The sequence below is a fragment of the Litorimonas sp. WD9-15 genome (assembly GCF_050271975.1).
Taxonomy (GTDB): Bacteria; Pseudomonadota; Alphaproteobacteria; order Caulobacterales; family Maricaulaceae; genus Litorimonas.
The window spans coordinates 1,375,672-1,601,747 of the sequence record NZ_CP189850.1 but is presented as its reverse complement, the minus strand read 5'-3'; the positions used below and the strand labels follow the sequence as shown (position 1 = coordinate 1,601,747).

The 226,076-nt window shown below is 53.3% G+C and carries 226 protein-coding genes, 5 tRNA genes and 1 riboswitch (2 of these 232 only partly in view); of the genes, 101 read left to right on the top strand and 130 right to left on the bottom strand.

The window, feature by feature from the left end; all coding sequences use genetic code 11:
- The 3 genes from ACP9M6_RS07390 to ACP9M6_RS07380 all read right to left on the bottom strand — a co-directional run.
- Window positions 1-441, bottom strand: the 5' portion of a protein-coding gene (locus tag ACP9M6_RS07390; protein WP_427449852.1) for a DUF3450 domain-containing protein. The gene continues 321 nt to the left of window position 1, outside the view; only the first 441 of its 762 coding nucleotides appear in the window; its start codon is at window positions 439-441; the stop codon falls past the left edge of the window.
- Window positions 442-525: 84 nt separating this feature from the next.
- Window positions 526-1,332 (bottom strand): DUF3450 family protein, encoded by an 807-nt coding sequence (locus ACP9M6_RS07385; protein ID WP_427449850.1) that lies wholly within the window; start codon window positions 1,330-1,332, stop codon window positions 526-528.
- Between the two features lie 285 nt (window positions 1,333-1,617).
- Window positions 1,618-1,691: transfer RNA gene (locus ACP9M6_RS07380), tRNA-Gln, on the bottom strand.
- Between the two features lie 262 nt (window positions 1,692-1,953).
- On the opposite strand from ACP9M6_RS07380, the gene sppA reads away from it, so the two are divergent.
- Window positions 1,954-3,714 carry a signal peptide peptidase SppA gene (sppA, locus tag ACP9M6_RS07375; protein ID WP_427449848.1) on the top strand — a complete coding sequence of 587 codons (1,761 nt, stop codon included), beginning with the start codon at window positions 1,954-1,956 and terminating at the stop codon, window positions 3,712-3,714.
- 727 nt (window positions 3,715-4,441) lie between these two features.
- Here sppA and ACP9M6_RS07370 read toward each other — a convergent pair.
- Complete coding sequence (locus tag ACP9M6_RS07370; RefSeq protein WP_427449846.1) at window positions 4,442-7,594, bottom strand: TonB-dependent receptor domain-containing protein; 3,153 nt, start codon at window positions 7,592-7,594, stop codon at window positions 4,442-4,444.
- 313 nt (window positions 7,595-7,907) lie between these two features.
- Here ACP9M6_RS07370 and ACP9M6_RS07365 point away from each other — a divergent pair, with 313 nt between their 5' ends.
- From ACP9M6_RS07365 to ACP9M6_RS07355, 3 genes are read left to right on the top strand one after another with little or no spacing between them, the layout of a single operon-like run.
- Complete coding sequence (locus ACP9M6_RS07365) at window positions 7,908-8,486, top strand: hypothetical protein (protein WP_427449844.1); 579 nt, start codon at window positions 7,908-7,910, stop codon at window positions 8,484-8,486.
- 27 nt (window positions 8,487-8,513) lie between these two features.
- The gene (locus ACP9M6_RS07360; RefSeq protein WP_427449842.1) at window positions 8,514-9,404 is read left to right on the top strand and encodes a hypothetical protein; all 891 of its coding nucleotides are present in this window, start codon (window positions 8,514-8,516) and stop codon (window positions 9,402-9,404) included.
- A complete protein-coding gene (locus ACP9M6_RS07355; protein ID WP_427449841.1) occupies window positions 9,404-10,312 on the top strand; it encodes an MBL fold metallo-hydrolase in 909 nt (302 codons plus the stop codon). The genes ACP9M6_RS07360 and ACP9M6_RS07355 overlap by 1 nt, the downstream gene beginning before the upstream one ends.
- Before the next feature lie 9 nt (window positions 10,313-10,321).
- On the opposite strand, the gene ACP9M6_RS07350 is transcribed toward ACP9M6_RS07355, so the two are convergent.
- Together ACP9M6_RS07350 and pdxH are read right to left on the bottom strand one after the other, a co-directional pair.
- Entirely contained in the window at window positions 10,322-11,203 is an 882-nt protein-coding gene (locus ACP9M6_RS07350) for a DUF1499 domain-containing protein (RefSeq protein WP_427449839.1), read from the bottom strand.
- 30 nt (window positions 11,204-11,233) lie between these two features.
- Window positions 11,234-11,893, bottom strand: coding sequence for a pyridoxamine 5'-phosphate oxidase (gene pdxH / locus ACP9M6_RS07345; protein WP_427449837.1), 660 nt, complete (start codon window positions 11,891-11,893; stop codon window positions 11,234-11,236).
- Between the two features lie 128 nt (window positions 11,894-12,021).
- Between pdxH and ACP9M6_RS07340 the strand changes: the two genes are divergently transcribed.
- Together ACP9M6_RS07340 and ACP9M6_RS07335 are read left to right on the top strand one after the other, a co-directional pair.
- Window positions 12,022-12,237 carry a DnaJ domain-containing protein gene (locus ACP9M6_RS07340; protein WP_427449836.1) on the top strand — a complete coding sequence of 72 codons (216 nt, stop codon included), beginning with the start codon at window positions 12,022-12,024 and terminating at the stop codon, window positions 12,235-12,237.
- Window positions 12,238-12,282: 45 nt separating this feature from the next.
- Complete coding sequence (locus tag ACP9M6_RS07335; RefSeq protein WP_427449834.1) at window positions 12,283-13,299, top strand: adenosine deaminase; 1,017 nt, start codon at window positions 12,283-12,285, stop codon at window positions 13,297-13,299.
- A gap of 41 nt (window positions 13,300-13,340) precedes the next feature.
- Here the strand turns inward: ACP9M6_RS07335 and ACP9M6_RS07330 are convergent, their stop codons facing one another.
- From ACP9M6_RS07330 to ACP9M6_RS07300, 7 genes are all read right to left on the bottom strand, one after another.
- Complete coding sequence (locus tag ACP9M6_RS07330) at window positions 13,341-13,904, bottom strand: hypothetical protein (protein WP_427449832.1); 564 nt, start codon at window positions 13,902-13,904, stop codon at window positions 13,341-13,343.
- 109 nt (window positions 13,905-14,013) lie between these two features.
- On the bottom strand, window positions 14,014-14,655 hold the full coding sequence (locus ACP9M6_RS07325; protein ID WP_427449831.1) for a TetR/AcrR family transcriptional regulator: 642 nt from the start codon (window positions 14,653-14,655) through the stop codon (window positions 14,014-14,016).
- Window positions 14,656-15,114, bottom strand: coding sequence for a phasin-related domain-containing protein (locus ACP9M6_RS07320; RefSeq protein ID WP_427449830.1), 459 nt, complete (start codon window positions 15,112-15,114; stop codon window positions 14,656-14,658).
- A 3-nt stretch (window positions 15,115-15,117) separates the two neighbouring features.
- Window positions 15,118-16,059, bottom strand: a complete 942-nt coding sequence (locus tag ACP9M6_RS07315; RefSeq protein ID WP_427449829.1) for an alpha/beta fold hydrolase — start codon at window positions 16,057-16,059, stop codon at window positions 15,118-15,120.
- A 162-nt stretch (window positions 16,060-16,221) separates the two neighbouring features.
- Complete coding sequence (locus ACP9M6_RS07310) at window positions 16,222-17,901, bottom strand: alpha/beta fold hydrolase (RefSeq protein ID WP_427449827.1); 1,680 nt, start codon at window positions 17,899-17,901, stop codon at window positions 16,222-16,224.
- A 213-nt stretch (window positions 17,902-18,114) separates the two neighbouring features.
- On the bottom strand, window positions 18,115-18,600 hold the full coding sequence (locus ACP9M6_RS07305; protein ID WP_427449826.1) for a hypothetical protein: 486 nt from the start codon (window positions 18,598-18,600) through the stop codon (window positions 18,115-18,117).
- Window positions 18,601-18,701: 101 nt separating this feature from the next.
- On the bottom strand, window positions 18,702-18,980 hold the full coding sequence (locus ACP9M6_RS07300) for a metal-sensitive transcriptional regulator (protein ID WP_427449824.1): 279 nt from the start codon (window positions 18,978-18,980) through the stop codon (window positions 18,702-18,704).
- Between the two features lie 53 nt (window positions 18,981-19,033).
- Here ACP9M6_RS07300 and ACP9M6_RS07295 point away from each other — a divergent pair, with 53 nt between their 5' ends.
- From ACP9M6_RS07295 to ACP9M6_RS07270, 6 genes are all read left to right on the top strand, one after another.
- Complete coding sequence (locus ACP9M6_RS07295) at window positions 19,034-19,675, top strand: hypothetical protein (RefSeq protein ID WP_427449822.1); 642 nt, start codon at window positions 19,034-19,036, stop codon at window positions 19,673-19,675.
- An 11-nt stretch (window positions 19,676-19,686) separates the two neighbouring features.
- On the top strand, window positions 19,687-20,139 hold the full coding sequence (locus tag ACP9M6_RS07290) for a heavy-metal-associated domain-containing protein (protein ID WP_427449821.1): 453 nt from the start codon (window positions 19,687-19,689) through the stop codon (window positions 20,137-20,139).
- 5 nt (window positions 20,140-20,144) lie between these two features.
- Window positions 20,145-20,531 carry a hypothetical protein gene (locus ACP9M6_RS07285; protein WP_427449820.1) on the top strand — a complete coding sequence of 129 codons (387 nt, stop codon included), beginning with the start codon at window positions 20,145-20,147 and terminating at the stop codon, window positions 20,529-20,531.
- 329 nt (window positions 20,532-20,860) lie between these two features.
- Window positions 20,861-21,937 (top strand): site-specific DNA-methyltransferase, encoded by a 1,077-nt coding sequence (locus ACP9M6_RS07280; RefSeq protein WP_427454764.1) that lies wholly within the window; start codon window positions 20,861-20,863, stop codon window positions 21,935-21,937.
- Between the two features lie 105 nt (window positions 21,938-22,042).
- Window positions 22,043-22,384: a DUF2853 family protein gene (locus ACP9M6_RS07275; protein WP_427449818.1), complete on the top strand. Its 342-nt coding sequence runs from the start codon at window positions 22,043-22,045 to the stop codon at window positions 22,382-22,384.
- 85 nt (window positions 22,385-22,469) lie between these two features.
- Window positions 22,470-22,592, top strand: a complete 123-nt coding sequence (locus ACP9M6_RS07270; protein WP_427449816.1) for a hypothetical protein — start codon at window positions 22,470-22,472, stop codon at window positions 22,590-22,592.
- Between the two features lie 141 nt (window positions 22,593-22,733).
- Here ACP9M6_RS07270 and mutY read toward each other — a convergent pair whose 3' ends face one another.
- On the bottom strand, window positions 22,734-23,753 hold the full coding sequence (gene mutY / locus ACP9M6_RS07265) for an A/G-specific adenine glycosylase (protein WP_427449814.1): 1,020 nt from the start codon (window positions 23,751-23,753) through the stop codon (window positions 22,734-22,736).
- Between mutY and ACP9M6_RS07260 the strand changes: the two genes are divergently transcribed.
- From ACP9M6_RS07260 to ACP9M6_RS07210, 11 genes are all read left to right on the top strand, one after another.
- The gene (locus ACP9M6_RS07260; RefSeq protein ID WP_427449812.1) at window positions 23,752-24,369 is read left to right on the top strand and encodes a DUF721 domain-containing protein; all 618 of its coding nucleotides are present in this window, start codon (window positions 23,752-23,754) and stop codon (window positions 24,367-24,369) included. The two genes, mutY and ACP9M6_RS07260, sit on opposite strands and share 2 nt — an antisense overlap.
- Window positions 24,366-25,106, top strand: coding sequence for a thioredoxin domain-containing protein (locus ACP9M6_RS07255; RefSeq protein ID WP_427449810.1), 741 nt, complete (start codon window positions 24,366-24,368; stop codon window positions 25,104-25,106). The genes ACP9M6_RS07260 and ACP9M6_RS07255 overlap by 4 nt, the downstream gene beginning before the upstream one ends.
- Window positions 25,107-25,190: 84 nt before the next feature.
- A complete protein-coding gene (locus ACP9M6_RS07250) occupies window positions 25,191-25,877 on the top strand; it encodes a DsbA family protein (RefSeq protein WP_427449808.1) in 687 nt (228 codons plus the stop codon).
- Between the two features lie 3 nt (window positions 25,878-25,880).
- Window positions 25,881-29,333, top strand: a complete 3,453-nt coding sequence (gene smc / locus ACP9M6_RS07245; protein WP_427449807.1) for a chromosome segregation protein SMC — start codon at window positions 25,881-25,883, stop codon at window positions 29,331-29,333.
- 267 nt (window positions 29,334-29,600) lie between these two features.
- The gene (locus ACP9M6_RS07240) at window positions 29,601-30,206 is read left to right on the top strand and encodes a hypothetical protein (RefSeq protein ID WP_427449805.1); all 606 of its coding nucleotides are present in this window, start codon (window positions 29,601-29,603) and stop codon (window positions 30,204-30,206) included.
- Window positions 30,207-30,362, top strand: a complete 156-nt coding sequence (locus ACP9M6_RS07235) for a hypothetical protein (protein WP_427449803.1) — start codon at window positions 30,207-30,209, stop codon at window positions 30,360-30,362.
- 299 nt (window positions 30,363-30,661) lie between these two features.
- On the top strand, window positions 30,662-30,880 hold the full coding sequence (locus ACP9M6_RS07230; RefSeq protein ID WP_427449801.1) for an AtpZ/AtpI family protein: 219 nt from the start codon (window positions 30,662-30,664) through the stop codon (window positions 30,878-30,880).
- Between the two features lie 25 nt (window positions 30,881-30,905).
- Window positions 30,906-31,640, top strand: a complete 735-nt coding sequence (locus ACP9M6_RS07225; RefSeq protein ID WP_427454763.1) for a F0F1 ATP synthase subunit A — start codon at window positions 30,906-30,908, stop codon at window positions 31,638-31,640.
- Between the two features lie 32 nt (window positions 31,641-31,672).
- Complete coding sequence (locus ACP9M6_RS07220; protein ID WP_427449799.1) at window positions 31,673-31,897, top strand: F0F1 ATP synthase subunit C; 225 nt, start codon at window positions 31,673-31,675, stop codon at window positions 31,895-31,897.
- A 24-nt stretch (window positions 31,898-31,921) separates the two neighbouring features.
- Entirely contained in the window at window positions 31,922-32,452 is a 531-nt protein-coding gene (locus tag ACP9M6_RS07215; RefSeq protein WP_427449797.1) for a F0F1 ATP synthase subunit B', read from the top strand.
- A gap of 141 nt (window positions 32,453-32,593) precedes the next feature.
- The gene (locus ACP9M6_RS07210; RefSeq protein WP_427449795.1) at window positions 32,594-32,995 is read left to right on the top strand and encodes a F0F1 ATP synthase subunit B; all 402 of its coding nucleotides are present in this window, start codon (window positions 32,594-32,596) and stop codon (window positions 32,993-32,995) included.
- A gap of 240 nt (window positions 32,996-33,235) precedes the next feature.
- Here ACP9M6_RS07210 and ACP9M6_RS07205 read toward each other — a convergent pair whose 3' ends face one another.
- From ACP9M6_RS07205 to gcvT, 7 genes are all read right to left on the bottom strand, one after another.
- Complete coding sequence (locus tag ACP9M6_RS07205) at window positions 33,236-33,751, bottom strand: hypothetical protein (protein WP_427449793.1); 516 nt, start codon at window positions 33,749-33,751, stop codon at window positions 33,236-33,238.
- A gap of 216 nt (window positions 33,752-33,967) precedes the next feature.
- Entirely contained in the window at window positions 33,968-35,533 is a 1,566-nt protein-coding gene (gcvPB, locus tag ACP9M6_RS07200; protein WP_427449791.1) for an aminomethyl-transferring glycine dehydrogenase subunit GcvPB, read from the bottom strand.
- Between the two features lie 295 nt (window positions 35,534-35,828).
- Complete coding sequence (gene gcvPA, locus ACP9M6_RS07195) at window positions 35,829-37,175, bottom strand: aminomethyl-transferring glycine dehydrogenase subunit GcvPA (RefSeq protein WP_427449789.1); 1,347 nt, start codon at window positions 37,173-37,175, stop codon at window positions 35,829-35,831.
- Window positions 37,176-37,394 carry a hypothetical protein gene (locus ACP9M6_RS07190; RefSeq protein WP_427449787.1) on the bottom strand — a complete coding sequence of 73 codons (219 nt, stop codon included), beginning with the start codon at window positions 37,392-37,394 and terminating at the stop codon, window positions 37,176-37,178.
- Window positions 37,395-37,402: 8 nt separating this feature from the next.
- Window positions 37,403-37,585 carry a hypothetical protein gene (locus ACP9M6_RS07185; RefSeq protein WP_427449786.1) on the bottom strand — a complete coding sequence of 61 codons (183 nt, stop codon included), beginning with the start codon at window positions 37,583-37,585 and terminating at the stop codon, window positions 37,403-37,405.
- A 3-nt stretch (window positions 37,586-37,588) separates the two neighbouring features.
- Window positions 37,589-37,960, bottom strand: coding sequence for a glycine cleavage system protein GcvH (gcvH, locus tag ACP9M6_RS07180; protein WP_427449784.1), 372 nt, complete (start codon window positions 37,958-37,960; stop codon window positions 37,589-37,591).
- Window positions 37,961-37,963: 3 nt separating this feature from the next.
- Window positions 37,964-39,118, bottom strand: a complete 1,155-nt coding sequence (gene gcvT, locus ACP9M6_RS07175) for a glycine cleavage system aminomethyltransferase GcvT (protein ID WP_427449783.1) — start codon at window positions 39,116-39,118, stop codon at window positions 37,964-37,966.
- Window positions 39,119-39,264: 146 nt separating this feature from the next.
- Window positions 39,265-39,356: riboswitch (glycine riboswitch) on the bottom strand.
- A 112-nt stretch (window positions 39,357-39,468) separates the two neighbouring features.
- Here gcvT and ACP9M6_RS07170 point away from each other — a divergent pair.
- Entirely contained in the window at window positions 39,469-39,762 is a 294-nt protein-coding gene (locus tag ACP9M6_RS07170; protein ID WP_427449782.1) for a hypothetical protein, read from the top strand.
- Window positions 39,763-39,836: 74 nt separating this feature from the next.
- On the opposite strand, the gene argS is transcribed toward ACP9M6_RS07170, so the two are convergent.
- Both argS and ACP9M6_RS07160 read right to left on the bottom strand, forming a co-directional pair.
- Complete coding sequence (gene argS / locus ACP9M6_RS07165) at window positions 39,837-41,609, bottom strand: arginine--tRNA ligase (protein WP_427454762.1); 1,773 nt, start codon at window positions 41,607-41,609, stop codon at window positions 39,837-39,839.
- 6 nt (window positions 41,610-41,615) lie between these two features.
- Complete coding sequence (locus tag ACP9M6_RS07160; RefSeq protein ID WP_427449781.1) at window positions 41,616-42,203, bottom strand: hypothetical protein; 588 nt, start codon at window positions 42,201-42,203, stop codon at window positions 41,616-41,618.
- Between the two features lie 129 nt (window positions 42,204-42,332).
- Here ACP9M6_RS07160 and ispH point away from each other — a divergent pair, with 129 nt between their 5' ends.
- Genes ispH through purU form a run of 4 tightly spaced genes read left to right on the top strand, consistent with a single transcriptional unit; the run spans window position 42,333 to window position 45,704 of the window.
- The gene (gene ispH / locus ACP9M6_RS07155) at window positions 42,333-43,316 is read left to right on the top strand and encodes a 4-hydroxy-3-methylbut-2-enyl diphosphate reductase (protein ID WP_427454733.1); all 984 of its coding nucleotides are present in this window, start codon (window positions 42,333-42,335) and stop codon (window positions 43,314-43,316) included.
- Entirely contained in the window at window positions 43,316-43,813 is a 498-nt protein-coding gene (rnhA, locus tag ACP9M6_RS07150; protein WP_427454732.1) for a ribonuclease HI, read from the top strand. The genes ispH and rnhA overlap by 1 nt, the downstream gene beginning before the upstream one ends.
- A 2-nt stretch (window positions 43,814-43,815) precedes the next feature.
- Entirely contained in the window at window positions 43,816-44,856 is a 1,041-nt protein-coding gene (locus ACP9M6_RS07145) for a YncE family protein (protein WP_427454731.1), read from the top strand.
- Between the two features lie 17 nt (window positions 44,857-44,873).
- Window positions 44,874-45,704 (top strand): formyltetrahydrofolate deformylase, encoded by an 831-nt coding sequence (purU, locus tag ACP9M6_RS07140; RefSeq protein WP_427454730.1) that lies wholly within the window; start codon window positions 44,874-44,876, stop codon window positions 45,702-45,704.
- 53 nt (window positions 45,705-45,757) lie between these two features.
- On the opposite strand, the gene ACP9M6_RS07135 is transcribed toward purU, so the two are convergent.
- Genes ACP9M6_RS07135 through ACP9M6_RS07120 form a run of 4 tightly spaced genes read right to left on the bottom strand, consistent with a single transcriptional unit; the run spans window position 45,758 to window position 48,230 of the window.
- Window positions 45,758-46,297 (bottom strand): hypothetical protein, encoded by a 540-nt coding sequence (locus tag ACP9M6_RS07135; RefSeq protein WP_427454729.1) that lies wholly within the window; start codon window positions 46,295-46,297, stop codon window positions 45,758-45,760.
- Window positions 46,298-46,777 (bottom strand): NfeD family protein, encoded by a 480-nt coding sequence (locus tag ACP9M6_RS07130; protein WP_427454728.1) that lies wholly within the window; start codon window positions 46,775-46,777, stop codon window positions 46,298-46,300. It lies immediately after the preceding gene.
- Window positions 46,778-46,788: 11 nt separating this feature from the next.
- Window positions 46,789-47,703 (bottom strand): SPFH domain-containing protein, encoded by a 915-nt coding sequence (locus ACP9M6_RS07125; RefSeq protein ID WP_427454727.1) that lies wholly within the window; start codon window positions 47,701-47,703, stop codon window positions 46,789-46,791.
- A 47-nt stretch (window positions 47,704-47,750) separates the two neighbouring features.
- Entirely contained in the window at window positions 47,751-48,230 is a 480-nt protein-coding gene (locus ACP9M6_RS07120) for a peroxiredoxin (protein WP_427454726.1), read from the bottom strand.
- 156 nt (window positions 48,231-48,386) lie between these two features.
- On the opposite strand from ACP9M6_RS07120, the gene ACP9M6_RS07115 reads away from it, so the two are divergent.
- Window positions 48,387-48,965, top strand: a complete 579-nt coding sequence (locus tag ACP9M6_RS07115) for a YqgE/AlgH family protein (protein ID WP_427454725.1) — start codon at window positions 48,387-48,389, stop codon at window positions 48,963-48,965.
- A 10-nt stretch (window positions 48,966-48,975) separates the two neighbouring features.
- Here ACP9M6_RS07115 and ACP9M6_RS07110 read toward each other — a convergent pair whose 3' ends face one another.
- The 9 genes from ACP9M6_RS07110 to coxB all read right to left on the bottom strand — a co-directional run bounded on the left by ACP9M6_RS07110 (window position 48,976) and on the right by coxB (window position 56,272).
- Window positions 48,976-49,515, bottom strand: a complete 540-nt coding sequence (locus ACP9M6_RS07110) for a GNAT family N-acetyltransferase (RefSeq protein WP_427454724.1) — start codon at window positions 49,513-49,515, stop codon at window positions 48,976-48,978.
- Window positions 49,516-49,538: 23 nt separating this feature from the next.
- Entirely contained in the window at window positions 49,539-50,276 is a 738-nt protein-coding gene (locus ACP9M6_RS07105) for an SURF1 family protein (RefSeq protein ID WP_427454723.1), read from the bottom strand.
- Window positions 50,273-50,662 carry a DUF983 domain-containing protein gene (locus tag ACP9M6_RS07100; RefSeq protein ID WP_427454722.1) on the bottom strand — a complete coding sequence of 130 codons (390 nt, stop codon included), beginning with the start codon at window positions 50,660-50,662 and terminating at the stop codon, window positions 50,273-50,275. The genes ACP9M6_RS07105 and ACP9M6_RS07100 overlap by 4 nt, the downstream gene beginning before the upstream one ends.
- A 13-nt stretch (window positions 50,663-50,675) precedes the next feature.
- Complete coding sequence (locus ACP9M6_RS07095; protein ID WP_427454721.1) at window positions 50,676-51,638, bottom strand: cytochrome c oxidase subunit 3; 963 nt, start codon at window positions 51,636-51,638, stop codon at window positions 50,676-50,678.
- A gap of 99 nt (window positions 51,639-51,737) precedes the next feature.
- On the bottom strand, window positions 51,738-52,310 hold the full coding sequence (locus ACP9M6_RS07090; protein WP_427454720.1) for a cytochrome c oxidase assembly protein: 573 nt from the start codon (window positions 52,308-52,310) through the stop codon (window positions 51,738-51,740).
- Window positions 52,300-52,464, bottom strand: coding sequence for a hypothetical protein (locus ACP9M6_RS07085; RefSeq protein WP_427454719.1), 165 nt, complete (start codon window positions 52,462-52,464; stop codon window positions 52,300-52,302). The genes ACP9M6_RS07090 and ACP9M6_RS07085 overlap by 11 nt, the downstream gene beginning before the upstream one ends.
- Window positions 52,464-53,459, bottom strand: a complete 996-nt coding sequence (cyoE, locus tag ACP9M6_RS07080; protein ID WP_427454718.1) for a heme o synthase — start codon at window positions 53,457-53,459, stop codon at window positions 52,464-52,466. Before cyoE ends, ACP9M6_RS07085 begins: the two co-directional genes overlap by 1 nt.
- A gap of 274 nt (window positions 53,460-53,733) precedes the next feature.
- Window positions 53,734-55,371: a cytochrome c oxidase subunit I gene (ctaD, locus tag ACP9M6_RS07075; RefSeq protein WP_427454717.1), complete on the bottom strand. Its 1,638-nt coding sequence runs from the start codon at window positions 55,369-55,371 to the stop codon at window positions 53,734-53,736.
- Between the two features lie 22 nt (window positions 55,372-55,393).
- Entirely contained in the window at window positions 55,394-56,272 is an 879-nt protein-coding gene (gene coxB, locus ACP9M6_RS07070) for a cytochrome c oxidase subunit II (RefSeq protein WP_427454716.1), read from the bottom strand.
- Between the two features lie 219 nt (window positions 56,273-56,491).
- Here coxB and ACP9M6_RS07065 point away from each other — a divergent pair, with 219 nt between their 5' ends.
- The 3 genes from ACP9M6_RS07065 (at window position 56,492) to ACP9M6_RS07055 (ending at window position 59,089) form a co-directional block, all read left to right on the top strand.
- The gene (locus tag ACP9M6_RS07065; RefSeq protein WP_427454715.1) at window positions 56,492-57,907 is read left to right on the top strand and encodes a TldD/PmbA family protein; all 1,416 of its coding nucleotides are present in this window, start codon (window positions 56,492-56,494) and stop codon (window positions 57,905-57,907) included.
- 55 nt (window positions 57,908-57,962) lie between these two features.
- Entirely contained in the window at window positions 57,963-58,277 is a 315-nt protein-coding gene (locus ACP9M6_RS07060) for a hypothetical protein (protein WP_427454714.1), read from the top strand.
- 134 nt (window positions 58,278-58,411) lie between these two features.
- Window positions 58,412-59,089: a DUF937 domain-containing protein gene (locus ACP9M6_RS07055; RefSeq protein ID WP_427454713.1), complete on the top strand. Its 678-nt coding sequence runs from the start codon at window positions 58,412-58,414 to the stop codon at window positions 59,087-59,089.
- 94 nt (window positions 59,090-59,183) lie between these two features.
- On the opposite strand, the gene ACP9M6_RS07050 is transcribed toward ACP9M6_RS07055, so the two are convergent.
- The gene (locus ACP9M6_RS07050) at window positions 59,184-61,238 is read right to left on the bottom strand and encodes a peptide MFS transporter (protein ID WP_427454712.1); all 2,055 of its coding nucleotides are present in this window, start codon (window positions 61,236-61,238) and stop codon (window positions 59,184-59,186) included.
- A 315-nt stretch (window positions 61,239-61,553) separates the two neighbouring features.
- On the opposite strand from ACP9M6_RS07050, the gene ACP9M6_RS07045 reads away from it, so the two are divergent.
- Window positions 61,554-63,560, top strand: coding sequence for a TonB-dependent receptor plug domain-containing protein (locus ACP9M6_RS07045; protein WP_427454711.1), 2,007 nt, complete (start codon window positions 61,554-61,556; stop codon window positions 63,558-63,560).
- On the opposite strand, the gene ACP9M6_RS07040 is transcribed toward ACP9M6_RS07045, so the two are convergent.
- Window positions 63,561-64,925 (bottom strand): glutamate--cysteine ligase, encoded by a 1,365-nt coding sequence (locus tag ACP9M6_RS07040; protein ID WP_427454710.1) that lies wholly within the window; start codon window positions 64,923-64,925, stop codon window positions 63,561-63,563. It abuts the gene before it with no gap.
- Window positions 64,926-65,055: 130 nt separating this feature from the next.
- Here ACP9M6_RS07040 and rlmN point away from each other — a divergent pair, with 130 nt between their 5' ends.
- From rlmN to ACP9M6_RS07015, 5 genes are all read left to right on the top strand, one after another.
- The gene (rlmN, locus tag ACP9M6_RS07035) at window positions 65,056-66,219 is read left to right on the top strand and encodes a 23S rRNA (adenine(2503)-C(2))-methyltransferase RlmN (protein WP_427454709.1); all 1,164 of its coding nucleotides are present in this window, start codon (window positions 65,056-65,058) and stop codon (window positions 66,217-66,219) included.
- A 1,152-nt stretch (window positions 66,220-67,371) separates the two neighbouring features.
- A complete protein-coding gene (locus ACP9M6_RS07030) occupies window positions 67,372-67,788 on the top strand; it encodes a DUF350 domain-containing protein (protein ID WP_427454708.1) in 417 nt (138 codons plus the stop codon).
- 12 nt (window positions 67,789-67,800) lie between these two features.
- Window positions 67,801-68,619, top strand: a complete 819-nt coding sequence (locus tag ACP9M6_RS07025; protein WP_427454707.1) for a S1 family peptidase — start codon at window positions 67,801-67,803, stop codon at window positions 68,617-68,619.
- Complete coding sequence (locus ACP9M6_RS07020) at window positions 68,604-69,353, top strand: extensin family protein (RefSeq protein ID WP_427454706.1); 750 nt, start codon at window positions 68,604-68,606, stop codon at window positions 69,351-69,353. Before ACP9M6_RS07025 ends, ACP9M6_RS07020 begins: the two co-directional genes overlap by 16 nt.
- 31 nt (window positions 69,354-69,384) lie before the next feature.
- On the top strand, window positions 69,385-69,933 hold the full coding sequence (locus ACP9M6_RS07015; RefSeq protein WP_427454705.1) for a TerB family tellurite resistance protein: 549 nt from the start codon (window positions 69,385-69,387) through the stop codon (window positions 69,931-69,933).
- Here ACP9M6_RS07015 and ACP9M6_RS07010 read toward each other — a convergent pair.
- The gene (locus ACP9M6_RS07010) at window positions 69,908-70,861 is read right to left on the bottom strand and encodes a cation diffusion facilitator family transporter (protein WP_427454704.1); all 954 of its coding nucleotides are present in this window, start codon (window positions 70,859-70,861) and stop codon (window positions 69,908-69,910) included. The two genes, ACP9M6_RS07015 and ACP9M6_RS07010, sit on opposite strands and share 26 nt — an antisense overlap.
- Before the next feature lie 98 nt (window positions 70,862-70,959).
- Here ACP9M6_RS07010 and ACP9M6_RS07005 point away from each other — a divergent pair, with 98 nt between their 5' ends.
- From ACP9M6_RS07005 to ACP9M6_RS06990, 4 genes are all read left to right on the top strand, one after another.
- The gene (locus ACP9M6_RS07005; RefSeq protein WP_427454703.1) at window positions 70,960-72,090 is read left to right on the top strand and encodes a GNAT family N-acetyltransferase; all 1,131 of its coding nucleotides are present in this window, start codon (window positions 70,960-70,962) and stop codon (window positions 72,088-72,090) included.
- Between the two features lie 166 nt (window positions 72,091-72,256).
- Window positions 72,257-74,797, top strand: coding sequence for a TonB-dependent receptor (locus ACP9M6_RS07000; RefSeq protein WP_427454702.1), 2,541 nt, complete (start codon window positions 72,257-72,259; stop codon window positions 74,795-74,797).
- Window positions 74,798-74,888: 91 nt separating this feature from the next.
- Window positions 74,889-76,343 (top strand): coniferyl aldehyde dehydrogenase, encoded by a 1,455-nt coding sequence (locus tag ACP9M6_RS06995; protein ID WP_427454701.1) that lies wholly within the window; start codon window positions 74,889-74,891, stop codon window positions 76,341-76,343.
- On the top strand, window positions 76,340-77,974 hold the full coding sequence (locus ACP9M6_RS06990) for a GMC family oxidoreductase (RefSeq protein WP_427454761.1): 1,635 nt from the start codon (window positions 76,340-76,342) through the stop codon (window positions 77,972-77,974). The genes ACP9M6_RS06995 and ACP9M6_RS06990 overlap by 4 nt, the downstream gene beginning before the upstream one ends.
- On the opposite strand, the gene ACP9M6_RS06985 is transcribed toward ACP9M6_RS06990, so the two are convergent.
- The 12 genes from ACP9M6_RS06985 to ACP9M6_RS06930 form a co-directional block, all read right to left on the bottom strand.
- Entirely contained in the window at window positions 77,975-78,667 is a 693-nt protein-coding gene (locus ACP9M6_RS06985; protein WP_427454700.1) for a DUF1648 domain-containing protein, read from the bottom strand.
- Window positions 78,642-78,944 (bottom strand): autorepressor SdpR family transcription factor, encoded by a 303-nt coding sequence (locus ACP9M6_RS06980; RefSeq protein WP_427454699.1) that lies wholly within the window; start codon window positions 78,942-78,944, stop codon window positions 78,642-78,644. The genes ACP9M6_RS06985 and ACP9M6_RS06980 overlap by 26 nt, the downstream gene beginning before the upstream one ends.
- A gap of 47 nt (window positions 78,945-78,991) precedes the next feature.
- Complete coding sequence (locus ACP9M6_RS06975) at window positions 78,992-80,365, bottom strand: hypothetical protein (protein WP_427454698.1); 1,374 nt, start codon at window positions 80,363-80,365, stop codon at window positions 78,992-78,994.
- 4 nt (window positions 80,366-80,369) lie between these two features.
- Window positions 80,370-80,993 carry an ATP-binding cassette domain-containing protein gene (locus ACP9M6_RS06970; RefSeq protein ID WP_427454697.1) on the bottom strand — a complete coding sequence of 208 codons (624 nt, stop codon included), beginning with the start codon at window positions 80,991-80,993 and terminating at the stop codon, window positions 80,370-80,372.
- Window positions 80,977-81,513: a S41 family peptidase gene (locus ACP9M6_RS06965; protein WP_427454696.1), complete on the bottom strand. Its 537-nt coding sequence runs from the start codon at window positions 81,511-81,513 to the stop codon at window positions 80,977-80,979. The genes ACP9M6_RS06970 and ACP9M6_RS06965 overlap by 17 nt, the downstream gene beginning before the upstream one ends.
- Complete coding sequence (locus ACP9M6_RS06960; RefSeq protein ID WP_427454695.1) at window positions 81,510-82,457, bottom strand: hypothetical protein; 948 nt, start codon at window positions 82,455-82,457, stop codon at window positions 81,510-81,512. The genes ACP9M6_RS06965 and ACP9M6_RS06960 overlap by 4 nt, the downstream gene beginning before the upstream one ends.
- A 78-nt stretch (window positions 82,458-82,535) precedes the next feature.
- Window positions 82,536-83,669, bottom strand: coding sequence for a helix-turn-helix transcriptional regulator (locus ACP9M6_RS06955; protein ID WP_427454694.1), 1,134 nt, complete (start codon window positions 83,667-83,669; stop codon window positions 82,536-82,538).
- 75 nt (window positions 83,670-83,744) lie between these two features.
- Window positions 83,745-85,817 (bottom strand): M13 family metallopeptidase, encoded by a 2,073-nt coding sequence (locus ACP9M6_RS06950; RefSeq protein WP_427454693.1) that lies wholly within the window; start codon window positions 85,815-85,817, stop codon window positions 83,745-83,747.
- A gap of 50 nt (window positions 85,818-85,867) precedes the next feature.
- Entirely contained in the window at window positions 85,868-89,101 is a 3,234-nt protein-coding gene (locus tag ACP9M6_RS06945; protein ID WP_427454692.1) for an efflux RND transporter permease subunit, read from the bottom strand.
- A gap of 113 nt (window positions 89,102-89,214) precedes the next feature.
- A complete protein-coding gene (locus tag ACP9M6_RS06940; protein ID WP_427454691.1) occupies window positions 89,215-89,505 on the bottom strand; it encodes a hypothetical protein in 291 nt (96 codons plus the stop codon).
- 91 nt (window positions 89,506-89,596) lie between these two features.
- Entirely contained in the window at window positions 89,597-90,994 is a 1,398-nt protein-coding gene (locus ACP9M6_RS06935) for an efflux RND transporter periplasmic adaptor subunit (RefSeq protein WP_427454690.1), read from the bottom strand.
- Window positions 90,991-92,427: an efflux transporter outer membrane subunit gene (locus tag ACP9M6_RS06930; RefSeq protein WP_427454689.1), complete on the bottom strand. Its 1,437-nt coding sequence runs from the start codon at window positions 92,425-92,427 to the stop codon at window positions 90,991-90,993. The genes ACP9M6_RS06935 and ACP9M6_RS06930 overlap by 4 nt, the downstream gene beginning before the upstream one ends.
- A 316-nt stretch (window positions 92,428-92,743) precedes the next feature.
- Here ACP9M6_RS06930 and ACP9M6_RS06925 point away from each other — a divergent pair, with 316 nt between their 5' ends.
- The 4 genes from ACP9M6_RS06925 to ACP9M6_RS06910 all read left to right on the top strand — a co-directional run bounded on the left by ACP9M6_RS06925 (window position 92,744) and on the right by ACP9M6_RS06910 (window position 97,614).
- Entirely contained in the window at window positions 92,744-94,162 is a 1,419-nt protein-coding gene (locus ACP9M6_RS06925; RefSeq protein WP_427454688.1) for a histidine kinase dimerization/phospho-acceptor domain-containing protein, read from the top strand.
- Window positions 94,159-94,848, top strand: coding sequence for a phosphate regulon transcriptional regulator PhoB (gene phoB, locus ACP9M6_RS06920; protein ID WP_427454687.1), 690 nt, complete (start codon window positions 94,159-94,161; stop codon window positions 94,846-94,848). The genes ACP9M6_RS06925 and phoB overlap by 4 nt, the downstream gene beginning before the upstream one ends.
- A 93-nt stretch (window positions 94,849-94,941) precedes the next feature.
- Window positions 94,942-96,654, top strand: a complete 1,713-nt coding sequence (locus tag ACP9M6_RS06915) for a SulP family inorganic anion transporter (protein ID WP_427454686.1) — start codon at window positions 94,942-94,944, stop codon at window positions 96,652-96,654.
- 78 nt (window positions 96,655-96,732) lie between these two features.
- Entirely contained in the window at window positions 96,733-97,614 is an 882-nt protein-coding gene (locus ACP9M6_RS06910; protein WP_427454685.1) for a dienelactone hydrolase family protein, read from the top strand.
- A 369-nt stretch (window positions 97,615-97,983) separates the two neighbouring features.
- On the opposite strand, the gene ACP9M6_RS06905 is transcribed toward ACP9M6_RS06910, so the two are convergent.
- From ACP9M6_RS06905 to mnmA, 5 genes are all read right to left on the bottom strand, one after another.
- A complete protein-coding gene (locus ACP9M6_RS06905) occupies window positions 97,984-99,174 on the bottom strand; it encodes a thiolase family protein (protein ID WP_427454684.1) in 1,191 nt (396 codons plus the stop codon).
- Complete coding sequence (locus ACP9M6_RS06900) at window positions 99,171-99,356, bottom strand: hypothetical protein (protein ID WP_427454683.1); 186 nt, start codon at window positions 99,354-99,356, stop codon at window positions 99,171-99,173. The genes ACP9M6_RS06905 and ACP9M6_RS06900 overlap by 4 nt, the downstream gene beginning before the upstream one ends.
- Before the next feature lie 63 nt (window positions 99,357-99,419).
- The gene (locus ACP9M6_RS06895; protein WP_427454682.1) at window positions 99,420-99,605 is read right to left on the bottom strand and encodes a hypothetical protein; all 186 of its coding nucleotides are present in this window, start codon (window positions 99,603-99,605) and stop codon (window positions 99,420-99,422) included.
- Between the two features lie 69 nt (window positions 99,606-99,674).
- Window positions 99,675-99,875, bottom strand: a complete 201-nt coding sequence (locus ACP9M6_RS06890) for a dodecin family protein (protein ID WP_427454681.1) — start codon at window positions 99,873-99,875, stop codon at window positions 99,675-99,677.
- 79 nt (window positions 99,876-99,954) lie between these two features.
- A complete protein-coding gene (gene mnmA, locus ACP9M6_RS06885; RefSeq protein ID WP_427454680.1) occupies window positions 99,955-101,109 on the bottom strand; it encodes a tRNA 2-thiouridine(34) synthase MnmA in 1,155 nt (384 codons plus the stop codon).
- A 302-nt stretch (window positions 101,110-101,411) separates the two neighbouring features.
- Between mnmA and ACP9M6_RS06880 the strand changes: the two genes are divergently transcribed.
- Complete coding sequence (locus ACP9M6_RS06880) at window positions 101,412-101,684, top strand: DUF1153 domain-containing protein (RefSeq protein ID WP_427454679.1); 273 nt, start codon at window positions 101,412-101,414, stop codon at window positions 101,682-101,684.
- A gap of 53 nt (window positions 101,685-101,737) precedes the next feature.
- Here ACP9M6_RS06880 and arsH read toward each other — a convergent pair whose 3' ends face one another.
- From arsH to aceB, 4 genes are all read right to left on the bottom strand, one after another.
- Window positions 101,738-102,478 carry an arsenical resistance protein ArsH gene (gene arsH, locus ACP9M6_RS06875; protein WP_427454678.1) on the bottom strand — a complete coding sequence of 247 codons (741 nt, stop codon included), beginning with the start codon at window positions 102,476-102,478 and terminating at the stop codon, window positions 101,738-101,740.
- Entirely contained in the window at window positions 102,456-102,878 is a 423-nt protein-coding gene (locus ACP9M6_RS06870; RefSeq protein WP_427454677.1) for an arsenate reductase family protein, read from the bottom strand. Before ACP9M6_RS06870 ends, arsH begins: the two co-directional genes overlap by 23 nt.
- Before the next feature lie 177 nt (window positions 102,879-103,055).
- Window positions 103,056-104,642, bottom strand: a complete 1,587-nt coding sequence (locus ACP9M6_RS06865) for an isocitrate lyase (RefSeq protein ID WP_427454676.1) — start codon at window positions 104,640-104,642, stop codon at window positions 103,056-103,058.
- Between the two features lies 1 nt (window position 104,643).
- Window positions 104,644-106,275: a malate synthase A gene (aceB, locus tag ACP9M6_RS06860; RefSeq protein ID WP_427454675.1), complete on the bottom strand. Its 1,632-nt coding sequence runs from the start codon at window positions 106,273-106,275 to the stop codon at window positions 104,644-104,646.
- A 137-nt stretch (window positions 106,276-106,412) separates the two neighbouring features.
- Here aceB and ACP9M6_RS06855 point away from each other — a divergent pair, with 137 nt between their 5' ends.
- Window positions 106,413-107,798, top strand: coding sequence for a short-chain fatty acyl-CoA regulator family protein (locus ACP9M6_RS06855; RefSeq protein ID WP_427454674.1), 1,386 nt, complete (start codon window positions 106,413-106,415; stop codon window positions 107,796-107,798).
- On the opposite strand, the gene ACP9M6_RS06850 is transcribed toward ACP9M6_RS06855, so the two are convergent.
- Together ACP9M6_RS06850 and ACP9M6_RS06845 are read right to left on the bottom strand one after the other, a co-directional pair.
- Window positions 107,795-108,553 carry a DUF2182 domain-containing protein gene (locus ACP9M6_RS06850; protein ID WP_427454673.1) on the bottom strand — a complete coding sequence of 253 codons (759 nt, stop codon included), beginning with the start codon at window positions 108,551-108,553 and terminating at the stop codon, window positions 107,795-107,797. The two genes, ACP9M6_RS06855 and ACP9M6_RS06850, sit on opposite strands and share 4 nt — an antisense overlap.
- A complete protein-coding gene (locus ACP9M6_RS06845; protein WP_427454672.1) occupies window positions 108,540-110,021 on the bottom strand; it encodes a tyrosinase family protein in 1,482 nt (493 codons plus the stop codon). The genes ACP9M6_RS06850 and ACP9M6_RS06845 overlap by 14 nt, the downstream gene beginning before the upstream one ends.
- 152 nt (window positions 110,022-110,173) lie before the next feature.
- On the opposite strand from ACP9M6_RS06845, the gene ACP9M6_RS06840 reads away from it, so the two are divergent.
- The 5 genes from ACP9M6_RS06840 to ACP9M6_RS06820 all read left to right on the top strand — a co-directional run bounded on the left by ACP9M6_RS06840 (window position 110,174) and on the right by ACP9M6_RS06820 (window position 113,622).
- A complete protein-coding gene (locus tag ACP9M6_RS06840) occupies window positions 110,174-111,172 on the top strand; it encodes an SDR family oxidoreductase (protein ID WP_427454671.1) in 999 nt (332 codons plus the stop codon).
- Between the two features lie 130 nt (window positions 111,173-111,302).
- Window positions 111,303-112,010 (top strand): MinD/ParA family ATP-binding protein, encoded by a 708-nt coding sequence (locus ACP9M6_RS06835; RefSeq protein ID WP_427454670.1) that lies wholly within the window; start codon window positions 111,303-111,305, stop codon window positions 112,008-112,010.
- A gap of 76 nt (window positions 112,011-112,086) precedes the next feature.
- On the top strand, window positions 112,087-112,746 hold the full coding sequence (locus tag ACP9M6_RS06830; RefSeq protein ID WP_427454669.1) for a hypothetical protein: 660 nt from the start codon (window positions 112,087-112,089) through the stop codon (window positions 112,744-112,746).
- Window positions 112,700-113,308 (top strand): sigma-70 family RNA polymerase sigma factor, encoded by a 609-nt coding sequence (locus tag ACP9M6_RS06825; protein ID WP_427454668.1) that lies wholly within the window; start codon window positions 112,700-112,702, stop codon window positions 113,306-113,308. The genes ACP9M6_RS06830 and ACP9M6_RS06825 overlap by 47 nt, the downstream gene beginning before the upstream one ends.
- A complete protein-coding gene (locus tag ACP9M6_RS06820) occupies window positions 113,305-113,622 on the top strand; it encodes a hypothetical protein (RefSeq protein WP_427454667.1) in 318 nt (105 codons plus the stop codon). The genes ACP9M6_RS06825 and ACP9M6_RS06820 overlap by 4 nt, the downstream gene beginning before the upstream one ends.
- On the opposite strand, the gene ACP9M6_RS06815 is transcribed toward ACP9M6_RS06820, so the two are convergent.
- The gene (locus ACP9M6_RS06815; RefSeq protein ID WP_427454666.1) at window positions 113,619-113,747 is read right to left on the bottom strand and encodes a hypothetical protein; all 129 of its coding nucleotides are present in this window, start codon (window positions 113,745-113,747) and stop codon (window positions 113,619-113,621) included. The two genes, ACP9M6_RS06820 and ACP9M6_RS06815, sit on opposite strands and share 4 nt — an antisense overlap.
- Before the next feature lie 53 nt (window positions 113,748-113,800).
- Here ACP9M6_RS06815 and ACP9M6_RS06810 point away from each other — a divergent pair, with 53 nt between their 5' ends.
- Complete coding sequence (locus ACP9M6_RS06810) at window positions 113,801-115,069, top strand: cation:proton antiporter (protein WP_427454665.1); 1,269 nt, start codon at window positions 113,801-113,803, stop codon at window positions 115,067-115,069.
- A 35-nt stretch (window positions 115,070-115,104) separates the two neighbouring features.
- Here the strand turns inward: ACP9M6_RS06810 and ACP9M6_RS06805 are convergent, their stop codons facing one another.
- The gene (locus tag ACP9M6_RS06805) at window positions 115,105-115,479 is read right to left on the bottom strand and encodes a flagellar export protein FliJ (protein WP_427454664.1); all 375 of its coding nucleotides are present in this window, start codon (window positions 115,477-115,479) and stop codon (window positions 115,105-115,107) included.
- 336 nt (window positions 115,480-115,815) lie between these two features.
- Here ACP9M6_RS06805 and ctrA point away from each other — a divergent pair, with 336 nt between their 5' ends.
- The 4 genes from ctrA (at window position 115,816) to ACP9M6_RS06785 (ending at window position 119,882) form a co-directional block, all read left to right on the top strand.
- Window positions 115,816-116,511 carry a response regulator transcription factor CtrA gene (gene ctrA / locus ACP9M6_RS06800; RefSeq protein WP_427454663.1) on the top strand — a complete coding sequence of 232 codons (696 nt, stop codon included), beginning with the start codon at window positions 115,816-115,818 and terminating at the stop codon, window positions 116,509-116,511.
- Between the two features lie 732 nt (window positions 116,512-117,243).
- Window positions 117,244-117,645, top strand: a complete 402-nt coding sequence (locus ACP9M6_RS06795) for a hypothetical protein (RefSeq protein ID WP_427454662.1) — start codon at window positions 117,244-117,246, stop codon at window positions 117,643-117,645.
- Window positions 117,646-117,666: 21 nt separating this feature from the next.
- The gene (locus tag ACP9M6_RS06790) at window positions 117,667-118,845 is read left to right on the top strand and encodes a hypothetical protein (protein ID WP_427454661.1); all 1,179 of its coding nucleotides are present in this window, start codon (window positions 117,667-117,669) and stop codon (window positions 118,843-118,845) included.
- Window positions 118,846-118,952: 107 nt separating this feature from the next.
- On the top strand, window positions 118,953-119,882 hold the full coding sequence (locus tag ACP9M6_RS06785) for a tyrosine recombinase XerC (RefSeq protein WP_427454660.1): 930 nt from the start codon (window positions 118,953-118,955) through the stop codon (window positions 119,880-119,882).
- Between the two features lie 50 nt (window positions 119,883-119,932).
- On the opposite strand, the gene ACP9M6_RS06780 is transcribed toward ACP9M6_RS06785, so the two are convergent.
- On the bottom strand, window positions 119,933-120,430 hold the full coding sequence (locus tag ACP9M6_RS06780) for a DUF2141 domain-containing protein (RefSeq protein WP_427454659.1): 498 nt from the start codon (window positions 120,428-120,430) through the stop codon (window positions 119,933-119,935).
- 120 nt (window positions 120,431-120,550) lie between these two features.
- On the opposite strand from ACP9M6_RS06780, the gene ACP9M6_RS06775 reads away from it, so the two are divergent.
- The 4 genes from ACP9M6_RS06775 (at window position 120,551) to ACP9M6_RS06760 (ending at window position 123,304) form a co-directional block, all read left to right on the top strand.
- Complete coding sequence (locus ACP9M6_RS06775) at window positions 120,551-121,171, top strand: DUF7010 family protein (protein ID WP_427454658.1); 621 nt, start codon at window positions 120,551-120,553, stop codon at window positions 121,169-121,171.
- 1 nt (window position 121,172) lies between these two features.
- Window positions 121,173-121,781, top strand: a complete 609-nt coding sequence (locus ACP9M6_RS06770; protein ID WP_427454657.1) for a hypothetical protein — start codon at window positions 121,173-121,175, stop codon at window positions 121,779-121,781.
- 1 nt (window position 121,782) lies between these two features.
- The gene (locus tag ACP9M6_RS06765; RefSeq protein ID WP_427454656.1) at window positions 121,783-122,097 is read left to right on the top strand and encodes a winged helix-turn-helix domain-containing protein; all 315 of its coding nucleotides are present in this window, start codon (window positions 121,783-121,785) and stop codon (window positions 122,095-122,097) included.
- A gap of 100 nt (window positions 122,098-122,197) precedes the next feature.
- On the top strand, window positions 122,198-123,304 hold the full coding sequence (locus tag ACP9M6_RS06760) for an NADH:flavin oxidoreductase (protein WP_427454655.1): 1,107 nt from the start codon (window positions 122,198-122,200) through the stop codon (window positions 123,302-123,304).
- 123 nt (window positions 123,305-123,427) lie between these two features.
- Here ACP9M6_RS06760 and ACP9M6_RS06755 read toward each other — a convergent pair whose 3' ends face one another.
- The 10 genes from ACP9M6_RS06755 to ACP9M6_RS06710 form a co-directional block, all read right to left on the bottom strand.
- Window positions 123,428-125,608, bottom strand: a complete 2,181-nt coding sequence (locus tag ACP9M6_RS06755; RefSeq protein ID WP_427454654.1) for a M3 family metallopeptidase — start codon at window positions 125,606-125,608, stop codon at window positions 123,428-123,430.
- A 134-nt stretch (window positions 125,609-125,742) separates the two neighbouring features.
- The gene (gene lpdA, locus ACP9M6_RS06750; protein WP_427454653.1) at window positions 125,743-127,128 is read right to left on the bottom strand and encodes a dihydrolipoyl dehydrogenase; all 1,386 of its coding nucleotides are present in this window, start codon (window positions 127,126-127,128) and stop codon (window positions 125,743-125,745) included.
- Window positions 127,129-127,200: 72 nt separating this feature from the next.
- Window positions 127,201-127,641, bottom strand: coding sequence for a hypothetical protein (locus ACP9M6_RS06745; RefSeq protein WP_427454652.1), 441 nt, complete (start codon window positions 127,639-127,641; stop codon window positions 127,201-127,203).
- A 47-nt stretch (window positions 127,642-127,688) separates the two neighbouring features.
- Entirely contained in the window at window positions 127,689-128,165 is a 477-nt protein-coding gene (locus tag ACP9M6_RS06740) for a hypothetical protein (RefSeq protein ID WP_427454651.1), read from the bottom strand.
- A 103-nt stretch (window positions 128,166-128,268) separates the two neighbouring features.
- Window positions 128,269-129,828, bottom strand: a complete 1,560-nt coding sequence (gene odhB / locus ACP9M6_RS06735) for a 2-oxoglutarate dehydrogenase complex dihydrolipoyllysine-residue succinyltransferase (protein WP_427454650.1) — start codon at window positions 129,826-129,828, stop codon at window positions 128,269-128,271.
- Window positions 129,829-129,838: 10 nt separating this feature from the next.
- On the bottom strand, window positions 129,839-132,799 hold the full coding sequence (locus ACP9M6_RS06730) for a 2-oxoglutarate dehydrogenase E1 component (protein ID WP_427454649.1): 2,961 nt from the start codon (window positions 132,797-132,799) through the stop codon (window positions 129,839-129,841).
- 194 nt (window positions 132,800-132,993) lie between these two features.
- Window positions 132,994-133,878 (bottom strand): succinate--CoA ligase subunit alpha, encoded by an 885-nt coding sequence (sucD, locus tag ACP9M6_RS06725; RefSeq protein ID WP_427454648.1) that lies wholly within the window; start codon window positions 133,876-133,878, stop codon window positions 132,994-132,996.
- A gap of 1 nt (window position 133,879) precedes the next feature.
- On the bottom strand, window positions 133,880-134,422 hold the full coding sequence (locus ACP9M6_RS06720; protein WP_427454647.1) for a hypothetical protein: 543 nt from the start codon (window positions 134,420-134,422) through the stop codon (window positions 133,880-133,882).
- 5 nt (window positions 134,423-134,427) lie between these two features.
- Complete coding sequence (sucC, locus tag ACP9M6_RS06715; protein WP_427454646.1) at window positions 134,428-135,621, bottom strand: ADP-forming succinate--CoA ligase subunit beta; 1,194 nt, start codon at window positions 135,619-135,621, stop codon at window positions 134,428-134,430.
- Between the two features lie 107 nt (window positions 135,622-135,728).
- Window positions 135,729-136,121, bottom strand: coding sequence for a DUF2306 domain-containing protein (locus ACP9M6_RS06710; protein ID WP_427454645.1), 393 nt, complete (start codon window positions 136,119-136,121; stop codon window positions 135,729-135,731).
- Window positions 136,122-136,273: 152 nt separating this feature from the next.
- Here ACP9M6_RS06710 and ACP9M6_RS06705 point away from each other — a divergent pair, with 152 nt between their 5' ends.
- Entirely contained in the window at window positions 136,274-136,990 is a 717-nt protein-coding gene (locus ACP9M6_RS06705; protein ID WP_427454644.1) for a LytTR family DNA-binding domain-containing protein, read from the top strand.
- Between the two features lie 66 nt (window positions 136,991-137,056).
- On the opposite strand, the gene ACP9M6_RS06700 is transcribed toward ACP9M6_RS06705, so the two are convergent.
- The gene (locus ACP9M6_RS06700; protein WP_427454643.1) at window positions 137,057-137,431 is read right to left on the bottom strand and encodes a DUF2141 domain-containing protein; all 375 of its coding nucleotides are present in this window, start codon (window positions 137,429-137,431) and stop codon (window positions 137,057-137,059) included.
- Between the two features lie 289 nt (window positions 137,432-137,720).
- Here ACP9M6_RS06700 and ACP9M6_RS06695 point away from each other — a divergent pair.
- A tRNA-Ser gene (locus tag ACP9M6_RS06695) sits at window positions 137,721-137,807 on the top strand.
- 8 nt (window positions 137,808-137,815) lie between these two features.
- On the opposite strand, the gene ACP9M6_RS06690 is transcribed toward ACP9M6_RS06695, so the two are convergent.
- The 5 genes from ACP9M6_RS06690 to ACP9M6_RS06670 all read right to left on the bottom strand — a co-directional run bounded on the left by ACP9M6_RS06690 (window position 137,816) and on the right by ACP9M6_RS06670 (window position 141,518).
- Window positions 137,816-138,439 carry a calcium-binding protein gene (locus ACP9M6_RS06690; protein ID WP_427454642.1) on the bottom strand — a complete coding sequence of 208 codons (624 nt, stop codon included), beginning with the start codon at window positions 138,437-138,439 and terminating at the stop codon, window positions 137,816-137,818.
- Between the two features lie 83 nt (window positions 138,440-138,522).
- Window positions 138,523-138,798: a hypothetical protein gene (locus tag ACP9M6_RS06685; protein WP_427454641.1), complete on the bottom strand. Its 276-nt coding sequence runs from the start codon at window positions 138,796-138,798 to the stop codon at window positions 138,523-138,525.
- A 125-nt stretch (window positions 138,799-138,923) separates the two neighbouring features.
- Window positions 138,924-139,000 (bottom strand) — tRNA-Met (locus ACP9M6_RS06680).
- Window positions 139,001-139,026: 26 nt separating this feature from the next.
- Entirely contained in the window at window positions 139,027-139,995 is a 969-nt protein-coding gene (gene mdh / locus ACP9M6_RS06675; RefSeq protein WP_427454640.1) for a malate dehydrogenase, read from the bottom strand.
- A gap of 122 nt (window positions 139,996-140,117) precedes the next feature.
- Window positions 140,118-141,518, bottom strand: coding sequence for a metallophosphoesterase (locus tag ACP9M6_RS06670; RefSeq protein ID WP_427454639.1), 1,401 nt, complete (start codon window positions 141,516-141,518; stop codon window positions 140,118-140,120).
- A gap of 133 nt (window positions 141,519-141,651) precedes the next feature.
- Between ACP9M6_RS06670 and aroC the strand changes: the two genes are divergently transcribed.
- From aroC to ACP9M6_RS06645, 5 genes are all read left to right on the top strand, one after another.
- Window positions 141,652-142,725, top strand: a complete 1,074-nt coding sequence (gene aroC / locus ACP9M6_RS06665; protein WP_427454638.1) for a chorismate synthase — start codon at window positions 141,652-141,654, stop codon at window positions 142,723-142,725.
- 55 nt (window positions 142,726-142,780) lie between these two features.
- The gene (locus ACP9M6_RS06660) at window positions 142,781-143,872 is read left to right on the top strand and encodes an alpha/beta hydrolase (protein WP_427454637.1); all 1,092 of its coding nucleotides are present in this window, start codon (window positions 142,781-142,783) and stop codon (window positions 143,870-143,872) included.
- Between the two features lie 124 nt (window positions 143,873-143,996).
- Window positions 143,997-144,716, top strand: coding sequence for a hypothetical protein (locus ACP9M6_RS06655; RefSeq protein WP_427454636.1), 720 nt, complete (start codon window positions 143,997-143,999; stop codon window positions 144,714-144,716).
- A 306-nt stretch (window positions 144,717-145,022) separates the two neighbouring features.
- Window positions 145,023-146,537, top strand: coding sequence for a YMGG-like glycine zipper-containing protein (locus ACP9M6_RS06650; protein ID WP_427454635.1), 1,515 nt, complete (start codon window positions 145,023-145,025; stop codon window positions 146,535-146,537).
- 258 nt (window positions 146,538-146,795) lie between these two features.
- Window positions 146,796-147,455, top strand: a complete 660-nt coding sequence (locus tag ACP9M6_RS06645; RefSeq protein WP_427454634.1) for a glycine zipper 2TM domain-containing protein — start codon at window positions 146,796-146,798, stop codon at window positions 147,453-147,455.
- Window positions 147,456-147,487: 32 nt separating this feature from the next.
- Here the strand turns inward: ACP9M6_RS06645 and ACP9M6_RS06640 are convergent, their stop codons facing one another.
- Genes ACP9M6_RS06640 through lepB form a run of 6 tightly spaced genes read right to left on the bottom strand, consistent with a single transcriptional unit; the run spans window position 147,488 to window position 152,737 of the window.
- Window positions 147,488-148,210: a TlyA family RNA methyltransferase gene (locus tag ACP9M6_RS06640; RefSeq protein WP_427454633.1), complete on the bottom strand. Its 723-nt coding sequence runs from the start codon at window positions 148,208-148,210 to the stop codon at window positions 147,488-147,490.
- Window positions 148,211-148,258: 48 nt separating this feature from the next.
- Complete coding sequence (gene dxs, locus ACP9M6_RS06635) at window positions 148,259-150,184, bottom strand: 1-deoxy-D-xylulose-5-phosphate synthase (RefSeq protein WP_427454632.1); 1,926 nt, start codon at window positions 150,182-150,184, stop codon at window positions 148,259-148,261.
- A 25-nt stretch (window positions 150,185-150,209) separates the two neighbouring features.
- Window positions 150,210-151,121, bottom strand: a complete 912-nt coding sequence (locus tag ACP9M6_RS06630) for a polyprenyl synthetase family protein (protein WP_427454631.1) — start codon at window positions 151,119-151,121, stop codon at window positions 150,210-150,212.
- Window positions 151,121-151,351 (bottom strand): exodeoxyribonuclease VII small subunit, encoded by a 231-nt coding sequence (locus ACP9M6_RS06625; protein ID WP_427454630.1) that lies wholly within the window; start codon window positions 151,349-151,351, stop codon window positions 151,121-151,123. The genes ACP9M6_RS06630 and ACP9M6_RS06625 overlap by 1 nt, the downstream gene beginning before the upstream one ends.
- Window positions 151,348-151,920 carry a histidine phosphatase family protein gene (locus ACP9M6_RS06620; protein WP_427454629.1) on the bottom strand — a complete coding sequence of 191 codons (573 nt, stop codon included), beginning with the start codon at window positions 151,918-151,920 and terminating at the stop codon, window positions 151,348-151,350. The genes ACP9M6_RS06625 and ACP9M6_RS06620 overlap by 4 nt, the downstream gene beginning before the upstream one ends.
- A gap of 31 nt (window positions 151,921-151,951) precedes the next feature.
- The gene (gene lepB / locus ACP9M6_RS06615) at window positions 151,952-152,737 is read right to left on the bottom strand and encodes a signal peptidase I (protein WP_427454628.1); all 786 of its coding nucleotides are present in this window, start codon (window positions 152,735-152,737) and stop codon (window positions 151,952-151,954) included.
- A gap of 85 nt (window positions 152,738-152,822) precedes the next feature.
- Here lepB and ACP9M6_RS06610 point away from each other — a divergent pair, with 85 nt between their 5' ends.
- From ACP9M6_RS06610 to ACP9M6_RS06590, 5 genes are all read left to right on the top strand, one after another.
- Window positions 152,823-153,428 carry a YceI family protein gene (locus ACP9M6_RS06610; RefSeq protein WP_427454627.1) on the top strand — a complete coding sequence of 202 codons (606 nt, stop codon included), beginning with the start codon at window positions 152,823-152,825 and terminating at the stop codon, window positions 153,426-153,428.
- A complete protein-coding gene (locus ACP9M6_RS06605) occupies window positions 153,425-154,009 on the top strand; it encodes an L-threonylcarbamoyladenylate synthase (protein ID WP_427454626.1) in 585 nt (194 codons plus the stop codon). The genes ACP9M6_RS06610 and ACP9M6_RS06605 overlap by 4 nt, the downstream gene beginning before the upstream one ends.
- On the top strand, window positions 154,006-155,394 hold the full coding sequence (locus ACP9M6_RS06600; protein WP_427454625.1) for an FAD-binding oxidoreductase: 1,389 nt from the start codon (window positions 154,006-154,008) through the stop codon (window positions 155,392-155,394). Before ACP9M6_RS06605 ends, ACP9M6_RS06600 begins: the two co-directional genes overlap by 4 nt.
- A gap of 114 nt (window positions 155,395-155,508) precedes the next feature.
- Window positions 155,509-156,294: a peroxide stress protein YaaA gene (yaaA, locus tag ACP9M6_RS06595; protein WP_427454624.1), complete on the top strand. Its 786-nt coding sequence runs from the start codon at window positions 155,509-155,511 to the stop codon at window positions 156,292-156,294.
- A 19-nt stretch (window positions 156,295-156,313) separates the two neighbouring features.
- Window positions 156,314-157,393 (top strand): YihY/virulence factor BrkB family protein, encoded by a 1,080-nt coding sequence (locus ACP9M6_RS06590; protein ID WP_427454623.1) that lies wholly within the window; start codon window positions 156,314-156,316, stop codon window positions 157,391-157,393.
- Here ACP9M6_RS06590 and ACP9M6_RS06585 read toward each other — a convergent pair.
- Complete coding sequence (locus ACP9M6_RS06585) at window positions 157,390-158,094, bottom strand: SOS response-associated peptidase (RefSeq protein WP_427454622.1); 705 nt, start codon at window positions 158,092-158,094, stop codon at window positions 157,390-157,392. The genes ACP9M6_RS06590 and ACP9M6_RS06585 overlap by 4 nt on opposite strands.
- A gap of 41 nt (window positions 158,095-158,135) precedes the next feature.
- On the opposite strand from ACP9M6_RS06585, the gene ACP9M6_RS06580 reads away from it, so the two are divergent.
- From ACP9M6_RS06580 to ACP9M6_RS06570, 3 genes are read left to right on the top strand one after another with little or no spacing between them, the layout of a single operon-like run.
- Window positions 158,136-158,555, top strand: a complete 420-nt coding sequence (locus ACP9M6_RS06580; RefSeq protein ID WP_427454621.1) for an NUDIX hydrolase — start codon at window positions 158,136-158,138, stop codon at window positions 158,553-158,555.
- A gap of 9 nt (window positions 158,556-158,564) precedes the next feature.
- Window positions 158,565-159,032 carry a TIGR02301 family protein gene (locus ACP9M6_RS06575; protein WP_427454620.1) on the top strand — a complete coding sequence of 156 codons (468 nt, stop codon included), beginning with the start codon at window positions 158,565-158,567 and terminating at the stop codon, window positions 159,030-159,032.
- Window positions 159,033-159,449 carry an META domain-containing protein gene (locus ACP9M6_RS06570; protein ID WP_427454619.1) on the top strand — a complete coding sequence of 139 codons (417 nt, stop codon included), beginning with the start codon at window positions 159,033-159,035 and terminating at the stop codon, window positions 159,447-159,449. It begins immediately after the preceding gene.
- A gap of 17 nt (window positions 159,450-159,466) precedes the next feature.
- Here the strand turns inward: ACP9M6_RS06570 and ACP9M6_RS06565 are convergent, their stop codons facing one another.
- Window positions 159,467-160,180, bottom strand: a complete 714-nt coding sequence (locus ACP9M6_RS06565) for an MJ0042-type zinc finger domain-containing protein (protein WP_427454618.1) — start codon at window positions 160,178-160,180, stop codon at window positions 159,467-159,469.
- A gap of 62 nt (window positions 160,181-160,242) precedes the next feature.
- Here ACP9M6_RS06565 and ACP9M6_RS06560 point away from each other — a divergent pair, with 62 nt between their 5' ends.
- Genes ACP9M6_RS06560 through ACP9M6_RS06550 form a run of 3 tightly spaced genes read left to right on the top strand, consistent with a single transcriptional unit; the run spans window position 160,243 to window position 162,475 of the window.
- Entirely contained in the window at window positions 160,243-160,926 is a 684-nt protein-coding gene (locus ACP9M6_RS06560) for a cell division ATP-binding protein FtsE (protein WP_427454617.1), read from the top strand.
- Entirely contained in the window at window positions 160,923-161,819 is an 897-nt protein-coding gene (locus ACP9M6_RS06555; RefSeq protein WP_427454616.1) for a cell division protein FtsX, read from the top strand. The genes ACP9M6_RS06560 and ACP9M6_RS06555 overlap by 4 nt, the downstream gene beginning before the upstream one ends.
- A 17-nt stretch (window positions 161,820-161,836) precedes the next feature.
- Window positions 161,837-162,475 carry a YdcF family protein gene (locus ACP9M6_RS06550; protein ID WP_427454615.1) on the top strand — a complete coding sequence of 213 codons (639 nt, stop codon included), beginning with the start codon at window positions 161,837-161,839 and terminating at the stop codon, window positions 162,473-162,475.
- Here ACP9M6_RS06550 and ACP9M6_RS06545 read toward each other — a convergent pair.
- The 6 genes from ACP9M6_RS06545 to ACP9M6_RS06520 all read right to left on the bottom strand — a co-directional run bounded on the left by ACP9M6_RS06545 (window position 162,472) and on the right by ACP9M6_RS06520 (window position 167,881).
- Complete coding sequence (locus ACP9M6_RS06545; protein ID WP_427454614.1) at window positions 162,472-163,350, bottom strand: prephenate/arogenate dehydrogenase family protein; 879 nt, start codon at window positions 163,348-163,350, stop codon at window positions 162,472-162,474. The two genes, ACP9M6_RS06550 and ACP9M6_RS06545, sit on opposite strands and share 4 nt — an antisense overlap.
- A gap of 1 nt (window position 163,351) precedes the next feature.
- Window positions 163,352-164,101 carry a chorismate mutase gene (locus tag ACP9M6_RS06540; protein ID WP_427454613.1) on the bottom strand — a complete coding sequence of 250 codons (750 nt, stop codon included), beginning with the start codon at window positions 164,099-164,101 and terminating at the stop codon, window positions 163,352-163,354.
- A gap of 4 nt (window positions 164,102-164,105) precedes the next feature.
- Complete coding sequence (locus tag ACP9M6_RS06535; RefSeq protein WP_427454612.1) at window positions 164,106-164,837, bottom strand: class I SAM-dependent methyltransferase; 732 nt, start codon at window positions 164,835-164,837, stop codon at window positions 164,106-164,108.
- Window positions 164,838-164,865: 28 nt separating this feature from the next.
- Window positions 164,866-166,536 carry an EAL domain-containing protein gene (locus ACP9M6_RS06530; protein ID WP_427454611.1) on the bottom strand — a complete coding sequence of 557 codons (1,671 nt, stop codon included), beginning with the start codon at window positions 166,534-166,536 and terminating at the stop codon, window positions 164,866-164,868.
- Window positions 166,537-166,583: 47 nt separating this feature from the next.
- On the bottom strand, window positions 166,584-167,021 hold the full coding sequence (locus tag ACP9M6_RS06525) for a hypothetical protein (protein WP_427454610.1): 438 nt from the start codon (window positions 167,019-167,021) through the stop codon (window positions 166,584-166,586).
- Window positions 167,022-167,137: 116 nt separating this feature from the next.
- On the bottom strand, window positions 167,138-167,881 hold the full coding sequence (locus ACP9M6_RS06520; RefSeq protein WP_427454609.1) for a glycosyltransferase family 2 protein: 744 nt from the start codon (window positions 167,879-167,881) through the stop codon (window positions 167,138-167,140).
- 82 nt (window positions 167,882-167,963) lie between these two features.
- Here ACP9M6_RS06520 and ACP9M6_RS06515 point away from each other — a divergent pair, with 82 nt between their 5' ends.
- Window positions 167,964-169,628 carry an ArnT family glycosyltransferase gene (locus tag ACP9M6_RS06515; protein ID WP_427454608.1) on the top strand — a complete coding sequence of 555 codons (1,665 nt, stop codon included), beginning with the start codon at window positions 167,964-167,966 and terminating at the stop codon, window positions 169,626-169,628.
- Here ACP9M6_RS06515 and ACP9M6_RS06510 read toward each other — a convergent pair.
- The 6 genes from ACP9M6_RS06510 to ACP9M6_RS06485 form a co-directional block, all read right to left on the bottom strand.
- On the bottom strand, window positions 169,597-170,559 hold the full coding sequence (locus ACP9M6_RS06510) for a glycosyltransferase family 2 protein (protein WP_427454607.1): 963 nt from the start codon (window positions 170,557-170,559) through the stop codon (window positions 169,597-169,599). The two genes, ACP9M6_RS06515 and ACP9M6_RS06510, sit on opposite strands and share 32 nt — an antisense overlap.
- Window positions 170,560-170,666: 107 nt before the next feature.
- Entirely contained in the window at window positions 170,667-171,911 is a 1,245-nt protein-coding gene (locus ACP9M6_RS06505) for an O-antigen ligase family protein (RefSeq protein ID WP_427454606.1), read from the bottom strand.
- Window positions 171,912-171,920: 9 nt separating this feature from the next.
- Complete coding sequence (gene thrS / locus ACP9M6_RS06500; protein ID WP_427454604.1) at window positions 171,921-173,849, bottom strand: threonine--tRNA ligase; 1,929 nt, start codon at window positions 173,847-173,849, stop codon at window positions 171,921-171,923.
- A 3-nt stretch (window positions 173,850-173,852) separates the two neighbouring features.
- On the bottom strand, window positions 173,853-174,158 hold the full coding sequence (gene yidD, locus ACP9M6_RS06495) for a membrane protein insertion efficiency factor YidD (protein ID WP_427454602.1): 306 nt from the start codon (window positions 174,156-174,158) through the stop codon (window positions 173,853-173,855).
- Window positions 174,155-175,231: a zinc ribbon domain-containing protein gene (locus tag ACP9M6_RS06490; protein ID WP_427454600.1), complete on the bottom strand. Its 1,077-nt coding sequence runs from the start codon at window positions 175,229-175,231 to the stop codon at window positions 174,155-174,157. The genes yidD and ACP9M6_RS06490 overlap by 4 nt, the downstream gene beginning before the upstream one ends.
- 44 nt (window positions 175,232-175,275) lie before the next feature.
- A complete protein-coding gene (locus ACP9M6_RS06485) occupies window positions 175,276-175,701 on the bottom strand; it encodes an iron-sulfur cluster assembly scaffold protein (protein WP_427454599.1) in 426 nt (141 codons plus the stop codon).
- 796 nt (window positions 175,702-176,497) lie between these two features.
- On the opposite strand from ACP9M6_RS06485, the gene uvrB reads away from it, so the two are divergent.
- The gene (gene uvrB / locus ACP9M6_RS06480; protein WP_427454597.1) at window positions 176,498-178,663 is read left to right on the top strand and encodes an excinuclease ABC subunit UvrB; all 2,166 of its coding nucleotides are present in this window, start codon (window positions 176,498-176,500) and stop codon (window positions 178,661-178,663) included.
- On the opposite strand, the gene ACP9M6_RS06475 is transcribed toward uvrB, so the two are convergent.
- Window positions 178,664-180,505, bottom strand: a complete 1,842-nt coding sequence (locus tag ACP9M6_RS06475) for an acyltransferase family protein (RefSeq protein ID WP_427454595.1) — start codon at window positions 180,503-180,505, stop codon at window positions 178,664-178,666.
- A 172-nt stretch (window positions 180,506-180,677) separates the two neighbouring features.
- Here ACP9M6_RS06475 and ACP9M6_RS06470 point away from each other — a divergent pair, with 172 nt between their 5' ends.
- Genes ACP9M6_RS06470 through ACP9M6_RS06460 form a run of 3 tightly spaced genes read left to right on the top strand, consistent with a single transcriptional unit; the run spans window position 180,678 to window position 182,974 of the window.
- Window positions 180,678-181,505: a mechanosensitive ion channel family protein gene (locus ACP9M6_RS06470; RefSeq protein WP_427454593.1), complete on the top strand. Its 828-nt coding sequence runs from the start codon at window positions 180,678-180,680 to the stop codon at window positions 181,503-181,505.
- A 12-nt stretch (window positions 181,506-181,517) separates the two neighbouring features.
- The gene (locus tag ACP9M6_RS06465; RefSeq protein ID WP_427454591.1) at window positions 181,518-182,384 is read left to right on the top strand and encodes a mechanosensitive ion channel family protein; all 867 of its coding nucleotides are present in this window, start codon (window positions 181,518-181,520) and stop codon (window positions 182,382-182,384) included.
- 59 nt (window positions 182,385-182,443) lie between these two features.
- Window positions 182,444-182,974, top strand: a complete 531-nt coding sequence (locus ACP9M6_RS06460) for a rhodanese-like domain-containing protein (RefSeq protein ID WP_427454589.1) — start codon at window positions 182,444-182,446, stop codon at window positions 182,972-182,974.
- A gap of 60 nt (window positions 182,975-183,034) precedes the next feature.
- On the opposite strand, the gene ACP9M6_RS06455 is transcribed toward ACP9M6_RS06460, so the two are convergent.
- From ACP9M6_RS06455 to ACP9M6_RS06440, 4 genes are all read right to left on the bottom strand, one after another.
- Complete coding sequence (locus ACP9M6_RS06455; protein WP_427454587.1) at window positions 183,035-183,607, bottom strand: fasciclin domain-containing protein; 573 nt, start codon at window positions 183,605-183,607, stop codon at window positions 183,035-183,037.
- Between the two features lie 167 nt (window positions 183,608-183,774).
- On the bottom strand, window positions 183,775-185,358 hold the full coding sequence (locus ACP9M6_RS06450) for an ABC-F family ATP-binding cassette domain-containing protein (protein WP_427454585.1): 1,584 nt from the start codon (window positions 185,356-185,358) through the stop codon (window positions 183,775-183,777).
- 75 nt (window positions 185,359-185,433) lie between these two features.
- Window positions 185,434-186,084 (bottom strand): GTP cyclohydrolase II, encoded by a 651-nt coding sequence (locus tag ACP9M6_RS06445; protein WP_427454583.1) that lies wholly within the window; start codon window positions 186,082-186,084, stop codon window positions 185,434-185,436.
- 182 nt (window positions 186,085-186,266) lie between these two features.
- The gene (locus ACP9M6_RS06440) at window positions 186,267-187,994 is read right to left on the bottom strand and encodes a glycosyl hydrolase family 28-related protein (RefSeq protein ID WP_427454581.1); all 1,728 of its coding nucleotides are present in this window, start codon (window positions 187,992-187,994) and stop codon (window positions 186,267-186,269) included.
- A 136-nt stretch (window positions 187,995-188,130) separates the two neighbouring features.
- On the opposite strand from ACP9M6_RS06440, the gene ACP9M6_RS06435 reads away from it, so the two are divergent.
- Both ACP9M6_RS06435 and ACP9M6_RS06430 read left to right on the top strand, forming a co-directional pair.
- Window positions 188,131-188,973 carry a 2-keto-4-pentenoate hydratase gene (locus tag ACP9M6_RS06435; RefSeq protein WP_427454579.1) on the top strand — a complete coding sequence of 281 codons (843 nt, stop codon included), beginning with the start codon at window positions 188,131-188,133 and terminating at the stop codon, window positions 188,971-188,973.
- A 73-nt stretch (window positions 188,974-189,046) separates the two neighbouring features.
- Window positions 189,047-190,150, top strand: coding sequence for a LacI family DNA-binding transcriptional regulator (locus ACP9M6_RS06430; protein ID WP_427454577.1), 1,104 nt, complete (start codon window positions 189,047-189,049; stop codon window positions 190,148-190,150).
- Between the two features lie 47 nt (window positions 190,151-190,197).
- On the opposite strand, the gene ACP9M6_RS06425 is transcribed toward ACP9M6_RS06430, so the two are convergent.
- Window positions 190,198-190,833 carry an RpiB/LacA/LacB family sugar-phosphate isomerase gene (locus ACP9M6_RS06425; RefSeq protein ID WP_427454575.1) on the bottom strand — a complete coding sequence of 212 codons (636 nt, stop codon included), beginning with the start codon at window positions 190,831-190,833 and terminating at the stop codon, window positions 190,198-190,200.
- A gap of 197 nt (window positions 190,834-191,030) precedes the next feature.
- On the opposite strand from ACP9M6_RS06425, the gene kduD reads away from it, so the two are divergent.
- Window positions 191,031-191,789, top strand: coding sequence for a 2-dehydro-3-deoxy-D-gluconate 5-dehydrogenase KduD (kduD, locus tag ACP9M6_RS06420; protein WP_427454573.1), 759 nt, complete (start codon window positions 191,031-191,033; stop codon window positions 191,787-191,789).
- 33 nt (window positions 191,790-191,822) lie between these two features.
- Here kduD and ACP9M6_RS06415 read toward each other — a convergent pair whose 3' ends face one another.
- The 5 genes from ACP9M6_RS06415 to glpK all read right to left on the bottom strand — a co-directional run bounded on the left by ACP9M6_RS06415 (window position 191,823) and on the right by glpK (window position 196,259).
- Window positions 191,823-193,103 (bottom strand): TRAP transporter large permease, encoded by a 1,281-nt coding sequence (locus tag ACP9M6_RS06415; RefSeq protein WP_427454571.1) that lies wholly within the window; start codon window positions 193,101-193,103, stop codon window positions 191,823-191,825.
- Window positions 193,094-193,579, bottom strand: a complete 486-nt coding sequence (locus tag ACP9M6_RS06410; RefSeq protein ID WP_427454569.1) for a TRAP transporter small permease — start codon at window positions 193,577-193,579, stop codon at window positions 193,094-193,096. Before ACP9M6_RS06410 ends, ACP9M6_RS06415 begins: the two co-directional genes overlap by 10 nt.
- Window positions 193,576-194,592 (bottom strand): TRAP transporter substrate-binding protein, encoded by a 1,017-nt coding sequence (locus ACP9M6_RS06405; protein ID WP_427454567.1) that lies wholly within the window; start codon window positions 194,590-194,592, stop codon window positions 193,576-193,578. Before ACP9M6_RS06405 ends, ACP9M6_RS06410 begins: the two co-directional genes overlap by 4 nt.
- Window positions 194,593-194,698: 106 nt before the next feature.
- Window positions 194,699-194,775 (bottom strand) — tRNA-Ile (locus ACP9M6_RS06400).
- 23 nt (window positions 194,776-194,798) lie between these two features.
- A complete protein-coding gene (glpK, locus tag ACP9M6_RS06395) occupies window positions 194,799-196,259 on the bottom strand; it encodes a glycerol kinase GlpK (protein WP_427454565.1) in 1,461 nt (486 codons plus the stop codon).
- An 87-nt stretch (window positions 196,260-196,346) separates the two neighbouring features.
- Here glpK and glpD point away from each other — a divergent pair, with 87 nt between their 5' ends.
- Window positions 196,347-197,834 (top strand): glycerol-3-phosphate dehydrogenase, encoded by a 1,488-nt coding sequence (gene glpD / locus ACP9M6_RS06390; protein WP_427454563.1) that lies wholly within the window; start codon window positions 196,347-196,349, stop codon window positions 197,832-197,834.
- A 3-nt stretch (window positions 197,835-197,837) separates the two neighbouring features.
- The gene (locus tag ACP9M6_RS06385; RefSeq protein ID WP_427454561.1) at window positions 197,838-198,602 is read left to right on the top strand and encodes a sterol desaturase family protein; all 765 of its coding nucleotides are present in this window, start codon (window positions 197,838-197,840) and stop codon (window positions 198,600-198,602) included.
- Here ACP9M6_RS06385 and ACP9M6_RS06380 read toward each other — a convergent pair.
- Window positions 198,599-199,084: a winged helix-turn-helix transcriptional regulator gene (locus ACP9M6_RS06380; RefSeq protein WP_427454559.1), complete on the bottom strand. Its 486-nt coding sequence runs from the start codon at window positions 199,082-199,084 to the stop codon at window positions 198,599-198,601. The two genes, ACP9M6_RS06385 and ACP9M6_RS06380, sit on opposite strands and share 4 nt — an antisense overlap.
- A gap of 41 nt (window positions 199,085-199,125) precedes the next feature.
- Complete coding sequence (locus ACP9M6_RS06375; RefSeq protein WP_427454557.1) at window positions 199,126-200,634, bottom strand: acyl-CoA carboxylase subunit beta; 1,509 nt, start codon at window positions 200,632-200,634, stop codon at window positions 199,126-199,128.
- A gap of 81 nt (window positions 200,635-200,715) precedes the next feature.
- Between ACP9M6_RS06375 and ACP9M6_RS06370 the strand changes: the two genes are divergently transcribed.
- Window positions 200,716-201,432, top strand: coding sequence for an SIMPL domain-containing protein (locus tag ACP9M6_RS06370; protein ID WP_427454555.1), 717 nt, complete (start codon window positions 200,716-200,718; stop codon window positions 201,430-201,432).
- 1 nt (window position 201,433) lies between these two features.
- On the opposite strand, the gene ACP9M6_RS06365 is transcribed toward ACP9M6_RS06370, so the two are convergent.
- The 3 genes from ACP9M6_RS06365 to ACP9M6_RS06355 form a co-directional block, all read right to left on the bottom strand.
- Entirely contained in the window at window positions 201,434-202,099 is a 666-nt protein-coding gene (locus ACP9M6_RS06365) for a DUF2161 domain-containing phosphodiesterase (RefSeq protein WP_427454553.1), read from the bottom strand.
- Between the two features lie 60 nt (window positions 202,100-202,159).
- Window positions 202,160-202,522 (bottom strand): aspartate 1-decarboxylase, encoded by a 363-nt coding sequence (gene panD / locus ACP9M6_RS06360; RefSeq protein ID WP_427454551.1) that lies wholly within the window; start codon window positions 202,520-202,522, stop codon window positions 202,160-202,162.
- 109 nt (window positions 202,523-202,631) lie between these two features.
- A complete protein-coding gene (locus tag ACP9M6_RS06355; protein WP_427454549.1) occupies window positions 202,632-202,850 on the bottom strand; it encodes a zinc-finger domain-containing protein in 219 nt (72 codons plus the stop codon).
- Window positions 202,851-202,940: 90 nt separating this feature from the next.
- Between ACP9M6_RS06355 and ACP9M6_RS06350 the strand changes: the two genes are divergently transcribed.
- The 4 genes from ACP9M6_RS06350 to ACP9M6_RS06335 are packed head-to-tail and all read left to right on the top strand — an operon-like array spanning window position 202,941 to window position 207,096.
- Complete coding sequence (locus ACP9M6_RS06350) at window positions 202,941-203,894, top strand: ABC transporter ATP-binding protein (RefSeq protein WP_427454547.1); 954 nt, start codon at window positions 202,941-202,943, stop codon at window positions 203,892-203,894.
- A 41-nt stretch (window positions 203,895-203,935) separates the two neighbouring features.
- A complete protein-coding gene (locus ACP9M6_RS06345; RefSeq protein WP_427454545.1) occupies window positions 203,936-204,667 on the top strand; it encodes a hypothetical protein in 732 nt (243 codons plus the stop codon).
- The gene (locus ACP9M6_RS06340; protein WP_427454543.1) at window positions 204,664-205,653 is read left to right on the top strand and encodes a Gfo/Idh/MocA family protein; all 990 of its coding nucleotides are present in this window, start codon (window positions 204,664-204,666) and stop codon (window positions 205,651-205,653) included. Before ACP9M6_RS06345 ends, ACP9M6_RS06340 begins: the two co-directional genes overlap by 4 nt.
- Window positions 205,654-205,701: 48 nt before the next feature.
- Entirely contained in the window at window positions 205,702-207,096 is a 1,395-nt protein-coding gene (locus tag ACP9M6_RS06335) for an MATE family efflux transporter (protein ID WP_427454541.1), read from the top strand.
- Here the strand turns inward: ACP9M6_RS06335 and ACP9M6_RS06330 are convergent.
- A complete protein-coding gene (locus ACP9M6_RS06330; protein ID WP_427454539.1) occupies window positions 207,041-207,412 on the bottom strand; it encodes a DUF1491 family protein in 372 nt (123 codons plus the stop codon). The genes ACP9M6_RS06335 and ACP9M6_RS06330 overlap by 56 nt on opposite strands.
- A gap of 107 nt (window positions 207,413-207,519) precedes the next feature.
- On the opposite strand from ACP9M6_RS06330, the gene ACP9M6_RS06325 reads away from it, so the two are divergent.
- Window positions 207,520-210,207 (top strand): cellulose biosynthesis cyclic di-GMP-binding regulatory protein BcsB, encoded by a 2,688-nt coding sequence (locus ACP9M6_RS06325; RefSeq protein WP_427454537.1) that lies wholly within the window; start codon window positions 207,520-207,522, stop codon window positions 210,205-210,207.
- Window positions 210,208-210,294: 87 nt separating this feature from the next.
- Here the strand turns inward: ACP9M6_RS06325 and ACP9M6_RS06320 are convergent, their stop codons facing one another.
- Window positions 210,295-211,902, bottom strand: a complete 1,608-nt coding sequence (locus ACP9M6_RS06320) for a sensor histidine kinase (protein WP_427454535.1) — start codon at window positions 211,900-211,902, stop codon at window positions 210,295-210,297.
- 167 nt (window positions 211,903-212,069) lie between these two features.
- Between ACP9M6_RS06320 and ACP9M6_RS06315 the strand changes: the two genes are divergently transcribed.
- Window positions 212,070-212,474 (top strand): SufE family protein, encoded by a 405-nt coding sequence (locus ACP9M6_RS06315; protein ID WP_427454533.1) that lies wholly within the window; start codon window positions 212,070-212,072, stop codon window positions 212,472-212,474.
- Here the strand turns inward: ACP9M6_RS06315 and ACP9M6_RS06310 are convergent.
- The 6 genes from ACP9M6_RS06310 to hpf all read right to left on the bottom strand — a co-directional run bounded on the left by ACP9M6_RS06310 (window position 212,471) and on the right by hpf (window position 219,117).
- Window positions 212,471-213,319 (bottom strand): hypothetical protein, encoded by an 849-nt coding sequence (locus ACP9M6_RS06310; protein ID WP_427454531.1) that lies wholly within the window; start codon window positions 213,317-213,319, stop codon window positions 212,471-212,473. The genes ACP9M6_RS06315 and ACP9M6_RS06310 overlap by 4 nt on opposite strands.
- Window positions 213,320-213,377: 58 nt before the next feature.
- On the bottom strand, window positions 213,378-213,938 hold the full coding sequence (locus ACP9M6_RS06305; RefSeq protein WP_427454529.1) for an HNH endonuclease: 561 nt from the start codon (window positions 213,936-213,938) through the stop codon (window positions 213,378-213,380).
- Window positions 213,939-214,137: 199 nt separating this feature from the next.
- A complete protein-coding gene (locus ACP9M6_RS06300) occupies window positions 214,138-215,535 on the bottom strand; it encodes a Ppx/GppA family phosphatase (RefSeq protein ID WP_427454527.1) in 1,398 nt (465 codons plus the stop codon).
- Between the two features lie 120 nt (window positions 215,536-215,655).
- Window positions 215,656-217,821, bottom strand: a complete 2,166-nt coding sequence (locus ACP9M6_RS06295) for an RNA degradosome polyphosphate kinase (RefSeq protein ID WP_427454525.1) — start codon at window positions 217,819-217,821, stop codon at window positions 215,656-215,658.
- Between the two features lie 93 nt (window positions 217,822-217,914).
- Complete coding sequence (locus tag ACP9M6_RS06290; protein WP_427454523.1) at window positions 217,915-218,382, bottom strand: PTS sugar transporter subunit IIA; 468 nt, start codon at window positions 218,380-218,382, stop codon at window positions 217,915-217,917.
- A 159-nt stretch (window positions 218,383-218,541) separates the two neighbouring features.
- Window positions 218,542-219,117 (bottom strand): ribosome hibernation-promoting factor, HPF/YfiA family, encoded by a 576-nt coding sequence (gene hpf / locus ACP9M6_RS06285; protein ID WP_427454521.1) that lies wholly within the window; start codon window positions 219,115-219,117, stop codon window positions 218,542-218,544.
- Between the two features lie 89 nt (window positions 219,118-219,206).
- Between hpf and ACP9M6_RS06280 the strand changes: the two genes are divergently transcribed.
- Window positions 219,207-220,049 carry a hypothetical protein gene (locus tag ACP9M6_RS06280; protein ID WP_427454519.1) on the top strand — a complete coding sequence of 281 codons (843 nt, stop codon included), beginning with the start codon at window positions 219,207-219,209 and terminating at the stop codon, window positions 220,047-220,049.
- Between the two features lie 5 nt (window positions 220,050-220,054).
- On the opposite strand, the gene ACP9M6_RS06275 is transcribed toward ACP9M6_RS06280, so the two are convergent.
- From ACP9M6_RS06275 to metG, 3 genes are read right to left on the bottom strand one after another with little or no spacing between them, the layout of a single operon-like run.
- Window positions 220,055-220,543, bottom strand: a complete 489-nt coding sequence (locus ACP9M6_RS06275) for a DUF805 domain-containing protein (protein WP_427454517.1) — start codon at window positions 220,541-220,543, stop codon at window positions 220,055-220,057.
- Window positions 220,543-220,983: a DUF805 domain-containing protein gene (locus ACP9M6_RS06270; RefSeq protein WP_427454515.1), complete on the bottom strand. Its 441-nt coding sequence runs from the start codon at window positions 220,981-220,983 to the stop codon at window positions 220,543-220,545. Before ACP9M6_RS06270 ends, ACP9M6_RS06275 begins: the two co-directional genes overlap by 1 nt.
- A gap of 17 nt (window positions 220,984-221,000) precedes the next feature.
- On the bottom strand, window positions 221,001-222,722 hold the full coding sequence (metG, locus tag ACP9M6_RS06265) for a methionine--tRNA ligase (protein ID WP_427454513.1): 1,722 nt from the start codon (window positions 222,720-222,722) through the stop codon (window positions 221,001-221,003).
- Window positions 222,723-222,863: 141 nt separating this feature from the next.
- On the opposite strand from metG, the gene ACP9M6_RS06260 reads away from it, so the two are divergent.
- Window positions 222,864-222,939: transfer RNA gene (locus tag ACP9M6_RS06260), tRNA-Thr, on the top strand.
- A gap of 134 nt (window positions 222,940-223,073) precedes the next feature.
- Window positions 223,074-224,450, top strand: coding sequence for a DUF6538 domain-containing protein (locus ACP9M6_RS06255; RefSeq protein ID WP_427454511.1), 1,377 nt, complete (start codon window positions 223,074-223,076; stop codon window positions 224,448-224,450).
- A 10-nt stretch (window positions 224,451-224,460) separates the two neighbouring features.
- Here the strand turns inward: ACP9M6_RS06255 and ACP9M6_RS06250 are convergent, their stop codons facing one another.
- Together ACP9M6_RS06250 and ACP9M6_RS06245 are read right to left on the bottom strand one after the other, a co-directional pair.
- Window positions 224,461-224,676 carry a hypothetical protein gene (locus ACP9M6_RS06250; RefSeq protein ID WP_427454510.1) on the bottom strand — a complete coding sequence of 72 codons (216 nt, stop codon included), beginning with the start codon at window positions 224,674-224,676 and terminating at the stop codon, window positions 224,461-224,463.
- Window positions 224,677-224,803: 127 nt separating this feature from the next.
- Entirely contained in the window at window positions 224,804-225,316 is a 513-nt protein-coding gene (locus tag ACP9M6_RS06245; RefSeq protein ID WP_427454509.1) for a hypothetical protein, read from the bottom strand.
- A gap of 427 nt (window positions 225,317-225,743) precedes the next feature.
- Here ACP9M6_RS06245 and ACP9M6_RS06240 point away from each other — a divergent pair, with 427 nt between their 5' ends.
- A protein-coding gene (locus ACP9M6_RS06240; protein WP_427454508.1) for a DUF3363 domain-containing protein crosses the window boundary here: on the top strand, window positions 225,744-226,076 show its 5' end (the start). 1,926 nt of this gene lie beyond the right edge of the window; the window shows 333 of its 2,259 coding nt (coding positions 1-333); its start codon is at window positions 225,744-225,746; its stop codon lies off the right edge, out of view.

The window sequence follows — 226,076 nt, the reverse complement described above, 5'->3', positions numbered from 1 at the left end:
ATTACCCAAAACAGCCTTCACATTTTCGATGCGCGCCAGACGCTCACCGATATTGAAAGGAAGATCATCTTTAATGCTGTCTTCCAAAGCTGCCGCCATTTTCAGCATCATCGGGCTCATACCCTGTTTGATCTGCTCAACAGTACCAAGCTGATTATTCAATGATGTGATCTCGGACTCTTGTGACGCCTTGAAAATTTCCTGCTGCGCCACGAATAATTCGATATTATCCTTCTGCTGCAAGACTGCACGATATTCGCGAATAGCCGTATCCGCCTGATCATCGAGCTGTTCGACGCGTTGCTGCGAAGCAGCGGCGGCGGCCGTAGAGGATTTCGCGACACTCAGTGCGGTATCGAGCTGAGCGTAAGCCGGCGTGGCGAGCATCCCCGCCGCAATTCCGGCCAGCATCAGGCGCTTGGCGATTGAAGATTTTAACATGGTTTCCTTCCAGGTCTGCTTTTGTTTTGCGAAAATGCCCGACATCACTTCAAAGCGTGAGGACAATCCCGAATTTTTACACCGCTATTGCGCGGCCTGAACTCTAATAGGTGCCGTCACGACACCCGGGGCACTTTCACCACGCGCAATACGCACCGCACGACGTGTATTAATGATGTCACCGGAACTCAGTTTGTCCCACTCACTGCTTTCTTGGTTCCAGCGAAAGCCTTCACGGCTATCTAGATCCAGATAGATAAAAGACATGCGTCCGAAATGGACATAATTGCCGTCTTTAATTTCGCTCTGGATGTCATCTATGGTCGCCCCAGCTTCCAATTTTTTCCGGCTATCGGTTGAAAGGTTACAAGTGGCAGAGGCAACATCCTCGCGGCAAGCCGCCAGACGACGACCAGGCGTGAGAGGGTGATCCCCTGTATATGCGGAAACTGAATTTCCGTAATTCACCTCAATATCCATGACGGCCATCGCACGACGATAAAGATCAGATGGGCGAACATCCTCGTCATTCACCATGCCCAGAAGCTGGCCAAGGCGGGCATAACGCTCTTCGCGCCTAAAAGGCAGATCTTGCTCAATCTGTTTTTCAATCTCATTGGCCATTTTCACGGCAATACCGCGAACAGCTTCAGCCGTTTGAGGCACCTGCTCAATCTGAGCTTCAAGCCGAGCGATTTTGTCTTGCTGGCTTTGCAGCATGACCTGCCGCTGGGCTGTCTCAATTTGTTTATTTGCGATCCGATCCAAGAGAACGGCGTAGGAGTTTGCGGCAGCGTCTGCATCTTGTGCGGTCGCCATCGGCACGGACACCAATTGCGCACCCGCCAATAAACCAGCACAAAGTGCTATATGGGCGATTTTAAATCTCACCACTCAGGTCCTCCGGTTTTCGACGTGCACTTGATGGCACATCCTTTTTTTTGCCCGCTTACACGGACGCTTTTTATTAATCAATCATTACGACGACGTCAGTGCAAGGGGGTTGACGCGTCTTTTTATTATTTAATTGCATTCTTGCGCAGTCTTAGCCGTCATAATTGTTATAACGTTACACAACTAAAGAAGTTTGTCCAGAGCCGGAGCCATTTAGAAGTCAGTTTTCGGAAGTCATCGCCCCGATCTCTTTTCAAATCAAAGAGTTAGAAAAGGTGTACGTGGTTGGGGCGGCTGGATTCGAACCAACGATCACGGGATCAAAACCCGATGCCTTACCGCTTGGCTACGCCCCAATATCGTACAGACCATCTGGCGTGAGCGGCCTCATAATGCGGGCTTGCCGTTATAGCAACAGCATTTGATGCAAAATATCAGGCCTACCCCAAACTTTGTGTCACACCTTTCATTTATAGCCCACATAACGCGTCGTTCCGCCGCAGATTCAGTCCCAGATAGACTGTCATTCCGTCAAAACGCCCCCTTCCCTCCTTCAGCTTTATCGTTTAACAACAAATAATAATCGAATTTCAATCCGATAATACGGGACACCTTATAATGCGCCAATTTTTTATCACGATGGTCGGAACGATTGCCGGCATTTTTGGATTCTTTATCGTTCTCATCGGCCTTTTCATCATATTTGGAATCATCGGCGCATTGGGCTCAATTGGCGAAAAGGAGCCGCAGAAGATATTGAATCTCGATCTACGCGCCCCGATGACTGACCACAATTCTGGAACGGACTTATTTGGCAGCAGTCCTGGCTCAATCGTTGATACCGTTTTTGCGCTGAATCGCGCGAAAACGGATGATTCGGTCAAAGGCCTTTTCATTCGTGCAGAGAGTGGCGGCATGGCCCCCGCCAGTGCGGAGGAACTGCGTCTTGCCCTGCTTGATTTTAAAGAATCAGGGAAATTTATCATTGCCCATGCGCAGGGATTCGAGAGCACATCCCTCATCACTTATCAGGCCGTCTCAGCAGCAGATGAAATCTGGATGCAGGATACAACGGGTTTCGCAGTTTCAGGACTCCATTCAGAAACTGAATTTTACGGCGGCGTTATGGAAAAGACGGGCGCCAATCCGGAATTCTTTCAATTCCACGAATATAAGAATGCCGTGAACAGTTATACACAGGAAGATTTCACAGACGCGCATCGTGAGTCGACGACAAGCTTTCTGACGTCAATTTTTGACAATGCCGTCGCCCAGATCGCAACGGATCGGGAGATGAGTGTTGAGGCCATAACATCTGTCCTCCAGACCGCACCACATAGCGCGGAAGACGCACTCGCCGCCGGAATGGTGGATGAACTCGGTCACATAGAGACAGCCCGGGAATATGCCCGCAAGAAATCCGGAAATGATAAGATCAAATTTGTAAACGTGTCGGATTACGGTCCAGGCGTCGATGTAAGTGGCGATATGATCGCCTTTATTGGCGGACAGGGTGCAATTTTACCCGGTCAATCCTCTGGCGGATCACTCTTTTCTCCAACCCCAACATTTGGAGGCGATACAGTCGCCAGTGGCTTTGATGCCGCCTTAAAAGATAAGCGCGTCAAAGCTATCGTTTTCCGAGTGAGCTCAGGCGGAGGCAGCCCGGCCGCATCTGATCAAATTCTTGCTGCCGCAGATCGCGCGAAAGAGGCCGGTAAACCCGTCATTATTTCCATGGGACAATATGCGGCCTCGGGCGGCTACTATGTCTCCGCCCATGCAGACCATATCGTCGCAATGCCTCAGACCATTACAGGTTCAATCGGGGTGTATGGCGGCAAGGTTGCGTTCGAAGATACATTTGCAAAAGTCGGCTATAATGTTGAAGGTATCACAGTTGGCGGTGAATATGCAGGCGCCTATTCCGTTGATACCGCCTTCTCAGACATGCAATCGGAAGCCTATCGTGGTCAATTACAAGATATTTATGACGATTTCACACAACGTGTCTCAAATGGGCGCGATATCCCGCTAGAGCGCGTGCAGGAGATCGCCAAAGGCCGCGTCTGGACGGGTGCACAAGCCCAAGAGATTGGACTCGTCGATGAACTGGGCGGCATCATGACGGCGCTAAACGCGGCGAAACGTTTAGCAAATCTGGACGAGGATGCTGATATTCGGATTAAAGTCTTCCCGCGTCAGAAAACATTTGAGGAACAGCTGGAAGACCTCTTCAAAGGCAGTGCGCAAGTCACGCAAGATATACAAACGCTGCGCGAAATCACCGCCCTCCCCGAAGTCCAAGCCGCAATCCGCGCGCGCAACAAAGCGCGCATGGGCCAGGAGATGACAGCGGATATTCCGGAGATTAAGTAACTCGTATCAGCGCCTTTAGGCTTACAGGAACTAAGGCCACAATAAAACATCACACCGGAGAGGCGGGTCACTTGCCTCTCATTCATTTCACGCAAGTTACATTGAATTATCCAAACTCGGTCTGTCGCATTTGGAACAGTTTCTTCTAATTCGATACGTGAAAGACAGTTTGCGCGTGGCCTTTTTCAAACTCGCACTCCAGCTGATGAAAACCACGCTCAGGCCAATGTGCATGGATGCCCCCAGCATGCTTGGCTGAGCATGTGTTCAAAAGTTCTTCAAGCACGCACACCCATTGACGAATAGCAGCATTGACCTCAGCAAAAGACCTGAGGGACAGTAAATTTGTTCAAGAGGATCAAGGTCTTGTTCGGCTTTAATAGCGTCTACAAAACCGGCCCATCGGCGCGCGACGGAGGAACCCGTCCGGGCAGTTCAAGTAAGTTCTATGGAAATGTAGTCGTTCTACACGGGTCTCATCAACCTGCCCTCTGATCTACAATCTCCTAAACGGCCATGCCTTGAGCGCCGTTAGCGGCGCTATGAAAAGCAAAATTTAAAGTCCTACACCGGGTTGTGAAGCGGGCCATAGCGCGTGTTTTATTTACTACTACGACGCCAAAACCGATCTTAGACCCTGCCCAAAATCGGTAACTATATCCTAGACGTCGCGCATAAAAAAAGCCCCGCCAAAGCGGGGCTTTAGAAATTCAAAACTCAAACTGACTTAGAAAGTCTTCGTTACGTTCGCGAAGTAAGTCCGGCCACCGATATCGTAACCAATACCGCCGAGGTTGCCCAAGTCGTTATTTGTTGTCAGAGGCGGAGCCGTATCAAACAGGTTGTTCACACCTACACGGACAACATAAGAGTCACGTGAGAATGCAAAAGACGCTGTGTGGTTCCAGTAGCTTTCGAGATCATCAAGCTGACGACAAGCCTCATCCGGTCCACCGGATGCACGACCTTCTGCACGCGAACAGTTCGAGAAGAATGTCGTGACGACCTCATTGCGGTTCTCTTCGACATTATCTTCGATCTGGCTGTCAATGAAACGAGATTGGAAGAGGAATGAGAAATCACGCCAGTTCAAAGTGTTCGTCAGAGTCAGACGCCACTCAGGGTTACCATACTCGTTAAGCTGATCATTTAGGTCGGTTCCATCAACGGTAAATTGCTCAATCGTCTGCGTTAGAGATTGCGTTGCACGACCGATCAAACGGTAATCAAACGCGTCATCAACACCCGGAAGCTCAAAATCAAATCCGAATTCTGCGTTATAATCGATACCTTCGACGACTTGATCACCCAAGTTCTGGTTCAGCGCGGAAACGAATGAAATTTCACCTGTTGTGTCATCACTTGGATCCAAAGGATCACGAACGAGGAACTCACATGTAGGATCAGTCAAACCGGGTGAATTATAGCATCGGTTTACAATCGTAGCAGCTGTAAGAGAGTTAACTTCATCTTCAATCGTGATTTCGAAGTAATTTACAGCCAATTTGAAATCAAAGTCATCAAACCAAGGCTGATCAATTGTCGCACCAATAGAGAGAGCAGACGACGTTTCGGGATCCAATTCTGGGTTTGAACCACTAGCAACACGTGTTGGCGCACCAAAGAAGACCGGGTTCGTACCGCCAAGGCCACGAATACCCAAATTGAATGGGTTTGTCGCAGGAATGCCGAACGGTCCACCACCATTCAAACAGTTATCAAGAACGATTTGAGAGCGGTTTTCCAAAGTCGGGTCATAATTTCGTGTGTCCGGCGTATTTGGATCATTATCGAAATCCGTGAATGGAACCGTAATGCCAGGCGTCCGACAAGGGTCATTCGGGTTTGCGAAACCAGTCACACTCCCGCCGAATTGCTCGCCCAAGTTTGGCGCACGGAAAGATGTTCCGTAAGTTGCAGCAAAGCTTAGCCAATCAGTCGGAGAATACTGACCTTTGACGCTGTAAGTTTCAGCAGAACCAAAGTTTGACTCATCCGTATAACGACCTGCCAAGTTTAATGTCAGCTCTTCGATGCCCGGCTTGTCTTTGATAAGCGGAATTTCGAGCTCACCAAAAAACTCTGTCAGGTCACGTGTGCCGTTTGAGCCCGGATCGTTGAAGAAACCCTGAAAATCTCCCGCGAGAGATGTTCTGGTCTCAATTTGATCTTCGCGATATTCGCCACCAAAACCAGCAATAACTGTTCCGCCGAATGGAATTTCGAACAAGTCACCAGACATATATCCGGAAATAGTAGACTGCTTGACAATTGTATCTGTTAGGCGATTCGGGAAGAGATAAGCATTATCTTCCTCGTTATCAAAACGGCCTGTAAAGATGAATGTTGGATCCAAAAAGTTGAGTGGGCGACATTCGACTGTCTGCCCAACACCCGGTATAGACCGTGGATCACAAACGGCTTCGCCTGTCGCTTCATCAATACGTGTATTTGCCAGAGTCTGCTCCAAACGTGGGAAGAATGGCACACCGGAAACACTGTCTTGACCACTGGAACGTGAATAGCTCCAATATGCATCATACCCCCAGTTCTTCAGACCAATATTCTCAAGGAATGGAAGATCCCCTTTCAGTCCACCAATGACGCGGGTTTGCGCAACATTTGTGTCGTTCTGGAAACGGTTATTGAAGAAAAGCGTAGGCTGTGCACCAGAGCCAGCGAACGGGCTAAAGACGTATTCATCAAGCAAAGGAATACTGCCTTGACCGGATGTATCCGTCCGCGTTTCACGGCTGGCATATGACGCTTCAAAGTAAGCGGTCATACCACCGTAAAGGCCGGTGTCATACTCACCGATTGTGTAAAGTGATGTCCGCTGGAAATCAGGCGCAAATGCTGCATTCAATTCTTCAGGGAAAAGAAGAAGACGTTGACCGTTAACATCGTCGGGCTGAATCAGAGTCCCCGTAATGCCAATAGGAACAAAGTTTTCTGGAATTCCATCTTCATTCGCACCTTCTTGATATGCGAGGAAACCAAATGGTGAGCCACTGACCGCGCCGGCACCGAATGAACCCGTACACAGATCCGGATTGTAAACTGTACCACTGGCACCAAGCGTAACAGCACTCCGGCACCCACCGCCATAGGGAGAGTAGAAATCTGACAATGCACTTTCGGCATATCCAGCCTGACGACTATGCTCAATCGCAAGTGTCAAGAAGCCTTTATCGTTCGAAACACCGGTTGTTGCAGAGAACACTTCCTGATGTCCGGCATTTCCAGGGAGTTCAGGGACAGTCGCGAAAGCATCAAGCTGAAGACCTTCGAACTCTCTTCTAAGTTCATAGTTAACAACACCCGCAACCGCATCGGAACCATAAACGGCTGACGCACCGTCAAGGAGAACGTCAACGCGCTCAATCAAGGAGCCGGGGATCAAGTTGAGGTCAGGCGCGGATGGTGCACCGCGAACACCCGCAGGTGCAAGACGACGACCATTCACAAGAACAAGTGTACGGCCTGGGTTCAGTCCGCGCAATGAAGCCGTCGCGGAACCCGGACCGCTTTCAGAAAGGTTACCAGCTGATGTGGACAAACCGGTCGTAATTTGCTGACCCTGAACAACGGTTGTTTGACCGAGAAGATCAGAAGCATCGACGAGGCCAAGGTCACGGGCAAATTCGCCATCAATAACCTGAAGCGGTGAGGCTGACGTGAACTCGCTCCGACGCAGACGCGAACCCGTGACAACCATAAGGTCATCATCAGCTTCCAAAGCCGTATCTTCGGCCTGCTCAATTTCAATGACATCATCATCTAGTATTGGATCCGCGTCTTGTGCATTTGCTGCAAATGCAGCGCCGAATAATACGGTAGATAGAATTGAACTTTGTAGTAGTTTTGATTTCTCTCGCATGTTCATTGTTAAACCCTTCCTAGAACATCGTGGCTTTTTTGCCTCGTTGGTGCTGTTAGATGTCATAAATTTAATGCATTCAAGGGCAACCTGACGAAATTGTTAGAAAAAAAACAGTGTTCGTGAGTTTTTTGGGCTCTTTGTTGCAAATTTACCACTTTTGAACGAAATGATAGCAACAGCACGGATATCCTCTGGTCTTGACCCGTCGCGGTCACGAGAATTTTCATTGTAAAACCTTCCCACAGTGACTTAAGCATGACGTTGGACACAAACGCCGCCGGCACCGCCTTAAATCTGTGGGGAACCGAATATGTATAGACTTAAAAGTAAATCCAACCGTATCCTGACTTTATCGGCCTGCGTAACCGCACTCTCCTTCATGTTCACCTCAACGGCGACGGCGCAAATGGCGGGCATTGAGGCCTGTCAAGCCACACCAGATCCCGCACAGAGATTACAGTGTTATGACGCACTCTTCCCCACATCATCCATTTCAAATCCGCCAAAAGTGGAAAGTGTCGAAAGCCCGGCCTCCAAAATAGAGCAAGCTGAGAAAAACTTCGGAGATAAAACCGCTCAGAAAAAGGATGATCTGGTAAGGCCCGTCATCATCGCTCAGAAAGACGAAAAAGTTGCGAAAGTTAAAGTCCCGGAGATCACCTCAATCTCGCAACAGGTTTCAAGAATTGATACATTTGGGTATAAAAAATTACGGGTTTACCTCAAGAACGGACAAGTCTGGGAGCAGGTCGGCTCGGTGACACGCAGACCCCCTAAAGTTTCAGACAAGCGCCCGCTTATCGCAGAAATCAAAACGGGGGCTTTGGGGAGTTACTCTCTTCAATTTGATGGCAAAGGCCGTGAAATAAAAGTCAAGCGCGTCCGTTAGGATTTGAGAAAACCATAGCGCATTCTCATGTCCGTATTTTCAGATTTTGATTGGTCCTGGCGCGGCGTGCGGGTGCGCGAAACGGGGGCGGAGATTCGTTTTTCGCGCGGCCTGATCTTGGATGTGTGGCGTGGGGGGCTTTATATCATTGCTGAAGCTTTGCGTCCAAAAGCGGCGCGCTTATCCGGTCTTAGCTTTGCGCAAATCAAGCCCCGCCCCTGGTATCTGATCTGGGGCGCTCTACGTCAGGGCGGATTGCGGCATGAGGCGGAAGGCTCTGTTGTCCTTCATTTCTCAGACCAGACAGTCACAGATCAGCTGAGTTTGGATGACAGCCTGCATATTAATGGCGCCTGCACGGATATTTCCAAATCACATGTCGCCAAAACCTTTGAAGCCATTTTTGGCTATGACCTTGCAACCGACCCCGAAACGGCGAGCGGACCCTATCTCGAAAAAGGAGAAGAGAACGGCGTGCATGATGCGACGATTGAGACGCGGCCAAAACCTGCCGCTGCCGGACGCGTCTATCAACGCCTCATCGACAACCGGACGCAGGGCGGGACGGTCCTCGATTATCGTTGCCCGACCGTGTTTGGGGAAATCCCCCTGGTCTTTTTAAAGGAGCGCCCCATCGACCAGCGCTTTGCGAACCTGAACACGCGGGTGCGGATTACAACAGCGGACACCTGTTTCAGTAATGAAGAAATTGAACAAATTAGTACGTTTTGCGCCGCTATGGGCCTCGACTGGGGTGGATTGGATATTCTGCGTGATGCTGCGGATGGACGTCTTTATATCGTGGATGTAAACAAGACGGATATGGGCCCGCCGTTGGCCCTGCCCCTCAAAGAAAAGTTATCTGCCGTTAAAACACTTGGCCTTGCCCTGCGGGACGGGGTAGAGAGTCGCCTATAATGGGAATCCCTTTCGTCAGAACCTTTGATTTCGACTATGGCGTGGCCACACAGGTCAGCCCAATGGTCCAACGTGTGATTGCCGATAATCCCGGGCCGTTCACCTATACGGGGACTGGCGTTTATATTATCGGAAACAAAAATGTTTGCGTGATTGACCCGGGGCCTGAGACCGAAAACCACAAGGCCGCGTTGAAAAAAGCCCTCGCAGGCCGAACCGTCACGCATGTTCTCGTCACGCATCACCATATCGACCACAGCCCCATGGCCAAACCGCTGGCAAGCGAGTATGGCTGCCAAGTTTACGGCTTTGGCGTCCAGCCCAAGCCCCCACAGGGCGGCGAAGTGCGGCTAGAAGCCGGCGATGACTTGTCTTTCAAACCCGATGTCGAAATCCGTGATGGCCACGTGATTGAGGGTGACGGCTGGACGATGGAAGCGCTGCACACGCCCGGCCATACATCCAATCATCTCTGCTATGCCCTGCAAGAGGAAAACACGCTTTTCTCGGGCGATCATATTATGGGCTGGTCAACCTCCGTCGTCTCACCACCGGACGGACATATGGGTGACTATCTAAATAGTCTGAATGAAGTTCTGATCCGTGACTTTGACGTCATCCGCCCCACGCATGGGCCGGAAATTACAGATGTTCGCCCTTTCGTGCAGGCCTATATTGACCACCGTTCAAAGCGGGAGGCCCAGATTTTGGCAGCATTGGAAGCGGGGCTCGAAACCATAGGTGATATTGTCGCGAAACTCTATGTCGATGTCGATAAACGCCTGCACCCGGCGGCGGCGCATAGTGTGTTGTCGCATATGATTCACTTGCGCGAAACAGGTCGCGTCTTGGCGGATGGACATGATGGTCTGCGCCAGACTTACACGCTGACGCCCGTCACGCGCTAGGTTACAGACTTAACCTGTCTGACCCATACGCTCTAAAAACTCACCGACGCGTTCAGCGTTTTTACCGAGATCAGACCCACCGATGCGGGACAATGAGCGGACATCGACAACAGTCCCGCCGCCCTTTGCATCGCGAAGACGGATGGTCACGTCGTCCTGAAAACCGTACCAGAATGTCGTATCCGTCGCATCAATGCGTCCCGTCGCGGGATCTTGTTCCTTGATCTTCCAACCCATGGCTTTCGCCGTCGCTAAGGCTTCGCCGAAGACCACATCCTTGGAGGAATCGATTACAAGTGGACGAATATCGGGAAAGGCTTTTGTCTGCATAGCGGAGACGAGGCCTTCGCCGGTCTTCTCTTTCTGCGCGTTGAATTTCGGCGCTTTTTTGCCGATATAATCCGCCGTGTTAACACCTTTAACTTTGGCGCGTTCCGCCATGACGACCGAACCAAAGACAGGCGGGTCCTGCGTGTCCGTGGTGACATCATGAATGAAGGGCAGTTTCACATAGACTGCTTTTTCCGTCGCCTTTAACTTCCCGATCGCGACAAGTGGGATGAGAACAGCCAATATGCCGACGATCAGACCTTTGCGAGGTTTGACGATAAAAGCGAGCACGACGCTGATGAGGCCAAACGCTCCGCAAATTAAAACCACCAATGGCCCAATTTTCTGGTTAAGCATACCAAAGGCTACACCCAGATCGAATAAACCAAGTTTATATCCGACGGCGGCGATGATGAAAATGAGCGGCGAAAGGATGAGCAGCGCCAGCGTGATCCGGTTCACCCAGCGCCGCAATTTCCGTCGCTTGTCACCGCTATGTTTGGGATGAATCGCTATATCGTCGGAATGATCATTTGCGGGGGGCGGTGTCAGGTCAGCCATGGGAGGTCCTATGCTCAGCGTGAGGGTGTCTTAAGGGTAAAGACGGGTGCGGGTCCAGCCACCATCCGTCGCGCGTGAAAAAACAATTCTGTCATGCAGACGGAACGCGCCGTCCTGCCAGAACTCAATCGCGTCAGGCACAACACGCCAGCCATACCAATGGGGCGGGCGCGGGACCTCTCTGCCCTCATATTCGGCTTCGACCGCTTGAACCGCATCCACGATCTCCTCGCGGGAGCCGACGGGGCGGGATTGGTCTGACGCCCACGCCCCGATGCGGGAGCCGCGCGCGCGTTCCGCGAAATAGGCATCAGACTCCGCATCAGAGACTTTCTCAACACGGCCGCGCACGCGCACTTGCCGCTTCCAGCTCTTCCAGTGAAAGCAGAGCGCCGCCTGCCCGGCGGCCTGCAACTGCTCGCCCTTGGCGCTCTCACTATTTGTGTAAAAAACAAATCCTGCCTCGCTGAGCCCCTTGAGCAACAGGATGCGCACATCCGGCACCCCTTGCGCATCGACGGTGGCGACACTCATCGCATTGGAGTCATTGAGCTCTGTCTCGCCCGCTTTTCCGAGCCATTTCTCAAACAGGCTTATCGGTTCATCCGCCTCCAGCCAGCCCATTTTTCGCGGGCCATTATCCAGATATTCGTCCCGGGTCGGTGTGGGGGGGATGACGGTGTCAGACATAGACTTCTTTTCAATTTGGCGCGGAAAATGGAAAATTAACCATAGCTCTTTGGACGGTGTTAAGAGTCTATCTGCTTCATAAGAGAAAATTAAGCACGAATATTAGCATCGTGATAAGGGATAGAAAAATGACGCGCCAGAACGCCCTCCTCACTCTCGGTCTTTCCATGTCTGCCCGCGAAGCCGATATCCGCTCCGCATGGCGCAAAAAGGCCAAGTTCTTCCACCCCGACAGCCCCTACGGCAATGTCACGGCATTCCTGCAGGCAAAATCCGCGTTTGAAACGCTCATCCCGCCTGCGCCGCAAGCGATCCGCGTCCGAGCGGGTGCGCGCGCGTTTTAGGACATAAGCTCTTTTTAAAAGAGTTCGATTTGCTATGACGGAAAGATGTCAAATCTGAATTCTTTTATCCAATCCCTGCCCAAGGCGGAACTTCACCTCCACATTGAAGGCAGCCTTGAGCCGGAACAGATGTTTGAGATGGCGCAGCGTAACGGCGTCACCCTACCCTATGCGGATGTGGCGGAAATCCGCGCCGCCTATGATTTCAATAACCTTCAAGAGTTTTTAGATCTCTATTATGCAGGCATGTCGGTTTTACAGACTAAGCAGGATTTCTTTGACCTCACCTATGCCTATCTCAAACGTGTTCATGCGGATAATTGCCGCCATGTAGAGATTTTCTTCGACCCACAAGGGCACACGGAACGCGGCATTGCCTTTGCGGATGTGATCGAGGGCATTCTGGACGGGTTAGATCAAGGCGAAGCAGATTTCGGGATATCCTCGCATCTCATCCTGTCCTTCCTTCGGCATCTATCGGAGGAGGATGCTTTTGCGACGCTGGCCGAAGCCGAACCCTATTATGATCGAATCCTCGGTGTGGGCTTAGACTCGTCAGAGATGGGACATCCGCCGTCCAAATTCGCGCGTGTCTTTGCGAAGTCGCGGGAACTCGGCTTGAAACTTTTCGCCCATGCAGGCGAGGAAGGCCCGCCTGAATATGTCTATGAAGCGCTCGATATTCTCGACATTGACCGCATTGATCACGGCAACCGATCACTGGAAGATGACGTGCTGGTTCAACGTTTGGTCGAGGAAGAAATGTACCTCACGGTCTGCCCGCTCTCGAACCTTAAACTCTGCGTGGTCGATGATTTGAAAAATCATCCGCTGAAAGTGATGCTTGATGCGGGTATCAAGGCGACCGTGAATTCGGATGATCCGTCCTATTTCGGCGGCTATCTGAATGATAATTACATCCGCACGGCAGACGCGCTGAACCTGTCGAAAGACGACATTGTGACACTCGTGCGAAACGGATTTGAGGGGGCTTATCTGAGCCCTGAGCGGAAGGAGCTTCTGTTAAGTGAACTCTCTAAAAACATAAGCGCCTCCAACTGACATAGCGTCAATTGGAGGACCAGTATTCAATAGTTTAAAGCCTAGCGACGTTGCTGTCTGGGCTCTGGCCTTTTGCGGATATCCCGGCGGTCAAACCTTGTGTCTTTTGTGTCATCAGCGACGCCATTACAATCCGCATCGAGGGCTCCGTCCTCTGTCACACAGGCTGGCCCTTCATCTGGTTTTCTTTGAGACTCGCCTTGAACATCGCCGATCTTCGGGCTGTCGGCTTTCACGCCCAGCACAACATTCTCTGTCAAGCGGTCTTCACCGCCATCAACCATGGCTTTGTCTTGGCTTTCGCCCTTGATCGGTCCCAATTTCAAACCCGTCGCCTCTTGCGCTAAGGAAAGGTCTTGGAAGTTAGCTTTGCCCGCTCCGCTGCCCGGCGCTGCGATTGATACATTCTCTGTCAGACGATCTTCGCCGCCGGACCCCATCATTTTATCCTGAGATTCACCCGCGATCGGTTGAATCTTTTTCGTCACAGGTAGAGTTGACTGATCCGTTTCTGTCGTAACCGGCTGCACTTTATCTTGTGAAAAAGCATTGGAAGACAAAGCAAATGAAATTGCGGCCGTCGCGGCGAGTGTCTTATAAATCATGATAGTCCCCTCATTATTGATATGAGAACGATACAGATCCGGCTCTGTCTGTCTGTAACGCATATGAGGGGGTGAACGCATACGGCACGCCGCGACGACAAGCAGGAGTTTAATCGATTTTTCCGTTAGCAAATTCGCTTAGGAGTTCGGCATAGCCCTCGCCGTGATGCCAATAGGGCGTGATCTGGATGAGGGTCATGAAGACGCCTTGGTCGATCAGGCGTTTTTCCGGCGCCGTGCCATATCGCAAATCGTGATATTGGAGCCAGAATGTAAAATGCTGCGCGAGGCGGCCCGCCAACGCGCCCTTCTCTCCCTCGTCAAATTCCAAATGCCCGCTATCGTCTAGCGTCGAGAGCAGCGAAAAAGCGGTGCGTTCTTTAAGGGCAAGGATACGGGAAAACGGGCCGCGCAATTCGGGGATACGCTGTAACAATTCCCCTTGATTGCGGTAGAAAAAGCGGAAATCGAAGATTTCCTCAAAGATAATATAGAGATAGACCCAATTATCCGCGATCGCGAGCGGGTCCTTGAGCGGGGCCGTCAGGACCTGCCGAATTTCGGCATCGAAATCCTCGAACAGGGCAACGATAATCTCGTCCTTGCCCTTATAATGGTAATAGAGATTGCCCGGGGAAATTCCCATGACGGAGGCGATATCAACAGCTGAAACCTGCGCTTCGCCCTCATTGTTGAAGAGTTCGAGCGCGGTGGCGAGGATTTTATCCTTGGTTTTGGAGCGTGTCGCCAATCAGCTTTTCTTTTTTGGAGCAGCTTTGGTCTTCTGAGTCGTCATTTTCTTCTTCGGCGCTGCCCGTTTCGCGACCTTCTTCTCCGGCGCGTCGAGTTTCGCGAGTATCGCGTCCAGTTTCGCTTCCATCGCATCGACCCGCTTCGCAAGTTTGTCGGTTCCGCTCTCACCCATACCGGAGAGGCGGGCGCGCATTTTCGCGATACGGTCATCAATTTCGAAATCAGGTTTAATATCCTCGACGGCGGATTTGCCCTTGCCGAGTAATTCTTTGGATTTATATTTTCCGACCGTTTCCAACATCTCGCCCTTTTGCACGAGATCATCAAACACCTCGGACGACTTCCCGGTCAAGCTGTCCACCGCCCCTTTGGCTTCGGTAAAAGCCCGACCATAGGCGCCAATGCCGGCGAGCCAGATTTTGCGGACCATATCTTTGTCATCAGAGCTTTTTGCCATGTTTTAACTCGCAAATCTGGATTGATAGTTGATGAAGCTTTCCTCGACGGAAGGTAGTTTGACAGCGTCTTTATGCGGGATATCGACTTCAAATTCGCCGAAGAAGTTCCGGATGATTTCAATCGTCTCTTCGCGGCGGGTCAGAAGGAACAGGTGGCCCGCACCTTTTATCACGCGGAGCTTTGAGCGCGGTAACATCAGATTCAAAAACTTGCCATTCGCGACGGGAACAATGTGATCCTTATCGCCCATAATCACGAGAGACTTCGCCTTGATCCGGCGGATAAACGGCAGGGTCGAATAGCCCATCATCGCCATCAACTGATAGAGATAGCCCTTCACGGAAGGCGGCATCATGTTGATCGAAAACTCACCCGCATTACCGGCCGCATCACCGTAAAGCGTCTCGAAATTCTTCTTCAGGAAATCACGGTCGATATAGCGTTTCGGCGAGGCCATCTTGGACAGCGCTTTCGGATTGCCCGGTATCATCGTGACACCCGTTGTCGTCGCGCAGAGGACGAGGCGTCGAGTCATGTCTTTACACTGCCACGCAAATTGCTGCGCGGGTCCGCCGCCCCAACTCACGCCGAGCACGTCGACCATCTCGTAACCGTTTTCCTGCAGGATTTGCCGCGCGGCTTTCGCGACCCACCACGGACGATAAGGCACCGTTGGATCAGGTGACCCGCCAATACCCGGCATATCAAAGGTGATGATATCGCGGCCCGTAAAGGTATCGGCAAAAGCCTGTGCAATTTCGAGATTTGCGCCAATTCCGTTGAAAAAGAGCAGCGGCGTGCGCTTACCCTGCCCCTTATCGACACCGGACCAGATCGCGGTACGGAGTTTCTGGTTCCCGACTTTTGAGAAGAAAATTTTTGGGATTGAGTGGTTTTCAATCGGTTCTTCATGGCCGTCAATGGCCGTGAGCGTATGTGGCATAATGCGTCTTTCCCCCGGAATGTCCGGATGGCCGGGGGAATATCTGCGTATTCATACCCAACCCGCACCCGATTCAGCCCGGGTGCGACAATCTGTTTAAGTCTCTATGCGTCGGGGGAAACCCTTTCGCAAAGGTAAATACAGTGAAATTATCAGCTATACTTACGTGAAAACATATTCGCCTGGCGCCTGTGATAGCGGAGGAAATGCCTTGTTCCCCAGCGATTTCGGGGCAGGTTTTCTCTCACCCGACCGAATGGCGAGCCATTCATTCCACCGCAGCCACCAACTCTCATTCACGCTTTCCGCCGCCTCGAGCCATTTTGTGGCGCGTGGAGGATGGTTAGAATTCGTGAAATATTGCGCTTTTGGATTACCCGGCGGGTTGAGCAGCGACTGCAAATGGCCGGAATTGGAGAGGACAAAATCGATCTCTCCACCGAAGAGGCGGATATTGCGATAGCATGCCATCCACGGCGTGATGTGATCGGTAATCCCCGCAACCATAAATCCGTCCTGCGTGACGGCTTCCAGATCGACAATGTGGTCCATGAAGACGACGTTCTTATCCTTGCGGAAGCGACGGTCCTGGAAAATATCGAGATAATCCGAGTGCAGCTGCGCCGGCAGGTTCGTCGTGTCATTATTCCAATAGAGCACGTCGAAGGGCGGCGGGTCCTGCCCCAGCAGGTAGTTGTTGACGACATAATTCCAGATCAGATCATTCGGGCGCATCCAGGCAAAGGCGCGGCCGAGCTCCTCGCCCGCCAGAATGCCTTTCTTGCGGGAATGTTTCCGCGCCTGTTCAATACCGGCATCCGTGACGAAGAGACCGACATCGCTGTCGACTTTCTTCCCGTCCAGCACGGAGACCATCAGCGTGTAGCAATTAATCCGGTTATCGCCGCGTGCCGCCAGTTCTGATAAAAACAGCGCCAGCGTGATGCCGCCGGAACAGGCCCCGGTCACATTAATGCGCGGGCTCTTCGTGATCTTGCGCACGGCGTCAGAGGCCTCGAACAGGGCCTCGACATATTGCTCCAAACCCCAATGGGCGTGCTGGCGCGTTGGGTTCCGCCAAGAGACGGCAAAGGCCTGATAGCCCATTTTCGTCAGGAAACGGATCATGGATTTATCGGGGGCCAGATCGGTCGCGTAGAATTTATTGATCTGCGGCGGAATGATCATCAAAGGCGTTTTATAAACGCTATCGGTCTGCGGTTTGTACTGAATGACCTCCAGCATTTCGTTCTGAAACACAACAGCTCCGGGAGAGACAGCCAAGTTCTCGCCGACCTTGAACGGACGTCCGTCCACCTGGCTCGGCATGCCGCCATTTTTCGTCAGGTCATTATAGGCATTCTGCAACCCCTTTACGAGGCTCTGCCCCTTGGTGTGGACCAGCATTTTCATCGCCGTCGGATTTCCGAGCAGCGTATTGGTCGGCGCCATGGCATCGACAATGAGGTCTGTCACAAATTTCGCCCGCGCCTGATCCGCCGGATGCATGCGGGAGTCTGAAATCCAGCCGTTCAATTCCTGCTGCATGGCGAGCCAGGATTGCATCGCGCGTTTATAGAGCGGGTTTTTCTGCCAGCTTTCATCCTTGAACCGACGGTCGCGTTTTTCCGGGGCCAGATCGGAGGTGCCGCGCGCAATATCGACCATCTCGGAGGCATATTTTACCAGATGTTTGGCGAAGGGCTTGGGCTGTTTGGCCGCATATCCCGCCATCAGGCCGAAACTCTTGATAATCTCGGACCGTCTGAACCCGACCAATCCGTTGACTGCGGTCGTGGTTTCAGCCGCTTTCACACCAATTTTTTCCGACTTGTCCGGCATAGACGCCACTCCCTCATTTATTTTTTCAAATGGAGTAAGATACAGATGGCACCGTGTCGAGTCGGATACCGTTCGGTCAAAACAAACGGCGCCTACTCGCAAGGAGCAGACGCCGAAGGCAATCCGGGACGATCTCAGGTCAAATCAAACGGGGAGAACGATAGACCTGTAAGGGAGGAGAGAGTGGACCCTCCCGGACAGTATTCAATTCACTTAAGCGGCTTTTTTGTCCGTTTTCATGATGTCTTTGTTGATGCCTGTTGTCTTGGCAGGCTTCGCGGCCTTTTTGGACAGCGCGGAGATTTTCTTGTTCAACGCTTTGACTTCAGCTTCCAGCTCTTCAACGCGGTCATTGGCGCCGAATGGCAGGCTTGTCGGGACGATGGATTTCACTTTGGACGTGGTTGTCTCAAAGGTTTCAACCGCACGCTTTTGCGCTGTCTTGGCTGTGTCGAGAGCAAGCTCTTCAACTTTTTCACCGCGGGCAACGAGGTCTTCAAAAAGGCCGTCAGTTGTCTTGTTGTAAAGACCTTTGACTTGCTCGGCACGCAGACGTGCACGCTCGGCGGCAACACCGTAGAGACCGAGATAGGCCAATGTACCCTTACGCAGAGCGGATGTTGTTTTCGCTTCAGTCTTTTTCGCGACCTTGGCTGTTTTCTTCGTGACTTTTTTCGCAGTTTTCTTGGCAGTGGACATGATGATATTCCTTAGTTTCAGTGGGGCGGGATAACCCCGCTTTGTTCGATGATTGGAAAATAGGGAATGGAATTAGAAAGCGCGTCCTAATTTGCTGCGTCTCATGATTTTTTCAGAAGAAGTGAGACCAGTTCGGCGACTTTGCGCTCCCGATCATCCTGATTGTCACTGGCAATGGCAACCGCGAGGCAGTGATCGGCATGATCTGACAGCAATTCACCCTCGACTTTTTTCAACGCGGCCTGCACGGCTTTGACCTGCGTCAGCACATCAATACAGTAACGATCTTCTTCAATCATTCGGCTGAGGCCCCGCACTTGCCCCTCGATCCGTGCAAGCCGTTGGCTGATGCCCGCACGTCGGGATGTCCTGTCTGTCATTTCACGATACCAATCCTTGCACATTCATTGGAAAGACTATACCCCCCAAGGGTATGTTAAAGCCAGCCCTTATCACAGCCACAAGTCTGGCCTTTGCGAGTAATGCCTTTGCCCGTCCGGTCTCCTATGCGGGCGGTTGGACGCTTATAGAGGAAACAGACCGACAATCCACATCCGCCCTTATCCATTACTCGCCTTCGGCCAAATATTCCTTGGGCCTCAAAACGGAATGGGACCGCCGCGAGGACATCCTTTTCACCGGTGTTCAGGGCACATGGCTGGCCAAACGCTGGTTTGGTGAGGATCATCAGGCCAATCTCTATTTTTGGGGTGCGGCGGGATTGGCGCAAGACATTGATGATAATACGGGCGGGGATCAAGCGGGCGGACAGATCGGCGTGATGGCGGATTGGGAGACACGACGCCTTTTCGTGTCCTACCGCGCCGCAGCGCGCGATTTCGGCGACCTCGACAAATCGGTCATGCAAGCCGCGCGGGTCGGATTCGCGCCTTATGCGGGCGATACGGGCGACCTTCACACCTGGTTCATGCTGGAAGTGGATAACCGCCCGGATGATAAAGAACCCATCGGCGTCACACCCCTCGTCCGTTTCTTCTACGGCTCGGCCCTGTTCGAAGCGGGCTGGAGCGTCACGGACGACCAACCGCTACTGAATTTTCAATATCGCTTCTAAAGGAGACAAACATGTTTCGTATTATTCTCATCACCGCGGCTCTGGCCATATCGACGCCCGCTTTCGCGCAGGACCATTCCGGCCACGGCTCGGACTATAAAGGCGATCATGCCGGACATGATCATAAGGTCGAGGATCACTCAGGTCATGATATGTCGATGACGGAAGGCAGCCTCAGGCTCGCGGATCAAGCTGAACTCACGGCAGCGATTGCGGCAGGCGGTGAACCCATTGTGGCAAAAGTCCTCGGCGCGGTTTGTGATTTCTGCGCCAAGGCGATGAACAAGACCTTCGGCAAACGCGATGATGTCGCCGCCGTCTATGTCGACCTTGATGCAAAAACGCTGAACCTCGTCTTGAAGCCGGGCGCGACCATGACGGATGAAGCCCTGCGCAAAGCCGTCAAGAAATCCGGCTATAAGGTCGATTCCATTGCGCGCGGTGCGGCCACGATTTCGGGCTAGTCCGAATGTCGGAACCGATCACACGCCGCGCCCTGTTTGCGCCGACGCTCTCGCTCTTTGCGAGTACGTCGACGCTGCTCTGTTGCGCCTTGCCCGCCCTGTTGGTGACAATCGGCGCCGGTGCGGTGATGGCGGGGATCAGTTCCAATATTCCGGGCTATGTCTGGCTGACGGAGCAGAAAGTGCCGCTCTTCATCCTGTCCGGCGTTCTGCTGGCCCTCGCCTTATTTTTTCGGTGGCGGTCCCGCAACGCGCCCTGCCCGATTGATCCGGCGGCGGCGAAAGCCTGCACCCGATTGCGTCGCGTGAGCGGCATCATCCTCTGGTCATCCGTTCTCATTTATATCGTCGGCGGATTTTTCGCTTTCTTTGCAGCGGACCTGCTCCTTTAAGTTTGATTCGCGAGACTATTCAGGATCCTGCCGTTCTCCGGGCTCGGAGGGCGGCTTTTTTATGTTTGGCTTAACACTTCCTAACAAAATCGACCTCTGCGTTAAGCATCCCTAACGAGGTGTTAAAACCTATGGTTAATCAAGGGTTTAAAATCAGAACTTAAAAGGTTTGGTAACCATATCGGGCGAGGGATTCATTATTGATTCACCATAAACCAAGAAGCGACACCTCCCCCGTGACAACAAACGCCAAAAACAGATTCAAGGTCATCACCAACCCGAACCCGCCAAAGCGCAATGATCCGGAGCGCGATGTCGCGATTTCCGAAATGCCGCTCAACCAGATCGTCCAAGGCGATTGCGTGGCGAATATGAACAACCTCCCCGCCGAGAGTGTGGACCTGATCTTTGCCGATCCACCCTATAATCTACAGTTGGGCGGGGACCTCTCCCGTCCTGACAACTCCCACGTTGCGGGCGTCACCGAGGCCTGGGACCAATATGACACGATGGATGCCTATGACCTGTTCACCCATGAGTGGATGAGCGCGGCGCGGCGTATTCTCAAGCCCAATGGCGCGATCTGGGTGATGGGCAGCTATCATAACATCTTCCGCGTCGGCACGATCCTGCAGGACCAGCAATTCTGGGTGTTGAACGACATCATCTGGCGCAAAACGAACCCGATGCCCAATTTCCGCGGTACGCGTTTCACCAATGCGCATGAGACGCTCATCTGGGCGAGTAAGTCCGAGGACGCCAAGCCGACCTTCCATTATGACGCGATGAAAATGCTGAATGAAGGCGTGCAGATGCGCTCCGACTGGACGCTGCCGATTTGCACGGGTGGCGAGCGGTTGAAGAAAAGCGACGGCAAGAAAGCGCATCCGACGCAGAAGCCGGAATCCCTCCTCCACCGCGTGATCCTTGCGACGACCAATCCGGGTGACGTGATTGTGGACCCCTTCTTCGGCACGGGCACAACGGGCGCGGTTGCCAAAAAATTGGGCCGGAACTTCATCGGGTTCGAACGCGAGGAAGAATATATCATTCATGCCAGCCGCCGTATTGCGAAAGTCAAAGAGGGGCAAACGGTCGCCGTCACAAAATCCAAACGGTCCGAGCCAAAAGTGCCCTTTGGCAATCTGGTTGAGCGCGGCCTCGTCAAGATCGGCACGAAGGTTTTCTCCAAGAACGGTATTCTGAAAGCGACCGTCCGCGCAGATGGCAGTCTCGAATCCGGAAATCAATCAGGCTCGATCCACAAGCTCGGCGCGCTGCTAACCAATGCCCCGTCCTGCAACGGCTGGACCTTCTGGCACCTGCAAGGGCCAAACGGATTAGAACCCATCGACACAATCCGCAGCGAAGTCCGCGCCGAAATGGCGGAAGCGGCGCAAGCTTAAACAAGACTTAACCCGCGTTCAGCTTGCGTTTAAGTTGGATTAACCATATCAAATATACAGGCCCGAGCAGCCGCTCGGGTTCTTCAGTTTTATGGGGAGACCACAATGAGTAAACGTGACGATCTAATCGCGAAATATGCCGACGATATTAAGACAAAAATCGGTGAAACACCAAATATGGACCTGCTGACGAAAGTCACAATTGGGTGCGGGCCATCTATCTATAATAAGGACGCGTCCACAGTTTCCGGCTCCGACCAATCCGAACTCGACACTGTAAAGAAGAACTTTCTCATTAAAAAGCTCGGTTTATCAGAGAGCCAAGACCTTGACGGTGCAATCGCAGCCGTGATGGAGAAATACGGCAAGTCCAACCGCAGTAAATACCGCGCGGTTGTCTATTACCTGCTGACAAAGCATTTCGGCAAAGAGAGCCATTACGGCTAGTCTTTCGGAACCCTCCCGAGGGTTCAGACATTGAAGTAGGTGCGGGCCTTACGGTCGCGCACCTTTTTTATTGAGGAGACGTAAAATGGACAAGCAAACGAAAGATATGAAACAATCGCTAGAGGAAGCGGATAAAAAGGGTTTGAGCCCGGAAGTTAAGAATTCGATTGATGCCAGATTAGGCGTACAGCCGTCTGAAGAAGAGTAGTTTGAGACTAAAACGATGTCATCCCGCATAAGCCTATAAAACGCATATGCGGGACCTGACGACTGTAAACGCTGGCCATTTCAGGTTACGATAGGTCCCGCATCTGCGCTTCGCTCCGTCCGAGATGATAGCTAGTTTAATTTAGCTGGATTTAGTTTTTAAAGCAGCCTCAACCACCTTCCGAAACACAGTCGGAAATCCCGATATATCGGCGGTCCACTCGCCCTCTTCCATCACGTCCACCTCCCCCACAAACACCTCCAACCGCAATTCGAAATGGGTAAAGACGTGTTTGACGTCGCCCACCTTCTCCCAGTTCCGTTTCATCGGCGCGGCTGAATGATCAATCGGCTTTTCGCCCCATGCACTCGTCGGAACGCCCAACATCCCGCCGAGCAAGCCGCCATCCGGACGGCGTTCGACCAGCACCTTATCCGCATGACGCAAAATATAGGCATAGCCGTGGCGGATGGGTGTTTTGACCTTTTTGATTTTCTTCGGATATTCGGTTTCGACGCCCTTCGCATGGGCGACACACCACTTCTCCCACGGGCACAGCAGACAAGTCGGGCTTTTCGGCGTGCAGATCGTCGCACCCAGATCCATCAGCGCCTGTCCGTAATCGCCTGGGCGGTCCGCGCGCACCAATGTGCCTGCCAATTCCCGCAAACCCTTGCGGCCTTTCGGAAGTGGCGGCTCATATATAAAGACGCGGCTGATAACGCGCTCCACATTACCATCGACAATATTGGTCGCTTCCTCCGCACAGATCGCGGCAATCGTCGCTGCCGTGTAAGGCCCGATTCCCGGGAGTGTCAGCAACGTCGTCTCATCCGTTGGGAAAGTACCGCTATGTTCATCCCGCACCACGCCCGCACATTTATGCAGATTTCGCGCCCGCGCATAATATCCCAACCCCGCCCACATAGACAGCACCACATCCCGATCCGCATCGGCCAAATCGGTCACAGTCGGAAAAGCCGCGAGGAATTTCCGCCAATAGGGCGTCGCGTGTGGCAGGGTCGTTTGCTGGCTCATGACCTCGGACAGCCAGATTGCATAGGGGTCCGGCACCACGCCCCGCGCACGGTCTTCGGGCCTGACGCGCCAAGGCAATGTCCGCCCCTGTTCGTCATACCAGCGCAAGAGCGCGCGTCTCATGTCAGGAATGTCATGCATAAATCCGATGTGTCCGCTTTACGGTTCCACCGCAATAGGCGACAGTGCGGCGATGACGGATGATCGCCATAATAAGCAGGTATTGGGGCGTTGGGTCGAGACCCAGCGCGGTCGCCCACAATTCCGCCCCCCACCCAGTGCGGGCATGGCGGTGACGAAGATCATGCGCCCGCTGGCCAGAAAACATGGCGGCGGTAGTTCAGCCCTCGCACTGGAGAAAATCTGGCCCGAGATCATGGGCCCGCGCTGGAGCAAGATCTCATCCCCCGTGCGCTTTCTCGGCGGACGGCAGGGACGCACACTCATTATATCAGCACCCGGTCCGGCGGCGGCGCTCATCCTCGCGCAATCGGGTCCCATCCTACAACGCCTCGACGCGCATTTAGGTCAGGGTCATGTTGCGCGAATTAAGGTTGTCCAAGGTCGAATGACTCGGCCCGCAGCAACACAGCCTAAACGCGGCCTACCACCGCGCAAGGCAAGCGAACTGCAAGAGAGCCTATCGGAGATCGAAAATCCCCGTTTAAAGGCAGCACTGGAAAAAATGGGCCGCAGCGTCCTGATCCGGAATGAAAAATCAGTGAGTGAGAAGCAATGAAAACGAAATTCCTGATAACAGCGCTCCTCGCGGGTCTGATGCCAACACTCGTAACTGCGCAAGAGCAGACTCTGACAGAGGCGGAAAACAGCGCCAATATTCCAGCCCGCATTTCGGAAACGGTTTATGCCGAAGCTCCGGACGATCACGTGCTCGGCAGCGAAGACGCCGTTCAAACGATGATCGTCTATGCCTCTGTCACCTGCCCACATTGCGGCGGCTGGTTCACGGAGGAATGGCCGAAGGTCAAAACGGAGCTGGTTGAGGCAGGAACGATGCGCTTTGTTTTGCGGGAATTGCGGACAGGCGCAGGGAATGCGGCAGAGGTTGGGTTTACAATTGCGGCCTGTGCGCCCTCAGCTCAGTATTTTGAAATGATTGAGTTCCAGATGGAAAATCAGGCTTTTATTGCAAAAGAAGTCGCCGAAAAGCGTGGCGACAAGGTCTTTTACGCCCTCGCCGCGCGGGCGGGCATGGACAATAATGAAGCTGTCACAGCCTGTATGACCAACCCTGATATCAAAGCGCATATGGATGAAAACGAGGTGCGGGCGACGCTAGCCAAAATCGAAGGTGTCCCTGCCTTCTTCATCAATGGCGATCCCTATTTCGGACCGCAGGATGCGGAGAGTCTCATCGCACTCGTCAAAGATATGGAGGAAAAAGGTATCACGGCCATTCCCGAAGAATTGACGATCGCCCCACCACGTGACCATACGGGACATAATCACGACTAATCCATCATTGACCCATCCACAGCGAATTCCCGCGCTATGAGGTCGCAGACTTGCTAAACACGGATAAATCCCAAGGATAACGCTATGACAGTTTTTGATTCGCTTTCGAGACGATTGGTTCTCACCCTCGCGGCCTCGGCCCTCGCTTTATCTGCTTGTAGTGGTGGCGGCGAGACCTCCTCTGCAGCCACAGGCACGGATGGAGAGTTCACTGTTGAGGGCGATTACGTGCTCGGTAATGCGGATGCGCCGATCACCCTTGTCGAATATGCCTCAGTCGCCTGTCCCGGATGTGCAGCTTGGCATGAAGGCGTTTATCCCGACGTGAAGGCCAAATATATCGACACCGGCAAAATCAAATATGTCTTCCGTCCATTCCCCGCCTCCACACCGGAAATGGCGACGACGGGTCACAAACTGGCTTATTGCGCGCCGCGTGATAAATTCTTCAAAAATATCGGCCTGCAATTCAAAGAGCAGCGCAAGCTGTTCAATGCACTGCAGAGCGGTAATGGCCGTCAGGCCTATGTCTCCCTCGCCAAAGCGTCCGGCCTCAGCGAAGAGGAATTCATGGCCTGCCTGACGGACCCTGAAATTACGGCCCGTTATGACCGCGATACGCAGCTCGGGGTCGATCAAGGCGTGCGCTCTACCCCGACCATTTTCGTCAATGGCCAGAAGACACCAAATAACAGTCTCGAAGCGATTGAAGCGATTGCGCTGCCAATCCTCGGTGAACCTATTCCAACGCCTGAATCCGACGCCGAATAAGTCATGGGATCGCTCGTCTTCAATTCTATTAAGCTGACGGGCTTTAAATCTTTCGTCGAACCGACGGAGTTCCTGATTGAACCCGGGCTGACAGGGATTGTCGGCCCGAATGGCTGCGGTAAATCCAACCTTCTGGAAGCGATCCGCTGGGTCATGGGGGCAAACTCTGCCAAAGCCATGCGCGGCGCGGCGATGGAAGACGTAATATTTAACGGTACGAAAACGAGGCCTGGTAGAAATCAGGCTCATGTCACCCTGAACGTCGACAATACGGCCCGCATTGCGCCGCCCGCTTTTAACGACTCGGATGATCTGGAGATCATGCGGATTATCGAGAAGTCCAAAGGCTCCAAATATAAGATCAACGGCAAAACCGTTCGCGCTAAAGACGTGCAGCTTCTTTTCGCCGACGCGTCAACGGGTGCAAACTCCCCCGCTCTCGTACGGCAGGGCCAGATTTCGGAATTGATCGCGGCCAAGCCGTCCAATCGCCGCCGTATCCTTGAAGAAGCCGCTGGTATTTCCGGTCTTCATTCCCGCCGTCACGAGGCAGAATTGCGCCTGCGCGCGGCGGAAAATAATCTCGACCGTCTGGAAGATATTGTCGGTCAGATTGAAAGCCAGCTTCTCTCCCTTCGCCGTCAATCACGGCAGGCCTCGCGGTACAAACGACTCGCGGGAGAGATCCACGAATATAAAGCGCTGCTCTGGCTCAAACGCTGGCAGGCGGCCCTTGACACTTTGGAAGCCGCGCAGACGGATTTGCGGGCACGGGAGAATACTGTCGCAGAGACGCAACTCCGCGCATCTGAAAATATGCGTCGCGCGGATGAACTGTCCGCGTTGCTCGAACCCAAACGCGAAGAACAACTCATCGCTGCAGCCCTCCTCGCGCGTTTGAACGCCGCTAAAGAAGCGCTGGAGCAGGATGAAAACGCAGCGAAATCCGAGATTCGGAAGTTGGAAGCCCAACTTGCCGACATAACATCCGATCTCGAGCATGAGCAGGAAGTCGTGAATGATGCGGCCACCGCCGAAGACCGCCTCGCGGCGGAACATGCGGAACTCTCCGCGCTGAAAGATATTTCCGCCGCGCTGGATTCTGCCGCAGATGCCGCCGCCGAGGCCCTGAAAGCACGCAATACGCTGGACGCGGACTTCAACGAATTGACTCGCAAGACGGCGGATCAGGCCGCGCGGAAGGATGCGGCTGAGCGTGAACTGACACAGGCGCAGCAAAGACGCTCACGTGTGCGGATTGAATTGGAACAGACTCAGGACAAATTGGACGGGCTGGACACGGAGAGTTTTGGAAATTCAAACCTGTTCTCCTCTTCCGCCAAAGAGGCGATGGAGGCGTTGGAAACCGCCCGCGCGAAAGAACAAGACCTTCAAGCGCAACGGACCAAGGCCGAGACGGCAGACCGTGACGCCCGCGACTATCTCTCGACCCTGCGTCAGGCAACGCAGAAATTGACCGCTGAAAAATCCGCATTGGAAAATGTGCTGCGCCGCTCTGCCTCCGCCGATTGGACACCCGCCCTCGACAGCGTTCAAGCCAAGGCCGGATATGAGCAGGCGCTCGCCGCCGTGTTGGGTGAAGATCTGGAAGCAGCTGTCGGCGGCTCCGCCGGATTACGCTGGGACGGGGCGGATGTGCCGACGCAGGATTTACCGGCCGGTGTCGAACTAATCACGGATTACATCACCGCGCCGCAGGAACTCCGCGCGCGTCTGTCTCAAATCGGTGTAGCTGCGATTGAGGATATTCACGCGAAAGCCAAAGAGCTGAAACCCGGCCAACGCCTCGTCAGCCCGCGCGGCGATGTTGTGCGATGGGACGGTTTCACAATTGCCGCAGGCGTCGAAACCTCTGCCGCGATTAAGTTGAAACAACAGAACCGCATCGCGGAATTGGAAGCGGAAATCGCGGAGGCCGAGGCTGGCGTGAGCGACGCCAATGCCGCATTCGAAGCCGCCCGCGAAGCCCGCCAAATGGCCGAATCCGCCGCGCGGGATGCTCGTAAAGCGCTGCCCGACTTGGAACGTGCCGACCGCGCGGCCCAAGCCGCGATGGCGCAATATGAAACTGATATTGCCCGCGCCTCCGCGCAGAAGACAGGTCTGGAAGATCGTGTCGAACGGCTGACCATCGAGCTGACCGAGATTGAAAAACAGGTTGTCGCGGCGGAGGCCAATTTATCGGAGCATTCCGGCGGGGAAGACCTCTCTGAACAACGCGAAATCCTGTCTGAGAAACTCTCAACAGCCCGCGATGTCGCAGACGAAGCCAGCGCCCAATATCGCAGCCTAAAAAACGAATCCGAGGCCCGCGCTGCACGGCTGCAAGCCGTCGAAGCGGAACGGGCAAACTGGGCGAGACGCTCGGAAAATGCCGCCAAACGCGTGGCGACATTGGAAAATCGTCGTGCAGCGGTGGATATGTCGCTCCACGCCGCAACAGACGGACCCGATCAGTTTGCCGAGCGCCGGACCACCCTCTTCGCAGAACTCGCCGCCGCCGAATCGCGTCGGACTGCTGCCGCAGATGCGCTCTCTCAATCCGAGACGGAAACCGCCGATGCGGTGCAAGCCGCGCGTCAGGCCGAGACCGATGCAGGCGCCGCCCGTGAAGCCCGCGCCGGGTCCGAAGCCCGCCTGAACGCCGCGCAGGAACGGATTGGCGAGACCAAGGCCCGCGTGAATGAGACTCTAAATTGCGAGCCCTCCGAGTTAAAATCCCATTTGGGTGAACTCTCCGCTGATTCCGGTCTGTCGGAAAATGATATTGAACGGAAACTCGAGCGCCTGAATACGGAACGCGAGAAAATGGGCGGCGTGAACCTGCGCGCGGATGAAGAAGCCGTGGAGCAGGAAGAACGCCTCGCCGCGATGATCGAGGAACGCGAAGACTTGATCAAAGCCATTGCACGTCTGCGCGAAGGGATTGACGAGTTGAACACTGAGGGTCGCCAACGCCTGCTCGCCGCATTCGATATGGTCAATGGTCACTTTGGCCGTCTATTTCAGACGCTCTTTGGCGGTGGTGAAGCGGCATTGGCCCTCACAGAATCAGATGATCCACTGGAAGCCGGACTAGAAGTCATGGCCCGCCCGCCTGGGAAATCGCTGAAAGCCATGTCGCTGCTCTCCGGCGGGGAACAGGCGATGACGGCAACGGCCCTGATTTTTGCGGTTTTTCTGTCCAACCCCGCGCCCGTCTGTGTGTTGGACGAGGTGGACGCACCGCTGGATGATGCCAATGTCGCGCGGTATTGTGATCTTCTGGATGACATGAAGAAGAACACGAATACGAAATTTATCGCGATCACCCATAATCCCGTCACGATGAGCCGGATGGACCGTTTGTTTGGCGTGACCATGGCGGAACAAGGTGTGAGCCAGTTGCTGTCAATTGAACTGGCGAAGGCAGAAGCTTTGGTCGCGGCTGAGTAAAGCGATGATGTCACACCGTCGCAGTCCATAGGACTGCCCGGTGCCCATGCCGTGATATTTGCGTCTCCAACTTACATTTAATCAAGCCGATAATTTTGCGGTATGGGCACGGGGCGACCCGAGGGTCGCGACGGTGTGACAACTGATTTGTGATTTGTCCCGACACGAAATTCCTCCTGTCCCGACACACAATTCCTCGCGAACACCCTCTCGTTTTGCGACTTCCCTCTCGCGGGCTATAGCAGGTCCTGCGAATCAGGGATGAATATGAAACCGCCCAAAAAATCAGAAACTCTGGAAATCCGTCTGTCCCATCCGGACAAGACGGCGCTGCAGATCAAAGCCTCCCGTGAAGGTCGCACGGTCAGTGATGTCGTACGCGGTTTGATTTCAGTCTATATCGCAGAACCGGATACCCGCTCCACTTCAACCAAATTGACGGAGCTTCTCATGACACTCAAATCCAAACCGAAATCAGCCCTGGCCACAGCCGCCGCCTGTGTGGCGCTCCCTTTTGCGATTGTGCCATTCGCAGCGGCGGAGCCTATCGCGCTGAAACTCGACGGCGAATATATCGAACCTGTCGTAGAGAATGGAACGGAAGGCACACGAACTCGTCGTTTCGATACAGAAATCCACGTGGAAACGGGGGATTCATATGAATTTATTGTGGGCGGCTCCGACCCTTTTTCACTGACTCTCTCAGTCACAGAAGTCGGTGATGAACTACTCATTGATATGAAAATCTATGGCGGAGAAGATTTCATCGGTCATCCAAAAGTCAAAACCCAAATCAATACCCCCGTTCGCATTGAAATCGGGCATGATGACGGGCAAACCTTCACCATGAACGCTCTGCCCACACGACAATAAATGCCATCATCCCCCGACACATCCCGCACGAAACGCATCATCGCCCTGATCCTCGGCCTCGTATTCATGGGGGCGCTGGTCTATTTCATGGCGCAGCCGCGGCCCGTTCCGGACGCGAAACAGGCGAGTTTTCCGGCCCCGTTGTCGCAGGCCTGAAAAAACCTGCGGAATAACGCGACAGAAAGTGATTTTCCGTTTCTATTCAAAAGCTTGCGCCCACACCCCCTTATGTTGACTTCCCCTAACCCCTTCGTTAGGTAGGGGCCGCTTTCAGAGGGTTGTCCTTTGGGGGCAAAGACGTTGCCATGACAAACCGAGAAACGCCTGATCGACCTTCGACATCGCCAGACCTCACTGATTTGCGCAGGCGCTTAGACGCCGCCCAAACGAAGCACGAGGCTCCACCGGCGAGGACAAGACAAGATGACGGGCGAATTCTTGGACAAGCATGGCGAATGAGCACCGAATTAGTGGTGTCCGTTATGGTCGGTTTGGGACTCGGATATGGGTTCGATCGTCTTGTGGGCAGCACACCTTGGGGGCTTCTCGTTGGATTAGGTCTGGGCTTTGCGGCCGGGATCAAAACAGTTTTAATATCAGCCGATAAAATGGCTGAGCAAAGTGCGGGTATCCCCAAAGGGGACGACATGCCCGATGACATTGAAGACGAATAGGAGCGGGTAAGTGGCTACCGACCCGATGCAACAGTTCGAGATTAAGGAAAAGGCTAGCCTTTTCGAGATCGCGGGACAGACAATCAGCTTCAGCAATTCTGCGCTGTGGATGATTGTGTCCGGCATATTGATTGTCGGATTTTTCGCACTGACCCTGCGTGGCAAGCTCATTCCGGGCCGCTTACAGTCTATGGGCGAACTGTCCTATCAGTTCATTTCCGACATGATCCGGGACACGACTGGACAGGAAGCGATGAAATTCCTGCCTTTCATCTTTACCCTCTTCTTCTTCATTCTTGCCGCCAACCTGATCGGCATGAACCCTTACGCCTTTACAACGACATCCCATCTGGCCGTGACATTTACCCTCGCCATCATGACGATTAGCATCGTGATCATCGCGGGAATTTGGAAAAACGGTCTGTCCTGGTTCAAGATTTTTGCGCCCTCCGGCTTGCCTCTCATCATGTATATTTTGATTATTCCGATTGAGGTCATTTCCTTTATAGCCCGCCCCGTAACCTTGGCCGTTCGTTTGTTCGCCAATATGGTGGCCGGACACGTCATGTTGAAACTCTTTGCTATTTTCGCGGCCTATCTGGTCGCGAAGGGCGGTGTTTTTATTGGTGCTGCGATCTTGCCAATTGTCGGCGTCATGGGCATTGCGGCGCTGGAGTTTCTCGTCGCGGCTCTGCAAGCTTTCGTGTTTGCGATCCTGACCTGTATTTATCTTAACGACGTTTACCACGTTCATCATTAATCTGACTAATTCCATCCTTAGGAGAATTTAAAATGGAAGCAGAAGCAGCACGTTACATTGGTGCCGGAATTGCCGGTCTCGCCCTTCTGGGTGCGGGTCTTGGTATTGGTTCGATCTTCTCGAGCTATCTTTCAGGTGCCTTGCGCAACCCATCCGCAGCTGACGGCCAGCGCACAAACCTTCTTCTCGGTTTTGCTCTTTGCGAAGCAACAGGCCTGTTTGGCTTCGTTCTCGCGATGATCATCCTGTTCGTCTAAATCACGACCTACGGGAGCGTCATTATGGCAGCCGATACGCCAAAGACTGATACCTATGGTGAAGCCGCCGCATCGGGCGGCCTCCCGCAATTTGATTTCACTACATGGGCAAGCCAGATTTTCTGGCTTCTCCTTGTTTTTGGTGTGCTGTATTTCATCCTGTCGACATTTATTCTGCCGCGTATCGGACAGAATATTGCGGATAGAACGGATAGAATTAGCGACGACTTGGACCAGGCTGCCAATTTCCAAGCTCAAGCCGAAGAAACCGAAAAGTCCTACACAAAAATTCTCGCAGATGCCCGCGCAAAATCGATGAATGTTTCTGAAGCGACACGCAATGCCGTCGAAGAGGATATCGCAAAAGAAATCGAGGCTGCAGAAGCGGTCGCGGAGCGAGAGGCCGTTGTGGCGGAAGCTCGCATTCGAAAATCTCGCGATGCAGCCTTGGAAAGCGTTGAGACGGTTGCGGTTGAAGCGGCGGGCGACGTCCTCGAAGCCTTGACAGGCAAGACGTTCACGGCCGCGAAAATTCGCGCGTCCCTGAAAACGTAACAGGTATTACAGATGTACACGTCCAATTTTATAATTGCAGCATCCGCGGGCACACCTTTTTATCAAGACTCAAAATTTTGGGTCGCAATTCCCGTTATTCTCTTCCTTCTCTTTGTCGCTTATAAAGGCGCATTTCGCGCAATGGGCAAAGCGCTCGATGACCGCGCGGAAAAAATTCGGGCGGAACTTGATGAAGCCCGTCGCTTACGCGAAGAGGCTCAAACGCTCCTCGCCTCTTACCAGCGGAAGCAAAAAGAAGCCGAGACTCAGGCTGAAGCAATTGTGAAACAGGCGCGTGTCGACGCAGAAAACATGGCATCTCAAGCCCGTAAAGATCTGGCGGAAAGCCTAGAGCGCCGCATGGCTCAGGCAGAGGCCAAAATCGCCAATGCCGAGATCAAGGCCATGAGTGAAGTCAAAGCAAAAGCCGCTGATCTAGCCATGAATACAGCCGAAAAATTACTCCGCACGGAACTCTCTGCGGCGGATAAGTCAAAGCTTATTGCGGACGGGATTAAGCAGATGGGATCTGCCCTCGGTTAGGCCTATAGTCACCAGATTAAAGCGAATGAGCCGTCCTCTGTGACGGCTTTTTTGTTGGCCGCACCACGTTCAAATTTATATATATGTCACACCGACGCGACGTAGTCGCCCGGTGCCTATACCGTGGTGTGAGCGGTATGATCAAAAATCAAATTTTGACGCATATGCTAACGGCATGGGTACCGGGCGGCCCTACGGCCCGCGACGGTATGACATTTGGTTTACCGTTAGCTCACTCCGCTATCTCAGCTGCATCACAGGCTGTTCAGCAGCAGGAAGCTCAACGACAACATCAAGCAAACTCGCAGAATGTAATTCCAAACCAAAATAACCTGCAACAGTCAGAAACCCTATCGCAGCCATTGGAACCGCGCCCTCTTCCCCAGAGACGACAAGTTTTTCATAAATCACCATCAGACCTGCCCATAAACCTGTGAGGATCAGAATCGCGCAATAAACATCAAACGCCTGATGTAAGGGAATCCACAGCGCGACAATCGCCAGAGCCTTATAAACGCCCGCGCCCACAACACCGAAAACGGTATAGGCAATCCAGCCCAGAAGGAATAACACAGCGGCGAAAATCGCCTGGGTTACGAGAGCAATCTCCTGCTCTGGAAAGAAAAAGGTGCCCGCGAGAAACGCCAGACCTACGAAGAGTAAAACCCCGTGTGGGACTTTCTTTTTGAGAAGCGTAGTTACGCCTGCTGCCCCGAGGATCAAGACTGCGAAAAGGGGATAGGTGAAGAATTCCATAGCCTCCCATAGGATAGAAGGATTTGAAAAGGTTTCTTGGACAAGGTTAAGGCGAACTGAAATTTCAATTGGGTGTCACACCGACGCAACCTTCAGGTCGCCCGGTGCCTATGCCGTGGTATTAGCGGTATGATCGGAAATCGAATTTTCACGCGAATTTGACGGCATGGGTACCGGGCGGCCAAGTAGGCCGCGACGGTATGACCTTTCAAAAAACTACTCCGCCGCCTCAGCCACATCACTCGGTGGCGTCCAGCGTAAAACCGGCTTCCTTGCAGCTTGCGTTTCGTCCAAGCGGCGCATCGGTGCGTAGATGGGAGCTTGTTTAAAGCTCTCCACATCACCGGATTTCGCACGTTCGGCGAGGCTGCGCATGGATCGGATGAAGCGGTCGAGTTCGCCTTTGGACTCACTCTCCGTCGGTTCGATCAACATCGCGCCATGCACGACAAGCGGGAAATACATCGTCATCGGGTGGTAGCCCTCGTCAATCATGGCCTTTGCAAAATCAAGCGTATCGACGCCTGTATCTTTCAGGAAACGATCATCGAAGAGCGCTTCATGCATACAGCCGCCCTCAAAGGCGGGGGTCATAACATCTGACAGTGAGGCTTGAACATAATTCGCATTCAAAACCGCGTCTTCCGTCGCCTGTTTCAAACCGTCGGAACCGTGGCTCATCATATAGGACAGGGCACGCGTATACATGCCCATATTGCCGTGGAAGGCGCACATGCGGCCAAAGCTCTTGTCATCTGGATGTTCGACGAGATCGAACCCGTCTTCTGTTTTTACGACATAAGGCACAGGGGCGTGATCCTTCAGCGCATCAGACAGCACTGTCGGGCCGGAGCCGGGACCGCCGCCGCCATGCGGAGTGGAGAAGGTCTTGTGCAGGTTGATATGCATCGCATCGACGCCGAGGTCCCCCGGACGGACCCGCCCGACCAGCGCGTTGAAATTCGCGCCATCGCAATAAAAATAACCGCCTGCTTTGTGAATCAACGCGGCGATTTCGATAATGTCACTCTCGAACAATCCGCATGTATTCGGATTGGTCAGCATGATCCCCGCAATATCAGAATCTTTACCCAGACCGTCGAGCTTTGCACGTAAGGCGTCCATATCGACCCGTCCGCCTGCATTGCTGGGCAAGCCGTCAACGGTGAAACCGCATTGCACGGCGGTCGCGGGATTCGTGCCATGGGCCGCATCCGGGACGAGGACGCGGCGTTTATGCGACGCACCGTCATGATCGAGTCGCGCGCGAATGGCCATCATCCCGCAAAGCTCGCCATGCGCACCCGCTTTTGGCGTCAGGGCAACGGCTGGCATATTGCAGAGCGTCATCAGCCAGTGCGAGAGCACGGACATAACTTCCAACGCGCCCTGCGCCGTTTGTACGGGTTGCAACGGATGCACATCGGCAAAGCCGGGCATGCGCGCGACCTTTTCATTCAAACGCGGATTATGTTTCATCGTGCAAGACCCGAGCGGATAAACGCCGAGATCGATCGCGTAATTCTTTTGCGACAGGCGCACATAATGGCGCATCGTTTCTGGTTCACTCAGGCCCGGCAGGCCTATCGCACCCTTACGGGCATAGGCGCCGAGGCGCGATTTTGTTCCCTTTGGTTCGGGCAGGTCCACACCTGTGCGACGGGGCGTGCCCGTCTCAAACAGGAGTGCCGTGGCTTGATTCAGGGCTTGCGAGCCGGAGACGGTTTCACGCGAATTCGTATTTGCCGCTACGGGCGTGGTTGGGCGGCCTTGATTATTCATGGCAACAACTCCGTGCTAAATTCGTTGATTTTCCTACAATGGTAAACCCAAGTCATCTCAATCTCATTTATGTGAGGTTCACTGATTAACTTCGATATATCCGCAAAGAAGTTCTCGCCAAGTTTCGAGGTTGTATCTAGGAGGCCTCTCAAATGAATCGGCTCAGGAAACATTAAACCTTCAAACCCAAGCTGAAAGAGAGACTTGTTTATATCGAAAATAGCAGAGTACGGCTTGTAAAGGTTGTATCGACTTAGGTTGGTCTCTTCCAAAAAACGGGAAAGCTCATCAAACCTCACGACAACACCTCCTTCAAAGCAGCTTCAAACGCCGCAATATCCTCATCGGAACTCGTCTCCGTTGCACAGACTAGAAGCAAATTCTCATCCGCATCCGGCGACAGACGGCTGAGCGGGACACCCGCGATGACGCCTTTTTCGACCATGGCATCGACGACATCCGCAGCAGGTTTATTCAGGCGGACGGTGAATTCGTTGAAGAACGTGTCGTTTAGGACTTCCGCGCCCTCAATCTCCTCAATGACGTCGGCGAGGTCGCAAGCTTTCTCGTGGTTCAGCGTAGCCAAGCGCTGTATCCCCGCATCGCCCAGCAGGCTCATATGAATGGTGAAAGCGAGGCAGCAGAGCCCGCTATTCGTACAAATATTCGAGGTCGCTTTTTCACGGCGTATATGTTGTTCGCGCGTGGAGAGCGTCAGGACATAGCCCCGGTCACCATTCGCATCGACGGTTTCCCCGCAAACGCGGCCCGGCATTTGCCGCACGAGTTTCTGGCGGCAGGCGAAGAGACCGACATGCGGCCCACCAAAGGCCAGACCGACGCCCAGTCCCTGCCCTTCACCCACGACAATATCCGCGCCCTGTTCACCCGGCGGCGTAATCGCGGCGAGGGCGACAGGTTCAGTAAAGACCGCAATCAGCAGCGCTTTATGCGCATGGGCCTTCTCCGCAATCGGGCGAAGATCGACGATCTCGCCAAACACGTTAGGTGACTGCACGACGACGCAACAGGTATCGTCATCAATATGGTCGATGACGTGATCATCGCGCCCCATCCGCGTATCGCGCTCATTGATCGTGATATTGAGCGTCGAGGCCAGCGTCTGTGTCGCCGCCGCGTAATGGGGGTGAAGACCCGGTGCCAATACGGCTTTGGATTTCTTTCCCCGCGCGACGCGGTGCGCCATGACGACGGCTTCGGCGCAGGCGGTGGACCCGTCATACATGGACGCGTTCGCGACCTCCATGCCCGTCAAAAGCGCGACTTGCGTCTGAAATTCGAACAAGGTTTGCAGCGTGCCTTGACTGATCTCCGGCTGGTACGGCGTATAGGCCGTCAGGAATTCAGACCGTTGGATCAGGTGATCGACGGTTGCCGGAATATGATGTTTATAGGCCCCTGCCCCACAGAAAAACGGAACAGACGACGCAGGCGTCGATTTATTGGACAGCCGTTGAAAGAACTGCTCAACCGCCTGTTCGGATTGATGCGTCGGCAGATCGATGAGACCTTTCAGGCGCGCGGCCTCCGGCACATTGTGGAACAAATCATCCACATTCTCGACGCCGATCACGTCCAACATTTGCGTGCGATCATTCGCATTCAGGGGAAGGTAACGCATTTAATTATCTTTCCGTTTTAAATTCATCACGAGGACGATGACACCAACGAGGAGGCAGAAAATGCCGACCACGAGAATGAAAGCGTCCTTATTCGGGTCCGGGTTTTTTGACCATGAGACAATATGCCAGAGGCCCAGCGCAGAGATTGCAATACCCCAGATTCTGAGAATGAGCGGATTGCGGCGCATCGCTAAAACCCAATTCCGTTGAGAAGACATTCACGCATTTAAATGTTCTCTTCACTATCATCACGTGCAACCTTTTTCCGGTTCACAATGACGAAAGCCACAAAGCCGACTATCAGCGCAAAGATGAAGCCATCGAAAACCAACCAAGCAAACCCGCCCGCAATGACGGCCGCCATGGCCGCTTTATCGCTACTATCGGTTTGGTCTTCGTTCAGCATCATGGACTAAAGGTCAGCGCAATAGGCTTTGTATTTTGCCTCATCCATCAGGGTTGATAACTCATCCGCATCAGCGATTTTGATTTTTAGGAACCACCCTTCCCCATCCGGCGAAGCATTGACCGTTTCCGGCGCGTCTTCAAGCGCGGCGTTGACCTCAACCACTTCTCCGCCGACGGGCGTGTAGACTTCTGAGGCAGCCTTGACGGATTCGACCACGGCGGCTTCATCGCCCTTGTCAAATTCTGTGCCGACATCCGGCAGTTCAACAAAGACAACATCGCCGAGGGCTTTTGCGGCATAGGCCGAGATTCCGACCGCTCCCGTGTCACCGTCAACGCGGATCCATTCGTGATCTTCTGTGAAATAAGTGCTCATGGGTCAGGCTCCTCGGTAATAATTATGCGGGGCGAAAGGTAATTTGACGATGGTCGCCGGGCGGGCTTTGCCGCGCACGATGAGTTGGACGGGCGTTCCGGCTTTTGTAAATTTGCGGGCGACATAGCCCATCGCGACGGGACCACCCGCAGTTGGGCCAAAGCCACCGGACGTGACCACCCCAATCGTGTTGCCGGCCATATCCTGGACTTCGGTATGTTCGCGGGCGGGGGCGCGGCCTTCGGGTTTGATCCCGACGAGGCGTTTTGTGGATTTATCGGCGAGATCAGAGGCGACACGCTTTGCGCCGAAATATCCGGCATCCTCGCTGCGGCGGTGTTTTTGGATGGACCAAATTAAACCTGCCTCAATCGGGGAAACGGTTGTGTCGATATCATGTCCATAGAGGCAAAGCCCGGCTTCCATACGCAAACTGTCGCGCGCGCCGAGGCCGATCATTTCGACATCAACATGGGCAAGTAGCGCCTTGGTCAAACGCACCACATCGTCATGTTTGACGGAAATTTCATAGCCATCCTCGCCCGTATAACCGGAGCGGGACACATGCGCCCAGATGGGTGTGTCCAACGGGCCTTTCAGTTCCAGATCCGTATGGATCATGAAGACGAGGTCTGCGACGGCTGGATTAAACTGTTTCAAAACCTCGGCGGCCATTGGCCCCTGTAATGCGATGAGGGAGAGCGTGTCGTCCTTGACCATCATATGAACACCATCCGGAAGATGCGCTTCCAAATGCGCATAATCGCCGATCTTACAGCCCGCATTCACGACGAGATAAAGCGCGTGCTCGTAACCCGGCATGGCGAGGCGAGAGATCATCAGATCATCCAGAATGCCGCCATCTTCATTTAGGAACTGAGAGTAACGTTGCTGTCCCGGCTCCAAAGATTGAATGTCGGCAGGCACTAATTTTTCGAGCGCTTTGGCCGCTGTCGCGAAGCGCTTATCCTCCGCCATGATAAAGACCTGCCCCATATGGGAGACGTCGAATAATCCGGCCTTTTCGCGCGTGTGGAGATGTTCCTGCAAGACGCCCATCGGATATTGGACCGGCATGTCATAACCTGCGAACGGCACCATTTTCGCGTCGAGCGCGACGTGCATCTCGTGTAATGCAGTTGTTTTTAGGTCAGTCATAGGCACATCACGGCATTTCGCCGTCTCCGTGGCCACCTGCTGTCTCCTCGGGCCTGAGAGATTGACCCGAGCCCTTCAACATGAAGTGCGGGGGCTTACTCCGTCGGCGGGGCCGTTTCACCAACCGGCCCGCTTTCCAGCGTTTTGACTGCCATACGGTCCGTTGACCTGAGCGTTTGCCGGGGCGGTTGCGCCTTCGGTGGTCACATTATTCGCGACTCTCTCCCATATGGCAGGAAGTGAAATTCTGATGCGTCGAATTCAGAAAAGAGTCAATCTCGTTGCGTGATACAGAGCCTTAAGACCTGTGTGTTATTTGCGTGCCTGAAATTTAGACAGAAAGTGCATCCATGTCAGGCAAGTCCAAAGAAGAAATCGCGTTCGAACTCGTCTCCAAGCTGAAAGGTGTTGGGGTCTGGGGCGAGAATAATATGCAGTCCATTCTGGATATGTATGCCGAATGTTTGGAGGCCACGTCGGGGCAGCGTCAATTGCCGGGACGCAAACCCGTCGCACAAGCACAACCCGCCGCACGCTCGCAAGCCGCTCCTGCGCCGCAAGCACCGGTTCCACCGCAACAACCCGCCGTTCGGGAACAACAGCGCATGGTACAGCAAGCCTATCAACAGCCGATTCAGCGTTAAAAATTATGGATGAAAGACGGACGGCACTGCCGTCCAGTTCCTCGCCATTTGATCCACAGGATCAAATGTCTGCGTTACATCCGGTCAGGCGCTTCGATGCCGAGTAGGTCCAGCCCGTGCTCCAACTGCGCCAATGTCGCTTTGGCAAGGCCGAGGCGGGAGGCTTTCACCTCCGCTGGCACATCATCCGCTAAAATCGGACAACCCGCGTAGAAGCGGGAGAAGCTTTGTGCGACACGGTAAATATGTTCACACAGCATATGCGGCGCATATTTCTCGGCCGATAATGCAATCGCTTTGGCATAGGCATCCAGCGCCAGAACGAGGTCTGTTTCCGCCTCGGCTTCAACTTGAATTTCACCGGATGAAACGCCCATGTCCTCGGCCTTCCGTAGGATCGATTTTATACGGACGACGGCATATAGGAGATACGGCCCTGTCTTGCCTTCAAAGGCCGTAAACCGTTCCGGATCGAAAATGTAATTCGTCATACGCTGGTTTTGGAGATCAGCAAATTTTAGGGCCGCCAAACCAATTTTACGGGCAATTTCTTCGCGTTCTGCCGGATCAAAATCCGCGCCGATGCCTGACGCCTCTAGACGCTCACGGGCGGCGGTATTCATAACCTCCAGCAGGTCTTCGAGGCGTAATACGCCCCCTGCCCGCGTCTTGAACGGCTTCCCGTCCTTCCCGTTCATCGTACCGAAACCCGCATGGAAAAGTTGGTCCCGCGCATACCACTCCGCTTTCACGGCGGCACGGAAGACTTGTTCGAAATGCAGAGCTTGGCGTTGGTCGACGACATAGACGATGAGGTCGGGATTAATCTCGGCCTTACGGTCCACCAGCGTGGCGAGGTCGGTCGTATGGTAAAGCACGGCGCCGGAACTGGCGAGGAGCATGACGGGCGGTGTCTTGTCTTTTTCGCCTTCAGCCACGCGAATGATCAACGCGCCGTCATCTTCCTCCGTGATCCCCTTGGCTTTCAAGCCACCGATCATATCGGGGATCAGCGGGTCGACACAGGCTTCGCCCTTCCAGAGATCGAATTCGACCCCCAGATTGCCGTAGCCAATTTTCAGGGCGGCGACGGACACGTCGATAAAGTGATCCAGCAGGGCGCGGTAACCGCGCCGGCCCGCCTGTAACTGCGCCGTCGCAACACGGGACTCTTCCATGCGGTCAGCATCACTTTTCGCTTTATTCGATGCCTGCGGGTAAAGCCGTGCGAGGTCGTCCATCGTCACGGGCGGCTCGGCGGGATAATCGCCCGTAAAATCCTCGTCGAAATAGGGGAGATCAGGCTGTTCCAGTGTCAGTTCGGAAATCAGGTGGCCCATTTGCAGGCCCCAATCGCCCATATGGACGTCGCCAATCACAGTGTGTCCCTGCGCGCGGAGAATACGCTTGATCGCTTCGCCAATCACTGCAGAGCGCAAATGGCCCACATGCATAGGTTTTGCGACATTCGCCCCGCCATAATCGACGACAATCGTTTTCGTTTTATCTGCCGTCAGGCCTGAGGCGGGATTGGCGAGGAGATCATTTGCACGGGTTGTCAGCAGGTCAGCTGCCGGTGAGATATTGATAAATCCCGGTCCGGCAATCTCCAACTTTCCAAAAGCAGGGTCAGTCTCCAAAATCGCAACCGCTTTCACCGCGATCTCACGCGGATTGACTTTTTCACCGCGTTTTTTGGCAATACCTGCCGCGGCGAGTGCGCCATTACATTGATAGGGCGCGTCGCCGCGATCTGATTCCTGCACACCGGCGATCGCCGCCGGAAAACCGAGCGATTCGAAGGCGGCCCGCGCAGCGGCGTCCAGCGTCGACTGAATACTCATGATAGAGTCCTAGTTTTGACCGGCGGAGACGCGGAACCGCTTACCGTCATTATTAAACGCGCGTTGTTCCGGCGTGACAACAAAGCCGACGACAATCTCGAAGTTCTCTCCTGATGTCGTGTCATTCGCGCGGGGGATGATAATCCGGTCAATTTCCTCGGTGACAGTCACGCGGTCCACTCCGGCGGGGAAGGTCACATTTAACGGGAAAACCTGCTTTTCGATCACGTCGATATTCTTACGCGTGACGGCCACGAAATATTCATATGTATGGCTGGATTCTGTCGCGGCCGGACCGCGCCCCAACGCGAAATCAATCGTCAGATCGCCATTGATGGGTCGATCCGCGAAATAACGACAAAGGGAGCGCACGGCATTAATCTCGCCCGTAAAGCCGACATTGTTGAAATTTTCTTTGCCGTCACCGCGGATTTCAACCAAACGGGACGCATCAAAGAGGGCAAAGGCGCGTGGACACGGGCCAGGGTTACGTTCAGCGGCTTCACCGATTTGTAGGACCTCCTGCGTCGAGCGACACCCTGCCAGCGCCAGAATGGCCATTGCAGCGGCTCCAAAAAATGTAGTTCTCATCGACATGGAAAAGTCCCGAAATAGTCTTTGTCTTGCGTGACCACCGCCCTATCGTAGGGGCGCAGCCAATGCTATAGCTGTTGCCATAATCAAATCTACGCGCGCCTTCAATGCGTGGATTATGAAGGAGTCCTCATGTCCGTCACACTCGACGTCAAAAAAGACCATATATCAGACCGGAAGAGCAAGACCGTCCTGCTCGCTGCGCCCCGTGGGTTTTGCGCAGGCGTGGACCGCGCGATACAGATTGTGGAACGCTCGATCGAGAAATTCGGCGCGCCCGTCTATGTCCGGCATGAAATCGTGCATAACCGCCACGTCGTGGACCGCTTAACAGGTCTTGGCGCAGTCTTTGTTGAAGAACTGGATGAGTGTCCGGATGACCGCCCAGTCGTCTTCTCAGCGCATGGCGTTCCCAAATCGGTCCCGAAAGCAGCACAGGCCCGCGAGTTAACGTTCCTCGACGCAACCTGCCCGCTCGTATCCAAGGTCCATGTGGAGGCGGAACGCCACGCCAAAGAAGGCTTGCATATCCTGCTGATCGGGCATGAGGGACATCCGGAAGTCATCGGCACGATGGGACAGTTACCCGCGGGTCAGATGTCCCTGATTGAAACGGAGGAAGATGCGCGGACATTCGAGCCCGTCAATGGTCAGAAACTCTCACTCGTGACGCAGACTACGCTGTCCGTGGATGACACGGCCGACATAATAGAAATTCTGAAAGCCCGTTTCCCCGACATCGCCCTGCCCTATAAAGAAGACATTTGCTACGCGACGACCAATCGTCAGGCCGCCGTCAAAGCGATTGCGGAACGGTGTGACCTACTCCTAGTGATCGGGTCCAAAACCTCGTCCAATTCAAAACGCCTCGTCGAAGTCGGCGCGAAGGCCGGATCGGATGAGGCCGTCCTTATCTCCTCTTCTGACGCGATAGATTGGGACGCTATCGACAAGGCGGATGTCATCGGATTATCGGCAGGGGCGTCTGCGCCGGAATATCTGACTGACGGCGTCCTCGCTGCCCTGCGCTCACGCTATGATGTGAGCTGTCAGGAAGTCGAAGTGACCAAGGAAAAAGTCATCTTCCGCCTGCCCCGTCTGCTTCTGGACAAATAATGCCGCGCAAAAAGAAGAGTGAGACGAAGAGCCTGGAAGCGGGCGCGCTGGAGGGGGCACTCGTCATTTATACGGACGGGGCCTGTTCCGGGAACCCCGGACCGGGCGGTTGGGGCGTCGTCATGTATCACGGTAAGCGTAAGAAAGAGATGAGCGGCGGCGAGCGCGAAACCACCAATAACCGCATGGAAATGATGGCGACGATCAAAGCGCTGGAAGCCATAAAGCCCGGTTTCTCCGGCCCCGTCATCCTGTTCACCGACTCGACCTATGTCCTGAAAGGAATCACGGAATGGATCCATGGCTGGAAAAAACGCGGATGGAAAAAATCCGACAAAAAGCCCGTCGTAAATAAAGACCTCTGGCAAAGGCTCGACGAACTAAACTCCGCCCGCGATGTCCGCTGGGAATGGGTCAAGGGCCATAGCGGCGATGCGGGCAATGAACGCGCGGATGAACTGGCGACGAGTGCGGTGCCGGGGAAGACAAAGGCTTAAATATGTGGAAATTCACTCTATCGCTCGTGACCGGACTGATTATCGCAACCTCTTCCGCCTTGGCCTGTTCGCCGCCGCCCCCGCATCCGGAGATGCTCCTGGTCGGCAATAAAGGCGAAAATACTGTCAGCTTTATCGAGCTTGATGTCGGCCTCGAAATCGACAGACAGTCTGTCAGCGCAAATGCCCCGCACGAAATTGCAGTCACGCCCGGAGGCCGATTTGCGGCCGTCGTCAATTACGGCGATGCGGTCATAGATGTCTTCGACGTTCCGTTTCGCTACATCACTGCAACAATTGACCTGGGCGAGAACACCCGCCCGCATGGACTGGTCGCGCTTTCCAATGGAGGCTTCATAGCGACAACAGAAGGTGGGAAGTCGATTGTCATTCTTTCCCCAAATCATGATTTCTCGAAATTCGGCCCCGGTACCTGTCCAACCTATGATTGGACGGTCGAGTCGATTTCGACAGGGCAGGACGGAACACATATGGTGGCACTCAACCCTGACGAGGACATCGCCTATACCGCCAATATGCAATCGGCCTCCATCAGTAGGATAGATTTAAAGACAAAAGCCGTGACCTCCGCCCCTGCCGGAAAGGAGGTCGAAGGCGTTGCTGTCACACGTGACGGCTCAGAAGTCTGGGCATCGGTCAGAGGCGAGGATAAGGTCATTATTTTCGACGCCGTGACATTGGAACAACTCGCGGAAATTCCTGTCGGTGCATTTCCCCTCCGCATCATCGCCTCACCTGACGGCACAAAAATGGTGACCTCCAATCTCATGGACGGCACGGTCAGTGTGATTGATGTCGGAAGCCGTAAAGTTGAAAGAACCATAAAAGTGAGCGGGACAAGAGAAGCAGCACAAGTCACCCTCTTATTCTCTGATGACGGGACTCGTCTCTATGTTGCGGAAACCGGAACCAACAAAATTGCCGAAATCGACTTTTCGACGGGGCGAGTTATCCGCCGTCTTCAAAGTGGAAAACAAGGAGACGGCTTAGCTATTGTACCTGCTTTGTCTATTAACCCATGACCCAAACCAACTACATCATGACCACTCAGTCCGAGGACCGGACGGGGATTGTTGCCGCTCTTACGACCTGCCTCGCGCGGCATGACGGGTTCATCAATGCGCTCTCGCAATTCGGTACGCCCAGTAGCGAGCGGTTCTTTTCCCGCATTGATTTTTCGATGGAGGCCGGCACTTTGGACGCGTTCAAGGCCGACTTACAATCCAACATCGACCATTTCGATTTAAATGTCGCGATTATTCCAAAGGACCGTCCGACAAAAACGCTCATCCTTGTTTCTAAATTCGATCACTGTCTGGCCGATCTACTCTATCGACGGCGAAGCGGCGGGCTGAATGTTGATATTGTTGGTGTCGTCTCGAACCATGAAGACGCCCGTCATCTGTCGGAACGGAATGGGGCGACCTATCACCATGTCCCCGTTACAAAGACGAACAAACCTGAAGCTGAGAACCGGCTACGCCGTATTATTGAAGACACAGGCGCAGAGCTCATCATCCTCGCCCGCTATATGCAGATTTTATCAGATGATTTCTGTTCAGAATTTGCGGGACGGATTATCAATATCCACCACTCTTTCCTGCCGAGCTTCAAGGGCGCAAAGCCTTATCACAAAGCCTATGCAAGAGGCGTAAAACTGATAGGCGCAACCGCGCATTATGTAACGGCGGATCTAGACGAAGGCCCCATTATCGAACAATCGGTGCAGCGCGTCGATCATACAATGACGCCGGAAGACCTCGTCCGTCTGGGCCGCGACGTCGAAGCGCTCGCCCTCGCCCGAGCGGTGAAAGCCCACACGGAACACCGTGCATTTATCAACGGAGTCAAAACGGTGGTGTTGCCCTAGAGGAAGCGATTTCAATTGAAATCCCTCCCCCGCTTTGCGGTGAAGGAAACATGCTAACGCCCTGCATTCGCACCGACGATTTTCGTCATATAGATGTTCGCGGCAAAGCCGACATAGATGCAGAGCTCGTCAATCACGCGTTCCGGTATCCGGCGCGAGCGCATGCGGACGTCGAAATTATAATCCGATTGACGGTATTTCTTTGTCGGGCGAAGCTCCATGACGGGATAATTATTATGCTCCACGAGGAACCAGAAATCACTAATGCCTTTGGGCTTGATCTTGAACTCGTCCCGCCCTCCATCGACACGGGTCAGGCCGAGTTTACAGCGACCACGCCAATCATATTTCAGCAGGCCGAAATCGTAATCATCCTTCTCCAACTCAAACTCAACGGGGCCGGAGGAGGCATTTGTTTTCTGCGGTTCAATTTCGACATCCACACCGTGAACATGGGCTCTTGCGGCGGAGAACGCCGCATTGCCTTTTGGGCTTCGGATTTTCGACGCATAGGCGAGCCCGCCAATGGTTACGCCGTCCCGAATGAGTTCGAAGGAAAGACGTTGTCCGAAACTTTGAATCGCGAGTGACATCTAGGCCTCAACAGCCGCTTCGACGATGAGGGTTGCCCCCGTCACCGCCGTTATGATCAGGCGATCCCCAGACTTTGGGTCAGCCCCTTCAGACGCCGCTTTCCACTGCGTATCCCCGACAGTGACACGGCCATGGCCATTTTCAAAGTCGGTGAACGCGACAACGCGACGGCCCAGCATTGTCCGGCCCGGATCGTTCAAATCGGAAGGCTCGCCGGACTTCATCAACGGACGGACATAATAATGCCCGATGACCAACAACGCGAGTGAGATCGCGAAAAAGGCAAGGAATTGCATTTCCCAGGACAGCGGCAAGAAGAAGACCCAGATCGCAATTACTATCGCTGCGACAGCGGGCCAGAGGATATAGGTCGAACCCGTGATGAGTTCGATCCCGACCAGTGTAATGCCGAGGAGACCCCAGCGCGTGGCGTTCATGGATTCCAAGAACGCCAGCATCATGTTGGTTTCAGGTTCCATACAGGGGCTCCCTATTTCTTCTTATTACCGTCCAGCAGAGCCGTCACCCCGCCAACTGTTGCGGCTAGGCCGGAGAGTTCCGCCGGAACAATAATCGTCTTCTGGTTCGGGCTTTTCGCCAACTCACCAAAGGCTTTCACATATTCCTGCGCGACGAAGTAATTGATCGCATTCACGTCACCACGGCCAATCGCTGTGCTGACCATTTCGGTCGCTTTGGCTTCGGCCTGAGCTTCACGTTCGCGACCTTCTGCGTCGAGATATGCGGCTTCTTTGCGGCCTTCGGCCTCACGGATGGCGGCCTCTTTCTCGCCCTCGGCTTTCAAAATGGAGGACTGTTTATGGCCCTCCGCGATGAGGATATCGGAGCGTTTCTCACGCTCGGCTTTCATCTGCTTGTTCATCGCCTGCGTGATGTCATGTGGCGGGGAGAGATCCTTAATCTCGATCCGCGTGACTTTTGTGCCCCAACCATCGGTGGCATTATCAATAACACCCAGAAGCTGCGCATTGATCTGGTCACGCTTTGACAGGACCTCGTCGAGGTCCATTGAGCCGACCACCGTCCGAACATTTGTCAGGCAGAGATTCTGGATTGCATTTTCGAGATTAGAGACTTCATAGGTCGCCATACGGGCATCAATAACCTGGATAAAGACGACGGCATCGGCGGTGACCATGACGTTATCTTTCGTGATCACTTCTTGGCTTGGGATGTCAATGACGCGTTCGCGCATGTCCATCTTATTCGAAATCCGCTGATAGAACGGAATAACAAAGGCCAGTCCGGGCTTAAGCGTTTTCGTGTAGCGTCCAAAATTTTCGAGAGTCCATTCAGACCCTTGCGGTACAATTCGTACAGTTTTGACAATGATGAAAATCACCAAGGCCACGAGTAAAATCGGAATATAGGATGCAATATCCATATGAATGTCCCCTTTCGACAGTTTCCTTAATGCGCCCCTGACTTATTTTATATTTCAGACAGCATGTGCTCGGCTGAGCTGACTTTGAACTCGCCCGGTCCCTCGACGAAGAGACGCTCGACTGTGCCGTTATCGACAACCATGGCGTAACGTTGCGAGCGTTGGCCCATGCCGAAGCCCGAGCCGTCCATCTCTAAGCCAAGCGCTTTGGCAAATTCGCCGTTACCATCCGCCAGCATCGCAACATCCGCGCTACCCGCTTGCTTGCCCCAGGCATCCATAACGAACACATCATTGACGGAGACGCACGCGACTTCATCAATGCCGCGCGCTTTCAACATGGCGGATTTTTCCACAAAGCCCGGCAGATGTTTAGCGGAACAGGTCGGCGTAAACGCGCCCGGCACGGCGAAGAGTGCGACGCGTTTGCCCTTGAACACGTCATCCGTGTTCACAGGCTGCGGCCCATCTGCGGTCATGGTCATGAATGTAGCACTTGGCAGCTTTGCGCCTTCTTGAATGGACATAGGAACCCTCTCTATGGAAATTATAATTTATCGTCTTTCGATAAAGATAGGGAGAGTCTGGCAGACGCGCAAGATGCCGCATCCGGTTTTCGCCAAATTTCGTTAATGTGATGTGACGTGATTGGAACCTAACACATGACGGCTCATTAAAGAGATATGACATCCGAACAGACAGATTTTCAAAGCTTTCAAGGCCAACTCCTCCTCGCGACGCCGGATATGGGCGATCCGCGGTTTCGATTTACGGTGATATATGTCGTCAGCCACGATCAACGCGGTGCGATGGGCATCATCATAAATAAGGGAAAGTCCGGATTACACATCTCGGATATGCTCGACCAAATCGGGATTGAAGGTGATGTAAAAGTCGCGGACACGCCCGTCCTGAATGGGGGGCCGGTGGATATTGATCGCGGCTTTGTCCTGCACAGTGCGGATTATTTCAAAAAGGATACATCCCTCAAAATTTCTGACACACTCTCCCTCACCTCGACCAAGGATGTGCTGGAAGCTCTCGTCTCTGACGAAGCGCCAGAACGTGCCATGCTCGCCGTCGGTTATGCCGGATGGGGTCGCGGGCAGTTGGAAAAAGAAATCATGGATAATGCTTGGCTCGTTATTGAGGCGGATGAAGACCTGATCTTCTCGAACGACCTAGACGGAAAATGGGCGAGTGCATTGGGCGAAATGGGGATTGACCCGAGTGCTCTTAGCCATGGCGGCGGACGGGCTTAGTTCCCGCTCACTAGTCTCCACTCAGGCGCGCGTAAATATCGTGATCACGCCACGCGCCATCGATTTTCAACATGCCGCGCGCGACGCCTTCAAATGTAAATCCCGCAGCCTGTAGGACTTTGATCGACGCCGCATTATCCGTTTGCACGGCAGCTTCCACGCGGTGGAGACCCAGCCCTTCAAAACAGAACGTCGTGGACGCCGTGACGGCAGCCCGCGCAAATCCCCTCCCCGTAAATCGTTCGCCGATCCAGTAACCCAGCTTCGCCGATTGCGCCGTACCCCGATCAATATGGGTGATGTTACAGGCACCGACCAATGTGCCTTCGCGGAAGATATTGAACGGATAGGCACGGTCCTGTTGCACGAGTTTTTTCAGACGTGACAGACGCGCGCGATAGGCGGGGCGATGTAGCCCTGCCGTTGAGACATCTGGCTCCCACGGGCGGAGATAATCTGTGCTCTCGCGCCGTAAGGCGGCCCAATCCTCAAAATCCGCCCAACGTGGATGCCGGAGTTCTATTGCGCCGCCTGCGGACTGCGCCTTCAAAACGGTATGAATACCCCGCGCGCCTACCAAGACAGTCGGCCCGCGCGTTTGTGAATGAGCCCGTAGAAAATTACGAGGAGGAGCGCGAAGGAAAACCAAGTCAGCATATAATCGCGGTGATTATTGCGGATGGTTGGGCGACGGACGGGAAGCGCGGAAGCCGCCGCTTGACCACGATCAGCGGTATCAAAAGGCAGCGTCTGTTCAATGTCGATATAATGGGACAAGCGCGTGTCTTCATCACCCCAGTCCCCCGTCTGATTAAATTTAAACCAGCGATTGGTTGTCCGGTTGGGTTTGGATTTCAGCCAACCTTCAACCGTTCCCATCGGATGATCCTCACGGACATATCCCACGTGAATATCAGCGACGAGTGTGGCCGGACTGACAGCCGTGCCGTCAGGTTTTGCATCATCTAAGACTGTCTCGAATCGTCCGAAGATATTGGAATATTGCTGGAACAGGTCCCAGTAAATGCCGCCCTGCTGCGTGCGGTAAACCGCGTAAATTGGCTCACCCGCAACGGGTGAGGACTGAAAGGCAATCCGTCGAAAGTCCACGGGTTCATCCGCGGCGATTGCGCGATCTAGATCTTCCAATGATGTGAGTGGGGGCGCGGTGACAGAGGCCTCAACCTCGGCCAGCAAGTCCGTTTTCCAGTTCAAGCGCTGATATTGCCAGACGCCGAGCGAGATCAGGATGACGAGCATAATGGCGACGATACCCGTCAGCCACGGCATGGGTTTGAATTTTATACTCACTGTTTGAAATCCTCCAGGCGGACTTCACGGGCTTTTCTCTGCCACGCAATATTGAACATGACACCGCGCATCAGGCGCAAGAGCCAGAGACTCGCAAGAATAATGATTGTGCCCCAGAGTAGCATCGTGACGACCATGGGCGGGTCGAGGAGCATGTGAAAGGCCAGCGCCATGGGCACGATAAAGATGCCGACAATGAAGATGACGAATATCGCGGGACCGTCCCCCGCATCTTCATCGCGAAAATCCGCACTACAGGCCGCGCAACTGTCTTGAAAACTGAGGAGGGCTTTGAAGAGCCGCCCTTCCCCGCATTCGGGGCAGCGGCCGCTGAGGCCGGTTTGGACCGGCGGCAATCGCCGCCGACCCCGTCTAGGTGTGATCATCGGGTCGACTGGATTACATACCCACGGCGAAGATGATGTAAACGAAGGCGAACAGGAAGAGCCAGACAACATCAACAAAGTGCCAGTACCAAGCGGCAGCTTCCAGACCAAAATGTTTCTCAGGACGCAGGCCACCTTTGACCAAACGAAGATACATGATCGCGAGGAAGATTGTCCCGATCAAAACGTGCAGACCATGGAAACCCGTCGCCATGAAGAAGGCAGAGCCAAAGGCGTCAGTCGAAATCCAAGGGTGACCTTCTGTACGCTCGTGGAAGAGTTCGAGATATTCGTAGCCTTGAACGAATGTGAAGAGAATGCCGAGAAGAACAGTTAAGCCTAGCCCCCATTTCGCGCCACGGCGGTCACCGTGAATGAGTGCGTGATGCGCCCAAGTGACAGTTGTACCAGAGAGCAACAAAATGACTGTGTTCATCAATGGGAGGTTCCACGGATCAACACCCTTGATGCCCGGTGCCATGCTGGTCGCGTATTCATCCGCATTTTCGAGTACGTCCGGGTTCCAGGCCGCCCGCATCTTGTGGAACAGGCCGAGTTCAAAGAACATCCAGAACCAGCCGACAAAGAACATCGCTTCCTGCATGATAAACATGATCATGCCGTAGCGCAGACCAATATCGACGACGGGTGTGTGATCGCCTGCCTTGGATTCGGCGGCGACATCTTTCCACCAGCCATACATCACGTAAGCCGCAAAGAGCGTCCCGATGACGAGGAGTATCCAACCGCCATCTGCGCCGACTTTATCTCCGGCTGCACGGTAGCTGTCCTGCAGGCTGTCGAGGCCTTTGGAGAAGAAGAATTCCAGCATGGGCGATTCGCCCGTGCGTGGGACCAATCCGGCAAAGAAGACAACCATGCCCACGCCCCAAACGAGCGCTGCGATACCCGATAGGAACGGCCACGGTGATGGTGGAATAAGGTGATAGTCGTGTTCGACGGCGTGTCCGGCCATGAGAAATCTCGTCTTGTTATACGCGCGGCAAAGACCGCATTGTCATATTACCGCTGGCTATAGCGAGGCGACTGCTTCGCCGCAACAACTCACAACGGATTAGTTCGTTACTTCCGCACGTTTGGACGGCCCAACATTCGCTGGCATAGTCCCCTCTTCCGTCGGGAAGAATGTGTAGCTCAGCGTTATGTCTTTGACGTCGCTCAGGCGGTCATCTTCATCCAATTGTGGATCAACGAAAAAGATGACGGGCAGCGGCAGGCTTTCGCCCGGCTGGATCGTTTGCTCTTCGAAGCAGAAACAATCGGTTTTGACGAAAAACGGCGCGGCCTTAATCGGCATCACATTGAAATTCGCAACGCCTGTAACCGGATATTTCGATGTATTCGTGACGGTATAATAGGCGAGACCGGACGCGCCAAGTTGCACATCCATTGAGCGTTGTTCGGCCTTAAACTCCCACGGCAAATCCTGCGCGACATTGGAGTCGAAATAAACAGTGACTTCGCGGTCCAGCACTTCGGAGAGATTGTCTTCCGCAATTTTTGGCGTGCCGCCATATCCGGTGACTTTGCAGAACGTGTCATAGAGCGGGTCGGACGCAAATCCGAGGCCGAGCATGGCGACGCCCACACCCGTGAGAATCATCAATGTCTTATTGTTAGACGGCATTCGGCAACTCACCTCGTGAAACCATTGTGACAAAAACGAGTATGACAAATAGCAGAAGACCCGCCGCCAAAGCGATGTTACGTTTTGTCCTAGCCTTCACTTCCGCTTCAGTCGGTTCAGCGAATTTGGTCGGCTTGTCGCGGTATTCTTTCATCAGATAGCTCCGGTGAGAAGATGATCGGCACCGATCAGGGCGAACATCGCAAAGAGGTAGATAATTGAGTAGGCAAAGAGGTTGCGCGCGTCGCGGTCGCCCTTTTGCACTTCGTAGAGGCTTTCGGGTTGGACCTCGTCTTTCTCGCCCGCGCGAGACCGCCAAACTTTAAAGGCCAGCGCGAGGAAACCCGCATTGAGGATCGCGGCACCAAAGGCATAAATTGATCCGCCAAGCCCTGTGACGACAGGTGCTGCGCAGGTGGCGGCAAGGACGATCGAATAGCCGAAAATCTGGTTCCGCGTGGATTTCGGTCCCGCCACATTCGGCATCATCGGAATCCCGACACGACCATAATCGCTTAGCTTATAAAGCGCGAGCGCCCAGAAATGCGGGGGCGTCCAGATAAAGATTATCAGGAAGAGTATGGTGCTGTCGATCGTGACGGAACCCGTCACAGAGGCATATCCAATCATGGGCGGGAGCGCACCGGGTGCCCCGCCAATGACGATGTTCTGCGGCGTGCGGCGCTTCAGCCACATCGTATAAATGATAACATAAAAGAAGATCGTGAAGGCCAGTAAACCTGCGGCAACATAGTTGGTCGCAAGGCCCAACATCCAGACGGACACGACAGAGAGGAAAAGGCCAAATGTCAGCGCCGTGCGCGGTGCCATAATCCCGCGCGGCAGGGGCCGCTTTTTTGTCCGTGTCATCTGCGCATCGATATCGGCATCATACCACATATTCAACGCACCGGATGCCCCCGCGCCGACAGCGATACAGACGATGGCCATGACGGCATTATAGATCGGAAGTGAACCCGGGGCCACGAGCAGACCAATGACAGCCGTGAAGACGACGAGGCTCATGACACGCGGCTTCATCAATTGGAAAAAATCACGCGGCCCCGCAAGGGACAGCCCCGCACCCGTGAGGTCATCTGACGCCAATCCAACGGGCGCGTCGGGAATGATATGTGTGTCTGACCTCATCGCGGTGCATATCGGCTAAATGGACGGGAGTCACAAGAGCGGATGAAGATTTGCCGCAGTTCAAATATGAGCGGTCACACCGTCGCAATCAAAAGGATTGCCCGGTGCCCATGCCGTGACATCTCGAATCAATCCTGACTTCGCATTTAACGTAAATCTCACGGCATGGGCACCGAGCGTCCCTTCGGGCCGCGACGGTGTGACATCCAATGTCATTCAAAAAAAAAGCCGCTCCAAATGGAACGGCTTCATAAATTTCATATCCAACGCGAGACTAATGCTCTGCATTATCCTCAATACGCGGGAGCGTGTTGAATTGGTGATAAGGTGGTGGGCTGGACAATGTCCATTCCAGTGTTGTGGCACCTTCGCCCCAGTAATTGTCACCCACACGGCGACGGACGATGAACGCCTCAATTAACATCGCGAAGAAGAAGGCGACACCGGCGAGTGTGATCCACGCACCCATGGAGGACACAGAGTTCCAGATCGCAAACTCTTCCGGGTAGTCGACATAGCGACGTGGCATTCCGTTCAAGCCGAGGAAATGCTGCGGGAAGAAGATCACGTTCACGCCGATAAAGAAGAGCCAGAAATGGGCGGCGGCGAGGAACTTGTTATACATCACGCCAAACATTTTACCGAACCAGTAATAGAAGCCCGCAAAGATACCGAAGACGGCACCCATGGACAGCACGTAATGGAAATGGGCCACGACGTAATATGTATCGTGGAGGTAAGCATCCACACCCGCATTGGCGAGCATCACACCTGTCACGCCGCCCACGACGAAGAGGAAGATAAAGGCCAGTGCCCACTGCATCGGAATCGTGAAGCGGATAGACCCGCCCCACATGGTCGCGAGCCATGAGAAGATTTTCACACCAGTCGGCACCGCAATCACGAGCGTCGCCGCGAGGAAGTAGGCCTTCAGGTTCACATCCATACCAACCGTATACATGTGATGCGCCCAGACAACGAAGCCAACAACACCAATTGCGACCATCGCATAGGCCATGCCGAGATAACCGAAGATCGGCTTTTTCGAGAAGGTCGACACAATGTGCGAGACGATACCGAAAGCCGGCAGGATCATGATGTAAACTTCTGGATGGCCGAAGAACCAGAACAGATGCTGGAACATTTGCGGGTCACCACCACGGGCCGGATCAAAGAACCCCGTACCGCCGGCAATCCGGTCAGTGAAGAGCATGAAGAGCGCCGCTGCGAGAACCGGCAGAGCTAGCAAAAGCAGGAATGCCGTCACGAGAACAGCCCAAGCAAATAATGGCATTTTATGCATCGTCATGCCGGGGGCACGCATGTTCAGAATGGTCGTGATGAAGTTAATCGCACCAAAGATGGACGAGAAACCCGCCGCCAAGAGACCAATAATGATAAAGTCAAAGGCCGGGCCGGGATGCCCGGTGGTACTCAAGGGGGGATACATCACCCAACTGCCCCCGAATCCATTCCCGTTGGCATTGCCGGGCACCACAAAACTGATGAGAAGGCAGATAAGCGCCGTTGGCAGAAGCCAGAAAGACAGGTTATTCATACGTGGGAAGGCCATATCCGGCGCACCGACCATGATCGGGACAAACCAGTTACCAAAACCCCCAATCAGCGCGGGCATGACCATGAAGAAGATCATGATGAGACCATGCATGGAGACATAGACCAGATATTGATGCTCGTTCGTGAAGAACTGAATGCCCGGCTCTGCCAGCTCCATCCGCATCATAAAGGACAGGAACCCGCCGATCAGGCCGGAGATGATACCGAAGATCAGGTAGAGCGTCCCGATATCTTTATGGTTGGTTGAATAGAACCAACGCGCAAAGAATCCGGGCTTACCGTCATCATCATAGCCACCTTCTGCGGGGACTTCACTTTCGGGAATAGCAACCATGTCGTGTTCTTCCTTCTAAATTCTATTTTGGTGCCGCGGCGGTTTGAACGCCGGTCATATTATTGTTTTCAGCCACTGACCCGTCGAAAGAGCCGCCATTTGCGATCCAGGCCGCATAGGCTTCTTTGGAGACGACTTCGACTTCGATTGGCATGTAGTAATGTTTGATGCCGCAGATCTCGGAACACTGACCGTAATAGGTACCTTCTTCGTAAACCTCGAACCATGTTTCGTTGATAATTCCGGGCACGGCATCCATTTTGATACCGAAGCTTGGCACGGTCCAGCTATGCATATTATTGACGGATGTCACGAGGACCTTGACCTTCGTGTTCACCGGCACGACCAGCGCCGCATCCGTCGCGAAGAGGTAAGGCTTACCCGCATCCGTTGATTGCGTCTTGTCCAATGGGTTTGACACAAAACTGTCGACATCTTCGTGGTCCGGATAGGAATATTCCCAGTTCCACGTGTTACCAACGGCTTTGACTGTAACTTCAGTTTCCGGAATACGGTCTTGGAAATAAAGCAACTGCATTGACGGCACAGCAATCACGAGGAGAATGAGAACCGGTACGATAGTCCAGACAACCTCGATCAATGTATTATGTGACGTCTTGGAGGGAACCGGGTTCGCTTTCTCACGATAGCGGATCATGATGTAAGCCATCAGACCGAGAACGAATGCCACGATACCCGCGATGATATAAGTCACGAGATTATAAACTGTTGTAAGGTCTTCCATGACAGGCGTCGCCGCCTCTTGCAGGTAAAACCCACCCCTGACGGCCATACCTTCACCGCGTTCACCGCTCAGGCCGACAAAGGCGAGGATGACATAGCTGGCAACGGCCAGAACGAGCGCCACAACAAGGGCGAGAATTGTATTCTTAGAACGCATGGGTCCCTCTTGGAATTTACCGACCGGATCGACCTGATTCAGGCGGTGTCTCATTCATATATGCGGCAGATGCAAAAAAGTCCCGAAGGGAGTCCAGCGCCAATTGTCGCATTTCAGACGGTGTCTATAACGGCAGACCCGTTAGATAAAGCCTTATAACGGTGAATCCTCACGGGAATTTCATGTTTCCTTTTGCGAAAATGGCGTCACAACCCCCTCATGACTGATTTTGTATTTGATGATAGCGATCTTGATGCCGGAACGGCGCAGACCTTGCTCGACAGGGCCCTGCACGGCGCGGATGACGGGGAGCTGTTTATTGAACGCTCCGCGAGTGAGTCGCTGACCTTTGATGATGGACGGCTAAAGACCGCGAGTTTCGATACGTCGCGTGGCTTTGGCCTACGCTGCGTCGCGGGCGAGACCTCCGGCTTCGCGCAATCGACCGAACTGTCTCCGGGTGCGCTGTCCCGCGCCGCAGATGCCGTCTCCCTTGCCAAACAGGGCCATAACGGCTCACCGTCCTTGCCCCCGCGTCGGACGAATACGACACTCTATCCCGATATAGACCCCGTTGCCGCGCCCGGATTTGGCGTGAAGGTCGAACTGTTACAGGAAATCGACGCCTATTGCCGTGCGCTCGACCCGCAAGTCGTGCAGGTCACGGCCAGTATGAGCGCCAATCGCCGCGCCGTCTCCATCCTGCGCGCGGGCGGCGAGCGGTATAATGACATCCGTCCCCTCGTCCGGTTGAACATTATGATTACGGCGGAAAAAGATGGTCGTCGCGAAACAGGCTTTGCTGGTGCCGGCGGGCGCGAATCCTATGATGGATATATCGACCCTGAATTCTGGAAACCTCTCGCGAAAGAAGCCTTACGCAGCGCGAAGGTCAATCTCGAAGCTGTCCCCGCCCCTGCCGGACAAATGGATGTCGTGCTTGGCCCAGGCTGGCCGGGCGTCCTCCTTCACGAAGCCATGGGCCACGGATTGGAGGGCGACTTCATCCGCAAAGGAACCTCGGCTTTCGCAGGAATGTTGGGCGAACGCGTCGCCTCCCCCGGCGTGACGGTCGTCGATGACGGCTCCCTCGCCGGACGGCGCGGATCGCTAACGATAGATGATGAGGGCACACCGACTGGGCAGACGACCCTGATCGAGGACGGCATCCTCGTCGGGTTTATGCAGGATCGCCAAAACGCGCGCCTGATGGACGTCGAACCGACGGGCAATGGCCGCCGCGAGAGCTTCGCCCATTCCATCATGCCGCGCATGACCAATACATTTATGCTGGGCGGAGACCGCGATCCCGGCGAAATGCTGGCGGAACTCGATGATGGTATCTACGCCACGAATTTCGGCGGCGGACAAGTCGACATTACGAACGGCAAGTTTGTCTTTCAATGTACCGAAGCTTACCGCGTCAGAAATGGAAAAGTCGGTGAACCGTTAAAAGGCGTCACACTGATCGGAGACGGCCCGACAGTCCTCACCCAGATCCGCCATATCGGGAATGATATGGAACTCGACCCCGGCATCGGCGTCTGCGGCAAAGCCGGACAGGGCGTCCCCGTAGGTGTTGGACAGCCAAGTCTTTATGTTGAGAATCTCACAGTTGGCGGGAGTGCGGTTTAAGCGTTCAACATACCTTCGCTGGTGGCAAATTCGTCCCACAGATTTCGGGCTGATATTGCTCCCGATTCTCATTGAACGCGCACTTGTTTTCCCCCTCTGGATATTAGCAACGACGCATTCCGATTTTGAACAAAAGCCGATGTCCTTTACGCTGGATGCGACTTATGCGGGATGGCACGCGCCAACAACGCTGAAACAGATTATCTCTCTGGCTTGGGTTCTTTTGCTCGTCGCTATTTTAACAGCCAGTCTTGAACGCCCTTATTCATGGACGAAAACAATCCTCGTTTTTGGTGGTCTGACATTACTTATGTGGTTCATGACAGCAAATACTCTAGCACTTTATGAGCCCTATTTGGCCGTTCTCTGAGATTTTGGTCTTGTTTAATTGGGGTGACTTTATGAACCCCACCTAAACCCGTTTCTTAACTTCAATAAAACTTACTCGCCCTCGCCTCATCTTTCCTACATAGTGGAAGTAAACCTAACCGAAGGAGTATGGCGATGGGTATGAACTTGATGGATATGATTATGAGCTCTGCGGGCGGACAAGCGCCGCAACAGCTGGGTCAACAATTTGGACTGGATGCGAGCCAGAGTCAGAATGCGCTGGCCGCTCTCCTGCCTGCGATCTCTTCCGGCATGAAACAAAATGCGTCGACACCGCAAGGCTTGGCCGGTCTGTTGAACGCCGTTCAGAGCGGCAATCACAGTCAATATCTCGACAATCCGGCGCAGCTTGCCAGCGAGTCCGCCGTCAATGAAGGCAATGGTATCCTCGGACATCTTTTCGGGTCCAAAGAAGTCAGCCGCGCCGTGGCGGGCCGCGCGTCGGAGCAGTCCGGCGTCTCGCCCGACATTCTCAAGAAGATGTTGCCCATGGTGGCCATGATGGCGATGGGCAGCCTCGGCAAACAATCCGGCAGCACAAGCCCGGGCGCAGGCTTTAAAGGCGCCCTCGCCCAAATGGCCGTGCAACAACTGATGGGTGGCGGACAAGCCAAGAGCGGCCTCGGCGGTATGTTGAGCGGAATACTCGGCGGCGGCGCAAAGCGTCAGCAACAGCAACAGCAAGCGGCACAAGCCCACCAAGGCGGCCTCGGCATGCTCGGCAAAATGCTCGATGCTGACGGTGACGGCAATTCGATGGATGATATCCTCGGCATGATGATGAACCGCTAGGTCGCGGAGCAATAGCGGGGCGAAACTCCCGCAACACGCCAAATAAAAAGCCCGCTCAACTGAGCGGGCTTTTTATTTCGGAAATAGGCATGACTTACACTTTACCCTCAAGCGTATCCTCAACCATTACAACGTCAGCATCGTCTTCTTCCATCCAGCGACGGATAATCGGCGCGATGAGAAGCATTACAAACCCAATTCCCATGCCGATATAGCCGATTGAAGAAAAGACTTGGATATAGTTTTTCTTCGCACCCGCGACGTCCACAATTTGTCCCCCGACCGTTTCGGCGCCAGCGGCAGCTGCGATTACGCCCGAGAGCGCATTGCCCAAACCGGAGTAAACAAACCAGGCCGCCATGAAGAGACCGACCATCCGCGCTGGAGCTAGCTTGGTCATCGCGGACAAACCCACAGGCGAGAGCATGAGTTCGGCCATAGTATGCACCCAGTAGATTGCGAAGATAAAGAATACGGGCGTTAGGGCCGCTGGACCAACCGAACTCATACCCGCAACAAGAACCAGGTAACCAAGGCCGGCACCAAATACGCCGAGGGCGAATTTCACGGGCGTAGAAGGTTCCCATTTTCGCTTGGCCAGCCCCACCCACATCATCGCGATAAAAGGAGCAAAGATAAATATAAAGCCTGCATTCAGCGATTGAAAAACAGGAGTCGGCACATCCCACCCGAAGATGGTCGTATCAACCAAACGACTCGTCACAAGCGTCAAAGATGAACCCGCCTGTTCAAACAAAGACCAGAACGGTATTTGTGCCACAGCAAAATAAAGCGCTGCCCACATGCGTTTTCGCGCCTTACCCTGCAACTGCGTGAAGGACATTACGATGAAACCGATAAAGACAAGCACACCAAAAGTTGCAGCAATCGGACCAATGACTTCCGCATGCTTCAGAAGCCCCATACAAAGCACAACAATACCGACGGCAGAAAGATAACACGCCCATTCTATATTAACCGGGCCAAAGGCTTTCTCTTTCAGTTTTGCAACAGAAGGCGGATTCGCAACACCGTCCAGCCACTTTTGGCCAAAATGGAAAACGAGCAAGCCAAGCAGCATACCAACACCCGCAAGACCGAAACCCCACGCCCAACCATAGAGGATACCTAAAATGCCGCACGTCCACGTCGCGAGGAAACTACCCAAATTAATGCCCATGTAAAAAAGCGTGAAGCCACCGTCACGGCGCGGATCGCCTTTAGGATATAAGTCACCAACAATCGTTGAAATATTCGGCTTAAGAAAGCCAACTCCGGCAATAATAAGCGCCAACGAGAAGAACAGAATGTTCACATAGAGCGCCTGTTTCTCAATTGAGGTTGAATAATTACCATCAGCGGCGGTCGCTATGACATTCGATAAATCAGGCACTTTATCCGTCGTAGCAGTCGCCAGAACGAGAATGTCAGTTTCAGACTTTTCTGTAAGCGTTCGACCATCAGCCAGTGTCAAAACAGGCTCTTTATCCGCGTTCGCTGTTTCTGATGTTACCTCGAAACGGGTTCCGTTCAAAACAAGCGTCGTTGAATTTTCAGCGCCAGCGCATCCAAGACCCACTAGACCGCAGATATTTTGAACAAGACCGCGTCTCTGACGCTCAATGATATAATCACCCTGGCCGTCATCGCCGATTGGCGAATAGCGGTCATCTTCCATCTGAGCGAATTGCGTGCTATCAAAAACAAGACGACGGGTTTCGCCTTCATAGTCGAGGAATAACTGCCGACGGTCATCGCGGCCAACATCCTCAATCACATAGTCCCCGCCATTGAAGCTCAGCGTCTCTTCCGAACCGGAACCCTCAAACGCCATACCGAAATGGCCCGCGACGAGTAAGATAGCGCCGAAAGTCACGGCCTTTCTTTGCCCAAGATATTTATCCGATAACACCCCGCCGATCATCGACATGATGTAAACTAGAGCGATGTAACCACCATAGATGAAGTTGGCTTCACCATCTGTGAACAGGAAATGTTGCACGAGATAGAGCAGGAGTAATCCACGCATACCGTAATAGGAATATCGCTCCCACATTTCGGTCAGGAAGCAGATAACGAGGCCGCGCGGATGACCGAAAAATTGTTTTTCTCCCGGCGGCGGGCCTGTTACGACTGATGGTTCTGCCATTAAAATCCCCTTTAAAGGCTTTGTTTCGAATGCTGCAAAGGTCTCTCCCCGAGACCCGTTTAACAGCTTTAACCTTCGCTTTGGCACAGCGCCGCCTGCGGTGCAACGCGTCTGCACCTGTTGTTAAGCCTGATGACAGTTCTGCTCACTTATAAGACTTGAGACTCTACCTCTGCTGGCGTAGTGCGGTGCGAATAAGTGATGGGACACTTAACTATATTTTCGAAGGGGTTCGGCTTGACTCGATTATTCAATAGTGGCGTTTCAGCACTAGCTCTGTCTTTGTTAGCGACCGTCGGTACTTTCTCATTGCCCATGACGGCTTCCGCTCAGACGGCTCCGGGGACGGCAGCAGATGACGGTGCGACACCGACAGAAGTCTACAGCCCCGAATATTTTGAGCAGTTCTCACCGCAAACCGCGTCCGATATGGTTGCACAGATCCCCGGCTTTGAAATTCGCGGCAGCTCTGACGGTGAACGCGGGTTTGGGCAGGCCAGCCTCAACATTCTTATCAATGGCCGTCGCCCTTCGTCCAAGTCCTCCGGCGCGAATGAAATCCTGTCCCGCATCCCGGCTAGCAATGTTGAACGGATTGAGATTGTCAAAGGCGAGAGCCTCGATATTCCCGGCCTATCCGGACAAGTGGCCAATATCATTGCGAAGTCGGGTGAGCTGTCGGGGAGTTGGAATGCCGCAGCCCGATTTGAAGAAGGCAGCCAACCGCAATTGGGCGATATCGGGCTGAATTTCTCTGCCAAACGCGGAAATATTCAGGCCGTTGGCAGTGTCGGACATTCCCAATTCATCTTCAGCGAAAACGGAAACGAGCAATTTTTCGACGGTGAAGGCCTTCAAACTCAGGACCGCACGGAACGTCTCTCTTTTGATACGCAAAATCCCTTTGCCAATCTTAATCTGACGCTGAACCGCGACAACGGCCATATTGCGAATTTGAATCTCTCGGCGAGGAAACAGAACCGAAACACACTCGTCCAAGAACAATTCGTCAATCTGATCAATCCGGCCGGAACAGGCGCTTCCGTTGCCGCCGTCACGCAGGATCAAATCAATTATGAAATCGGCGGGGATTACGATCTCGGTCTAGACCTGTTAGGAAATAGCGGACGTCTGAAATTAATCGCGCTCCATCGTAGTGAGGATGCCGATTTTATCAGCTCTTTCCTGTTTGATGATACAGCGCCGGGTCAAGCGCTCCAACTCTTTGATCAGAACAATGTCTCCAAGGAATATATTGGTCGCGGAGAATATACATGGAAATCCTCGCAAGGACATGATTGGGCTTTCTCCGTTGAAGGCGCGATCAACACATTCGACTCCGTTTCAGACTTTTCCCTGAATGACGCCCTTCTCGTCGAGGATGATGTACGTGTTGAGGAAGACCGCTTTCAAACGAACCTTTCACGCAGTTGGGCTGTCAATCCACGCACAACTCTACAAACCTCACTCGGCGCGGAATATTCCGTCATTGATGTTGTCAGCGAGGACGGCGACTCGGGTAAGTTTTTCCGTCCCAAAGGCTTCATCACCGCCTCGCACAAACTCGACTCCGCCTGGACCTTACGCGGCCAAGTCGAGCGCAGTGTGAGCCAACTCGATTTCGGTGATTTCATTTCCACGGTCAGCCTGGCCGAAGAAACAGAAACACAGGGCGGCAATGTTAAGCCGGAACAGAAATGGGAGTTTGAAGCCGAACTGATCAAACAAGCCCCCAAAGGTCTCTCCGGACGCTTCAAACTCTTTTACGACATCGTGGAAGACCCAATTGAGCAGGTCTTATTTGAGGGCGGCGCGCAAGGTCCGTCCAATCTGGACTCCAATGGTGCGGTTTATGGCGCAGAGGCGAACCTGACCTGGGTCTTGGATGATGCCGTGAAGGGTCTGCGCCTGACGGGGGAATTCTTTCTCTCGGAATCTGAAATTGATGACCCCATTACCGGGACGAGCCGCAATATTTCCAACTGGCCGCTTTGGGAATATGATCTCGGTTTCCGCTATGACATTCCCGACTCTCCCTTCGCGATTGAGGGCGAAGTGGAGCAATCTGACAGTGCCAAATCTTTCCGCATTGACGAAACGGTGGAAAATAATTTCCTCGATCCAGAAGTCGAGCTGGCCTTCATTCACAAGGACCTGTTCGGGATGCAATTCACGGTTCGCGTTCAGAATATCGCGGATTTCAGGCTGCAACGCGAACGATTACGGTTTACGCCAACTCGTACGGGCACCCAATTTGAACGTCAGATTACGGAACGCCAGCGTGGTCAGCGTATCTCTTTCGAGCTTACAGATACGTTCTAATTAATAAATGCACTCGGAATAGGCGCGCATCACATCACCCGCCCATTCGCGGTTGAATTTCGTGATGAGGCGATCCGCATTGGATTGGCCCGCCGCGACCATGGCATCCAGGTCCTGCAGGAACACGGTTTCATTCTCGCCATGCGCATTCATTTTGGCGCGAGCATTCAGCCCGCTACGGGAAATCTCGAGTACCTGTTTCGCCAACTCATTGACGGTCGTATCGCGGAATTTGGTTTGCAGACCGGATGTCGGCACTTGTTCCCGCAGTGTCTGACGCTCTTCCGTCGTCCAATCCTTAACGAGGTCCCACGCCGCATCCAAAGCTGAGCCGTCATAAAGCAGCCCCGTCCAGAAAGCCGGCATCGCGCAGAGCTCGTCCCAATGGCCCGTATCACACCCGCGCATCTCCAAGAATTTCTTGAGGCGGACTTCCGGGAAAATCGTGGAGAGATGGTCTTCGAAATCACTCATGGTCGCGACTTCGCCCGGACGGACATCCAGCGTCCCGTCCAGGAATTTGCGGAAATCCTTGCCCGACGCATCCAGATATTGCCCGTCGCGATAGACGAAATACATCGGCACTTTCAGGGCGTAATCGACATATTGCTCAAAGCCGAAGCCCTCATCAAAGACAAAAGGCAACATACCTGTTCGGTCGGCGTCGGTATCCATCCAGATACGCGAGCGGAAGGACTTATAGCCATTCAGCTTACCGTCGGTAAAAGGTGAATTCGCAAAGAGCGCCGTCCCAATCGGTTGCAGCGCCAGTGAGACCCGGAATTTCTTGACCATATCGGCCTCTGAGCCGAAATCCAGATTGGCTTGAACGGTGCAGGTCCGGAACATCATCTCGCGCCCCATTGTCCCGACCTTCTGCATATAGTCGCGCATGATTTTATAGCGACCCTTGGGCATGACGGGGACATCTTCCAGTTTTGTGTCCGGCCGGAAACCGAGTGACAGGAACCCGGCCCCGATTTCATCGGCGACTTCGCGGACTTCGCGCAGGTGGCGCGAGACCTCCGCGCAGGTTTGGTGGATATGTTCCAGCGGCGCACCGGACAGCTCCAACTGTCCACCCGGCTCCAAAGACACAGACGCGCCGTCGCGTTTTAACGCAATGAGATTGCCGTCTTCTTCAACAGGCTGCCAGTCGTATCGCTGCAAACCTTCCAGCATGGCCTTAATCGAACAGGGCCCGTCATAGGGCAGCGGCAGCTTCTTGGCGTTACAAAAGCCAATCTTCTCATGCTCTGTGCCGACTCGCCATTCATCCTTCGGTTTAGACCCGGAGGCGAGATAATCAACCATCTGCGCCTTTGACGTGATGGGTTGAGCATTGGGAGCGGAAGGACCTGACATAGGCCGCGTTTAATCGCGACAGGCTGACGCGGCAAGTTGGAAAACTCTAATCCCAATCAACGAATTTGTGAGTTGCGCAGCCTGAACTCGCGACTTTGCGGTTTCACTCGCGCGTGATAGAGGCCGCGCCATGTCCAGCACGACCCTCATTGATAACGCCCCCGCCCCCGCACCAGTTGATCCACGCGTTGCGTTGGTTGGGCTTGGCCGCAAGGAAATCGCGGCGGAGTTAGAGCGCATTGGCATTGAACCGAAAAAAGTCCGGATGCGGACGAAGCAGATTTTCCACTGGATCTATAATTACGGCGTCACTTCATTTGACCAGATGACAAATGTCGGCAAACCCTTACGGGCGAAACTGGAAGCCGGGTTCACCTTGGACCGACCGGAGATTGTCGAACGGCTCATCTCCGTCGACGGCACGCGTAAATATCTCATCCGCATGTCGCCGGGTGTCGAGGTCGAGAGCGTCTTTATTCCCGATGTGTCCAAAACCGGTGCGCTCTGCGTGTCCAGCCAGGTCGGCTGCACCCTCACCTGCACCTTCTGCCATACGGGGACGCAACGACTCGTGCGTAATCTGACGGCGCGTGAAATCGTGTTGCAAGTCATCATTGCGCGGGACGACCTCGGCGAATGGCCGACGACGCAGGAGAACCGCAAGCTGACTAATATCGTCTTTATGGGCATGGGCGAGCCACTTTATAATACTGAGAAGGTCGGTGATGCGCTGGACACGATTTGCGATCCCGAAGGCCTCGGCATTGGTCGCCGACGGATTACGGTCAGCACCTCCGGCGTTGTCCCGGAAATTGGCCCGATGGGCGAACGCACCTCCGCTCAACTCGCCATCTCGCTCCACGCGGCCAATGATGAACTCCGCAGTCAGATCATGCCGATCAATAAGAAATATCCGCTGAAAGAGCTGATGCAGGCCTGTCGTGATTATCCGGGCCTGTCCAATTCCCGCCGGATTACCTTCGAATATGTCATGCTGAAAGGGATTAATGATCAACCCTGGCATGCCAAACAACTCATCAAATTACTGCGAGGCATTCCCGCCAAAGTGAACCTGATCCCGTTCAACCCGTGGCCCGGCACGGACTACGAATGTTCCGACATGGAAACGATCAAGACCTTCTCCGACATGGTAAACGCCGCAGGTTATGCCAGCCCCATCCGCAAAACCCGCGGACAGGATATTTTCGCGGCCTGTGGGCAATTGAAGAGCGACAGCGAGAAGAAACGCGCGAGTGTATTGCGCAAAGAGGCGAAAGCAGCGGCGGCGGGGTAAGCGTTTTATTTTCGGCTTTGGATAGTTCCGGAATTATGCAGGTCAGAGACAATAACATTTGTTATCCCGCACGCAACGCAGTGGAGATGCGGGACCTAACGACTGCTCTCTCAAACCTGAGGTCTGCAAACGACAGGCCCCGCATCACGTGTGGGGTGACAGTTGGTTTTTGGGGGCACTGAAAAGATAATCCTCGGTAATGGCGATTTTGAAAGCGTGGATTGAGAAAATAAAATTCCAACAATCTCGCCTGTCCTCGGCGCAGGCCGGGGCCTCCTTAGGTGATTGTAATGTCTGCTCAAATTAGCGTCCTCTGAATTATGATGGAGACCCCGGCCTGCGCCGGGGACAGGCTCATAAACGGGGATTGAGATTTATTTCAAAAACTGCGTCCACACCCCTTTCGACCTGTGCAATCTTTAAGGTGTCTTCTTTCACAGGGCGGTCAGGTGCACATTGACCAGTGCAATTCTGTTTGATGAGGTGTCGAAAATTTGGTGAAGCTTACCCATTTTTCGACGCTTTTATTAAAAAAACAGAAATGCACGGACCGGAAAGAAGCGGTGCTTGTCATTGGAGCGAAGGGTGTAATGTCCCGGTTGCTTGGGTGGCCTAACGAGAGCTGATCGTTCCCCGACTGAATGGTTCGGCCGTTAGTGCAAAAAGGCGCCGCCGCGTGGGCCCGTTGGGGTTCGAAAACTTAGCTTATAATCTGGTTTGCGACCAGAACCCAGACGACCACGCGGACATCCCGTTTTATTCGAGAGTAAACGAAGCGAAACGGAAACAAGATAAGAGATACAGGAACCAAATGGTTCTGAGGCAGGCGAATCTATCGTCCAGTGTTCCCGATTAGCCGCGGTCTATTCCGCAGAGTGAATGCGCATGGGTGCCGGGCGGTTGTTTGCAAGCAAACAACATGGCCCGGGAACACTGAGCTCTTGAATGAATATAAACGACAGGCCCCACATAACGTGCGGGGTGACATATGTGTTTCGCCTCACTGCAAGCCTATACGGCAGGGTCAGTTCCATCTCCCAACCGCACAAAAAACTTGCACCGCCCGCACAAATTCTGAAAGACAGGCTTCGGAGATTTTCGTTGGTGGGGGACGGAAATCATGGGCACAACGACAGATTTATGGACCCCGCAATGCAGCCAGCATTTGAGAGCCTCGCCGCAGGCTTCCCTTATCTAATTTTCTATCTCGTGATGGTGGCCGTCATCTATGTGGCCGGTATCTTTGCCTATGTCTGGCTAACGCCGCATAAGGAGATTGAGCTGGTCCAGGACGGCAATATGGCAGCGGCCATTCATTTCTCAGCACTAATCATCAGCCTCGCCCTGCCCATTGCGGCCTGCCTCATTAATAAGTTCTCTCTCTATGATGTCGGAATATGGGCGTTGTTTTCGGTCATTCTTCAACTCTTCCTCTTTCGCATAACCGACTTCATTATTTTCCGCGGCATGCCTGAACGGATTGAACGGGACGAGACCGGACCGACCATGGTCTTGGCCGCCTTTAAACTGGCCGGCTCCCTCATCCTCGCCTTTGCGATTGCAGGTTAAACCCGCGCGCCGATGGCCTATCGCGCGAAAAAGAAACGGCGGTTTCCTGACTGGATTGTCTATGGTCTGGCGCTAGCCATTTTTATTTGGACCGCTTACGGCGTCGAGGAAGATGTCATCATTCCGGAACCGCCGACATCGCCCGAATTGGGCCCACTCCTGCCCAGTGAATCGCCTTTAGACGAAATCATTCTGGTCGACGCTGCACCGGCTCAATCCGGCACGGGAACCGCCTTTGCGATTAATGAGGAAGGGTTATGGCTCACGGCCCGCCATGTTGTTGATAGTTGTGAAACGGTGGGACTGCGCGTCGGGTTGGGGCGATTTATTCCTGTTGAATACCAAGTCATTCAAAACTCTGACCTTGCCGTCCTACAATCCAAATGGACGCGACGCGCTCTGCCTGCGGATTTGGACTCGGCGCGCCAAATCGGCGAGATCGGATATTTCTTCGGCTACCCGCAGGGGGAACCGGGCGAAGTCGTCGGGTCCCTCATCGCGCGCAACCGGATGAAAGTCCGGGGACGTTACACGAATGATGAAGCCATTTTGGCCTGGTCAGAACTGGGCCGGTCGCGCGGATTATTTGGCTCGCTGGGCGGAATGTCCGGTGCGCCCGTCTTGGATAAAGACGGCGAAATTATTGGAGTCGTCTCCGCCGAGGCGCCACGTCGAGGCCGCATCTATTCCGTCGCGCCGCGATATTTGCGCGGCATTATCACGGAGCCCGGCGACGGCGTGGAACCCCTCTCGCTGGAGACTTACGGGCAATCCGCGGACCGTCTCCGGCGTGACCGTCGTGTGGCAAAGGTCATATGTCTCGTCGATTAAAACGCAGTCGGGGCGAACGGATTTGGAGGTGGTTCATCACGCTTCTTTTTCTGGGATTACTCGGCTGCCTGTTTTGGGCGACGAATAAATATGTTCCGGGTCAGCACCTGCCGTGGAAATCGCTCGACACCTCGCGCCCCATCGGCTGGTCGACAAAACAACAACTCCTGCGCATGAGCCTCTCGCCTTCGAAAACCTGCATGGACCTTGCTCGCGATACGGTCGGATATGAAACAATCCCCGCCGACCCGAAAAGGCCGACCACAGGTGCGGGTGCTGATATTTGCGGCTGGGATGTCGCACGGGTTGTCTACGGAACCGAAGATGTGGATTTCGCGCCGGGTGAGAGCAACATGCAATGCCCGCTCTCGGTCGCCGTTTTCCTCTGGCAGCGGGAGGTGAACGATTTGGCGCAAAAACACTTCGACCAACCCCTGGCGAAAATCCACCATATGGGGACTTATTCCTGTCGGCGGCAACGCGGGAACGGGTCGGGAAAGTGGTCCGAACATGCTTTTGCCAATGCCTGGGATGTCGGTGCCTTTGAACTGGAAGACGGCACGCTCATCCGTGTCTTGACCGGCTGGAACGGTGACCGAAAGCAGGCCAATTTTTTGCGCGAGGCCCGTAAAGCGGCCTGCGAATTATTCCGCGTGACGCTCTCACCCGATTACAATGCCTCCCATGCAGATCATTTCCACCTGGACATGGGACCGAGTTCGGCCTGTCGATAGAATTTTAAGACAAAAGGTTTAAACATCAGATATGCATATTTTAGCTATCCTTCTCGGCATTATCGGCACGGGCCTGTTTTGGGCCATGCGCCTGTCGGCCAATCGTAAGAATATTGGCGATGCGGCCAATACGATTCACGGTGCGGCGGTTCATGCCAAAAACCTCCCGCGTCAGAGACGGTTCAAAAAAGCGCATAATCGTAAGGGATTTGACCTCGTCGAATTTCCGACAGAGGCCGCAACTGTCCTCATGATTATGATGGCACGCTCAGGCGATACACGCCGGATGGAACCAAAGGAGCGCGAGTTGATGGAGACTTTATTGCGCACAAATATGCAATTGTCAGAAGATGATGCGGACGGGATGATCCGTCAGATGGACAGCCTGACCCATGATATCGTCCTACCCGAAAGTGCCATTCAACCGATGACGAGAATTCTACTGGACGCAGTGAGTAAAGATGACGCGAGTGACTTGGCGGACATGTTGGCACAAATCGCGGGCGCTGATGGGGATGGTCCGAATGTTGAACAGGTCGAGTTTTTGAGGCGGTTCAAGGAACCGTTTGATTTGAACTAGGGCGTTTTGTCAGGTCGAGCGTGGCGTCCTGAATATTAAATTGTTCGGAAAGTCTGTTTCGAATCGCGTGTTTTATATCTTCTATTGAACTGTCGGAATCGACTGTCGCAGACATCGTTACAACGACACAATCATTCGTCATCGACCATATCCGCAGTCGGGAAACTTCATGGAGGCCCCGAATATTTGATGATAAATCTGTTTCGATCTGCTCTGAATTATCAGGCGCACCCTGCAACAGAATATGAGCCGAGGCTTTGATGAGCCCCCAAGCTGACCGGAGAATGAGGAGTGCAACGAGGACAGAAAGGATGGGATCCGCCACAACCCAACCCGTCATCAGAATAATCACCGCCGCCGCAATCGCAGCAACTGAGCCCAGAAGATCACCCAAAACATGAAGTACGGCTCCGCGAATATTTAAATTCTCTTGATCCGCCCCCATCAGGATTTTGAAGACGATGAGGTTCACCATGAGGCCCGCAATCGCAACATAGAGCATCGGTCCCGCGAGAATGTTGCCCGGTGAAAGGAAGCGATGAAATGCTTCCCAGACGATCCATATCGCCACCGCGAAAAGCGTGAGACCATTGATGAAAGCTACCAAAATGGAGACACGATCATAGCCATAGGGAAAACGTGAATTGGCAGGCTTTCGGGCGATCTGGAACGCCGCCCAGGCCATCGCGAGGGCTGCGAAATCCGTCATCATGTGCGCCGCATCCGCGAGCAAGGCCAGAGAACCGGAGATCAGTCCGCCTGCGACCTCCGCAATCATGAATAGGCCCGTCAGGACGGCGGCAAGACCAACCCGTTTGCGGTTCTGTTCCGTCACTTTTGGTGCATGAGTATGGCCATGACCATGCCCGTTACACCCCTCATTAGGGTGATGCGCGTCCCCGTGATGTGAATGTGCGTGACCAGCCATAATCCGCTATCGGGCGTGAGGACCGAACCGTCAAGACTGTCAGATTTTATCCTCAGAGGCTTAAGAGGGTTTTAGCCAATTTCATTTAGAGAAGGCCTGTGAAACGAACCCGTCGACATATTCTTCAGCGCGTCACAGAGATGACGCAAGCGGATTGGGATGCCTGGGCCGCGATGCGGGCGGCCAACCCGTCTCTCATTTCGCCCTATTTTCATTCGGACTATACGCGCCTTCTGTCAGACTTACGCCCCGATGTGCGTATCGTCAGTGTCTATAATGAGGCTGGCGAACCGATTGCGTTCCTTCCTATTCAAGGTCAGCGCTTCGCCCGTCCCGTTGGCGCGCCAATGAGCGATTATCATGGGTTAATCACGCCTGACCCGAACCTTACCTATAAACAGGCTTTGGCAGGAACAGGCATTGGTGCGCTTCATTTTAGCCATGCCGTTGACCCCGCCAAGCTAGGCCCGACACAAATCCTCTCCCGCGAGGAAACCGCCGCTCTTGAAATCAAGACAACGGCTGAGGATTGGCGCGCGACGAAAGACGGGTCCTATCGCCGACATCTAAAATCAAATCGTCGACGCGTACGCAAGGCGACAGAGGAAATCGGCGAGCCCCGTGTCGAACTCTTCAGCCGGAACATTGATGTTTACCAAACGCTTCTCGACTGGAAGCGGGCAAAATTCTCACAGACAGGAAAATATGACGTCCTTTCGGCCGATTGGACGCAGAGCCTGATCCGCGATCTCTGGGAGCGGGGACGGAATGCGGCTTTGCGCTGTGACATGCACGCGCTCTATTTCGGGGACCGTCTCGCCGCGATAGATCTGGGTCTATCGGATGGTCATACTTTCCATAGCTGGATGGTCGCTTATGATGATGCCCTGTCGGAATACGGACCCGGAATTCAGCTCATGGAGGGTTTAATCGAGGCGACGCCGGAAACGGGCTATGGCCGGATTGATCTAGGTGCGGGACTAGAGGGCTATAAACGACATTACGCCACACAGTCTAAGACCGTGATCGCCGGATTTGTGCCGATTGAGGGCGCAGCCGGCCGATTGTCACGCGTTTATGCGGCGACAGAACGTTGGGGCGAGACAGCCCTACGCGATGCCCCTGGAAAGCTGCGTCGTCGTTACAGCCAAATCGCAGCCTGCGAAGACGGCGTGGCAGGACGCACACGCCACATGTTGGCGGCTTTTAAGCTGGCTATCCGGCATTAACACGTCTGAGCAAGGCCTGACCTCCCTGTCACAAAATTGAAAAAAATTCGCTCTCCCCCTTGATTGTTCAAGGAAAATAGCAAAACGTGGCTCTAACCGAAATCAAAATTCGGACTCCATGATCGGGAAAACCCGACTTGGGAACACATCGCTCGGGGAGAGTAACATGAAAAAAGCAACAGGCGCGGCTCTCGCGCTCCTGACCACATCCGCCTTGGTGTCAGCTCCGGCGGCCATGGCACAAGACGACACGTCGTTCTCGGAAGATATCGTCATTTCGTCGGCCACACGCCGACCGCAAGATTTGCAGGACGTCCCGATTGCGGTGACGGTCCTCTCACCGGAAACACTGGAAGATAACGGCGTCGTCAATATCCAGAACCTCGCCATTGTCGCACCAAGTTTCGCAGCGTCCCAAGCCCAGACAGCGTCCGGTACAGTCGTGCTGCGTATTCGCGGCGTTGGTACCACCTCCAACAATATCGGCTTTGAATCCGCTGTCGGTGTCTTCATCGACGGGGCCTACCAATCCCGCCCGGGTATCGCGCTGGGCGAATTTGTCGATGTCGAAAATGTCGAAGTTCTTCGCGGCCCACAAGGCACGCTCTTTGGACGTAACACCTCTGCCGGTGCGTTGAAGATTGAGAATAAGCGACCTGACCTGTCTGAAGTCGGCGGATTCGTGAACGCGACCTATGGCAGTTTCGAGCATACGAGCCTGCAGGGTGCAGTGAATATTCCTGTTGTGGAAGATAAGGTTGCTGTCCGCTTGACCGGAGCAACGCGCAATCGCCGTGGCTATGTCCGCCTGTTTGATCGAGACGGCAATAAGCTCGGTAATTCCAATGAGCTTGATCAACTCTTGCTTCGCGGCCAAGTTGGTTGGGAAGCAGATAGTGGTTTCAAGGGTCGTCTGCTCGTCGATTATTCCGAAAGCGATGCCGCGGTTGGTGCCGCATTGGAAGTCCAGCAATCCCCTGTTGAGACAGCCGGACTCTTTCCGCTTGTGGGCCTCGGTGCACGTGGCGGCATGGTCGGACCGGATGTTGCCGTCAGTGCGAATGACGATGACCTCGCGCAGGATGCTGTCGATAACCTGATTGCAGGTGCAAGTTTTGTCCCGAACCCCAGCAGTGACCAGCTCGGCTTTATCGCGGAGTTGGAGTATCCGATCACGGATAATGCCGACATTATCTATATCGGTTCGCTTCGGAATTATAACGCAACCGAAGAATATGATTCAGACTTTTCCGGTCTTGATGTTTTCGATGTTGTGAATGATAGCCCGGTTGAAATCGATACAATGACGCATGAACTGCGCGTTCAGGGCGATGCGATGGATGGCCGTCTCGATTGGCTTGTCGGGGCCTACTACTCCGAAGAAGAAATTGATCAGCAAGTCAATTTCCGATTGGGAGAAGATTACGGCGAGCTCGTTGGCGCACTCTTCTTTGGTCCAACGGCAGGGGCTTTGGGGGCTAACCCGCTGACTGTCTTCACAGGCGTTGATCCAGCAGGCACGTCTATCTCACAGCTCTATAATCAGGACAGCAAAAGTTTCTCCGTCTTCACCAATAATACATTCGCCGTAACGGACGCGCTCTCCCTAACATTGGGCTTGCGATATTCCGACGAGAGCAAAGATGGCAGTTTTGCACAGGCGAACGTTAATAACGACATCTGCCCGGCGACACTTGGCGCTCTGGGCACGGGCGCTGTTCCGGCGGCTCTCTCGACGAATGTCTTTGGTCTGGGTTGCTTGGCCTTCCTCGCACCGGCTGATTTGCCAGCGGCCGCGGTCTTCCCGCTGCCCCGCACATTTGATGATGAGTTCAAAGATGAAGAGCTGATTTACACAGCCAAAGTCGGTTATGAATTCACACCGTCCATTTCGACTTATGCCAGCTTTACGCATGGCTATAAATCCGGTGGCTTCAACCTCGACTCCACGGCTGCGTCCGGTGGTGCGGATCCAAGGTTCGACTCGGAAGAAGTCGATTCCTACGAAATCGGTCTGAAATCGCGTCTGTTTGATAACCGCATGACATTGAATGTCGCGGCCTTCATGCAGGACTTCACGGACTTCCAGGTTCTGGAATTCACGGGTGCGCAGTTTACGACCTTCAACGTACCAAAAGCCAATTCAGACGGTATTGAGATCGAAACGGTCATCAATCCGGTTGATGGTTTGACACTGAATGGTGGTCTGACCCTTCTGGATGCCAGCTATCCGGATGATTGCGCAGGCGACAACCCCGTCCCCAACACAGCGACGCTCTGTGGTAACCCTCTCACAAACGCTCCGGAAACGGTCGGCATTTTGGGGGCCAGTTATGAAGGCAGCATAACGGACAAGATTGACTTCTTCGTCAATGCCCAGCTTCGCCATGAAAGCTCTCGCCGGACATCAACACAGGCGCAAACTGTGCCAAGTGCGGACGCGATTGCAGCGGCGGGCAGCCTTGACGCGGCTGTTGCCGCAGCTGGTGATGTCCCGTTCGATATCCAACCCAGCAATACGAAGATTAATGCGCGTCTCGGTTTCACGGATGCGGATGATCTCTACGCGTTGGAATTCTGGGCGACGAACCTGACCAATGAAGTCACACGCGGTGTGACATTCAACACCGTCTTCCGCTCAGGATCGCGTTCGGCCTTTATCCAAGAGCCGCGCATGTATGGTGTGACTGTGCGCCGGAACTTCTAAAGGTTCCTGCATAACAGCTTAACAAAGGCGCGGGTTACGGCCCGCGCTTTTTTCGTTATAAGTGATAAAAATAATATCAGGGGAGACTAAAATGGTCCGCATTAATCCAGACAAACCCGGCGCATCGGAAACGACGAAACCGTCTGAGCTCAACACAGTTCTGGCGGCGCAGCGCAAAGCGTTTAACGCCCAGCCAAATCCCGATTGGACATCGCGCAAGGCAAAATTGGAAACACTGCGCGATCTCATCCTCGGGCATGAGGCCGAGTTCGCCGCCGCCATAAGCGCGGATTTCGGAAATCGCGCTGTGGAAGAAACCATCATCGCGGAAATTCTCGTCATAAAAGGCGGTATTTCTCATGCCCTGAAGCACACACCCAAATGGATGAAGTCGCGCAAAGCCCCCGTCGCGCTGCAATATAAACCCGCAAAGAATGTTATCATCCCGCAGCCGCTCGGCGTGATCGGGATTATCAGCCCTTGGAATTATCCGCTCCAACTCGCAATCATGCCGCTCATCGGTGCACTCGGCGCGGGCAATCGCGCGATGATAAAGCCCAGCGAATATACACCGCGTATGAGCCAGCTCTTGAAAGAGGTTCTGGCCAAGGGATTCACCGATGACGAAGTTTTCGTCGCAACGGGCGGTGTCGATGTCGCCTCTGCCTTCTCTTCCCTAAAATTTGACCATCTCGTCTTTACCGGTTCCACCAGTGTCGGACGTATCGTCGGCAAAGCCGCTGGCGAAAACCTCGTTCCCGTCACATTGGAACTCGGCGGAAAATCTCCGACGATTATTGATGACAGCGCAAACATGGATATTGCCATTGGCCGTATTGCGAATGGTAAACTGCTGAATGCGGGACAGACGTGTGTCGCGCCGGATTACGTCCTGATGCCGCAAGCCAATATCAATGCTTTCTCCGAAGCACTTATCAAAAAAGCGGAGGAGTTTTATCCGACCGTTGCAGGGAATGATGATTACACGTCAATCATCGCGGACGCCCATTATGCGCGGTTGCAGGACCTTCTGGAAGATGCGGAAAATAAAGGTGCAAAAATCCAAACGGCAGGCGATGATGATAAGCAACAACTCGCCAAAGAACGACGCGTTCCCCTCACCGTTGTGACCGACACGACACCTGATATGAAAATTATGCAGGAAGAAATCTTCGGCCCCCTCCTCCCCGTTGTCGCCTCTGAAACGCTCGATGATGCGCTGGAAACGGTTCAGCAAGGTGAACGTCCATTGGCCCTATATTGGTTCGGTGAGGACAAAGCGAAACGCGATAAAGTCCTAAGCCAGTCAATTTCCGGCGGTGTGTCCATCAACGAGACCGCTTGGCATGTTGTACAGGAAGACATTCCCTTTGGCGGCGTCGGTCCGTCCGGCATGGGCGCTTATCACGGCGAACACGGGTTCAAATCCTTCTCTCATATGAAGGGCGTTTTCATCCAATCCAAATTCAGCCAAGGCAAAAACCTCTTCCCGCCCTATACGGAGAAGACCCATAAAATGCTGGGATTGATGAAGAAGTTCCTCTGATGAAGACTGAATTTGATTTTATTATCGTCGGCGCAGGCAGTGCAGGCTGCACGCTCGCCAATCGCCTGACCGAAGACGCCGATGTCACGGTCTGCCTGATCGAGGCAGGCCCGACACACAAACATTGGAGTGTGTCGACGCCGGGGGTCAGCCTCGTGAATATGGTCACAAAGAAACGCAATTGGGGTTTTGAGACCGTCCCGCAAGAAGGCCTTGGCGGTCGTCGCGGCTATCAACCGCGCGGGAAAGTCCTCGGCGGATCATCCGGCACAAATGCGATGATTTATATTCGCGGACACAAAGCGGATTATGATAATTGGGCCGCACTCGGCAATGCGGGTTGGTCCTATGACGACGTCCTCCCCTATTTTAAAAAGGCCGAGGACCGGGACCGTGGCGCGGATGAATTCCACGCGACAGGAGGTCCGCTTCGCGTTGAGCGGCGCGAAAACTCACCCATCAATGAGAACTTCCTGATCGCTTGCGACGAATTACAAATACCCGCCAATGATGATTTCAACAGCGCGACACAATTAGGTCACGGCTATTACGACGTCACACAGAAGAACGGCGTCCGTTGGTCCACAGCAAAAGCCTATCTCGAAGCGGCAGAAGGTCGTCCGAACTTACATGTTATGACGGAGGTTTTGGCTGAAAAGATATTGGTGAAAAATGGTCGCGCCATAGGTGTGCGATTGCAGCAAAAAAAAGAGACCCTTGAACTCACGGCAAAGCGGGACGTCATCGTCTCTGCGGGCGCTTTTGGATCCCCTCATCTGCTGCTACTTTCCGGCATTGGGGCAGAAGATAAATTGACCCCGCATGGGATTGCGCAAGTCCATGACCTACCCGGTGTTGGCGAAAACCTTCACGACCACATCGATTGGATCGCCGCCTATAAGGGCAAGCGGAAAGGCATGCATAAAGAGACAGTTGGATTTTCCATTCCGGGATCTTTCAACATGGTCAAAGAGTTTTTTAATTATAAGAAACACGGCAAAGGTCTGCTGTCTTCCAACCTCGCGGAAAGTGGGGCGTTTCTCTATATTGATCGAGAAGAGCCCTCTCCCGACATACAGCTTCACTTCGTGATTGCCATTGTGGATGACCACGGGCGAAAGCTGCATTGGGGTCACGGATTTTCTACGCATGTCTGTCTCCTGCGCCCGAAGAGCCGGGGCACAGTCACGCTAAATTCCAATGATCCAACGGACGCTCCGGCCATTGATCCGGCCTTCCTGACCCATCCCGATGATGTCGAGAAGCTCTACCAAGCCTCACGCCTCACACAGCAAATCATGCGGTCCCCCGCAATGGATGAGATACGCGGAGAGCCACTTTACGGAACGGAAGCTGAGAGTGAAGCCGACCTCCGTGCGGATATTATCGCCCGCGCGGACACGGTTTATCATCCCGTCGGGACTTGCAAAATGGGGGTGGACGTCATGGCCGTTGTGGATGCCCGCTTGCGGGTTCACGGGCTGGAAGGCCTGCGCGTCATCGACGCTTCCATCATGCCGCAAGTCATTTCCGGTAATACAAACGCCCCTACTATCATGATTGCCGAAAAGGCGGCGGACATGATTAAAGAAGACTGGGCGTCACAGGCAAGTTTGGAAGCCGCCGAGTAATTAGTCGATCTTATCTTCCGCACCTTTCCAAACTTGATAACTGTAAAGCGCGCCATAGGCGGTAACACCTAGGAGGAGCGTCACGACGATTGCGACTCCCCAAAGCGCAGGGAGCGTGAAAGCCGCAACAAGGCTGAATATGCCCGCAATGGCATATAGGCCACCCATCCGGCGGTGTGTTCGCGTCCAACTCGTCACAGATTTCAAGGTCCAAGCCGTATTGAACCCAAACATCCCGCCCGCATTAGGCTGAATTTTCGGAAAGTAGTTCCCCATTATGAGCATTAATCCCGCAAGGGCGGCGGTGACCACCCTAAAGATGGGATCAATCGTGAGGACGCCTTTGGACGCCTCTACCAAAGTAAAGGCAACACCCGCGAGAATGACACACATGAAGACAGCAACGCCAATCCAGATGGCCACATAAGCCTTGGCGGATTTTTCCAAGCCTGAATCTTCCGGCATCAACTTTGGAAGGGCTGCGAGTAGGCCAAAGGTGAAAACAGAGGTCAGAATGAAAATGATAAAAATTATAATGAGGTCACTTCGTGTTCCATATCCATCGGGTTCGCCTTTGGCATTGAAGTGAATCGGGAAGGACTCACCTGCGGGTAATTGATAATAGGCGAAAAGGCTAATCGCGATCATTACGATGATCGCGAGAACACTAACCTTTAGTCCGGTACGTAACATCTTCGCTCTCCCTACATTGTACATTTGCAAGGTCGAGCAAGGCGCTGGCGGCATCCTCAATCACGCTCGTATTAATGGAATAAATCAAGGAGTTCCCGCGCCTCTCAGAGGAGACGAGATCCGCCTCTTTCAGGACTGACAGATGACGGCTCAAGGTCGGCCAACTGATATCGAATTGATCCGCGAGATCACCTGCCGACCGGGATGTATGGCGCAGCAATTCCAAGAGTTGGCGACGTGTGGGATGGCTCAGGGCTTTGAAAATTCCATTTCGCATATTCGCTAATTAGCGAAAACACGAAATAGAATCAAGCGCATAAAATCTTATATATTTAAATACCCGTACCAGAGAATGAGGGCGATCAACCGCCCCGTTACCGCAGACCGGGTCAAATATCCGAGGGCCGTCAATAACAGAGGCAAGCCTAGGCCGATGGCAACGATGTCCAACATCTGATCTGTCGCTCCGCTCGCGGTGATATTCACGAGCGATGGCAGGCACAGGGCCGTTGACAGGACGACCATTGCGACAAGGCGGACAAAAACGGCAGAACTTCCCAGCGGTGTCAGCGCGGAGAGTTTCGACATCTCCATGCCCCGCCAACGCGCGGCCTGTTGGCTAAACGGAAAGGTGAGAAGCAGCGCTAGCGCTGGGCCGACCATGCCACGGAAAGGCAGTACAACTCCAGCGGCCGCGACAATGAGAAGGACCGGGATCATGATTCTGGGTCGCAGGACCAACTGGATCTCAGAGAGGAAGAGTGAAATCAGCGACCCGTTTGCAGAAGCAAGAGGCACAGGCTCTTTCGAAAAGGAAGGGGGCCCTGTCGTGACGATCTCCGGACGCAGCGCTTTAAACTTATGCGGCGCATAGATTTGCGCAAATAGTGCAACAAGCACCCCCACACTGACCAACCAAAACAGGCGGGAAAAGAGGTAGTCCCCCGACATCACGCCGGACCAAGCATCGAGTGATAAGACGTCACCGGAAGAAGCCGGACCAAAAATAACGAGCGACTCAATCCGCTCAGTCGTGGTTCCGGCCAAAGGCGCGGCGAACCCGAAGACATCAAGAATGGGCGGCGCGGATCCTGTCGCAAAAAACGCCGAAGATAGAAGGAGAAGAGCCAGCCACACAAAAAAGAACAGGACGTCACCGCCTGCCCCGCGCAATCCTCTGCGAGTTGAGAAAATCGTACGCAATCCCGCAATAACAGCGAGCGCGGGAGCCGCAATCAGGCATAGGCAGAGCAATGTCACAATGGGTCTGACATCTGAAAGCGGTAATCGGAAAAGCGAGATCACGACACCCGCTAACCCCAGGACGAGCATGAGGACCCACAAGGACACAGTATCAGCAATCCAATGGCCCAACATTTGCGCTGTCCGTCGAGCGGGCGTTAGGTCGTCTGCCTGCCAAGGCTGACGTCGGGTTGGGCCAGCGCGCAGAAAAATATAAGCCAACGGCGTGAGAATAACCGCCATAATCACGCCGAGCTGCAATCCAATTGTCGCGGGATCCAGCGCCAGATAGGCCGAATTAATCGACATAATCGAATAGTCGCCGCCCTGTTCCGGCAACATGAACCGCGCCGCAATTGGAGCCGCGAGCGCCAAAATCCAAATGGCTGGACTACGCAAGTGCCGAGACAGCTGAATGCGTGTGTAGGTCGCAAGACTTTCGAAAAAGAGGGTCACGGGCCTAATCCGCTTGCGCCATTGGAATATTGAGCGTCGCGAAGCTACGCCCCGATAGGCTTTCAGCCAGATGGGTTGTCATCAAAACAATCGCGTCCTTTTCAAAAATGAGATCATTCACGTGACCGGCCGTCTGCGGGTCGAGTTCGGCCGTAGGTTCATCGAGGATCAAAATGTCTGGCGCGCCGAGAAAAGCCTGCGCCAAACCGAGGCGGCGGCGCATGCCACCGGAATAGGTCCGAATCCGACCATCAGCATCCCGTCCCAGTCCGAGACGATCAAGCAAGGCTCGACCTTGTGATTTAGCCTCGCGCAAGCCGATCTTCTTCAGCGCAGCCATGTGCAGAAGGAAGTCCATCCCAGTAATATCTTCCGGGAAGTCAATCCTCTGCGGTGCATAACCCAGCCCGGCCCGAAAGGCTCGAGGCGTCCGTGAGAGGACTTCACCGCACCAACGCACTTCGCCCTGTGAAGGCCGTTCCGCGCTAGCGCAGAGGCGGAGCAAGGTTGTCTTCCCCACTCCGCTCGGTCCCGTAATCACGCTAACGCCGGACTCAAACCGATGCGTCAGGTCAGACAGCACCTGCTTCTTTCCGTAACGTTGCCCGATATTATTGAGATCCAGCATCCATTTCCCCGATTATCTTCAGCGCTGCGTCCATTGCGGGATCTTTACCCGCCCGGACCGATGTGACTGTTGTCGGAGCCAGAATGTACGGCGTCAAGCCTTCACCCTTTGGCAGATCGCCAACGTTGTTTTCAAATCGAATAACCGGCAAGCGGAGTCTGATCCCGGACTCCGGTAATTTCAGGAAGAAGATTGTTCCTGCCGTTGGCCCCAGTGGATTTCCGTCCGTTTTCTCGCCGATCAAAGTTACCGGACGGGCGGCTTGAACAGAGGCCATAAAGTTTGTTGCGCCGGAAGAATTAGATTGACTGGTCAGCATGATAAGCTCGCCGTGAAATCCGAACTTTGCCGGTTTTATGGTTTTAATGTCATCACTGAATATGGACCGCAGTGAATATTCGCCGGACTCCGTTTTCTTAAACTCCAGAGAATTTGGATTAATGGCCCGCTTTTCCCATGTCGTGATGTAATCCGTATAGGCATCATGATCGAGTGTTTTAAATATCGCGGCACGTTTCATCTTCCGCTTTTCAGGAATGAAACGGGCATAGAGAGCCTGAGAAGCATCCGTTGACCCCCTCCGTTTTCGCGTAAATCCAAAATGAGTTTGTTACGCCCTTCTGCCGCCATCATTTTAAAAATAGGATCATAGAGTGTGTGCGGATCGACGGGATTACGGTAATTGACAAAGCTGGAAATTGAGAGATAGCCCGCATGATCACCAATTCGATTATACGTTACAGCATCTTTCAGTTCTGACGCTCCGAGCTTGATCGCGATAGCTTTCCAATCGTCAAAATTTACACGGTTCAAGTTCATTGCTTTGCGCTCTCCGGACTTTGTTTCAATATCCAACATCGCAATGGGTGAAGGGTTAAATAAGAGCGCGCCTAAATGGTCGACAGCCCCGCCCATATTCTCAAGAGACGCCTTCATGCCCGTATCTTTTGTATGGTCATTATATCCATCTACCGGAATGTAAGGGTGCAGGGTTTCTCGCAGTTCCGCGATGGTGCGCCCGTTAATGGACAGGATCTCATCGCCTTTATTCAACCCACTTTCGGGTGGTGCATCCAGTACAATTGCGCGGCCCTCGACAATATCCCACCGTAATGGAAGATAGACAGGTTCCGTCTTTCGCAACTTTTTCAAACTCGAAGGCAGTTCGGCTTTCGTATGATCGCATCGGATTTTTGTTAGCGTTTCAGACAGTTCCAGATAGAAGTCTCTAACATCAGTTCCGTCAGAGGCTTTCGCGTCCGTAATTAAGGCCGCCCAAGACGCATCAATCTCTGCCGCGGGTGTAAATCGATCATACCCAGGATGAATGTCCTGAAAGGCGGATTGCGCGAGCGCCACGTCGCGCTCAACCTGCTCCGCCGTCAAAACCTGCGCGGAGGCGGACAAAACGGACACGGATAAAACTGTCGAAGACAGAATGAGGGATTTAATCAGGCTTTGCATTTTAGAACTCCATTATGGTTATGGAGCCTTCATGGCGGGTCTATCCAGGCCTATCGCCCCATTACGGAAAATGAGACTTCATTTCCTGAAAATGGGACTTTTACGGGTTCTGAGACTTTCGGAATTGGGAGGGGTGAGGCCCGCGATCTCTCGAAAGACACAATTAAATGTGGCCTTGGAATTAAATCCACTGTCGAGCGCGATTGATAGAATGGGCTGTTCTGTTTGCCGCATTAGACGTTTGGCATATTCAACCCGCAATCCATTTACGTAGCGGTTAAAACTCTGGCCTAGACCACTATTTACTGCGCGAGAGACGTAGCTTTCATTCGACCCCAGCCGGCTCGCAACATCGCGAATAGACAGGCGTGACTCCAAGAACCATTCTTGGTCTCTCAGCTTCTTATCAATCATCTCAGCCAGTCCGATTTGAGTGTCCTGTACGTCGAGAGTGGGTGGATTGATAGCTTGTGCCATTTTTGGAAATGGAGCTGTCAAACGCCAGGCGGCATCCAAACCGAGCCAAGCCATAAGCCCTATCAGTAAAAGTTGAACCGGAAAGGCCTGATAATAATTCTGCTCTGCTATCAAGAACATGATTTCCAATGCGCCGAATAGTATAACTGCAATCACTAGCCCAACAATCAAATTGCGTAACCAGACCGGGTCATAATCGCGGGCCGCGGATTGCGTTTGATCCAGATATTCGAGATAGGATCGACGCATTCGCCATATCATAAATATCGCCCACAACAGCATTGCGACAGCCAGCGCACTTTCGATCGGCATAATATACGGACTATGCACTGCCCTTGTGAATTCCCATTTGGCCTCATGATCGAAGAGTCCGGGTAAAATAAAAGCGCCGCAATAATAAAGCGTCTGCAATATGCCGGGCAAGAGTAGCCATTTACGCCAACCCAGCGGTCCACCACGCATTAATCGATCTGCGTGAAGATAGAGAAGCGGACCAACCCAAAGCTCCGTATCGAAGAGGGGAAAGAAGGTCAGCCACGGCCAAATATCATATCCGTTGGCAAATCCGATGATTTGCGGACCCATGGAACATCCAGCCAAAATCAGGACGATCCCAAGATAGAAAGAAGACGCACGTTCCGTCCGCCGTAACCACAGAATGATGCCGCAAACCAGAACAACTGCGACGGCCATAGCCATCATGGCGGACCGCCAATTCATGACCAAACCGTCCATCTACCGTCCCCTCAAATAAAAGACCCGCCGCGACGGCATCGCGACGGGCCTGAATGTCCAGTGATAGTCGAAAGACTACCAGATTTTGACGCGATCTTCCGGCGCCAAATACATCTCGTGCTCCGGCGTGACATTAAACGCATCATACCAAGGTTGGACGTTACGCACGATACCGTTCGCGCGGAATTCACCCGGACTATGTGGGCCGTTCTTTATCTGCTGGGATAGCGCTTCATCACGCCATTTAATCGCCCAGACCTGCGCCCACGCCATGAAGAAACGTTGATCGCCTGTGAAGCCGCCAATTTCGGGGGCTTCTTTGCCATTCAATGATTTTTTATAGGCATTATAAGCCATGGTCACGCCGGTCAGGTCGCCGATATTTTCACCGAGACCCAGACGTCCATTAAGGAATTCACCCGGTAGTGGTTCAAATTCAGAATATTGATCCGCCAAAGCGCCTGCGCGGGCTTCATAGGCTTCCGCATCCGCTTCAGTCCACCAGTCACGCTGGATGCCGTCACCATCAGACTTGCGTCCTTGATCGTCAAACCCATGACCCATTTCGTGACCAATCACGGCACCAATGCCGCCATAATTCACTGCCGGGTCTGCGGCAGGGTCAAAGAAGGGCGCATCCAAAATCGCGGCCGGGAAAACGATCTCATTCAAGATCGAATTGTAATAGGCGTTGACGGTCTGCGGTGTCATACCCCACTCATCACGATCAATCGGACCGCCGATTTGCGAGAGTTGGTCCTGCCATTCCCAGACACGGGCGGATTGTATCGTGCCGATCAGATCATCCGCATTAACTTCCAAACCTTCATAAGTTTCCCATTTATCGGGATAGCCAATTTTTGGATTAAATTTCGCAAGCTTATATTGCGCCTCTTCCTTGGTATCTTCTCCCATCCATTCGAGGCCATCGATACCTTCTTTGAAGGCGGCGCGCAGGTTTTCGACGAGCGTATCCATCTTGACCTTAGAGTCTTCCGGGAAATGTTTCTCGACATAAACTTTACCGACGACTTCACCGAGCGTTCCATTTACGGCAGAGACGGCGCGTTTCCAGCGCGGGCGTTGCTCTTCCTGGCCACGGAGCGTTTTACCGTAAAATTCAAATGTCGCGTCATCAATCCGCGCAGGCAAAAAGGCGGAATGCTCATTGAGGAGACTGACAATGAGATAATCTTTCAAAACACCGACAGGTGTTTCCGCAAAGACTTTCGCCGCGTTTTCAACCGCGGACTTTTCGCGGACGATAACTTCTGCCTGATCACCGAGTCCCAACTCTTCGAACATGACATCAAACATCATACCCGGTGCGAGTTCATTCAATTCAGCACGAGTCATCTTGTTGTAAGTCAGATCACGGTCCCGGCGTTTGACGGGCTCCCAATGTCCTTCCGCAACAGCCGTTTCAAACTTCATGACTTGCTTCGCGCGGGCCTGATTGTTTTTCACATTCGCTTCCGCCAGCATGGCCGCCATATAGTCAACATATGCATCGCGAATACCGCGGGCTTTTTCACCTTTTTCGAAATAGGCATTCCGGTTAGGCAGTCCGAGGCCGGACTGCGTCAGGTAGGTAATATATTCGTCGTTCTGTTTGGCATCGATATAGACATATGGTCCGACAGGTGCGGATAATCCGAGGGCGGGATCCGACATGAGGCGTACGATGTCTTCATGCGTCTTTGCAGATTTAATGCGACGGATATCCTCCATGACAGGGCTCAGGTCATTCGCTTCAATCGTCTCTGTATTCAGATAGGCATTATAGAAATCACCGATGCGTTTTTCATCAGCGCTTGGCGTTTCCGATGTTGCCGCATCTTCGATGATGGTACGGACACGGGCTTCGGCCTGATCTGCAAGGAGACTGAAGGAACCATAGCGTGATCGATCAGCCGGAATTTCTTTGGTGTCCAACCAGGACCCGTTGACATAGCGGAAGAAGTCATCTCCCGGATCAACGGATGTATCCATATGATCTGTTGCAATTCCGAATGTACCCAGGATCGGCTTGGCATCGGACTGCGTCATCTTTGTCGCGCTCTGGTCCGTCTGCGTGCCTTCACCACAGGCGGATAAAGTCAAAGCGAGTGCCGCAAGACTGACGCCTGCGAAATATTTGAAAGTCATGTTAATCCTCAATTATGTTTGATGAATAGGTAAACGGCTTCAGGAGTTCATTACTCTGCCGGTACAAATGCAGAGCCAGATTTCGGTCCTTGATTGTCTAGCTCGGGTATTAAATCATCGGCTATATCCATACCCTCGAGCGCCAAGACCATGTCCGGATCATAATTAGAACCGAGAGGTGGTTGTTTCTCACCCGTCCAGAGTCCTTTGAAAAAGCGGCGAATATCGATACCGATACCAAACATGGCCGGAACCAACATCAGGGTTAGGAAGAAATCAAATAGAACACCAAAGGCCAAAGCCACCACCATCGGCTTCAAAAACTCCGCCTGTGTCGATGTTTCAAACAGGATCGGCGTGATGCCGACAAAGGTCGTGACGGAGGTCAGAAGGATGGGCCGGAACCGCGCCACACAAGCATCCAACATGGATTGGTAAGCGCCAACACCTTTATCCCGCAGTCGGTTAACGTAATCAATCAGAACCAAGTTATCATTAACCGCCACGCCTGAAGCCGCGAAGAAGCCAAAGACCGACATGATCCCGAAAGGCACCCCCGTAATCAGATTACCAAAAATCATCCCGATAAACGCAAAGGGGATCGCGATCATGATAAGCAGAGGCTGGCTGTAAGATTTAAACGCAATCGCCAGCAAACCGTACATCATGAACAAAATTGCAATACCAGAGATCATCATCTCTCTGACGAAAGTGGTTTGAACCTCGTCATCGCCGACCTCGACTTTTTCGACATTGGGATGACGCACACGCCATTGAGGGAAGAAATTATCATCCAGATCAGATTTGATCTCACCAATCGCCTGTTGTTCGCCGCGCACGCGTCCACCCGTATAGGCAACCTGTTTGCGGTCCCGCCGCTGGATGCGCGACACGCCTTCAGCGAATTCGATATCAGCGACGGAGTAAAGAGGCACTTCAACGCCGTTTGCGTTTCTAATGCGAAGATCATTGAGACTGTCAACGCTCTCACGGGCTTCCAGCGGATAACGCACCATGACGCGAACATCTTCACCATTTCGTGGAAGACGTTGAACCTCTTGACCATAAAAGGCCTGACGCACCTGACGCGTTACATCTTGCAACGTTATTCCCAATGTCTCAGCACCCGGCTTCATCACAAAACGAATTTCCGACGCAGAGCTTTCGAGATTATCCCAAGTCCCGACAACACCGTCAAATTGATCCACTTCATTCTTGATATCAAGAATTGCGGCTCGCAGGTCATCTTCACTGCTGGAGGCTACAGCGAAAAATAATCCGCCGCCGCCGCCAAAGTTACCTTCTGTAAACCCGTAATTTACACGATAGGAGTCTGAAATCGGCCCCACAAACTCTTCCAACTTATCTGCAATCTCACGCGTGGAAGCATTGTTGCGTTCAGCCGCATCAATAAGACCCAGATAGCCCTCAACTGAACGACCTTCCGTCAGTGTTCCCGGCTTATCAATGATCTTGTCCTCAACACCAAACAGTTCCGGCGCTGACTCGTTGAGTTGCTCTATGCCGTCTTCCAATTGCTGCCTTACCTGTTCAAGCCGTTCGAATGTCGTGCCTTCAGGGAACCGTGCGCTAAACTGGATCATATCCCCTTCAACTTCTGGCAGGAAAGCGGAGGGTGCCACACCCGCCTGCAAGAGCATAACAGCCATGACCATCAAACCCGCAAAAACCGAAAGTGTGACATAGCGAAACCGAATGAGCGCCGCGACAACCGGACGGAAGACCTTTCGGGCGAAAGAGTTCAAACTCTCGGCCAGCCTGTGCTGAAACTTCATAATGCCGCGTACATTCGCAGGGTCCACCGGCTTGAGCTTCCGCAAATGAGCGGGAAGAATGAAGAACGCTTCGATCAGTGAAAAGACAAGCACAGCGATGACGACAAAGCTAATCTGTTCAAACAGAGCGCGCATCGGACCCGTCAATAACATCATCGGAACGAACATCATGATCGTTGTGATCACGGCAAAGTAAACAGGTTTGACAACCATGCCCGCCCCGGCAATCGCGCCTTTCTCACCGTAAATGCCATTCTCGACATGGAAGTGAGTACTTTCGCCCACAACAATGGCATCATCCACAACAATACCGATGACGAGAAGGAAGGCGAAGAGTGAAATCATATTGAGTGTCACGCCAATTGCGGGGGCAACGGCTATGGCGCCAGCGAAGGCCGCCGCGATACCAATCGTAACCCAAATCGCCACTTTCGGACGTAAAAATAGCATGAGTATGATAAGAACTAATACCATACCAGACAGCGCATTGCCCGAAATCAAGTCCATTCGACTGTCGAAAACTGTCGATCCATCATACCAGATGCCGAAGTCAAGAGCAGGCGGAAGCGTTTCATTAATCTCGGTTTCGAATTTTCGAATAGCTTCACCGGCGCTGGTAATGTCCATTGTGTCCGTTGCTAAGACACGGAAGATTGCGGCAGGCTGCCCCCGAAAAGAGGCCGCAAACTTATTATCGTCAAAACCGTCAATAACATTGGAGATATCTCCTACGCGTACAGTGCCACCATCCGCCGTTTGACGGATAATAATATCTTCAAATTCAGCTTTTGTATCCGCCAAATTTCTGGCGCGAAGTTGAAGATTGCCACCGGTCGTCTCAACCGTTCCTGCGGAGAGATTGACTGATGTCCCCGAAATGGCCTGACTGACTTGTGAGAAAGTCAAATTATAACGCCGGAGCGCATCTTCTGAAATTTCGATTGTGACTTGTTCCGGCTGTTTCGAAATTTGTTCTGTCAGCTGAAGACCCGTAAGCTGAGTAAGCTTAAGACGGAGATCAGTACCCGCTCTCTGCAATGTCAGCCGGTCTGTTTGCCCGTAGAGTGCGAGAAACATGATCTGATCCCGCGCTTCCCATCTAAAAATCTGAGGTCGAAATGCATCCGGTGGAAGATTTTGTATGGCATCCACGCGTGCCTTGACCAAATCGATCATTTTTTCATAGTCGATGCCGAGTTTTGTACGAACATTGACGCTTGCCGACCCTTCCTGCGCCGTGGCCTCAATATAGTCTATACCATCCAACCCATCTACAGCCTCCTCAATCCGTGTCACGAGCTGCTCATTGACGTCTCTTGGAGATGCACCTGGCCAACTCACGCTGATCGTCATGCCGTTGACAGTTGTCGTCGGGAATGTTTCGCGTTCCAGATTTAAATAACCAAAGACACCCCCGATAAACATTGCCATCATTAAAAGATTGGCCGCAACGGGGTTTTTAACAAACCAAGCGATTAAATTTTTCATCTTAATTTACCAAAATACAACAAACGCTCAGAGCGCAAAAAAAGTGCCGCTAATCTGCGGCACAGAGGTTAGTCAGTCAGAACTCAAAGAGTTATATTCAGAATATAACCCCACTAGAACCACTTGCAGGATTCACCTGTAAACCATCGGCACATCTTATCGATAAACCCGTCACCAGGATTCTCTTCAGTTTCTGGCTCTTCATCAACTTTATTAATCACAGAGAGATTTTTTATAACAGAGAGATAGGAGACCGAGGCCAAGGAGTCAGAAAAGTTTAATTGCGGAGCGATTTTTACGAAAGATACGCTATTGGTTTCAAGGCTTTGCGCGGAGGCACTGTTATACATAACAGTTGACACCAAGGCGAAACTAGTTGCAACAAGCAATGTTTTCAAAGACATATCTATTCTCCATGTTGTAGATAGAAATACGCTAACGCTGTTCTGAAAAAAGTCAAGATTTTCAAAACTTAACAAATAATCACCTTCTGCATCAGTCCCCTGATTTATTTGATGAAGACACATCATTTTCAGATGTTTCGCTATCATCTTGATTTGAACCAGTCTCGGATTTCTTACTTCGCCGATCCGCTTTTTCGTCGCTCATTTCACCATCCTTACCTTCAACACTCTTTTGCCAATCTGGCTTTGGAGGATCGACCAAGACAGTCTCAGGATTATTCGCATCCAGAACCTTGAGAGTCATTTCGACGCGCGATCTCTCCATGGGTGAAAGAACAACTAATTCTCCACTGGAGACACCTTCAGTCAGAACAGCCCGTTCCGAGGTCGCATCCAGAACAACAACCGAGCGGATTTCAGCTTTTCCTTTATCATCGACAACATAGACTTCGTCCTGCGGTCGTAAACCGTCCCGAGGAATGACAATCACATTTTCAAACTTCTTCCCCGCAATATCGGCATCTACAAACAGACCCGGTGCGAGAGGCACGCCCGTCTTAGAAACACCATCACCATAAGGATCATTTACCTCGGCAATCGCGAAAAGAGACCGTGTTTGCGTGTCATATGCCGCATCGGTTCTCATAATTCGGCCTTCCCAGACACGCTGGGCCCCCGCAACGCGCGCCGTTAAGGTCACAGGCACGGCCTCTGCGCGACTCTTGGCCACGTAAGCTAAAGGCAAGTCTATCTTGGAAAGCTGGTCATCAGATAAGGGCAACCTAACTTCTACAATATTTGTTGAGAAAATACTGGCCAATCGCGTGCCGGGCGCCACAAATTGGCCTATATCGGATGATTTTGTTCTCACACGACCGGAAAACGGCGCGCGAACCTCTGTTCGAGATAAATTCAACTTGGCCGCTTCCAATTCCGCCTGAGCAGCTTGTAAAGATGCGCGAGCTTGCGCTTGTTGCGGTTCACGCAGAGCCAAGGGACTTGGTTCATCAGTGCGCCCTAGCTCTATAAAGTCCTGACGGGCAATTTCACCTTCTGCCTTTTCACGTACGAGCACTTGTTGAGCTTGCGCCACATTCGCCTCTGCACGAATGACTCCCACTTGAAAATCAGCATCCTGAATGCGGACGAGCACCTCGCCCTTTCGGAAGAGACCGCCTTCAATAAAGTTCGGACTGACATAAACAATCTTACCGCCGACTTCCGGCACGAGATCAATCTCAATCTGTGGACGCACCTCGCCTTGCGTTTTCACGCGAAGCTGAACATCATCTTGTCTGGCATAATCTGCAATGACAGCCAGCGTATTAAAATTACGCTTACGCTCTTCCGGCTCCGCATTCAGCTTAACAACGACAATAGCCGCAACCACAAATGCGACAAAAATTAAAATTGGAATGAAAATGACGAGCAGCTTTCGAAGCCACCCGCCTTTTTTCTCAGGAATACTGTAATCCTGTATATTACTCATAACTTAGCCTGACTTTCCGTAAGCAACGCTGGTTGAGCTTCGGGTGGTATATCTCCGTAAACACCACCACCCAATGCAACATGCAATCTAACGCGATTTTGTAATCTCTCCGCTCTCGCAGAAATAAGTTGACCTTCCGCATTCAAAGAACGCGACTGTGAGTCTAACAATTGGAGGATTGTTGCAAGCCCTTCTACGTAACGCACTTCCAAGCGCTCCTCCGCCTTTAGCGCCTCATCGAGACTGACACGCAAGGCCGCCTCACGCTCCGCTAAGCGACCTTCTGCATCAAGTGCGTTCTCAACTTCTTGATAGGCCTGCAAGACGGTTTCGAGATAGGTCTGGACCTGGACTTCCAGATTAGCTTCCTGCAATTTAATATTTGCTTTAATCCGCCCTCCTTGGAAAATCGGAGCCGTTAACTGACCGACAACGCGAGAAATAATATCTTGGAAATCCGTGAGGTCACCAAAATTTAAGCCCTGTTCAGTTAAACTCCCATTTATGTTGAGCGACGGATAAAGCGACTTACGGGCAACATCGACGGAATATCCGCCTGCAGCGATACGCTGCTCCACTGCGAGAATATCTGGCCTGCGATTTAGGACATAATCAGGCGCACCAGCTCCACTCAAGACCGGAAGTGCAGGCAAATTGGACGGAACAGAAAGCGATGCACTCGGATAACGGCCGACCAAGACTTCGAGGGCCCGCATTTGAAATTTAAAATTTTGTAAACGGGTCGCTTGAAGCGCCTGTGCATTTGCGAGAGCAGAACGCGCAAGACGCACATCAGAAGACCCTGACAAGCCACTTCCAAAACGCCTTTCCGTCAACCGTAGCGCCCGCTCTTGCGTTTTAATTTCGCGTGCGGATAAATTAATTAGGCGTTCAGCCTCAATGACATCAAACCATGTTTGAGAAATGCGACCCGCGATGGACAGGCGCACAGCCGCGAGGTCAGACGCACTCGCACCCGCCGTCTCGACATTGGCATCAATACCATCCCGAATACGACCGAATAAATCTGCCTCCCAACCCGCATTCAACGTCCCGCTATAGACGGTTGCATTGTTGTTCTGGACAAAAATTTCTTCCCCATTCACTGTGCGAGGCGGGCTTTCATTCAAGGTCGTTGTTTTAGTGGCGACACCTGAAAATGAAAGCGTTGGATAAAGATCCGCGCGACTGACCCGTAACCGGGCCAAGGAGGCGTCGAACTGGGCCAAAGCCCGTCTGGCACTGGGATTATTTTCTACACCCTCCGCCACTAGAGAGGAAAGCTGTGCGTCGTCAAATGTCGCAACCCAATCCGTTGCCGGAAGGTCTTCAGGCGCAACACCCACCCAACTGTCTTGAACAGGCGCAACCTCCTCGACAGCTACAACCGTCGCATCAGGCCCTAAGCCTTGCAAAGTCGAACATCCGGTCAACACAAGACTGAGGAGAGATGCTCCGCAAATAAGCTTTAAACGAGACTGGGTATGAGATGGCACTTTCATAAACTCCCGATACGCCCATTTTAGCGAAAGTCAATTAGGAATTATTGAAAAACGATAATATTTTAACTTAAAAACGCGTAATTTGAGATTTTGCTGAATTTGAGTGCAGTTTTGTCATACCCAGATTTCTGACAACACCCCAATGACTTACGCAAGCTTTGAAAATTGAATTCCCCTTGCCATTTCGCGACTCTTTCAGATAGGGCGTGGCGAGCTTACACAGCTGAAGGTAGACGATACTGAATCGATGTCACAACCATCAACAGAAACGCGCAAAGGCCTGGATGGCCTCGTCATGGCCTGTTTGATCGCAGCATCCGTGTTAGTGATTGCGATATTAGCATCCGCTCCCCTCTCTGCAACGCTAGCCGTATTAGCCGTTACGCTGACGCTCTTATTTTTATACTTACGCGCGCCCCTCATCACGAAAGACAGTCCCGCCCCCAACCTGTCCGGTCTGGATGTGGCCGCCATTCGCGAAAAGGCTTTTCTGTCTCTCGTCGACAGTTTCCCGCGGGCCGTTGCAGTAATCGATCGTAACGGCGACGTTCTCCATGCGAATGAGGCGGCTAAAACGCTCCTATCCCCTGACATGGTCAATCGTCCCGCGGCCGCCTATCTGAGGAGTTCAGAATTACGCCCGCGTTTAGAACAGGCCTTTGCAGGTGAGGTCGTTCCGGCGTTAAAAGTTCACGTCATGGCCCCCACAGAACGCATTGTGGATGTTGATTTCTCCGCGCCCGTCGCAACGCAACTCGAAAAAACAAGAGGCGACATTATCTTCGCCGTTATAGCAGACAGAACGGAGGCCAGCCTCGCCCGGGAAAAACAGGCAGATTTTCTGGCCAATGCCTCGCATGAGTTAAAGACGCCCATCGCATCACTCAAAGGCTATATTGAAACCTTACGAGGTCATGCCAAAGATGACCCGAAAGCGCGCGAGATGTTTCTTGGGATTATGCAAAATCAGGCCGACCGAATGGAACGCCTTGTCACAGACCTACTGTCCCTGCGAAAGATTGAGAGCAGCGAACATATTGCGCCGTCAGAACAGGCAAATCTCCGCGGGGCCCTGGAAACGGTCCATGATATCCTGAAACCCTTGGCGTCCGAGCGCGATGTTTCACTAACTGTGTCATTTCCCGAACAAGAGGAGGCGATGATTTCCGGCAAGACGGATGAATGTGTTCAGCTTTTCCTGAATCTCATGGAAAATGCGATAAAACTCGCACCTGCAAAGTCGACAGTGACTGTGACCCTTGATTATTTAACAGAATGGAAGGGCGAAGCCTTTCCAGTTGCTGTCAAACAAGGCGCAGCTTTGCGCCGGATCGTCAACATTGCCCCTTTTGATAGTGCCGCTTGGCGGATTATTATCTCGGACTCTGGTCCCGGATTTTCACGTGCCCACCTGCCGCGGATTGGCGAGAGATTTTACCGCGTGGCCGGCGACCTTCCTGCGCAGGAAAAAGGTACAGGCCTTGGACTCGCGATTGTCAAACATGTCGTGATGCGACATCGCGCAGGATTATTTGTTCAATCCGCACATAAAGATGATCCAATTTATTTTGGACGTGAGGCGGGGACCACGATAAAGGAATCCGGCACGGCGTTCAGTGTCGTCTTCGCAGCATCAACACCCTTAAATAGAGAGACAAGCACATGACTCCATTTGTTCTCATCGTTGAAGACGAAACCTCCATTGCGACTTTGTTGGAATATAATCTGAAACGTGAGGGGTTTGAAACTGGCCTTGCGCAAGACGGTGATATGGCGCTTCTCATGGCGGAAGAACGCGTGCCGGATCTTATCCTACTTGACTGGATGTTACCCAAGCTCTCCGGCGTGGAAGTTGCCCGTCGTCTCCGCCGAAAAGACGCGACGAAAGATGTCCCCATTATTATGCTCTCTGCGCGTGGTGAAGAGGATGACCGTGTGACCGGGCTTGATATTGGCGCGGATGATTATCTCGTGAAACCCTTTTCCATGCCGGAACTCTTCGCCCGCATCCGCGCGTTACTTCGCCGGACGCAAGCCAATGTTTTGTCTGACGCCGTTGTTGTCGGAGACCTGGAAATTGATACTAAGGCCCATAGAGTGGCCCGCGCGGGTGAGGACATTCATCTCGGACCGACTGAGTTTCGTCTTTTGGAACATTTCATGCGCCGCCCCGGGCAGGTTTTCTCCCGCGAACAACTGTTGGATGCCGTATGGGGGCATGACGTTTATGTCGAAGTACGAACCGTCGATGTTCACATCGGGCGCCTTCGTAAGGCCCTAAAGATGAAGGATCGAAAAGATCCTATTCGGACCGTTCGCTCCGCCGGATATGCTTTACGCGTTGAGAGTTGACAGTAGCCCGTCCTTGCCCTTTCTCTGATAGGCGATTAAGGCGCGGCGAAACGTGCCGTCCCCGTGTCGGCGTAGAGACTTTCGGTACCCGCTATGATCCGCTCCACATTGTCCAACTTCGCCGATGCGATTGCCATTCCGGCCCGCAAACGGTCCGGCCCGCTCAAATTCACGCCTAACCGGATCAAGGTCGAAGTCCTCGCCGGATTAACGGTGGCCCTCGCCCTCGTACCCGAAGCTGTCGCCTTTGCCTTTGTCGCGGGTGTCGAGCCGCTCGTTGGTCTCTATGCCGCCTTTATCGTCGGCCTCATCACGGCTGTGATGGGCGGACGCCCGGGTATGATTTCCGGCGCAACCGGCGCCCTCGCCGTCGTCATGGTCGCGCTCGTCGCGGATCATGGACCGGAATATCTGTTCGCAACGGTTATCCTTATGGGTATTTTGCAGATCGGCGCGGGTGTATTTAAACTGGGCAAATTTATACGTCTCGTCCCGCATCCGGTGATGTTGGGCTTCGTCAACGGCCTCGCTATCGTGATTTTCATGGCACAGTTGAGCCAATTCCAGTCCGAGCCGCCCGTCCGTATTCCGGGTGAGCATTACGGGCCATTCCACATTTTGACGGGCACATGGTTGGCAGGCCCGCAAATGTTCCTGATGCTGGGGCTCGTCGCCCTCACAATGTTCCTGATCTGGGTCACCCCCAAGATCACAAATGCCGTGCCGGCACCGCTGGTCGGGATTGGTATCGTTGCAGCCATTGTTATTGGGTTCAATATTGATGTCCAAACCGTTGGCGACCTTGCCTCGATCAAAGGCGGTCTTCCAAGCTTCCATATTCCGTTCACGACATCGGCCGAGCCCGTTTTTGGCAACTTCGCTTGGACAGGGAGTGAGTCTGGCCTTGCACCGCTTGCGCCTCTGAATTGGGAAACCTTTGAAATCATCTTCCCCTATGCGCTTATCCTTGCCGCGATTGGTCTGATCGAGAGTTTGCTGACCCTCAATCTCGTTGGCGAAATTAAGGAAGAGCGCGGCGGCGCATCGCAGGAATGTGTAGCGCAAGGCGTGGCGAATACGGTCACAGGCGTCTTTGGCGGCATGGGCGGTTGCGCCATGATCGGCCAGTCTATGATCAATATTAAGTCCGGCGCACGCACGCGATTATCCGGTATCACGGCAGCCCTCTGCTTGCTCGCGTTCATCCTTTTCGGATCCGGCATCATCGAACGCATTCCCTTGGCTGCACTTGTCGGAGTCATGTTCATGGTCGTGATCGGCACCTTTGCGTGGCAATCTTTCACCATCATGCGCCGCATCCCGTGGATTGATGCGATTGTCATCGTTATCGTCACACTTGTAACTGTCTGGCATGACCTCGCCGTCGCCGTCGTTGTCGGCGTGATTATCAGCGCCCTAGCCTATGCTTGGAACGCCGCCCGCCGGATTGATGCGGATACCGAAATGGAAGGTGAAGCGAAGGTTTATAAAATCGAAGGCCCGCTCTTTTTCGGCTCTATTGAAGGGTTTAACGAACTCTTCGATGTGAAAAACGACCCTGACGCCGTCATCATTGATTTCGCCGATAGTCGTGTAGTGGACCAATCCGCACTACAAGCGATTGAAGGCCTCGCCGCGCGCTACACGCAGGCGGGCAAGTCCATTAGCCTCCGCCATCTGACCCGCGATTGTCACAAGCTCCTCAACCGTGCCGGACAATTAATTGTCGATAGTGATGACGACCCTGAATATGAAATCGCAACAGATTACAGCGTGGTGACGGGGGCCTTTGGCGGCGGGCATTAGTCACGCCATAGTCATCGCGAAGGACTTGCCGCCTTCCGCTCAAGCGCATAGCGTCCTCTTAGATATTGGGAGAGACCTATGTGCGATGATATTACCGAACTCGAGAACCAAGGCTTTTACGAAAAACGACTGACACGCCGCGATTTCAGTCTCTTGGCGGGCGGGGCTGCAATCTCACTTGCCTTTGCAGGTTGCGCACCGGGCGAAAAGGCCGCGGGTATTACTGAATCCGACGTTATGATTGACACGCCCGATGGGACGGCGGACGCCTATTTCGCGCATCCGACGACGGGCGCCCATGCCGCCGTTTTGATCTGGCCGGACATTGTTGGCCTGCGCCCGGCATTTAAAATGATGGCGAAACGATTAGCGGGTGATGGATATGCAGCCCTCGTCGTTAATCCTTATTACCGTCAAGTCAGAGCGCCTTTGGTCGAGGTCGGTCAGACCTTCCGCGATCCCGCCGTGCGTGAGAAAATTGTGCCCTATGCCCGCGCATTATCCCAAGACACAAACCGTACGGATGCGAGAGCGTTTATTGACTGGCTTGACGCGCAGCCATCCGTCGATACTTCGCGGCAAATCGGGACAACCGGTTATTGTATGGGCGGTCCCATGACGATGATCACAGCGGCCACGGTGCCTGACCGCGTAGGAGCCGGTGCATCGTTCCACGGCGGAGGTTTGGCCACAGATAAACCCAACAGCCCTCACCTGCTCATCCCGGACATGAGCGCGGACTACCTCATCGCCATCGCGGCGAATGACGATGAACGCGATCCGGAAAATAAGACGATACTGAAAGAGGCGTTTGCCGCAACAGATAATTCCGCCGAGATCGAAGTCTATGAAGGCACCCAACATGGATGGTGCCCACCGGACAGCGCGGTCTATGATGAGGCTGCGGCAGATAAGGCCTGGGCGCGAAAGCTGGCTTTGTTTGAGACGGCTTTGAAGTAGATTTTAGGTTGCAAAAAATGGTAGCGAACACTTTCGTTGAGCCCATAAAATCTATTATAAAAGGACAAATGCGGTTCAGGATAAAAAAGCGACGTCCAAAATAGAAAATTTATATAAGACGCCACCAATAACGAAAACAGTCCAGTATACAAAGTTTGCCCACACCAAGATTATCATGAACAAAGACTTTGATTTTCTAGCCATTATATAAATCAGTACAATCGTTACAAACCCTGTCAATACGGACCAAATGGAAGAGATGTGACTTTGCAATGTGAACATAAACGCAATCAGGAATATAAATACGGCTATATTCCAAGGTAAGATTTTACTTAAATCATCCCAAAATGACGCTTCCTTTTTCACAAGTCAGTCCCGCCGCAAACAAACCGCTGTCGCTTCGCCGCCGCCAATACAAAGACTTGCAACGCCAGTCTTCGCGTCACGCTTTTCCATCTCCGCAATTAGCGTTGCCATTATCCGTGCACCTGAGGCACCGATGGGATGGCCGAGAACGCAACCGCCGCCATTCACATTCACGATGTCATGGTCGAGGCCGAGCTCCTGCATGGCAATCATGGGGACGACGGCGAAGGCTTCGTTGATTTCCCAAAGATCAACATCTGCCGCATCCCACTGCGCGCGTTTTAGTGCTTTTTTGATCGCGTGGACGGGGGCCGTTGTAAAATAGGCAGGTTCATGCGCGTGCGCGGCGTGAGAGACGATTTCGGCGAGGACTTTATGTCCGCCCTCTTCCGCTTGCGACTTGCGCATCAAAACCAGCGCGGCCGCACCGTCATTAATAGAGCTGGCATTGGCGGCGGTAACGGTGCCTTCTTTGTTAAAGACAGGACGCAGGGTTGGGATTTTCTCCGGGCGGGCATTGGATGGCCCCTCGTCTTTCTCGACAACCGTATCGCCCTTGCGACCCTTCACCGTCACAGAGGTCAACTCGCGATCAAATTTACCCTCTGTTTCGGCGGCTTGCGCGCGGCGGACGGACTCAATGGCGTAGGCATCCTGTTGCTCGCGCGTAAACTGATATTCACCCGCAATCATATCGGCAAAGACGCCCATAGCGCCGCCCGCATAGGCATCCGTCAAACCATCATGCATCATGGAATCGACAACCTGCTGGTTACCCATGCGCATGCCGCCCCGCGCTTTTGGAAGGAGGTATGGCGCGTTCGTCATGCTCTCCATACCGCCCGCCACGGCAATATTAACAGAGCCTGCTTTGATGGCATCATGCGCCATTATTGCGGCCTGCATGCCGGAACCGCACATCTTATTCACGGTTGTCGCTTCCGCTGACATTGGCAAGTCAGCGCCCAAAGCTGCTTGACGCGCAGGCGCTTGGCCTTGTCCGGCGGGCAAGACGCAGCCCATTAGGACTTGGTCAATGTTGTCGCCGTCAACCTTTGCCTCAACCATGGCCGCCTTGATGGCGGCAGAACCCAATTCAGGTGCGGTCATAGAAGAGAACGCGCCTTGGAACGCGCCCATCGGCGTGCGGGCGAGGCCGACAATAACAACGGCGTCAGGATTGGATGTGGTCATGAGGAGTCTTTCGTATCGCTATTGGGCATTTCTTTATCACGCGCGGCCTGTTCGGCATCGAGTTGCGCAATTTTTCTTTGAACACGGTCGAGTTTGGCGTTGCGGGCCTTCCCGTTATCCATGACTTTGTAAATGCCCGCAATGAGCAGGCCGACGCCAAAAATTACGATGAACATCAGCATTTGCGAGCGTTACCATGCAGACCCGCATCTGCAAAGCCGCCAAAATAGTTCGACTTTAGAATATCAATCTGTCTTGGACTTAGCCGCTTCCGCTTCTGCCCGACGTTTCGCCGCCAAGACCGCGCGTTTGCGTTCAACTTCTGCTTTCTTCTGTTTTGTCAGCGACTGCGAACCGCTGGATTTTATAAATAAAAACACAAAGATTATGGCAAGAACGCCGACGATAATAAAGGTTGTTGTATCATTCATGGTTGGCTCCATAAAAAAGGACTGCCCTTTTTACGTGGCAGTCCCAAAATCGTTTTCAAGTGATGAGGCTTAGTCGACTTGGAATGTGATCTTCACATTCACGCGATATTTCGCAATTTTGTCATCATCAATTTGTGTCGACATCTCGTTGATATAGGCGGATTTGATATTCTTAACAGTTTTTGCTGTACGCGTGACGGCGTTCTGTACAGCGTCTTCAAATGATTTCGTACTATCGCTCAGCACTTCGATTGTTTTCATAACGGCCATGATAAATTCCTTTCTTTATAATGGAATGGAAAGGTAGGGCAGTCGCGCTGACAAGACCAGTGAAGGTCTTGTAATCCAATTACCTCGTCTTGGTAATCCAGCCTCCGCCAAGTGTTCGCGCCGCATCATTGCGGTCTTCATAAAAAACGCAGGCCTGTCCCGGCGACAGTCCAATATCCGGTTCATCCAGCACAACTGTCATTTCATTACCGATAAGCTTTAGGTGCGCAGGTGTAGGCGGACGCGTGGAGCGGACCTTCACGCGGATAGCCTGTCCGTCCAGATGCGCGCCAAACACGCCCTCACCCAGCCAGTTGATCTCTTCCAGCCACAGCGTATCGCGTTCCAGCGCGGAGCGCGGCCCGACGACGACCTGTCCCTTATCAGCCTCAATCCCGACGACAAATAAGGGCTCCGTCCCAGTATCATCCCCAAGGCCAAGACCGCGCCGCTGACCAATCGTGTAATACATGACGCCGCGATGCCGGCCCAGCACACGCCCATCCATGTGCACAATGTCTCCGGGCTGCGCGGCATGAGGTCTGATCTTCTCAATCACGTCCGTATATTTTCCGGTCGGCACAAAGCAGATATCCTGACTGTCCGGCTTGGCGGCGACATTCAGACCCATCTCTACGGCCATCTCCCGCGTCTCGGACTTATCCAGATGTCCCAGCGGGAAGCGCAGGAAATCAAGCTGTTCCGGCGTCGTCGTGAACAAGAAATAGGACTGGTCCTTGCCCCCATCATGCGCACGGTGGAGTTCCGGCCCATTCGGACCCTCGACCCGTTTGATATAATGTCCCGTCGCCATGCAGTCGGCGCCGAGGTCTCGCGCGACCTGCAGGAGGTCCACAAATTTCACCGTCTGGTTACAGCGTACGCAGGGAATGGGTGTTGAACCCTTGAGATACGTGTCAGCAAAGTCTTCAATGACTTTTTCACGGAAATTACTCTCGTAATCGAGAACGTAATGCGGGAACCCCATTTCCTCTGCAACACGCTTGGCATCATAGATGTCCTGACCCGCGCAGCAGGCTTTCGCTTTCTTGATCGCTGCGCCGTGATCGTAGAGTTGGAGTGTGACGCCGATAACGTCATAGCCCTCTTTCGCGAGCATGGCTGCGCAAACGGAGGAATCCACGCCGCCACTCATCGCGACAACAACACGTGTTTCGGCCTCAGATTTCGTAAATCCGAGCGAATTTTTCTGTTTTATTTGCGTTTCGGCCATGGATTCTAAATTTTTTTCAACAAATCTTCGAAAAGTTCAGGGGCCATATAGGGGCGAGTCTGTTTCAAGTCGAGACAGGCACTGTGTGTGGGCCGCGACAAAAGACTCAATAGAATCAATTCGGTGGCGAGTCGTGTAAACCATTATTAACGATAAACCTGATTCCGTTAACCTTCGTAAACGATTGTTTCTTAACGATTTTTGAGGACCTCCTTAAGTTTTCTTTAGGTGTTCACCCCTACGAATGAAGTCAACGAGAAACAGGTTCGCAGTGGGGCGGATCACAAAACAGGCACAAGAGAATGCAAGACCGCAAGATCAAACGCGAAAACGTCGTCATCGGCCCCGAAGGTACGCCCCTCACATTGGCTGACCTCCCCAAACCCAATACAGTTCGGTGGGTCATCCGCCGTAAAGCTGAAGTCGTCGCCGCCGTACGGGGTGGATTACTGACACTGGATGGCGCGCTGGAACGTTACGGCCTTTCGGCTGAAGAGTTTATGGCTTGGCAACGTAGTATCGAAAGCCACGGCATTGCCGGACTTCGCACAACGCGCGTGCAACAATACCGCTAAGATTTATCTCACCGCCTAAGCGATGTGGGGGGCCGTTCCGAGAGGAGCGGCTTTTATTTTGCCTGATTGACGCGTCTAGATAATTGTTCACGGGTTTCGACACGCTCGCTATAGCGGTCCACCAGATAGGCGGCGCGGTCGCGTGTCAGTAGTGTAAACTTTGTCAATTCCTCCATCACATCCACCATGCGGTTATAGTAAGGCGACGGTTTCATCCGTCCCGCTTCATCGAATTCATTCCACGCTTTGGCGACAGAGGACTGGTTCGGAATCGTAATCAGGCGCATCCAACGGCCCAGTATTCTCAATTGATTGACCGTATTAAAACTCTGCGATCCACCACAAATTTGCATGACAGCTAATGTCTTTCCCTGTGTAGGCCGCACGCCTCCAATAGGCGCGAGGGGTATCCAGTCGATTTGAGATTTCATGATCCCCGTCATGGCGCCGTGACGTTCGGGTGAACACCAGACCATACCCTCCGACCACATGACAGCCTCCCGCAATTCCACGACCTTCGGATGATCCACACCATGTTCATTCGCACGGTCATCATCGGGGAGCGGCAATCCGCTCGGGTCGAAAACCCGGGTCTCGCAGCCTAGCTTTTGCAGAATACGCGCCGCCTCCTCATTCATCAGACGGGAAAAGGACCGCTCTCTTAGGGAGCCGTGTAGAAGGAGAATACGCGGTTTATGATCTGACAGGCTTGGCGTCAGTAAAGCCGCCCGATTGATAACCTTTAGACTGCCCTCATCCAGCGCAGGACAATCATCCGACATGTCGCGTGCCATCTGGATTTATGATGCAGCCGCCATCTTCCTTATAGAATGGTCCGTCTGGTAATGTCTCCAAGAGGTCGAGAACAGCCTCACTTGGGCGGCAGAGGCGGACGCCTTTCGGGCAGCAGACGATTGGGCGGTTCACGAGGACGGGATGTTCCAACATGGCGGAGAGCAATGTTTCGTCATCAATTCCGTCTTGCAAAAGGCCCAATTCTTTCGCTGGGGATTTTGTTTCTCGCAAAGCCTTACGCGGGGTCAGGTCCGCGGCGGCGAAGAGTGCGAGGAGCTGTGGTCGTGTCCAGCCTTCGCTCAGGTAATCAATCACTACATGAGGCTCCCCGCTGGCCTCTATGAGGGCGAGAACATTGCGCGACGTGCCGCAGGCCGGATTGTGATGAATAACGATCATGAGGCCTCATACTCAGGTTGAAGCATCTCTGTCTACAGCGCATGAAAAAGCCGCCCTCAGATGAGGACGGCTTAGGGCTAGAACCCCAGTCACCAAACATTGCGCAGTCTTGGGCTACGTCAACAGTTTGACCTCCGCGTCATCTACGCGACGTCGGCAAACTAGCACCTCATCGCCTCAGGCAACGTCGGCAAATTGATTCATCGTATTATGCTCGCCACCGGCTTTTAGGGCGCGGTCACCGCCCGTCATTTCCTTGAACGTATCGCCGAGGTCCGAGCCAACCTCGTGCTGATGACGGACGGCAGACACGTTGCGACGGATTTCCTCGCGTTGGATTTCCTTAACGTAAGCCAACATTTTCTGCTCGCCGAAATAGCCTTCGGACAGGTCGTTCATCACTTTGGCCGTGCCGTGGAATGTCGGCAGGGTTATGAGATTATGGAAGACCCCCGCTTCACGCGCGATGTCGGTCTGGAACGCTTGTAGACGACGGTCGGCCTCAATCCCCAGCGCGTCTTCATCATAGGCGGCAGACATCAAACGGGCTTCGTCATAATCCTCGGCCTTGATGCGACCCTCCGCAATCCAGTCTTCCCGCACCTGTTTGCGCAGGTTGAGCGTCCAGTTAAAGGACGGCGAGTTATTATAAGTCAGCTTGGCGTGAGGCGCTTTCTCTTTAATCCGGTTCACCATATTGGCGATTTGCGCCACATTGGGTGTGGCCGTCTCAATCCAGAGTAGGTCAGCCCCACCCTCGTTCAATGACGCGATGCAGTCCTCGACAACACGGTCTTCGCCCGTCTCCGCGCGGAATTTGTAAAGACCGTTCGGCAGACGTTTCGGCTTAACAAGTTGACCGTTCAATTGAATGGCAATCTCGCCTTCAGAGAGCTGACGTAGTTCAGACACAGGTTCCGTTTCCAACCATTTCGTATATTCCGCCGCTTGGTCGCCCGCTTCGCGGCTGACCGGGATTTTCTGTGTCAGGCCCGCGCCGAGCGAGTCTGTCCGCGCAACAATCACACCGTCATGGACGCCGAGTTCTTCAAACGCCATGCGCACAGCGCGGAGTTTTTCGATGAAGTCTTCGCGCGGGACGGTGACCTTACCGTCCTGATGGCCGCACTGTTTGGCGTCCGAGACCTGATTTTCGATCTGGATGCAGCACGCACCCGCCTTGATCATCTCTTTGGCGAGGAGATAGGTCGCGTGGACGTTACCAAAACCTGCATCAATGTCCGCGATGATCGGGCGGACATAGGTTTCGAACCTGTCGATTTTAGCGATGACGGCTGCACGGTTATCCGTCGTTTTCAGCTCATTAAACAGATCGTTGAGATCGACTTCGTCCGCTTGACGGAGTGATGTGTAGATCTCTTGGATCAAATCCACGACCGATGTTTTCTCATGCATGGACTGATCCGGCAGATGACCGAAACGGTTGCGCAGACCTGCGACCATCCAGCCGGAGAGGTAGACATAGGCGCGGTCCAGCGTGCCCTTCTGACGTTTGATCGCACGCATCATCTGTTGCGCGTGAAAGCCGGACCAGCAGCCCAGCGACTGGGTGAATTGCGACGTATCCGCATCGTAGGCTGCCATATCGCGGCGCATGACGGTCGCCATAGCTTTAGCGATATCGAGATGGGTCTCAAACGTATTTTGTGTCTTCAGTTGCGCCAGCGCATCAAGATCAATCCCGGCAGGCGCCCCATTCGGGTAGCGGGTTTGAAGCTCATTTAGGGTTTGGCTGTATGTCATTTTATTTCTCCAGAATGTCGTAGGCAGGCAGGGTGAGGAAAGTTGGCAGTTCGGTCGCGGTCGCGGTTTCGTCGAAGATGTCAGAAGCTTCAGGGAAGCGCCCCGCCGCAAAAGCCACAGCACCGATTTCATCACGAATGGCATTGCGCTCTTCGATCAACAGACGCTGATAGAGACGGTCGGACATCGTTTCCTTGAACCCACCTTCCATTTCGACAGACGCGCCGTGACGGAGCCATTGCCAGATCTGCGTGCGGGAGATTTCGGCCGTGGCCGCATCTTCCATGAGGTTATGGATTGGCACAGCCCCACGCCCGCAGAGCCATGCCGCAATATAGCGAATGCCGACATTAATATTTAATCGCACGCCCGCTTCCGTAATCGTCCCCGTATGCGGGGCGAGCATGGCGGCGTCAGATATATTCCGGTTCTGGCGCTTCTTATGAATCTGGTGCTTGGCCGGCATGGCTGCGTTGAAAACATCCATCGCGACAGGGACGAGCGCGGGATGCGCAACCCATGTGCCGTCATGGCCCAGACGGGCTTCGCGAAGCTTGTCCTGACGCACTTTCTCAAACGCGGCATCATTGGCGGCCTCGTCATTTTTGACGGGGATTTGCGCGGCCATACCACCCATCGCATGGGCGCGGCGACGATGACAGGTTTGCACCAGCCGTTCTGCGTAAGCCGAGAGAAATCCTCGATCCATGCCAACCTGTGCCCGTTCCGGCAGAAGGTATTCCGGATGCGCACGGAGCGTTTTGATGTAGCTGAATATATAATCCCAGCGTCCGCAATTCAGACCCGTAATATGGTTCTTCAAGACGTAGAGAATTTCCTCCATCTGAAAGGCCGCGGGTAGTGTCTCAATCAGAACCGTCGACTTGATAGTGCCATTCGGAATATCCAGCACGGCCTGCGCGTAATTAAACACATCATTCCAGAGACGCGCTTCGCGGTAGTCCTCAATCTTGGGGAGGTAGAAGAATGGCCCCTCTCCGCTCGCGGCCAATTTCTTCCCATTATGGAAAATATGCAGGCCGAAATCACAAAGGCTGGCGCTCATCGGATTTCCGTCAACCGTGATGTGACGCTCTTCCAGATGCCATCCGCGCGGACGGACGAGCATTGTCGCCGTCTCCTCATTCAGCGCGTAGCTTTTCTTTTCCGTCTGGAGGAAGAGTTGGTCGCGGGCATAATCGAACATATTCTGCTGACCCGACATCATATTATCAAAGGTCGGCGAAGACGCATCCTCGAAATCCGCCATAAACATTTTCGCGCCGGAGTTTAGCGCATTGATCATCATCTTGCGGTCAACAGGACCGGTGATCTCAACACGACGGTCTTGGAGAGCTTTCGGACAAGGCGCGACTTCCCAATTGGAATTGCGGATGTGCTGCGTTTCCAGCGGTTGGGCCGGTAACTCGCCATCATCATAACGGGCCTGATTGAGCTCGCGGTTCTGCAACAGGATTTTCCGTTGCGGACCAAAGCGGCGCTCGAGATCGGCGAGGAAGAGCAGCGCGTCGGGCGTCAGGACTTCAGCATAAGCCCCCGCATTCGGGTGAGAGACTTTCGCCAGCACACGGTGGCGGGGAATATTTGTTTCTGGTTTCGTATGAGCATTCATGATGATAGCTCCTTTCTTGAGCCTCTCATGCTAACAAACATAACTGGCAGTCCAGAGCTAAGCACTGCGCAGCGGGTCAGCCTGTCACAAACAATCTTTACTAGACATATATTTTGTAAATTGTGTAAAGATACTGCATGTCAGACAAACTTCTCATTGGCCCGAAACTCCGCCGTTTCCGTAATTCCCTCGGCCTCACACAGGCGCGGATGGCGGAAGACCTCGGGATCAGTGCCTCCTATCTGAACCTCATTGAGCGCAATCAACGCGCCATGAGCGCGAAGGTTTTGCTGAAAATGGCGGGTGTTTATGATTTCGATATAAGCGCCTTTTCCGACGCAGGAGACGCGCAACTCGTCGCCAGTACATATGAGGCTCTGCGTGCCCCCCGGTTCAGAGACATGCCCGTGTCCAAGAACGAAGTCGAAGATGTCGTCGGGATTAGCCCGAATATCGCGCGGGCTTTTCAGAGCGTTTTAAAAACGCAAGGTACGATGACGACTCCGACCGACGATAGTTCCCCTCGCGCCGTCGATATCGTGCGGGACTTCATTCAATCAAATTCTAATTATTTCCCCGAAATTGATGAGACGGCCGAAGCCCTGTGTGAAGAGCTTGGGCTACGTCGCAGTGAACCCCGCACGGCCCTGACAGAGCGTCTGAAATCCCGCCACGACACGGCCGTTCAGATTGTGCCGACCAATGTCATGCCGGATATGTTGCGCTGGTTTGATCGCCACAATCAACGGATCCATCTGTCCGAACTCATGAGTCAGAGCAGTCGGCGCTTCCAACTCGCCGTGCAAATCGGATTACTGGAACAGCGCGAAATGTTCGATGCGCATCTGGATCGCGCCAAGATTACGGGCCGTGAAGCGCGGGGTCTCGCCCGCACATCCCTCGCCAATTATTTTGCCGCCGCGCTGCTCATGCCCTATGCAAAGTTCCTCCGCGAGGCGGAAGCAACCCGCTATGATGTGGAACTCCTCTCCCACCGTTTCGGGACAAGTTTTGAACAGGCCGCCCATCGCCTGACGACATTAAATAAACCGGATGCGCGGGGTATCCCGTTCTTCTTCCTGCGCATCGACATTGCGGGGAATGTATCAAAACGTTTCTCGGCCGGGAAATTTGCATTCGCGAGCCAAGGCGGAGCGTGCCCGATCTGGAATATTCATGAAAGTTTTACCGACCCCGGACGGCTGCACACTCAAATGGTGCAATTACCTGACGGCGCAACTTATTTTTCCATCGCGAAAGCCGTGAAACGCGCGGGCGAAATGCACGGTGCGCCCGCGCAACGCCTTGCCATCGCGCTAGGCTGCGATGTCTCCTATGCGCCCCGCCTCTGTTATTCCAAAGACTTCAATCTCGACGAGCCCACCCCTGCGCCGATTGGAATTAATTGCTATCTCTGCGAAAGACAGCATTGCCGCCAACGCGCGCATCCGCCCCTCGCAAAATCCCTCATGTTCGATGAACGCGCGCGCGGCATGAGTCTCTATCGTTGGGTTCCGGATTAACGCCCTAATTGCGGGGTCGAGCGAAACGGCCAAGCACTAGCAAAGGCCTCGAAGACAGGTGGCCATTGCCAGGCGGGCACGCGCGGGATCGACATGCGATCTGCAAAAATCACGACTGTCACAATCACCATCGCGGTCACGTGGAAGTCCGGCACAAGAAACGGAACAATCATCCAAGGCCAGCAGGTCAGGTGACAATAGACCCCAATACGCAGACCAAACTTTGCGCTGCCCCATAAGGGACGCAATCCGCCAAATCCGATCAGGGCCGGTTTATGACATCGGTTTCGTGCCAACTGCGCAAGGGGTGAACCACTCCAAACCAGCGCGAGAAGAATTGATAGCCCTAAAGCCGCATATCTGGCCCCACTCTCCGATGGAAAACCGAGTGTTAGACCCAGCGCGAGAGGGAGACTGTAAATACCGGACAAAACCCAGATAGAGAGATAGCCTAGAACAAACCCCGTAAGCGCGAGGGGCACAGCTGACCTCCGCACCAATTGTCGAACATGATCCATTTCCCGCGCGATGAGCGGCAGCATCATTGCCCCGACCATCAGAGCCCAAGCGATGAAGACTGATACGGGCGACAGGACCGCGACTTGCAATCGCAATATCTGCCATAGCAAAGCGGGATCAACTTTGCCGCACAGACCGACCATCGTCATTTGTGAGGGCGCCAGCGCGATGAGGCTAAACAAAACCGCACTGATACCTGTTAGGAGCGGGAAGTACCCCCGTTTAGTCCGAAACATAGACGCTAAGACGGTCGACCGTAATTTCACCCGCTTCGTGGTCTGTATTATGAAGGCGGACCTTCAATTGAGACGCCCCTTTCGACAGGTCATAGCCCGCCGCCCGGAGGAGTTTTGTGATCTCAATACTCTCCGTCATACCGCCGCCGGCATGCGGGCCGTTTTCATCAGACGCTTTTGCCAAACCAAACAGGGCGAGAGATTCTGTTCCGAGCTTCACATCCTGCCCGTCTTTCTCACCGAGGATATCAACGGAGAGAACGCCGCTTGGTCTCGACCCTTTGATGCCTTCTGCATTTAAATAAACGCGGTGCGGCGCTTGGCGGCTAACAGACTTTTCCAAGACCATATTCTTCATGGCCGTTTCACGTCCGCCAATATCCAAGCGTATGACGGACTCAACAGGTGTGGCCGACACGCGGAAAATGCCGGTATTCGCACCAAGGAGATCGACGGAGGGTTTACGTTTTGTATCTTCGGTCATAGCAGCCATCGTCTTATTCATCCGGGTCGGAGAGATGCCCGTCCCGTCGGTTAGATTATCATAGGTTGGGGCTAAGTCCCCACCCGGCAAGGTCTGTTCCGGTGTAAAAACGCTCAATACGCCTGCTGCGTCTGGCATCATGAATTGCCGTATATTCGGTCCGTTCATCCAAGCCGATCCGGTTTCCTGAACATTCTCATCAGAGGTCAGCCATGCCGCCCAGAGTCTGTCTACATTACAATGATGCATCCAAAAAATCGGGTCTAACCCTGCAAATTCCGGATCATACATCCAGCCATTTACACTGCCGGGTCCGCCGACCATCACATGAACATAGTTGTGGGGATTGGCCTCTACAGCCCCCGTTGCACTCGCGAAATGCGCAAAATCTGTTTGACCGCCACCATATGCCTTCGTCGCAGAATCGGAGGTGAACGTATGAAAATCCTCTTGCGCATCGAGCGTAATATCATTGTGAATCCAACTTTGCGGCCCCAATCTTGTCGCGGGCCCGCGTAATGCCTGTGAAAGCGCATTCGGCGTGCCGTCGGGTAAGTTTTCTTCCAAAAACATCGTCGGAATATCGCGCGATGTTTCCAAATCGGCATTTAGATAATTCCAATAGGGCAGCGCCCAATCGGACGGACCTCCATTCTTGACGATCCAATCCCCCAGAATAGTCTCGAAAGACCAGACATAGCCGCGATGCCACGGAAGGAAATACCAACCGGCATGCTGACATTGATCAAACATCTTCGCGTATTCGCTAGGCTCAGGCGGGTCGCCCGCACCGTCAACTATACCCTGTGCTTTCCAGCCCGATAGATTGCAGCCATGAATGGCCCCCAAATAATACCAACTTGTTCGGTCCGCGAATTTTCGCTCCCGTAATGCCGCAACGGCTTTCGCATACCATAGCAAAGTCTTAGGCCAATCGCCCTCCTCTGCCACTAATTTAGCAATATCTTGTCTGATTCCAGCCATGAGCGCCCTCCATGTTTAGCTAGTAGAATCCCCAATAGCACGGATGAGTCGAACGCGCATTTAAATAATTAAGATTGCCGGACCGTCACTTTTCCTGCGAACGAAAGCCGTGATACAGCCGTAACTACTGCAATCATCGCAAGGAGTTTCCCATGTCTGACCTCGACCGCCGTCAACTTCTCACCGCAACCGCCGCATTGGGCGTTGCAAGTTTTGACGCCACGCGCGTCTGGGCGCAGGATGCCTCAAAAGTAGCCCCGGACCTGACGGGACAATCCATTCTCATCACGGGCACATCCTCCGGTTTTGGCCGCTTGAGCGCGGAGCATTTTGCCCGCCTCGGCGCAACTGTCTTTGCCTCCATGCGGAACGTCCCGCGTGATGAGGCTCGTGAATTGGAAGCTTTGGCTGATAAGGACGGCTTGGACATTACCGTTGTCGAAATCGACGTCTTATCCGACAAACAAGTTAAACGCGGCGTTCAGAAAGTCCTGAACGCCACAGGTGGTACGCTGGATGTTCTCGTCAATAATGCGGGCATCGGCATTACAGGCCCCATCGAGTTGCAGGATATGGAGGCCACACAACTTGCCTTCGATACAAATGTCTTCGGCCCACAGCGCATGACCCGTGCCGTTCTGCCCGCCATGCGGAAACAGGGGTCCGGCCATATCGTCAATATCTCCTCCCAACTTGGGCGCGTGATCCTGCCGACTGCGGGGAATTATTCGCCAACGAAATTCGCGCTGGAAGCCGCCAGCGAGCAATATGCCTATGAGCTCGCCCCGCAAGGCATTGGCGTGACGATCATCCAACCCGGCGGCTATCCCACCGATATTTGGAAGAACCGCAATCGTTATAATACGATGCTAAAAACCCGTTCACCGAAGAGTCGACTTGAGGCCTATCCGCAAGCCGTTGCCCGCATGGGACAAGAAGACGGCAGTGGGCGTTCCGCTGACCCGATGGATATTCCGCATGCAATTGCTGACGTTCTCTCCGAGCCGATGGACCAGCGCCCGCTCCGCGTTGCCGTGCATCCCGGCAACAAACCGCAGGTCAAAATCAATGAGGTGAGTGCCCAGACTCAAATTGCCATGCTCGGCGGGCGGAACCCCACCGTTAAAGCCGTGAACCTGCGCGGAACTTAACGCCGCGTTACCGCATCTCTTAACTCGTATTTACCACGCCTCTTGGCAAAGCCTTAGCGCGTTTGCCTTATGCACATCATCATAGAGGGCAAAAGCCCCAGATGGTTTTGGTGAATGCGAAAGGGTGCTCATGGCGTCCCCAACTCAAAAACGTGTGCAAACAAAGTCGGGCGGCTATGAACCCGCCTGTCGTCTAATTAGCCTGCTGTCTGCGAGTGGAGACGCACAGACTGTGCGTCGACTGGCAATCCAATTGGGTCGCAAAGCCGCAAGCTCTGGCGAGACAGTTTTAATCCTCGACGCGGTGAATGGACAGCTTTTACAGCAGGCTGGCATCGTTCACGCACGGACACTTACAGATGTTGCACAGGGCAAAGCCCAATTGCGCGACGCCTTATATGTCACGTCGAATGAACATTTCACGGCTGGCGCGGTTGGGACACAATCACTCGAAGACGCGCTGGGATTATTGGCAGCTCTCTCCCTCTCTTACGACTGGGTCTTTGTTGTGCCGGAAGCGGGATGCACGCCCGCCCATGTCCGCTTGGCCGCGGCGTCTGATGTTGCCCTCATGTCTTATGACACGCAGAGCGATGGATTTATGCGCGCCTTCTGGATGTTGGATGCCGTGCGTGCCCGCGCTCCGAAATTTGATCCGCTCACGCTTTCCGTCGGCGAAAAATGCGATGCCGTTGAAACCGCGCTCATGCTGTCCGACACTGTCCGCGAACATTTGGGTGCCCCGCCACCCTATGCGGGTCATTCGGATGACCTGCATATTGAGACGCGACTTCTGACACAAATGCGGGATTGTGCGGACCGTGCTGCAGTCGCGTAAAATAATTTCATAAATCCGCGAAGGATTTTGCGAGTTCATCCGTGTGTTGTTGTAGAGACCACAATGGAGACCTCTTATGAAACGCATTTTACTCGCAACAGCGATCCTTGGTGTATCGGCAACCGCCCTCATGGCGGCCGGTCCGAAAGCTGACCTGAACGCTGATGGTCAAGTCACATTGGCCGAATTTACATCTATCGCCTCTCAGAACTTCACGCTGGCCGACGTCAATGGCGACGAGCTTCTGTCCAAGGACGAACTCAAAGGCCTGCATGAGGCCCGCCGCGACGCCCGAGAAGACGCACGCTTTGATCGCGCTGATTTGAATGGCGACGGCGCCATTACCCGCGATGAGGTTGACGCCGCCAAAGACGCCAAGCGCGAAAAGCGGACTGAGCGTCGCGATGAGAAAAAGGCCGAGATGCTCGAACGCTATGACACAAATGTTGATGGCGAGCTGAGTGAAGCCGAACGGGAAGTCGCAAAAGCCGAGCGTAAAGCAGAGCGCGATGCGCGCAAATCCGAGCGTGGTGAAAAGCGCGAAGATCGTAAACGCGACGGCAAACGCGCCAAGCGCCCAACCCCAGATGCCGATGGTGACGGTTTCGTCAGCCGCGCAGAGCATATGGCGGTCACGGAGCAACTCTTTGCCCGCATGGATGCTAATGGTGACGGCGTCCTGACCCAAGGTGAAGGCGGAAAGCGCAAGGGCCGTAAGGGCAAGCGCAGAGGATAATTCTCTGTCCCCTGACCAAGATATCGACCTCCTGCCCGGATTACGGGCGGGAGAGCCTTCCGCATTAAAGGCCCTGATGGATCGCCATCTCGACCGGATTCACGGTCTGGCCTGGCATATGTCCGGTGACCGGGCCTTGGCCGAAGATGTCTCCCAAGAGACGTTCCTTCGGTTCTGGCAAACGGCCCCGAGTTGGGACGCGAGCGGTAACGCGACTATTCTGACGTGGTTACGCCGTGTTGCGACCCGGATTTGTATTGACGAGAAACGGCGGAAGCGCCCGATTTACACCGATGAAGTTCCGGAGCAGATTGACCTGACGCCGCGTCCCGATCTGGAATTGGTTCGCAGCGATACGGCCAATGCCGTGCAGAGCGCCATGATGCGCTTGCCTGAACGCCAACGGGCAGCACTGGTCTTGTCCTTTTATCAGCAGGTCAGCCAAGCGGAAGGATCTGCGGCAATGGGCGTGAGTGAAAAGGCCTATGAGAGCTTGCTCTCTCGGGCGAAAGTGAAATTGAAATCCGAATTGATGACTGGCAAGGAAAGTCTCGCATTATGACCGATCTTGAAAACATGCTTGCAGAGAACAAAGCGCCCGCGCCGCGCGGCAGCCTATCTGATTCTATTTTATCAGCGGCGCAAACTATGACGCCCGCCAATGACGCGCCGTCCCGTCGATCTAGGTGGGCGGTTGGGAGTATCGCCACCATGGCGATTGCGGCTTTCCTAGTCATCCAACCGTTTAACCAGGCACCTGTTGAGACGGAGGCTGAGTTAGTTGCCGCTGCGGAATGGGAAGATTTGGCGCAGACTGTCGGATTCTCAGATCTTTATGCCTGGGTCGAAGAGACACCGACTGAGGAAGATAGCTAGGTCAGCAATACCAGCGCCGCAATGATTCCGAAAAAAATCGCGATGATGACGACTTTGCTAATCCAACCGTGTTTTCCGGGTTTTTGATCCTGATCAGACGTGCGGGCGGCGTGATTATCAACCATTTGGAACTCCTCTCGTTCTAGCTTGTTACGTTCATAACGCATAAGGGGGCGATATGGACGCAATAATTCTCGAAAATAAAACGGCGTTTTACTATTCGCTGATCGGCTTGTCGCTGCTGGTTATGTCGATCCGGCCTGCGTTAAAGAATAAGCGTTTCATTAATGTTCCCATTCTCTACATCCTCGTCGGCGTTCTCATGGCCGGGATTGGCCTGCCGCTGATCACGCCCTCCAGTGGCGAGCTGGCCGTACTGGTCATAGAGCGCGTTTCTGAGATTATCGTCATTATCAGCCTTGCCGGCGCAGGCCTTGCCATTGATGTCGGCACAAATTGGCGACGCTGGATTCCTAGTTGGTGCCTTATCGGGATCGCGATGCCGTTGACCATTGCCGCGATTTTTCTGCTCGGCTGGCAGGTCGCAGGCCTTGGCATCGCGGCGTCTGTCTTGCTTGGCGCAGCCCTCGCCCCGACCGATCCTGTTCTCGCCCGTGCCGTGCAGGTCGGCGGTCCCGGCAAGAAGCAGGACGGCGCGCGTGTTGCCCTGACATCAGAAGCCGGATTGAATGACGGTCTCGCCTTCCCCTTTGTTTGGCTCGCAATAGGATTGGCGGGGGTTGCCAGTGTCAGCGATTTCGACTGGACGCAATGGGTGCTCTATGACGCCATTTACCGGACCGTTGCAGGGATACTGGTCGGCATAGCCTGCGGTTGGCTCATTACGAAAGTCCTGTTCGGCCCATTGGGCGACGCCACGAATGAACGCGGCAATCCGGTGATAGTCCTCCTCTCCGCGACCTTCATCGCCTACGGCTTTGCAGAATTCGTCCACGGCTACGGCTTCCTCTCCGTATTCGTCGCTGCAAGAGCGGGTTTGGTTTTTGCGCAAAATACGAGCGCTGAGCCCTATGAGCACATGGCGCATAATTCCGCCGATCAGATTGAAGCGGTTCTGATGGCGATACTTCTGCTCTGGTTTGGCGCCTATATCGGCGCGGAGCTTTGGTCACAGTGGACGTGGACAGACCTTATCATCACCCTCGCCATTATCTTTATCGTCCGTCCGGTTATTGCGTTTCTTTCCATGATCCGAACCTGCGGGACATGGCATGACCGTTTGAAGGTCAGTTTCTTCGGTATTCGCGGTATGGGGTCGATTTTCTACATCGCCTATGCGCAGAGCCATGCGGAAATTGAGGGCATAGACGCCGTTTGGCGGATTGCCGGATTGACGATCCTGATTTCGATCCTCGTTCACGGCACGCTCGCCGATCACTTTATGGAATTGGGCGAGACGTCCGCGAACGAAAAAACGGCCTCCTGAGAGACCGTTCCTTCAATCAAATCTATCAGCGAGACTTACCCCGCCTTACGCGCCATCGCTTTTTCCGCCTTAGCCGCCATGCGACGCGCCTTGATCCGCTCAAAGCTATCCAGCGCATCGAGCGCGACTTTTAGCTCTCCGGCAAGACGTCCGCTCTGCTCGCCAATATCCCCGAGCGACCGACGCAGATTTTCCTTCCGTGCAATCACGGACTGGGCATAGCTGCCATAGGCGACATAGCCGTCTTTTTGCGCATTCGCTTCGACCGAATCCTCCGGGACACTGTCATTCAGCTTGCGGATCTGGCGTTCCAGATCCTCGCGTGTGGCTTCCAAAACCGCGACACGTTTCTGTAGATCTTCGATCTTGAACCGTGTCTTCGCGATATTGCGTTCGCTAGAATGCGCCATATGTCTCTCCACCAAAGGGTATCACCTAATACCGTTCCGTTTACTCAAGGGTCCGTCCGACTTTGTCGTGTCCGGCCCCTCACCACTTCGAAAACCCTCTTAGACCAACAGGTTTACATTTGCGTGAAAGAGCGTGGTAAATTGATTATGAAGCCGCCACACACCAAACGTTAACGGTCGTTTCGGACCCGAATCTGAAAAACGGCACTGAAGAAAGCTAACAAACCTGTTAACGTCGTTAACACTTGATTTACGTCCTTCGCCTACGCCAGTGGTTCTATTAACTATATCCGGGCAATTCCACCCGGGACTCGATTCGCCTGGGAGGGGATTGATATGCGGGTTCTTCTAATTGAAGACGACATGGCTACGGCACAAGGCATCGAACTGATGCTGAAAACCGAAGGCTTCAATGTCTATACAACTGACCTCGGCGAAGAGGGTGTCGATCTCGGCAAGCTTTATGACTATGACATTATCCTACTCGACCTGAACCTGCCCGATATGCCGGGCTTTGACGTTTTGAAGACCCTCCGTATGGCCAAGGTCAATACGCCGATCTTCATCCTGTCCGGTACATCCGATATTGACAGCAAAGTCCGCGGCCTCGGCACGGGTGCCGATGACTTCATGACCAAGCCTTTCCACAAAGACGAGCTCGTCGCGCGGATCCACGCCGTTGTCCGTCGCTCCAAAGGCCACAGCCAGTCCATCATCACGACGGGCGAGATTAAAGTGAACCTCGACGCGAAGACTGTCGAAGTTGGTGATCACCGCGTTCACCTGACCGGCAAAGAATACCAGATGCTCGAGCTACTCTCCCTGCGCAAGGGCACGACCCTGACCAAGGAAATGTTCCTCAACCACCTTTACGGCGGCATGGACGAGCCGGAACTGAAAATCATCGACGTGTTCATCTGTAAGCTGCGCAAGAAACTCGCCGCTGCCACAGCCGGTGAACATCACATCGAGACCGTCTGGGGCCGGGGCTATGTCCTCCGCGATCCGGCGAAAGAAAAAATGAGCGCCTAACGCGCGACAAGATATTCGACTATGCCTCCCACATAGTCGGGAAAAAATAACCCTGCTCTCGTAGCGGGGTTTTTTGTTGGATGAATGACTCCCCCTTCCCTATTTTGTCATCCTCGGACTTGATCCGGAGATCCATCCCTCGCCGCAAAATAGGCCCTCACATCAAGTCCGAAGGTGACGTAAATTAGAAACAGACAAGCGCCCTCCCCCACTGCCCATCACCTCGTCAAAAGGGGGTCAGCAATTTGCGATAATCCTGTAAAATAGGACAGCCCGCGTGGTGATACCCGCGATGGATACCAAAATTAGTTTTTGTTTTACGCGAATATCGGCTTTGATATGGGTGTAAGGCACATCAAAACGTTCCACGCGGCGGTGCGTTTCCAACGGCGGCCTTACTTGACTGCCCTCGTTCCAGAGAGTCAGGCGCTCGCGGCTGGGCCCCTCCGTCTCCGCGCTACCGAAAACATCTAGGCACACCGTCTCTCGGCACAGCAGATGAGCTCCTACCTGTCCCATGTCCGAAAGAACGAGTTTGAATATAGGGGTGAATGCGAAAGTGGGGATTATGTTTTTTGGGATCGGGTTAAGGGGTTGAAAGATTTGGGGAATTGGCGTGGGGTTTTGTTGGATGGAGTTTTACTCAGCTTTGGGGGCAAATGAGCATGCCTACTTATATATGGGACTAGAACAAACGCTTGATTTCTACGTTAATTACCAGAGTATCAGTAAATGACTTTGAATGGATTAATAACAATAATATCTATATCAATTGCTGCTTACGCAATCATGCCTGAAGCTTCTCGGCTAAGATTGAAAATGAAGCTGAGGCATCCAGTTGTTTTCACACTCATTGCGTTGTCATTCGTATTGTATCTTCAGTACTTTGATTATTTAGGCCTCGCATATTCTGAATTCATGCCCGAAAAATTCAGAGAAATTTTTACACTTTCCGAAGGGTTGAAAAGTGCTCAAGAGCTTTCGTTCCTAGTAGTGTTATTCTGGATGTTAGGAATGGCTGCATTCGTTTCAAGAAAAAAAGTTTCTATTAAAGATATCCCTCAATTCAGCAGACTTATATCCGACCTGATTAATGCGGGGAAATTTCAAGAGGCTTGTTCTCTTCTCTCGTAACAGAAAAGTGTATTTGAAAAATTGGCAAAAGGCGACCACCTTCCCTATGCAATACATAGGCGGCTCTCAAGGTTCACCTCTTGGGATTACTTGATAGGCCGAGGCGATGCTTCACATATTACGCCGAATCTGGTGCAACGAAAACTATTCCCTCATCTAGCAAAAATTTTCCCTTCAGGCGACACGCAAGTCAGCGCTGTCAATCATATTCTCGCTGATATTCATAATTCTTCTGGAATGATAGAAACGTTGACGACATCAGATATTTCTCTGGGCTTATCTCTAATGAAAATAGATACTTACGGAAGTAGAGAATTTATACAAGAATTTCTCCGCGAACTATTTTCTAGCCGAAATGAATCATTTTTCCGTGAACTAAGAGATGGAAATGCGGAATATACTGGTCACAATTATGACGTTGAAAGAACACCTATATTAGCAGCATTATTTAACGACGCTCAGTTCGCTGAGGAACAGAGCCTTTGGCAGCCTATTGGAGATTATGTTTTAGAAACAATTCTTGGGCAAACAGATTCTTCCTACGATAGTTTTCTGAGTTCCCCTTGTGTTGACGATCAACCAATAATTAGAGACGACATAACATACTATGGTCTGCTTTACTTCAATCATATGGTTTATGCTGCTGCGCATGCAGATGTTTCATATCATATGTGGTTGTTTTATCTTAGATCTTTCACCGAACATTTAGTAGAGGGTTACGATACTTCCGGTTCTAAAGTCGATACGAATGCTGAGCATCCCGTCAATGCGTCATATCTAATTTGGCAGACGTTAAGCATGCTATCTGACTGGACTACATTGAGAGGTAAAGTTTCACGCAGCCTTAATCATCAATTTGTTGAAAAGCCAGATAGCACATATGAAAATTCTAATATTCCTAAGTCTGCTGCGATTTGCTTGGCTGATTGCTATGAAACTATCGTTACTTCCAATCAAGTGAACGAAAATTTCAAGGTGTACTGTACTGAAATTGTAATGCGCGTACTGAGTCAATGTGAAGAAGGTTTCTTCCGTAGAGCATTCGTTTGCTGTCTATTAGGTGAGAACGGTTACGGAGATAAATCTCAATTTCTCAGGGAGCTGAATTATTTACTTGCGGAAATAGACCATGTCATACGGTTCAGGATAGAGGACTTAACTGAGGCATTGGAACGAAAATTAGGGTTACTAGCGCCGTAATTAGCGATTGAAATTACGGGTTTCTATGTTTGGTATGGGTATAACCCCGACTTCATTTCACGACCATTCAAAACCTAATCTTAACCCCACTCCCCCACCCTACGCCCATGCCAGCCCTGCAAAAAATTCCTGCCCCCGAAGTCCTCGCCCTCTTCCTCGACCACCTCTCAGGTGAACGGCGCTTGGCTGAAAAAACGGTTCAGGCTTATCAGCGCGATATTTCCGCCTTTCTGGGCTTCCTGACAAACTATCTGGAAACACCCCTGACCCTGCCGGAGATTGTTGGAGTAGAGGCGCGGGGGTTTCGGGCTTATTTGGCGCATCGCCGTCGGGGGGAGACGGTGCTGTCTCCGGCCTCTGTGCAGCGCCACCTCTCCGCCATTCGGACGTTTTACCGTTATATTGAGCGGCGCTGGGATGCGAGCAATGCCGCCCTGCCCCTCATCAAGGGGCCGCGTGTGAAACGTCCGCTGCCCAAGGCAGTAAGCGCGTCCGAGGCGCTGAAACTCATTCAGGAGCCCTTGGACAGTCCGGGCGAGCCTTGGGTGGCGGCGCGGAACCAGGCCGTGCTGTCGCTCTGTTACGGGGCGGGATTACGGATTTCCGAAGCGCTGTCCCTGACGGGGCGGGATGTCCCGCTGGCGCGGCAACTCATGCTGACGGGTAAGGGCGGCAAGACGCGATTGGTCCCGATCCTGCCTGTGATTGGCGAAGCGGTTTCGGAATATGTACGGCACTGCCCCTATACCATGTCGCCCGATGCGCCGATTTTTCGCGGCGCGCGAGGCGGTGTCTTGCGGCCGGAAATTATTCAGGGCGAGGTTCGACGGTTGCGCGGGGCGTTGGGCCTGCCGGAAAGCGCCACGCCCCATGCCCTGCGCCATAGTTTTGCGACCCACCTCCTCGCGGGGGGTGGGGATTTGCGGACAATTCAGAAATTGCTCGGCCATGAGAGCCTCTCCACGACGCAGCGCTACACGGATGTCGATGCGGCGCGGCTGATGGATATTCACGCGGGCGCGCATCCGCGGGCCTAATGAAAAACCCCGACCGAGGCCGGGGTTCTGTTTCATAGATAGACGATCGATTATGAGGGATTAATCATCTCGACGGTTAAGTCAGTGCCCATATTCGGGACGGTGAATTTGACATCGTCAAAGGTCGGCATGTCATCCGTCGGCGCATTGCCCGACGCGCCGTAACTGTCCAACACGACGGTATAATCCTCGCTCATGGAGAAACGCGCATCCCCGTCCCGGTCATGCCAGACGGACACGGCGTAATCCCCCGGCCCGTCCACATAGAATGTCGCAGACATCGCGCCGGTCTTGGCCGTCGGCGCAATACCGCCCCCGCCGCGCAGTGAGCGGAACTCCTCCCGCGTTTGAATGGACACATAGACCGGATCATTCCCGGCCGCCGCCGGGTCAATATTCGTGACAGTCACCGTCACGGGAATATTGCCGGGCCGGATTTTCCACTCACTCTCTGATTCGACAGCGGCACTCGCGGTGGCACCCGCGAGCATCAAGGTAAGTCCTAAGCCCAGGGCGGTCACACTCTTTTTGGTTTTCGATACAAACATTTCGTCTCCTTTTCAGTTTAGTTTGCAATTCAAACTTGACGCAAATAAGTTTGTATGTCAAACCTATTTTCATCGGAAAGCTCGAAAGTGCCATTTCGGGTGAATTTGAAGGAGACGAAAATGACATCACTTGCGACGACAACCCCGCCCGATATGGAGACATTGAAAGCGCAACTCACCGAACACAGGCTCGCACAATATATCCGCCTGTCAGGCGGCGCACCTATCCCCATTGCGGGCGCTATATACTGGGCGGCACTAGCTTGGGTCGGGACGTTTAGCGATCTTCAGGGCTGGGCAGCGATTGCCTTCCCGCTGTCGGGCGCGATCTTCCCCCTCGCCCTGATTTTTGCGAAAATTCTAAAATGTAATTTCATGAAAGATAAATCGGCTATCGGAGATGTATTGCTACCAACCCTGATCAGTATGCTCCTCTTCTGGCCGATGCTGTTCATGGCGGGGAAAAGCGCTTCACCGGAATTAATTGTTCCCATCCTCGCGATTGGCATGTCCCTGCACTGGCCCGTCATCGGATGGGGGTATGCCAGAACAACACTCTACACGGCCCATGCCGTTATTCGCGCAGTGGTCGTGACCTATATCTGGTTTACATTTCCGGAACATATGCTCACGCTGCTGCCGCTCTCTGTGGCACTCATCTATATTGCCACCGTCATCGCCATCTATGTCGATGTTGCGCGGCTAAAATCCAAACCCTCATTCACTTTGAAAAGAGTCTAACATGACAAATAGAGACATTCTCTCAGACCTCGAACATGCCAGTCGCATCGCAAGGGACGGGGCGGAAACGCCACTTGTCGGCGGGCCAATAGGCCTGATGTGGGGTATTTTGCTGACCACAACATTCGCGGTACATTACCTCATTCTGGAACGCATTCTCGCCGTCCCAGAATGGTCCTTTGCCATCCTCTGGATCAGCTTCGCCGTCCTCGGTGGGATTGGCAGCATGGTCCTAGGCCGCAAAGTCGAAACACGCGCGGGCGCGTCCTCGCTGCTCAACCGGACGGAAAAACATCTCTGGGTCATGTTCACAGCGGCGCTGGGGTCCATCGCGGTAGGTGTCCTGCTCAACCAACTGCTAAATGAAGGGAGTTACGAGCTTTGGACATTCGTCCTTATTGTTGGGTTTGCAGGACAAGGTTTGGTCTATGGCGTGACAGCAAAATTGACGAGTCATGGCTGGCTGCATTTTGCCTCGCTGGGTGGCTGTATCATGGCCGCCGTCACGATGAGCTTTTATGGCGATACGACCATCTATCTCATCGCGGCCATTGGCACAGTCATCACCGTCATCATTCCGTCCCTGCTCTCCATGAAAGCGGCAGGGTAACATGACCATCGAGCCAGAAAGCCCCGATATCGATATTGGCGCGATTGATGACGTCATCCATGGTCGCCTGCGCCTCGGCGTTATGGCCTATCTCTCCGCCGTGAACCCCGCCAGTTTTCCGGAGCTCATTGATAAGACGGGCGCGACGAATGGAAATCTCTCGACCCATCTGACAAAGCTGGAATCGGCCGGATATGTCCGGCAGGAGAAAGGCTATAACGGCAAACGTCCGCAGACACTCGTCCACCTGACCAAGGAGGGCCGCGTGGCTTGGATAGACTATCTGGACGCTATGAAATCTCTGTTGGGCGGTTAATCATAATTTTGACTGGCCACGCCTTTCATCCGGCGGCATCAATACCATCTAGTCAATAGCGGCGGATTACTCCGCCGTTTCGTTATTAATGGAACACTTGATGTCAGACACACTCTTTACCCCCTTCTCCGTTCGCGGGCTCACTATACCCAACCGTATCGTGATGGCCCCGATGACCCGCGGATTTTCACCGGAAGGTGTTCCCGGAGACAATGTCGCCGCCTATTACAAACGCCGCGCGGAAAATCATGTCGGACTCATCGTGACCGAAGGCACGGTCATTGACCGCGAAGGGTCGAGCAATGACGCCAATTATCCAAAATTTTACGGCGATGCCTCGCTAGCCGGCTGGCAGCAGGTCGTCAAAGACGTGCACAGCACGGGCGGGAAAGTCGCGCCGCAACTCTGGCATGTCGGCATGATGCGCAAACCCGGCACGGGGCATAATCCGGACGCCAACTCCGACAGCCCGTCCGGCCTGACCCATACGGGTAGCCAAGTCCTCCCTGCCCCGTCCGATGAAGAGGTCGCGGATATGGTCAATAGCTATGCCCGCTCCGCAGGACATGCCAAAGAGCTTGGCTTTGACGCGATCGAAATTCACGGCGCACACGGTTATCTGATCGATCAATTTTTCTGGGGTGTGATGAACCAGCGCGAAGATAAATATGGTGGTGGATTGGAAGAGCGTGCCACATTCGCCGCCGAAATCATCCGCGAATGCCGCAAAGCGGTCGGTGAGGAGATGCCAATCATCTTCCGCTTCTCCCAATGGAAGCAGCAGGATTACTCAGCGCGTCTAGCCGATACGCCGCAGAAACTAGAGAGCTTCCTGAACGTCTTCGCAGATGCGGGTGTTGATGTTCTCCATTGTTCGCAGCGTCGTTTCTGGGAAACCGAATTTCCAGAGCAAGAGAAGGACGCCAATCTTAACCTTGCGGGCTGGGCGAAGAAACTGACCGGCCTTCCGACGATTACGGTCGGGTCCGTCGGCTTGAACGGCGATTTCTTTGAAGCGTTCCAAGGCAAGGGCGCGGAAGCGGCCTCACTGGACGAACTCTTCGAGCGCATGGAAAAGGGCGAATTCGACATGGTCGCTGTGGGACGTGCCCTCTTGCAGGACCCGGAATGGGCTACAAAAGTCAAAGGCGGTCGTTTTGACGAATTGGAAAATTACAGCGCCGATGCCTTGGCGACTCTTTATTAGACAAAGAACGCATAAAAAAGGCGGTCCGGAGACCGCCTTTTTTTTTAAATCAATATATTCGAGATTAAGTCCTTAAACCCTCACCCTCGCGACGTGGCACTCGCGCCACTTGCAGGCATGGATCTATTCAGGAACCGGGAAGCCGCGTTTCTGAAGGATATATTTAACTTCCGGATCACGGCCACGGAATTCGCGGTAAGCCGCCTTGCGGTCAGTTTCATTTGCCGTTGACATGATGATCGACCGGAACCGTTCTGCGGTTTCCTTATCCCAAGGGCTGCCAGCTTCCTCAAAGGCTGCCCACGTATCGGCATCCATCGTTTCTGACCAGAGATAGCTGTAATAGCCAGCCGAATAGGCATCTGACGCGAAGAGATGATTAAATTGCGGTAGGCGGTGACGCATCACAATTTCTTCCGGCATGCCGATTTCCTTCAAGGTTTCACGCTCAAATTTGTCGGGATCGGTGACCGGTGTGGTCCGGTTGTGCAGCTTCATATCGACAATCGCACTAGCCAGATATTCAACCGTCGCAAATCCCTCATTAAAGGTCTTCGACTTGTTGATTTTATCGACCAATGACTGCGGCATCGGCTCTCCGGTCTCCGCATGTTTCGCGTAATTATCGAGCACATAGCGGGTCAACAGCCAGTTCTCATTCACCTGGCTGGGATATTCAACAAAGTCACGCGGCGTACCGCCAAGGCCCGGATATTTAATATCGTAATTTAAATAATGCAGCGCATGACCGAACTCGTGAAAGAGAGTCGTCGCATCATCAAGACTGATCAGCGTCGGTTCGCCTTCACCGCCTTTGACAAAGTTATTATTATTCGACGCCAGCACATAACGGTTTTTCCCGCCCAATTCATACTGACTGCGATAAGTCGTCATCCATGCGCCTGAGCGTTTGCCTTCGCGGGCATAGTTGTCGAGATAGAAGAGACCGACGAGCCGGTCTCCCCGTTTCACTTCAAATGTCCGCACTTCAGGATCAAATACGGGAACGCTGCCCGTGTTTTCCGTAAAGCTCATTCCATAAAGTTTGCCCGCGGCATCAAACATGGCGTCGACCATATTATCGAGCTTGAAATAGGGTTTGATCTCGGCGGCATCGAGATCATATTTCGCCTTACGCACTTTCTCTGCATAGAAGCGGTAATCCCAAGGCTGGATGGTGATGCCCGCGCCTTCTGCATCCGCCACGGCCTGCATATCCGCGACTTCTTCCTCTACCCGCGCGACCGCTGCGGGCCAGACCTGCATCATCAAGTCCATCGCCACTTCAGGCTCCTTCGCCATCGTATCCGCCATGCGGTAATGGGCATGGGTCTTGAAACCCAGCAACTCAGCACGCTCGGCCCGAATTTCCAGGATTTTCGCGATCGTCGCATTGGTATCATTCGCGTCCCCATTATCGCCGCGATTAATATAGGCGTTATAGACTTGCTCACGCAGGTCACGACGGGTCGAATTCTGTAGGAATGGCTGCATGACGGAGCGCGTATTCTTCAGCGCCCAACCATCTTTACCTTGAGCTTCTGCGGCCGCCTTGATGGAGGCTATGAAACTGTCCGGCAATCCAGCCAGATCGGCTTCATCAGTGAGGTAAATATAGGTTTCCTCATCGGCAAGAACCTTGTTCGAAAACGTATTAAACTGTTTCGACAAATCGGTGTTGAGCGCGATGAGTTTTTCCTTGTCGTCGCCCTCCAGCAAAGCACCATTACGAACCAATTCTTCGTAATTACGTTCGACCAGACGCAATTGCTGCGCGTCAAGACCGGCATTGACGCGATTGTCGTAAACGGCCTTTGTTTTCTCCAGCAGTTTCGGATCAAGGGTCAGCTCGTTAAAAAAGGCGGAGACTTTTGGCAGCCATTCGCCTTGAATCTCGCGCACCTCTTCATTCGAAAGATTGCTGGAATGAACGCCCCATATGGAGAAAAGCTCATTCGCTTGGTTACCGGCCAATTCCATCGGTTCTGTGAAGTTTTCAAATGTGGGGGCTGCCGGATTATCACGGATCGCATTCACTTCAGCTTTTACACTGTCCATCACCGCCTGAAATGCTTCAGGAAAGTCGGAAACCTTCACTTCGTCCCAGGGCGGGACACCGTCATATGGACCGACCCATTCTTGTAAAACGGTATTTCCTGTCACATTCGCCGGTGTCTCTGTTTCCGTCTGAGCAGTCATGTCTTTTTTCTCCGCGGGGGATTGTTGAGCTGCATCGCAGGCGACCAGCGCGAGTGTCGCGGTCGCGCCAAGTAGGATGTTACGAATGGAACTGTTGAATCGCATTGAATATTTCTCCAAAAATTAGCCCCGCCCTGAGCCTGACGTATATGTTTGCTTGAACGCGGATGGCTTACAGTATCCATCCCGATATTCAAAATTAACGCGAAATCTATCCTTAGGATAAACTTCCAGCGTCATCACATCTGCATAGCCCAGCCTTCGACGTCCATCGCTGCCTGACGGACGGCTTCCGAGACAGTTGGATGGGCATGGCAGGTCCGGGCGAGGTCTTCACTGCTGGCGCGGAATTCCATCGCCACGCAGACTTCATGGATGAGGTCACCTGCGAGTGGGCCGATAATGTGAGCCCCGAGAATTTCGTCCGTTTCCGCATGGGCGAGGACTTTGGCAAAGCCTTCACCTTCATGATTACAGCGCGCGCGGGAATTGGCCGTGAAAGGAAATTTACCCTTTTTATAGGGAATGCCCGCTTCCTTTAGCTCTTCCTCTGTCTTGCCGACGGAAGCAATTTCCGGGTGGGTGTAGACGACATCCGGAATCGCGTCGAAATTCACGTGACCCGATTGTCCGGCGATCGTTTCAGCGACCGCAACGCCTTCTTCCTCGGCTTTATGCGCCAACATTGGACCGTCAATGACGTCACCCAATGCCCAGATTCCGTCGACAGAGGTTTTCCAATGATCCTGTGGAATTTTACCGCGCTTATCCGTTTCAATCCCGACATTTTCCAGACCCAAATTGTCCGTGAAGGCGCGACGTCCGATACAGACGAGGACGACATCTGCGTCTAGGTCTTTTGGTTTTCCGCCATCGGCGGCTTCGGTTTTAACGGTCAGGCCTTTTTTGCCTTTATCGACGCCCATCACTTTACGGGATAGCTCAAACTTCATGCCCTGTTTTTTGAACATACGCAGCGCGCCTTTTTGCACTTCCTTGTCGGAATTCACCATGATGGACGGCATATATTCGACGACGGTCACTTCCGCGCCGAGGCGACGCCAGACAGAGCCGAGCTCCAACCCAATCACGCCGCCGCCAATGACGACGAGCTTTCCGGGGACCGCTTGTAGGTCGAGTGCGCCCGTGGAGGAAACAATCGTTTTCTCATCCACGTCAACACCGGGTAATTGCGCGACCTCGGAACCTGTTGCGATGACAATATTCTTGGTGGAGTAGGTTTTTCCATCAACCTCGACCTCGGTCTTGGATTTGATTTTACCAAAACCGTGAATGTGTTCGACATTATTCTTTTTAAACAGATATTCGATGCCTTGTGTCAGGCCGCCAACGATTTTGTTCTTGCTCTCAATCATGGCGGGGATGTCGGCTTCAACGGTCGCTTTCAGACCCATGGCCGGGAAATCTTTCTGCGCCGTTTCCATGAGAGCCGTCGCGTGGAGCAGTGCCTTGGACGGGATACACCCGACATTGAGGCAGGTCCCGCCCAGCGTCTTGCGTGTTTCCACGCAGGCGACTTTTAGGCCGAGTTGTCCGCAGCGAATAGCGCAATTATAGCCGCCGGGGCCGCCGCCGATGATGATGACGTCATATTGGTCTGCCATGAGAATGTCCTGTCAGGCGTGATTGAATGTGCCAGACAGATAGGCGCACCCTTTGAGAGGGTCAACAGCGCCCTAGCGCAAAATACCCTTGGCGCGCTGGCGTCGCGAATACCATATTTCGAAGAGACCCAGTATCACGACGAAGAGAGGCATAATCCAGAAAGTCGGGCCATAGGCCTCTCTCAATGTAGCAGACGTAAAGCTTGGAATAAATCCGATGATGGCCGACACCCATGAGAACATAAAAATACTTACGCTAAGCCTTCTTCTCAGAAGGAAAAGGATGGACGCCAGAAGCCCACTCCAGACCGCCAGTGCATAGGCGGACACAGCCCAGACCGGAAAAATGTCGCGAACCGCAGCGACATCCGGACCAAAAGCGTCCGCATAGGCGGCATCCGTCATGGTCATTTCGAGGACGTACATCGAGCACCCGATAATATTCCAAAGTACAAATAGAGGCGCCAAAACCCAAAACAGAACGGGTGGTTTCACGGATGGATTATCTGACATGTTTCTCCCCTTTTTTCGGAGAGATTACGCCAAATTGTCGCAGATGTCTATTCCGGGGAAAGTTGCCCCTCTTGAAAGGCCGAGTGGGACGCCCAAAACAAGAAAATACAGACAATCACCATGCCGATATTCACACCGGACATCATACCGCCCATCGTCTCATATCCGTGACGCAAAATTGAATCCAACATCGTCAAGAGCGTTCCGAACAGAGCAATCATAAACCACGTGTAAGCGCTCTGTTTACGCAGCAGCAGATAGACAGCGCCACACAGCACGCCAATCGCTGTCATGGCCTTGGCGAACATAACCCAAGCGGGTGTCGCAATAACATAAGCCAATTGCTCCGCCGTATATTGCTTAGCCATCGTTTCAGGGTCAGCCATTAATGATAGGGCGAACATAATAAGGCAGAGCAAACCCCACGTCACAGCGAAAGCCGCCATAACACCGAGCATACGGTCATCTGCTGATCTTTTTACCACAGGGCGCTTGGGCTCCATGGCTACACTTATATCGGACATGCTCTCTCCACACGCGAATTTTCAAAACATGGAGTAGTCCAAAAAGATTAGGCCCGGTTTGAGAACCAGGCCTAATAAAGCGTTAAAATTTTAAGTGCACGACCTAGAGGTCCAGCAACATCCGTTCCGGATCTTCCAGGCACTCTTTGACTCGGACGAGGAAGGTTACAGCCTCTTTGCCGTCAACGATGCGGTGATCGTAAGACAGCGCAAGATACATCATCGGGCGGATGACGATTTCATCATTCACGACAACCGGACGTTTCTCGATCTTGTGCATGCCCAGAATACCGGATTGCGGCGGATTCAGGATGGGTGAAGACATGAGCGAGCCATAGACGCCGCCATTGGAAATGGTGAACGTACCACCCATCATATCATCCATAGACAATTGACCATCGCGGGCTTTCGCGCCGAGGGCACCGATACCGCTCTCAATCCCGCCAAGGGAGAGTTCGTCACAATCGCGTAGGACTGGGACGACGAGGCCCTTCTCCGTGCCGACGGCAATACTGATATCGTAGTAATTCTTGTAGATGATATCCGTACCATCGATTTCGGCATTGACGCTCGGCACGTCTTTCAACGCCTGAACGCAGGCCTTCACAAAGAAAGACATGAAGCCGAGTTTGACGCCGTGGCGCTTTAGGAACAGCTCTTTATACTGGCTGCGCATTTCCATGATAGCCGTCATATCGGCTTCATTATAGGTTGTCAGCATGGCCGCCGTGTTCTGCGCGTCCTTAAGACGACGCGCGATGGTCTGGCGAATACGGGTCATGCGCACGCGGTCTTCACGCGGGCCTGTTTCGCGCGGAGCTTTCGGCGCAGCGGGTTTCGCAGCAGGTGCGGACGGTGCAGATTTAGCCGCAGGTGGATTGGCCTTGGCCGCGAGGGCATCGGCTTTCGTGATCCGACCATCTTTGCCGGTTCCAGCGATCAGGGAAGCGTCCAGCCCATTTTCACGAATGATTTTCGCCGCAGCGGGCATGACTTTCGCATCATCCGGAATGGAGCCAATATTCGTTGACGGAACATCAACAATGCCGCCGCCTTCGTCCCCTGCAGCAGGTCCAGCAACGTCGCCGGACGGTGCAGTAGAATCGCTCTCTCCGAGTTTGCAAAGCGTTTCGCCAACAAGGGCAACATCGCCTTCAGCTTTCAGAATTTCCGTTATCACACCGGAACGCGGCGCGACGAGTTCCTGCGCGGCTTTATCCGTTTCCAACTCGACAATCGCTTGGTCTTTCTCGACGGCATCTCCGACGGCAACCATCCAGCTTGCAACGGTGACTTCGGACACACTTTCACCGACATTCGGGACATCGATATTTAGCGCCGGACCGGAGCCCGTCGATTTTTTCGATGCTGGGGCTTCTGTTTGCGCCTTAACTTCGGCATCGCCCTTATCAGCGGCTTTTGTTCCGGAACCTGAGCCCAAGCGTGCGATTAGTTTTCCGACTTCGGCATTTTCACCTTCGGCTACCAGAATTTCTTCCAACACACCATCTTCGGGGGCGACAAGTTCCTGCGCAGCTTTATCTGTTTCCAGCTCGACCAGCGGCTCATCTTTTTTAACTGTCTCGCCCACGGCTTTGAACCACTGGGCAATGGTGACTTCGCTGACGCTCTCGCCTACGTTTGGAATTGTGATATCTGTCATGGTTCAGACCTTACTTCGCAAATGCGCCATCAAGGATGGCTTGCTGTTCTTTCTTATGTTTCACACTAATGCCCGTCGCTGTCGAGGCGGCAGCGGCACGTCCGATGTAGCGGGGACGCGTATTTTTCGCGCCAATCGCGATGAGACTTTCCTCAAGGAACGGTTCGATAAAGCTCCACGCGCCCATATTTTTGGGTTCTTCCTGACACCAGACCATATCCGCGTTCTTAAACCGGCTCAGTTCCAGTTGGATGGCGTCATCGGGATAGGGATAGAATTGCTCGACCCGCAGGAGATAGATGTCATTGCGGCCATTCTTCTCACGCTCTTCGAACAAGTCGTAATAGACCTTACCCGAGCAGAGAATGACGCGTTTGATCTTACTATCCGCCGCGAGTTTAATCTGGCTGACCTCCGGATTATAATGCGCGTCATCCCAGAGCAGACGATGGAACTCACTGCCTGGTCCCATTTCCTCGAAAGTCGAGACGCAAAGCTTATTCCGCAGCAATGACTTCGGGCTCATATTGATGAGCGGTTTCCGGAATTTCCGTTTTACCTGACGGCGCAGCGCATGGAAATAATTGGCAGGTGTAGAAATATTCGTCACCTGCATATTATCTTCGGCACATTGCTGGAGGTAGCGTTCGAGACGCGCCGAACTATGTTCCGGTCCCTGCCCCTCATAACCATGCGGCAGCAGCATCACGAGACCCGACATGCGCAGCCATTTTTGCTCTGCCGAGCTGATAAATTGATCGACCATGACCTGCGCGCCATTGGCGAAATCACCAAATTGCGCTTCCCAAATTGTCAGGGCTTCGGGTGCAGCGGTTGAGAACCCATATTCAAAGCCAAGCACGGCTTCCTCGGACAAATGAGAGTTCAGGACCTGATAATATTCCTGGTCCGGGTCGAGATTATTCAGCGGCGCATATTTTTCTTCGGTTTTTTGATCGATGAAATTGGATTGACGTTGCGAGAATGTCCCACGTTCAGAATCCTGACCCGACAGACGTACGGGATGACCTTCCGTAATCAGCGTTCCGAAGGCGAGATGTTCAGCCAAGCCCCAGTCAATGTCGCGACCGGATTCAATTCTCTCCGCGCGGGCCTTGATAATACGCTTGAGTGTGCGGTGCATGTTTAGCGAGTTCGGCACCGTCACGATGGACGTGCCGATTTCTTTCAGCTTTGAAATCTCTACAGCTGTATCGCCGCCGCGTTTTCCGTCTTTCGCCGTTGGCAGTGACATACCCTGCCAGACACCTTGCAACCAATCCGGTTGCTTCGTCTCATAAGATTTAGCCTCTTCAAAATCCGCATCCAACTTGGCGTAGAAATCATCGATTTTCTTCTGCGCTTCGGCTTCGGTCAGGTCGCCCTGCGCAATGAGGCGTTCCGCATAAATCTGGCGCGTAGACGGACGGCCATTGATCGCTTGGTACATGAGTGGTTGCGTGAAAGACGGATCATCACCCTCATTATGGCCGTAGCGACGGTAGCAGACGATATCGAGCACGACGTCTTTTCCGAATTTCTGGCGATATTCCGTCGCGACGCGCGCCGCGAAGACAACCGCTTCGGGGTCGTCGCCATTCACGTGAAAGACGGGCGCTTCGACCATAAAGGCCACGTCCGAACAATATTGACCGGAGCGATATTCATCCGGCGTCGTCGTAAAGCCGATCTGGTTATTGACAACAACATGGATCGTGCCGCCCGTGCGGTAGCCGACGAGCTGGCTCATCTGGAAACTTTCCATGACGACGCCCTGGCCGGCAAAAGCGCTATCCCCATGCAGGATGACCGCCATGACTTCTTCGGGTTTATGCGTGCGATATGTGCCGGAGGCCATTTGCTGTTTCGCGCGGGTTTTCCCCATCACGACGGGGGCGACGACTTCCAAATGGGACGGGTTCGGCGCGAGGGAGAGATGGACTTTATTGCCGTCAAATTCGCGGTCATCGGACACGCCGAGATGGTATTTTACGTCACCAGAACCAAAATCTTCCGCGCCCGCTGCAACACCGCCTAGAAATTCGTAAAAAATCGCAGAGTAAGGCTTCTGCATAACAGACGCCATGACATTGAGACGCCCGCGATGGGGCATGCCGAAATTGATGTCTTTCAGCCCAAGTTGACCGCCGCGTTTGATAATCTGCTCCAGCGCAGGCAGCAGACTTTCCGCTCCGTCAATGCCAAACCGTTTCGTGCCGGGATAGCGCTTGTGAATGAGTTGCTCAAAGGTCTCGCCCTCGATCAGCTTTTGCAGAATCGCAAGACGGCCTTCCTTGGAGAAGCTGATCTCTTTTTCAGGACCTTCCAGACGTTCCTGAATCCAGCTTTTCTCTTCCGGATCAGACACCTGCATGAACTGTACGCCGAGCGTTTCGCAATAGGTGCGTTTCAAAATTTCGAGGATCGTGTTTAGCGTCGCATATTCGAGACCCAAGACACCGTCGATGAAAATATCGCGGTCCATATCGTCCGGGCCAAAACCGTAACTCGCCGGGTCCAGTTCAGGATGAAGCCCCGGCTTTTGCAGACCCAGCGGATCCAGATTGGCAATCAAATGCCCCCGCGCACGGTAAGCCCTAATGAGCATGATGGCATGGAGGGAGTCCTCTGCTGCGCGCTTTATGGCATCATCGGATAGATCAGGGTTTGCCGCCTTCACTTTGGCCTGCGCCGCAGCAGGACTGTCGCCCCAATCCCCAGTCAGCGCGGCCGTCAGGTCCGGCGATGGGTCAGACGCATGTGCATCGCGCTTCCAAACCGGACCATCGGCATTCTTTTTCGCAATTGTGCGATCTTCGCCGAGAGAGGCAAAGTACTTCCGAAAAGATGGGTCCACACTGGACGGATTGGCGGCATATTTCGCCTGCATCTGTTCCAGATAGGCGGCATTTCCACCATCGAGAAAGAGTGTGTCGAGGAAATCTTGGTTCCGTTCAGAACGGTCGGTCATGCAGTGTCGCCTTGGGCTGTGCGTCTAAAATCCTTCATCGCCTCTAGCAGTGTGAAAACAAGCTGTCACCGATGGATGTGAGGTAGATGTAGAAAATACGGGCGAACGGCCAAAAGGTGCCGAAACAAAGTTAAATTGGTACAAAAAAGCCGCTTCAAATGAAGCGGCTTTGTATCTCTTATCCTACAGGCGCCCTACCCGTTCAACAGGTCCATCATCGTCACGCCGAGTTTGGCGGGAGATTGACTGACACGGATGCCCGCTTTTTCCATCGCCGCGATTTTATCTTCAGCGCCGCCTTTGCCGCCGGAAACAATCGCGCCCGCATGGCCCATGGTCCGACCCGGAGGCGCCGTGCGGCCTGCGATGAAACCGACCATCGGCTTGGAAATGCCTTTCTTGGCCATATGCGCAATATATTCCGCGGCTTCTTCTTCAGCGGAGCCACCGATTTCGCCGATCATGATAATCTGTTTTGTCTCATCATCGTGGAGGAAGAGCTCCAAACAATCGATGAAGTTCGTGCCGTTAATCGGGTCGCCGCCAATGCCGATGGCCGTGGTCTGGCCGAGGCCGACCTGCGTGGTCTGGAACACAGCTTCATAAGTCAGCGTGCCGGAGCGCGAAACCACACCACATGTGCCCTTGGAGAAAATCTTACCCGGCATGATGCCGATTTTGCACTCATCCGGGGTTAAAACGCCGGGGCAGTTTGGTCCGATGAGGCGGGACTTGGACCCTTGCAAGGCGCGTTTCACGGGGATCATGTCGGAGACGGGAATCCCCTCCGTAATCGCGATGATGAGTTCCATCTCGGCGTCAATCGCCTCGAGGATGGAGTCTGCCGCGAAGGGTGGCGGCACATAGATAACCGTCGCCGTCGCGCCTGTTGCATGTTTAGCTTCCGCCACAGTGTCATAGTTCGGGAGACCGATATGCGTCGTGCCGCCTTTACCCGGCGTCACACCCGCAACCATTTTGGTCCCGTATTCAAGGCCCTGCTCCGTATGGAACGTGCCCGTTTTGCCGGTCATGCCTTGTGTGATGACCTTGGTGTCTTTGTTGATGAGGACTGACATTCTACTTTTCCTTTGCCGCTAAGGGCGTATTTTTTGTATAAACAAAATAACTTATTTCAGGGGAACGAATTTCACGCATCACATAGACGGCATCATCTAGATTCAACATATAACGCGTCTCAATTTCGTTCTTCGCAATCTGTTCAGACACCGCCTCTTTTGCCAAATCAAAGTCTTGGCGATAGCCGTCAACATCGTCGTCAATTGCCATAATACCGCAATGCACAACTTTAGCATTACCAAGCTTACCGCTGGCCGTTACACCGAACCAACCATAGCCTTCGGGATAGGTGATATCCCAGGCTTTCACTTTTTTGACATTCGTTAGAAAATCATCAGGCGTTACGGCGTCTTTGATATCGCGATCCGCTTTGATAAATCCATCTGCCTCGAATTTAGCATTCAAGGCATTCAGGTCAGCGGAGCTATCACAAATCCTTAGAAAATCTTCAGTAATTTGAAAATCAGCTTCAGCAGCAAGCACAGCCGATGGAAAAAGAAGTATAATCACAAGACATGTGTGCTGAGTGAAAGAACGTAGCATCAAGACTACCCCTTCACCGCTGCAACGATTTTCTGCGCCGCGTCGTCCAGGTCATCCGCCGCAATGACGTTCAGACCTGAATTTCGGATAATTTCTTTACCCGCTTCGACATTCGTGCCTTCAAGGCGGACGACGAGGGGAACTTCGAGGCCAACTTCCTTGACCGCATCGACGGCGCCTTGGGCGATGATGTCACATTTCATGATGCCGCCGAAGATGTTGATGAGGATGCCTTCGACTTTGTCGTCTGACGTCAGGATTTTAAACGCCGCGACGATGTTCTCTTTCGTTGCACCGCCGCCCACATCGAGGAAGTTAGCAGGCTCTGCGCCGTAGAGCTTGATGATGTCCATTGTGGACATGGCCAAACCCGCACCGTTGACCATACAGCCAATGTTTCCGTCGAGGGCGACATAGGAGAGGTCGAATTTTTTAGCTTCGGTCTCTTTGCTGTCTTCCTCTGTGATGTCGCGCAGCTCTTGGATGTCTTTATGACGATAGAGTGCATTTTCATCGAAGCTAATTTTAGCATCGAGGCAGTGAAGACGCTGATCTTCGGTGACGATGAGCGGGTTAATTTCCAACATCGCCATGTCCTTCGCGAGGAAGCCTTCATAGAGGATCTTGCCGAGTTTTCCGGCCTGTTTCGCGAGGTCGCCTTTCAGCTCCAGCGCTTTGGACAATTTACGCCCGTGATGCGGCATGAAGCCCGTCGCGGGGTCGATGTCGAAATTAATCACTTTTTCCGGTGTGTCATGTGCGACGGCTTCGATATCCATACCGCCTTCGGTCGAGACGATGAAGGACACGCGGGATGTCTCGCGGTTGATAATGATGGAGAGATAGAGCTCGCGGTCAATGTCGGAGCCGTGTTCAATATAAAGACGGTTGACCTGTTTGCCGTGCTCGTCCGTTTGTTCAGTCACAAGATATTCGCCGAGCATTTCGCCCGCGTTTTTCACAACATCGTCGACAGAGAACGCGAGACGCACGCCGCCTTTGGCATCAGCCGGTGCACCGATAAATTTACCTTTACCGCGGCCGCCCGCATGGATTTGGGATTTGACGACCCAGAGCGGTCCGCCGAGTTTTTCGGCGGCGGCTTTCGCCTCTGACGCTTTGAAGATCGCGATGCCTTCGCTGACGGGGGCGCCGATGGATTTGAGGACAGCTTTGCCCTGATATTCGTGGATATTCATGGAGGTTCCATTTTGTGGAATTGATCGAATGTGGGGGCGTTATAACGTCCCCTGCACCCGTCGCAACCGTCCAGTCGTAACCTTTTATCAAGATTCGCATATAACGCCTATGCGAAGAAGAGCATCCACATTGTCCGCCCGGGCATGAAAGCGAAAAACCCGGGAATGAGGAGCGCGGCAAAATACATTGTCAGAACATGTCGGCGGTGGCGTTTCACATCGCCTTTGCGAATGGAGGAGATGATTTGATACATCCCGATAAAGGTGATTGGCACGAAAATATGAATCCAGGAGAAAGACCCGTCATTCAAGTCACGAATGAAAATCGCGGTTGTTGCCGTCGCGATCATCAGCAGGCCGAAAATTCGGCCTGCCAGTTTATGCGCCTTTGTTCCCTTACGCCGCATCAGGACATAGGCACCGAGGAAAAACGCCCCGATGGCGACCAGCATATGGATTTGAATGGCGAGGCTGGCTTGGGTGAAATATTCGATATTCATGATCATCTCCTTTTGGATGATCGCACTCAACCGATTCACTCGCCCTCACACCAGCGGGTTTACGCGAACCCACAGCTTCCCTTCGTGAACCGACTTGAAAAAAGACCTCCCGCCGTTCACGATACGTGAATGACAAGGCCAGAACTCCAGTAATGCCGCAGGTTTCCATACATCATATTTTAAAAGGCCTGCTCACCCCGCTTCTTGCGGGCGTCGTATTGGCCATCCTCGCGCCGTTCGGTACGAGTAGCTTTTCAGTTGCGTTCCGGTTGATCTATTGGATCGGCCTGACACTTGCGGGCGGTCTCGGCGCGATGGGGGCACATTTCATTTTAAGTCGGAAAGCGCCAGCCACATCCGTCTTGATTTGGGCCGGATTGCAATCCGCCGGCGCAACTCTGGCCGTCGCGCCATTTGTTTTTAATCTCCACACACATTCGGGTTTCGGCCCTATTCTCACGACCCTGTTTTACATCTGGGTTGTTGCAATTGTCATTACAGCTTTTGGGCAATTGGCGGGCCGCAGACATATCTCAACGGAGCCGGAGCCAAGTCGCCCCGCCCTCCTCGACCGCCTGCCAGCAAGTTTTCGTGATGCAACGCTCTACGCGATTAGTTCAGAGGATCATTATGTCCGCATTCACTCGGCAGCGGGCGAGCATATGCTGCTTATGCGGTTGACAGATGCGGAAGACCTTGCCGCGCCTCTGGTCGGGCTAAAACCACACCGCAGTTGGTGGGTCGCCGAAGCAGGCGTCGAATCGGTTACAAAATCCAGTGGAAAGACGATCATCCAAATCAAATCCGGCACAGTCGTCCCCGTCAGTCGCGAAGGCGCGAAACGTGTGAGAGAGGCCGGCTGGATTTAATCTTTCACTTGTTCGACTGTTTAACGGCCGCCTAGCGCACAAACCGTGAGTAAAAGACGACTCTCCTTAATTCAGGTCAATCATTTTGATATCTTCACCCGCCTCCAAGGTAAAAGCAGCCTCTTCAAATTCAGGCGCTGAAAAGGGATCAGACGCGTCATTTGAGAAATAATAATCCTCTGTCGGTATCCCAAAGGCCCCTATGTCCAGTTCGCCATTCCCGTTCTCATCGTGATAGAGTTTGAACGCATATTGCCCGGCGGCCAGGCCCTCAAAGACCACTTGCGTTTCAGGGCCATCAATTCTGACTTGCGCGTCCCGCAATGGCGCAGCCTCTTCATCAAAAGCGGCAGCGTCGGCATAAAGCGCGACCATCATCTGGCCCGTCGCCGCCTCATATCCCGTCACGTTTAAAACAAGTCGGGATATGTTTTGTGACATTGGCGAAGACTGCGATTCAGAGTGTTGCGCGACCGTAACGTCGGGCTGCGACGCCGCCGTCTGGCACCCCCCGAAACAGAAGCTGAGCGATAGAGTTGTGGCGAGAAAATTTAAGGTCTTAACATGTGTCATATTTTATCAACGTGTCAGGGGGCGGTTTGGTTTCAACCCCGCTGGTATTCTTTTTCAAAAAGAACCGCATCAGGTCGAAACAGACCGCAATTTCCACTTGCCCTTCCCGCCGGACAGATTTATCCGCGCCACACTTTTAAGAGAACAATCACGGCATGGACGGGTGGCTGAGTGGTTGAAAGCGCCGGATTCGAAATCCGGTATGGGTGCAAGCCCATCGGGGGTTCGAATCCCTTCCCGTCCTCCGGTTGCCTAGACCATCCCGCCATCGTCTCCTTCAAAATTCAGGATATCATCCGCGTCGAGGTCTTCGAGATCGAACCTGACGAGCCGTATGATTTCTTCCGTGGCTAAGGTCAGGACAGAGTCAGATCCGTCTTGAACGGCGCCGTCCAGTGCCGCTTGGATTTCAGCGTCTGAAAAATCTGATAGATCTAGCAAATCTGTATCGTCTTCGAAATCTTCAATAATCGTTATTCCGTCACCTAATCCGACAACGAAAATGTCTGCGCCCTCACCACCTGCTAGACTGTCCGTGCCCGCGTCGCCGGATAAGATGTCATCACCTGCATCACCCAGAAGTGTGTCATCGCCGCGGCCACCATTGACGATATTATTATCATCACCCGCTGTTATACGGTCATTGCCGTTGCCGCCGGATACAATATCTTCACCAGGTCCGCTGCGAATAGCGTCATTATTGGCGCCGCCATCTATAGTGTCGTTGCCCGCGCCTGTGAAAATTTTGTCATTACCGGAGTCACCGAAAACAACATTGTCACGGGTTCTACTTTGGATAGAGTCATCGCCTGATCCACCCCGCATGTAGTCATCACCCCTGCCGCCAAAGATGCGGTCATTTCCGGCTCCGCCCAAAATATAGTCATCACTGGCAGCGCCACTGATCGTATCATTACCGCCACGTGCGACGATTAGAGTATCTGGAAACGGTTCTCCGGTTACGATACCCGTGAAGACTTCAAGTACATTGTCCCATCATCCCCATATATACGGCTCTCAGCATCTCGAGGCTTAATGACATCACTCGATGGAGAAACGCCCGAAAATTCTACCAAGGCGGATGTGAAGGTCGGAATGTTTGCAATAAGGACATCGGGAGAAAATATCAGCGTTTCAAAAATTTCAAACTCAGGCCGATTAAATAAAAGCCAATAGTCTGCCAAAATGGAAGTCTGAAAGTCTGTTTTAAAATTTGTGGTGAAATCAACTTGCATTATTACGCTCCTAAAATGCTTGATTGACTATCTTAGATATGAGGCATCCCACAAGTTCCGAGCTTTTTTTATCCCTCTAGAAGTTAAAAACAAAAAACGGACCCGAAGGCCCGTTTGAATTTAAATGGTACGCGCAGCAGGATTTGAACCTGCGACCTGTCCATTATGAAGGGACGGCTCTAACCAACTGAGCTATACGCGCATCAGTAAAGTCGCCGTCTCAAAAGACTAATCCTTCAGCGACGGCTCCATTTCCTGGCAGTCCGCTATTATTTTCTTCACGGCATTGACCGACACCATGAACATCTCATGCTCGTCCTCGCGCAGTTTTAGCGGCATGACCCGTTCAATTCCGTCTGCACCGATCTGGGCCGGTGCGCCGACATAGAGGCCTTTGACATCGGCAATTTCGCCGTCGAGCATGACCGCGCAGGGTAGGATACGTTTCTTATCGCGCAGATAGCTGGTCGCCATTTCAATCGCGGATTCAGCCGGTGCGTAAAAGGCCGAACCATTGCCGAGCAATTTGACAATTTCGCCGCCGCCCTTGCGGGTGCGTTCAACGATGGCGTCAATCGCGGCCTGTGTGGTCCAGCCCATATCGATCAGGTCCGGCAGGTTCACACCGTTCACAGTGGAGTAACGCGTTAGCGGCACCATTGTATCGCCATGTCCGCCCAGCACCGCCGCATGGACGTCTTCAATGGAACATTCGAATTCATCGGCGAGGAAATAGCGGAACCGTGCACTGTCCAATACGCCAGCCATGCCGACAACCATATTGGTCGGAAGGCCGGAGAATTTCTGCAAGGCCCAAACCATCGCGTCGAGCGGATTCGTGATACAGATGACAAAGGCATTCGGCGCGTGAGCTTTAATGCCTTCAGCGACCTGTTTGATGACGCCGAGGTTTTTGCCGATCAGCTCGGAGCGGTCCATGCCGGGCTTACGCGGGAAACCCGCCGTGATGATGCAGACATCTGCGCCCGCGATATCGGCATAATCCGCCGTGCCGCGAATGGTGGAATCTTTACCGAAAACGGGGGCCGCCTCAGACAGGTCAAGCGCTTTACCCTTGGCCGTGCCTTCAAAGATATCGAACAGGACGATATCGCCGAGTTCTTCGCGAGCCGCGATGTGAGCCAGAGTTCCGCCGATCATACCGGCGCCGATAAGGGCGATTTTCGCGCGTGCCATAGAGAGTCTCCAATTAGGCGTTAAGTCTTGCGCGCCCCATAGCGGGCTGTGGCCACGGGGGCAATGGGTGCGAGACTCTCATTCCCGCATGGCAAGCGCAAAATACTGGCGGGTCGATGTCTCTAATTCGTAGAATCGAAAGGCGATGGATAAGGCACGCATTTTGTGTCCAGTGCCTGTTTATAGGATTTCTGACCGGCGGGCGGATTATAGGGTTTGACGGCGATGACACTCAGCATGTCATGGAGGAGCTGGTAGTCGCCTTCCGCTGTACCAATCGCCGCGACGCGTTTTTGCAATGTTGTGCAATCCTGCCCTGTCGGGCATCCATAATAGGTCGAGAATTTGAACGACTTATTCCCGCTCCAGTCATAAGAGTATTTGCCCGTGCGTTCGGCATAAAACGTCTCGTCTTCCGTCAGCTCATAATCATCACCATAGGAGATAATCTTAATCGCGGGGTTGGAGCCGTGATCATGGGTAATGGCGGGAATGGAGAGATTGAGTTCCAACATATCGCCTGCGCAATTATTGACACGGCGAATACCGTTCAAATGGGTATGACCGGACAGAATACTGACAATCTCGGAATTGGAACTTGCGACCAAATCGAGAAAGACCTTCTGCACCCAATCTCCGGACGCGCCGCTAATTTGACTGCCTGTATATTTCAGGTCCCGCGTCCAATTATAGGCGTAATCCGTGTGCCGCGTGTTCAACTCCGGTACGGTAAACCCATCCACACCTGCCGGAACATGCATCGCGATCATGACCTTTTCAGGTGGAGAGGCTTTTGAGGCCGCCTCCAATTGACCTGCCAGCCAATTCAGTTGCGCGTTCGAAGCGTCTTCCTGTGCAGAGGACCCCATACAGCCATTATAACCGCCTGTGAAAATCACCGTATTCATTGCTATAACGCGCAGTCCAACGTCACCTGCCACTGGTTTGCCCATCGGATAGACGGAATAATAGCCGTGGACCGCATCCTGACTGATAATATTCGCCTTGCCATTATAGACGGGCCATTCAGCCGGTTTTGATGCGAAGTCCAGAGGTGTCGTGTCCGCCCCGCCGGGATAATCCGCCCAGCTAAAGCTGCAATAATCGCCGCCCACCGTATCATTATTGCCCGGCATATAGAGAACGGGAATGGAGGTGCCTGAGACGATATTCGCCAAACCATCCAAGGTCGTTTTAAACTCGGACTTCCGGTTTGTCGGCGTGTCACAATGGGCGGGCAGATCGCCCGTATAGATCACGAAATCAGGTTGATGCGCCTTCACGAGTTTACCCGCCTGGGTCTGCGCCCCGTCCCAAAGCGCTTGATCTGTCTCGGTCATCCACCCGCAATATTGTTTCGAGTCGGCTTCCGTGCCGAAATGAATATCGGACAGCGCCATGAATTTGCCGGAGGACTGCGACGCGGCGGGTAAGGCACAGGCTGTCACGAGCAAGCTTACAGTTAATGCGACTGCCCATTGCCGGAAGACGGATTTTGGATATCTGGTAAAAAGAAGTTTCATATTGCGCCCCGTATATCAGACCGGAATTGGTCGATGCGTTTCATCTTTATAACACATTTCGAGTTTAGCAAATATGGAAGAGAGCGGATTTCCGGCATAGCCTTCACCGCCCCTGCCCGCTAAAGACGCGCTTATGTCACATAACACTTTCGGACACTTATTCCGCTTCACAACATGGGGCGAGAGCCACGGCCCGGCCATTGGCTGTGTTGTTGACGGCTGTCCGCCGCGCATTCCCCTGACGGAAAGCGATATTCAGGCCTTCCTCGATCAACGCAAACCCGGCACGTCGCGCTTTGTCACCCAACGCAAGGAACCCGATGCTGTGAAAATTCTCTCGGGTGTGTTTGAAGGCCAGACAACGGGGACCCCGATCTCGCTCTTGATTGAGAACACAGACCAACGCTCGCGGGATTATTCCGAGATCAAAGACCGCTACCGCCCCGGCCATGCGGATCTGACCTATGACGCGAAATACGGCATTCGGGATTACCGCGGCGGCGGACGGAGTTCGGCGCGGGAGACTGCGAACCGTGTCGCGGCGGGGGCCATTGCACGCAAAGTTCTCGGCGAAAATATTCAAATTCGCGGCTGTGTTGTCTCTATTGGCGATCAAGATATTGATCCCGCAAACTGGGATTGGGATGTGGTCAGTCAGAACCCGTTCTGGTGCCCTGACGCAAAAGCCGCCAAAGAGTGGGAGTCCTATCTCGACGCGGTGCGCAAGGACGGCAATTCAGTCGGCGCCGTCATCCATGTCGAAGCGACAGGCGTTCCCGCTGGTTGGGGCGCACCCGTTTACGGAAAACTCGACAGCGATCTCGCCATGGGGCTGATGTCTATTAATGCGGCCAAGGGTGTCGAAATCGGCGCAGGTTTTGCGGCCGCCCGCTGGTCAGGTGTCCAGAACGCCGATGAAATCCGGATGAAAGACGGACAGGCCGATTTCCAGAGCAATCATTCCGGCGGAATACTTGGCGGAATTTCTAATGGCGATACAGTCACGGCTCGCCTCGCCATTAAGCCGACCTCCTCCATGCTCACGGAAGTGAAATCCATAGACGCCAAAGGCAATGAAATCGACGTGAGAACCAAAGGCCGCCACGACCCCTGTGTCGGCATCCGCGCCGTCCCCGTCGCTGAGGCTATGATGGCCGTAACGCTGGCGGATCACATGCTCCGCCATCGTGGGCAGGTTGGCGCATAGGGCGACTGCATAGCAGAGGCTGGACGTCACACGCTAAGACCGTTAGCGGGGAGGCATGTCATATCTCCTCGCTCTATTGGTCCTCATTCTCGTGCTCTTTACCTATCTTTATCTTCGCAGCCGCAAACTTGCAGGGGCTGATCTCAGTGAATTTGATCGCGAGGTTGCGCCCTTTGCCGTCGCCAAGCCGTCCAAAGCGCTGGACGATTTGAACCAATATATCCGCGAGATGTTTGGTGGGCCGGGCGTGTCTGCCACGGCGAGATCCGGTTGGGAGGCGAAACGGGAGCGGTTCGATACGGCCGGGTTGGCCCGTACAGACTTAAAAGCCGAGTACCGCCCTGCTGAAATTGACGTCGATGGTAACACGATGACGGGCAGTTGGACGTTAGTCGAAGGCTATGACCCCGATAAACGCATTCTCTATATGCATGGCGGCGCGTTTACTGTTGGGTCCGACATTAGCCACCGCCCACTCTCTGTGGCTTTGGCGAAACGCACAAAAGCCGCTGTCTTCGTCCCGAATTACCGTCTCATGCCGGAAAATTCCCGTCGTGATACGATCACGGATTCGCGCGTTGCCTATGATTGGGTGTTGGAAAATGGCCCTGACGGTCCGGCCAAAGCCAAATCTCTGGCTCTTGGCGGGGACAGTGCAGGCGGTAATTTGGCACTGATGCTCTCGAACTGGTCCCGTGAAAACGCGGCAAGGAAACCTGATGCGGTCATCGCGTTCTCTCCGGGTGTGGACGGCACATTGTCTTCCCCATCCCTGAAATCGAATCTGGAAACAGATTTAATGTTGAAGCCGCTTTTGGGTAAACTCATGAAAATCCCGCGCATCATTCTGCTGCCCGCCATGAAGCGCCATTCCGGTATGAACCCTGCAGACCCGGATCAATCGCCCATCTTTGATGACCTCTCGAACCTCCCGCCCACGCTCATTCTCGCGGCGCAAGAGGAAGTCCTGTATGATGACGGGGCGCGCTATACGGCGAAAATGGAAGCCGCAGGGTCATCCGCTACCTTCCAAAACTGGGCGGGCGGCTTACCGCATGTCTGGCCGATTTTCGACGATAAAATCCCCGAGGCCAATCAGGCCTTGGATGGTGTCGGTGATTTTTTGAACGCGCATTTAAACGGCTAAAGACACTTAATTTTATCTGAACTGAGAATGAATTTTGAAATCAGGGTTGGTTCAAATCCACTCTCCTAAATAGGTTTCATCGGACGGGCATCTTCCCAACCGTAGCCTAGACAGGAGAAACCTGATGACCAAAACTAAAACAGTCAAAACGGCCCTCGCTGCAGTCACGCTGGCTGCGGCAACATTCGCCCTCCCCGCCACTGCTTTCGCTGGCAATTCCTATAACAAGAATTGCGCCGATACAGAAAACGCCATTCTTGGCGGTGTCGTCGGCGGCTCTCTCGGCACAGTGATCGGCGAAGAAATCGCCGGCCGCGGTGACAAGACCGAAGGCGCCATCCTCGGTGCGATTATCGGCGGCATCGCCGGTGCAGCTATCGGTGACGGCGCAAATGATTGCGAGAAAACCGACAAGCGCTACCGGACGACAAACCAGTACCCGACCCGCACGACTTACGGCAACAACAATGCCCGGGTCCAAACCGTCGGACATAAAAGCCACCGTCGCCACACGACGCATAATGATTACGGTTATAACCGTGGCTATCGCGTCGACCCGCTGGAGCGTGTCAAACGCGAGATTGAGCGGACCCGTTATGAAGGTGATCGTCTGAAGCGCGAGCTGAAATATTCCCGTGGATATCGTCCGGACCTGCGTCGTGCGATTGAGGCCAATGGCTACCGCCTGGATCAATTGAAGCGCGAGAAGCGACGGATCAAGAAATACGGCGCCGGTCGGAATGATTACCGCCGCACGGATTACCGCCGCGACGACTATCGCCAGCAAACCCGTCGCGGTCACTATCACGGCTCCTCGCGGAACCTGTGTTATGACGGACATTAGAGCCACCGGGTCTTGTCCCTAACGGGACCTGGTGGACCTCCAAAAACTTCCCGCTTGGGGAGCCTTCCAGTGGACCTAATAGCCCGGCCTGCATCTCGTAGGTCGGGCTTTTTCATTTGCGATTCCCGTGACAGGCGAAGGTTTTTGGGAACACCCTTGAATTTATGCTAGAGTAAAACCGAATGCGGCGCGAGACTTGCACATAAGCAGGCCAAACCGAAAAATGGTGGGATCGTCGGAATTTTCGGCTCCCTCAAAGACAAATCCGTTTCAGAAGACGGGTTGGCACGACAGGAGCCTGAAGACATGAAATTTTTACTTTCGACAGCCGCCATTGCGACAGTGGCCTTTTTCCCCGCGACGGCGTCCGCCCAACTGATTGGCGGCCTCGACAACAATACAGTCCTGGGCGGCACGGTTGGGGCAGGCCTTGGCAGTGTCATCGGCTCCCAAGTCGCACCGTCCGGCAATCGCACAGAAGGCGCGGCCATTGGTGCACTGGCAGGCGGTTTGGCAGGCGCAGCCTACGGCAATTCGCAATCAAGTTATTACGGCAACCCTTATGCCGGACAGTTTAACCCGGGTTTTAACGGACGCAATCTGGCGGGAACCGCGATTGGTGCCGGTCTTGGCGGCGCGATTGGGTCCAATCTTGCAGGCTCAGGCCAGCGCGAAGAAGGCACGGCGATTGGTGCAGTCCTTGGCGGCCTCGCCGGATATTCGCTCTCTAACCGCAGCGCAAATGGACGGTCCAATGCACGCTATAGCGGCGGTCCCGTTTACGGTGCACCCGCGCCTTATGGTGCTTATGGCGGCGGATATGCAGCGCCTGCTGCAAATTATAATGTAACCCTGCCCGGCACATATCGCGGACAAGCTTACCGTGGCGCGCCTGCCCATGCGCCTGCGCCGCAATATGTCCCCGGTGGCTATGTGGCAGGTCCGGTCATTCCCGTCACAACCTACACGACGCCGCGCGTGCAGCCGGTACAAACCCGCGTCATCCGCCAGCGTATTCGCGTCGAGCCGGAGATCGTTCGTCGCGAGCGTGTGGTTGTTGATCAGCCCTGCCCGTCCGGGACAACACAACAATCCGATGGGTCCTGCCTCAGTGCGCCACGTGTTGTACGGGCGCCAGCGCCAACAGTTATTCCCTCAAGCTGTCCCACAGGCACAACGGATATGGGCAATGGGACCTGTCAGGAACCTGCCCGCACAATCTTAGGCGCAGCCCCGATTGTTATTCCACAGAGCTGCCCCGCAGGCACAACGGACCTCGGAAACGGCACTTGCCAAGAACCTCCGAAAACAGTCATGGGCGCAGCTCCTATTGTCATTCCCGCCACTTGCCCCGCCGGAACGACGGATATGGGCAATGGCACATGTCAGGAACCCGCGAAAACAGTGATGGGTGCGGCGCCGATTGTTATCCCTTCCGCCTGTCCCGCGGGCACAACAGATCTCGGCAACGGGACCTGTCAGGAACCGCCCAAGACGATTCTCGGCAGCGCACCGATCGTCGTCAACCAAGCCTGTCCCGCGGGTACAACCGATCTGGGTAATGGTACCTGCGAAGCGCCGGTCCGCATTGTTGAGCAGGCACCGGTTTATGTTCCGTCTACACCTGTCACACCGACATGTCCGACTGGCACCTATTATAACGGCTCTGTTTGTTTGGATGAGAGCCCTGCCGTTATCATTGAGGAAACCATAACAGGCGGAGAGTATTGCTATGGCGACGGAAAAAGGATGTATGATGAAACTGGGCGCGTTATTCCAGGTTACCGCCACGATGCGGCGACCTGTAAAAACCCCCACTAAAGTACAATCGGGCTGAACCGAAAGTTCGCGGGACGGGCTACCCCACATTGTCCTAACGCGTGCAGAGCGCTCCGTCGAAAGGCGGGGCGTTTTTCGCATGTAAACGGGACTCAGTTCCGGATTTGCAAAATCCACCACTTTTTGTCATACGTTTATAAGTCATTAAGACTAGGTACAGCTCAACGTCTGTAGGGAGACGGTACCATCCAGAACGCACGGCAGTGTTATATCTGCCGTTTTGGACGAAAGGACCCTGTTATGCGTTTTTCCACGACTTTTAAATCAGCCGCGATTATCATGGCGGCCACCGCCGTCAGCTTTGCCGCGCCCGCCTCAGCCCATGATAATGGCTATCAACACCGTCACCAAAGTAATGGCGATGACCAACTACTCGGCGGGGCGATTGGTGCCATTGCAGGCGGCGTCCTCGGCAGCCAGCTTGCCGGCAATGGCGCACGTACGGAAGGCTCCGTCCTTGGCGCTGTGATTGGGGGTGTCGCAGGCGCAGCGATTGCCAGCGACGGCAGCAGCAACCGCGGCTATCACAGTAATGGTGGTTACTACCAGACCCAGCATCGCGGCGGTTATTACAACCCGCAAACGGGTTACTATAATAATGGCGGCTATTATCAGCAGCCCGCACAAACCTATTATAATCAGGGTTATGCGCCGCAGGGATATTATAATTACCCAACGCGGACTTATACGACGACGACTTATCGCGCGCCGTCTTATTCCTATCACCGTCCGGCCTATAATCCCTATTACCGCGCCCCGCGCACGGGGATTTCGATTAATATTAATACGGGCAATCGTGGATATCGGAATCGGGGATATCGCAATCGCGGATATTCAAACCGCAACTTACGACATCGTAACCGCGGACATCAGCGTCATTATCGACGCCGTGGCCACTAGGCTCTCTAGACCCCGCTTTTTCAGCGGGGTTTTTATGGGCGCCGTGCGTGAAGCAGGTATTCCGTATTGCCGGACCCGCCCTTGATCGGCGAGAGGTCGGTCGCAACCACCCGCCAGCCCTGCGCAATGGTCCAGCGTTTCACATCGTCCAGCGCACGTAGACCAAGCTCTTCGGTTTTGACGAGGCCGCCTTTGCCAAGACCAACTTTCCCGACTTCGAATTGCGGCTTCACGAGGGTGATGAGGTCTGCGGTCGGTGCAGCCAAACGCAGGGGGATTTCGAGGACCTTCATCGCGGAAATAAAACTCGCATCACACACGACAATATCCGGCGCAGGATCAAAGTCAGTCGGAGAGAGCGTGCGGGCGTCCCGCCCTTCCATAGAGAGAATGTGCGGTTCGCCGTGTAAATCACGGTGCAACTGTCCATGGCCGACATCCACGGCATAGACTTTGGACGCCCCGCGCGAGACGAGGACTTGCGAAAAGCCGCCTGTTGAGGATCCAACGTCCAGCCCCGTCCGCCCCATCACATCTACGCCAAATGTTTTCAGCGCATGGTCCAGTTTCATCCCCCCCCGTGAGACCCAAGGATGTTCCCGTCCTGCAGAAACAGACGCGCCCTCCGCAATCTTCTCGGACGGCTTTTTGAGCGTGCGTCCATTCACAATAACTAAGCCGGCCTTAATCGCCGCCTGCGCCCGCGCACGGGAGTCGTAATGTTTGTGAAGGGTCAGATATTGGTCAGCACGCATGGGGAGATATCAAACAGTACTTTCCTTCTCCCATAGAGGGAGGGTTTATTAAGCCAATCCCTGCATTCCGGCCACATCACGGCCAATGACCTCGAACACTTTTTCAACAATGGCATCTGCATCCAGTCCGGCTTGCTTATACATCAGGGCGGGGCTGTCTTGGTCGATATATAGATCGGGAAGGGTCATGGTGCGGATTTTGACGCCATTATCCAGGCGTCCGGCATCGGCCAGAGCGTGGAGACAGAACGCGCCGAACCCGCCCACAGATCCCTCTTCAATCGTTATGAGGACTTCATGTTCATCTGCGAGACGGCAGAGCAGGTCTGTGTCGAGCGGCTTAGCAAACCGCGCATCCGCGACCGTGGTCGACAGGCCGAGTGTTTCGAGTTGTTCCGCCGCTGCCATCGCTTCCGCGAGACGTGTCCCATAGGAAAATATAGCGACACGGGTGCCTTCACGTAAAATTCGACCTTTGCCGATTTCGAGCGGTTGCGGGTTGGGATCAATCCCGATGCCTGTGGCTTCACCGCGCGCATATCGGAACCCTGTCGGACCGTCATCGCGGGCGACCGCCGTTGCGACCATCCGCGCGAGCTCGTTTTCATCCGCAGCCGCCATAAGGACCATATTCGGCAGGCAGCCGAGATAGGCAATATCAAACGCACCCGCATGGGTTGGGCCATCTGCCCCGACGAGGCCCGCCCGGTCCATCGCGAAACGCACGGGCAGATTTTGCAGCGCAATATCATGCACAACTTGGTCATAACCGCGTTGCAGGAAGGTCGAATAAATCGCGCAGAACGGTTTGTACCCATCCGCCGCGAGGCCGCCCGCAAAAGTCACGGCATGTTGTTCGGCGATGCCGACATCGAACATACGGTCAGGGAAGACCTGTCCGAATTCTTTCATGCCCGTCCCGCCCGGCATGGCCGCCGTGATACCGACAATTTTGTCGTCCTTGCGCGCCTCTGAAATCAGGCTCTCGGCGAAGACTTTGGTATAGCTCGGCGCATTGGCTTTGGCTTTAGACTGTTCACCCGTGACGACGTTGAATTTCGAGACGCCGTGATATTTATCGGCGGAGTTCTCGGCGGGGGCGTAGCCCTTCCCCTTTTGCGTGACCACGTGAATGAGGACCGGGCCCTCCTTCATCTTCTTCACATTTTCCAAAACAGGGACGAGCGCATCAAGGTCATGTCCGTCCACGGGTCCGACATAATAGAAGCCGAGTTCTTCGAACCACGTTCCGCCCATAAACATACCGCGCGTATATTCTTCGGCGCGTTTGGCGGTCGTCTTAATCGGGCGCGGGGCATTGGCGATGGCGGATTTCGCGGCAGAGCGGAGCGTTTGATAACCGCCACTGCTAACTGTGCGGGAGAGGAGATGGCTCATCGCACCGACAGGCGGGGCAATAGACATATCATTATCGTTCAGGATGACAATCTGGCGCGAATCCGTGGCGCCCGCATTGTTCATGGCTTCATAGGCCATACCCGCCGTGATGGACCCGTCGCCGATCACCGAGATGATGTGATTATTCCGACCATCCAGATCGCGGGCCGTGGCAAAGCCCATCCCTGCGGAAATCGAGGTCGAGCTATGTGCTGCGCCAAAGGGATCATACTCAGATTCTGCGCGTTTCGTGAAACCGGACAGGCCACCGCCCTTGCGCAGGGTGCGGATCCGGTCGCGACGTCCCGTCAGGACTTTATGCGGGTAACATTGATGGCCCACGTCCCAGATCAGCTTGTCATCCGGCGTATCGAACACCGCATGAATGGCGACGGTCAACTCGACCACGCCCAGACCCGCGCCCAAATGCCCGCCCGTAACAGAGACGGCATCGATGACCTCTGTGCGGACTTCATCGGCGAGTTGCTTGAGCTGGTCGCGCGAAAAGCCTTTCATATCGGCCGGAATTTTGACGGTATCGAGAAGCGGTGTTTTAGACATATTATCCTCGGGCATGCGCCCTAAAATCCTTGTTCGCGGCTTAGTGCTGACGTTCCAACACAAAGTCCACAGTCTCGCGCAAAGTTTGCGCATCTTTACCCCAGGGTTCAAGGTGATTCATCGCCCGTTCGCCCAAGTCCTGCGCCCGCTTTCGCGCACCTTCGAGGCCTAAAATAGATACGAATGTGGCCTTTCCTAGATTTGCATCTTTGCCGACGGCCTTGCCCACAGTCTCCGCATCGCCTGTCACATCGAGGATATCGTCCTGAATCTGAAAAGCGAGCCCCATGTCAGTTGCATAGCCGGACAGCGCGGCAAGCTGCTCTGCACTTGCGCCTGAGACATATCCTCCCGCCCGCACGGCAAAATCAATTAACGCGCCGGTTTTCATGGCTTGAAGTTCCGTGATGAGGGCCTCATCGCGTTCGCCCTCGGCGACAGTAATATCAACAACCTGTCCGCCAATCATACCGGACATACCGCCGGAAATGGCAAGTTCTGTTACGAGTGTTGCACGGATGAGCGGGTCTATGTCCAGTTCGCCGAGAATACCGAAACTCCGCGTGAGCAGCGCATCCCCCGCAAGGACGGCAATCGCCTCGTCATAAGCTTTATGCACAGTCGGCTTCCCGCGACGTAGATCATCATCATCCATACAGGGCAGATCGTCATGGACGAGACTGTAGACGTGGAGACATTCCAGCGCACAGCCGACGGTCAGCGCCGCCTCAATGTCACCGCCCAACATGCGGGCGGTTTCCACGACGAGGAACGGGCGCAGACGTTTCCCCCCACCCAGCGCAGCGTAACGCGCGGCGTCATAGATCACGGATTGATGGCCGGTGGGTTGCGGAAGAAGTTGGTCCAGACGCGACTCAACCAGAGTCGCGACCTCGCGCAAACGCGTCGGGAAATCAGGTGTTGTAGAGTTAGAGAGAGCGGCGAGTGGCATTAATTATCGAACGCTTCCGTACTCGCCGCGCCCTTCCCGTCCAGGACGATTTTCTCGACCTTCATCTGCGCGGATTTCAGCTTGCCTTCGCAATGCGCTTTCAACTTTGCGCCGCGTTGATAGATGTCGATAGATTCCTCTAACGGGGCATCGCCTCGCTCGAGGCGGTCCACGATCCCTTCGAGTTCTTTGAGGGCGTCCTCGAAACTCATATCTTTTATGTCACTCATTTTGTCGTCCTGACCATCTTGCGGTGATTCCAATGGAGATCACCATTTTGCGACGCGCATTTCCACCCCTGCTTCATCAAAGATCCCTTGACCATGCGGTTAAACCACCCGTGACCGGAGACATAAACGACTTTTCCGCCCGCTGCCGCGTCACCCAGCGTTTTCGCGGCGGCGTTCGCGCGCGCGCGGGCTGTGCCGTGGCTCTCCATACCGTCGGACCAGCCGATAAACCAGACGACGCGCGACCACGTCCCCCAACTTTTAGGGCGGAGTTTCAGCGGGATTGGCGGCGATGGCAGTGGGGCCTCAACAAGATCCGCTAAAATCACATCCGGTTCCCGCCCTGCAGCCAGTCGCAGAGATTCGATCGCACGACGCAGGGGAGACGAATAAAAGACATCTGCTTTCTCTGCCCACTTCCTGACCTTTTTCGGGACCTTCTGATTGGGCACAATCCCACCTTCGTCATATCGCGCCCACCAGTCGCGATATTCGCGCGAGCTGAGACGGACCTTGCGCGAGAGCGCAGGCTTTCCGTGACGGACAAGTATGATAACGTCTTCGGACATAAGGTGCGATACAGGCAGTTTGTCGCAGAGACTAGAGTTTTTCCATCCAACGACCCTTGGGCGGGCAATAAAATTCGAGATCGCGGTCACAACGTTTAAAGCTGAACATCATTCGGTCAGCGCGGCCCATGACATTATTCATCGGGACAACACCCAGCCCGATACGCGACCGGCTATCCGTGGAATTATCCCGGCCATCCCCCATGAAGAACAGGTGCTCGTCCGGAACAATAAAGGCCTCTGTGTCATCCAGATTTCCGCGATCTGTTTGCTCGTATATCAGGAACACGTCCTCTGATCCCGGCAAAGACTGTTCATAGACATCTACTTTGACCTGACGCTGTCTCGGATGATCAAGATAAACACGGGTCTCGACCTTGTTACGCGCGACAAGCTCATCGTTGATATAGAGCTGTCCACGCCGCATCTGAATCTTATCTCCCGGTAGCCCAATCGTGCGCTTAATCATCACCATGCCCGTTTTGTGATTGCGGAAGACAACGATGTCCCCGCGTTCGGGTAAGCGAGAAAAGATACGACCCTCCGGCAGGGGCAAGTTGTGCAAGAGATAAGGCAGCGAATGTTTAGAATAGCCATAGGCGAATTTCGAGACATAGAGATGATCGCCGACTTCTAATGTCGGCTGCATCGACTCGCTCGGGATTTTGAAATGGCCCCAGACAAGTGTGAGAAAGGCAATGATGACGGCAAAGAGTTTTGCGAAGAATTTGAACTCACTCCACAGCCATTGGCCCGGTGAGGGTTTCTCCTCAACGTCTGCCTCTTCTGTCTCAGGATTTTCAATCTTTTCTGACATGACGTGGATGTGCGCGATGGTCCCAACGCTTTCAACTATATTTTGCGGTTGGAACCCCCTAAATAGGACCAGAAGGATATACGCCATGAAACACATTTTCGTCAGCTTTACCGCCCTCGCCCTCACGGCCTGTGCCACGCCGCCTGTCCTGGATGTCGCGCAAGCGCCTGCCGGGCAATATGTATTGGACCCGAGCCACACATCCGTCACGTGGTCGCTCTCTCATGCGGGCCTGTCCTTTTACACGGCGCGGTTTGATGATGTGACGGGAACCTTAGATTTTAATCCTGACAGGCCGACAGCCAGTAAGATGGACATTCGCATCGACCCGATGAGTGTCTCAACAGGTGACCCGGACTGGGACGAGACCCTCGCCACATCCGGCAATTATTTCGACGCGGACACCTATCCGGATATTAGATTTGCCGTGACCTCATCCACTCAGGAAACAGCGACGACGGGTACTGTCACAGGTAATTTGACCCTGCGCGGCGTCACCAAGCCCGTGACATTGGACGTGATCTATAATGGGGCAGGCAAGAGTTTCGGCAATCCCGGGAAGACATTGGGTTTCTCCGCGACGGGGACATTTAACCGCTCGGATTGGGGGATGGATTATCTCATCACGCTCGCCAATATTGGCGATGAAATCACGCTGCGGATAGAAACAGAATTTAACGAAGCGCAATGACGGACTATGCGGATATCAATGAAACGCTAAGTTCCGGCGGTGTCTTATTGCTGCCGACGGAAACCGTTTACGGCCTCGCCTGTGTGGCCGCCGACACGGCTGCCGTGGATAAAATCTACGCGGTTAAGGGGCGTGATTTCGAGAAGCCCCTCGCCGTTTGCGTCAAGGATTTGGCCGAGGCTGAAACACTCGGCCTCTTGGATGAAGCGGCGCGGGAACTCGCCATCCGGCATTGGCCTGGCAGCTTGACACTTGTGGTCAAAGCCCGCCCTGAAATAGTCTTGGACCCACGCTGTCTTTCAGGGCGCGGGCAAGATGTCACGATTGCCCTACGCTGTCCCGAAGCAGCATGGCGCGAGAGTTTAAACGGCCCTCTCGCCCTGACGAGTGCCAATCGCTCAGGACAACCGGATTGTGTCAATTACGAGAGCGCTATGGCTGAATTTGATGGGGAATTAGATGGCGCACTGATGTCCGATACTCCGCTCTCAGGGGCCCCATCGACAATCGTTTCGGTTATGGGGGCTGACTTCAAAATTCTTCGCCAAGGCACCCTCGCCGTCACAGAGATAAACTCATGAGTGCAGGCATCGAAGCCCTGAAAGCCGCCCTGCCGGACGGTGCGTGGACGCAGGATATGGACCTTATCGATCCGCATCTGCGCGAATGGCGGGATAAATATTTCGGCACAACGCCGCTCATGCTGACCCCGCGTATGACAGAAGAAGTCGCCAGTGCCGTCAAAATCTGCGCTGCGCATAAGCTCGCAATTATGCCACAGGGCGGGAATACCGGACTCGTCGGCGGGAATACACCGCAGGGCGAAGTCCTCCTCAGCCTCAAGAAAATGAACGCCATTCGCGACATCAACACAACTGCAAACGCGATGACCGTCGAAGCCGGCGCAACGCTGCAATCCGTATTAGACGCGGCGGATGAGGCGAGCCGCAAATTCCCCCTTACACTGTCCAGTCAGGGCAGTTGCACGATTGGCGGGGTCCTCTCGACCAATGCGGGCGGGAACCATGTTCTAAAATATGGAACCACAAAAGAATTGGTCTTTGGCGTCGAAGCCGTATTGGCGGATGGGTCGATTTTCAACGGACTGACCAGCCTTCGTAAGGATAATACAGGTTATGACCTGAACCGTCTCTTCCTCGGCGCGGAAGGGACGCTCGGCATTATCACGGCGGCGACGCTGAAGCTTTTCCCTAAGCCCGGCTATGTGCAACGCGCCCTGCTCGGCCTCGATAGCGCGGCGACAGCAGTGTCCCTACTCGAAGATTTCCGCGCGGGCGGGCGCCTCGCCATGTTCGAGGTTATGCCGTCTATTGGCTATCGCGCCGTCGTCGATAATTTCGATATGGTCCGCGATCCTTTTGCAGATCAACATGCGTGGTACCTTCTTTGTGATTGGGAAGTCGAAAGCCCCGAAGACGGCATGGCGGTTGCGGAACGGGTCATTGGCAAAGCCTTTGAGGACGGCCACGTCCAAGATGCCGTCATCTCGCAAAATGAAACACAGGCCGCGGATATTCTCTCCATCCGTGAACATATGTCGGCGGGTCAGAAATTTCTTGGCGGGTCAATTAAACACGATATTACTGTGCCAATTGACTGCATTCCGGAATTTTTCAAACAAGCCGACGCCGCCATGCAACGCGTCGTCCCCGGCTGCCGTCCCGTAGGGTTTGGGCATTTTGGTGACGGAAACATTCACTACAATATCGCCCAGCCGGAGGACGCGGACCGTGAGGCCTTCCTGAAAAATTGGGACGCGCTCAGCCAACCCATCTTCGATATTGTCGACGCGCTGGGCGGGTCGATTTCCGCCGAACACGGGATCGGAATCATGAAACGCGAGGACCTGGCGGAGCGCGCCTCACCCGTGAAGATGAAACTACTCCGCGCCGTCAAAGAGGCTCTGGACCCGGACAGGATCATGAACCCGCGGGTTATGGTCTGACAAAACTGTGAACAATTGAGACTCGCAATATTGAGTCATCCTTCCTAGTTATATCTCTCAACCAACCCACGGATACAGACGGCATCCCGCTGTCGATCTCATGAGGAGGCCACTATGCTGACCTTACTTTCCCCTGCCAAGAAAATGAATATGGACCCGGCCGAGACCGATGTCCCCAAAACCCGTCCGCGTTTTGAGGCGGACACGCGCGAGCTGGCAAAGCTCGCCAAAACAAAAACACCCGCCGATCTTAAAGCCTTGATGCATATTTCGGACAATCTCGCCAATTTAAACGCGGAGCGGTTCCAAGCCTTTAATTTGGATGGTAAATCCAACTCGGCCAAATCCGCAGGTCTTGCCTTTGACGGCGATGTATATTGGGGATTAGAGGCAAAAACATTGTCTGACGATGATTTGGAATATGCGCAAGACCGCGTACGAATCCTCTCCGGCCTCTATGGCATTCTCCGCCCGATGGACCTCATCCAACCCTACCGTTTGGAGATGGGGACGAAGTTTGAGAATGATCGCGGCAAGAACCTCTACGCCTTTTGGAAAGACACGCTCGCCCCGTCCCTGAATGCGGAACTCGCGGAGCATGAAGACGGTACGATCGTCAATCTGGCCTCCAACGAATATTTCAAGGCCGCAAATACGAAAGCCTTAAATGCCCCGATTATCTCTGCCAAATTCATGGAAGAGAAGGACGGCAAATCCCGTCCCATCCAATATTACACGAAATTTGGACGGGGCCTGATGACGCGTTGGATCGTGCAAAACCGCGTGGACCGTGCCGAAGGCCTGAAAGACTTTGACTTGGAAGGGTATAAGTTTGATCCCAAGCGTTCAGACGCAGACACGCTAATCTTCGCAAGGCCACAGCCTCCAAAGAAGAGTTAAGAATAAGAGAGCCAATATTTTGAAAGATAACCTGTCGAATTTCGAGCAGACGAAAGCTGACAGCCCGTTGAAATATACGCTCACCGATTGGTGGGCGGTTATCAAACGCACATTTTTCGCGTCTCAATATGACAATGTCACCGTTATCGCGGCGGGTGTCGCATTTTTTTCCCTGCTTGCCGTCTTTCCGCTCATTTCTGCGGCACTTTCAATTTTTTCCTATTTTGCCAATCCCGGGAATGTGGACGGTATTACACAAACGGTTGCCTCACTCATGCCGGGCGAAGCTTATAAAATTATCGAAGACCAAATTTCGAGTGTTTTAAATGCGGATCGCAGCAGTATCAGCCTCGGCATTATAATTTCAATCCTGCTGGCCTTCTTTGCCGCCGGTGCCGGAATCCGTGCGATGATGCGGGCGATGAATGTCGCCTATGAAGAGGTCGAGTCGCGAAATATTCTGATCTTCTATCTCTATGCGGCCTTGATGACGCTGGGCAGTCTCGTCTTTGTCTGGCTCTCACTCTTTGTCATTATCGGCATTCCTACCGCGCTCGCCTTTCTGCGTTTAAACGGGATTGAGGATGTCACGGCACGCGTGCTGCCATGGATCCTGCTCATAATCGTGTTCTGTTTTGCGTGTGGGGTTATGTACCGCTTTGGCCCGTCCCGACGTCCGGCCCGCAAACGCTGGATTTATCCCGGCATTGTCTTTGCCATGATCAGTTGGATGATCATGAGTTACGGCTTTTCCAAATTCGTGCAGTATTTCGGGAATTATAACGAGACGTTTGGCGGCATTGCCTCCGTCATTATTCTCCTCGTTTGGCTCTGGCTTACGGCGACTGTTATTATTGTCGGCGCGCAATTAAATTCTGAACTTGAACGTCAAACCATTGTCGACACAACGCGGGGACCGGCCCGACCGCTCGGCTCACGGGGCGCGGTCATGGCCGATTTCGTTGCGAAACTCACACGCCGCAAGGATGCGATGATCGAAGTTTCAAATCCGGAAGGCCCCGAAGGTACCGATATGACCGTCGCCACACCACCGCAAGTTCCCGGTCCAACAGCTGACGGCACGTCTACAACAAATTAAACATTTACGGCTGGACGCACCAAGTCAGGATTGTCATTACGCGCATTTCCAACGGCGGCGCCAATCTCATAATGACCAAGGTCTCTTGCGCCTAATTTCGTCTCTAAAATAAGGTCAGGGTTAGCATTGGCGTCCAGCCAGTTATCCCAGTTCTCCTCGGGCAATCGCACCGGCATCCGGTGATGTAGGTGTTTGATATCACCCGTCGCGGCTGTCGTCAGGATCGTGCAGGAGAGCAGCTCTATCCCCTCATCCACGCGCCAATGGTCCCATAATCCGGCCATCGCGAAAATCTCTTCGCCGACCTTGTCCGAATCCTCAAAAATGAAATGCGGTTGCTTAACCTCTTTTCCGTTTGGCATCTCAATGCGTTCCCATTCATACCATCCGGTTGTCGGGATCAGGGCGCGACGTCTCTTATAAGGCGTGCGGAAACTCGGCTTGTCCTTCGCCGTCTCCACCCGCGCATTAAACATCGGACGTCCCTCCGGCGGTTCCTTTCGCCAAGACGGGTGCAGGCCCCAGCGCATGGGGACAACGGCCCGCTCTCCCGCGCCGTTCAAAGCGATGACGGGCACGACAGTGGCGGGTGCGATATTATATTTCGGCTCCCAATCCCAAAGCCCTTCCGAGCTTTTTTTCGCCCCAAAGCGGGCCGCAATTTCGGCCAAGTTCCCCGCTAATGTGTAACGTCCGCACATGGGGTCGCTATAAGCGGCAAGAGCGCGTAAGGGAATTGAGGATGAGTATTGTACGAAAAAATTGTGTGGGCGTTGTCTGTATCAAGGAAGATTCTGTCCTGTTGATCCAACGCGGCACCGCCCCGCGAAAGGGCGAGTGGTCCATTCCCGGCGGGCGGATAGAACCGGGCGAAACGGAAGCCGAGGCTTCATTGCGTGAACTGTCCGAGGAGACGGATGTCACGGCTGAACTGCTGACAAAAATCACAGTCCTGAATGCGGATTTTGAAGGCTTCCAGTACCGCCTACATGACTATCTCGCGCGGTGGACTGGTGGTGAACCGCGGGCCGGAGATGACGCGGCTCAGGCTCGCTTTGTCCCGCTGAGTGAGATTGACGCGCTCGGCATGTGGCCGGAAACTGTGCGGGTTATTCGCGAGGGTTATGCGAAAATGGCTTTGTTTTCCGGACAGGCTGCGTAAATTGAACCTGTGAAACAGTGGTTTGCATATCTCGCGATGGGTTTGGCCTTACTCGCCGCGCCCGCTTATGCGCAGGATGCCAGCGCGGAGAAGCCGTTGACGGAACGTGAAAAGCGCGCCGCCGCTGCGAAAGCCCGTGAAGCGGCCGAGCTCCGCGTCGAAGAAGACATGGTCACAATGACCAGCCTCGTCGAAGCCCTATCTAAAAATCTCGGCCAAATTCATTATCTGCGGACGCTTTGTTTCGGTCCAAATGATCAGAAATGGCGCGACTATGCCACCAATATGATGGACATCGAATCGGATGGCGATGACGAACGCAAACGTCAACTCGTCCGCGCCTTTAATGCCGGGTATTATAAGGAACAGGAACGTCACGACGCCTGTTCCAATCAAGTCTCCGTCGATGTTGCGGCCTTGGCTGAAAATGGGCGTCACATCGCCTCAATGCTCGGCGATCCATACCGGGAGCAGTAAATGGCTGTACAATTCCTCATCCCCCTTGCCGTGGGCGCATTGGTCCTCGCAGGCTGTACAAAAGCGGTGACGGAGGTCAGAAAATCCCGTCCATTGGCGACGTTGGAAGGCAGCGAATGGAGCCCGCTCACCCCCGGTGCGACAGAGCAATTCGTGGCATTTAAAGCAGGCGGCGACATTGCCGGAAACGGAGGCTGCAATAATTTCTTCGGTCAATATACGCAGGACGGCCCAAAACTCACGATTGGCGCCCTGGCTAGTACGAAGAAAATGTGCGCCACCGGTATGGAAGACGAAGCCGCCTTTATGAAAAACCTCCAAGACACACGTCGCGCCGAAGCCACACATAAATCGCTGACCCTTTACGGGGCGGAGGACAATATTCTTATGGAGTTAAAACGGCGCGATTGGGATTAGTCTAGGAGGGTATCAGTCTACTCTTCCGCGAATCCATAACTCAATTGCACGCCGTCAATAGGCGGGTTTGGATATCTGGTTTCAACGGTTTTGACATCGCCCGCTGCGATTGTGCCCGTTTCAACATACCATTCCGCAACGGCTTCCCCGCTGCGGTTATGCAGGCGGAAGCCGAGATAAGAGGCGAGTTTTGTGTCACCCGTTAGGTTTTTAATGGATGTTTTCACGAAGAGCACGGGCTCACCCTCAACTAAAAGCGTTTCCGTTTCGGGTGATGCGATATCCAAACCACCCTGTTTCACGGGAATGCCGAGACTTTGATAGACACTTGCGGCAATCGGTGTGCGGTTCACGATGTCCTGCCGTTTGACAAAGGCGAGGATCGCCGCCGCGATAAGGATAGCAATCGTGACCGCCCAGATCAGGAAGATGACCCGTTTGCGGCGCTTCAGCTTTTCTGCATCAGCACGGTCCCGTAGAGCAATATGAGCCCCAGCAGGGGCGACGTCACCAAAAGCCAACTCCGCCTGCGGGTCGGGCGTGATTTCGATTTCAGGCTCAATCAAAACGGTTTGGTTATCCTCAAGCGCCAGCGCATCCGGATCAACCGTCTCTGCCGCCGCAAACCAAGTTGTTTCGCATTTGGCACAGCGCACCGTCCTACCATTCGGGCCAATTGACCCCTCTTTCGCGATATAACGAGTGGAACATTCGGGACAGGTCAGTATCATAGAGTTTCAAACGTTTCGCGATTCAGCCAAAGGAACATGCACTCGTGCCACAAACGGCCCCAATGTCAAACCTCCCGGACCTCGTCAATTTTGAACGGGTCGCGCTGCGCTATGGGCGCGGGCCGGAAGTTCTGACCGATGCAACGCTTGACCTGCCACAGGGGAGTTTCACCTTTCTGACGGGTCCGTCGGGCGCGGGGAAATCGACCCTGCTCAAACTCTGCTATCTCTCGCTGATTCCGTCACGCGGCCTCATCCGCATGTTTGGTCGCGACAGCTCCGGCCTGTCCTATGCGGAACGTCAAGCGATCAAGCGACGCATCGGCGTTGTCTTGCAGGACTTTCACCTTATTGAGCATCTGAGTGTTTACGAGAATGTCGCCCTGCCCCTGCGCGTGTCCGGACAATCGCGGGCCAGTTACAATGATGATGTCGTCGAATTACTGCAATGGGTCGGGCTCGGTCACCGGATGCAGGCCTTTCCGTCGACCCTCTCGGGCGGGGAGAAGCAACGTGCCGCGATTGCACGGGCCGTGATTGCCAAGCCGGATCTTTTGATTGCAGATGAACCGACGGGGAATGTGGATCCCGTCATTGGTCGCCGCCTGCTGCGGCTGTTCTCGGAAATGAACCGCATGGGCGCAACGGTCCTGATCGCGACGCATGACACGCATCTGATCGACGAGTTGGATGCGCGGGTTTTGCGGATTGAGGATGGACGTGTGTTTAAGGGGAAACCCGAATGAATACGGTGACTTCAGCATTCATTGGCGGGGAAGCCCCGCTCCTACCGGACCGCGTCAAGAATACGCGCGCGCTCTGGGTCGTGTTGATTATCATGGCATTACTGGCGGGGTTCGCGCTTCTCTTTGCGCGCGGCGCGATGCGTCTTTCCGGCGATTGGCAAACGCAGCTTTCCGGAACGCTGACCGTGCAAGTCCTGTTGGAGAGTCAATCGGAGTGGGAGGACCGAACCCGCACGGCGCGGGATGTCCTTTCCGGCACACTCCCCGGAGCGGATATCGCGATTGTTCCGCAATCCGAGTCCCACGCCCTGTTGCAGCCCTGGCTGGGCAATACGGTTTTGCCGGAAGATTTACCCGTGCCGGGCTTGATCGAAATTACCGGAGAGACGCTGTCGGCCAGCCGCGTTCAAACAGCTTTGGACGGCGCGAATATTTCCGCCAATGTCGATGATAATTCCCGCTATGCCGATAATTTGCGCGGCACGGCCCGACGCCTCGTCGCAATCGGGATCGGGGTTTTGATTTTGATTTTAACAGCCGGACTCGCCGTGAATATTTTCGCGACGCGGGCGGGGATGACGGCGCAGAAAGAGATTATACGCGTCCTCGTTCAAGTTGGGGCGACGGATAGTTTTATCGCCAAACTCTTTGTCGGACAGGCGGCAACTCGCGGCGCGGTCGGGGCTGCAATCGGCCTTGTCGGCTCGGCCATTATCTGGCTGGTTCTGTCTATGACGGGGGATTGGGGTGGCCTAGGTTGGACAGGATTTAGCGCGGGGTTACTGGACTTCGTCTGGCTGATCGGTCTTGGGCTCGTCTTTGCGATCATCTGCGCCATGGCCGCCGGACTGACCGCCAGTCGCCAGCTCGCCTATGAGCGCAAACGCCTGTGAGACGTCGGGTCGATACTTTGGAAAAGCCGTCAAAGCGGCGGGGTTGGGCGAAGTTTTTCCTTTTCCTGCTGATCGGGTCGCTCTCACTTTTACTCGGCGGTTTCCTCTCTTTTGCCCATCATGTGGACGGTATAAAACCGCCCGCCACGCTGTCCTCCGCTGACGGAATCGTCGTCTGGACGGGCAAGGGCGGCGGGCGTTTGCAGGCGGGTGCGGAGTTGCTCGCGCAGAAAAAAGGCGAGCGGCTGCTGATTTCAGGTGTCAATGAGAGTAATGATATCGCCGCCATTCGCGAATTATCGGGCTTATCGCAAGACCTCACGGATTGCTGTCTCGATCTGGATTACGCCGCGAAAGATACAATCGGCAATGCCCGCGAAACGGCCGTCTGGGCGGGCGCGCTTGGTTATGATCACATCATCCTCGTGACCTCCGCCTACCACATGCCCCGCGCCCAAGCCGAAATTGCGGGCGCAGCAGGACGTATTCGGATTACCCCCTATCCCGTGGAGCGGGCGGATGCGCGGAAATGGTATAAATCCTGGGACCGGACGAAACGGCTGGCTCAGGAATATTCGAAATTACTGCTGACCTATGCGCGGGGCCGAAGCGGCGAACGGGACACACCGGAGTTAGAAATGAAACCGGTAGGTTAGTCCTTATCCGCATCCAAAATGCGTCGCCGAATATCGCGAGTCTTCGCAAAACTATCCAGCAATGTATCGCCGTCGTCCCAACGAATGGCACGTTTCAGGGCGGTCAAATCCTCGATAAACCGGTCCACAACTTCCAGCGTCGCCTGTTTATTTGTTAGGAAAACATCGCGCCACATGACGGGGTCAGAGGCCGCGATACGTGTGAAATCGCGAAATCCACCGGCGGAGAATTTAACGACTTCTTTCCGTGTGACCGTTTCCATATCAATGGCTGTACCCACCAATGTGTAAGCAATTAAATGCGGCAGGTGAGAGGTCGTCGCCATGACCATGTCATGCCGTTTGGGGTCCATAATCTCGACATCGCTACCGAGGGCTTCCCAAAAATCCGTCAGTTTTTGCGTGGCTGTATTGTCCGTTCCGGCAGGCGGAGTGAGGACGCACCAACGGTCTTCAAACAGTTCTGCAAAGCCCGACTCAGGACCGGAATTTTCCGTGCCCGCAATGGGGTGACCGGGAATGAAATGCACATCCTCCCGCACGCGCCCCGTCAGAGCTTTAACCAAATGGCCCTTCACAGAACCAACATCCGTTAATATTGCACCCGACTTGAGAGACGGCATTAAGGCCATAGCTGTTGTCGAAAGACGCGCTGACGGCGTGCAGAGAATGACCAAATCCGCTTGCGCCGCGAAATGATCCGCCGGACCGTCCGCCACGCCGTCTGCAATGCCCAGCTTTGTGATGGCTTTGCACGCGGGCTCAGACGTGTCAGCGATGAATATGGTTTTCGCCTGTCCTTTGACGCGCGCAGCGCGCGCTATGGAGGAGCCGATCAGGCCGCCGCCCACGATAAGAAGTGTGTCGAAGCTCATCTTATTGTCCTATTGGGCGCGGTAAAACACCAATGACGCGCATCGTTTTGATCGGCTCTATCGCGTGATAACCGTCGAGGCTGTAAAGCGAAAAAGCTCCTGATTGTGCCCGCAATTTGGCGCCTGCTGGAACATCCGCGTCGCCCGTCGCGCAGATCAATGTCTGGTCCGCACCGGAGGGTAGAATATCCGCCGTCGCAACCGCCACGGCTTGGGGCCAATCATCCCGACCCGTGCGGGGAAGTCCGGCCAGAATGTGCATCCCTTCCATTGCGCCGCCGGGGCCGAGGGCTGTCCACCAGCTGACCATACCACCGGGCGGTGGCGCAGGCGATGGGAGGACCGCAACGCCCTCATCCTCGGCATAACATCCGGCCAGTGCCGCGCTCGTCGTGGGATAGGTTTTTATCGAAAGCGCCGCGCCGAAACGGTCACGCACGAGCGACCAATTAGATAGCACGTCCCCTTCCAGCGCGACATGCAAACGCATCGGCCCCTGCGCCGCGAGACTGGCGCTCATGAGTTCGGCCCAAATGGTGGAGACCAATGAGGCGGAGGTCGAGCGCGCTTCGGCGGCAAGTTGGCGGACATGGCTGTCCTCCCGCGAGGGTCGCCAAACGCGCATGCCGGACTTTGCCTTGCGGACCTGTGCGGAGAGTTCGAGACGCTCCGCGATCAGGTCGAGCAACGCATTATCCACACGGTCAATCTCGCGCCGGATGACTTCTATGTCGGGTATCTCGTTAGACATTATCTCATTTGGTCCTGTTCATCACGGGTGAGCCTGCGAATTTCGGTCGGGCGACTTTTTCCGCATGACCATTATCCGGCGTGACGTAAAGGCGCTTAATCGCTTCGACAAGGACAAGTCCGGAAAAACCGGGCCAGACCGTCTCCCCGAACCGTTCCATACCGGTCACGAGCTTTGGGCGGGCGAGCATTTTGACGGGCGGAATGTAGAGTGCGTTGGAGCCGACCGTGGGCTGAAATCCTGCTACGCTCAGCGCAGCTTTCAACTGGCGACGGGAATAGGGCCGTCCTGCGCCAAAGGGCAGACTCTCGGCCCGCGCCCACATGCCCGCACGGTTGGACGCGATCACGACAATGCGGCCTTCGGGGCGCAGCACGCGGTAGAGCTCCGCGAGTGTGGCTTTCGAGGTTTCCGATTCTTCGAGCGCATGGATAGCCAGAATATTATCGAAACTTGCGTCTGAGAATGGGAGCGCTTGCCCCTCGCAGAGCACCGTCGCAATACCCCGCTTTCCGGGATGGGCGATCGCGCCTTGCCCCTCCGGCATAGCGAGGACAACGCGGTTCGCAGTGGTCTCATAGGCATTGAGATAGGGCCAAGCGTAGCCAAAGCCGAGGACGTTCTTTCCTGATAAATCTGGCCAAAGCGTTGAGAGCCGCCGCGCCGCCATATCCCGCGCGGCCAAGCCCAAAGAGGTGGCGTAGAAAGTCTCCAAACGTGTCGCCGTCTCGCGCATGATTGACGTTTAAACGTCGAAAGGGAACTTAGCCAGCCCGCTTTTGCCACGCGGCAGCGGCACTGGGCACGCCGAACATAAAGCCCTGCAGATAGTCCACACCCAAACGGCAGAGCATATCCGCATCCGCGCGGTCATCGACCATTTCCGCAACGGTTTTAACTGAGAAGGTCTGCGCCAGATCGACCATCATGCGGACAAAGGTCTGTTTATTTGGGTCAAACGCTATGCCTTCTATCAGAGTCCCATCAATCTTGATCATCTCCGCCTCGATCGCCATGAGGTTCCGGAAAGTCGTGTAGCCCGAGCCGAAATCATCGATCGCGAAGTCACAGCCAACGGAGCGCACTTCATTGGAAAAATCGCTCGCCATGGCGGGATCGTCCAGCGCCACAGTCTCAGTGAGTTCCAGCGTCACACGTTCTGCCGCCTGCCCTAGAGTCCGGAGCGCCGCGACATAGCCGGCGGCGGCTTCCGCATTTTTGACGGTCCCAGCGGACACGTTGAGGGCGAGGTGAACTTCCGGATCAGAGGCCAGCGTTTCCGCCGCGAGTTCCAATGCGCGACGATCAAGCAAATGGACCAGGCCCAGACGCTCGGACGCCATGATAAATTGGCCCGCACTGACAATCTCTCCATCCTCACGACAGAGGCGCAAAAGGCATTCATAATGATGGAGTTGCCGCGTCTTCGCGTCAATTATGGGTTGATAGGCGAGACGGATGCGGCGTTGGTTCAGCGCGTCGAGCACGTCTTCGGAGGTCGTTTCCCGCGCCCCCGGTACGTGGCCCAATCCCATGACGGGTGTGTAAGACCGGACTTGCGACGGCTTTGTACCTTCCAAGGCAATCGCAGTTTGGGCAAAGGCTTCCTCCGCCGAGCGGGCGTTCGTTCGCAGCCGCGTCGACCCTGCACCGATCTCCATATAGAGCCCGCCATGCGGTGTTTCGACGGGTGTGTCTTCTAATTCGAGCACGAGCCGTTCCGCGAGTGTCGGGAAGGCCTCATCATTTGCCCCGTAAAACACGATGCCAAAATCAGGACCGGAAATTCTGCCGACAACATCCGGCATACGAATATTATCAGAGAGACGTTTGGCCAGTTCGACGAGTAATCTGTCGCCCGTCTCGTATCCATAGACCGCATTGATGTCGGTAAGGTTTAAAAGCCTCACTCGGAGGAAGGCGCCCTCCCCCGATTGCCGGTCCGACAGAGCCGCGAGATGATTAAGCGATTGATGCAGGGTTTTTCGGTTCGCGATCTCTGTCAACCCGTCATGGGTGGACAGGAACGCTGCGCGTTCCGTTTCGCGTCGCTGCGCCGTGACATTGGTCAACACACCGTCAATATGTGTGACACCGTCTTCCGTGCCTGCGCGACGGCTACCGCGTTCTTCGATCCAGACAAATTCGCCCTGTACCGTTCGCCATCGATAGGTCAGACGATATTGAGCGCCGTTCCATGCGAGGCGGCGGAGGGCTTTATCACGGGCGCGGACATCCTCCGGCTCCATCTGCGCGGTCCAACCATCCGAACTGCGCGGGAGATGTTGGAGGGGTTGACCGAGCACCGCAACGGCCTGTCGATCCGACCCGAAGGACAGTGTTGTTCGGTCGATGATCGAAAACGCGACAGCGCCCAAGAGGGTCAGCGCCATGTCCTGAGGCGCGGCTTCAAATGATGTGTCAGGCTTCAACATGAACACAACTTGGGGTATATTGTTTAAGGAAGCGCAAAAATCTCATCTCAATCTGCAAAGCCTTCATTCACCGCAAAATCACGGCGCGCAGCGGCAATCGTGACCATAAATCCGGCCATGACGTCCAGCAGCGCCATCATCATGATGAGGAAGAAAACAGAGGTCGAGAAGGCCGGAAGGAGCAGGAACTCCACGAGGCAGATGATGAACAGGACAAGCGAAAAGGCGTGATTCATCACTGCGGCCCGTCCTATGCCTGTCGATTTTATAAGTTCAAAAAACAGCATAAGTAGCGACGCCCCGATGAGCGCATGACCCGGTGTAATGTGCCACGTCGCGCCGCTCGTCATCGGAATGGCGAAGACATCTGTATCGAGCCGCAGGCGCATGGCCTCAATCGTCGACAGGGTCGCGCCGCCGAGCGCAAGCACGTTATAGATCACCACAGGGATGATCATCAGGGGAAAGACTGTGAAAACGCGCAAAGCCCGGCTCTCGATTCGGTAAGGTTAATTAAGTCCTACCGCGTGGAGGGTTTACGAGGTATTAAGGATTGGGATAACGCGATTAAATCTTCTCCAAGGGGAGAGGTATCTCCCACCTAAACCTCGTCCACGCCCTCCGGCAGCCGCATCCGGGTTCTCAGCCACATGACGCCGCGCAGATCCGCGACACTCACCTTTAGCCGTCCGAAATTCGTATATTTGCTCTCGCCAAATTCCCGCGCGCGGTGATTTACGTCGGCAAACTCAATGGCGTAGCCCTCGCGGAGCATCAGCGCGGGAATATAGCGGTGGATGTGATCGAAATAGGGGAGCCGGAGAAAGGCTTCACGCGTGAAAACTTTCAGCCCGCAACCTGTATCATCCGCTTCGTCCTTGAGCAGTTTCTTCCGCACGCCGTTCCCGAAACGCGAGGCAACTTTCTTCGCGGCAGAATCAATGCGTTTGGCGCGCCGTCCCCCGACCATGGCCAGAGTCTCAGGTGCATCCGTGCGGGTAAGTTGCGCAAACAGCGCGGGAATATCGGCGGGGTCATTCTGTCCGTCACTGTCGAGTGTCGCAATGATTGGCGCTTTGGCGGCCAGCACACCAGAGCGAACACCGCGCGATTGGCCTGAATTCTTGCGATGGGCGAGCACGCGTAAATGCGGAAAGCGCGTTTTCATATCCGTCAGCACAGCTTTCGTATCGTCCGTCGACGCATCATCAATGAAGATCATCTCGTAAGGCGTCTCAGACAAGGCCGTGGCGATTTCAGTCGCGAGATTTTCCACATTCTCCGCCTCGTTAAAGGCGGGCACGACGACCGAGATCTGCGGCAGGGTATTTTCAGCAATGAACATAGGCAGCCTTTCGCATGACTGGCCGCCCGCATCAAAGGTGAAAAACCTTTTGCCCACTCGCGCGATGGGTTAGGCGACCTCTATGTTCGGGCAATCCCTCAAACGCCGCTGGCATGTTCTCATGCTCAGCCTCCTTACACTCGCCATGGTCCTGCCGGGCCTCGCGAGCCTGCCCGTAATTGACCGCGATGAGGCGCGATATGCCCAAGCCAGCGTGCAAATGGCGGAGAGCGGCGACCTGCTGAATATCCGTTTTCAGGACGAGGCGCGGAATAAAAAGCCCGCAGGAGTCTATTGGCTGCAAACGGCGATGATCAAGACCTTTGCGCAAGACGGGGAGCGCAAGATCTGGGCGCAGCGATTGCCGTCTGTTTTTGGAGCACTGATGACAATTCTCTTCCTCTATTGGGGCGGGTTAAAAATGGTCGGGCGGGATGCGGCTTTTATCGGGTCTGCCCTGCTCGCCGTTTCCCTCGTTTTCGTTTTCGAGGGCCATATTGCTAAGACGGACGCCCTGCTCTGCGCGTCGACGACGGCCGTTTTTGCGGCGCTGGGACGACTGCGAAACGGCGTTGGGAAGCTGGAGCCTTGGGTCTTTTGGATTGGACTTGGCCTGTCCATTATCATCAAAGGCCCGATTGGATTGGTTTTGGTCGTGCTCTCGTTGACCTCCCTCCTCATCTGGGAACGGAGTTTAAGCTGGGCGAAGCCGCTTCTGAATATCGGCGCGATTGTTGTGTTTGTCCTGCTCTGGCTACCCTGGGCCGTCGCCATTTTCATCGCGACGGACGGTGCATTTTTCGTTGAGAGCCTCGGCAATGATCTCGGCGGGAAAGTCGTGAGCGCGCAGGAAAATCACGGCGCACCGCCCGGAACGCATTTGGCCGTCATCGCCCTAACCCTCTGGCCCGCCAGCCTCTTCCTGCTGCCGGGGCTGGTCTATGCGGTGAAAGCGGTGCGGTCAGGTGGAGGCGGCACCGTCCCCCGTGCCATGCGCTATTGCCTCGCATGGGCTGTGCCGTTTTGGGTACTGATTGAAATTATGCCGACGAAATTACCACATTACGCCCTGCCCGTGTTTCCGGCACTCTGCCTGATGATGGGCGCGGCGATACTGGCGATGCACCACTTGGGAGATTTTGCGAAATCGAGAATTATCAATGGATGTCTGTTTATTCTGGCCAGTGCAGGTGTGGTCGCAGGCTTGCTCTTTGTGCAGGTGCAATATGGTGAATATTACAGAGAAACCCTAACTTTTGCGATTTGCTTAATGGGGGGGCTGATCGCTATTGTAGGCGCTTTCGCTGTTCTACTTGGAAAAATTCGAACTGGATTTTTCTCAGTACTACTTTCAGCTTTAATCCTGTCTGGCGGCGCTTATGGCTACATCCTGCCAAAACTTGACAATTTCCGTACGTCGGAATTTCTAGCGAACGAGATCAAAACACTTGCACCGAATATATCCTCGAAAGACATTCATAGCCCTCACTATTCTGAACCCAGCCTTGTCTACCATGTCGGCAGCGAAATTGATGTCACCGCCAGACAAACTGACCTTTCTCGGGACAGGCTTGTTGTTCTGGACGTCAACCGCAACGATTTCGAAATTCGGCAAGCGGACGTTTTTTCTCAAGGCACAAAGAAGATTTGTGTGACGGAGTTTATCCCCCCAGTTACTGGCTTCAATTATTCCAAAGGCGACGAAGTCACCCTCGTTATTTTGCGGGCGGCGCCTTGCGGGGATTAGCGCCGAACAAAGCCGCTTTCAGCGTCAGAATATAGGCACGCCCCATAATCGCCGTCGCCATGAATGGCGCGGCGAGAACCGTCAATATTTTCGACATCGGACCCGGCGTGTAGTTCCAGAAATAGCGCAGGAAACCTTTCAGTTTCTCGCCCTCAATCCAGATGCGCGGGACATTGGACGTGCTGCCATAATGCATGACGGTTGCGCCCGGCACAAAGCCGACCTGCCCGCCCATTTGGCGCGCACGGCGGCAAATTTCGATATCCTCAACATGGAGGAAATAGCTTTCGTCAAAGCCCCCCATTTTATCAAAACTCGGCCGATCCGTCATGAGGCAAGCGCCAGACACGGTCTCAATTTGTATCGGCGCATCGGGCATGGGATCGCCCTCACGATGAACCGATCGCAAGCCCGGTAGTTTTTCCAAAAACGGCAAGAACCCAACAAGAGCGGATGTCGGCGTCAGGGCGGCGCGGCGACCACCGCGTTGTTCCTTACCTTCAATATCGCGCAGGAGACCGCCCGTTATCCAAGGCTGCACCAGGCAATCGCCCGCATTGGCAAGTTCGCGCGCAGAGCCTTTCGCGATAATCGCATCAGGATTGAGGAATAATATGTAATGTCCCGTCGCCATCCTCGCCCCGTAATTGCAGGCACGGGCAAATCCGATATTGCCGTGGCCTTGAATAAAGCTCACGCGGTGACGGTTCGCTGTCAGTTCGGAGAGACGCGCGCGGGAAGGTTCTGTGTTTCCATTATCGACGACAATCAGCTCATGAATATCCCGATCTGCCAGGACGGCGAGGATCGATTCCATCAAGGCAGGACCGGTCATATAGCTGACCATCACGACACTGATCGGTCGTTTGCGGGCGGCATCAGATGAAATCTGATCCGAACAGTCTATGGGGAGTGCGACGATATCTGCCACATTCGCTCCTTCACCTTGCGCCCCCGCGAGCCATTAACTTTTCCGCGGTTCAGGGGCTACATACGTGTCTAATCGCCTGAATGTAAAGGATAAACGCCGAGAACCCCTTATCTGCGGGGTATTTTGCGATCTTGTTCATGCGGGATTAATCCAACCATACACATGCCAAGGGCAATAATGCCCCACCACCAATATTGCCAGATTCCGATGGTGAGAGCCCCGTTTAACGTCGCTGCAATCACCAACCCACTCATCGCGGCGGCCCGAGCAGGAGAGGCGCAAAAATTTAAAATAGGTTTGATTGCAGCGATTAGAAAACCCGCCGCTAGACAGACACCCACCAAGCCCGCTTCCAGCCAAAGCTGTAGACCAATGTTATGCGGATGCAGCGAGACGATCACAATGTCTCGACCGTCCCGCGCCTTGAATGTTTCCTGATAGGTGCGCGAGACATCGAACCCGTTACCAAGGAGCCAATTCTCCTGAATACGCTCCCAAACATAGGCCCACATCCTCACACGGTGTTCCCAAGAGAGCGGCAGTTTGGAAAGGGCGGCCTCATCTAACATCCCAGCGAAAATACCGACGAGCGGGGCAAGAACAAGGCTCGCAATCGCAAATGCGAAAGCAATCATGATCCCGAGGCGCGGTCTATACCACGCCAGCGCAACGAAAACTGCGGTCGCGGCCAATGTCGGAATGATGAGGCTCAGACGGTTGAAAATGGCTGCCGCCGCGAAGGCCGCCAGCACGGTCAGCGCCAAAGCCCAACCGCGCTTAAAGCTGACGATCATGAGAATTGCAGCTGGCCAGACGAGATGCGTATAGGTCATCAACCCACGCCCCAAAGACCGCTCCGCTTCGCCCTGTCGGACATATATATTGGAGCTTACCTCAACCGGATCAACAAAGGTCGAGAGCGCATAGCCTGACAGGACATCGAACAAGAACAATCCCGCGGCCAAAACTGTGCCCGCCATGAAGACATGTCCAAGATTTTCCCGTCCACGCCCAGTTAGCCGCAGAAATACAATCGGCATCAGAATGAGAGCGAGGGCAAAGAGAAAGAGTTTCAACCCGTTATCTAAAAGACGCAAATCCTCATGTGGGCTCCACAATGCAGCGAGCCAAGCCCAGAGTGTGAAGGCCAGAAAGAATGGGAGCCAGAGGCCTTTGAGATAAACGGCATCTTTCAAATTGGCTGCGACAACCAGAAGCGCACCACAGCCGAGGAAAAACGCAAAGGCTTGGAATCCCAATCCACCGGCATGGGCCAGGATTGGCGTCAGGATCATCCCGATCCAAAGCCAACCTTGCGTCAGGCCATCAAGTCCTTTGCGAACCGCGCCCACTGCGAAACCCTAGCGCTTCAAATCCGGCGCGAGGGCTTCGTCTGTGAAAGCAGCAATCGCCTCGTCGACGGGAAGAATAGTCTGATCGCGGGAGCCGAGACGACGAATGGCGAGTTTACCCTCCTCCATTTCCTTGCGGCCCACGACGGCAATGACCGGAATCTTCCGATCGGCGGAGAGTTCACGGATTTTATAATTGATCTTCTCATTGCGGATATCGGTTTCAACACGCAGGCCAGTGGCCCGCATTTTGGCCGCGACCTCTTCAGCATAATCATCCGCGTCCGACGTAATCGTCGCGATGACGACCTGAACCGGCGAGAGCCAGAGTGGGAATTTACCCGCGTAGTTTTCAATCAGGATACCGAGGAACCGCTCAAATGAACCTAAAACGGCACGGTGCAACATGACGGGTGCATGCTTCTTGTCATCATCGCCGATATAGCTGGCATCAAGACGTTCCGGCATATTCGGGTCGAGTTGGATCGTCCCCGCCTGCCACTCACGGCCAATCGCGTCGCGCAAGACAAAGTCCAATTTCGGGCCGTAAAACGCGCCGTCACCTTCATTCAGGACAACTTCAAGACCGGAGGCTTTCGCCGCCGCTTCCAGCGCATCTTCCGCCTTATCCCAATACTCATCCGAGCCAACACGCGTATCTGGACGGGTGGAGAAGTTAACCTTCACATCATCAAAACCGAGATCGGCATAGACGGACTTCAGAAGGTTTGTGAACCCCTTCACCTCATCCGTGACCTGATCCAGCGTACAGAAAATATGGCCATCATCCTGCACAAAGCCGCGCACGCGCATCAGACCGTGTAACGCGCCCGATGGCTCGTAACGGTGACAGGAGCCGAACTCAGCATAGCGCACCGGCAGATCGCGATAGGATTTCTGGCCCTGGTTAAAGACCTGAATATGACACGGGCAGTTCATCGGTTTCAGCGAGAGGACTTTGTCCTCCTCCGCAATTTCCGCGACGAACATATTCTCGCGATATTTTTCCCAATGGCCCGACGCTTCCCAGAATTTTCGGTCCATGAGTTGCGGCGTCTTGATTTCGCGATAGCCATATTCGCGCTGACGCCGCGCCATATAAGCCATAAGCGTTGTGTAGAGCGTCCAGCCATTCGGATGCCAGAAGGCCTGCCCTTGCGCTTCCTCTTGGAAATGGAACAGCTCCAACTGACGGCCCAAGCGACGGTGATCGCGGGCTTCGGCTTCTTCAATCTGTTTCAAATGCGCGTCCAGGTCTTCCTGTGTCGCCCACGCCGTGCCGTAAATGCGCTGGAGTTGCGGATTGTTCGAATCGCCACGCCAGTAAGCGCCCGCGACCTTCATCAATTTAAATGCCTTGCCGATCTTGCCGGTGCTCGGCAGATGCGGGCCGAGACAGAGGTCAAACCACTTGCCCTGTTTATAGACGGTCAGGACTTCATCCTCGGGCAGATCTTCGATCAGCTCGACTTTGAAATGCTCGCCCAGACCTTTGAACAGGGCAATTGCCTCATCGCGCGCCATGACCTGACGCTCGAACTTATCATTGCGATTGATGATGAAGGCCATTTTCTTCTCAATGGCGGCGAAGTCATCCTCACTAAACGGCTCGTCCCGGTGGAAATCGTAATAAAATCCGTTCTCAATGACGGGGCCGATTGTGACCTGCGTACCCGGAAATAATTCCTGCACGGCCTCGGCCAGAACATGCGCTGCGTCATGGCGGATCAACTCCAACCCTTCCGGGTCTTTCGCCGTGACGAGTTCGAGTTTCGCATTATCATTGATCGGCAGAGACGCATCGACGAGCTTGCCGTCCAGCTTCGCGGCCAGAACCTGTTTCGCCAGACCTTTGGAAATGGATTTCGCCACCTCCATGGCCGTCGTACCGGGAGCGTAGTCGCGTTCGGCACCATCGGGAAATTTCAATGTAATCATGATCTACTCGTCAGAATTCGTGCGGCCCCACAGCCCTACGCGCCAGGGTGCCCATATGGGAGGTGTCGTAATCTCTTCGGGGACATTATCAACCCCAGAGGTTCCCCAAGGATGGCATCGTTGCAGTCGCGCGAGTGTCAGCCACCCGCCCTGCCACGGCCCGTGTTTCTGGATGGCCTCGACGGAATAGGTCGAACAACTGGGGTAGTGCCGACATCTCACACCGAAAAACTGTAAGGTCGGCGAGATGAGCCATTTATACAGCGCCAAGAGCGCGAGCATGGGCAAGCTGAGGACTTTACCGATCATGCAGGTGTAGGTGGTACCGCATTCGGTTTCACCAGTTCCTCATTCTCCGTCCCGCAACAAAGGCAGTAACGGTAGAAAGTCACATTTCGCGTATCGCAGCTCGGGCATTGGCGCTGCAAATGAATACCGCAATGGACGCAATAATCCGTATTCACGCCGTCCCGTGTGACGATGGACCGATCACAGCCGGGGCAAGTCTTGGCCGCGATCTTTTTCAACGCCGTTTCATAATCAATCGACTTACGCCGCTCGGCCTCTGATCGTGCCTCCTCCAATTGTTTTCGCGCCAGATATTTTCGCATCTGCTTAATCAGGAAATAACCCGCGACAGCCACGGCAATGATCCCGACTGTATAACGGACATAGCCGCCATAGGACGGCAGATAAGGCACAAGTTCGACGAAAAACGCGAACAGGGAAAAGAGTACAAATCCCCGATATAGCGGCCAATAGGCACTGCCGCGTTTCTTCGCAATCATCCATGCCGCTGCGAGGAGTAGTGGCAGGGTTAGCATCAGCCGGAAGCCGAAAACCCGCAAATCACGCGATCGGATTGCGCTGCGATATTGCGGCTGCGCCTCACTTCGCAACGTTTGTATATCAGACCGAATATCGGCGACCTCCCGCTCCCGTTCCCGCAAGGCCGTTTGCGCGTCGGCAACAAGTCGCTCAGACGTTCGACTGCGGGCGGCGAGCGTTTCCAATTCCCGGGTGCGTCGCAGGACTTCGGGATTGGTCGCCGCGCTCTCGGTGGCGGTCCGCGTCGAAATCCAATTGTCGAAATTAGATTTGGCCGACCGGTAATCCGCACGCGCAGAGGTTTGGGCCTCAAAAGCGTCCTCAGACGCGCGGCGCAGCGGCGTAAGTTGGTTTTCCAACTGGCGCTCTTCCCCGCGCAGGGCCTGTAACTTATCCGCGTCGATAAAGTCTTCGACCATGATCGTCCGGTCCATGCGCGGCAGATCTTTGATAACCAGTCCACCCAGACCAATCAGGAACCCGGCGAAAATCACCGATAGGATCCACATCACGATGGAATAAAGCTGTTGCGGACGGCGTGTCGATTTGGCCATGAGATTTCCCCTCTTGATAGGAGAGAGCGTAGAGCGAAGAGGACTTAACTGTCCAGCGCTGCTTCAAACGCTGCGACCGCGGCCTCAAACGCCAATAAAGTTGATGTATGGCGGGCAGGATATGCGGCGACGCCGGAAAGCAATGCGAGTTTCGCAAACTGTCCCGTCGGAGGCTCTCCACCCGCTTTCAACAGAGCCTGCAAACCGTCACGCGCGGTTTTTAGCTCCGCGAGCGTGGACCCAATAATTGACTCTTTCAAGATTGCCGCACTCGCCTGTCCCAAAGCGCAGGCTTGTACGCGCAGGGCGCAGTCGGACACCACGCCGTCTTCGACATTTAAATCAATTTCCAACCATGACCCGCAAAGTTTTGACACCTTCCGCGCTGTCCCATCAGGGTTGGGAAGGGCCGCATTTTCCAAGGTCGCCGAGAGCGAGAGGATGTCGGTATTGTAGAGGTCCGAGAACATGAGGTGGATATAGGGGGTGTGAGGGTGGAGTGCCATGTTTGAGCGGAGATGTGACAATCCGCGTTTAAGGGGAACTATATCCTCGCTTTCGCGACTATAATAATTCCCGAAACCACAAACCACTGTCACCTCGCACCAGCCCAATGGGCGCAGATGCGGGGCCTAACGATTACAGAACGTTAGCTTGGGTTTATAGGCGATAGGTCCCGCATCTCCACTGCGTTGCGTGCGGGATGACATTAGGTTTTATGGCGCAAATTTTAGTTGCCAATCCCTATTTATAAAAAGAATGATCCTCACTTATCCAACCTGTGTCATATTTACTCTTGCTCTTTCGGATATGGGACAGGTGAGACGTTACTTTCTGATCCGGAAGACGGTGGGGTGACGAAGACAATCAATTATTATTGATTGACGAGGAACTGAACCGCAAAGCGGTTCAGCGCTACACTGCATTTGATCCACAGGATCAAATACGGGCGTTACGCGCGGGCCGGGCCTATCACTGTTCGAGAGCCGACCGGCAGGTCGGGCCTTACGTATTGTATTTACAACACAATTCGTTTGGTCAGGCACTGACTCCGGGGGCATAATACGGGCCGTCGTTATACAAACCACCGCCGCAGGGTCATACCCGCGTAAAACAAAACTAAACTTTCGGTACTCCGTCGCGAGTGCTGACCCTGCGGGCTGTCCCGCTACTCATTTGAGTACCCAGCCGTACGCCAGATCGTCGGTCACCAATGACGCATGTCTACTGCCTTGCCGACTCTCTCATCCTCCCTATATTGGAGCCATGCCAGCCCCCACCGTTAAACCCGTCGCCGATACAAATATGTCCATGTGGCAGCCGCATCGTCCCGCGCGTCCTGAGAAAATTGAGGGCGGCAAAACATTCAAACTCGTCAGCGAGTTTGAACCCAAAGGCGATCAGGTGAAGGCCATCCCGGAACTTGTCGCGGGGGTGAATTCGATTGAACGCGATCAGGTCCTGCTCGGCGTGACAGGCTCGGGCAAGACCTTCACCATGGCGAAAGTCATTGAACAGACCCAGCGCCCCGCCCTGATCATGGCGCCGAACAAGACGCTCGCCGCGCAGCTTTATTCCGAATTCAAGAGCTTCTTCCCCGACAATGCTGTCGAATATTTCGTGTCCTATTACGATTATTATCAACCCGAAGCCTACGTCCCACGCACGGATACGTTCATCGAAAAAGACAGTAGCGTGAATGAGCAGATCGACCGGATGCGCCATGCCGCGACGCGGGCCATTCTGGAACGCGATGATTGTATTATCGTCGCCTCGGTCTCCTGCATTTACGGTATCGGGTCGGTCGAGACTTATACCGAAATGACGATTGATCTGAAACGGGGGCAGGAGATTGATCCGCGCACGCTCATGGCGCAGCTCGTGCAATTGCAATATACGCGTAATGATCTCGCCTTTCAGCGCGGCTCTTTCCGTGTGCGCGGCGACACGGTCGAACTCTTCCCCGCCCATTATGACGACACGGCGTGGCGGTTCGAATTTTTCGGTGAGGAGATCGAGAGCATCACGGAATTCGACCCACTGACGGGGCGATCAAATGCGGAAAAGGAAAGCGTCCGCGTCTATGCCAATTCGCATTACGTGACCCCGCGTCCGACCGTGCAATCCGCGATGAAGGGCATTAAACACGAATTAAATGAAACGCTGAAATTATTTGAGAGTGAAGGCAAATTGCTGGAAGCGCAGCGCCTCTCCCAGCGGACCGAATTCGATTTGGAAATGATGGCCGCGTCGGGGTTCTGTAACGGCATTGAGAACTATTCCCGCTACCTGACGGGACGCGCGCCGGGTGAACCGCCACCCACATTGTTCGAATATCTGCCGGAAAATGCGTTGCTCTTCATGGATGAGAGCCACGTTTCCGTGCCGCAAATTGGCGGCATGAGCCGGGGTGACTTTAACCGCAAATCTACCCTCGCCGATCACGGATTCCGCCTGCCCTCCTGCATTGATAACCGCCCGCTAAAATTCGAGGAATGGGACGCGATGCGGCCCCAGACCGTGCATGTTTCCGCCACGCCCGCCGATTGGGAAATGGAACGCACGGGCGGTGTCTTCGTCGAACAGGTCATCCGTCCGACAGGCCTGCTTGACCCGCCCGTCGAAATCCGACCTGTATCCGGCAAAACGCATAACCAGGTCGATGACGTCGTGGACGAAGTGCAGAAAGTCGCGGCGAAAGGCTTCCGCTCTCTCATTACGACACTTACGAAAAAGATGGCCGAAGACCTGACGGAATATATGTCCGATCAAGGCATCAAAGTCCGCTACATGCACAGTGATGTCGATACGTTGGAACGGATTGAGATCATTCGCGATCTGCGCCTCGGCGTGTTCGATGTCCTCATCGGGATTAACCTGCTCCGCGAGGGTTTGGACATTCCGGAATGTGCCTTTGTCGGAATTTTGGATGCGGATAAAGAAGGCTTCCTCCGCAGCGAAACCGCGCTGGTCCAAACAATTGGCCGCGCCGCGCGGAACAGTGAAGCCAATGTCGTCCTCTATGCCGACAAGGTCACAGGATCGATGAAGCGCGCTATGGACGAAACGGAACGCCGCCGTGAGAGACAGATCGCGCATAATCTCGAACACGGCATTACGCCGCAAACCGTCTTGCGCGGTGTCGCGGATATGGTCGGCGACTCGGAAGCCAGCCAGAAAATCAAAGATGAAGCCAATAGCTACACCCCATCCGGCAAGAAACGGGTCGGCAAAAGCGGCAAGGCGCAGCGTAAAATTCTCGAAATGGCCGAAGGGTCAGAACCGTTTATGGGCGGCAATATGCAAGCGGCCATGGCGAATTTGGAGAAGCGCATGTTCGAGGCAGCGGAGAATCTGGAATTTGAAGAAGCGGCGCGTTTGCGGGATGAGATGAACAAGTTGAAGACGGAGGCTGCCGCGGCGGAAGGCTAATTAATCAGACGGCCGTTCCGCATACCATTTCGCAAATTCAGCCGAGAGATATTCTGACCCTGTTGGCGAAAGATGGAGCGGATCACGGTAGGCCAGAGTTCCGTCAATCTGCCAGATGCAAGTGTCAGATGACGGGCACATGGCGTCGATAGAGGAGAAGTAGTGACGCTGAGGATTGCGCGGCAGTTTATCCTTCTGGCGTAAGACATGCGACTGCATTTCCGCATCCAAACCGTCAAGACTGGCATGTCTGGCAATGATCTGTCGGGGCGATTGATCGAAAACGGGACGGGAGCCGATCAGCACGTAATCTATGCCTCGCTGTGTCATATAGTCATCAATCGTCTTCACTTGAGCCGCATTCTTAAGATGGGACCAAGTGAGTATGACCAGATCATATTCTTGATTGTCAAGCACCTCTTCGAAGACGAAATTCCGGACCGACTCGCACGTGTCAGAACGACTGGCACCCGGAAATGGATTACAGCGCGCCGCTGTGATCTGCGAAATATGCCAATTTGGAAAGGAGAGCTCCAAGCCATAACGTAAATCCGCCGCAACGGAACTCCCCAAAAGGAGCATATTCTGTTTCCCAGAAACCGTCTTATAGCAGGTTTCAGGCATATCGAAGAAACGGTCATTTGTGGACAGGAAGCACGTTCCCTGACGCATCAAAGATTGATAGCGATTATCTTCCACAAGATAATCCTTCAATTGCGTTTCACGTTCTGGCGGAAAACCCTGATTTATCCAAATCATTGCCGCTAGAAAACCCGAAGCAGCCGTCACAGGAATAAGTGCACCAAAGGCTTTTGAGGGGGATAGAGAACGAGGATGTGAGGCCTGTCGAAACGGATCTTCGATGAGCCATTTTAAAGCCGCCCCCAATAGGAAAGAGATCAGACCAAGGCTAATCATTTCCACGAAATTTAAACCCCCATATGCGCTCACATATAAAACAATAAGCGGCCAATGGACGAGATAAATAGAGTAGCTGCGCTGGCCAATCCAGATGGCAATGGGATTGCCAAAAACGGTCTCCGCCAATTTTGAGTCCATGGATAAGAGAAGGAGCATTGACGCGATAACTGTAACGCCGCCCGTCAGAGCAAGATTGCTGACGGCGTCAAAAGTGAAACAGGCATAGAGAAACAAAGCAGAGCCTGCGAGGAGCGCCACTGTTGCGTGCAGATTATTCTTAAGGCGGAGCCCAAGAATTGATAAAATTGCTCCGCCCATGAATTCGTAAATGCGAAAAGGAAACCAGAAAAAACCTGTTTCAGGCGACATACGCGCGAACCATACCGTCGCGCCAAAAGAAAGAATTAGGAGAACAAAAGTCCAGACCTTCCAGCGTTTAGGCCCGAACACGGCGAAGACCAACGGCCAGAACAGATAAAACTGCTCTTCAACCGAAAGGGACCACATATGCAAAAGCGGCTTCGTTTCAGCGTCAGCCGCGAAGTAGCCGGATTCCAGCCAAAAACTGATATTGGCCAGAGAGGCAAGACTAAATAGAGCGGACTTCCCCGTCGCTGCAAACTCTTCCGGGACTAAGATAAACCAAGACGCGATAAGCGTCACTGTGACCGTCACGAGCAAGGCGGGAAAGAGACGCCGAATTCGCCTCAAATAAAATGCTGAAAGCTTGAGCCGACCTTGCGCCTTTCGCGTCATTAGGCCCTTGGTGATAATGAAGCCGGAGATGACAAAGAAGAGGTCTACCCCTAAAAATCCGCCGGGAAGAAAATTGCGATCAAGATGAAAAATTAGAACAGCCAAAATGGCCAAGGCACGATAGCCTTCTAGAGGTTTGATCAATTCATATATGGTCGATTTCATCGCCTCGAATTTCCAGCTCGATCATCTTTTAACGCGCTTACCAGACCTGAACCGGCCTGCAACCCGCTGCATAAGAGATATAAATAAAGATAATACCAGTCATAAACCGAGTGCTACGGATTGACGCTGACGCGCGCTTTGCTACAACTTATAGCGAAAAGGACATTAATTTATGGACTTAGAAACGATTCTCTCTGTCGTCACGACATATGCGCTACCCGTGCTGGCAGCGCTTATCATCGTATATGTTGGTCTCAAGCTCTCCGAAAAAATCGCCTCATTGATTGAAGCGAACCTAAATAAAGCGCCTACATCCGACCCGTCCGTGTCACGTTTCCTAGCGAGCCTTTGCCGCTACTTCCTGATGGCTGTCACCGCGATTGCGGCACTGACCATTATCGGTATTGATACATCCTCCATGGCTGGCATGATTTTAGGTCTTAGCGCAGCGGCCGCTTTCGTTCTTCAATATCCCCTTGGAAATCTCGCGGCGGGGATCATGCTCAACCTGTTCCGGCCATTTAAAGTCGGGGACGAGATTGAGGTAAACGGCGTCAAAGGTGTCGTTCTAGGAATCACACTTTCCAGCACACGCCTCAAGACGCGGGATAATGTTGAGATCATCCTTGGAAATGGAAATATCTGGGGCGGCATTATTCGCAACCATAACGCCCTCGGCCAGCGACGTCTCGATATGGATTTCGGGGTGAGTTATGACGCCGATCTTGACCTCGCGATAGAGACGATTTTATCCGTAGCCAAATCTGACCCGCGCATCCATGCCGAGCCTGCACCCTGGGCCAAAGTCGTGAAGCTAAATGACAGTTCCGTCGATATTCAACTTCGTGCTTGGTGTGACTATGACGACCTGCGAAGTTTAAAAGTGTCAATTTCCCAGCCGATGAAAACCGCGTTTGATAGTGCAGGGATTGGTATTCCCTATCCTCATATCGTGAAAATACGCAAAGATTTAGGCAACCCTACACCCACAACGAGTTAGAAGAGAGCGTCCATGGAAAACGACATCATTGAAGGCACCGGAGACGCGATTGCGGAGACGGTCGGTTTTTTCTCACCCGACAATCTGCTGGAACTCTGGCAGGGCATCCAGCCCGCCGTTCTGAACTTCATCTTTGCCCTTCTCATCCTTTGGATCGGACTGAAGATCGCGAAAGCCATTGGAACGTGGGTTCGAAAGCTGATTGCGAAAAATGGCCGTATCGACGATACGCTCGGCAATTTCTTCGCCTCCATCATCCGCTATATCGTGACAGCTTTTGTTGTCATCGCAGCGGTGCAGCGCATCGGCGTTGAAACGGCCTCTCTGGTCGCCATGTTGGGCGCCGCGACTCTGGCTATTGGTTTGGCGTTACAAGGAACACTCGGCAATGTAGCGGCGGGTGTGATGCTGATGCTCTTTCGGCCTTATAAGCTTGGCGATTTCGTGGATGTCGCGGGTGAACAGGGCGTCGTGTCAGACATCAATATTTTCACAACCCAACTTGCCACAATTGATAATGTTGAAGTCATCATTGCAAATGGCGAAGCCTGGGGCGGGACGATCAAGAACTTCACATCCATGGGCGTCCGTCGCGTCGATGTGGATTATGGCATCCATTATGATGACGATATTGATAAAGCGATTGCCATTATCAAAGATGTCGCCGCAGCCCACCCACACGTCCTGAGCGAACCGGATGCGCCTTGGGCGAAAGTTGTAATGCTAAATGAAAGCTCCGTCGATATTCAAAGCCGCGTCTGGTGCAAAGCCGAACATTATTGGGACGTCATGTTTGATCTGAATAAATCCATTAAAGAGGCCTTTGACAAAGATGGTATCACAATCCCCTATCCGCACAGTGTTGAGCTGTCAGGCTAGGCTTAGTGGTCACGCCGATGTGCAATGCGCGACGTTACGATCAAGTTTAAACGGTACACATGTTTCAACGCGCTATACTGATCCCATTGATACCCCTCCTTCTTTCGGCCTGTGCCGTGGGACAAGAGGGACTGACTGACATCCATGCGGATATTGTCGGAGATTATCCGACAGTCTCCCACGTTACAGCTGACGACCTGACGACGATTCGTGGTGAAAATATTCTTCTGCTAGATATTCGTGAACCGGAGGAATTTGCCGTCAGTCACCTGCCCGGTGCGGTGCAAATTAATCCTGGCATCTCCGAGGCAGCTTTTCTGACCCAGATCGGGGATGTTCAGGATAAACAGGTCGTTGTCTATTGTTCGGTAGGCCGTCGGTCTTCGATTTTCGCAGAGCGCATGACAGCAGCATTGGAATCAAAAGGCGCGACCTCCGTTTCCAATTTAGAAAGTGGCGTCTTTGGCTGGCATAATGAGCGGCGTGTGCTCACAGATGCCGACGGAGAGACGGATGTGGTTCATCCTTATGATGAAGTCTGGAAACGCTATGTCGTGCGTGCAGAAAAAGCACGGTATAGTCCGGAATAAAAAAGCCCACCTTCCGAATGGGAAGGCGGGCCGTTTTTAAAACTCTAAACTTAAGAAGGCCTAGCTATTGCCGTCATCACTTGGCAGCAAAACCTTATCCACGACGTGAACGACGCCATTGGATGTTTTGACATCAGCGATGGCAACAGAGGCTTTTCCGCCATTTTCGTCTTTGACATAGAGTTTGCCGTCCCAGAGTTTCGCCGTCAGAGTTGCACCAGCAACTGTCTGAACATCAACGGAACCGCCATTGGCTTCTGCGAGTGCTACAATATCGGCAGCTTTCAACTTACCTGCAACGACATGTGCTGTCAGGATGTTGGTGAGCGCAGCCTTATTTTCGGGCTTCAACAATGTCTCCACTGTACCGTCTGGTAATGCGGCGAAGGCATCATTTGTCGGCGCGAATACCGTGAAGGGTCCAGGGCTGTTGAGTGTTTCCACAAGATCGGCCGCTTTTACGGCGGCGACGAGCGTGGACAGCGCTTCTGTGTTCATGGCTGCTTCAACGATGGTCGGCTTAGCTGCTTTTTCAGCCTTATAGCTGGATCCACCGGCAAAAGCTGGGGCGGCGGTTAGGGCGATGGAAGCCGCACCAATTGTGGAAGCAGCGAGGATACGTAAGGTTTTCATAATGTCACTCTCATTTATCGTCCTGAGCACAATAGATCAGGTTCATGTAAGAGCTACGCGCTGCAACCGTCGTTCAGATGTCGACCTCACGATCCCGTGACTGAACCTAACACGCGTTTAATCTTTGAGTTAGATGATGGTAAGAATTCTGCGACAGGCTGTCGCGATTAGCTCCGATCCGCCTGCATCACGAGCTTCTTATAGTCGCGCAAATCCCCATCATAGCGTTTCGCTTTGCCGTTATTGACCAGCCAAAGTCGGTCCGCTGTGGCCTCTGCCAGATAAACATCATGTGTGATTAATAGGACTGCACCTGGAAAATCGTTCAATGCGTAAATAAGGGCTTCACGGCTATCAATATCCAGATGCGATGTGGGCTCATCAAGAATGAGAACATGGGGCTTGTCGATAGACATGAGGCCAAGCAGGAGACGCACTTTCTCTCCACCTGAGAGTTTTTCAACCTGTGTCTCAACTTTTTCGTGAGAGAAACCCATCTGCGCGGCTTTACTCCGCGCTTGGCTCTGCGCCGTTCCTTTGGGAAGCTTATTCGCGACATGGTCGAGAACGGTTTCACCTTCGGTCAATTCATCCAACTGGTCCTGCGAAAAATATCCGATCTTGAGACTTGGCGACGCCTTACGATCACCTGTCATGAGCGGGAGTCGTTGCGCGATTGATTTGACGAGGGTCGTCTTGCCCTGCCCGTTTGCGCCAACAATCGCAACGCGGTCATCCGGGTCCAGACGCAAGGTCACTTTGCTGAGAATTTTCGCATCTTCGCCATAACCCAAGTCCGCATTTTCCAACTGCAACATGGGCGGCGCCAACTTGCCCTTGGGTTCAGGGAAATTAAAAGGCGTTGTACGCTCCGCAATCGGAATCGCGATGTCCTGCATCTTTTCCAGCATTTTCACACGGGACTGGGCCTGTTTGGCTTTCGAGGCTTTGGCTTTAAAGCGATCCACGAAGGCTTGGAGATGTTCTTTCTCCTTATCCTGCTTGATCTTCTGCGCTGTCAGTTGCGCCGTTTTCGCTGCCCGCAAGGTCATCCAGTCGTCATAGCCCCCGGGTGTCAACATGAGTTCCTGATGTTCCAACGCCAAAGTATGCGTAACGGATCGATTGAGCATTTCGCGGTCATGGCTGACCATAATGACAGTATGCGGATATTTCTGGATATAGCCCTCCAGCCAAGCCGCGCCTTCGAGGTCGAGATAGTTGGTCGGCTCGTCGAGTAACAGCACATCCGGTTCACTGACAAGGACGCCCGCAATCGCGGCGCGCATCCGCCAGCCGCCGGAAAACTCCTTCGTCGCCCGGTGGAAATCCTCTTGCTTAAAGCCGAGGCCCGCCAACACAATGGCGGCGCGTGTATCGGCATTCCACGCATCCATATCCGTCAGACGTTCATAGATTTCACCCAGCTTGTCCGGATCGGTCTCCGTCTCGGACGCTTTCATCAGTTTCGCACGTTCCGTATCAGCGGCGAGAACGACATCCATAATCGTATCATCGGTCGCGGCAACTTCCTGTGCGACCCAGCCGAGTCGGGCGCCTTTGTTCAGTTTAATGGAGGCGTCCTTAGTCGGTTCTTCAATTTCTTCACGGATGAGGCGTAACAGTGTCGACTTACCCGTACCATTGCGACCAATCAGGCCAACCTTCCAGCCACCCGCAATAAAGGCGGTCGCCTTACGGAACAGCGGACGGCCCTGTACGGCATAGTCGAGATCAGAAATAGCTAACATGCGCGCTCCCCTAAGGGGGTGCTCACGAAAGGCAAGGCCTTAGCCTGCTAAAATTCTAACAGAATGGGTTTAAGCTTATATGGATATGGTATGGTTCGAAACCTGAACTTTTGCACTTAAGTATTTTTTATTGTGAGGGTTCAGATATGCCGATGTGGGCGTTTGAACGACATCCACCCACTCACCGATTTGTGTCGTTTTTTCAGGATTATTCGTCATGAGACGAACTTTATCTACGCCTAAACACGTAAGCATTTGCCCTGCCGCCGTATAATCCCGCAGGTCATTTTCGAAACCAAGAGAATTGTTGGCTTCAAACGTATCCATACCCTGATCTTGCAAGGCGTAGGCCTCAAGCTTGTTGTAAAGTCCAATTCCGCGACCTTCCTGCCTCATGTAGACTAAGACGCCTCCTTGCTCACTCAAAATATGTATCGCCTCATTGAGTTGCGGGCCACAATCGCACCTCAAAGAGCCGAAGACATCGCCCGTTAAGCACTCTGAATGCACTCTGACGAGAGGCCTCTCTATCGAATTTATATCTCCGAAATAAATGGCAAAATGCTCTTTACCATCTACTAGACCATCAAAACTAACGACTGTTCCCACAACACCTTCGGGCATAGGAACTTTTACCGCTGTCTTTACTGTACATTGCTTTGCTTTGGCAGTTTCAGACACTATTTTTCCATTCAGTGAAAATATTTGCGATTTTGGCTTTTGCACGATGCGCTGTATTTTACATACATACGCAAGACGGAAAGGCGTAGAAGCTAAGTTTACAATTAAACTTCAGCCTCACTACGATTTTGTGTGCGGGTAGCACCACTCTCATCTTTCAATCAATTGGAATTATCAGAGCTTTGAATAATGAATAGGGCCTTATCACTTTGATAAATAGGTGCCGCCTATCGTGAATTTTGATTTTTCCGCTGCTCCAGCTGCCATTCATAGAGTGACCTCGTTTGAGGCTCCTCTCCCAGTAAGGCGATGCTCGGTCGGGGGCGGTAATCGACAATCACATCACGATTGCCCCATATCCCAATCAACCTTGCATCGGGTCCTTCGGCCAATCCTTCTGCGGTTAGAATTTCATCTCGGCTCATGCCGGACTTCACTCTAAGTTCCAGATTATAAGTCGTATTAAAGCGTCCATGACCCGGCTGCCAATAGCCCGCCCCGCTGCCGTCCCAAACCGGATAAGTCGCTGTCTCGCTCTTCGAATCAATGTCTAAGTGAAAGACAGTTTGGTCAAACAGATTTTGATGATTGGAGCCGGCATGCTGGTCCAATGTAGGCTGCTGGAGAACCTCACTCCGCAGAAAGACTGTTTTTGTGGATTGCGTATTGACAGTCAGCGCATGTCGCACACGATTACGGACAGTTAGATCAGAAATGAGAACATTATGAACATTACCAGCGTGGACCGAGTAATGCGCCTCGCGCTGCCCTGTTGTCGTAATATTATCGATCGTCAAATTCGCACTCCCATAGGACAGGATACCGCTATCGGCATTGTGAATCGTGATGTCTCGCGCCCAGCTATGCATCGCACCCGCGAAATAAATGGCATTAAATCCCTGTTCCAGATGATGACCGAAACTGACCCCGTCGGGGAAAGTAAAGGCGACATCTTCAATCCCAACATTTTTCAGAGGTGACCAATCGACGAGACTAGCAGGAATGTCTTTTGAAATCGGGTGAAGGAGCGGGTCAGCCAAAGTTACCACTTTATCCGAAATATCTGCGATGAGTGTTTTCTGTCGGACGAGACCGCGTTCAGGGAAGCTCCAATGGTGAGAGCCGACCTTTAAATCCGTCTCGCCATAAAGAGTTTGAATAATACCGCCCTCTTCACCGTCGCGAGAATACCAAACCAGTTCGACATCATCACCGATGCTCAGGCGCGATGTGTCCGCCACGTCTAAATTCAGTTGCCCTCTTTTCCCGGAGATCGCCTCTGCCAAGACCGTATCCGGACGATCTAATTCTTCCAGATAGGCTGCGGCCCTGTAATCTTTCGGGCCAATCCAGAAGAACCCGCCCGTCCAACTATAATCAGAAAATTGGCGTTCTATATTACGATCAGGCTCACGCTGCACTTTTTTAAAGCGAATAAGATAGTCGTGGATTTCATCAAATTTACCCTTTGTATCGATCATCGAGAGCGGTCGGGGAATGTGAATTTCTGTTCCGCCAGCGCCACTGCCCATACCGCGCAAAACGATGTTCGAGCGAGAAATTGGAATAATTTCAGAAATTTCAATCCGGCCCGCTGGTAATTCAATCAAAACTTGGCCGGCTATTTTATTGGCCTGCTCCATTAAGGCGAGGAATGCTTTTGAATCGTCCTTACCGTCATTCGGTATGATATCAAATTCTGTCGCTTTCAGTCGGGTCGCGTCAGAAAAATCGGGAATATCCTTCACGCCATAACCATATCCCGCATAAGAATAGTCAGGCATAAAAACAGCCTGATCTCCATCGTCAAACGTGACTGTGGGCGGTAGACCTGCCGAGAGATCGTCTTCTAAAATTTGAGCAAAAGAATTTTCAAATCCGCCTAGTGCCCCAATACAGCAAGCTGCAGAAAGCCCAATATTTTTCAAACAATTTTTCATAGTCTTTAACCGCATACTTATACCCTAATTCTATATTGCCACCGGTGTCAAATTCAGCATGATGGGTTCAAGAGAGCCTTTGTTTTGATATTGCTATCCTTACATCTCGTAGGACTGTACGCGTAAAATCTGACAGAAAGTAGAACACAGCATGACACATCCAGTTTCTCAATCTCAAAGCCCGGATATTGCCGATATCTCGGCGCGTCTTCGGTCTGCCCGCTTATCAGCAACCGCCCTTGCAGATTTCCCAGGTATCATTCCAACGACGCATGAGCAGGCTTATGCTGTGCAAAACCTATCCATAGATAAATGGCCGGATACGCTTGTCGGCTTTAAGGTTGGTGGAATTCCACCTCACTTTAGGGACCAATTTGGCGCTAATTGGTTGGCTGGTCCCGTTTTCTCTAGAAATGTATATTCAATTACCGATGGCGAAACGGCCGATGTCGAAGTCTTCCCAGGTGGGTTTGCGGCCTATGAAGCGGAATGGGTCTTCACACTGGCCAATATTGACTGGTCGCGGACAGAGCCCTTCTCGTTAGAGGATGCAAAAGCTGCGATCTCCAGTGTGAATATCGGCACGGAAATCGCGAGTAGCCCGATGCCAATGGTCAATGATTTGGGCCCGGGCTCAATCATTAGTGACTTTGGCAATAACAGTTCCGTTTGGATTGGCCCGGCAGCTGACCTATCAGTCCTAGATAGACTGGATGAAGCCACCGTTTCAGTTGATATTGATGGACAGAGAATCGGGACCGCGACGACCAACCCGGGCGAAAACGGGCCATTAGGTGCAGTCCGGTTCCTGTTAAATCATTTGCAAACGCGGCAGGATCAAATCGAATTACCTGAAAAAATTCTCGTGTCTTCCGGTGCCGTCACAGGAGTGCATTCCGCCGCGATTGGCAGCACGGGCCTGATGACATTCGAGGGATTGGGACGCTTTGGCCTAAACATGATACCCAAAAAAGCTGAACCATCGGTGGTTTGATCTGCATCAATGCGGATCGCTCAAACCCTCTCTGACATTGCCTCGAACCTGTTTTTAGAGGCATACTGATAGCATGACTGAAGGGAACATAGACAAACGCTTAGGCGATAAAAACAATCGCCTGAGTGAGGCCGTGCGTCTTGCAAAGCTATGGAAAGAGCAATCCAAGGGCCGCAAAGCGACAATCAATGATATCGCTAAAATCGCTGGTGTTTCTAAAAAAACGATATCTCGCATTATAAATGATAGCCCCTCGGTGAGTGAGACAACGCGGTCCGCTGTCAAAGAGATCATGAACGACTTGGGATATATCCCAAATCCACAGGCCCGCGGTTTAAATTTCAGTCACGCCTTTCTGATCGGGCTGATCTACGACAATCCGAACCCGCAATATGTGGTGACATCGCAGGAAGGCATGCTGGATGTTCTGAAGCCCACAGAATACGAACTCCTCGTTCATCCTTGCGACAGGGCTGCGCCGGATTTTATTGAAAAGATAAGGGATTTTATTCAACGTCAAAGACTTTACGGAGTCGTCCTGACACCGTCTGTCTCCGAGGACGAGGCGCTAGCTGCAATGCTCCAAGACATAGAGTGTCGCCACATTCGAATTGCCTCAGTGGAGCTTGGAAAACCTGAACATATGCTCGTCACCCATGACGCGGTGGGCGCGCAACAGGCGGCCCGGCACCTTATTGAATTAGGCCACAAGACAATCGGATATCTGAGCGGTCGTCCAAGTTTTAGATCTAGTCAAGAACGTCAGAGGGGTTTGGAAGCCGGACTGGCAGCGGTTAATTTATCGCTCGACCCTCATTATATCGTCGAAGGTGATTACAAGTTCGAGAGCGGCCTCTCTGCCGTTGAAAAATTTTTCGACTTACCCGTGCCGCCAACGGCTGTTTTCTGCGCCAATGACCAAATGGCGGCGGGGTTTTTACAAGGCTTAAGACTTTCCGGACGCCGGGCGCCAGATGACATATCTGTTGTGGGATATGATGATTTTCGCGTTGCCCAAAATGTTTGGCCGCGGTTAACGACCATCCATACGCCAACACTAGAATTTGCGAGAATTGCCGCCTACCGCCTCTTGGAAAAGCCAATACCGGAGAATTTGCAGGACTATAAAGCCCCTTGGTTAGTCGTCAGAGATTCGACGGGAGCACCACGAATATAAGTATGGCAGCCCTGACATAATTCAGAGCCGCATTACTTTACAAATAATTACAGTAAGCCACGCAGGTATTCGGCCATTTCGTCATCTTGGCAGTTGGGGAAGAAGAGCTCGGAGAACTTCTCGCCTGCGATTGTCGTTTTGAGGAGATCCTGATCCACATTTTTCAAGACAGTCATCATATCATGTGTACAGGCCGCCTTCATATCTTTCAGGATATTCCGGTTCTTAGCCATAATTTCCGCACGTTCCTTGGGATATCCAACGCCGCGTTTGACCTCAAAGAGTTTCCGGTAACAATCTTGAAGGTTCAGCTCTGCCGCCCAACCAAAGCCTTTAGCATAAGGCATGGAGATCGCATTCCCGTCATTGATTTGACCAAAAAGGAAAGCATCTGTTGGGTCGATAACCAATCCACAGAAGACGCCCGGCACTGCATTACAGGCCAACATGGAACCCATACCGGTCCCGCAACCCGTGACAACAAAATCCGCCGCTTTTGAATTCAGAAGAATACCCGCCAAAATCCCGTTCATTACATAAGTCAGCTGCGCATCATCATCAGCGCCATACATACCATAATGATGAACTTCGTCCCCCAGAGGTTCAGCGACACTTGTCAGCGCCTTGTGCACAATAGAACTTTTCGAGGCTTGGCTGTTTTCAACAATAAGGGCAATTTTCATGGCGGTACGTGTCCTTTATAATGGCAAAATAATTCAGGAAGGTCATTGATCCTCGTAAATTACAAAGATTTGCTTGAGCTCTGATTTGATATAAAGGTAACCGGTGTCATTCACTGTCGCAAGACATATCTCATTTCGGAATGCAGATGTATCTTATGGCACTTCAATGTCTGACGAATCCATAGGAGACACTTCGCATGAAACATCCATTTGACCTTTCTGGTAAGACAGCCCTTGTTACCGGTGCGAATACCGGCCTTGGCCAAGGCATGGCCGTCGCCCTCGCAAAAGCGGGTGCAGATATTGTCCTTGTTGGACGGTCCGCTCCGACGGAGACACTGGCCGCAATCAAGGCTGCAGGCCAGAAGGCTTATGATATCCGGGCCGACCTCATAGAGACGGCCGCTGCTAAAACTGCGCTGGCCGAGGCCGTCGAAATCGCAGGACAAGTTGATGTTCTCGTCAATAATGCCGGCATCATTCGGCGGAATGATGCTGTTGACTTCAGTGAAGACGATTGGGACGCCGTTATGGATGTGAATTTGAAAAACCTCTTCTTCCTCTCGCAGGCTTTTGCCAATCATTGTATTGGCCGCAAAGCGCCCGGCAAGATTGTTAACATCGCTTCCATGCTGTCATTTCAAGGCGGCATTCGCGTGGCCTCATATACGGCGTCAAAATCCGGTGTGATGGGCCTCACACGCTTGATGGCGAATGAGTGGGCACATCACGGGATCAATGCCAATGCCATCGCACCGGGCTATTTTGCGACGAATAATACGGCAGCCCTACAAGCGGATGAGGATCGGAATGCGGCCATTCTCGGCCGAATACCAGCGGGTCATTGGGGCAAACCGGAAGAACTAGGCGGTGCAGTTGTTTTTCTCGCCTCGGCGGCGTCCAATTATGTGCACGGTATCACATTACCCGTAGATGGTGGCTGGCTCGCACGATAGAAGCATAAGGGCTGTCGAACTGGCGGTCTCGGCTTATGCCATCGCAGCAGGCAACCATAGCGAAAGTGCTGGAACGAAGGTGACCAATAAAAGAATCGCTATCAGCGCGAGGTAGAAGGGCCAGATCGTTTTAACGACGGTCTCTGGCTTCGCCCCACCCACGGCGCATCCGACAAATAGAACGGATCCGACCGGCGGTGTGACAAGTCCGATGCCAAGATTCAGCAACATGATAATCCCGAAGTGAACAGGGTCCACACCCGCGTCCATCGCAACCGGAAGAAAGATCGGTGTTGTGATGATAATCAGCGGGGCCATATCCATAAATGCGCCCAAAATCAGTAAGATGACGAGTATCAACAGCATTACGATGACCGGACTATCTGAAAATGTCGTCAGTCCAGCGGATAGCGCAGAAGGCCCACCAAGAAGCGCAAAAAGCCAGCCAAACATAGAGGCAGTCCCGATAATCAACATAACCATCGCAGTTGTCTTCACCGCACTGCTGGCAGCTTCCAAGAATCGTTTAAGACCTAGTGTTCGATAGGCAAAAGCGCCGATTAAAATCGTGTAGACTACGGCCACAGCAGAACTCTCCGTTGGCGTAAAAACCCCGAGCAGGATACCAAAGACAATAATAAAAGCCGTCATTAAGCCCGGAATCGCGCCAATAATTGATTTACCGAACGCAGACCAACCTGGAAATTCACCCCGCGGATAGTCGCGTTTTATCGCCACGCGCCACGCCACAAACATGAGCGCAAGACCGGCCAAAATACCGGGAATAACGCCTGCTAGGAAAAGATCCGCAACAGAAATACTGACGGGCGAAGCGGCCGCATAAATAATCATATTATGGGAGGGAGGGATCAGGATTCCTAGAATAGCGGCCGTGATCGTCACATTCACGGCGTAATCCGCATCATAGCCCTTTTCCTTCATCATTGGCATGAGAGTGGACCCCATGGCCGAAACAGAGGCAACTGCAGATCCGGATACAGCGCCAAACATCATCGAAGCGCCGACATCGACCTGTCCGAGGCCGCCGCGTGTTCGGCCAAAGGCAGCCTCAGCCACCCTAACCAATCGTTCAGCGATTCCTGTGCGAGCCATCAAGTCACCCGCGAACACGAAAAATGGAATCGCCATGAGGGTAAAGACATTCATACCCGCTGCCATACGCTGAAACGGGACGACGGGCGGCAAACCCAGCAATAAGAAGGTTGCGAGCGAGGCCGCACCCAATGAATAGGCAATGGGGACACCCGCCAATAAAAGGCCGAATAATGTGACGAGAAGAAAGATCAGTTCCATAGCGGTTTCACCACCTCACCTTTAGCTTCGGCCAGAGCTTGCTCCACCGCAAAAAACGCCGTCAGAGCTCCAGAGAGCGCAATCGGCACATAAGCCCACCCCCGGGACAAACCGAGCGTCGGTATTGAATGGGTCCAAACCGCTACGGTGAGTTGCACACCATATATTGCCATAAAGACACCAAAAACCGCGACGACGAGATGACAGAAAATGCGAATACGTTTGCGCGTCGCAGGCTTAGCACGGTCCTGCAGCATGGTGAGCTGAATATGGAAGCCCTCTCTCACACCGGCAGCTGCGGCAAACAGAATAAACCACAACATCAGCAAGAGCGACGCCTGCTCCGCCCAAGCCGGCGAGGCTGACAGGACATAACGGGCGAAGACCTGCCACGTAATGATTGCTGTCATACCGATTAAGCCTATGGCGGAAAAGAGGAGAGAAAATCGTGATAGGAGTTCAGAAAGACGTGTCATGATGCAGTCTCGTCAATAGATTGGATCATATCAGTAATTTCCTGCAATCGCGGACTGTCGAGATATTGCGCCCAGACGGCTTGGACCTTCTCTTGGAAAGGCGCGACAGGAGGTTCCGTTACCGTGACAGGTTTGGCCGCTTCTGAAACAATAGACTTCGAGGTTTCAACGCGTTCATCCCACGCGGCCCGCATAATGGGAACTGATACACGCGCCGCAGCTTGGACCATCTCGCGGTCAGCCTCCGACAGACGCTCCCAAGTTTTCAGGCTCAGGCAAACCACCTCTGGCGAAATAACATGGCGCGTTAGACTATAATAAGGTGCCGTTTCGAAATGCCGGAAGCTCTCATAAGACGGCCAATTATTTTCAGCCCCATCTATCACACCCTGTAAAAGCCCCTGATAGACTTCACCCAGTGGGATAGGCGTAGGATTGCCTCCCAATGCGCGAATCATAGACACGAAAAGATCAGAATTCTGCACGCGGATTTTCAATCCTGAGAGGTCGGATGGATCGTTGATTGAACGTTCCGAGGTATAAAAACTCCGTGCGCCGGAATCGTAAAAGGCCAGCCCCACCAAACCATGTGAGCGCATCGACTCTAATATGATTTGACCCGGCGCGCCGTCCATCGCCACGCGCATGTGATCAATAGATCTGAACATAAATGGCAGCGACGGTACCCGTGTTTCTGGGACGAATGCATTGAGCGGCGCAATATTCACACGCGCAATATCCAGTCCACCAAAGACGGTCAGTTCAAGTGTATCTTTTTCCGCGCCCAGCTGTGCGCCAGGATAGATCTTCATTTGCAGACGACCGCCCGACCTCTCTAAGAGATCGTCCCGCATCGCTTCCAAACCGATGACGGTTGGAAAACCCTCGGGCAAAATATCAACAGTCCGCAGAGGGGCGTCAGCGGAGGGTGTGCAAGCCTGAAGTCCAAACCCGCCTAAACCGGACAGCCCTGCCGCGCTTCCATATATAAAGCGTCTGCGTCCTACAATCATCAGGTTTTCTCCCTCAAACACTTGTAAACAGACGCATATGGTAACCGGTGTCATACTACAAGTCACAACCCCGTTCCGAAGACGAGATTGAAATTTGGCATGTAACTGGTAGGGGGTGAGGGACTCGAACCCCCAACCAATCCGTTATGAGCGGACGGCTCTAACCAATTGAGCTAACCCCCCGTTGATTGAGCCAAGGCTCAAAATCAGGAAAGCAGCTTCTGCACATATTTCGACCATTCTGCAAGACGGGTTTCACGGGTCTTTGCATCTAAATTTGGCGTAAACTCTCGGTCGACGGCCCATTGATCTGCGACCTCCTCCAAACTCTCGTAAAGTCCTGCACCCAACCCTGCGAGATAAGCCGCGCCGAGCGCTGTGGTTTCCAGCACCGCGGGACGTTGGACAGGAATGTCGAGAATATCTGCGAGATAGCCACACATCCAACTATTGGCACTCATTCCGCCATCGACGCGCAAAGTCGTGGGTTCCACGCCATCTTTTGCCATGGCATCAAACAGATCATACGTTTGATAGATGACCGACTCGACTGTCGCCCGGATGAGCTCATCCCGACCCGTATCCCGGGTCATACCAAAGACGGCGCCCCGCGCATCGGGTGCCCAATGCGGTGCGCCGAGCCCTGTGAAAGCCGGTACAAGATAAACACCGCCCGTGCTCTCCAATGTCTCGCACACGGCTTCAGTCTCAGCCGCATGATCGACGAGTTTCATCTCATCACGCAACCATTGCACGGAGGCTCCGGCCATGAAGATTGAACCTTCCAGCGCGTAAGTCGTCTTGCCATTCAGGCGATAACCAATAGTTGTGAGAAGTCGATTCTTGGAGTTTATCGCCTCACTGCCCGTGTTCAGGATGACAAAACACCCCGTGCCATAAGTCGATTTAATATCGCCGGGTGCAAAACAGGCCTGTCCAATCGCCGCAGCTTGCTGATCCCCTGCAACGCCCAGAATTGGGATATCATCACCCAGAACAGTACAGACGCCAAATTGTGCCGAACAATCCAAAACCTTGGGCAGACCTGAACGCGGGACACCAAAGAGCCCGAGCAAATCATCATCCCAATCCTGCGCATGTATATCGAACAGGTTTGTCCGACTGGCATTGGTCGCATCCGTGACATGACTTTGACCCTCTGTCAGTCGCCAGATGAGGAAACTATCGACAGTGCCGAACGCCAATTCCATATCGCGTGCGCCATCAACATTGTCCAAAATCCAAGCGATTTTAGAGCCGGAGAAATAAGGATCATGAAGCAATCCTGTTTTGGCCTGTAACGCCTCGACAGGCATCTGCTTGGCCAGCTCTTGGCAAATTTTAGCCGTGCGACGGTCCTGCCAAACGATAGCATTGTAAATCGGTTTTCCCGTCTGCCGATCCCAAACCAAAGTCGTCTCACGTTGATTCGTAATACCAATCGCAGCGACAGAGAGTTCGGCTTCCTGCGTAAAAGCATAAGCCTTTTTGAGTGTGGATAAAACAGTTGACCAAATCGCCTCTGGATCATGCTCAACCCATCCATCCTGCGGATAGATCTGCGGAAATTCTTCCTGAGCAGAGAATAATATCTTTCCACGTTGGGAAAAAACGAGCGTTCGAGAGGACGTCGTACCTTGGTCGATAGAGAGAATAACTTTTTTCATACTTACTTGATGCAATGAAAAAACGAACATCGCAATGTTCGAAAACGAAAACGCTTGTCGAAAATGAACAGTCTGCTAGGGAGCATCATGACTTATGATCTTCTCATTATCGGTGGTGGCATTAACGGAACGGCGATTGCGCGGGACGCGGCGGGGCGCGGTCTAAAAGTCCTGCTTTGCGAGCGGGATGATCTGGCCAGTCATACAAGCTCTGCCTCAACGAAACTGATTCACGGCGGGCTACGTTACTTGGAATATTACGAGTTCAACCTTGTGCGTCATGCCCTGAAAGAGCGCGAGGTCATGCTCCGTTCTGCGCCGCATATCATCTGGCCCATGCGGTTTGTGCTACCTTATGATAAAGGTCTGCGACCCGCTTGGATGCTCCGCACCGGATTATTCCTCTATGACCATATTGGCGGGCGGGAGATGTTGCCGGGATCAAAATCGCTCAAGCTGAACAAGGCTCCACATCAAGGCGTATTGGAATCACGCTTCAAGACAGGGTTTGAGTATTCAGACTGCTGGGTCGAGGATGCGCGGCTTGTTGTCCTTTATGCACTAGACGCGGAAAATCGTGGTGCGGATATTCGCACACGCACCGAAGTCCTAAGCGTCGAGGCCACTGAAACAGGTTACAGCGCCAAGATAAAACACCGTGGAAAAATCGAAACAATCACGACAAAGGGCATCGTGAATTCAGCTGGTCCTTGGGTGGATGAAGTTCTCGGTAAAATCAAAACGACTAAGAATGAGCAATCTCTGCGCCTCGTAAAAGGCAGTCATATTGTCACGAAAAAGCTCTTTGACGGCGATCATGCCTATCTCTTCCAAAATGCCGATAATCGCGTGATTTTCGCAATACCTTATGAGCGGGATTACACCCTGATTGGGACAACGGATCAGCCTTATGACTTTTCCGAAGGCCCTGTTAAAATCAGCGAGGAAGAAATCAGCTATCTTTGTTCCGCCGCGAGTGAGTATTTCGAGAATGATATCTCGCCCAAGGATGTTGTCTGGGATTATGCAGGCGTGCGCCCACTTTATGATGATAAATCTGAGGACGCCTCCGCTGTCACCCGTGATTATGTTTTAGACATTGAAGAGTTCGCAAATGGTGCCCCGTTCCTGTCTATCTATGGCGGGAAAATCACGACGTCGCGTAAGCTTGGCGAACATGCTATGCAAAAACTCTCAAAATATTACGAGTATAAAACAGGCGATTGGACACAACGTGCCCTGTTACCGGGTGGCGACCTAATCGACGCTGACTTTGAGCGGTTTTATAATGACATGTACAAACGCTATCGCGCCCTAAATGAGGCGCTCTTGAGACGTCTTTGCCATGCATACGGGACGCGGATCACGCTTATTCTTGGGGACGGCACGACACAGCCTGAGTTAGGTCAACATTTTGGTGCAGGACTTTATGAGCTGGAAGTCAATTATCTCATCAATCATGAATGGGCGACGTCAGCCGATGATATCATGTGGCGGCGCAGCAAGCTGGGCTTACACATGAGCGATGTTGAAAAAGACGCATTTACGGAGTGGTTTAACACGACTATTGGCTAAGCCATGAGCTTAGGGGACCTATTCAATCTTGCGCCGATTCCGCTATCGGGTACCGTGATTACCTATCTGGGCTTCACAGCGATTATCATTGCGCGTTATTTTGCGATTGTCTGGCCTATCCACTTTACCCTCTGGAAGCGCGCACCCAAAAAGGCGCGCCGCCTGTCCAAACGCGAACCCACGCGCGAGACCATCCGAAACGAGATTTATCTCTCCACGATTAGCGCGTTCATCTACGCCCTCCCTGCTGCGATTGTTGTTGAGATTTGGAAGGCGGGTGGCAGCGCGATGTATTCGGGAATGCCCGAGGGTGTCTTAGGATGGCTCTGGTTACCGGTCTCAGGTCTCATCTATCTCTTCGTGCAGGACACATGGTTCTATTTCACACACCGCGTCATGCATCATCGTAAACTATTCCAACACACCCATGCGGGCCATCACCGCAGTGTCCAGCCGACCCCTTGGGCGAGTTTTTCTTTCGACCCAATAGAGGCGGTCAGCTCAGCTTGGCTCCTCCCCGTCCTCGCGCTGATCCTGCCCATCCATGTTGGCATGGCGCTGCTCATTCTCATGCTGATGACGATTAATTCTGTTTTCAATCATGCCGGATGGGAAGTTTATCCGGACCGTTGGATTAAAGGGTGGTGGGGCCGGCACATTATCACGGCCAGCCACCACAATTTGCATCACACGAAATTCAAAGGGAATTACGGATTATATTTCCGCTTCTGGGACAAGGTCTGCGGAACAGACCGAGGGTTGGTTTAAGCGTCAGGTACGACTGTCAGTTTTAGTGCATTAAAGGGCACGACCTCCGCGCCCAGAGGCACCAAGGCCGAGCGCACATCCAATCCCGTCCGGCTATCCCGCAGGGCAAGCGACTTTCGCCCGCCGCGTAGATGCGTATCGCCCCATTGCATTAGTGCCATGAAAACGGGTGCGAGGGCTTGCCCTTTTTCGGTCAGAAAATAAGCCGTCCGCGCCCGCGCGCCCGGATCTTTATACTGACGCGTTTCGAGAACACCGTCTTCGACAAGTTTCTTCAACCGCGAGGTTAGGACAGAGCGCGGAATATCCAGATCGGACCGCATGTCATCAAACCGGCTGACACCATATAGTGCTTCCCGCACAATCAACCACGTCCAACGATCCGTCAGAACATCCAAGGCTTTCGCCCCGCCACACTTCTCCAGCGGGATCGGGGCTTCGCGAACAATATCAGAATCAGGTTTGCGAGCTGGGTCTGTCATGAAGACCGACCTAGCGATTGGACGGCTGAAATCAATGATTCCTAGCGCATCACGAGATTTATAAATTCACAAAGCCACGTTCGCGTCTCTCGCGGATCGATGATGTTCTCAACGCCAAAGGCCTCTGCTGTGCGGAATGGCGAACTGACATTGGCGAGGCGGGCTTTGATTTTCGCGAGTTCCGCAGCAGGGTCATCCGCGGCTTCCAGTTCTGCGCGGTAAGCCACCTCGACACCGCCATCAATCGGCAGGCTGCCCCAATCACCGCTGGGCCATGCGACGCGGTATGGGAAGCGTTCCGCATTGGACATGGCGGCGCCCGCAACGCCGTAAGCCTTGCGGATGATGACCGAGGCCCACGGCACATCCGCGCGGTAGATGGCATTCATCGCCTCGACTCCGCGCCGGATCGTGGCGGTGCGTTCGGCCTCCAGTCCGATCATAAAACCGGGATTATCTACCAGATTAATGACAGGCAGGCCAAAGAGTTGAGCAGTCTCGGTAAAGCGTTTCGCCTTCTCAGCCGTATCCGCCGTCCAACTGCCGCCCAGAAACATCGGATCGTTGGCGAGCACGGCAACGGGCCAGCCATCCAATCGCGCAAAGGCAGTAATAGATGCCCTGCCCCAGTGTCGCCCCATCTCAAACACGCTGTCTTTATCGAACAGGGCATCGACGATCTTGCGCATATTATAGGCTTTGGTTTTATCTCGCGGGACAATGGATAAGAGCGTCTCATCCCTGCGGTCCGTCGGGTCTTTACAATCCGTTCGCACCAGCGGAGCGCCAGCATAATCCGGTAGGTAGGAGAGGAACTTCCGCGCGCGAAGAAAAGCGTCTTCCTCATCCGTCGCCTCATCATCAATCACGCCGTTCCGCGTGTGAATTTTCGATCCGCCGAGAGATTCCTTATCCTGCGTTTCGCCCAGCGCCGCGACGACGGCGGGACCCGCTGTGAAAATTTGCGAGAGACCTTTGACCATCACGGAATAATGTGAGGCGACCGCCCGCGCCGCGCCAAGTCCAGCTGTCGGACCCAGCGCCAGTGCAACGACGGGTACCGTTTCCAGATTTTTCACAACATGGTCCCAACCCGGCACCATGGGCACATAGGTATGTCCCATCACCTCGAGAGACTTGACAGACCCGCCACCGCCCGTGCCGTCAATCATCCGGATAATCGGCAAGCGAAGCTCATGCGCCATTTGCTCTGCGACGATAAATTTGCGGTAGATCGCGGCATCGGACGCGCCGCCTCGTACCGTAAAATCATCGCATGTCGCGACAACGCGCCGACCATTTATCCTGCCCCGCCCAAAGAGAAAGTTGGACGGCGCGGAGTCGATCAGCGCCCCCTCTTCTGTATATCGGCCACGTCCGGCCAATCCGCCAATTTCATCAAACCCGTCAAAGTCCAGCAGGCCCTCCAAACGCTCCCGCGCGTTCAGCTTACCGCGGGCAGCCTGCCGCGCGACCTTATCGGCCCCGCCCATCTGTAGCGACATCGCTTTGCGTTTGGCGAGTTCATCTAATTCGTGTTTCCAGCTCATGCGCGGGACTTTGGCCGAGCAATGCTTGTCACGCAATGCCCATCCGACTAACCTCGCCTTTCAAAATTGAAAGGTCACATCATGATCAAATACGCCCTCCTCGCCTCCGCGCTCTGTCTGACTGCCTGCAATTCCGGTGCGCCGACTTATATCACGTCCAGTTCCGCGCCTCAGGCCACGGTAGACGTTTCGGCCACGGGTCAAGCCAATGTCGCGCCTGACCGCGCTATTGTGAGCGCAGGCGTCGTGCAACAGGGCAAGACGGCTCGCGAAGCCATGATGGGCAATGCAACCTTGATGACGGCAGTCTTTGATGAATTGGAAAGCGCGGGTATCCCAAAGTCGGACATCACGACCAGCCAACTCTCGCTGCAGCCGCAATATGATTATCGCGACCGTCGCAAGCCGGAAATCAAGGGCTATGAAGTCCGGAATACGGTGACAGTGAAATCTGATGATATTGAACAGATCGGCCCGATGTTGGATGCGCTCGTGCGGGCGGGCGTCAACAATATCAATCAGGTGCAGTTCACGGTCAAAGACCCGAAAGCCGCTAAAGATCAGGCCCGAGAGGATGCGATCCGCGAGGCAAAATCAAAGGCCGAAAGCATGGCTGCCGCAGCCGGAGTCAAACTTGGCCCACTCCTCTCACTGTCGGAAGCCGGCGGAAACCTTAGACCGCAACCCGTCATGATGCGCGCGGCAGCGATGGAAATGTCAAGCGCCTCAACGCCCGTCAGCGCAGGTGAACAAACGCTAAGCGTGACGGTAAATATGAGTTATGGAATTGCGGAGTAAATCAATCGCCCATCATGCTACGAACGGTTTCCGCGTGATCAGATAAGGCTTTGGCGCCTTCGGGCGACAGACCGTATATGCCTCGGTCGACTTTTTCGAACCAGCCATAATGGTTGGACGCCATAAGATTGCGAGCTTTGTCAAACCCCGCCATTTTCGCGACATAGCTGGCTTTGCATGCGCCTTCATCATGGAGGACTTTCGCACAGCGTAGAGCGCCTTGGCGGTAGGATGTCATCATCCCGACGCTCGTCATACCGCCATCATTCGGGTCGCCGTGACGACTTTCAAATTCTGAGAGCAGCTTCGCTTTGCGGGCTTTGATCTTGCGTGGCGTGAAGGGTGCGGGATCGCAATGGACGACTACGCGGCCTTCCGGCAAGTGGACGGTCATTAAGCCGAGTCCCAATCTGCGACAAAGCATTTTGGTCTTCCGCAAAGATCTAAAGTAAATTTTTCCCGGTTTATGCGGCGCACAGATATAGACCTGATCCGTCATGGATTGGCGGGCAATCGCCTGATGGAAGAGGGAAAGCGTGAAGGTGGTCTTCAACTCCACGATGACGGGTTCCGCCGCATCCCCATCCGCAAAGCGCACGGCAACCAGATCCGCCGCACCGACTTCGCCTTTGACCTGATATCCCCGCGCCGTGAAATAGGCTTTCACGGGCGCGTAAAGGTCGGTTTCCTTAATAGATATTTTCGGATTCCCTGCGATGGGACCGTCCTAATGTACGGGCGGAACGAAAACCTCGTTATTCTCATCCAGAAGCACGACATTCGGTGCATAATTCCGCGCTTTTTCGGCTTCCATCTGACAATAGGTGATGATGATGATCTTATCGCCAAGTTGCACGCGTCGCGCCGCCGCGCCGTTCAGGCCGAAGGTCTTAGAGCCACGCGGGGCCGTGATGGCGTAGGTCGTGAATCGCTCACCATTGGTGATGTTCAGGATATCAACCTGTTCATTGGCGAGAATACCCGCGCGGTCCAAGAGGTCCTGATCAATCGAAATTGATCCTTCATAGTGCAAATCCGCTTGGGTCACTGTCGCCCGGTGGATTTTGCCCTTCATCATTGTCAGAAGCATTTGCCCCTCCTTTAGTCTCGAGCCCCATATAGGGATTGTCGAGGGCGTGCAAAAGATGAAGCCGCGTTTTCGCAACCCTCCCCTGCTCCGTATTTAGCTGGCATTCAGATTAATGCGCGGCACCGGGCGCGGCATTTGGGTCAAGTGCGAAGACGCGGTCACAATATTTGCACCGGACTGTATTGTCCGAACCCATATCCAGATAGGTCCGGGGATGACCCAATGCACCGCCGGTACCCTCGCACATGACACGGCGCGTTGAAACAGTAACAATATCTCCACCTTCGGGTGAAAGTGGGGTCGTGCCAGGCGTTTGAGCTTTATCCATGAGCCGAGTGTCCTATTTGCGGGTTGCGTAATTTTGCGCACCCAATTCTATTGCAATGGCCTTTAGGCCACGTCTAAAGGTCGGGTCAATATGACCTCTACAAACACCTCACCCGCTATTGAAATTAAAGGTCTGAAAAAGACCTATGCCGCGTCCAAGAAGGCACCGGAAAAAATTGCGCTACATGGCGTCGATCTGACCATCCCGCGCGGCTCAATCTTTGGCCTGCTCGGCCCGAATGGTGCGGGGAAATCGACCATGATCAATATTCTCGCGGGGCTGGTGAATAAGACCTCTGGCTCAGCGGCGATTTGCGGTTACGACATCACAACAGAAACGCGGCAGGCTCGAGCCTCCATTGGCATTGTCCCTCAGGAAATTGCGATGGACGTATTTTTCACGCCATTTCAGGCACTGGAATTACAGGCCGGATATTACGGCGTCCCGAAAGCTGAACGCCGCAGTATGGAAATCCTCGAGGCCCTTGGCCTCGCTGATAAACGCGATGCCTATGTCCGCCAGCTCTCCGGCGGAATGAAGCGGCGTCTGTTGATTGCCAAAGCCCTCGTCCATAATCCGCCCGTTCTCATTCTGGATGAACCGACGGCGGGTGTGGATATCGAGCTTCGCCGTCAACTCTGGGCCTATGTCGAGAAACTGCACGCGGCGGGCACGACGATCATTCTGACAACGCATTATCTCGAAGAGGCCGAAGCGCTCTGCGACCAAATTGCGATTATCCATAATGGCCGGATTGTCGCGAATGAGCCGAAGACGAGCCTGCTCTCGCGTCTCGATAAAAAAGTTCTGCGGATTACGCCAACGGACACATTGAGCGCTCTCCCCGAAAGCCTGTCAGATTTGAATGCCAGTCTCTCCCATGACGGACACATTGTGATAGAATATCGCAGTGGCACGGACTCTGTCACAGGACTGCTCAATCGTGTGAAAGATGCGGGAGTCTCCATTTCCGACCTTCGCACGGAAGAAGCCGATCTGGAAGATGTGTTCATGGCGCTGACCTATGCGGGCGATGCAGCTTGAGGTGGGTCTGGATTTTCATCGGCATCTGTTTGACTGCATGTGTGGCTGAAAACGAAACTGATTTAAATCCGCCGGAAATTTCAGCTTTTTCTCCGGATATACGGCTTGGCGCACCAAACTCTCCCGAAGCAGAACTGCTCCAAAACTGGATTGAGACGACCACCTCAACCCTGACCTCTGCGCCATTCGAAAATAATCTATCCCGCGTAGCGGAACGTTACCCGCAGGTCTGGGTCTCACGAACGCGGGATGCCATGCAAACCGCCGAATTACGCGATGTCCTTCATGCGGATGACAGCCTTTTTCCGTCCCTTTGGTGGCCCAAGACGTCCGTTGTGCTGAGAGGCGATGAGACGACGGACCTTGCCAGAACAGGCGCAGACACTGAAACAAAAGGCGAGATCGAAATTGGACGCATGCATTACAGGCGCTACACTGAGGGAGATATGGTGGAGCGGTCCTGTGCCATCAACACACTGGCGCATGAAATCAGCCACACACTTTCCGACCGAGCAGATGAATTCTGGATGCACTTCCTGGACACGGCAGCGCGTGATAATGCACCGCCGAATATGTATCAGGCCAGCTATCTCGTCGGCACGGTCGCGCAATGCACATGGCTGCAAGAACAGGAACGGGTGGCGGAAAACGAGTTTTTCGACTGTCTCCTGACCTTTAGCGACCCCAGTTCAGGCTCGCGTTTTCGCAGCCGTGCCTGTAACGATTTTCCGAATGATAAACCCGTCACACCGGAAGGCAGGCTCGATCCATGATTAGAATTGGACTTCTCGGCGCATCGAAAATTGCGCCAAAAGCGATTATTACACCCACCGCCGCGCGCGAGGACTGTATCATTCAAGCGGTGGCATCCCGCGACCCGGAAAGAGCCAGACTCTATGCAAATGAGCATAGCATCCCGTATATTGAAAACTCCTATGAAGCCCTCATAGCGCGGGATGATATTGATCTTATTTATAATGCCCTGCCCCCCAATCGGCATTGTGAGTTGAGTCTTTTAGCGGCCGAACATGGTAAAGCGGTGCTTTGCGAAAAACCTTTTGCCATGAATTCTGATGAAGCCCGACGCATGGTGGACGCAGCCAAAAAAGCCGGAACAGTCCTGATCGAAGCCTTCCATTATCGGTACCATCCCGCCTTTCTCGATTTCGAAGCTCTGGTGGCCTCTGGAAAGCTTGGCAAAACAGAAGAAATCCGCGGCGTCTTTAATGTCCACATCCCGAACCGCGACGGCGAATTACGCTATATCAGCGAGTTGGGCGGCGGCGCGCTCATGGATCTCGGCTGTTATCCCCTTCACGCCATGCGAACATTGCTGGGCGTTGAGCCGACGGTCATATCCGCAGAAAATCATTATGAGGACACGCATGATGTCGCCGTGGCGTCTGTCGCGGAACTGGATTTCGGCGGCGTCCCCGGATTTCTCGAATGCGATATGTCGCCCAGCGCGATTTACGAAAATCATATTGATGTGATTGGATCTCGCGGCACTGCCCGCATGACGCGCCCTGTTCATCCCTATCGTTGGAACCCGCATTTAGGGTTCGAAATCGCGACTGTGATCGACGGTGAGAAAGATTTGAAAACCCTACTGAATTCGCCCGAGACCTATAAACGATCGACCTATGCCTATCAGTTGGACCACGTCGTATCCGTCATGAACGGGGACGTTGCAGCCCTGACGGGCGGAGCGGATGCTATTGCCAATATGGCGGCGATCAACGCCATCCTATCCCGCTGAGCCAAAGAAGAGTTGCGTAGACAGGCGCGGCTCTATAGCTGCGCCTCTATGTTGGAACCGACCACATCCGTGAAGACGGCGATGCCGGAAAGTTGGGGCGGCGAAATGCGTGCCCTGCTAACGATCGGTGTGCCCATGGCGCTGGCGCAATTGGTTCAGTTTTCACCCTATATTGCGGATACGCTGATGATCGGGCGGATTGGTCCGGCAGAGATTGCCGCCGCCGCTATCGGCTCCGTGCTCTATTTTTTGCTCTGGATGATCGCGATTGGGCCTATTTCCGCCGTGACGCCGCTTGTCTCCCAAGCCCTGGGGCGCGACTCCGGCGAGCGTAAAGACATACGCCGGACGGTGCGTATGTCGGTCTGGGCCTGTTTTCTGATGATGCCACTCATCATTGGATTATTACTTCTGACAGAACCAATCATGATATTGGCCGGACAGGACCCGCAAGTCGCCGCGCTCGCCCAGAGCTACGTGCTGGTTCTCGCGCCCGGCCTGCCTTTCACATTGGCGGTGATGTCGTTCCGCAATTTCCTCGCGGCGATTGAACGAACCATCGTGCCGTTTTTCCTCGTGGCGAGTTCAGCTTTGGTCAACATCGCGCTGAACTGGGTCCTGATTTTCGGCAATCTGGGCGCACCGGAACTGGGGTTGATCGGCGCAGGTATCGCGTCCTCCATCGCTTGTATCTACAGCTTCTTCGCTTTCGTCGCCTATATCAAATGGGAACATAAGGCGCGGAGTTTTGACCTGTTCTCCAATCTATGGAAACCGGATTGGGAGCGGATGCGCGAGATACTCACACTCGGCTGGCCGATATCAATCACTGTGACATTCGAAGGCATGTTGTTCAACGCAGGCGTCCTCATCGCAGGCGCGGTTGGAGTCATTGAGCAGGCAGGATTTCAAATCGCTCTGAATGTTGCATCCGCCGCCTTCATGATGCCATATGGTCTGTCTATGGCAGGCGCGGTTCGCATAGGGCTGGCACGCGGAGCGGCCAATAATGGTGCCGAGCGACGCGCGACATCCACAACCATTCTGGCATCCGTTATCGCGATCGGGATATTTGCCATACCCGTGGCCTTGATACCCAAGATCGTGGCCTCCCTTTATTTCGATATGGACGCCAGCGACACAAAGCCGGTCTTTGACTTCGTCGTCATCTTCCTGCCGCTCGCCGCCGCCTTTATGTTCTTTGACGCGGTTCAAGTCGCCTGCAATCAATTGCTGCGCGGATTGGCCGATGTGACATGGCCCATGATTATAACAGGCATCAGCTATTGGCTAATCGGGTTTCCCATCGCCTATTACACCGCGCTGCACACGGGTATCGGGGCCAAGGGCATCTGGTACGGTCTGACCGCGGGCTTGGTCGCCGCCTTTATCGGCCTCGGAATAAGGCTTTGGCTGCAGCTTCGGCAGCCGTCTCCGGTTTAGCGATATCGCCGTCGAGAAACGCGCGGCCTTGACTGTCTTCGACTTCGACAATCCATAAATCCGGATCGCGGTCCACGGCTTTATTGATGCGTAACGTTTGTTCGTCTTCTGTAAAAGGCCCGTCGCGAAACCATTCACGTCCGCCACTCATAGACATTTGTTCGACATAGCGGTGCAATATGCCGCCCTGTCGCGTCACAACCCAGAGCGCCCCCGCATCCGGATCACCCCGACGCAAAACGGCGGCAAAGGCACCCGCGCCCTGAGCACGGCGTAAGAGAGCCGTCGCCCGAATTTCAGTTTTCAATCGCGCCATTAAATCTCACCTCTCAGGTGAACCCATTTTCTTTTTTTCACCCTGAAATCCATATTTGGCATCCTAATTGCGTCGGTAACCTCATCTTAACCTTGAGGCATCGGACCATGTTTCACTATCCTACAGCGGCGAAAGCCGCATTGCTGACACTTCTCGCCTCTGCGGCCCTGCCCGCCTATGGCGCCAGTTATCTCGATACGCGTCAAAATATGCGCGGCGAGGCGACAAGCTATACGGCATCGCTCTCTGAAATAACACAGGGCGATATTTATCGGACGACACGGACCTTGGATTGGCGACAGCCGACCTTACAGCTCTGGTTTGACCTGCCCGCATCAGAGCGCACATCGACGATTACACTCAATCTTGCGGCAGACCCATTAACGCGTGTTCCCGGCCATGCACCGTTGCAAGTCCAGTTTAATCACGACAAGCCCGTTCCCGTTATGTCAAATGGGCGTGGATTCGAGGCGGAACTCTCTTTCGATCCGGCCAAAGCCCGCTCGCGCCGCAATTCGCTGAAAATTACTTTCCCCGCCCCAACAGGGACGGATTGCGTCATGCCCGCACACGGAAAATGGTCTGTGGATTTATCTGCCTCGACCCTTTCCATGACGGGACGCTCACGATCAGCCAATATGAGTTTAAGGGAAGTCGAAGAGCGTTTGGCGCAGCCTGCACTGTCCCCCAAGCGTATCGGATTAATCGCATTCGGCCCGGACGCCACGGATATGCAAGCTCTCGCCGCGCAAGGCCTGGCTTTACGGACGCCGGACATTCCGAAGTTTTCTGTTACAGATCGCGGGACAGACTTTAATGTTCTGATGGTCACGCGCGACCGCCTGTTTGATTACACTGACGATCCTATGATCCTCAATTCCAAAGGGTCTCGCGTTTTCGTTCCGAAAGGCCGCCCGACACAGCTTATCTTCACAGCGGATACGGATGCCGATATTCTTGAAACACTAAAGCTATTCTCTGTCCGACACCTGCCATCCGCGCGGCGACCCATTACGAGTCTTGGCGAAATTGATATGCAATCCCGACTGGATTCTGACCGCATTGTCGTGACCCGCAAAGCCAAATTGGCAGAACTGGGCGACACGGATAGTTTTGCCAGTTTCAGTGATGATAGCTGGGCTTCAGGTGCAAAGACCTATCGTTTTGACGTCACCGATCCAGCCAATACGCGCGGCGAAATCCTACTCCGACTCGCCTCGTCCGAAGATGTGGCGGAGACATCTCGTCTCCGCGTTGCGCTAAATGGCGAGACACTGGGTGCGGCCAAACTCGACCGGCGTCGTAAATCCGTTATCTTTGATGTTCCCTCAGGCAAGTTAAACGCAACATCTAATGTTCTGAGCTTGCTGCCGGAACTGGACGCCAAGCCGGAATATACCTGTCCTTCTGTAACGGCCAGTCAACCCAACTTTATGGTCGGTCAGGGCTCAAAGCTAACGCTCGATACATCCTATGCGTCACCAGCGTCTGAACTCTCGCGCCTCGCTGCGACAGGCAGCGTCTTTAAAGATCAGCAGAGTTACATTGCCCTGCCCCGTGGGGCACGCGAATTTGAAGCCAGCCTCCGTATTTTAGGGCGTCTGGCAAAATCAGCGGGTCAAGGCCTGACAGAGGCAGACTATACGCGAGGCAGCGACGTTGGACAGGATCGACATATCCTTGTGATCGGCTCGGCGCGAACCCAAACCCGTGTTTTAGGCGACATGACGACTGCGCCAAAAGCGCTGAAGCAAGCTTTGCAAGGGCAATCGACCTCAGGCGAAAACCTTCTGCAATCGGGTATTGAGCGATTTGCGAGTGCAGGTCTGGATGATTTTGCCGTGCAATATGCGGCGGCAAAATCTGGCTCTCGTAAAGTTTCAAAGGGCGGCGTGGCCGCGCTTTACGGCAATGGCGCCGGTCGGATGATTGGCGTTATCTCGGCGGCGCCGTCTGAGCGATTTACAACAGTAGCCAGTCAAATCATTGAACCGGATCACTGGAATGCTCTGCGCGGCGGTGTGGCCCGATGGAATAAATCATCCGTGATTATGGCCCAAACAGCACAACCAATCATGGGCGTATCGTTGAGAGACAATCAGGGCTCAAGTTTATTGGATTTTGATTTTCCAAATATCGATTTCCCCGATTTCACGTTACCTGATTTTGAAATGCCGACCGTCAAAATGCCGGAATGGTCTTGGCCAACAAATCCCCTGCGCCGTTTCAATGCGGAGACACGCACTGCAGACGCCCCGGCAAATGAGGCTTTAGTCCTACGGCAAGCGCCGGTTCATGACATCTCAATTGAGGCAAAACCCGTCACAATGACGGCAGAAGCTCAACGCGGCTACATTCAGGAAGCACGTGCGGACAGGGTAGAAACATCAGAAGGTTTGCGTGGCCGTTTCACATTTGAAACGCCGGATATGCCTGACTTAAATATGCCCGTCTTAACAGCGCCGAAGATGAGCTCTTTCCAAGACATACGCCGCGCAACCAAGTCGAAATGGTTGTCTGCCCGACGTTGGAGCCAGGATAAGGTGGACAGCCTTATGACCATGCGGTCGCTTAAGGAGATTGAACGACGGACAGATCGTTTGCAAAATCGTGTGAAACCTTCCGGACAAAAGGCCCGCAAATCCCTTATCGAAAGATTGCCCGGGAAAGGTGTGGTTCAATTTGCAGATCGTACATATTCCGTGTTTGGAATTCTTCTGATCCTCAGTTTCATGAGTGTGGTATTCTTAATGAGTATGGCGAGTCCGAGTTCACGCCTGGGCGGCAGGCACTAAGCCAAGCGCACCCAACACCAACTTCCGTCTTTCAGCAGATGGAGTTAACCCGTCGCGTTCGGTCCGGAACGCGGCGGGTTTTTATTTTCAGTCGGCTTGTAAGGGTAAAATAATTTTAACGCGGGTGCCATCACCGGGCTTTGATTGAATATCCATCTTACCGCCATGGAGAGTCGTCAGCGACTTCACGAGACTGAGCCCTAGTCCGGTTCCACGCTCGACAGCAAGTTTCCCGCCCTCACCCTGCGTATAGGGATTTCCAATGCGGGCCAGTTCTTCGGCATCCATGCCCATACCGGTGTCGGAGACGGCGAGCTCCAAATCGCCATCAATCGCCTGTGCATCCACATCAACATGCGCGCCCTTATTAGAAAATTTCACGGCATTTGAGAGTAAGTTGAGCAAGATTTGACGCACAGCCCGCCTATCCGCTTGGATTAGCAGCGCTTGATCTAAATCCAAATTGATATCGATAGCTACTTCGGCCGCATCCGCAGCAGGCCGGATCATTTTGACAGAGGACCGAATAACATCCGCGGCATCAAACGTATCATAGTTGAGCTCATATCGCCCGGCCTCGACCTTGGACAGATCAAGCACATCGCCAATCAAGTCCAACATATGCTGTCCGCTTTCATGAATAAGGTCAGCATATTCTGCATATTTTCCAGGTAGAGGCCCGAAGAGACGCGAGCGCATCATGTCAGAAAATCCGATAATCGCGTTGAGTGGCGTTCGAAGTTCATGACTGACACCGGCGAAGAAGAGCGTTTTATCCGTGCTGTCACGTTCCGCAGAAGCACCCATCTGACGCAGGGACTCCAGCTGTGCCTCGTCATCTGTACGGTCATGTGTGTGGACAAGCCAGCCGCCTTTTTGAAGCGGCGTAATCCGCATATCATAACTGGCATGTTCGCCCGACCCCTTATGAGAAATACGGAGAAGTTGCGGCATCTTTGTCTCGCGGGCGGCTTCAATTTTTCCGCCAAGTGCGGCTTGGTCACTATGATCCAAGGGTAAAAAGTCGACCAAAGACTCCGGCACATCACCGGAGAATTGCGCTGCCCCCTGAGCATTTGTGCCAATCAGGCGCGCTTTAGAGTCATATTCGAACAACCCACCTTCGACGCCGTCCCGCCAAAATGTTTCTCGCATCTCTACACCAGAGATTGGCTTGGCCTGTCTGCGGTTTGCGGCGGCAAACATGGCGGCTAGTGTAAAGGCCAATAGAGCGGCTAGACCCGTTTGTTTAACCCAAGTTGAAAGGCCACTATCAATCAAGTCAACGTCTGGAAGAGAACCCGCACGCCCCGCAAAAAACACAATAGCCATGATCAGCACAGCGATGATCAGGCCTTCAACAAATTTTTCCTTGAAGAATAACATTGCGATGGCGGGAACGGTGATGAAGAGTAAGCCCATAGGGACAAGGCCTAAAAGAATGCAGGCCATGAGGGCCAGTCCAGCCCAAGACAGCATCAACAATATTTGCGCCCATTCCCGCTGAATGACCGGTGAGAGTAACACTCCGATCAATGCAGGGATTGCCGCTATAGCGGCAATCGGTAGGAGTGTTAGACTATCGAAGCCACGCAGGCTTGCGGCGACCACAGCTGCGACCAGCGCAAACATCCAAACAAGGTTTGGCAAGATCACAGACGCGTGGTCAAAAGAGGCTCTCTGGTTTTGGCGCACGCGGACCACTCCCTGCGGACTGAATCGCCCGCGTTAAGGTTAACAGACTAGGAAAAGCAGATAGGCGCGTCTATGGCCAACCCATTCGCGTCTCAGGGCATTACCCCGAGAGCCGTACACCCAACTGACGTGTTGAAACGGGCCTACCGGATGCCTAAATGCACAGAATGACCTACCCGGAAAACATTCAAGTTATGATCGACGATTTCCAGTTCTTGGATGATTGGGAAGACCGATATATGCACGTCATTGATATGGGGAAATCACTCCCACCACTTCCGGATGAAGACCGCACAGAGTTCAATAAAGTCAAAGGCTGCGCCAGTCAGGTCTGGCTCGTGACGAAACGTGACGCGGAGACGTTAAACTTCGCCGGTGACAGTGACGCTCATATTGTGAAGGGGCTCGTCGCCATTGTCCTACAAATCTATTCAGGCAGAACACGCGAAGACATCAAACAGCTCGATGCGAACGATATCCTCGACAAGCTGGGACTATCTGAACATCTTTCAGCCCAACGGGCAAACGGATTGGCGGCCATGATTGCCCGCATTCAGAGCGAAGCCACTTAAGCGAAAACATCGCCCAGCGTTGTTCCGCCTTCTTTAATATCTTTAATTTCAAGATAGGCCGCCGTTAAACCCGACGCATAGACCGCGTAGATAAAATACCCCGCGACAGCAGATAAAGATGTCACAATAATCATACGGGGAGAGGCTGCGTTTATGTCGCCAACAGAGGCCGGATCAAACATGTTATAGCCCCCCGCAACGACGGCTAGCCCCGCGATCAGCGAATAAATGACAGAGGCAATCAAGCTCAGCACGAAAAGAAAGAGTAATATCCAGCGCTTATAATTTCTGGCCAATGTCCATGCACGACCCAATGAGCCGAACACGCCTTTTCGTTCGAAAACATAAACAGGACCGGCCAGCGCCCAGCCCGGCCACACAAAAACAAACCCGATGAGCAACGCATAAAATCCTAGAATACAGACAAGCGAATAAATGAAGGCAATCACAAACATCGGAAGTGTGAAACGCAGGGCTTTCCCAATAACGTTTTGACCCACCAATTCATCACCCGTAAATTTCGCATAGGCTGTGTGAATAACGATCAGTTGGAACCAAACAATCATCAGTAGGCTGATAAGATTGCCTCCAAACGTCACCAAATAGAACGTGCCCATATCCATATTATTGGGGTTAGCCACCATGTCCTGGGTCGCACCTGTTGTCATAACACTCAGTCCGACCGTAAACAGTCCTACGACTAATAATCCAATCAGGAGCGGTTTTATATCCGCAAAAACACCGGAAAAGGCCCGTCCGAAGACTTTACCAAAGTCAAAAGACCGATGAGTCGGATTTTGCCACTCATATTGATATTGTGGCTGTCCCGGTGATTGATTTACCATGATATTCCTCTTCCCTACTCTCAGGCTTAGAAAAACACATGGCCTTTTACAACATAAACTAAGCTAACAATTCGATGTCCCAATAGAGGTAATCCATCCAACTTTCATGAAGGTGATTGGGCGGAAAACGCCGGCCTTGGGCCTGTAATTGGTGCATTGTTGGCTGAAATGGCGCAACGAAAGGATGCATGCGTGCATCTTTCGGCAAGCGTCCCCCTTTTTTGAGGTTACATCCCGAGCAAGCCGCGACAATATTCGTCCAGCTTGTCTTCCCGCCCAGCCTCCGCGGAATAACATGATCAAATGTGAGTTCATTGGGTGACCCACAATAAGTGCATTTAAAACCATCCCGTAAGAAGAGATTAAACCGCGTAAAGGCAGGCGTTCGGTTTTGTGGCACATAATCGCGTAGGGCCACGACAGATGGCATTTGCATCTCAAAACTCGGCGAGCGGACGCATTGCTCATAATGATCCACGACATCGACACGATCGAGAAAAACGGCTTTCACGGCGTCCTGCCAAGACCAGAGCGAGAGCGGAAAATAAGACAGCGGTTGGTAATCTGCGTTCAGAATCAAACAAGGATAGTTTCCGGCCGTCACAGGAGCGGCGTCCATAAGAGACGATAGCCGAGGGTGAAGGGCGCTCATAATGAAGCCTCCGGGCTTTGGTCAATAAATGGGGTTTCAATCATCTGAATATTGAAAACAAATCTCCTGAGACATTGATTCCCAAGTTACACAGAGTTCCACTGGATTGACAAGTGCGGCGGAATGTCAAAATTCGCGAAATTGACCGCTTTAAAGTTAAAGGATTTCAGTCGAAGCCAGCGTTCATTTCCAAAAGCTTCGCTAATTTTTTTACACGGTACTTCACCTGTTCCGTAAGCATTGGGCTCAAATCAGGCGTTGTGGAAAGATATAACGCTTCACCTCGCACAGACAATTCAAACTCGCTGAGAAGAGACGGTGTTCGTCCGGTCACCACAATTGCCAAGCGGATCGCCTCACCGATACAGGCCGCCACGTAGCGTTGATCTTCGGTCAGTAATTCATCAATCAATCCACTGACCGGGGGTTGCCGTTTGGCCGTGTAAGTCCGGAAAAGAGACAATGACAGGAAAGCCCGCTCCGCATGCGTTAATCCGGCAACGGGCGCGTAGAGAACATCCTCAAACACAAGTTCCGCGCGATGGTCAGGATGCAGGTTTTTTCCCAAACCCGCAAGATGACACGCTGCCTGTAAGAGGCGAGCGTCATTTCTATCGCCAAACCCGCAGGGCAGGACCGGCAGAAGCGGAGAGAGAAACCGATAGAGCGGAGGTCCGAAATGTTCGGCCTGCACGAACCCTCTCGCGAAATCACGGCATCCATCAATCAGCGCATCGCGCGACTTCACGGGTTCAGGCAAACTGTCCCAAACCAAGCCTTCACGCAATCCAGCCATCGAGATGACGATAGATTTTGGTTTGAAGCGTTTGATCAATCGCTCCAAAATTAATCCTGCATAAGGCAGTGTTTCCGCACGGGCCTTTCTCATACCCGGCCAATTCAAAAGCTCGACAAGTCCGTCAGTATAAGCCCAGTGCGCAAGTGTTTCTGCCACCTCCGGTGAGAGACGGTATCCCTGCAAGGTGCGCATCGGGTAATTCGATTTCTGTTGGTGAACAGACGCAAGATTTCGCCACGCCCCGCCTATGAGATAGAGTGTCTCTTCACCGTCCAAATCTCCGGACACGCTGCCAAGCACAGAATCGAGTTTTGAAACCCGCGCAATATAGTCTGCCGACAGCAACTCAGAAAGGTTCCCCCCAATGGCATCGAAAGGCCCCAAGGGTAAGGAAACGCCAAGAGCTTTTGAATTTGGGTCCCGCAATTCCGGCCCCACTTGCATGATTTCAAGACTGGCACCGCCGAGATCAGCCCCTAATCCCTGACGCCTATCATTATTGGAGAGTAATCCGAGCGCAGAAAGCCGGGCTTCTTCTGTTCCGGATACCGGGGAAATATCCAACCCTGTCTCCTGCTTAACCTGAGCGACAAAATCAGGTGCGTCTTCGGCTTCCCGCATCGCCGCTGTCGCGCCAATTAAAGGCTGCCCCAGCCCTCTGGCTTTTATGATTTTCGAAAATCGGGCCAAGGCCGCACGGCATTTTTGTTTACCTGAAACAGATAGGCAGCCCGTGTCCCGCAAGTCACGGCCAAGCCCAGCCAAGATTTTCTCATTATAAACAGGCGTAAAGTGAGCGCCAAATAGATCATATATGACCAGCCGAACCGAGTTCGAGCCAATATCAATGACAGCAACCTGTCGGGCATGTTGAGAGGAAGTCAGCTAGCTCACCAATTTTGGGCGGAAGATTTGTGTCTTAGGAACATTCTCATCTTCTAAAGGGGCGGGCGCTGATTCGGCCAGCGCCGTCCCACGACCCGACAGGGATGGATTTTCCATAAAATATTCATGAGCAGAGAAACGCGGACGTTCTTCGCGCGCCGTAACGCGAATATATTTTCCTGTTGGCCGTAGTTCCCAACTATTGGTGTTGTCCAATAAATTGGCCATCATGATCTGGTCTAAGACCTGATTATGGACAGTCGGGCTCTCCACAGGGACCAGTGTTTCAATCCGGCGGTCCAAATTGCGCGGCATCCAATCGGCGGAGGAAATATAGACGAGGGCTTGGTCAGATGGCATGGGGTGGCCATTCCCAAAACAGATGATACGGGAATGTTCGAGAAAGCGGCCGATAATCGACTTGACGCGAATATTCTCACTCAGACCTTCTATACCCGGACGAAGACAACAAATACCACGCACAACAAGGTCAACTTTCACGCCAGCCTGCGAGGCTTCATAGAGCTTTTCAATCATGATTGGATCAACGAGCGCATTCATCTTGGCCCAGATCGTGGCAGGCCGCCCGCTCTTTGCATGCGCAATTTCCTGATCAATTTTTTCTTCAAGAACACCGCGCAAACCCAAAGGCGCAATTGATAATTTTTGCAAATCTCTCGGCTCATTATAGCTCGTCACAAAATTGAAGAGTTTACCAACGTCTTCCCCAATGATGGGATCCGCCGTAAACAGCGCTAAATCTGTATAAATTCGGGCATTCTGCGCGTGATAATTTCCTGTTCCCAGATGCGTATAGGTTTGTAACGTGTGACCTGCCGCCGTTGTCTCCCGCCGAATAACGAGGCTGACTTTCGCATGCGTTTTAAAGCCCACAAAACCGTAAACGACCTGAACGCCCGCGCGTTCCAAATCGCGCGCCCAGCGCATATTGGACGCCTCGTCAAATCTCGCTTTCAGCTCGACCAATGCGGTTACATTTTTACCCGCCTCGGCAGCATCGATTAAGGCTGCAACAATCGGACTGTTATCAGAGGTTCGGTAGAGCGTCTGCTTAATCGCAACAACGTCAGGGTCAGCGGCAGCTTGTTGAAGAAATTGGATGACAACATCAAATTCTTCATAGGGATGATGAACAAGAATATCCTTGGCGGCAATCGCGGCCAAGCAATCGCCATCAAATTCCCGGATACGTTCAGGAAAGCGGGCTGTGAACGGTTTAAATAAAAGGTCTTTTGATCCGCCTGAAATCAGAGATGAAACATCTCTCAAACCCAAAATCATGGCAGCATTGGAGACCATTTCTTCGTCGCAATTAAAACTCTGTACCAGAAAATCTCGGAGTGTATGCTCCATTTCCTGATCAATCTCTAAGCGTATGACGCGTCCGCGACGTCTTTGTTTCAACAATGTTTCAAAATGCTGGACCAAATCTTCGGCACGTTCATCTACGGCGATCCCACTATCCCGGGTAATTCTAAAAGCCCCGGTCTCAGTGATATTGAAATCCGGAAACAAGCTGGACGCAAAGTGCCGAAGCACATCCTCAATTGCGACATAACCACTGACCTTTCCCGATGTTTCAATCTTGATAAAACGCGGCACATTGAGCGGCACGGGTAGGACGGCGAACAGCGGATCGCGATCCTCGGCCTCTAATCGCAGTGCAACCCCAAATCCAAGATTTGGTAAAAACGGGAAGGGGTGTGTCGGATCAATCGAAAGCGGCGTAAGAAGGGGAAGAATTTCAGTCTCAAATATCTTTGATAGACTCTCAGATTGGACCTCCGATAAGTCACCCATTTTCAGGACCCTGATACGATCTTCAAACAATTCCTCACGCAAAGAACTCCAACACTCATTCTGACGCGCAACAATTTTTCCCGCGCGGCGATTAATTTTTCTCAACTGTTCGCTGGGTAACATGCCAGCTGCCCCGGGCTCCATCACACCGGCGCTTTCCTGACTGCGCAAACCCGCAACACGGACCATATAAAATTCATCGAGATTGGCTGCGGAAATTGAAAGAAAACGTACGCGCTCAAGTAAGGGCACGTCCGGGTTTTCGGCCTCCTCAAGAACCCGTGTGTTGAAAAACAACCAGCTCAACTCGCGGTTAAATAATCTGGAAGGATGAGATTTTTTCACGAATTTGTCCCTTTGGGGATGAGAAGCTCCAGCTAAACTATGTCAGGCGACACCCCACCCGCGCAAGGTATAAGACGAAGAAATCGTTAGGCTTCATGCCGCGCTGGCCTGCGCCTCATCAGACAAAATCGTGTAAAGGCTTTGCGCGTCGGGCGCAGCCCGCAGTCGGGTTCGTTTTTCTTCACGGCGCAATTGTCTGGAAATTCTGGCAAGCGCGCGTAAATGCGCGCCTGCCGCATCAGCAGGCGCGAGCAGAAAAGCCACCAAGTCAACGGGACGACCGTCAACACTGTCAAAATCCAGAGGATCAGATAAACGTGCAAAACCCGCCATAACGCTTTCAAGGCCATCGATTCGAGCATGCGGAAGTGCGACACCGTTCCCGACACCGGTTGACCCCAGACGTTCACGTTCAACGGCAGCAGCCACAATATCCCGACATGCGACGGAAAGGTCATTGGCCTCAATGAGCCTTAAGGCCATGTCTTGGAACAGTTGTTTTTGTGAGCCCACTTGAAGGTCGACAACAACACTTTCCGGCAAAAAAAGATCTTCGCCCATGCGATTACCTCTGACGATAGTTTTAAAGCCAAATTAGGATTTAATGGCCTGGATTTCGTCAAAATGGATGAAATCGCGTGGCATTTAAACTCACGTGAGTGGTAAATCAAACCTAACTATCAGCTTCTTTGGGGCAAGTCTTGCTAAAGGCCCCGCTCCCTATTTTGGGTCAATCCAACCGATATGACCGTCTTGACGTTTGAAAACGACATTCAAACCACCGTGACGTGCATTGTGAAAAACAACAACGCCGCTATCAGCAAGGCCTAATTCGAGAGCCGCCATTCCAGGGGTGAGTGTTCGAATTTGCTTCACACTCTCGGCAATCACCATTGGTTCATCCGCGACGTCAGAGTCGGCACTTTCATCATCCGGGTCTGTTTCAGGCGCGATGGGGTTTTCTAGGACGAACATCGCGGCCTCTTTGGCTTTCGCCTTTTGGCTATGATCTTTCAGCCTGCGTTTATATCGCCGCAGACGCTTTTCCATATGCTCTAGGGCTTCATCAGAGGCAGGATAAGCCTCTTGCGCCTGCCCCTGAGCCTCCATTGTTGCACCTGATGGCAGATGAACAGAACATATTGTTCGGAAGCCCGACCCTTCGCGGGACACACTGACCTGCGCATCTCCATCGCGATGGATATATTTGTCCATCATCTCCTCTAAACGATCCGAAATTCTAGCTCTTAGTGCCTGACTTACATCGATTCCTTTTGAGACGATTTGGATTTGCATGGGCAACCTTTCCTATTCTTTTTAGAGTTTAGGAGCCTCTCTTAGCAGAATTGCAGCATCGTGTGTAGAATTTAAGCCTAAGACAGAGATTGAAACGTAATAGAGCCATGGAACAGTCTATCCCTCAACTCTCAAAGCCCCTGGATATGATCCGACAAGGTCTTATTCTTTTAGCGGCACCCTTGATTTGGATTGCGTCATCCCTGGGTGTATTTCTAGACTTTGCACGTAGTCCAAGCGATTTTTCTGACCTCAGCGAGAACATTCTTGTGCCGCAGACATTTGCGTTCTCGATCTGGTTTCCAATTTTTGTGGGGGTCATGGCATTTGGCGTGTTACAAATGTTTAGGGCCAACAGAACGCGAGCCGTTTTTCGCGAAACCGGATGGTGGATCGCGGCGGGTCTTTGGGGTATCGTCGCATGGGGTTTGGCGACGTCTTTCCTACCTGACACAAGTGTTGAGCTTGCGGCCTCTCTTATTTTTATTCCCTCTATGATGGCCTTAGTCATTGCCATGGTGAAGATGACGCGTCGTAAAGACGCGCTCGACCAGATTGAAATCTGGTTGGCTCTCGTGCCCGTCAGCTTGATAGCAGGCTGGTGCTCAATTGCAGTTTTCGTGGGTCTAAACGGATTAATCTGGAAATGGGTAGAGCCCTTGGGCTGGAGTCAGATAGGAATCGCACTTACAATCCTGTCAGTGGCTTTGGGCTGGGCGATTGTAGTTTTACGAAGGGGGGCACAAAACCGCATTTACGCCTTCCCGATAATTTGGGGGCTCGGCTTTCTTGCCCTCAAACATTTTACCATGGACGGCAGCATTGCGATTGGCCTGACCGCCATTACTGGAATCGTCGCAATTCTTATTGCTGCAGGTTTAAAGTCTGGCGTAAGCGTCCGGCAAATGCGGAAAACCTCTAAGCCGGTATAACTCTATCAGAAGATATCTGTCTCTTGACGCAGCGGATCAGGACCATACCTGTTGCCTCCAACCGTACCGGGAATGCAAAACCAGACAAGATTCGCTAAACCTATAAATGATCCAACCAATGGCAAAAGACCTGCAAACCTAAAGGCGAGCACGAGCCATCCAGTTTGATTTAAGTCATGAAACCGTCGGATTTGCAGCATGATGTCCGGCAAGAAGTTTGAGACCGCGAAAATAATTATAAAGAAAATCGCGGCCTTACCGCTCACGCCTAGACTTGCCAAAGCGGCTTCAACTTCTTCAGCCGAGTCCGTTTCACTGACCATCACGTCCAAAAAATTCATCGCCCCATCTGCCATGAAAAAAACAATAGCCAAGACGGTATATATAATGATCTGATACAGAAAGACCCACCAATATGCAGACCGCTGACTACGTCCCTGCGGATTGAAGTAATTCGTATAATATCGCCTGACGGCCTCACCAAAATCGAGCATTATCCAAATAACTCCGGGTTAAATCCAAGGGGATCAGGGCCGTACTGATTAGGACCATCCGTCCCGCGTAACGCGTACCAGATGAGTTGAGCAAATACGGTTACGATAAAAAATGCATTAATGAGAACAAAAACCAGCACAAGCCAACCTGTCTGGTCAAGATCATGAAACCGACGGACCGATATGGCCAAGGTTGGAATGAAGTTGAAGAGATTGAAAAGAAGGTAGGCGATTAGGAGCCCTATAAACCCGGTTAAGAACGTGCCCTCCGGTTCATCGCCCGCGCCTGTCATGACAAACATCGCTATAAATGCGACAAGCATCCCAACATTAATAACGGCCCGCATCAGAAACGGCCACCAATATTCAGACCTTGATGCACGACCTTCGAATCTGAAATAGCCCGTGTAGAACTTTGCGACCGCTTCACCAAAACCCATCTTGGCCCCTTCCCTTCTTACGTTGGCTGACCGCCGAAGTGCTCAGTCCATGTGTCGACATCGTCATCTTCGATCTTCGAAAAGAGAACATCAGGCGCAGAAATATCATGCCCAATTGGCAAGGCGTTTAATAAATCTTGGACCTCACCAAATTTCCAACTTCGCTTATCAGAAGGAATATTGATTGCGGCCAATATTTTCTCCGCTGTATCCGGAATGATCGGTTGTGCCAAAATGCCGAAAAGCGCGACAAGATTCAGGCCGTAGCGCACGCCGATGGCGGCTTGGTCAATATCCGTCTTGTAGTGTGTCCAGGGTGCCGCCTGTGTCAGATATTCATTGCCAGCAGCCCAGATTGCCCGTGTATCAGCCATGGCTTTTCGAAACTCTCGCGCTTCATAAAATTCGACAAGACGCGGTAAGCGCTCTGACAGCTCTTTTTCGATCCACGCCTCGGCATCCGTCTTGGAACCGCCCTCGGGGACTTTGCCGTCAAACTTTCCGGCACAATATTTAGTAATCCGGTTCACGAAATTGCCAAGCACATTTGCGAGGTCAGAGTTTACACTCGCCTGAAACTCTTCCCATGTGAAGGCGGCGTCCGACCCTTCCGGCGCATTTGCCATAAGATGCCAGCGCCAATAATCGGAGGGCGCAATGTCAATCGCTTGGTCCATGAAAACGCCACGCTTGCCGGATGTCGAAAACTTACCGCCATACCAAGTAACCCAGTTAAAAGCTTTTAACTCATCGACTAATTTCCATGGCTGACCTGAGCCCATGATCGTCGTCGGGAAGGACAATGTGTGAAAGGCAACATTATCCTTCCCCATAAATTGTACGTAGCGCGTTGCGTCTGCGCCCTTATCGGTACGCCAAAACTTCTCCCAATCTCCGCCCGTCTTTACGGCCCAATCTTGGGTCGCGCCGATATAGGCAATCGGCGCATCAAACCAGACATAGAAGACCTTGCCCTCAAAACCCTCACGCACCTCTCCGTCAGCGTTAAGCACAGGAATACCCCACTCTAAATCACGTGTGATGGAACGGTCTCGCAAGCCTTCATCCAGCCATTTCATCGCGATTGATGTCGTTAGTACCGGCCAATCCGACGTGTGACTTTCAACCCAATCCCGCAGACGTCCGCTCATATCGGCCTGTTTCAGGTAGAGATGGTTTGTATCGCGAATTTCTACATCGTGACTTCCGGAAACAGCGCTGTAAGGATTGATAAGATCGACGGGGTCGAGCAGCTTTCCGCAATTATCGCATTGATCTCCGCGCGCCGCCTCGAAAGCACAATTCGGACAGGTGCCCTCGACATAGCGATCTGGAAGATATCGCCCATCCGCCACGGAATAGACCTGTTTAGACGTCCGTTCCTCAATGAAACCATTCGCCTCCAAGGCCAGCGCAAAATTCTGTGTTAGTCTCCGCGTGCTCTCCGAAGAGGACCGTCCGAAATAATCATAGCTCAGTTTGAAGCTCTCCCCGGCTTCTGCTTGTGCTGAATGCATAGCATCGCAATAGGCGGATACAGATTGCCCGGCTTCCGCAGCGGCCAATTCTGCAGGCGTCCCGTGTTCATCGGTTGCACAAATATAAAGGACGTCGTGCCCCAGCAAGCGCATCGCTCGCGCGTAAACATCGGCGGGCAGCATCGACCCCGCTAAATTACCGAGATGTTTGACCCCGTTTATATAGGGAAGCGCGGATGTGATCAGGATACGTTCGGTCATAGCGCGCCTTCTATCGCCCCCTCACCTGTATTCAAGCGGAATTGCCGTCTGTGATGACGTAGAAAAAAATGCAGAACAGACACATAAGCCGCTTGCAAGACTGCCAATCCAACGCTAAACGCCGCGCCACACCAGATAAGTGCCCCTATAGCTCAGCTGGTAGAGCACCTGATTTGTAATCAGGGGGTCCGCGGTTCGAGTCCGTGTGGGGGCACCATTTTCCTATCATAGCAAGTTGCGTAAGCCTCTGAAAAGTCTCGGAAAATCCCTCTTTCCTGTACTTTCCACACGGTAACTCACGCGATTTGCCTCACTTCTTGCCTTACAAAAGGCTGCACAGGAGATGGCAGGATGAAAGCGATTAGACGGCCCGACCAATACCTACGGTTACGGGGTGATATATGGCATTATGTGCGGCGTGTACCCAAGGCGGTCAGCCATATAGATGACCGCACATTGATATACCGTTCCCTCGATACCGATAGCCGCAAGGTTGCTCGCCAGCGGAGAGACATATGCGCGGATGCAGACGAGCAACGCTGGAGCGAGGTCGCGCCGAGCCGTTTTCGTTCTACGCCAAGAGAAGTTAGCTACCGTGACGTGAGCCATTATGCCCGCTCGCTAGGGTTCAACTATGAGCCGATGGATAGCCTAATTTCACGAGATACGGTCACGGATTTATTGCACCGGTTACAAGCCTTGGGGCCGTTAAAGGAGGCTCCGCACCCCAAGGAAGAGCAGGATGCAGACGCCCTGCTTGGTGTTGCGAAGACACCATCAGCGACAATCACACAGGCCATGGAATTATACTTATCCGAGATCGTCGCCGACGAACTCGCAAGTAAATCACCCGAACAAGTTAACAACTTTTCTAAAATCAAACGCCGCGCCGTCGCGAATTTCGTCAACATAAACGGCGATATAGATATGCGAGACATCACCCGCGAACACGCCCACGCCGTGCGCAAATTTTGGCATGAGCGCATCCACCCGAAAGACGGCGCAAAGCCTATGAGCGGCAGCAGCGGTAACAAAGACTTGGGCAGTTTGCGTAAACTCTACCGCCGATACTTTGAGCATATAGGTGAAGAAGAGCGAGAAAATCCGTTCCGCAATATGCGGTTTAAAGACAAAATTTTAACAAAGGTCATGCCGTTTAAAGATGATTGGGTCAGGTCACGCATACTCGCGCCAGATGTTTTTGAAGGCCTTAATCGACAAGGCGCACTCCTTTGTATGGCACTTATAGAGACGGGATGCAGGCCGAGTGAGCTGGCCAATATCACGACGGAGAACATACGGCTGGACGCCGAGGTTCCGCATATCCGCATTCGACCAACGAAAGATAGAGAGTTAAAATCAGGCGCATCCGTTCGGGATATTCCACTTGTCGGAGTAGCGCTGGAGGCTATGCGGCAAGCTCCGAACGGGTTCCCGCACTATCGAGATAGAAGCTACTTGTTGAGCGCGTCACTCACCAAGGCGTTCAAAGCGAGAGGGCTATTCCCAACGAAGCAGCACCGTATCTACAGCTTTAGGCACAGCTTTGAGAACCGAATGTTGGAAGCAGGATTGGACTTTGGATTGCGCTGCACATTAATGGGCCACCGCAATCCGCGCCCTGAATATGGGGATGGAGGCTCGCTTGCCTATCGCCGAGACGAGCTTTTGAAGATAGCGCATCCGGTCAGCGACGCGCTATTGCAAAGCTATCCGTTTAAGGGCTGAATTTATCGGTCTATGCAGCTTTGTCCGCGTCCGACAGGAGCAAGGTAAGCAAGGCTTCGCGATCATCTAGCGCATCATATTCTTGTTTAAGACGTTCTAAAACGGGCCAGTATTTTGGGCCATATCGCTGAACAAGTTGCGCCGCGATAGTCATACCGCGTTTAATGTCAGCGCGAGATGCCGCTTCTGCTACATCGTCAATTGCTGTGTATGAGCCTTTATTCATACCTCAAAACTATCATGTTCGGAGAAAATTTTGTTGAGGAAAAGCGATTATAAATTGGGAGGTGAAGAGTAAAATAGTTATCTGATACAGATTATTATCGCCCTACTTATAATCGTGATAGCGGAAATTAAGCCAGCAAAATTTTCCGAGTTTTGTAGTTTATAAACCAAATGATGGATGAAATTACAGCACCGATACAGGCGTATTCAAAGGCCATAACAAAAGCCATCTTCCACCCGAAGGGTGTTAAACGACCAGCGATTACCTGATCTCCACCGTTCGCATAGTAAGAGGTAAAACCACTACTGCCAGTAAAAAAACTTGTTTGCATAGCGAGAATTATAAGAAACGGAATAACGAAACCCGCAAATGCAGCGTGTACCAAATGCGTTCTTTTTTTCTTATGCAATAAGAACCAAACAGGGCCACCAAAAAAGCAAATTCCACACAACCATACTATAAATGCAACTACGAAAACTCCGAATGCATTGGATAGAATATACTCCCGAAAATATTCAGCACCGTTAACTTGATACACTCCAATCATGTACTGGATACAGGCTATAGAGGCACCAATAAAGGCACCTACGACAAGGGAGGCAATCACCCTTGGTATTTTTATCCTCGGTTGTTCTGTCATTTTGTAAGCTTTGCATATATATTCAAAAATTTCCAATCGTTCTTAATCTGATTTTTCAGACAGGACACCTTTCGCCGCTTTGCGGCGAGTCCAACGCACCTGCCTCCGCTCGTGTGGGCGGCTCCAGCAGGCGCGTTGGACAGCACTATTTTGAGAGAGCGTAATTAATTAGATGGGTTGGGCACTTGAGGAGAGTTTAGAAAAGAAAAGAGCTTTAGCAAGATAAAGCGAGCCGCCCCTTTGGGGGCACTTCGACGCTAAAGCTCTGTTTTTGCTACGCGAGTTGGGGTGTTACTTTTTCAGTAACTCATGCGCGGTGCCACCAAAGTGCCCCTATCCCGCAAATACCTAGAAATTCCCGTTCCCCTGCAATTTCCAATCGGCTTACTTCGAGACAAACGCGCCCTATTTGCCCGATTATGGGCGAATGTCAGATGAAGATGATTTCCGCTTAAGAGCCAAAGCTCGCAAAACATCTAGCCGTTCCGCCGAGGTCAATATCCCAGCAAACTACAAGGGGTTTTTCCAAGAGGCCCGCATTGCGCTCGTGAGAGGTAAGGCCGTTTCAGGGCGGCGCACGCTGACCGTTCCATCCAAACCGCGCACGGGTCGCTTCAACGCGCGAGGTCGAGGTCGTGCCGCTTTGGAGCGCGGTATCGGGCCAAAGCAAGGTTGGCGCATCCACCGCGCCACGGGAGACCGCTACCGCGCCCGCAGGGCCATTGTAAAAGTGCGCGTGGTTAAGCTGCGCAATGCGAAG

What these genes read in the sequence shown, in the direction of transcription:
- ACP9M6_RS07030 (WP_427454708.1), top strand. Translation starts at nt 67,372, where the DNA reads ATGCAGCCAGCATTTGAGAGCCTCGCCGCAGGCTTCCCTTATCTAATT.
- mnmA (WP_427454680.1), bottom strand. Translation starts at nt 101,109, where the DNA reads ATGGCCGAAACGCAAATAAAACAGAAAAATTCGCTCGGATTTACGAAA.
- ACP9M6_RS06795 (WP_427454662.1), top strand. Translation starts at nt 117,244, where the DNA reads ATGACTTTGAATGGATTAATAACAATAATATCTATATCAATTGCTGCT.
- ACP9M6_RS06490 (WP_427454600.1), bottom strand. Translation starts at nt 175,231, where the DNA reads ATGGCCAAATCGACACGCCGTCCGCAACAGCTTTATTCCATCGTGATG.
- ACP9M6_RS07125 (WP_427454727.1), bottom strand. Translation starts at nt 47,703, where the DNA reads ATGGATATTGCATCCTATATTCCGATTTTACTCGTGGCCTTGGTGATT.
- glpK (WP_427454565.1), bottom strand. Translation starts at nt 196,259, where the DNA reads ATGAAAAAAGTTATTCTCTCTATCGACCAAGGTACGACGTCCTCTCGA.
- ACP9M6_RS06965 (WP_427454696.1), bottom strand. Translation starts at nt 81,513, where the DNA reads ATGAAACGTGCCGCGATATTTAAAACACTCGATCATGATGCCTATACG.
- ACP9M6_RS06435 (WP_427454579.1), top strand. Translation starts at nt 188,131, where the DNA reads ATGACACATCCAGTTTCTCAATCTCAAAGCCCGGATATTGCCGATATC.
- ACP9M6_RS06565 (WP_427454618.1), bottom strand. Translation starts at nt 160,180, where the DNA reads ATGATACTGACCTGTCCCGAATGTTCCACTCGTTATATCGCGAAAGAG.
- ACP9M6_RS07300 (WP_427449824.1), bottom strand. Translation starts at nt 18,980, where the DNA reads ATGACAGACAGGACATCCCGACGTGCGGGCATCAGCCAACGGCTTGCA.
- ACP9M6_RS07235 (WP_427449803.1), top strand. Translation starts at nt 30,207, where the DNA reads ATGCCATCATCCCCCGACACATCCCGCACGAAACGCATCATCGCCCTG.
- ACP9M6_RS06850 (WP_427454673.1), bottom strand. Translation starts at nt 108,553, where the DNA reads ATGTTTCGGACTAAACGGGGGTACTTCCCGCTCCTAACAGGTATCAGT.
- ACP9M6_RS06460 (WP_427454589.1), top strand. Translation starts at nt 182,444, where the DNA reads ATGTTTCAACGCGCTATACTGATCCCATTGATACCCCTCCTTCTTTCG.
- ACP9M6_RS07285 (WP_427449820.1), top strand. Translation starts at nt 20,145, where the DNA reads ATGTCGGAACCGATCACACGCCGCGCCCTGTTTGCGCCGACGCTCTCG.
- ACP9M6_RS06650 (WP_427454635.1), top strand. Translation starts at nt 145,023, where the DNA reads ATGAAATTTTTACTTTCGACAGCCGCCATTGCGACAGTGGCCTTTTTC.
- ACP9M6_RS06980 (WP_427454699.1), bottom strand. Translation starts at nt 78,944, where the DNA reads ATGCGAAATGGAATTTTCAAAGCCCTGAGCCATCCCACACGTCGCCAA.
- ACP9M6_RS06900 (WP_427454683.1), bottom strand. Translation starts at nt 99,356, where the DNA reads ATGCTGATGTTCATCGTAATTTTTGGCGTCGGCCTGCTCATTGCGGGC.
- ACP9M6_RS07320 (WP_427449830.1), bottom strand. Translation starts at nt 15,114, where the DNA reads ATGGCAAAAAGCTCTGATGACAAAGATATGGTCCGCAAAATCTGGCTC.
- ACP9M6_RS06580 (WP_427454621.1), top strand. Translation starts at nt 158,136, where the DNA reads ATGAGTATTGTACGAAAAAATTGTGTGGGCGTTGTCTGTATCAAGGAA.
- ACP9M6_RS06720 (WP_427454647.1), bottom strand. Translation starts at nt 134,422, where the DNA reads ATGCTACGTTCTTTCACTCAGCACACATGTCTTGTGATTATACTTCTT.
- ACP9M6_RS07145 (WP_427454731.1), top strand. Translation starts at nt 43,816, where the DNA reads ATGTGGAAATTCACTCTATCGCTCGTGACCGGACTGATTATCGCAACC.
- ACP9M6_RS06540 (WP_427454613.1), bottom strand. Translation starts at nt 164,101, where the DNA reads ATGTCTAACGAGATACCCGACATAGAAGTCATCCGGCGCGAGATTGAC.
- ACP9M6_RS07025 (WP_427454707.1), top strand. Translation starts at nt 67,801, where the DNA reads ATGGCCTATCGCGCGAAAAAGAAACGGCGGTTTCCTGACTGGATTGTC.
- ACP9M6_RS07360 (WP_427449842.1), top strand. Translation starts at nt 8,514, where the DNA reads ATGTCCGTATTTTCAGATTTTGATTGGTCCTGGCGCGGCGTGCGGGTG.
- ACP9M6_RS06785 (WP_427454660.1), top strand. Translation starts at nt 118,953, where the DNA reads ATGCCAGCCCTGCAAAAAATTCCTGCCCCCGAAGTCCTCGCCCTCTTC.
- ACP9M6_RS07090 (WP_427454720.1), bottom strand. Translation starts at nt 52,310, where the DNA reads ATGCCGTCTAACAATAAGACATTGATGATTCTCACGGGTGTGGGCGTC.
- ACP9M6_RS06440 (WP_427454581.1), bottom strand. Translation starts at nt 187,994, where the DNA reads ATGCGGTTAAAGACTATGAAAAATTGTTTGAAAAATATTGGGCTTTCT.
- ACP9M6_RS06940 (WP_427454691.1), bottom strand. Translation starts at nt 89,505, where the DNA reads ATGTCTTTGAAAACATTGCTTGTTGCAACTAGTTTCGCCTTGGTGTCA.
- ACP9M6_RS06585 (WP_427454622.1), bottom strand. Translation starts at nt 158,094, where the DNA reads ATGTGCGGACGTTACACATTAGCGGGGAACTTGGCCGAAATTGCGGCC.
- ACP9M6_RS06600 (WP_427454625.1), top strand. Translation starts at nt 154,006, where the DNA reads ATGAGTGCAGGCATCGAAGCCCTGAAAGCCGCCCTGCCGGACGGTGCG.
- rlmN (WP_427454709.1), top strand. Translation starts at nt 65,056, where the DNA reads ATGTCCAGCACGACCCTCATTGATAACGCCCCCGCCCCCGCACCAGTT.
- ACP9M6_RS06375 (WP_427454557.1), bottom strand. Translation starts at nt 200,634, where the DNA reads ATGAGCTGGAAACACGAATTAGATGAACTCGCCAAACGCAAAGCGATG.
- ACP9M6_RS06950 (WP_427454693.1), bottom strand. Translation starts at nt 85,817, where the DNA reads ATGACTTTCAAATATTTCGCAGGCGTCAGTCTTGCGGCACTCGCTTTG.
- cyoE (WP_427454718.1), bottom strand. Translation starts at nt 53,459, where the DNA reads ATGAGGTCAGACACACATATCATTCCCGACGCGCCCGTTGGATTGGCG.
- yidD (WP_427454602.1), bottom strand. Translation starts at nt 174,158, where the DNA reads ATGATCGGTAAAGTCCTCAGCTTGCCCATGCTCGCGCTCTTGGCGCTG.
- ACP9M6_RS06310 (WP_427454531.1), bottom strand. Translation starts at nt 213,319, where the DNA reads ATGGTAAATCAATCACCGGGACAGCCACAATATCAATATGAGTGGCAA.
- ACP9M6_RS06740 (WP_427454651.1), bottom strand. Translation starts at nt 128,165, where the DNA reads ATGTCCGATATAAGTGTAGCCATGGAGCCCAAGCGCCCTGTGGTAAAA.
- ACP9M6_RS06830 (WP_427454669.1), top strand. Translation starts at nt 112,087, where the DNA reads ATGAAACGCATTTTACTCGCAACAGCGATCCTTGGTGTATCGGCAACC.
- ACP9M6_RS06570 (WP_427454619.1), top strand. Translation starts at nt 159,033, where the DNA reads ATGGCTGTACAATTCCTCATCCCCCTTGCCGTGGGCGCATTGGTCCTC.
- ACP9M6_RS06755 (WP_427454654.1), bottom strand. Translation starts at nt 125,608, where the DNA reads ATGCGATTCAACAGTTCCATTCGTAACATCCTACTTGGCGCGACCGCG.
- ACP9M6_RS06335 (WP_427454541.1), top strand. Translation starts at nt 205,702, where the DNA reads ATGTTGGAACCGACCACATCCGTGAAGACGGCGATGCCGGAAAGTTGG.
- purU (WP_427454730.1), top strand. Translation starts at nt 44,874, where the DNA reads ATGACCACTCAGTCCGAGGACCGGACGGGGATTGTTGCCGCTCTTACG.
- ACP9M6_RS07120 (WP_427454726.1), bottom strand. Translation starts at nt 48,230, where the DNA reads ATGTCCATTCAAGAAGGCGCAAAGCTGCCAAGTGCTACATTCATGACC.
- ACP9M6_RS07135 (WP_427454729.1), bottom strand. Translation starts at nt 46,297, where the DNA reads ATGTCACTCGCGATTCAAAGTTTCGGACAACGTCTTTCCTTCGAACTC.
- ACP9M6_RS06730 (WP_427454649.1), bottom strand. Translation starts at nt 132,799, where the DNA reads ATGACCGACCGTTCTGAACGGAACCAAGATTTCCTCGACACACTCTTT.
- ACP9M6_RS07085 (WP_427454719.1), bottom strand. Translation starts at nt 52,464, where the DNA reads ATGAAAGAATACCGCGACAAGCCGACCAAATTCGCTGAACCGACTGAA.
- ACP9M6_RS06945 (WP_427454692.1), bottom strand. Translation starts at nt 89,101, where the DNA reads ATGAAAAATTTAATCGCTTGGTTTGTTAAAAACCCCGTTGCGGCCAAT.
- ACP9M6_RS07020 (WP_427454706.1), top strand. Translation starts at nt 68,604, where the DNA reads ATGTCTCGTCGATTAAAACGCAGTCGGGGCGAACGGATTTGGAGGTGG.
- ACP9M6_RS06710 (WP_427454645.1), bottom strand. Translation starts at nt 136,121, where the DNA reads ATGAATATCGAATATTTCACCCAAGCCAGCCTCGCCATTCAAATCCAT.
- ACP9M6_RS06645 (WP_427454634.1), top strand. Translation starts at nt 146,796, where the DNA reads ATGCGTTTTTCCACGACTTTTAAATCAGCCGCGATTATCATGGCGGCC.
- gcvH (WP_427449784.1), bottom strand. Translation starts at nt 37,960, where the DNA reads ATGAGCACTTATTTCACAGAAGATCACGAATGGATCCGCGTTGACGGT.
- ACP9M6_RS06415 (WP_427454571.1), bottom strand. Translation starts at nt 193,103, where the DNA reads ATGGAACTGATCTTTCTTCTCGTCACATTATTCGGCCTTTTATTGGCG.
- ACP9M6_RS07305 (WP_427449826.1), bottom strand. Translation starts at nt 18,600, where the DNA reads ATGTCCACTGCCAAGAAAACTGCGAAAAAAGTCACGAAGAAAACAGCC.
- ACP9M6_RS07000 (WP_427454702.1), top strand. Translation starts at nt 72,257, where the DNA reads ATGAAAAAAGCAACAGGCGCGGCTCTCGCGCTCCTGACCACATCCGCC.
- hpf (WP_427454521.1), bottom strand. Translation starts at nt 219,117, where the DNA reads ATGCAAATCCAAATCGTCTCAAAAGGAATCGATGTAAGTCAGGCACTA.
- ACP9M6_RS07215 (WP_427449797.1), top strand. Translation starts at nt 31,922, where the DNA reads ATGGCAGCCGATACGCCAAAGACTGATACCTATGGTGAAGCCGCCGCA.
- ACP9M6_RS06895 (WP_427454682.1), bottom strand. Translation starts at nt 99,605, where the DNA reads ATGAATGATACAACAACCTTTATTATCGTCGGCGTTCTTGCCATAATC.
- ACP9M6_RS06775 (WP_427454658.1), top strand. Translation starts at nt 120,551, where the DNA reads ATGACATCACTTGCGACGACAACCCCGCCCGATATGGAGACATTGAAA.
- ACP9M6_RS06370 (WP_427454555.1), top strand. Translation starts at nt 200,716, where the DNA reads ATGATCAAATACGCCCTCCTCGCCTCCGCGCTCTGTCTGACTGCCTGC.
- ACP9M6_RS07350 (WP_427449839.1), bottom strand. Translation starts at nt 11,203, where the DNA reads ATGGCTGACCTGACACCGCCCCCCGCAAATGATCATTCCGACGATATA.
- phoB (WP_427454687.1), top strand. Translation starts at nt 94,159, where the DNA reads ATGACTCCATTTGTTCTCATCGTTGAAGACGAAACCTCCATTGCGACT.
- mutY (WP_427449814.1), bottom strand. Translation starts at nt 23,753, where the DNA reads ATGAGACGCGCGCTCTTGCGCTGGTATGACGAACAGGGGCGGACATTG.
- ACP9M6_RS06555 (WP_427454616.1), top strand. Translation starts at nt 160,923, where the DNA reads ATGAATACGGTGACTTCAGCATTCATTGGCGGGGAAGCCCCGCTCCTA.
- gcvPB (WP_427449791.1), bottom strand. Translation starts at nt 35,533, where the DNA reads ATGAATAATCAAGGCCGCCCAACCACGCCCGTAGCGGCAAATACGAAT.
- ACP9M6_RS06820 (WP_427454667.1), top strand. Translation starts at nt 113,305, where the DNA reads ATGACCGATCTTGAAAACATGCTTGCAGAGAACAAAGCGCCCGCGCCG.
- uvrB (WP_427454597.1), top strand. Translation starts at nt 176,498, where the DNA reads ATGCCAGCCCCCACCGTTAAACCCGTCGCCGATACAAATATGTCCATG.
- ACP9M6_RS06845 (WP_427454672.1), bottom strand. Translation starts at nt 110,021, where the DNA reads ATGGCTGGAATCAGACAAGATATTGCTAAATTAGTGGCAGAGGAGGGC.
- aroC (WP_427454638.1), top strand. Translation starts at nt 141,652, where the DNA reads ATGTCACATAACACTTTCGGACACTTATTCCGCTTCACAACATGGGGC.
- sppA (WP_427449848.1), top strand. Translation starts at nt 1,954, where the DNA reads ATGCGCCAATTTTTTATCACGATGGTCGGAACGATTGCCGGCATTTTT.
- ACP9M6_RS07045 (WP_427454711.1), top strand. Translation starts at nt 61,554, where the DNA reads ATGACGGCTTCCGCTCAGACGGCTCCGGGGACGGCAGCAGATGACGGT.
- ACP9M6_RS06465 (WP_427454591.1), top strand. Translation starts at nt 181,518, where the DNA reads ATGGAAAACGACATCATTGAAGGCACCGGAGACGCGATTGCGGAGACG.
- ACP9M6_RS06485 (WP_427454599.1), bottom strand. Translation starts at nt 175,701, where the DNA reads ATGTTCTCGGACCTCTACAATACCGACATCCTCTCGCTCTCGGCGACC.
- pdxH (WP_427449837.1), bottom strand. Translation starts at nt 11,893, where the DNA reads ATGTCTGACACCGTCATCCCCCCCACACCGACCCGGGACGAATATCTG.
- metG (WP_427454513.1), bottom strand. Translation starts at nt 222,722, where the DNA reads ATGACCGAACGTATCCTGATCACATCCGCGCTTCCCTATATAAACGGG.
- ACP9M6_RS06910 (WP_427454685.1), top strand. Translation starts at nt 96,733, where the DNA reads ATGTGCGATGATATTACCGAACTCGAGAACCAAGGCTTTTACGAAAAA.
- ACP9M6_RS07040 (WP_427454710.1), bottom strand. Translation starts at nt 64,925, where the DNA reads ATGTCAGGTCCTTCCGCTCCCAATGCTCAACCCATCACGTCAAAGGCG.
- thrS (WP_427454604.1), bottom strand. Translation starts at nt 173,849, where the DNA reads ATGATTACATTGAAATTTCCCGATGGTGCCGAACGCGACTACGCTCCC.
- ACP9M6_RS06290 (WP_427454523.1), bottom strand. Translation starts at nt 218,382, where the DNA reads ATGGGCGAAGATCTTTTTTTGCCGGAAAGTGTTGTTGTCGACCTTCAA.
- ACP9M6_RS07365 (WP_427449844.1), top strand. Translation starts at nt 7,908, where the DNA reads ATGTATAGACTTAAAAGTAAATCCAACCGTATCCTGACTTTATCGGCC.
- ACP9M6_RS06705 (WP_427454644.1), top strand. Translation starts at nt 136,274, where the DNA reads ATGCCGCAGGTTTCCATACATCATATTTTAAAAGGCCTGCTCACCCCG.
- ACP9M6_RS06835 (WP_427454670.1), top strand. Translation starts at nt 111,303, where the DNA reads ATGGCGTCCCCAACTCAAAAACGTGTGCAAACAAAGTCGGGCGGCTAT.
- ACP9M6_RS07340 (WP_427449836.1), top strand. Translation starts at nt 12,022, where the DNA reads ATGACGCGCCAGAACGCCCTCCTCACTCTCGGTCTTTCCATGTCTGCC.
- ACP9M6_RS07160 (WP_427449781.1), bottom strand. Translation starts at nt 42,203, where the DNA reads ATGTCGATGAGAACTACATTTTTTGGAGCCGCTGCAATGGCCATTCTG.
- ACP9M6_RS07355 (WP_427449841.1), top strand. Translation starts at nt 9,404, where the DNA reads ATGGGAATCCCTTTCGTCAGAACCTTTGATTTCGACTATGGCGTGGCC.
- ACP9M6_RS06685 (WP_427454641.1), bottom strand. Translation starts at nt 138,798, where the DNA reads ATGCAAGTTGATTTCACCACAAATTTTAAAACAGACTTTCAGACTTCC.
- ACP9M6_RS07315 (WP_427449829.1), bottom strand. Translation starts at nt 16,059, where the DNA reads ATGCCACATACGCTCACGGCCATTGACGGCCATGAAGAACCGATTGAA.
- ACP9M6_RS06870 (WP_427454677.1), bottom strand. Translation starts at nt 102,878, where the DNA reads ATGATCGTTATTCATCACAATCCGGCCTGCGGCACGTCGCGCAATGTT.
- ispH (WP_427454733.1), top strand. Translation starts at nt 42,333, where the DNA reads ATGTCCGTCACACTCGACGTCAAAAAAGACCATATATCAGACCGGAAG.
- ACP9M6_RS06355 (WP_427454549.1), bottom strand. Translation starts at nt 202,850, where the DNA reads ATGGATAAAGCTCAAACGCCTGGCACGACCCCACTTTCACCCGAAGGT.
- ACP9M6_RS06630 (WP_427454631.1), bottom strand. Translation starts at nt 151,121, where the DNA reads ATGCCACTCGCCGCTCTCTCTAACTCTACAACACCTGATTTCCCGACG.
- ACP9M6_RS06275 (WP_427454517.1), bottom strand. Translation starts at nt 220,543, where the DNA reads ATGCTCGATTTTGGTGAGGCCGTCAGGCGATATTATACGAATTACTTC.
- ACP9M6_RS07065 (WP_427454715.1), top strand. Translation starts at nt 56,492, where the DNA reads ATGACTGATTTTGTATTTGATGATAGCGATCTTGATGCCGGAACGGCG.
- ACP9M6_RS06410 (WP_427454569.1), bottom strand. Translation starts at nt 193,579, where the DNA reads ATGACACGTCTTTCTGAACTCCTATCACGATTTTCTCTCCTCTTTTCC.
- ACP9M6_RS06935 (WP_427454690.1), bottom strand. Translation starts at nt 90,994, where the DNA reads ATGAGTAATATACAGGATTACAGTATTCCTGAGAAAAAAGGCGGGTGG.
- kduD (WP_427454573.1), top strand. Translation starts at nt 191,031, where the DNA reads ATGAAACATCCATTTGACCTTTCTGGTAAGACAGCCCTTGTTACCGGT.
- ACP9M6_RS06880 (WP_427454679.1), top strand. Translation starts at nt 101,412, where the DNA reads ATGCAAGACCGCAAGATCAAACGCGAAAACGTCGTCATCGGCCCCGAA.
- ACP9M6_RS07050 (WP_427454712.1), bottom strand. Translation starts at nt 61,238, where the DNA reads ATGGCAGAACCATCAGTCGTAACAGGCCCGCCGCCGGGAGAAAAACAA.
- ACP9M6_RS07010 (WP_427454704.1), bottom strand. Translation starts at nt 70,861, where the DNA reads ATGGCTGGTCACGCACATTCACATCACGGGGACGCGCATCACCCTAAT.
- ACP9M6_RS06810 (WP_427454665.1), top strand. Translation starts at nt 113,801, where the DNA reads ATGGACGCAATAATTCTCGAAAATAAAACGGCGTTTTACTATTCGCTG.
- aceB (WP_427454675.1), bottom strand. Translation starts at nt 106,275, where the DNA reads ATGAATGCTCATACGAAACCAGAAACAAATATTCCCCGCCACCGTGTG.
- ACP9M6_RS06670 (WP_427454639.1), bottom strand. Translation starts at nt 141,518, where the DNA reads ATGAAACTTCTTTTTACCAGATATCCAAAATCCGTCTTCCGGCAATGG.
- ACP9M6_RS06530 (WP_427454611.1), bottom strand. Translation starts at nt 166,536, where the DNA reads ATGTTGAAGCCTGACACATCATTTGAAGCCGCGCCTCAGGACATGGCG.
- odhB (WP_427454650.1), bottom strand. Translation starts at nt 129,828, where the DNA reads ATGACAGATATCACAATTCCAAACGTAGGCGAGAGCGTCAGCGAAGTC.
- ACP9M6_RS06815 (WP_427454666.1), bottom strand. Translation starts at nt 113,747, where the DNA reads ATGGTTGATAATCACGCCGCCCGCACGTCTGATCAGGATCAAAAACCC.
- panD (WP_427454551.1), bottom strand. Translation starts at nt 202,522, where the DNA reads ATGCTTCTGACAATGATGAAGGGCAAAATCCACCGGGCGACAGTGACC.
- ACP9M6_RS07275 (WP_427449818.1), top strand. Translation starts at nt 22,043, where the DNA reads ATGAGTAAACGTGACGATCTAATCGCGAAATATGCCGACGATATTAAG.
- ACP9M6_RS06995 (WP_427454701.1), top strand. Translation starts at nt 74,889, where the DNA reads ATGGTCCGCATTAATCCAGACAAACCCGGCGCATCGGAAACGACGAAA.
- ACP9M6_RS07310 (WP_427449827.1), bottom strand. Translation starts at nt 17,901, where the DNA reads ATGCCGGACAAGTCGGAAAAAATTGGTGTGAAAGCGGCTGAAACCACG.
- ACP9M6_RS07270 (WP_427449816.1), top strand. Translation starts at nt 22,470, where the DNA reads ATGGACAAGCAAACGAAAGATATGAAACAATCGCTAGAGGAAGCGGAT.
- ACP9M6_RS07190 (WP_427449787.1), bottom strand. Translation starts at nt 37,394, where the DNA reads ATGTCTTCTCAACGGAATTGGGTTTTAGCGATGCGCCGCAATCCGCTC.
- ACP9M6_RS07130 (WP_427454728.1), bottom strand. Translation starts at nt 46,777, where the DNA reads ATGGAACCTGAAACCAACATGATGCTGGCGTTCTTGGAATCCATGAAC.
- ACP9M6_RS06655 (WP_427454636.1), top strand. Translation starts at nt 143,997, where the DNA reads ATGACCAAAACTAAAACAGTCAAAACGGCCCTCGCTGCAGTCACGCTG.
- ACP9M6_RS07220 (WP_427449799.1), top strand. Translation starts at nt 31,673, where the DNA reads ATGGAAGCAGAAGCAGCACGTTACATTGGTGCCGGAATTGCCGGTCTC.
- ACP9M6_RS06960 (WP_427454695.1), bottom strand. Translation starts at nt 82,457, where the DNA reads ATGCAAAGCCTGATTAAATCCCTCATTCTGTCTTCGACAGTTTTATCC.
- ACP9M6_RS06425 (WP_427454575.1), bottom strand. Translation starts at nt 190,833, where the DNA reads ATGAAAATTGCCCTTATTGTTGAAAACAGCCAAGCCTCGAAAAGTTCT.
- ACP9M6_RS06745 (WP_427454652.1), bottom strand. Translation starts at nt 127,641, where the DNA reads ATGTCAGATAATCCATCCGTGAAACCACCCGTTCTGTTTTGGGTTTTG.
- ACP9M6_RS06890 (WP_427454681.1), bottom strand. Translation starts at nt 99,875, where the DNA reads ATGGCCGTTATGAAAACAATCGAAGTGCTGAGCGATAGTACGAAATCA.
- ACP9M6_RS07255 (WP_427449810.1), top strand. Translation starts at nt 24,366, where the DNA reads ATGAAAACGAAATTCCTGATAACAGCGCTCCTCGCGGGTCTGATGCCA.
- ACP9M6_RS06625 (WP_427454630.1), bottom strand. Translation starts at nt 151,351, where the DNA reads ATGAGTGACATAAAAGATATGAGTTTCGAGGACGCCCTCAAAGAACTC.
- ACP9M6_RS06340 (WP_427454543.1), top strand. Translation starts at nt 204,664, where the DNA reads ATGATTAGAATTGGACTTCTCGGCGCATCGAAAATTGCGCCAAAAGCG.
- sucC (WP_427454646.1), bottom strand. Translation starts at nt 135,621, where the DNA reads ATGAATATCCACGAATATCAGGGCAAAGCTGTCCTCAAATCCATCGGC.
- gcvT (WP_427449783.1), bottom strand. Translation starts at nt 39,118, where the DNA reads ATGACTGACCTAAAAACAACTGCATTACACGAGATGCACGTCGCGCTC.
- ACP9M6_RS07330 (WP_427449832.1), bottom strand. Translation starts at nt 13,904, where the DNA reads ATGATTTATAAGACACTCGCCGCGACGGCCGCAATTTCATTTGCTTTG.
- ctrA (WP_427454663.1), top strand. Translation starts at nt 115,816, where the DNA reads ATGCGGGTTCTTCTAATTGAAGACGACATGGCTACGGCACAAGGCATC.
- lepB (WP_427454628.1), bottom strand. Translation starts at nt 152,737, where the DNA reads ATGTCAGAAAAGATTGAAAATCCTGAGACAGAAGAGGCAGACGTTGAG.
- ACP9M6_RS07055 (WP_427454713.1), top strand. Translation starts at nt 58,412, where the DNA reads ATGGGTATGAACTTGATGGATATGATTATGAGCTCTGCGGGCGGACAA.
- ACP9M6_RS07205 (WP_427449793.1), bottom strand. Translation starts at nt 33,751, where the DNA reads ATGGAATTCTTCACCTATCCCCTTTTCGCAGTCTTGATCCTCGGGGCA.
- ACP9M6_RS06905 (WP_427454684.1), bottom strand. Translation starts at nt 99,174, where the DNA reads ATGACCACATCCAATCCTGACGCCGTTGTTATTGTCGGCCTCGCCCGC.
- ACP9M6_RS06865 (WP_427454676.1), bottom strand. Translation starts at nt 104,642, where the DNA reads ATGACATACAGCCAAACCCTAAATGAGCTTCAAACCCGCTACCCGAAT.
- ACP9M6_RS06270 (WP_427454515.1), bottom strand. Translation starts at nt 220,983, where the DNA reads ATGGGTTTTGGTGAAGCGGTCGCAAAGTTCTACACGGGCTATTTCAGA.
- ACP9M6_RS07295 (WP_427449822.1), top strand. Translation starts at nt 19,034, where the DNA reads ATGTTAAAGCCAGCCCTTATCACAGCCACAAGTCTGGCCTTTGCGAGT.
- yaaA (WP_427454624.1), top strand. Translation starts at nt 155,509, where the DNA reads ATGCTGACCTTACTTTCCCCTGCCAAGAAAATGAATATGGACCCGGCC.
- ACP9M6_RS07015 (WP_427454705.1), top strand. Translation starts at nt 69,385, where the DNA reads ATGCATATTTTAGCTATCCTTCTCGGCATTATCGGCACGGGCCTGTTT.
- ACP9M6_RS07240 (WP_427449805.1), top strand. Translation starts at nt 29,601, where the DNA reads ATGAAACCGCCCAAAAAATCAGAAACTCTGGAAATCCGTCTGTCCCAT.
- glpD (WP_427454563.1), top strand. Translation starts at nt 196,347, where the DNA reads ATGACTTATGATCTTCTCATTATCGGTGGTGGCATTAACGGAACGGCG.
- ACP9M6_RS06250 (WP_427454510.1), bottom strand. Translation starts at nt 224,676, where the DNA reads ATGAATAAAGGCTCATACACAGCAATTGACGATGTAGCAGAAGCGGCA.
- ACP9M6_RS06450 (WP_427454585.1), bottom strand. Translation starts at nt 185,358, where the DNA reads ATGTTAGCTATTTCTGATCTCGACTATGCCGTACAGGGCCGTCCGCTG.
- ACP9M6_RS06840 (WP_427454671.1), top strand. Translation starts at nt 110,174, where the DNA reads ATGTCTGACCTCGACCGCCGTCAACTTCTCACCGCAACCGCCGCATTG.
- ACP9M6_RS06535 (WP_427454612.1), bottom strand. Translation starts at nt 164,837, where the DNA reads ATGCGCGAGACGGCGACACGTTTGGAGACTTTCTACGCCACCTCTTTG.
- ACP9M6_RS06560 (WP_427454617.1), top strand. Translation starts at nt 160,243, where the DNA reads ATGTCAAACCTCCCGGACCTCGTCAATTTTGAACGGGTCGCGCTGCGC.
- ACP9M6_RS06405 (WP_427454567.1), bottom strand. Translation starts at nt 194,592, where the DNA reads ATGATTGTAGGACGCAGACGCTTTATATATGGAAGCGCGGCAGGGCTG.
- gcvPA (WP_427449789.1), bottom strand. Translation starts at nt 37,175, where the DNA reads ATGCGTTACCTTCCCCTGAATGCGAATGATCGCACGCAAATGTTGGAC.
- ACP9M6_RS06380 (WP_427454559.1), bottom strand. Translation starts at nt 199,084, where the DNA reads ATGACAGACCCAGCTCGCAAACCTGATTCTGATATTGTTCGCGAAGCC.
- sucD (WP_427454648.1), bottom strand. Translation starts at nt 133,878, where the DNA reads ATGTCAGTCCTCATCAACAAAGACACCAAGGTCATCACACAAGGCATG.
- ACP9M6_RS07230 (WP_427449801.1), top strand. Translation starts at nt 30,662, where the DNA reads ATGAGCACCGAATTAGTGGTGTCCGTTATGGTCGGTTTGGGACTCGGA.
- ACP9M6_RS07170 (WP_427449782.1), top strand. Translation starts at nt 39,469, where the DNA reads ATGTCAGGCAAGTCCAAAGAAGAAATCGCGTTCGAACTCGTCTCCAAG.
- ACP9M6_RS06955 (WP_427454694.1), bottom strand. Translation starts at nt 83,669, where the DNA reads ATGGACGGTTTGGTCATGAATTGGCGGTCCGCCATGATGGCTATGGCC.
- ACP9M6_RS07095 (WP_427454721.1), bottom strand. Translation starts at nt 51,638, where the DNA reads ATGGCCGGACACGCCGTCGAACACGACTATCACCTTATTCCACCATCA.
- ACP9M6_RS06925 (WP_427454688.1), top strand. Translation starts at nt 92,744, where the DNA reads ATGTCACAACCATCAACAGAAACGCGCAAAGGCCTGGATGGCCTCGTC.
- ACP9M6_RS07225 (WP_427454763.1), top strand. Translation starts at nt 30,906, where the DNA reads ATGCAACAGTTCGAGATTAAGGAAAAGGCTAGCCTTTTCGAGATCGCG.
- ACP9M6_RS06385 (WP_427454561.1), top strand. Translation starts at nt 197,838, where the DNA reads ATGAGCTTAGGGGACCTATTCAATCTTGCGCCGATTCCGCTATCGGGT.
- ACP9M6_RS06255 (WP_427454511.1), top strand. Translation starts at nt 223,074, where the DNA reads ATGAAAGCGATTAGACGGCCCGACCAATACCTACGGTTACGGGGTGAT.
- ACP9M6_RS06545 (WP_427454614.1), bottom strand. Translation starts at nt 163,350, where the DNA reads ATGAGCTTCGACACACTTCTTATCGTGGGCGGCGGCCTGATCGGCTCC.
- ACP9M6_RS07370 (WP_427449846.1), bottom strand. Translation starts at nt 7,594, where the DNA reads ATGCGAGAGAAATCAAAACTACTACAAAGTTCAATTCTATCTACCGTA.
- ACP9M6_RS06660 (WP_427454637.1), top strand. Translation starts at nt 142,781, where the DNA reads ATGTCATATCTCCTCGCTCTATTGGTCCTCATTCTCGTGCTCTTTACC.
- ACP9M6_RS06475 (WP_427454595.1), bottom strand. Translation starts at nt 180,505, where the DNA reads ATGAAATCGACCATATATGAATTGATCAAACCTCTAGAAGGCTATCGT.
- ACP9M6_RS06330 (WP_427454539.1), bottom strand. Translation starts at nt 207,412, where the DNA reads ATGGCGCGATTGAAAACTGAAATTCGGGCGACGGCTCTCTTACGCCGT.
- ACP9M6_RS06520 (WP_427454609.1), bottom strand. Translation starts at nt 167,881, where the DNA reads ATGTTCATTGCTGAAAATACCCTGCCGCAGATCTCGGTCGTCGTGCCC.
- coxB (WP_427454716.1), bottom strand. Translation starts at nt 56,272, where the DNA reads ATGCGTTCTAAGAATACAATTCTCGCCCTTGTTGTGGCGCTCGTTCTG.
- ACP9M6_RS07250 (WP_427449808.1), top strand. Translation starts at nt 25,191, where the DNA reads ATGACAGTTTTTGATTCGCTTTCGAGACGATTGGTTCTCACCCTCGCG.
- ACP9M6_RS07260 (WP_427449812.1), top strand. Translation starts at nt 23,752, where the DNA reads ATGTCAGGAATGTCATGCATAAATCCGATGTGTCCGCTTTACGGTTCC.
- ACP9M6_RS07280 (WP_427454764.1), top strand. Translation starts at nt 20,861, where the DNA reads ATGCCGCTCAACCAGATCGTCCAAGGCGATTGCGTGGCGAATATGAAC.
- lpdA (WP_427454653.1), bottom strand. Translation starts at nt 127,128, where the DNA reads ATGGCAGACCAATATGACGTCATCATCATCGGCGGCGGCCCCGGCGGC.
- ACP9M6_RS07100 (WP_427454722.1), bottom strand. Translation starts at nt 50,662, where the DNA reads ATGATCACACCTAGACGGGGTCGGCGGCGATTGCCGCCGGTCCAAACC.
- ACP9M6_RS06640 (WP_427454633.1), bottom strand. Translation starts at nt 148,210, where the DNA reads ATGCGTGCTGACCAATATCTGACCCTTCACAAACATTACGACTCCCGT.
- ACP9M6_RS06455 (WP_427454587.1), bottom strand. Translation starts at nt 183,607, where the DNA reads ATGAAAACCTTACGTATCCTCGCTGCTTCCACAATTGGTGCGGCTTCC.
- ACP9M6_RS07290 (WP_427449821.1), top strand. Translation starts at nt 19,687, where the DNA reads ATGTTTCGTATTATTCTCATCACCGCGGCTCTGGCCATATCGACGCCC.
- ACP9M6_RS06620 (WP_427454629.1), bottom strand. Translation starts at nt 151,920, where the DNA reads ATGTCCGAAGACGTTATCATACTTGTCCGTCACGGAAAGCCTGCGCTC.
- ACP9M6_RS06805 (WP_427454664.1), bottom strand. Translation starts at nt 115,479, where the DNA reads ATGGCGCATTCTAGCGAACGCAATATCGCGAAGACACGGTTCAAGATC.
- ACP9M6_RS06985 (WP_427454700.1), bottom strand. Translation starts at nt 78,667, where the DNA reads ATGTTACGTACCGGACTAAAGGTTAGTGTTCTCGCGATCATCGTAATG.
- smc (WP_427449807.1), top strand. Translation starts at nt 25,881, where the DNA reads ATGGGATCGCTCGTCTTCAATTCTATTAAGCTGACGGGCTTTAAATCT.
- ACP9M6_RS06325 (WP_427454537.1), top strand. Translation starts at nt 207,520, where the DNA reads ATGTTTCACTATCCTACAGCGGCGAAAGCCGCATTGCTGACACTTCTC.
- ACP9M6_RS06470 (WP_427454593.1), top strand. Translation starts at nt 180,678, where the DNA reads ATGGACTTAGAAACGATTCTCTCTGTCGTCACGACATATGCGCTACCC.
- ACP9M6_RS06970 (WP_427454697.1), bottom strand. Translation starts at nt 80,993, where the DNA reads ATGCTGGATCTCAATAATATCGGGCAACGTTACGGAAAGAAGCAGGTG.
- ACP9M6_RS07115 (WP_427454725.1), top strand. Translation starts at nt 48,387, where the DNA reads ATGACATCCGAACAGACAGATTTTCAAAGCTTTCAAGGCCAACTCCTC.
- ACP9M6_RS06605 (WP_427454626.1), top strand. Translation starts at nt 153,425, where the DNA reads ATGACGGACTATGCGGATATCAATGAAACGCTAAGTTCCGGCGGTGTC.
- ctaD (WP_427454717.1), bottom strand. Translation starts at nt 55,371, where the DNA reads ATGGTTGCTATTCCCGAAAGTGAAGTCCCCGCAGAAGGTGGCTATGAT.
- ACP9M6_RS06780 (WP_427454659.1), bottom strand. Translation starts at nt 120,430, where the DNA reads ATGTTTGTATCGAAAACCAAAAAGAGTGTGACCGCCCTGGGCTTAGGA.
- ACP9M6_RS07210 (WP_427449795.1), top strand. Translation starts at nt 32,594, where the DNA reads ATGGGCAAAGCGCTCGATGACCGCGCGGAAAAAATTCGGGCGGAACTT.
- rnhA (WP_427454732.1), top strand. Translation starts at nt 43,316, where the DNA reads ATGCCGCGCAAAAAGAAGAGTGAGACGAAGAGCCTGGAAGCGGGCGCG.
- ACP9M6_RS06305 (WP_427454529.1), bottom strand. Translation starts at nt 213,938, where the DNA reads ATGGACGCCGCTCCTGTGACGGCCGGAAACTATCCTTGTTTGATTCTG.
- ACP9M6_RS06760 (WP_427454655.1), top strand. Translation starts at nt 122,198, where the DNA reads ATGTCAGACACACTCTTTACCCCCTTCTCCGTTCGCGGGCTCACTATA.
- ACP9M6_RS06855 (WP_427454674.1), top strand. Translation starts at nt 106,413, where the DNA reads ATGTCAGACAAACTTCTCATTGGCCCGAAACTCCGCCGTTTCCGTAAT.
- ACP9M6_RS06770 (WP_427454657.1), top strand. Translation starts at nt 121,173, where the DNA reads ATGACAAATAGAGACATTCTCTCAGACCTCGAACATGCCAGTCGCATC.
- ACP9M6_RS06915 (WP_427454686.1), top strand. Translation starts at nt 94,942, where the DNA reads ATGATCCGCTCCACATTGTCCAACTTCGCCGATGCGATTGCCATTCCG.
- ACP9M6_RS06430 (WP_427454577.1), top strand. Translation starts at nt 189,047, where the DNA reads ATGACTGAAGGGAACATAGACAAACGCTTAGGCGATAAAAACAATCGC.
- ACP9M6_RS06610 (WP_427454627.1), top strand. Translation starts at nt 152,823, where the DNA reads ATGAAACACATTTTCGTCAGCTTTACCGCCCTCGCCCTCACGGCCTGT.
- ACP9M6_RS06765 (WP_427454656.1), top strand. Translation starts at nt 121,783, where the DNA reads ATGACCATCGAGCCAGAAAGCCCCGATATCGATATTGGCGCGATTGAT.
- dxs (WP_427454632.1), bottom strand. Translation starts at nt 150,184, where the DNA reads ATGCCCGAGGATAATATGTCTAAAACACCGCTTCTCGATACCGTCAAA.
- ACP9M6_RS06245 (WP_427454509.1), bottom strand. Translation starts at nt 225,316, where the DNA reads ATGACAGAACAACCGAGGATAAAAATACCAAGGGTGATTGCCTCCCTT.
- ACP9M6_RS07185 (WP_427449786.1), bottom strand. Translation starts at nt 37,585, where the DNA reads ATGATGCTGAACGAAGACCAAACCGATAGTAGCGATAAAGCGGCCATG.
- ACP9M6_RS06515 (WP_427454608.1), top strand. Translation starts at nt 167,964, where the DNA reads ATGTTCGGGCAATCCCTCAAACGCCGCTGGCATGTTCTCATGCTCAGC.
- mdh (WP_427454640.1), bottom strand. Translation starts at nt 139,995, where the DNA reads ATGGCACGCGCGAAAATCGCCCTTATCGGCGCCGGTATGATCGGCGGA.
- ACP9M6_RS06700 (WP_427454643.1), bottom strand. Translation starts at nt 137,431, where the DNA reads ATGTCACAAAACATATCCCGACTTGTTTTAAACGTGACGGGATATGAG.
- arsH (WP_427454678.1), bottom strand. Translation starts at nt 102,478, where the DNA reads ATGGCACGCGACATGTCGGATGATTGTCCTGCGCTGGATGAGGGCAGT.
- ACP9M6_RS06350 (WP_427454547.1), top strand. Translation starts at nt 202,941, where the DNA reads ATGACCTCTACAAACACCTCACCCGCTATTGAAATTAAAGGTCTGAAA.
- ACP9M6_RS06315 (WP_427454533.1), top strand. Translation starts at nt 212,070, where the DNA reads ATGACCTACCCGGAAAACATTCAAGTTATGATCGACGATTTCCAGTTC.
- ACP9M6_RS07335 (WP_427449834.1), top strand. Translation starts at nt 12,283, where the DNA reads ATGTCAAATCTGAATTCTTTTATCCAATCCCTGCCCAAGGCGGAACTT.